The following is a 193,135-nucleotide window of genomic DNA, read 5'->3' on the forward strand; positions in this document are numbered from 1 at the left end:
CACCTTCGAAGGACGCATCACCCCGAACGGAAACTAACCGACGCCAAGGTCGGATCCACCGTTAATCTGACACTCCCTTCTTCCTTTCGCCGCTCTAACTGTCAGGTAATTGTGGGTGCGATTATCGCCTTTCGGATTCAGCCGAGCGCGGTGTGGGTAGCACCGATCTCTGTCGCCATCGCCGAAGTAGCCGCTTTCGGTTGCAGTTGTGCCGCGATGCGACGCGGATCGTTCTGCGGGAGTGAGTCGATGAGAATGCGTCGGGGATGCGAGGAGGGCCCGGTGATGAGGTATTTCTGGCCGGGTCGTACGCGGGCTGCTTCGGCGAGGACCTGCTCCGATGGGGACTCGGTGTCACGCAGTTGGTTGGTGTCACGCAGTGCGTCGCTGACGATCCGGCGGGGGTCGTATTGCCGCAGGTTCATCGATTCCCATTCCGAGCGTCGGAGCGGAACACCTATTTCGTCTTCGGCCGCGGTGCGGGTGGTGTCGACGAAATGGCGCACGCTGCGTACGGCGCGGGTGAGTTGGTGCGCGTATCCGGGGAGGCGTTGGGGGCCCAGGACGAACCCGGCGATGATCGCGACCAGGAACAGTTTCTCGAAGGTCAAGCCGAACATGATGATAGCTCCGGTTTCGGTGGTGTCAGGGCGCGTCTGTCGTGTACCTCGGTGATCACGATTGCTGCGCCGAACAGTGTGGCCATGGGAACCGCGACCAGGAACATCGACAGGACATCGGCGGCGGGCGTGACGAGTGCACTGAACAGCGCGATGCCGACGACGCTGATTCGCCAGCTGCTGCGTAGCCTGCGTGCGGAAAGGATGCCGAGGCAGTTCAGCATCACCAGCAGTGCCGGAAGGACGAAGGCGATGCCGGTGGCCAGGACGATCTTCATGACGAAGTCGACGTAGTACGAGGCGTTGAGGATGGTGCTGTCCTGGTCGGAGGAGAACCCGGCGAGGACGCTGACCATGCGGGGGAAGATGGCGAACCCGAACACGCAGCCGGCGACGAACAGTGGAGCTGCGGCCGCGGAGAAGCCGTAGACGTACTTCTTTTCCCGACGCGTCATGCCGGGGGTGAGGTAGGCGAACAGTTCACGCAGCCACACCGGAGACGACACGATGACGCCGGTGAACAGGGCGATCTTCAGTTCGAGATCGAAAGCGCCGGTGACGGTTTCGAAGTTGAGGCTGGCCTGACGGGTGAGGGCGAGTTCTTCGACGGGTGCGCGCAGGATGTCGAGAATCTGGTCGGAGAGCGCGAATCCGATCGCGATGCCGACGAGCAGCGACACCGCCGCGCGAATCGCGCGGCGACGTGCCTCGCGTGCATGCGCGGCAAGCGGCATCACTCCCCGCGCGGCGGTGGCTGTGCTCACGAGGTGTGTCGGTACGGAACCGGCGTGGACGCAGCGTCGGCGAACACCGGAGCGGTCGTGTCGTCACGCGCTGTGGGCTTCTTCTCCTCGCGCACTTCGTCTTTCAGGATGCGCATCGACTGGCCGACGCCCTTCGCGAGTGACGGGAGCTTGGTGGAGCCGAAGACGAGCAGCAGGATGGCGAGAACGATGAGGGCATGCCAGCCGGTGAGGTTGTGCAACATGGTGATTCCTTCGGTGGTGTGAGGTAGGGGTGATCAGTTGGTGGGTGCGGTGCCTGCGGGTGGGCCACCGGCCGGGGGAGTGCCGCCGCCCATCGGGGACTGGCCGCCTCCGCCGCCGGAAGGGGCTGCGCCGGCGGTGGGTTCGGTGGTGGTGTCGATGGCGACGGCCAGCGATCCGACGTAGCCGGCGGTGGCGTCGCCCGAGAACGATCCCATCTGCAATTCGTAGCCGTCGCCGAACACGTTGTCGTTGTCGATGCTGCCGAGCTGCGCGAGGTTCTGCGCCGATGACGGGTAGGTGTCGAGCTCGTAGATCGCGTCGAGCATGTCCTGAGGGAATGCGATCTGCGAAGTGGCGATGGCGTTGTCCGCTGTGGTCGCCGAGGCGGCGTCGGGATAGACCTCGAAGTGAATGTGGGTCCAGCGGCCGCTGTAGCAACCGGGGACGATCGTGTCGAAGGTGACGGTGCCGTTGGCGTCGGCGGCCTGGATGCCGCGCAGGTACGTCTCGTCCTCGACTCCTTCCGAATACATCGAATACAGCCCTGCCGCATCGCATTGCCACAGGTACACGGCGGCGTTCTCGAAGGGGCGATTGTCGTTCGCCATGTCGGTGAGGGTGAGGTCGAGCGACAGGGGCACTCCGCCGACCGTGGTGCCGCCGTCGAGGCTGGAGGTGATGTCGCGGCGAACGATTCCCGATTCTTCGAGCACATTGACGCCGTTCGAGCCGTCGGCGGGGTAGGGGCCGTTGGTCTCGTCGGGGATCTCGCTGGTTGCGGCGGTGGCTGTGCTCGACGCGGTTGCCGTTGTGGCGGTGGCACTTCCAGAGTTCGACGTGCTCGAGCAGGCAGCCAACGCCACCGCGCCGGCCCCTGCGCCGACGATGCTCAGCACGCGGCGACGGGTGACGAGGGTGGTGATGTCGAACCTCGCGCCCTGGTCGACGACCTCCTCGGCGGGGCGATCGAGTAGCCGGCCCTCGTAGGCGGGTCCGGCAGAAGTGTTGGTGGGCTCGGGGATGCGGGTCATCGTCGTGGGTCTCCTTCGATGTGGCACTGAATGATTCGGTAGTGCCAATACTCTGGGACGTTGCGGTGAAGACCCTGAACCTCCGCTGCAAGGTTCCTGTGAGCGGTGTGGCCCGGATTTCCGATGGGAGATAGCTAAGGCTAGCCTTATCGGTAATGCCCTCTCGGGCTACAGGATTGTCATGACTCATCGCCTCACGTTCCGCTTCGCCGCAGTGTTCACCGCCGTGGCAGCCGCATCCATCGCACTGGTTGGCTGCAGCTCGTCCGATTCGACCGACAGCCCGACCGAGTCGCCGTCCACCGGCTCGTTCCCGCTGACCGTGCACCACATGTACGGCGACACCACGCTGGACGCGGTACCCGAACGGGTCGCGACATGGGGATTCGGCACCACCGACGCGGTGCTCGCACTGGGTGTCGTCCCGGTGGCGATGCCGTCGGCCGAATACGGCGGAGGTGACGATCTGATCTATCCGTGGGTATCCGACGCGATCGAGGCCTCGGGCGGCCCGGCACCGGTTCTGCTCGACAACGTCACGGACGCACTGTCCGTCGAGAAACTGCTCGCCACCGACCCCGACGTCGTGTTGGCCCCGCACTCCGGCCTCACCCGAGCCGAATACGACGCGGTGACCGCGGCCGGAGTTCCCGTCATCGCCCCGCCCGAGGAGCTGTGGTCGACGCCGTGGCGCGACGTCATCACCACCACCGGCGACGTTCTCGGAGTCCCCGAGCGCGCACGCGATCTCGTTGCCGATCTGGATCGCCAGGTGCAGGACGCAGGCGCGCAGCATCCCGAATTCGACGGCCGCACAATCGCATACGTGTCCGAGGCTGCCGACGTGTACTACCTGCTGTTGCCGACGGACCCGCGAGTGGAGCTGCTCGAGAACCTCGGCTTCGCCTCACCGGCATCGGTGACCGATCTCGCGACCGACGATGCCACCTACTCGACGACCGTCTCGGCGGAGAACATCTCGAAGATCGACGCAGACGTCGTGTTCACTCAGGTCGACACCGAGGACGCTCTGCAGCAGTTCCTCGATTCGCCTGTGTCGCGTCAGATTCCGGCCGTCGCTGCCGGTGCGGTCGCCGGATTCGTCGGCCAGGAAGCCGGAGCCGCAGTGGGCCCGACGGCACTGTCGATTCCGTACTTCCTGCCGACACTCGTCGACGGACTTGCCGATGCTATCGCGGTGCCCGTGAACTGACCCGAAACACCGCATCGCGCAACGTTTTCGAGTGCACACCCGTCCCGCCGACGGTCCTGGAACGCTCGAGTGCGGTGTCGATGCGCCACGAGGAGGCGTCGAACAGGGCGGTGATGTCTTTCGCGGTGACGGTGGTCTCGTGCGGCGGTGTGCCATCGGGTGAATGATGGTGTGCGCCATCGTTCAGATGCCCGACGATGAGCAGTGAACCGCCCGGCGCGACCCACTGCGCGATGTGTCGATAGAACTCCAACTGTGGAATCGACGGATGCGCGTAGTGGGTCATCACCAGATCCCAACGCTCGGTGGGGTTCCAGGTCGTCAGGTCGGCTTCGATCCAGGTGACGTCGACCCCCGCTGTCTGCGCCTGCTGCGCGGCGGCCTGGAGGGCGGCTGCGGAGATGTCAGCACCGGTGACCTGCCAGCCCTGCTCGGCGAGCCAGATCGCTTCCGCTCCGGTGCCACATCCTGCGTCGAGCGCGGTACCGGGCGTCGATCCGGCTGTTTCCTCCACGAGATACGGATTGGCGGCGACGGTGTGGGATGTTCTGTCATCCCAATGGTGCTCCCAGTAGTCCTTGTCGAATGCGTGCGTCATCGATCGTCCTCTCCCGGTGGTGTGCCGATATCAGAATGACAGCCCGCGCGCAGGTGCGGCAAGTATTGTTGCCGTATCAGCAAATCGGCGACGGTGCTCGCACTGTGTCAGTGAGGTGCGTCGGTGATCATTCGATTGCGGCCGGCGCGCTTCGCCTGAAACATCAGTGCGTCAGCTCTGTCGAGTGTGTTGCGAAGACCTTCGTTCGGTCGCTGGAGCGTGTATCCGGCCGAGAACGTCACCCCCGAAGGCATGGTGGCGGCTGCAAGAGCCTCGAGTGATCGAAGAGCATCGCGACGATCGCAGTTGCGGAGAATGATCACGAATTCCTCTCCGCCCCATCGTGCCAGGAGGCCATCGACGCCGATGCAGTTGCGGGCAGTCGACGCGAAGTCGCGGAGCAACGCGTCGCCGGCTGCGTGGCCGAAGTGGTCGTTGAACTGCTTGAAATGGTCCAGATCGAGAACCGCGACCACGGTGTCGACCGAATGGTCGTCGACGACGGACACCGCGTAGTCCGACCAGCCGCGACGGTTGAGTGCCCCGGTCAGTTGATCTGTTCGGGACGCAAGCAGGATGCCGTCCTCGACCTCTTTTCGTTCGGTGATATCGAGAGCGGCAGCGAGCGTCCACTCGGCATCGGCCGGACCGGTGAAAGGAACCAGAGTCAGTAGAACCCAGCGAATCTCGTCGTTCGGGCGAACGAACCTCACCTCGACTTTCACGGATTCTTCCGCGGCCGTCCCGGCGGCCATCAGGTCCTCGACGCTGCCGTGGAGCGGGAGGTCGTCCGGGTGAGTGTGCACCGTCGCGGATCGACCTATCAGTTCCGAGGAGGTCAAGCCGACGAGTTCGCAATAGGCGGCATTGACGTCGACGAAGAGCCCATCGGCGTCGGAGACAGCTTGCGCCACGGGGCTGGAGGCGAACATGCGCCTGTACCAGTGTTCCTCCACGACGCGACGACCCGCTTTCTTCCCTTTCCTGCACCGAAAGTCTAGTCGAGGTGGGGTCGAGCCCAACGGCACATGCGTCTGCCGGGAGCTCGGTTCGGCCGACTCTTGCTCAACTGTCGCTGGAAGGCAGCAAACTGGTACGAATGTACGACTTTCGGGAACCGTTCGTGCTCCCGCGCCGTCCAAGGGGTTGGGATGGCCGGCCGACGATGGGGTCTTGATGACGACGAAGTGGCGAGAAGTGACGAGCATCGAGTGCCAACAGGATTTCGACGATCTGCTCGACGTCTGCATCGACATCGCCGCCGAACGGATCACCGAGAACTGGGGCCTCCACCCGGTCGCTGTCGTCAACGATTTGTCCGGCGGGCAGCGAGTGCTCGCGCCGCTGCAGCCGGACGGAGGCGGGGCGTCGAACACTGCGATGCACGAGCAACTCGTCCACGATCTGCGAGCCGTCGCCGGGGATCTGCGGTCGTACGCCATCGTCTCCGACGTGACCGACGAGGAGGCGTCGGGCACATATCTCGAGGTTCTGCTCGAGCACCGTGAGTACGCAATGCGGATACTCGTCCCGTACCTGATGCCCGACGCCTCGACCTTCGATCTGGGTCCGACGAAAGCCTCGGTGGGGCAACGGTTTCTGTGGGGCTGACCTCTCCGCAAACGCGCGCGCCTTTGCCAGGTGCGCGCGAATTATGCCCGGATCGGGGGCAAATCCGAACGCGTCTGACAAACGCGCGCGCCTTTGCGAAACCCGGGGGTGCGCGCGCCGATCACCCTCGTCCAGGGGATTGGCACTCTCAACGGTCGAGTGCCAAAATAGAGGCACATACTCACTCGAAAGGAGTCCGCAGTGACCGTCACCTCTCCCCACTTCGATACACGTGATTCGGACGACGACATGCCACCGAAGTGGTGGAATCGGCGCATTCGTACCCGCGCTCAGGTGACCGAATATGCCGTCATGTTCGGTGCACTGTCGATCGTCTCGTTCTGGGCTGCGGGTCTCGGTATCGCGGCGGGACTGATTGCCGTTGCCTCCGCATTGTGGGCTGATCGCAGCCCCGACCTTTCTGGGCCGCCCGCCGATCGCAGCGACAGGGCGCTTGCCATCGGGACCGGCATCGTCGGAATCGTCGTCGGCATCGGATTCGTCGTGATGGTGTTGCCATACTGGTGATGGAGCGACGTCGTCGCACGTGACTGGAACTTCGTAGCCTGCTACGAGCTTCTGCTCACGACCCGGGGCGCCCGAGTATTCGAGGCCGGTCGACCGTACAGCGGTCGGCCGGTTTCGTCGTTTCGAATCGATTTCTTCAAGTATCTGCGACGGAGCGTTGCACCAACTAGATTTATATGTGACGCTGTGTAGCGTAAAGATTTGAACGGACGCGGGCGGAAGGATCACTATGACTGCAGTCGACGACGCACGAACGCTCTACCGAGACAGGCTGCACGCTCTGTCGACGGCATCGGTGCATCAGCACTTCGACGCCTTCCTCGACATCCCCTGGGATGAGCCCGAATATGCGATCGTTCCCAACGATCCACGCTGGGTGCTCCCGGACGCGGACCCGCTCGGCCACACCGACTGGTACAAGTCGCTTCCCCTGGACCGGCAGATTCACATCGGGATGTACCGCCAGGCCAGCATGGTCAAGGTCGGCCTGCAGTTCGAGCAGATCCTCATCAGCGGACTCATGCAGTACGCCCTCACGCTGCCCAACGATTCACCCGAATTTCGGTACTCGACGCACGAAGCCACCGAAGAGTGCCACCACACCCAAATGTTCCAGGAACTGGTGAACCGCATCGGCATCGACGTGCCGGGTGGGCCCGCGTGGTTCCGCAAGGTCGTACCGATGCTTACGGTGTTCGCCGCTCGATCGACACCGTTCGGATTCTTCGTCGGCGTCCTCGCGGGAGAAGAGCCGATCGACCACATGCAGAAGGGCGTCCTGCGCGCCGGTAGCGTCGGACACCCCTTGGTTCAGCGCGTGATGCAGATTCACATCGCCGAGGAAGCCCGTCACATCGGCTTCGCGCATCAGTACCTCGAGCACAAGGCCCCGCGGCTCGGACGCTTCGAGAAGGCATCGATCTCGATACTCATGCCGGTCATCATGCGACTGCTGTGCGACGTGATCATGAAACCGAGCAAGCAGATGCGACGCGACCTCGACATCCCCGACGAGGTTGTCGACGCCGTCTGGTGGGACAGTGACTCCTCACGAAAGGCATTGCGCGACACCTTCGGTGACGTCCGCATGCTCGCGGGCGAGCTCGGACTGATGAACCGCGTGTCCCGACGCGTATGGCGCGCACTCGGTATCGACGGCCGCCCCTCGCGCTACCGCAGTGAGCCGTCGTTCGGCTGAGCTGTTCGTTGGGGGACCGAGCGTCTTCCAATGGCGACGCTGAGTGCATCGAGTTCGGCCAGAACCGCCGTGGCAGCCCATATCTGGTTGCGCTTGCTGGCTGTCAGTACCTCGAGCACGCCTGCCTCGGTCAGCCGAGCGAGGGCGCGATAGGTGCTCGCATCGGTGGTGCCGGTGATCCGACTGGCCGTGTCCGCGTTCAAGATCGGGGTGTCGAGCAAGGCGTCGATGATCTTCGCGTCCGCCGAATTGGCGCGGGGGCGAGCAGTGACGCGCCAGTGTTCAGGAAGTTCGGCCAATGCCTGGGCCGATTCCTGGGCGGCGTAGCTGGACACGGTTGCCGCCTGCGCGACGTAGTTCACGAATCCATCTGCGTCACCGGCGCGGTAGTCGGTCAGCCTGTCGAAGTAGCGCCCTGTGTCCGCGAGCATCACCGATGCCAGGGGGACTGTCACCCGTCCGGTCAATCCGCGTCGACGCAGGATCGCGCTGATCAGAGCCCGGCCGATGCGGCCGTTGCCGTCGGTGAACGGGTGGATGGACTCGAACTGGGCGTGCGCGATCGCAGCCTGAGCAAGTACGGGCAGATCTGTTCGGTTGGCGAAGGTGAGCAGATCCGCCATCAGTTCGTGGACGAGCTCCGGCGGAGGCGGGACGTACAGAGCGTCGATCGGGGTGTAATCGCTGCCGCCGATCCAATTCTGCACGTCGCGAATGGTGCCCGAATCGCGCGCGGTGTAGAAATCCGGTGCCATCAACAGTCTGTGCGCGGTCGTGAGGTCGTCACCGGTGATCGGACCTCTGCCTGCGGCGTCGACCATCGCCGCCAGAGCATGCACGGCCGCGAGTTGAGATTTCGCCTCGGCGTTGGATTTACCTCCGGCGAAGGCCTTGCCGAAGGCGCGCCAGCCGGCGTCGATGTGCTCTATTTTCGACGATGCGACAGACTCGCTTCGGAGCAGAAAGTCGGACAACGGTGCCAGGTGCTCGCCGAAACCCGCCTCCAGCCGGACGACAGCAATGACCGCCTCTTCATGAGCCCGAGCAACCGAGCCGGAGAGATCGCACTGCGCTTCGCCGATCATGGGTGGGATGGACACTTCGATGTGTTGCAGCGTGCGATCGGCCCGCGAACCCTGACGCCGACTCGGCTTCCAGGCCCGCGACTCGACGCGGTGCGGCGACCAGATCATTGTCGCCCCCGATCGTCAGAAAACGCGACTGTTTCGAACGTAAGTATACTTTGATATCACGAAAGTAGACTATGTGCGCCAATGGACGCGCTACCGCAGTGAGCCGTCTTTCGGCTGAGTCTCGTCGACGACGCTCTCGAGTGGCACCTGCGGGATCGCGATGCCGCGGGATGCTCCGAGTCCCTTGACCTGCAGCCAGATGGTGTCGGCCAAGAATGTCGCGAAATGATCGAGCCCGGTACGTGTTTCGGTCTGCCCGCTCCAACTGCGCACCGCACCCATGCAGCCGGACACCAGGCCCGCCACCCACGGCCGCACCAGCGACCAGTCGTCGGTGGTCAGGTCAGCATGCACGAGGGACAGGAACGCCGCGACGCTCACTTCCAACTGCTCGGCCAGCATGGCGTTGGTTTCTTCGAGGGGAGTAGGCGACTCGGCACTGACGTCCTGCTCGACGAAACGCGTCCACGCGGGATGCTCCGCCACCCACCGCACGTAGGTACTCACCACTCGATGGACCACATCGCGAGGAGTGCCGGTCAACGCGAACGAGGTGACCAACGTGGCCGTCAACTCCGCGCAGATCGCCCGCTGAATAGCCGTGTCCAAGTCGGTGCGATCACGAAAATGCCGGTACAGACCGGTGCGATGTACCCCGGCCTCGGCGGAAATCTGAGCGGTGGTGAGCCGCTCACCAGGAGCGATATCGCGCGCCAGCACCGTCATGGCGGCGTCGATGATATGGCGTCGACGATCGGTGTTGTGCTGTTCCCAACGCCGCTTACGGCCATCGGACTTCGGGCGCGGGCCACCGTCACTCATGCTGCATGTTCTCACGTCCACACTGGGCAAGGCTGTCAGTTGCTGCGTTTACGAAGCGCGAACAGAACGCCGGCTGCGCCGACCGCGATTACGACCACCGCGATGATCCAGATCGGAAAGCCGCTGCTGTCCTGGGTGTCTTCGGCGGCGGTCGGGGTTGTTTCGGTAGTGGCAGGGGCTGCGGATGCTGAGGTTGCTGCCGACGTCGGGGACGCTTGGGTGAGCTGGAACGGAATGCTGCCGGTGATCGGGTGCCCGTCGGCGGAGACCACTCGGTAGCCGATGGTGTACTCACCCGCCGCACCCAGCCCGTCCAGATCCACTGTCACCGTGCTGCCGTCGACGACGGGATCCGATGCCCCCCATTGCGTTCCGTCGGATCCGACGACAGTCACGGTGGCGAAGTTCGACTGCACGGACTGATTGAACGTCAGCGTCACCTCGTCCGGCGCGGCGTCGAGCACGGAGTTCTCGGCAGGGTTGCTGGACTGCAGAGTTGCATGCGCAGCTGCCGGAGCGATCGACAGTGCCGTCGCGGTGAGAATGGCGGCTGCGATCACGGCCAGGCGTTTCATGGACTGCTTTCTTGTTGTGGCTACTCGTGTGGAGGTTCGCCGGTGACCTTGTGGTCTGCGAAGTTGAGGCCTTCACGCACGAGACGGGCGAGGTGACCGTCGGCCAGGCGGTAGATGACGTTGCGGCCGTCGCGTCGGGTCTCGACGAGTCCGGTGAATCGGAGCTTGGCCAGATGCTGGCTGACGGCGGTGCGGGAGGTTCCGGTGGCCGTGGTCAATGCGCTGACGTCGGCGGGCCCTCGGTCGAGTAGCCAGAGGATGTGCAGTCGGGTGGGGTCGGAGAGCATCCGGAAGGTGTCGCTGGCCGTGGCCAGGCGCGCGGAGTCCGGTTCGACGGCATGGTCGAGACTGATGCGCGGTTCCTTCTTCGGTGGCATCGAACGTCGTCTCCCTACGCGGAGGCGACCACCGACATTCGGGTGCGACTCCACAGGCGTGCTGCGGTCAGTGTCGCAAGTGTAGCCAAGCCCGTGAGCACCATCGCCGCGGTGAACAGTCCGAACTGAGCCCCGACCCATCCCGCAACCGGATAGGTGAGCAGAAACGCGGCATGCGAGAGCGAGAACTGCGCCGTGAAGATGGATGTACGGGTGCTCTCGTCGGATTCACGACGCAGAATCCTCGCCGACGGCGTGTTGATCATCGACGTCCCGACGCCCAGCAGCGCCCACGTCGTGGCCAGCGCGATCCAGGCTGCCGACCCACCGTTCAGGGTTGCAACTGCTGTTGCTGCTGCGGTTCCCACGACGGCCGTTGCGGCCCCGGTGAGCATGAGGGTGTGGTCGTTCGTGGATCTCAGCGCCCGCGGGATGAGCAGTGCAGCGAGCATCGAACCGCCGCCGTAGAAGCCGAGAGCGATGGCCAGCTGGCTGCTCGAGCCGCCGAACAGATCGCGAACGTAGACCACGGAATTGACCATCACGAGAGCTGTCGCCGCAGCAACCACCGTGTTCAGGGCGAGCAGCCCCTGCAGTTCGGGATTTCTGACGAACGTCGTGATGCCTGTTGTCGGCCTGTTGTGTTTGGGCGCAGTGCGTTTCGGCAGCACCGTGCCCACCACCATCATCGCGGAGACGACGAACCCCAGCGCCGTGCCGACGAACAGCGTGTGAAAGCCGATGACCGTCAACAGTGCTGCGGCGATGAGTGGACTGACCAGTGACTCGAGGTCGTAGGCGAGGCGTGAGAGCGTCAACGCGCGGGTGTACTGCTGCGAGTCGGGCACCACGGACGGAATGACCGCCTGAAAGGTGGGAGTGAACGTGGCCGACGCCGCCTGCAGAACGAAGATCAGCACGTATACCTGCCACACCTGATCGACGAAGGGCAGCGCCAGCGCGGTGAGCGCCCTGACGGCGTCGGCGGTGACGAGCACGAGCTTGCTCGGGAGCGCGTTGGTCAGTGACGAAACAATCGGAGCGACAAACACATACGCGATCATCTTGATCGCGAGAGCGGTGCCGAGGACCGCACCGGCGGCACTGCCGGCGATGTCGTAGGCGAGCAGCCCCAGTGCCACCGTCAACAGACCGGTGCCCAGCAACGCGACGACCTGCGCGGTGAACAGGCGTCGGAAGGCGATGTTTCGGCGCAGCATGGGATTCAAGGTACACATGTGTGCGCACTTGCGCACTCATATGTTTTTGCCGATTCCGAGTTCCCGCAGGCACGACAGGGAATCTTTGGGTAGCGTTGCGCGGTCGGCGTCACAAACGAGGTGGTCCATGACCGGTACGCGAAACGCATCGAGCGAGGTCATGCGTCGCGCCGTCGATCAGTTGCCTTCGATGATCGGCTACTGGGACAGCTCGCTGCGGAATGTGTACGCCAACCAGGTGTACGCGGATTACTTCGGTATCGAACCTCGGGATTTGGTCGGTAAGCACCTCAGCGAACTGCTCGGCGAGGCGCTCTTTCAGTTGAACGAGCCGTACATCACGGGCGTCCTCGCCGGCGAGCAACAGCAGTTCGACCGGACCCTCATCGACGTCAACGGTGCCGTGCGCGTCACTCAGGCAACCTATGTGCCCGATATCGTCGACGGTGTCGTTGTCGGGTTCACCGCGTTGGTCGTCGATGTCAGCGCACGCGCCGAGGTCGAACGCGAGCGCGATCGCGCGATCCGGCTGTTCCAGAACGTCATGGAGAACGCCCCGATCGGCAAAGCAGTGATGACCCGTGACGGACGATGGCTCCAGGTGAACAAGGCCCTGTGCGAACTACTCGGCTACACCGCAGAAGAATTGCGGCAGAAAACCTTTCGTGACATCACCCATCCCGACGACATTCCCCTCGCCGACGAACACCTCAAGGGACTGGCCGACGGGACTCTGACGAACGTGGCGTCGGAGAAGCGATACATCCGCAAGGACGGAGCCACCATCTGGGTGCAGCGAAACGCGACCGTGGTGCGCGACGACGAATCCGGCGACGTCATCATCGCGCAGATCCAGGACATCACCGCTCGCAAAGCTGCCGAGGCGTCGCTCGAACGCCAGGTGCTGATCGACGACCTGACGGCGTTGGGTAATCGACGACGATTGATGGCCGAGCTGGATGCGCTGAAGGAATCGGTCAGCGAACGCCCGGTCGGAATGCTCTTCGTGGACATCGATTCCTTCAAATCCATCAACGATAGGTTCGGCCACGCAGTGGGGGACCGGGTACTCCAGGCAATCGGCCGTCGCATCCTGGACAACACCCGCACTCGAGACATCGCCTGCCGCATCGGCGGTGACGAATTCGTAGCCCTGCTGCACTCCGCCAGATCTGCCGAGGGAGTCGAGCGCCTTGCCAACCGGGTTCGTGGCCTCCTCGCCGGCCCCTACGACATCGACGGCATCGTCGTCCCGGTCTCGGTGAGCGTCGGATGGAGTTGGGAACCAACCACCGACCCGGACGAATTACTACGCATCGCAGACGAGCGAATGTACTCGTCCAAGCGCGCCTGAGATCTGGATCAATGTGGGTTTCAGTCGGTTGGAGTGCAAGAGAGTCTCATTGATCCGGCGTGTCGGGCTGGGGCTGGGGAATCTCACAGCCGTGTCGGCCGTGCACCCAGCGGCGGCGCGGGGGTGGGCCCGCGGTGCTTACGTGACTCGACTCGATACGCGATGTAGAGATACAGCAAGCCCGTGATGGCCCCGCCCAGACACCCTGCCGCAGTATCGAGAGCAGTCGAACCCGAGCCGACTATCAACTGCATCAGGAGAAAGCCGATTCCGACTGCAGGGGCGAGAGCCAGAGCATTGATGTAATCGGCCCGGGTGGCGCCGCATTTCTTGCTCAGTGCCCCGGTCATGACCCACTCGCGAAATGGCTTCTGCATCTCGGCCTCCGACCTCGTGCGGTCCAGTTTGTCCGTTTCCTTCACGGTACCGGATAGTTCGCGGCGCTGACGGTGTCGTGGGAGGGTGCAGGTATGCGTGCTCTGGTGTTCCTCGCGGTTCTCGCGATCGTGTACAAATGGCCGCTGTTCGGAGGCAGCCCCGGCCAGTGGTCTGCCCTGTTCCAGGGCGTCATGATCGGCGCGATAGTCAGCACCGCGGTGACTCCCGCGGGATGGAAGGCGATCCGACGCATCAGAAGTCGACTCGATGGGTCGTACAGTCCGCCCAGGTCCTCGCGGCGATGAAATCGGGTGCAACTGACCGCGCTCAGCGCGGCTGGCTGCACCGGATTCGATCGAGAGTGGCGACTATTTCGGCGATCACGTGATCCATGCGTTCGGTCAGGTCGACCCAGGTGTAGCGAAGGATCGTCCAGCTCTGAATGATGTCGTTCTGCCTGATCCGATCCTGATGGAAGGCGTCGTGATCGGAGTGAAATGCCCAGCCGTCGATTTCGATCACCACCATCTCGGCGAGGAACGCGAAGTCGAGTTCGTATCCGCCCCATCGATAGTTGACCACCCAGCCGCCGATCTTGCGGGCCCGGAACTCTCGAATCAAGAGACGCTCGCCCTCGGAGCGTGCACCGTTCGCTGCGACCTTCAGCAGCCGCTTCGCTTCGGGAGCGCCGGTGCGACCTGGGTTTCGTGCATCTGCCCGCTGCAATCGCTCGAGGTCGGTGTGTCGCTGAAGTGCCCGATCCATGATGTGCGCCTTACCTATCGACGCTTCCAGAACGGTGAGTTCGAGAGACGTGACGCGAAGCCCGCGCCGCTCGACGATGTCCTTGTTGTGAATGTCGCGGCGGCGTAGTCGGCAGCCCTCGGCGCGGCTTCGCCCCCTGCGTGGGGTGGTGACCTCGATGATGCTCGGCGCTACGGAGATCACCCCGTGCCAGAAGGCCGCGGCTTCCCCGCTGAGCGCAGCGTTCGATCCCGCACCCCACACGGCGCATCGAATGCGTGCATCCGCAGTGAATGGGCGGTCGACGACGAAGTACACCCCGCGATGAATTGTTCGCCACGCACCCGCGCGAACCGAGCGATCCACAGCGTCGCCACTCAGACCGCAGAGTGCCGCCTGCGCGCGAGTGATCACGCCGTCGTGCTGTGCCAGCCATTCATCAAGCATGTCCACTTGGACGTTCACGGTGCCGAAGCGGTTCCCTAGCGAATCGAGTGCATGGAACCGCGCTCAGCGCGGCTGGATGCACCGAATTCAATCGAGGTGGAGCTGTGTGTTTGAGAGTTTTGCCCGCCCAGATCAGAACCCGAGATCTCTCTTGCGACGCTCGCGCTCGAGTCGGCGTTGTTCCTCTGCACGTTCTCGACAACGCCGGAGAAATTCTGCATCGGCATCGGGGTTCTGGGCAGCCTGACGGCCGGGGCGTGTTTCGTATTCAGGAAACGCAGAGTTGCTCGCGCGCCGGTTGCCGCCACCGGGACCTCCCCAGATTCCGCCTCCTACAGGACGTCCCGCGAACAACCATGCCAGTGAGCCGGCGAGCGGGAGAAACACCACCAACAGCAACCACACGATCTTCGGGAGAAATCGCACTCCACCATCGTCGGCCGTGATCACGTCGATCAGACAGAACACCCACAGCAACATCACCAGCAGACCGAGATACGGCATGTGATCCTCCATTTTCAAGACCGTTCGGTCTGATGTATCGAGCATCGTAGCGGGGCTGTCGCGATTTCGACAGATATGTCCCCAGGTCTATCGATCGGCAGCATGTGGTCAGCGAGGTGCCGGACTCCGCTGCTGGGCAAAATCGGGTGCAGCTAGCCGCGCTCAGCGCGGTCAGTTGAACCCGATTCGGCCTCCAATTGCTTCAGCCCGCATAGCGTCGCTGCAACAGTCAGTGGCCCTGGGAGTAGATGAACAGCGACGACTGTCGTGTGTTCCTGGTGAGCAGGACGGTCAGGGGTCTGCCGTCCCCTGCGCAGGACGCGAGGTGGACAGCATCTCGGGTTCGCAGGTCAAGCCCAGTGCAGACCAGTTGCTCGTCGATGCAGCGGCGCACGTCACCGGTTGCAGGGGCGGATAGGAAGGGTTTGCCGCCGATAGCGCTTTATCGTCGCCGGCCTCGCTCGGCGCGTCGAATCGGGCCCGCCACGCGGGCTGGCCGACGAACTCCGTGTGGGTGAAGGCCTGAACGAACTCGAAGCCACTCGGCACGTCGAAAGCTATGTCCTGCAGACCACGCGACACTTCTTCTTCGTCCATGGACCTGCGTTCGCCGGGCTCGAACGAACTGCACGACGCGGTGAGGGCGACGACAAAACCGATGAGCCAGAACCGACACAGTCCCGCTGATGAACTCATCTCACCGCACGGCTCGATGATTGTCGCGGGATCAGTGTCGGGAGTGCCTTTTTCAGCGGAGTCGAGCCGTCGTCGCCGTTGAGTAGTATTTCCATTGCGGTTCGGGCGATTTGGTCGAATGCGGTGCGAACCGAGGTCAGGGGAACCGGCAACAGTTGCGCGAGCGGGATGTCGTTGTAGCCGACCAGTGAAAGGTCTTCTCCGACAGCCAGATTGTGTCGATGTGCTGCCGACAACACTCCGAGGGCAAGGTTGTCGTTGGCTGCGAACACGGCGGTGGGACGGCCTGAGCCGTCGAGCAGATCGTGTCCTGCGCTTGCCCCGGCTTCGATTCCGTAGCCGGTTTCGATCGTCCACTCCGGGCGTGGTTGGAGGCCGGCTTCGGCAAATGCCCTGTGCGCGCCCGCCAGACGACCGACAGCACTGGACGTGAACAGAGGGCCTGTCAGCACTGCGATGTCGGTGTGGCCGAGATCGATGAGGTGACGAACAGCCAGATATCCACCGGTCTCGTCGTCGCCGATCGAGGACGGGCTCTTTCCATCGGTTCTCAGCACCAGTACGTGCGGAATTCCGTTCTCGCGCAGGTGACTGGGGAGGGGGTCGTCGGTGCGACTCGTGGCGAGAACGACCCCATCGACATTGCGCTCCAGAAGCGACTGCGCAGCGTTCCATTCGTCGGTGGGATCGTCGCCGCTCGTCGCGACGACGGCGTGGTAACCCTCCCTGCCCGCTGCCCGGTCGATGGCCTCGAACATCAGCGCCATCACGGTGTCCGAGAGGCGTGGCACCAGGACTCCGATGGTGGCGGTGGCACCGCGTCGTAGATTCGACGCGAACGTGTTGCGCCGGTATCCGAGATGCTCGGCAATCTCGCGCACCCGTACGGCCGTCGCGGATCGGGACGGTGCGACGCGGTCGTCGAGAACACGGCTGACGGTCGAGATGCTGACCCCGGCAGCCTTGGCGACGTCACGCAGTGTGACCGCGTCCGTGCGCTCCGTCGAGAGCCCACTTCGGGTGGAACGCATGTGCAGTTCCTGACTGTTCGTTGAATCTCCTGGTACGGCCGAACTTACAGATCGCCAGCCTGCGGCGCATGCAAACGTCCCAGGAACGTTTGCAAGTGCGCTGTGCGATGCCTGTCACCCCTGATCTCCAAAGTGATGGTCGACACATCCACGGGGAGCGGTTTAGCGTAATGCAAACGTTCCCGACAACGTTCCCATCAGATTCTCGAGAAGGACGACAACATGAATTCACTCGATCTCCGCGGACTCAGCCCAGCACCGATCACGCCGTTCACTCGCGATGGTGAGGTCGACTACGACGCGATCCAGCGCCTCGGGTCCTGGCTCGGCAGCGTCGACGGCGTCAAGAGTCTCGTCGTCCTCGGTCACGCGGGTGAAGGCACATTCCTCACCCAGGCCGAGCAAGCCAAGGTGATCGGTGCCTTCCGCGATTCGGTCGAGGGAAAGCTTCCGATCATCGCCGGCATCACCGGGGAAGGAACGGCCGTATCCGTCGAAGAAGCCAAGCGCGCGGTCGACGCCGGTGCGTCCGCCGGACTGGTGTACCCGTCGCACGGTTGGCTGCGTTTCGGCTACCAGGACGGCGCACCGCAGGATCGGTACCGCGCACTGTACGAGGGATCGGGCTTGCCGCTGATCCTGTTCCAGTACCCGGATGTCACCAAGGCGACGTACAACCTCGACACCCAGCTCGAAATTGCCGCTCAGGAGGGCGTTTTCGCAACCAAGAACGGCGTTCGGAACATGCGCCGCTGGGACCGTGAGATCCCGGTTCTGCGTAAGGAGAACCCGGACCTGCAGATCCTCAGCTGCCACGACGAATACCTGTTGCACACCATGTTCGACGTCGACGGCCTCCTCGTCGGCTACGGCGGCCTGGCTCCAGAACCCCTCGTCGAGCTCATCGCCGCAGGCAAGGCCAAGGACTACCCGGCCGCACGCGCCATCCACGACCGTCTGCTGCCCGTCACCGCCAACGTCTATCACCGCGGATCTCACATGGAGGGGACTGTCGCGCTCAAGGAAGGCCTGGTCCACCGCGGCATCCTCGAGCACGCCACCGTCCGCTCGCCGCTGCTGCCACTGGCCGCAGGCGCTCACGAAGAGATCGCGGCGGCACTCGATTCCGCGAACCTCGGTTCGGTAGTACCCGCGCTGGTCTGAGTTCCCTCGCAGGGACAGACCGCGTCAGATCACTCGGTCGGCATCGGTGGCCATCTTCGTCCGGCCGTCGATGCCGCACACCGACCTTCGCTCGTACTTTTCGTATCCGCTCCCCACCGCGTCGAGCCGAGGGCACACTGCCTCTAGTAGCGAGTACGGAGCGTCACCAGAAAGGCTCGTCATGAGTCAACCCCGCACGACCCCGGTGGCACCAGCCGCGTCCACCATCACCGCAGATGGACCGCCTGCCATGTCGAGTCGATGGAAGACAGTCCTGAGCACGCTGGCCATGGCGGGTCCCGCCTTCATCGCCGGCGCCTGGCAATTCGGCCCCGGCAACCTGGCGAGTGCGGTCGAGGCCGGTAGCAAGTACGGCTACGCGTTGATCTGGGTCGTCGTGCTCTCGACGGTATTCATGCTCGTGTACGCCGATATGAGCGTGCGTCTGGGAATACGGACGACGACGTCGTTGATCAGTTCGGTCAAAGACATCCTCGGGCACCGCGTCGGCGTCGCTGCCGGCTTCGGGGTCTTCATCATCACCCTGTGCTTCTCGGTCGGCAATGCCGTCGGATCCGGACTCGGGCTGTCGATGGTATTCGGCGGCTCCCCACTGATCTGGACGATTGCCTGCACGGCATTCGTGGCGCTGATCCTGTTGTTTCGCAACGTCTATCGCATAGTCGAGCGAGTGCTGCTCGTCATCGTCGGACTCCTCGGTGCGGCCTTCATCATCAGCGCGGTCATCGCGAAGCCGGACTGGTACATGGCTCTCGACGGCGTGATGCCCAGCGCCCCTTCGGGAAGCTTGCTGCTCATCGTCGCGCTCGTCGGCACCAACTTCTCACTCAACGCAGCGTTCTTCACCTCGTACGGCATCCACGAACGGGGCCGGACCAGAGGCGAATACCGTCAAACCTCCATTGCCGACACGATTCCCGGCATCGTCGCCCCCGGCATCATGACAGCGCTCGTCATCGTCGTGGCCGCTGCGGTACTCGAGAGCCAGAATGCCGAAGCCACCAGCTTGGTCGGACTGGCGAAAATATTCGAACCCATTGCAGGACCGATCGGTTCGACCATCTTCGCCCTCGGACTGTCGGGAGCGGCCTTCTCCTCGATGGTGGCCAATGCCACCGCCGGAGGAACCATGCTCTCCGACGCGTTGGGCCGGGGAGCATCGCCCGGCACCCCTACGGCGAAGGTGACCTGCGCTGCGATCCTGGCGTTCGGTTTGGCGATCACGATCATGTTCACCTCGTCGCCGATCCAACTGATCATCGTCGCGCAGGCTCTGACCGTGCTGGTGGCCCCATTCCTCGGCTTCTTGCTCTACGTCATGAGCAACAACCGCCAACTGATGGGAGACCTCCGAAACACGTGGTGGAAGAACGCACTCGGTGTCCTCGGATTCCTCTCCATCCTGTCGCTCTCCGGTGTGCTGGTCTACGAACTTCTGTCTCGCTAAAGCACGCGTCGCAATCGTCCCGGGCGGGAGTTCTCACGAACTCCTGCCCGGGACTTTTCTGTACCTCAACGCCACCGATCGCGGTGGGTGTGTCGTGACGAACTGTCCGGCTATCGAACCCACGAGCGCGATGCCGAAGCCGACGCACTGAACTCCGGTCATGCTCTGTCCCAGCACTATCCATCCGATGACTGCTGCAGTGAGCGGACTCAGCACGCCGAGGAGTGTGACATTGGCACTGGGGAGAGCGCGGGCACCGCGAAACCACAGTGAGTAGGCCAACGCGCCGCCCACCACTGCGAGCCATGCATAGCCGATTGCAGCCTCGGCATCCAGTGCCCATGGCCCGTTGTCGACGATCGGAATCAGTGGCGAGATGACCACTCCGCCGACAATCAGTTGCCACGCAGTGGAATTGAGTGGGCTGGTATCGGGTGGCACACCCCAGCGCTTGGTGAGGGCGACGCCGATTGCCATGCTGACGGCTCCGACCACTGCGGCGGCGAGGCCGATGGCGTCGAGTCGGATCGTTCCGGACACCGCTGTCAGTGCAACCCCGACGACGGCCATTGCAGCCCATCCAACTTGGATGGGCCGCGTTCGCCCCCAACCGAAGATCGCCGATACAGCCACGATCACAAGCGGCTGCGCGGACCCCACGACGGCGGCAATTCCACCGGGTAGCCGGTAGGCCGCCACGAACAGCATCGGAAAGAACAATCCGATGTTGAGTACACCGAGGGTCGCGATCTTCAGTCGCCATCCCTTTGCGGGGACGCCCGGAGCGATGAGCAGCAGAAGGAGCCCGGCGGGAACCGCGCGCAGCACGCTGGCGGTCATCGGGCGATCGGGGGGAAGGAGTTCGGTGGTCACCACGTACGTCGTGCCCCAGAGGATGGGAGCGAGTGCGGCAGCGGCCGTCAATCCGAGAGTCGAGGGGGCGACGTCGGGTGCGCGGTGGCGTCGAGCATCGGTTGGGTGTGTCTGCATGCGAGGTGGTCGCATCGGGAGCTCATCTCTGGGGCGCTGTCAGTCAACGTCTTAACGTTGAACTATCTAGCATTGAACGGTATGACGGGCGTGGCACAATGTCAAACAATTGAGCGCTGAAGTATTGAGGGTGGTTGGCTCGATGTCGAACGAGGCACTCGACGCAGTGGACCGGATTGTCCAGCAGTGGCGGGCCGAGCGGCCCGATGTGGATGTCGGACCCATGGAGGTCATCGGCCGTATCAGCCGTGCGGCGTCCGTCCTGGACAGGCGCACGCAGGCTGTACTGGCCGAATTCGGTTTGCAACCAGGCGAATTCGATCTCATCGCAACGCTCCGGCGCGCCGGGTCTCCGCATCGCCTCACCGTCGGGCAGTTGCTGGACAGCGCGATGGTGACGTCAGGTGCCGTTACGCACCGTTTGAATCGGTTGACCGACAAGGGATTGGTCGAACGCGAGATCGATCCCACCAATCGTCGGGTGGTCATAGTGCAATTGACGCAGGCCGGGATCGCTGCAGTGGATGCCGCGCTACCCGCTCACGTAGCCAATGAGGAAGCTCTGCTCAAATCGTTGAATCCGGATGAGCGACGCCAACTTGCAGGCCTTTTGAAGCGACTTCTTCTCGATCTCGGATAGCTGCGCCATCGGCACCGGCTCTTCCGTATCCAGGCGGACTGTGGTACTTGTTGTTCCATGAACTCATTCGACACGTCGAAAGGCGCATGAGCGCCCGTAGTCACATCACCGTCGGTATCGAAACGCCGAGGTGCAGAACATGAAGCTTGCCGAGGCCCTCGCTGAACGAGGGGAACTGATCAAGCGCACCGAACATCTGAAGGTTCGGATTCTGGCGAACGCCCGCCATCAGGACGGTGAATCACCGGCCGAAGATGCGGCAATTCTGTTGTCGGAGTACACAACTGTGCTCGATCGTCTTGAGATCCTCATTCGCAGGATCAACCGGACGAACAGCGCCGCGACGATGCGGGACGGAACCCTCACCGACGCACTCGCGTCCCGTGACGTGCTGCGTATGCGTCACAAGGCGATCTCCGCAGCAGCGGACGCCGCGTCGGGACGTGAACAGGAGCGTCGGTACGGTCCGCGACAGCTGCGGTCGGAGTTGGTGTATGTCGCAGCCCTTCCGGTTGCCGAATTGCGCTCTACGGCGGACGATATCGCCAGACAGATCCGGCTGGTGGATCTGGAGATCCAACGCATCAACTGGGAATTCGACCTGATCGAGTAGTGAATCGGTTGCCGGGTAGTAGGTAGTTTTCGTTCGAGGCGAGCACGTGCCGCGGCCGGCGGTTTTCCGGTCCTTCTCCCGCGTGGTGAGCAGCGTCCCGGGTATCCACCCGTTCACAGTGCAGCTCAGTACAATTCACGGAGTACGGCGCACACCGCACAGTGCACTACCGTGTGCTGATCGAACGAGAACGAGGGTGGGTAAGGGGCCACCCGGCATTGTGGTCTCGACGGCTTTCGGAGGTTAGCCTGAACAGCATGAACGTACCGCCGATACGTCTCGAACGGCCTGCTCTGATCGTCGTCGACGTGCAGGCTGGATTCGACGATTCCGAATTCTGGGGCCCGCGGGACAATCCGTCGTGCGAAACCAATATTGCTGCCCTCGTTCGTTCGTGGCGATCCAAGGCATGGCCGATCGTGTTCGTTCGACACGACTCCGACAACCCTGTGTCGCCATTGTCTCCGACCGGTGCGGGGCATGCGTTCAAAGACGTCATCGAAGGAACTCCGGATTTGCTGATCAGCAAACGGGTCAATTCGAGCTTCTACGGCACGCCGGATCTCGACGCCTGGCTACGTGCACAGGGCATCGACCAGGTCGTGATCTGCGGGATCACCACCAACCACTGTTGCGAAACGACAGCACGCATGGCCGGAAACCTGGGCTACGACGCCTACTTCGTCATCGACGCCACACACACCTTCGATCGCCTCGCACTCGACGGAACCACGGTGCCCGCGGCGACCTTGTCGGCAATGACGGCAACAAACCTGCACGGGGAATTTGCGACTGTCGTCATCACGGAGGATTTGCTTTCGAGCTTCTAGCCGAGCCGTTTGATACCGTTCGGTATGGCGAATCGGCGGACGACTGCAGGTCTGGCAGGACCCATCGTGTTGCTGTATCTGGGTTACTTCGCGTCGGTCCCGATACTCGAGGCTTTCTTTCGCGGGTTGTTCGAGCCGCGGTTGAACTGGGCCGAGATCGGTTGGGGTGGAACGATTGTGTTCGCGTTCATGGTCGTTGCAGGACTGGTTGCATGCGTCGCGGCGATACGGATTCTTGTCGACTCGCCGCGGTTTCCGGGCATCGTGGCGACCTCGGGTTCGTCTATCGGTCGAAAGATCGATTCGGTGGCTGTCACGCTGATCGGGTTCGCAGTCGTTGTGTTTTCGCTGATGGGCGAGGGCCTGGCACTCGGCTTCTTCGCACCCATCGTGACCGGATGGTTGTGCGTCAACACAATTCGCAACTACAGATCGCTGGCCAAGTCGCGTCGAGCTGCAACGGCGCAGTGATACGTGAACACCGTACTTGCGCTGCTACTGATGGTCGGAGTTTGCGCGTTCGCGTACGGCGCCGCAGTTGGCTTTCGAGGAAAGGCGCTCCACGTCGACTACTACGGCCGCGACGTGCCGGACCGAGTGAAGACCACGCCGCACCTGCGTGCACGGGCGAACAGGATATTCGTGGTCTGCGGCGTCGCTGCCGCTACTTTGCTGCTGGCTCCACTTGTTTGGATCTTCACCGACTTCCATCGCCAAAGAACGATGTGGGAGCTACTCGGTCTGGCGGCCTATGTCTTCATCGTCGTAATCGTCGGCAGCTACCCGTTCGCAAAAATCAAGAGTCTGTGATCATTCGGCCTTCGCTCAGGTTGGTTCCGGATCCATCAGTGACTCGACTGTCTCGCTCTCGGAAATCGATCAAGACCACGTAGAAGGCCGGTGCCGAGTCCGGATAGAGCACTGTGAATCGAGGCCACCGTTCGGGTCCAGGACGGGTCGGACGACGATCTGGACGCGCTCGTCGAGTTAGGTGCCGAAACGGTTCAGCTGAATCAAGCGGGCACTGTCAGAACCGGCCGACCGCAGTGTCGAGCAAGATTGTCGGCTGCGGACTCGCCGCCCAATCTGCGTAGCACCGAGACAAACCCGCCGCCGGACGCACTTAGGACGATCATCTGCGCGTTGTACTTCCGTCCGAAAGACTCCAGTGCGCCGCCGGGAGTGCCGTAGACCGCATCGTAGGTCCATGGCACGTCGGCTCGGTCGAGTGCCTCGGTTGCACGTTCACGTTCGCGCCCTGCCTGGGCCTCGGTGTCCTCTTCGTACGTCTCCGAGTCGGGGTCGACGGGTGTGTCGGCTAGGTCGATCACGTGTACGACATGCACCGATCCTCCGATCCCCGATGCGAACTGCAGCGACCACGTCAGTGCGTGATGCGAGATGTCGCCGCCGTCGTAACCGACCACCAGGGGGCACTTGTGGGTCTGGGGACCACCGTCCGGTCCGTCGATGTGCTCTACCGCGCTGCGTCGGTGGTGGTCTGAACTGGACATCATTGCCTCCTCGAATCGTGCACTGCAGAACGAACATGCGCCCTCATCAGATGTACGCCGTCGCGATCATCGCGACACCGACGACCGCGGTGGTGGCGAGCGCCGTGCCGATAGCGTTGGACGCGGCGAGCCCGTAGCGGCGGCGTTCGAGCAGGCGGATGGTCTCCACACTTGCGGTGCTGAAAGTGGTGAAACCACCGCAGAACCCGACACCGATAATTGCCTGCACCTGCTCAGGTGCAGACCGAAACATCACCAACCCCGCCACGACGCCGAGTACGGCCGATCCGGTGACATTGATCAGCACTGTGGCGTAGGGGAATTCGGTCTTCAGTCGCGTTCGGATGACGCCGTCGAGCACGAACCTGCTCACTGCCCCGGCACTTCCGGCGAGAACGACCCACAGTGCGATCATCGCTTGTCCTCCGTGTGGGCACCGAACCGTTGCGCGAGAACTATGCCTGCCCCGGCTGCGAACGTACCGACGACCACACTGATGGTCATGTACAACGCGGCCGCCAACACCCGATGATTTTGCAGCAGTTCCACGGTCTCGAGAGCAAAGGAGCTGTAGGTGGTGTACGAGCCGAGTACCCCGGTGCCGATACACAATCGGATTCGGCGTCGCCAGCCGTCGTCAGGGCCGGAGAGCGCAAGACGCTCCAACAGCATCCCGAGGACGAAAGCTCCGGTGAGGTTGATGATGAGTGTGGTGAAAGGGAACGGACCCGAGTTGGGCGGATACGCGGTCTCGGCCGCGTATCGAACACCGGTACCTACCAGGCCGCCGAGGGCTACGGCCGCAATAGCGGCGGGTTGGGCATGCACTGGGCGGGAAGGGGCCGGGCTGTCGGGGTCGACCGGCAGGGACCCATCGGCGGTAGCGCCGTGCATCTCGTGGAAATTGTTCATCAACCTGCTCCCTATCTCCGGACATACGAGTGCCGAGACAGGGACTGTTGTCGGTCCGAAGACCGAGGTTCGGTTACGGCGAGCCCCACCGCCGCTGCGCGCACCGGCGCATGATCATGATGGCACACCGTGATGCGGCTCCGCCGCAGTGGCGTGCTCAGGTGCCCTGGGTGGCACTCAACCGCACCACTGCCGAAGGCACTGGGCCGTCGTAGCGGGCGATCGGGCGAATGATCTTGCTGTCATGCGACTGCTCGACGATGTTGGCACACCACCCGACCATCCGACTGCAGGCGAAGGTGGGCGTGAACATCGACCGAGGAATTCCGCAGAGCTCCATCACGACGCCGGCGTAGTACTCCACATTGGCGTACAGCTTGCGGTCCGGCTTCAGATCCGCGAGCGCAGCGGTGATGACCTTCTCGACCTGCACCGCCTTGTCGATGAGCTCCCCGCCCAACTCCTGCGCCGTTTCCCGAAGCATCACCGATCGGGGATCATCGGTTCGGTACACCGGATGCCCGAAGCCCATGATGCGTTCGCCTGCAGAGATTTTCGCTCGCGCCCACGCGTCTGCAGAATCGACGTCGGCAATCTCGTCCAGCCCGTCGAGAGCACGATCCGGGGCACCTCCGTGCAACGGACCGGCGAAGGCACCGATGGCTGCACACACTGCGGATGCGATGTCCGAACCTGTCGACGCGACGACTCGCGCAGTGAAGGTCGACGCGTTGAACCCGTGATCGATCGTGGCGGTGAGGTATCGGTCGACCGCTCGGGCGTGGGCGGCGTCGGGCACCTGCCCGGTGATCATGAACAACCAGTTCTGCGCGGTGGTCAGATCCTCGCGCGGTTCCACGGGCTGTTTGCCGGCCCGAATCCTTTGTACGGCAGCCAGAATGGTCGGCGTCATTGCGCACAGACGTAGCGCGGTCGCACGCTTGTCCGATTCCGACGACTCGTAGAGGGGAACTGCGCCTGCCAACCCCGACAACACCGTCCGCAGCGCAAAGAGGGGTTGCTCGGGACCCGATTGCGCCACCGTCCTCACCGCAGCTGCGACGTCCTCCGGCAATCTTCGCAGCGGTGCCACCGTACGCAGGAATTCGGCGCGCTCGGAATCGCCCGGCAGCCGTCCTTCGGCCATGAGGAACCACGCGTCCTCGAAGGTCAGGTGTAGCGCGATGTCGATCGCCGAGTACTGGCGGTAGTGATAGAAACCTTCGTCGCCGCGAACATCTCCGATCGATGTGGTGGTGACAACGACGTTGTGGAGCCCCCGTGGGGCATCGAGAACGGTCATGGCTGCACTCCTTTGCGCTGGTCAACCCCTACGATCCGCGCTAACGTTGATTATTGTCAATGTTGATCGAATCAATATGAAGGGCGGACATGACGCACGCCGACGGCCGGAACATGCTCACCACCGCCCAGGCTGCCGCACGGCTGGGGGTCAAGCCGGAAACGGTGTACGCGTACGTCAGCCGCGGTCTGCTGACCAGCACTCGACTGACCGGCGTACGGGGGAGTGTGTTCGACGTCGACGAGGTGGAATCTCTCGCCGGACGCGACACCGCTCGGCGTACCGATATCGGTGCCGTGGAACGAATTCGGACTCGGATCACGCTGATCGACGACGGGCATCTGTACTACCGGGGGCGTGATGCGGTGGAGCTCAGCTCGCGTGCGTTCGAGTCGGTTGCGCACTTCGTCTGGACGGGTGAATTGCTGGACGAAGTCCACTTCCACGCGGACTCCGTTGTGGTGCAACGATGTAGAGAAGCGACAACGCTGGTGTCACCGGATTGCCGGTCCATCGATCGGATCCGTATCGCCGTCGACATCGCCTCCACCTACCGACCGATGCGATTCGACACCGGGTCCACATCCGTTGTCCGCGAGGCAGGGCAGCTGCTGGCGACGGTCGCAGCAGCACTCGGTGGTGGTTCTCCGGAGCTTTCGGTTGCCGAATCAGTCTGGGCGGCAGTCAAGTCCGACTCATCCGATCCGAACGGTCTGGCGGTTTTGCAGGCCGCGCTCGTCCTGATGGCAGACCACGGTCTTGCTGCGTCGACGCTCGGAGTTCGGGTGGCAGCGAGCACCCGAGCCAATCTGTATTCGGCAGTCTCGGCGGGTCTGGGATGCATCGACGGCCCGCTGCACGGCTCCGCTGCCGATCCCGTGTATCGGTTCCTGACAACCGCGATCGACGATCCGATAGGCGCTCTCGCAACACAATTGAGGTCCGGGGAGCGGGTGCCTGGCTTCGGGCACGTCATCTACACCGACCGAGACCCGCGTGCCGAGGAGCTACTGCGACTGCTTCGCGACCCGGCTCACGGTGCGGACCCCGTAGTGATCGCTGCAGCGGACACCATTATCGAGGAAGTGAGTAGCAGATTCGATACCTTTCCGAACTCGGACTTCGCTCTCGCCACGTTCACCCTCGCCTACGGACTGAGGGCAGACACCCCGGAGATGCTGTTCGCACTCGCCGCATTGTCGGATGGACGGCACACGCCCTCGAGGAATACGACGAAGCGCCCCTTCGCTTTCGGGTTCCAGGCATCTACACGGGGACTCGACCGGGAACCTACTGAGGCCGGGAACCTACTGAGGCGTCGGGCAGTCCAGTAATGCGAACGCAGCAAGCAGTTGGCGACGCGCGGCAGCGATCTCGGCTGTGTTGTCGGCCAGGTGATGCAGCAGAGCGCGCTGAAAGATGCCGTCGAGGAGGATGTAGGCCGAGGCTTTGTCGAGTGCGGGAGTGGAGCCGCGAAGTTCGCAGTAACGAGCGACCACGCGCCAGATCATGTCCTCACGACGCGCCTCGATCTCGAGCACGTCGGTGCGGAAGGACCCGTCGAACAGGGCTTGATTACGCAGGTCGTACCAGAGTCGATGAATGCCGGCGTCCTCGGCCAGAGTGGCGAAGTACTTCTCCTCGAAGTCCGCGTACAAGCCGGTGGCGTCGACGGCGTTGGCCACCACCTCGTCGTAGCGAGTGACACACATGGCCTCGTACTGGCGAACGGCGTGCGTGATGAGGTCGAGTTTGTCGGTGAAGTAGTAGTGCAGCACGCCGTGTGAGTACTCGGAATTCTGCGCGATCTCCCGCAGTGACGTGCGCGCGTAACCCAATTCGGCCAGCGTGTGCAGCGTCGCCTCGGCCAGTTCGGTGCGCTTGGCCTCGAACTTGTTGCGGGCTCGCTCTTCGATACGCGCGCGAGGATCAACGGTCTGGGTCATGTGCCGAGTCCTTTCCGCGCGTGGTCGTCACCTCAGTGTATGCCCGACGGCCGATCAGGGAACGTCGGTGTCGGCCAGATGTTGGTCAGTTGTCAAGAAAAAGCTTGACGTCTGTACAAATTCTATCCTAGTGTGATGCGCAGCACACGTCAGAAGGGCGGATGTTCCCCACGTCCCCTCCGGTGCTCGCCGTCTCAATCCATCTCGGTCCGCCGTGCGGACGGGCCGATCACGAGAGGACCTTCCATGCCAACCGACAAGCGCGTCGTCGTCTACGGTGCGTCGGGATACACCGGCCGACTGATCTGTGAATACCTGCGCGAGTACAACATTCCGTTCCTGGCCGCCGGACGCGACGAAGGTCGAGTCAAAGGCATCATCGACGTGGTTCCCGGCATCGAGACCGTCGAACACGACGTTGTCGAGGTGGAACACAACGCGGCGGCCCTCGCGGAAGCATTCCGGGGTGCCGAGATCGTCCTCAACACGGTCGGACCGTTCTCGCGATACGGCCACGAAGTAGCGCAGGCGTGCATCGAGATCGGCGCGCACTACACCGACACCACGGGTGAGCAGGACTGGATGATCGACGCCGAGGCCAAGTACGGCGCGGAATTCGCTGCCCGAAACCTCGTGCTCACAACGGGATTGGCCCAGATGTACAGCATCGGCGAGATCGCTGCGAACATCTGCCTCGAGACGCCGGGCCTGGACACACTCGACATCGAAGTGTTCTGGAAAGGACACCCGACGGTCGCGTCGACGAACACGATCCTCACCAATGCCGCGTTCTCCAAGGCCTACTACCTGGAGCAGAACGAGTACGTCGAATGGCCGGACGACGGGGTCATGCAGGTCGTCGTGCCCGGCCAACACGATCTGGGCCTGGCTCTTCCCTGGGGTGGCACGTCCCATCCGGTGTGGTTCAAGAACGATCCTCGCGTCGCGAACGCACGTGCCCTGGGCGGGGTGATCAACAAGCCGCTGATGCTGGCAGTGCCCCAGATCATCTCTGCCGCAATGGCCCAGATGGAAGGCAAGTCCGACGCCGAGAAGTACCAGATCATCGACACGGTGTCGTCGTCGGTGCGCAGCGAGACACCCCCGCGTGAGAACCCACGCATCAACACCTCACTCGACTCGGTCTATGCGTCGGGACCACTCGGTCGCGTGCACACCGTGATCCACGGCAACTGCAACTACAAGCAGACCGCGCTGCTCAACGCCTACGCAGCGGCGCATCTGCTGCAGGGACCGCCGAAGAAGGTGGGATTCGCCTCGAGTTGCCAGGCATTCGGGCATCGAGAACTGCTCGGCGTGCTTCGCGCGTTCGGGCTAGTGCTCGAACCCATCGTCACTGCACACAGCTGAGGACAGGGCCGATGCGGCTGTCCGATTACCTCGACAAGGGTGTGTCACTGGGTCGAGACGCACCCTGTCTCACCATCGGTGATACCACCCGAAACTACGGCCAGGTGTACGAAGACACGGTGGCCATCGCCTCTGCGTTGCAGCACAACGGAATCGAGGCAGGTGACCGGGTTGCTGTGCTATCCGCCAACGACCCGCTCGCGCTGACGTGCGTGTTCGCGATCTCGCGCGCGGGAGCGGTGTGGTGCCCCATCAATCCACGCAACGAAGCCGACGAGAATCGGCAACTCTTCGAGCTGTTCGGCTGCCGATTCTTGTTCTTCCAGAAAGCCTTCGCCGACCTCGTCGGTCGCATTCGCGACCAGCTGCCTCGACTGGAATGGCTCGTCTGTCTGGACGGTGACGTACCGGGAGCACTCTCGTACGACAGCTGGCTCGTCGAACATGGTTCTGAATCGGTCGAAGATCGACGATCGACGGACGGCTTGTGCATGATCGCCGGCACCGGCGGTACGACCGGAAAACCAAAGGGGCTGAGGCTGACCGAGGAGAACATGATGACCTCGACGGCGACGGCACTCATGAGCTATCCCTTCGGGGATCGGCCTCGGTACCTGGCTCTCGCGCCGCTGACCCACTCCGCGGGCGTGCTGACGTTCCCCATCCTCAGTCTCGGCGGACACGTTGTCGTCATGGCTGCTCCGGACGTCGGAAAGTTTCTGTCCCTCATAGAGAAACACGGGATCACCCACGCGTTTTTGCCGCCGACGGTGATCTACGGCGTGCTCGATCATCCGGATCTCGACGTCACGGATCTGACGTCGCTACGATGCCTCTGGTACGGGGCCGCTCCGATGTCGCCGACTCGGCTGGAAGAGGCACTGACCCGAGTAGGACCGGTTCTCGGGCAGCTCTTCGGGCAGACCGAGGCACCGAACATGATCGCAACGCTGGCTCCGGCCGATCACTTCCACAGCGACGGATCGATCGCCACCGAACGACTGAGCTCGGCGGGCAAGCCGACCCCTCTGACAGCGGTGTCGATCATGAACGACGAGGGCGCATTGGTCGATCGTGGTGAGCGCGGAGAGATCGTTGTCCGCGGGCCCCTGGTGATGCAGGGCTATCACGAGAATCCCGACGCCACAGCCGAAGTGGGGGCGTACGGGTGGCACCACACCGGTGACATCGGCTATCTCGACGACGACGGCTACCTGTATGTCGTCGACCGCGCCAAGGACATGATCATCACGGGCGGGTTCAACGTCTACTCGGCCGAGGTCGAACAGGCTCTGCTGTCGCATCCGTCGGTGAAGGAATGCGCCGTCGTCGGGCTGCCCGACGACAAGTGGGGCGAACGCGTCACCGCGGCAGTTCTGCTGCGACCCGGCCGGGATGCGTCCGACCAGGATCTGATCTCCCACGTGAAGGCACGAATCGGAAGTATGAAGGCACCCAAACAGATTCAGATCTGGACCGATCTTCCCCGCTCGAAAGTGGGAAAGATCCTCAAGACCGAAGTACGCAGCACCATGTCTCACTCACTATCGAAGGGAACCACACCATGACCGAGTTCGAGGGCAAGAGAGTATTCGTCACCGGATCTGGAGCCGGCATCGGAAAAGCCATCTCCCAGATGTTCATCGAGCGCGGTGCACGCGTCGTCGTCAGCGACATCGACGAAGGCGCAGCAGCGAAGGCAGCCGAGGAGATCGGTGCCGCCGGGATCGCCAACTGCGATGTGTCCGACGAGAGTCAGGTGCAGAGCGCGGTGGCGCAGGCCGTCGAGATTCTCGGTGGTCTCGACATCGTCGTCAACAACGCGGGAATCGAAGTGTCGTCGCCGCTGCTCCAACAGTCGACGGAGAGCTTCGACAAGATCTACTCCGTCAACGTCAAGGGTACGTTCCTGGTGATGAAAGCCGCGATCGGTGCACTGGTGGAGTCGAAGGGCAACATCGTCAACATCGCATCGCTCGCCGGTGTGGGCGGCACGGCGTTGCTCGGATCCTATTGCGCTACAAAGGCTGCAGTCATCCAGCTCACCCGCGTCGCCGCCATCGAGATGCGAGCATCGGGAGTGAGGGTGAATGCGGTGTGCCCCGGATTCGCCGACACGGCAATGGTCGACCGATTGGTCCCGGACTTCGAAGCCGCGACCCAGATCCCGTTCGGTGACCTCGTCAAGGCCAAGCAGGGAAGACTGGGGACACCCGAGGACATCGCGGAGGTGACGTTGTTCCTCGCCTCCGACCGGGCGTCGTGGATCACCGGAAGCCACTACATCCTGGACGGAGGACTATCGGCGTCGCTCGTGTAGTTCCGAGGGCTCTCCGTCGTCATCCCAGGGCGACGGGGAGCAGGCCTCGGGGTGTCTCGGATGCGATGTCGGTCAGCGCTTCTTGCAGGTCGGGGTATCGGAACTCGAAGCCACTGCCGTTCAATACTTGTGGATCCACCCAACGGCTCTTCAAGACCAACTCTGCCTCCGTGCGAATCACCCGTGCCCCGAACTGAAGCAGCCATGCCGGTGTCGGCAACCCGCGGCTTCGCCCCAGGGTGTTCCTCACCTTCTGCATCAGCTCCTCGTTGGTAACCGGGAACGGCGTGGCGACGTTGACGGGGCCGGAGATGCCAGCGTTGTCGTAGAGGTGATCGAGGATGCGTCCGACATCGGCGACGTGCACCCAACTGAACATCTGGCCGCCGTCGCCCATCGTGCCGCCGAGTCCCACTCGGGCCAGGTCGATGATCGGGTTGATCGCCCCGCCGCCTGCACCCAGCACTATCGACATACGCAGCGCCACTTTGCGAATGGCCACATCGGCGTCGAACAGCTCACGCTCCCAGGCGCGGGCGACCTCGACGGAGAATCCCGACCCGATGTCGCCGGATCGTTCGTCCATCGGCCTGTCGCGCGAATCGCGATAGATGGTGCCCGTGCTGGCGTTGACCCACAACTCGGGTGGGTTCTGGACCTGAGCCAAGGCACGCCCGAGTTGGGCCGTCGTCTGGATGCGCGATGACATGATCTCGTCCGCGTTCGCCTTGTTGTAGCGACAGCTCACCGAGCGGCCTGCGAGGTTGACGACCAGATCGGAACCATCGAGCACATCGACGAGGCCGCGATGATCGGACCATGTTGCATCACTAAATGTTCCGCGCCCGACGGTCCTGACGCGAATGCCGCGATCTTCGTAGGAGCGACGCAGATACCGGCCGATGTAGCCGGAGGCGCCGCAGACGACGACAGTCGATGGTGAATCAGTCACTGGTCCAACCCTTCTGGAGAGGTCATTCGTTTCAACAGGCCGGCCACGTCGGTGACCAACCCCCGCGCCACCGGGAGACGAGCGAGACGTACGGCTTTGGCGACCACCGGTACGAGCCCGTCGACCAGGGTGCGGGTGCGTGCCTGGTTGTCCGAGGAGTCGGTGACCCAATGGAGGGTGACACCCATGTAGATCATCCAGAGCAGCTGCGGAAGAACGTCTTTCAGGGAACCGGGAACCTTCTGTTTCGACGTCTCCAAGGTGGTTCGCATGAGGTCGATGGCCATGGACCTGGCATCGGACGATTCTTCTGAGAACGGACTGGAACTGGACCGGGTGGGCAGCGCCAATTGCAGAAAGGATCCACCGAATGCGTGATACGGCTCCATCACATCCAGCCCGGAATGCAAGACGGCAGCAAGGTTTTCGGACAGTGATCCGCCGTCGACGAGGACGCGGAGTGCACGCTCGCGATGATCGCGCTGGATCACCATGTACAACTCGTTGACCAGCTCGTCCTTGCCGGCGAAGTAGTAGTACGCATTTCCCAGAGAGACACCCGCTTCGTCGGCGATGCGACGCATCGTGGTCGCCTGAAACCCCTCCTCGCGAAACAGTCGAAGTGCTACCTCGACCACCTTGTCGCGAGTCTCGGACGTGCGAGCCATCGATTCACCTCAATTCTGAACGTGTTCAAAATTGACCGTATACCTGACTTTGAACATGTTCAAGTCTCAGCTTTCGTAGACCCACGTCTGCGGTTCCGGCAGCTGCTCCGTCGGTTCTCGACGAGTTCGGCTACGGCCCGTCAGACGTAGGGTCGCTGCTATGAACCGAAGACCGTTTGTGGCAAGTCGACATGTGGCTCGAGTTATCAGGCGTACACCCGACGAGGTGTACGAGTTCGCCGCGAATCCTGCGAACTTGCCCAAATGGGCAGCAGGACTGGCGAACAGCCCGGTGACCATCGACGGTGATCGGCTCCTCGTCGATTCGCCGATGGGGCAGGTGACCGTACGCTTCGTTCCGCACAACGACCTCGGCGTCCTCGATCACGACGTGACACTGCCGTCGGGGACCGTCGTGAACAATCCCGTAAGGGTGCTGAGTCATCCAAATGGCGCGGAGATTCTGTTCACGGTCCGACAAATCGAACTGAGCGACGACGAATTCGAGCGTGATCTCGGCATGGTCGCCGACGACTTGAAAAGACTCGAGGAGGTGCTGGAAGCTCAGTGAACTCGTGCGCCCATCAACAGTGAGATGTACGCGTCCAATCGATCCTCCACAACGCACGGCGTCAAGTCGGTGCGGCCTGTTTCGCGCCACGGCCTCGCCCACATCTGGACCTCCTCGGAGCATGCCAACGCATCGCGCACACGCCAGTACTGCCGTGCTCGTCCGCTCTCGGTGAGAACGCCGCCGGCCTCCTCGTAGACAGAGGCGAACCGCGAACCCCATTGGGGGCCATGCAGCAGAGCGAGATTGGTCGAACAATGCGCCACGTCGAGGTCCGTTGGACCCCGCGAGGTACCCGCCCAGTCGATTACTCCGGTGATCCGGGGCGCGGAGTTCTGCGATACGTCGAACAGGACGTTGCCAGGTTGGAAGTCTCGATGCAGGAATCGGCCCTCGTATGTCGGCACAGGCCCGCGAAGTAGGTCTTGTGCGGCGGCCCATATTTTCGTGTCGGCCCGTGCGGGCACCACGACGGTATCGGCAGTCGTCGATGCCTGAAACTCACGGGGCGAAGTACCTGCATTCACTGCATGAATTTGGACGAGTTGCCGGGCAAGGAGGCGGACCCGCTCGTCGACGCCCTCGTCGGTGAGAACCACCGAACCCGGCAGGTGCGTCATCAGGAGCGAGGGATACTCGCAGTGCTCAGCACCCGGATCGACTCCCACCAGTTCTGGAGTCGGCACGCCGGACCCGGAGAGCATTGTCAGAGCGTTGCTCTCTCGGCTCAGCCAATCCTCGGCGTATCGCAAACTGGCGGGGGTGGCGTAGCTGCGCAACACCAGGTGCCGACTGAATCCATGTGTGTTCCAGACGGTCAACTTGCGGGTGTCGGCGGTGATTCCGCCGGACAGAGGTTCGACTTCGATCATTCGTTCACCGGCATGCAGGTGTCGACACACCCATTCACGAGTGGACGGACCCACCGTCGAGAAGGGTGCGGGCCGGGTCACGACGCCACTGCATCACACGATCTGAGCATGTGCAAGGTTGTTTGCCCGGCGGAAGAGAGACGATTCGATTCGGCACTGACTGAACGTCACGGGACTACTCCGAGGACCGCGCCCGCTACTGCTGCTCCCGTGAGGTGGTAGCTCGCGGTGACAGCTCCGAATACAAATGGCTGTGGAGTATGAGGCGTCAGCGCGTTGGTCAATGATGCTGCGGCGGAGCCCAACCCGACACCCAGTCCGACGAGCACGCCCGATACCGCGGCGTCCGAGTCGATGACGTCGAGAATTAGAGCGATCACGATGGTCGTCGCCGCCGAGCAGCAGAGCGGAACCGCATAGTAGGACAAAGGGAATCGGTTTCCCGTCTGCGCCCGATCATGCCCGATCGAACGATCCCACGCGCGCCCGAACAAGGGGCCGAACCACAGCGCGCCGAGGGCGTAGTACGCAACCGCTGCCACGGCTACTCCCAACCAGTTCACGACACTCCCCTTCGGCCCGGTTGCGTCCACAGGGTGTGGTCGACGCCCGAATGTCTACGCCGCGGCTCTGCACGTTCACCGACCAACATGGGCGAAACCGTTCCGATCAGGACAGACGATGCAGGGGCGGCTTGGCGGACAAAGATCCAATAATCGTTGGTCATGACGTGATCGTTGCGAGACTCGAGGCTCGGTGTATTGCAGAATTGCGACATGGGAGAAAGGCGGGTCGCGTCCAAGCCCATCGACGTTCACGAACGCTCCGGCGTCATGGCTCCGGCGCTTCTTCGTCGCTTCGACGCAACCTGGCACGAACCGGCTGCAGCGATTCGAGATGTTGTCGACGCGTACTGGAGTGTGCGATGGGCATTGACTACGGACGAAACCGTCGAACAGCGAGTCCTCGAGTTTCCGGCAGTCACGGTCAGTGTGGAGACCGGTGCAGTGCCCGCGCCCTTCATGATCACCAATGTTCAACGCAGGGCGTGGTCCCGGACGATCGGAGGTCGAGGCTTCGTGTTCGCCGTCCGACTGCGTCCAGCTGGACTGGCGGTCGTGTCCGACCTCGATCCCACGAGACTTTCGGCGGCGCAACCGATCAACGAAGAGACCGACCAACTTCTCTTCGACATGCTCAATAGCGTCTCCGGGCCAGATTCGGCTGCCGACCATGCTCTACGCGCAGATTCGGTCATCACTGAGATGCTGGAGAAACGACCACCGACTGCCGAACACCTTCTCGCAAACGCCGCAGTCGATGCTCTATCTCGGGGCATCGGCAGAAAACCCGGGCAATCGGTGGCAGGAATGCTTGGGGTCAGTGAACGTGCCGTGCAGAGGGCGCTGCGATCGTCACTCGGGATGGGCCCAAAAGCAGTCGCCCGACGGGTTCGACTACAAGCAGTGTTGCAACGTTTGTCGCTCCCCGCAGCCGATGCTGCCCGTATTGCTGCCGACCTGGGCTACGTCGATCAAGCTCACATGATCAACGACTTTCGGGGCGTCGCCGGAATTACGCCGGGAGCGTACCTTCGTGAACTCGCTGCACTCGTCCGCGCCTGAATGAGGGTGGCGAGAGCCTCTGCAAACTCAGCGTACTTCTTGGGAAGTCGGCCCAGCCTGCGTAGCGGAGTACTCGCTGCACTGCGCGCATCGGGTGAGCAGATCGTGTGTGCACGCGACGACGTGCGCGAGAAAGCGCTCGGCACTGGCGAGTCGAGTTTGCTGCCGTCGGACTCGGGCCAGATGGTCTGCGATGACTTCGGTTCGTTCGGGTTCGTCTCGATGAAGTATCAGGCGAATGTCGGCCAAGCTGATTCCCACGTCCTGACAGGCCCTCAGTACCCGCAGTCGACGCAGGTGTTCCTCGCTGTAATCGCGGTGACCCGACGAGAGGCGTTCGGGCACAACCACACCGACGTCCTCCCAATGTCTCAGGACGTGGGTCGGAACGTCGAGTTCGCGCGCAGCCTCTCCGATCTTCACTTGCCGATGGTCTCACATTGACTTCAGGTCGACCTGAACTATTACGTTCGTCCCCATGACGATCGACAGATTCGATCTACCAGAGCCCATCTTCGTGTCCGTGGGTGGCGATTCGGTAGCGACCTACGAGATGGCACCCGACAGAGCGGAACCGTCCGCTGATGTGGTGTTCTGCCATGGAACTCCCTGGTCGGCTCAGGTCTGGGGGCACGCCGCGCGCCACCTCAGCGCTGGCCATCGTGTCTACCTCTGGGACATGCCCGGATACGGACGGTCCGCACAGGGACCGGATATCCGGACTGACCTGCCCACCCAGATGCTGCGCTTCGCACTGTTGCTCGACCACTGGCAGTTGACTAGGCCCTTCGTCGTCGCTCACGACATCGGCGGTGCAGTCGCCCTGGGAGCCCATCTACTTCACGGCTGCGATTTCGGCGGCCTGTACCTGTGGGACGTGGTGACGCTCAACCCCTGGGGATCCGAGTTCTTCCGACTCGTCGCCGACAACGCCGAGGTCTTCGCTGCGTTGCCTGCACGCCTGCACTCGGCACTGGTTACCGAATACATTGCGGGAGCGGCACATCAGCGGCTGGACGCAGACATCGTGGCGATGTTGACCGAACCCTGGTTATCCGACGAGGGCCAGCCTGCGTTCTACCGACAGATCGCCGAACTGCGCCCCGGACACACGCGGCCCATCGTCGATGCCCTTCCCCGAGTCCGCTGCAACACTACGATCGGATGGGGCGAACAGGACCCCTGGATTCCCGTCGAACAGGCGTTTCGACTGCGGCAATTACTGCCGGGGGAATCGTCTGTGATTACTGTTCCTGGTGTGGGTCATCTGACTCCGCTCGAAGCACCGTCGGTCACCGCTGAAGCGTTGGATGCGTGGCTAGGAATGCTTGTCCGAGAACTTCCGAAAAGCCGACGATCGTGGGGCTGACTCGTTGACATCGTTCGTCGAGCCGTCCGAGGTGCGTCTCGTGGATACTGGGTTCCGTGGTGCTGAGACGAATGGGAACGTCCCTCATCGGAGGCCGAGGGGCCCAGTGGCTTCGTGAGCTGAACGAGCGACACCCATGGAGTCACAACGACTACTTCCACAGCTGGATTCTGGCGAATCTGCCGCACCGGCGTGGCCGCGCACTCGACATGGGCTGTGGACGGGGTGGCCTGGTGCGAGCCTTGGCTCCTCATTTCGAGCATGTCGTCGGGGCCGATGCCGATTATGAGATGCGCCGAATCGCAGTGGCCACGTCTGGCGACGTCGACAACGTATCGATCACGGATCGTCAACTGGATTCGTGGGCAGACGATTCGATCGATCTCGTGACCATGGTCGCCGTCCTGCATCATCTCGACATCGACGACGCCTTGCGTCATGTCGGGCGGATTCTTACGCCGGGCGGGCGAGTGCTCATCGTCGGGCTTTCTCCACCGACCAGCGTGCGAGATCTGCTGTGGGATTCGGTCTCCATCGTTACCAACCCCTTCATCGGATTTCTGCACCACCCGTGGCCGAGTCCGGTGACAGCACCGTCGCCACCGTTCCCGGTCAAGGATCCGGTGCTGAGCTTCGACGACATCGGAGACATGGCCGAAAAGTGGCTACCGGGTAAGAAGATGCGACACCGCCTAGGGTTTCGACACACAATCGAGTGGACGAAGCCTGGTGTCGAGTAGAGCCATCATGTCTTTCCGACGCGCAGAAGGCGAAAGCCTCTGCAGTGGAGCGTGAATCCGACGGCGGCACCGACAACGGCACCGATTATGGGTTGCACTTTTGTCCACCACTCGAGGAAGAGGCCGACTCGAACCTGCAGGGCAACATCGGCGGTGGTTGCGTAGGCGCGGCTCCTCTGGCCGGGTTCCACGTACAGGGTGTCGGCCCATCCCGACACGGACGCAAGCAGACCCACCGTGAACCCCAGTGCGGCGAAGGCAAGAACAACTGAGCGCATGGGGGCACAATATCGGTGCTGGACAGAAACAGGTGTCGCGAACGACAAGGAAAGGACGCCTCGAATGTGGGACTTACACAGTCCGGGCGTGCTGCAGTTGCCGTCGGGCAGTCTCGTTCGTGGACGCGCCTTGCGTGTTCCGATGCATGACGGTCCGTTGCCGAGCTTCGGGGTCTACCTGCAGGGCAAGGATCCGGGCGAGTTCTCGTGGGACAGTCGATGGGTTCGCTGGCCCGACCTCTGGCTGCCGTCCGACTCGACTGAGCTCGAGGTCGGACTACGAGATGTATTGCGCCGCTGCGCAACCGAGAGAGTCGAGATTGCGTGTACCGGCGGTGTGGGGCGAACGGGCACCGCACTGGCCTGCCTGGTTGCGCTCGACGGTATGCCGGGCAGTGTTGCAATCGACTATGTCCGGTGCAATTACTCGCACCGCGCTGTCGAAACGCCCTGGCAGAAACGCTATGCGAGGACATTCGTGAAACCGAGCTCTCTGCTCTAAGCAGAATTTGCGACCCATCACGGACAGGAGGCCTAGGCTCCGATCATGGGCCAGGTCATACGAATCGATGAGCGTCGAGCAGCGCGCGCGGTGGAACCCCTGTGGCGCGAGGTGGTCGGCAGACGACTACGCGAGCGCAGACACGCCCGCGGAGACACTCTCGCCGACACCGCCGCGCGCGCAGGCATTGCGCCGCAGTACTTGTCGGAGCTCGAACGCGGCCGCAAGGATCCGTCGAGCGAAATCCTCGCGGCCGTCGTCGGCGCATTGGGCACGTCGATGGCCGAAATTTCACGCCTTGCGCATCACGACCTCTCGCGCGGCGATGCGACGTTGATGGCCGCCTGACGCCCCGCGAGAACCTGATCGACGACGCCGTATTCCAAAGCAGCTGGTGCCGTCAACACCAGATCTCGGTCGGTGTCGTGTCGAAGCGTGTCCACCTCGCGTCCGGTGTGTGCCGCCAGAATTGCCTCCATCTCGGCTCGCACTCGGACGACTTCGTCAGCGGCCAAAATGAGGTCCGGGATGGTGCCGCGGCCCTGCGCCGCAGGCTGATGCAACACCACCCGGCTGTGAGTCAGCGCCGAACGACGCCCCGGCGCTCCCGCTGCGAGCAGCACGGCTCCTGCCGCAACGGCCTGGCCCACACATGTTGTGGCAATGGGTGATCCGATGAATTGCATCGTGTCGTAGATCGCGAGCATGGCGGCGGTGTCGCCGCCCTCGCAGTTGATGTACATCGAGATTTCCTGGTCGGGGGAATCGGCCTCCAGATGCAGCAGCTGCGCAATCATCGCATTCGCGACCCCTGCGTCGATACCGGTACCGAGATAGACGATGCGCTCACTGAGCAGATGCGAATAGACGTCGACGACGCGTTCGCCCCGCGAATCTCGGGTGATGACATTGGGAATGGTGTACGTGCTCATCGGGCCAACTCCATTCCGAACGACGCCCGTCGCGCGGGCATGACCTGATCGAACGAGTCCACGATCGCGTCGACGAACCCGTACTGGCGAGCTGCTTCCGCGGTGAACCAACGGTCGTGCAGAGAGTCGTCGAAGATCTGCTCGCGTGTTTGTCCGGTGTCGTCGGCAATGAGCCCGAGCACCGTATCTCGGGTATGACGCAGATCGTTGGCCTGTACTTCCACTTCGACGGCCGATCCACCGATCCCGGCCGATCCCTGATGCATCAGTATTCGCGAATGCGGCAGGGCATACCGCTTGCCGCGCGTACCGGAGGACAACAGGAATTGACCGGCGCTGCAGGCCAACCCGAGTGCAAGCGTCGACACGTCGCATGGCACCAGCCGCATCACATCGCGGATGGCGAGCATCGCGGGAACCGATCCGCCGGGGGAGTGAATCCACAGGGCGATGTCGGCCGAGGAGTTGTCGGCGGCCAATGTCAACAAATGGGTGGTGAGGACCGTGCCGTTGTCGTCGTCGAGGGGGCCGTCGAGCACCAGGACTCGATGACGAAGGAGTTGGTTGCGGAGTTCGGGCGGGAACATTCGTGGCGTTTCGCTCATGGTTCGAGTGTGAGTCCCAATTCGATTGCATGCCAATAGTTCTGCTGTAGGCAGCGGGTCTGCTCACAGCTTCGCGGGTGCCAGATGGACAATGGAGAGATGACTGCACTCGAGTTTTCCGAATCCGTCGTCGTCGCTGCGTCTGTCGAAGACGTGTACGCCGTTGTCTCCGACATCACCCGAACAGGCGAATGGAGCCCGATCTGCCAGGAATGCTGGTGGAACGAGGCCGACGGCGGTGGCGTCGGATCGACGTTCACCGGCCGCAACGTGGTGCCGGGTCGCACGTGGGAGACCGTGTCGACGGTTGCCGCCGCCGACCCTGGTCGCGAGTTCGCGTGGGTGGTGGGCGACAACTTCGTTCGCTGGGGCTACACCCTCGAAACGGTCGATGGCGGAACACGACTGACCGAGAACTGGAACTTCCTGCCCGATGGCATCGCCTTCTTCCACAGCAAGTTCGGCGAGGACGCGGAGAAGGAAATCGACACTCGTAGCCAGGCGGCACTCGACGGCATCCCTCGCACGCTGGCCGCAATCAAGCGAATCGTGGAAGCCGAAGCCTGATTACTGTCGGCCAGGTGCGCTGGCTGTCCACTGTTCGAGGCCGACGACGGAATCCCGCCTCTCGACGCGAATTGTGGACACTGAGCGCACCTGTGACCGATAGCCTGTCCGCATGGCAGCGACGGTTCTGCGGATGTCCACGGTTCTCGAATCACGAGGCCCGGCAGCGGCCATTGTGCTCACTGACGAGCAGGTCGCGTCCCTCGGTTCCACCAGAACGCCACCAGTTCGGTTCACGATCGGTGGTCAGACGGTGCGTGGTCGCATCGGCCGAATGGGTGGCGAAAATCTGCTCGGACTCAACAAGAGCGTTCGCGCCACACTCGGCGTCGAGGCCGGCGACACCGTCGACGTGACCATCGAGCTGGACGACCAACCGCAGGTGATCGAGGTTCCGCCGGCGCTGGCGACAGCCTTGGACGCGGATCCGGCTGTCCGAGCAGCGTTCGATGCGCTGGCACCGTCGACGCGAAAGGAACACGCAAGGTCCGTCGCCGACGCGAAACGCGACGACACTCGCGAGCGGCGTATCACGGCAATCGTCCAGTCCCTCCGGCCCTGAGTGCTGCCGGCCCTGCGACGTTGCAAACGCGTGCGCATTCGCCAGGTGCGCGCGATTCCGCTAGCGACCAGCTGACCAATTCGCGAGCGTCTCGCGAACGCGCGCGCGTTTGCGATGGCCGTCGGGGCTCACACCACCGCAGCAGGCGTGCTCGACGCGGCGGCCGGCGTCGGGATGTTCTCCGACGACAGGCGAGCGAGGATCTCGATCGCCGAGGTGATGTCGGACAGTGAGCGGGTGAACGGAATGCGCTGACGATCGTCGAAGGCGTATCCCGTTCCGAATCTGAGTCCCGGTGCCAGCAGCAGTCCCTGCGACTGGGCGTCGGCGACGAGATGGCTGGATCGGATGCCGTCGGGTAGGGAACACCACAGTGCCAGACCGCCGTCGGGAACTCGAAAGTGCCAGCCCGGCAGATGATCACGTATCAGTGCGATGGTGTGATCGCGGGCCGTTCTCGACGCCTCCGCGCGGACTCGTCGTACCTCGTCGTACTTACCCAACAACTCGACTGCCGCCAGTTGATCGATGATCGAGACCGAAAGTTGGCGTTGCGCATAGGTTGCGGCGACTCTCGCCAACAGGCCGGCTTCGGCGCGAACCCACCCGACTCGCAGCCCGCCCCACACCGTCTTGCTCGTCGACCCGACGGTCACCGTAGCCACGTCCGGAGTGGCGGCTCCGAAGGGTTCGATATCAGGTGAACCGTCGAGAGACAGATCGGCCGCTACCTCGTCGACGATGGTCAGTACGCCGTGGCGGTGCATGGTGGCGGACAGCTGTCGGCGGGTGCTCAGGGGGAGTCGCGCACCCGACGGATTGGAGAAGTCGGGCATGAAGTACGCCAAAGTGGGTGCACTCTGCCGCGCGGACCTGTCTGCCGCAGCCACGAACTCGTCGGTGTTGTCGGGATCGATGGGCACCGGGATGCAACGACCGCCGAGGGAGTTGACGAGTTCGACGACACCCGGATATGTCGGGTGCTCCACCAATACGCGGGCCCCGGGCTCGGTGAACGTCGCCAACACAGCGTGGATGGCGTCGGTGGCACCGGAGGTGACGAGGATGTTGTCGGCGGTGGTCGGCACTCCCCGCCCTCGGTAGTACGCGGCGATGGACTCTCGGAGCTCGAACAGACCGGACGGAGCGTACCCGCCCAAGTTGAAACGGACTCGAATCTTCTCTGCCGCAACACCGTACGCGTCGGACAACAGCGGCGATGCCGACGGGGAGGCGTTGACGAATTCCAGATTCGCAGTCTCTCGGTCGCCGGCCAGCGAACCCCACGACGGCAAAGACCCCGTCGGCGACACGTAGGTACCCGAACCTCGCTGAGCGCTGATCCACCCACCCTCGCGCAGATGCCCGTACGCCGATGCGACCGTCACCCGACTGACGTCCAAGCTGATCGACAACGCCCGCTCGGCAGGCAGACGCGTATGCGCCGACACCTCACCGTTCTCGATCAGTCGCCGCAACTCGTCGGCGATCTCGAGGTAGAGCGGACCACCGGATCGGTTTCGCAACGTCGATGGGTCGATCCGTGCGGCCAGATCCGGGGCCGTGATGGCGGAGGCGTCGAACGAGTCCATGCATGCCACTCTCGCACACTGGACTGCAAAATTTGGAGTGAAAGCAGTCCATTGTGGTCACATGATCGCAATTGGAGCTGTATTGGTCCTGTCCATGGTGGGTGCGGGGTGGACTGTGGTCGCTCTGCACGAGGGCGGAAGGAGCGGGCCTGCCGGGCCGCCGCGGAGTCGTGTTCAGTCCGACTGACGCTCGTTCCGGCTCAGCGAGTCGGTGCAGAGCCTCTGACGATGCAGCGAAACCCGATGTGGGACATACCGGAGTCGACGGGTTGCGCTTGTCGAGCAGCGGGACGATAACGGCGGCAATAGTTCTCGGCGCACAGATGGGACCCGCCCTTGATGACCCGACGAGAGATGGTCCCGGCGGGATCGCGGCTGCCCGCGGCCGACGCGACCCGCGGATCGATCGCGGGTCCGCAGCAGGCGTGGGTGGCGGTCTCGCTGTGATCGGTGCGGTAGAAATCCGCCGTCCACTCCCACACGTTTCCGGTGACGTCGTACAAGCCGTAGCCGTTGGGTGGATACGAACGCACGGCCGTGGTCCTACGATCGGCGACCGGTTTGAGGTTTTGCCAGGGAAACTCGCCGATCCAGTAGTTGGCCAACTGGGTACCCATCGGTGCCAGTTGGTCTCCCCACGCGTAGGCCGCGCCGTTCAACCCGCCGCGAGCCGCGCATTCCCACTCGGCCTCGGTGGGTAGATCCTTGCCCGCCCACTGGGCGTAGGCGTTCACGTCCTCCCAGCTCACATGCGTGACCGGATGCAATTCGCGCCCATCGATCCCGGAACCCGGGCCCTCCGGATGCGCCCAGTTCGCACCTGGAATCAGCCGCCACCAGCCCTGCCAATTCGTCAGATCCACCGGGCCCTGCGTCGGAGTGAACACCAGCGAACTCGGCACCAGACGCGTTGGATCCGCATCCGGATAGTCCGCCGGATCCATCGGCCGCTCCGCCACCGTCACGTACCCGGTGGCTTTGACGAACCGTCTGAACTGAGTGACGGTCACCGGCGTCTCGTCTGCCCAGAACCCCTCGACACTCACCTCGTGAACGGGCGCTTCCTCGGGATAGTCGGCCCAGTCCGATCCCATCCGAAACTGGCCGCCGGGCACCCACCGCATACGGGGGAATGGTGGGGCAGTCATGGCGGTGATCGTACACATCGATGGGGAATGCCATTGCGCTGTCACGGAATTGAACGGCAACCGTCGACCTTCGCCTCGTCTGGGCGCCCCTCGGTCCTCGCAAACGCGTGCGCGTTCGCTGAACGCGAGTGGTTTCGCGTCACGAACTTGCGCGCGTATGGCGAATGCGCGCGCGTTTGCGGGATCGGGGTCCGCCGGCGACACCCAGGCCCGGGGGGCGGGTCACGAAAGCGCGCGCGTTTGCGAGATCGGGGTCCGCCAACAACACCCAAGCCCTGCCAACAACACCCAGGCCCCGCCCGCACCACCCCAGCTCCCAATCGCAGTACTCGTCAGTAGCCAAACGTGATGCTTGCCACTTCTCCAACCCGCTGTTATCTTGGAAATACATTCCATCAGATGGAATTGTTCATGGAAGTCAGAGGAGTGGACAGTGGCATCTCGTTCCAACGAAGTACCCGTCGCAGTCTCGGGTGCGGGGCCGGTGGGGATGGCGTTGGCCATCGATCTCGCCCTTCGCGGTATCCCGAGCGTGCTGTTCGAGAAACGTTCGGAGGAGGAACGGATCGTCGCACGCGCCAACATGACCAACGTTCGCTCCATGGAGCACTTCCGACGGTGGGGCATTGCAGATGCATTGCGCGACAACGATCCTGTGAGCCCCCTGGTCTATCGTGACGTCGCCTTCGTGACCCGTCTGACCGGCCACGAGGTGTTGCGATTTCCCCGCGCGTACGAGTGGTCGGAGCGGCTGCCCATCGCATCCGAGGTAGCGGAGTGGGCACCGAACGAGGCGATCGAGAAGACTCTGCGGGACCGCGTGAAGTCGCTTCCGCTGATCGATCTGCGCTTCGAGAACGAAGTGAAGAGATTCGAGCAGAACGACCACGGGGTGACCCTCACCGTTGCAACCCCGAACGGCGAACAGACACTCCTGGCGCAGTATATGGTGGTCTCCGAGGGCAGTCGCAGCCGGCTCCGTCGTGACGGCCTGAATGTCCGAATGGAAGGTCATCCCAACCTCGCCCGCAGCTTCCTGTGGCACATCAAGGCTCCGGCACTGGCCGAGCTGTGGAAAGCCACGCCGATGGCCTCGATGCTGCTGTTCTACAACGAGGACCGTGCCGGCGACAGTCTGGTTCCGCAGTCGGGAACCGATCACTGGGCATACTTCTGCTCGCCCGTACCCGAGGATGTCGACGGTGACGATTGGGAAGCGTGCCGCGCCATGCTCTTTCGTGCAATCGGTGAAGAGTTCGAGGTGGAGCCGCTCGCGGGCGGCACCTTCATCACCCATTCGATTCAGGCACCGCGATTCGACTTCGGCCGCGTACTGCTGGCCGGCGACTCCGCGCACATGGTCTCGCCGATGGGCGGTTTCGGCATGAACATCGGTATCGGTGATGCCGCGGACCTGGGGTGGAAACTCGCCGCGTTGATCGACGGTTGGGGCGGTCCCCTCATGCTCCCGAGCTACAGCATCGAACGCGGTGAAGCAGCACGCTTCATCCTCGCCGGTTGTGAGAGCAATCAGGCCGTGGGTTCGCGCGAATTGGTGCGCGACGGTATCGAGGACGACGGCCCCGTCGGCGAAGCGATCCGCGCCCAGGTGGCCGAGGACATCGCGATTCAGAAGGCCCGTCAGTTCAAGCGGATGGGCGGCCAACTCGGCTACCGTTACTCGTCGTCGCCCATCATCTACCGCGACGGAACAGACCAGCCTGCACCGTCTTTCGAGGACTACGTGCCGTCGTCCTATCCCGGAAACCGCGCACCGCACCACTGGCTCGCGGACGGCTCGTCCCTGTACGACCACCTGGGGAACGGTTTCACACTGCTGGTGCTCGGCGACGTCGACCACGACGTCCTCACCGCCGCCGCTGCAGAACGCAACGTGCCTCTGCAGATCCTCACCGTCGAGGATCCCGACCTCACCGATCTCGGTGAATTGTATTCCGCCACCGCAACATTGATCCGCTCCGATCACCATGTCGCGTGGCGCGGAGACGCACTTCCCGATGACATCGATCATCTGTTGGACGTCGTCACCGGGTCCGTCTCTTTCGCCTGACAGCCACACCGAACCGCAACTCCCCAACAACGAAAGGCTCACTCTCATGCCCAAAGTCACCCGCCTCGGCCACGTCGGACTGTTCGTCGCCGACCCCGAGATCATGATGGAGTTCTACTCGACATTCCTCGGAATGACCGTCACCGACCGCGACGAACGACGCGTCTTTCTCAGCTCGCGGCCGTCGGAGGAGCATCACGAGATTCTGCTCGCGAAGAACCCCGACCGCCACACCGATCCTCAGCAGCTCTCGTTCGTGGTCGACTCGTTGGCCGATCTGCGTGCGTTCTATGCCCAGATCGTGGAGCGCAAGTACGACATCGACCACATCAGCAACCACGGCAATGCGCTCGGTTGCTACTTCCGTGACCCCGAGGGCAACCGGGTGGAGGTCTACTGGCACACCGGAATCGAGTGGCCGCAGCCGTTCAGTGAGCCCATCGATCTCTCGTTGTCCGAGGAGGAGTTGCGCAACCGCCTCGACGAGATGGTCGCGGCGTAGGACACCTGGCCGGACCGCGGAGGAGAAGAGCGTTGAAAGAAGGAATGATCGCCGAGGTGGTGGCATTCACCGGCCACAACGGCGACCGCATCGAGGGCTATTCGGCTCGGCCGACCGCTGCCGAGCCGGTGGGCAGCGTCGTCGTGCTGCACCACGCACCCGGGCTCGACTTCTGGTGCAAAGAGGTGGTCCGACGGTTCGCCGAGTGCGGATACGCGGCGCTCGCGCCGAATCTCTATCACCGCCGCGGTCCCGGTCACTGGGCCGAGGTCGCTGCGGCGGCCCGGGCCGAGGGATTGGGAAAAGCAATGCCCAACGACCAGGTGATGGGCGACATCGCCGGGGCCACCGACTACGTGAAGTCGCAGCCCGGCTCCAACGGCAAGGCCGGGGTGATCGGATTCTGCTCCGGCGGACGGCAGGCCTTCCTCGCGGCATGCGACGTACCGACGTTGGACGCCGCCGTCGACTGCTGGGGTGGAAGCATCGTGCCGCAAGCTCCCGATCCGACGAAGCCGAACGCCCCGTCGCGGGGAGTCATTCATCGCGCCCCGGACATGTCGGCTCCACTGTTGGGGATCTTCGGCAACGACGACACCAATCCGGATCCGAAGCAGGTCGACGACATCGAACGTGAGCTGACCAGGCTCGGCAAAGAATTCGAGTTCCATCGTTACGACGGTGCGGGACATGGGTTCTTCGCCACCGACCATCCGCATTACCAGCAGGCACAGGCAGTGGACGGCTGGAAGAAGGTCTTCGCCTTCTTCGACGTGCATCTGCAGTCCGACGCATCCTGATCAAGTTTCAGGCGAGGGTCGAAACGCACAGAAAACCCGAAGGAATTCAGGGTTGTGTGATGGCCCTCACATGGCTAGTCTCGATTCCGTACCTCGGAATCGCATTCCATGAAGGCCACGCGAGTAGTCCACGAGACCGCGTGAGCACCCCGCACGCGCTCTCGAAGGAAGAACCCCAATGTCTCTCACTCCCTCCCGTCCCACCAGGGCCGGGTCGAAGTCCGCGAAGTTGTTGGTCGTCGCGGCAACCATGTCGGCCGTACTCGCCGGCTGCGCCGCCGAAGCGGCATCACCGACCGGTACCGCGACCGGCGGCTCGGCGGCAGTAGCCACCGACCAGACCAATACCTCGGCTGTCACCGATCTGGTCGAGTACACCGGAGGCACCGCAGGCGCAGCCGATCAGAGCCTCGAACCCGTCACCATCGGATGGGTCAATCAGCAGGGCGGTGCCCTCGGATTCCCGGCCGCAACCGACGGTGCCGAGGCCGCCGTGAAGTACGTGAACGAGAACCTCGGCGGGATCGACGGGCACCCGCTGAAGCTCGAAACGTGCTTCGTCGTCGAGAACGAGCAGGACGGCAACAGTTGCGGCCTGCAGCTGGTCAACGATCCGGAAGTCCGGACCGTGCTGTTCGGCTCGACGATCACCGGCAATCAATCGTTCCTGGCGGTGAACAAGGGGCAGAAGCCGATCCTGATGGCCAACTCCATCAGCTCCACCGATGCGCAGAGCGACAACGTCTTCATCTACAACGGCAACCCGTCGTCGATCTTCCGCGGACTGACGACCTACCTGGACACCGTGGTCGGTGCGAAGTCCGTCGCACTGATCTACCCGCAGAACGCTCAAAGTGCCGACGGTGCAAAGGTTCTGCAGACTGCGCTCGACTCCGTGGGAATCGAGGTCAAGGCCGTCGGCTTCGACCCGTCGACCACCAACCTCACCGCGGCAGCAGTGGCCTCGGGGGCATCGGACGCCGACGCCATCGTGCCGCTCGTCTCGACCCCGCCGACGTGCGTGGCCGCGGCCAAGGCCCTCGACACGCTGGCGGTGACGGCACCCATCATCGGAGCCGGCTCGTTCTGCTTCACCGACCAGGTGGCGCAGGGGCTCGGTGGTGACGCACCGAAGTGGCAGCAGATCTCCACCCAGACCAACGTCGCCGACATGAGCCAGCCCGACGTCCAGTCGTACATCGAGGCCTCCACGACCGCCGGACTGTCCGAGACATCCCAGACCACTCCCGATGCCGCCCTCGCCTGGGGTCTGGTGGCCACCGCAACCCGATTCCTCAATGCCGCAGGGGGTTCCGAAGCAACTGCGCCGGCGATCGCCGAACAGGCGAAGTCCTTCACCGGCCCACTCCTGCTCGGTAGCGCCACCGTCGCCTGCGGCGCGAACACCGCCGAGCCGGGCCTGTGCGGGGCCCAGACCCGAGTCTTCGAATACACCGGAAACGGCTCGTACACCGCGCTCACCGACTGGCTCGAACCATCGGGCACCTGACACCTCGATCTCCGACAGCCCCCACACTCTCGAGAAAGAAGACCATCATGACCGCTGTAGCCAACCACACCGTCGAACATTCCAGCTCGGAGTCGAGTCCGGAAGAACTCATCGAACGCGCACGCTCGTTCCGTGATCACTTGCTCGCAGAACAGGATTCGACCGACGCTCGCGGCACCTACTCGCCCGAGACGCACGAACTGTTCAAGGAGGCCGGCTTCTACCGCACGCTGCTCCCGCAGCGATTCGGTGGGCTCGAGTACGACGTCACCTCGTTCGTCAGAATGATCATCGAAATCGCCCGCGGTTGCCCGGGTTCGGGCTGGTGCCTGTGCCTGGCCTCCGGTCACGGACTGCAGATCGGCGGATTGTTCGACGAGAAGGCGCAATCCGAGGCCATCGGACCCGGCGGAGACTTCGCAGCTCCGATGCGCGGCGTGCCGATGGGCACCGCGACGCTGCAGGACGACGGTCGATGGAGCGTCGACGGAACCTGGGACTACTGCTCGGGATCGCCCTACTCGACCCACGCCATTCTCGCGGTGCGGCTCATCGAGGGCGGCGAGAAGACCGGCCAGGGACTGGCTCTCGTTCCACGCAACGGCTGGATCCTGCAGGACGATTGGAAAGAGCGCGCGTTCGGCATGCGCGGCAGCGGCTCGAACAGCATCACCGTCGCCGGCACCGCGGTGCCGGAGGAGAACGTGGTGCGCGGCAGCCTGCTGCAGTTCCGTGGCGGCCTGAAGACCCCCGGCTACGAGCTGCACGGCAATCCGATGTACGGAGGCCATCCCATGGGCTACCTGCAGCTCGAGATCACCTCGGTACTCGTGGGCTGCGCCTGGGCCGCGCTCGACGAATACGAGCGCATCCTGCGGACCAAGAAGACCATGGGCCCCAACCCGCTTCCGCGCTTCACGTCCCCGGACTTCCAGCGCTACTGGGGCGTCGCGGCAGGCAAGATCCGCGCGGCCGAGGACATCCTCGTGAAGATGAGCCAGCACTACTCCGAGCTGTGCGCGTCGTCGGTGCAGGACGGCGGCGAGTTCGAGCCCGAGGACCTCATGAACATCAACGCCAGCACCCACCACGCCGTCAACCTCGCCTGGGAAGCCGTCGAACTGCTGTTCCGCACCTCGGGAACCAGCGAAGGCGGCCGCAACGGCTCGCGCATGCAGCGCTACTACCGCGACATGTCCACGGCGCGAACCAATGTGGGCCTGCAGTGGGAGACCTTCGCGCAGATGTTCGCCCAGGAGCACTTCGACCTCTCGCCGGCACCGCTCGCGTGATGGCCGGGCCCACGATTCGACACGGGCGGGCGTAGCGCATGGATACCGTCTTCCTTTTCGCTCTGCTCGGGTTGGGTACCGGCGCACTGATCGCGATGATCGCGGTCGGCGTCGTACTCAGCTGGCGCGGTAGCGGAACGATCAACATCGCGGCCGGTGCGGTGGTCATGGTCGCCGGCTACCTCTTCTGGTCCCTGCGCACCGGGTTCTTCGCCCCCGCATTGACCACTCCCGCAGCAATAGTCGTCACGCTGCTCGCGATGGCAGTGCTTGCGGTCATGGTCGAGTTCGCAGCCGTCAAGCCGCTCAGATCCGCCTCGCCGCTCGCCAAACTCGTCGCGTCCATCGGAGTGCTGCTGCTGCTCCAAGCAGTGGTCCAGCTCGTGTTCGGTACCGCTCCGCTGAACAGCCCCGCCGTGTTGACCGACTCGGTCGTGCAGGTCGGCGGTGTGACAGTGCCGGTGGCACAGCTGATTCTGGCCGCAGTGGTCGTCGTGATCTCGGCGGCGCTTGCCGCGCTGTACCGCTTCACCCGCTTCGGTATCGCGACCCGTGCGGCGTCCGAGAGCGAGCGGTCGGCCGTCCTGGCCGGGCTGTCACCGTCGTCGATCTCGCTGGCCAACTCCGTACTCGCCTATGTCACGGCGGGCTTCGTCGGCATCCTGGCCGCCTCCATCGTCGGAGTCAGTGCCTCGACGCTGCCGCTGCTGGTGATCCCCGCCCTGGCCGCTGCGCTGTTCGCCGGGTTCAGCTCCATCTGGATCGCCTGCGCAGCAGGTCTTCTCATCGGTATGGCCGAGTCGTTGCTGTCCTACGCCTCGACCATGGACTGGTTTCCGACGCAGGACGGAATCACTCCGCCCGGTTTGCAGCAGCTCGCAGAGTTTTTGCTGATCGTCATCGCCCTGTGGTGGAAGGGTTCGACACTGCCGCAGCGCGGCGAATTCGTCGGACGCTCGCTGCCGGCGGTACCCCGCCAGGAGCACCTGCTGCGCCGCGTCGGCCCCGTCTTCGTCGTCGGAGCGATCGCTCTGCTCGTGCTCCCCTCGGACCTACGTCAGGCCATCACCACCGGCTTGGTCGCGACCGTCCTGTGTCTGTCGTTCATCGTCATCATGGGATACGTCGGGCAGTTGTCGGTGGTGCAGCTCGCGCTCGCCGGATTCGCCGCGTTCGCAGTCTCACGGCTCGGCACCGAATTCGGTCTCGGCTTCCCGGCCGCCCCGATCATCGCCGTTCTCGCGGCGACCGCACTCGGCGTGGGAATCGGAGCCGCGGCCCTGAGAGTGCGCGGTGTGACCCTGGTGGTGGTGACCCTCGCCGCGGCCGTCGCCATCGAACAATTCGTGTTCGCCAATTCCGAATGGGGCGGCGGTCAGACCGGCGCACCCGTGGCTTCACCCGCGCTGTTCGGATTCAACTTCGGACCCGACTCCGGTCTGCGCGGACTGGACGGCGCACTACCGAGCCCGGTGTTCGGACTCGTCGCACTGGTGGTCGCCACCCTCGCGTACATGGGTGTTGTCTACCTGCGTAACAGCGACCTCGGCCGTCAGATGTTGGCCATCCGCTCCAACGAACGCGCCGCAGCCGCAGCCGGAGTCAACGTGCGGACGGTCAAGATCGTCGCCTTCGGTATCACCTCGGCGCTGGCCGGAGTGGCCGGCGTGATGTACGCCTACCAGTTCGGCACCGTCTCGGCGAACAGCTACGGGATCTCCGTCGCGCTGACTCTGGTGGCGAGCGTCTACGTCCTCGGCGTGACGCTGCCGCAGGGAGCCGTGCTGGCGGGCTTCGGAGCGATCGGTTCGGTGATACCGCTGATCCTGCAGAAATACGTTCTCCCCGCAGACCACATCTCCCTGTACGTGCAGCTGCTCATCGGCGGCGGTCTGCTGCTCCAACTGCGGTTCTTCCCGGACGGCCTGCTCGTGACGAGGTCGATCAAGAAGGAACGCAAGATGACCGGTATCGACACCCTCGTGCCGGAACTGCCACGGATGAAGAGCGTGCGAACATGACGACCAACGTTCTCGAAGCCCGCAACATCGAAGTACGGTTCGGCGGCGTGCACGCGCTGCGCGGCGTCGACCTGCAGGTACGCCCGGGCCAGATCGTCGGCCTGATCGGACCCAACGGAGCAGGCAAGACCACCTTCGTCGACGCCATCACCGGGTTCGTCCCGGCCGGTGGGTCCATCGAGATCGGTGGCCGCGACGTCAGCGGCCTGCGTCCCCACGCACGAGTGCGACACGGTCTGTGCCGCACCTGGCAGGCCGTCGAGCTGTTCGACGATCTGACGGTGGCGGAGAACCTCGCCGTGGCCTCACGCCAGCCCACCGTGAAATCGACGATCGCCGGCATGTTCGGCCTCGGCGTCGACGATATCGCCGGCGCGACAAAGACTCTCGGTGACGTGGGAATCGGCCACCTGGCCCGGGCACTGCCCACCGAACTCTCCGAGGGGCAACGCAAACTGGTCGGAATCGCCAGAGCGCTGGCGTCCGAACCGGCGATTCTGTGCCTCGACGAGCCGGCCGCCGGTCTCGACACGACCGAAAGTTCCTTTCTCGGAAAGCAATTGCGCAGCCTCGGTGATCACGGAACGCCGATGTTGCTGATCGACCACGACATCTCGTTCGTGTTCGGCACCTGCGACTACGTCGTCGTACTCGAGTTCGGTCAGGTGATCGCCCAGGGACTGCCGCACGTCGTGCGATCCGACCCCCGCGTGATCTCGGCGTACCTCGGCCACGACGTCGCCCCAGCAGGAAATGACCGATCATGAGCGCGGTTCTGAGCGTCGATCATCTCTCGGCCGGTTACCAGCGGTCGGTGGTCGTCCGCGACATCGGCATCGAGGTCGGGACAGGCGAGGTGGTGGCTCTGCTGGGGCCCAACGGCGCAGGCACGACCACCACCCTCAAAGCAGTCTCGGGGCTGGTCCGTTCGTTCGAGGGCGGGGTGAGCCTGCAGGGAGAGAGCCTCGAGGCACTGTCACCGACCAACCGGGCTCGCCGCGGCATCGCCCACGTGCCCGAAGATCGAGGACTGTTCTTCGGACTGACCGTCGCCGAACACTTCAAGTTGCGCAGGCGTGGTGAGACTCTCGATGCAGACCTCGCTTTCGATTACTTCCCGGCGCTGACGAAACTGAGCAACCGTCTTGCGGGAGTTCTCTCGGGAGGCGAACAGCAGATGTTGGCCGTCGGCCGGGCGCTCGCCCGCAAACCGGCGCTGCTGCTGCTCGACGAACTCAGCCTCGGGCTCGCGCCGGTCATCGTGCAGGCACTGCTGCCGGTGATCCGCCGCTTCGCCGACGACACCGGTTGCGGCGTCCTGCTCGTCGAGCAGCACGTGGAGCTCGCCCTCGGAATCTCGGACCGGGCCTACCTGATGGCCCACGGCGACATCTCGGCCGGACACGACGCCCAGGTACTGCTGCAGGACAAGGGGCTGGTCCGAGCCAGCTACCTGGGCGGGGACCAATGGGACGCAAGCGAAGCGGACCTGGCGACAACAACCACCACCACAGAAGGAGAGAAATGAAAATAGGAATCATCGGAGCCGGACGAATGGGTCAGGCATTGGCCGGACTCTTCACTCGGGCCGGACACGACGTCATCCTCAGCAACTCGCGTGGCCCGGAATCGTTGGCGGACATCGTCGACGAGTTCAACGGACATTGCTCCGCGGGAACGGTGCAGGAGGCCGTGGACAGCACCGACCTCGTCTTCCTGGCCACCCCGTGGGGCAAGACCGCCGCGGCCGTCTCGGTCGTCGAGAACTGGAACGGCAAGATCGTCGTCGACACGACGAACAACCGAACCGCCCCCGGTCCGCAGGGCGTCATCGACATCGGCGGCCGCATCTCGAGCGAGATGGTCGCCGAGTACATTCCCGGTGCCCGAGTGGTCAAGGCGCTCAACATCACTCCCATTCACATCATGGCGACCACACTGGCGGCCGGAGCGGATCCCCAGCACGCGGTGTACGTGGCAGGCGACGACGACGACGCGAAGAAGCTGGTGACGGATCTTCTCGCGACCATCGGCGGTGTCGCCATCGACACCGGCGATCTGCACACGGGCGGAGCGCTCCAAGGAATGGGCGGTGCGCTGCCCGGCGACATGGAGATGCTCAGCGTCCCGGCCGCCGAAGCCAAACTCGCTGCAGCCAAGAGCTAGACCTACCAACACAATTCGAGGAGAACACCATGACCATCGTTCAGTTGAGCAAGACGACCACCCTCACCGCCAAGGCCGACGAGGTCTGGTCTTTCGTCAGCGACTTCGGCGGCTACGCGTCCTGGCAGCCGCACATCGACGCCGTCGAGATGCAGGCCGACGGTAGCCGCAAGGTCGACTTCTCCCGCGGCGACTCGGTCTTCGACCGCATCGCGGCCCAGGACGACGCCGCCCGATCACTGACCTACGAGTTGGTGCCGGGCCAGCCCGGACCGATGCAGCACCTCGCCGCCACCTTCACCGTGCGCGAAGCAGGCGACGGCTCCGAGGTGGAATACGCCATCGAAGCCGACGTGCCCGAGGAGATGCAGGACGGTGCCCGCGTCGGTATCGGAGCGGACATCGACGGCGCACTCGACGGCCTGAACAGCAAATTCGGTGGCTGACGACGCCCCCGTCGCACTGGTGACCGGAGGAGCGGGGTTCATCGGGTCGGCTGTCGTCGACCAGCTCCGCGCCTCCGGCCACCACGTGGTGGCGCTCGACCTGCACGGTGATCCGGCGGTCGACCTGTCCGACGAACACGCCGTGCGCGCCGCCGCACGGGCAGTGCTCGCCGAACACGGCCGCGTCGACGTCCTCGTCCACGCCGGGGTCTCGTTCCAGCGGGCGACCCTCGCAGATCTGGACGCCACCGTGCTGCGCAACGTCATGGCCGTCAACGTAGAAGCTCCGCTGTGGCTGGTCCAGGAGCTCGAACCGGGCATGACCGAGCGAGGATTCGGACGCGTGGTGTTCCTCGTGTCCGATACCTTCTTCAACCCACCGCCGGTGTCGGACATGCTGCCGTACATCACCAGCAAGGGCGCACTCATCGGTGCGTCACGCTCGCTGGCACGCTCGCTGGGCGCGTCGGGCATCACGGTGAACTGCGTTGCCCCCGGCCTGACGCCACCGCCGGTCGGCGGCATGGAGCAGCACGTCAAGGACGACGTACTGCGCCGGCAGGCACTTCCGCGTCCACTGGTTCCCGACGACGTGGCCAACGTCGTCGCGTTTCTGGTGCGGCCGGAGAGTCAGGCCATCACCGGTCAGACGCTCTGTCCCGACGGCGGGTTGGTGCTGCTGTGACGTCGGATGTGGCCGTGCGAACCGGTAAACGGATGTCGGCTGCCGACGCCGTCGCCGACATTCCCCACGGCGCGAGCATCGGGGTCGGGGGATTCGGTACCGCCGGAGTGCCGTGGGCGCTGGTGCGGGCACTGCGTGCCCAGGGTGCCTCCGGTCTGACCGTCGTGGCGAACAACTGTGGGGTCAACGGAGCCGGGCTGGCTCTGCTGCTGCACGACCGCCGCATCGACCGCGTGATCGCGTCGTACATCGGATCGAACGAAGAGTTCGCGCGGCAGTACATGAGCGGCGAGATCGAGGTGGAGCTGACCCCGCAGGGCACGTTGGCCGAGCGGCTTCGGGCCGGCGGGGCGGGCATCGCTGCCTTCTTCACCCCCACCGGGGTCGGCACCCTCGTCTCCGACGGCGGTATGCCGCATCGGTACGACTCGGCCGGGAACATGGTGAAAGCGTCTGCTGCCAAAGAGATTCGCCGATTCGGACTCGGCGGCCGCGATCGTGAGTACGTGCTCGAGGAGGGCATCGTGACCGACTACGCGCTCGTTCGCGCTTCGGTGGCCGACACGGCCGGTAACGCGATATTTCGGGCCTCGGCGCAGAACTTCAACCCGGACGTGGCGATGGCAGGCCGGATCACCGTCGTCGAGGCCGAGTGCATCGTCGAACCCGGCGCACTCGATCCCGACTCGGTTCAGCTCTCCGGCGTGTTCGTCCAGCGCGTGGTCGAAGTACCGGAGGAGGTGGTCGCATGACCGGCCTCGGCTGGAACCGGGACGAGATGGCGCGACGAGCCGCGCAGGAGCTGCGTGCCGGGCAGAGCGTCAACCTCGGGATCGGTCTGCCCACCCGCGTGGCCAACCATCTGCCGTCCTCGCTCGGAGTGACCGTGCACAGCGAGAACGGCGTCCTGGCCGTAGGCCCGACACCGCTGCCGGAATGTCTGGACACCGACCTGATCAATGCCGGAACCGAACCGATCACGGTGCTACCCGGCGCATCGTTCGTGTCCTCGTCCACGTCGTTCGCCATGATCCGCGGTGGACACATCGACGTGACGGTTCTCGGCGCGATGGAGGTCTCGTCGACCGGCGACCTGGCCAACTGGATGATGCCCGGCCACATGGTGCGGGGGATGGGCGGGGCGATGGATCTCGTTGCCGGTGCCGGCCGCGTCATCGTCGTCATGGAACACGCGGGCAAGGACGGCACACCCAAACTGGTGCAGCAGTGCACGTTCCCGCTGACCGGACGCGCGGTGGTGGACCGCATCGTCACCAACCTCGGCGTTCTGGACGTCACGCCACGGGGTTTCGCGTTGCGTGAAGTGGCGCCAGGGGTGACGATCCCCGACGTGCGCCGGCTGACGGGGGCGTCCGTGATGACGTGACGAGCCCGGCCACGGGGGCGTTGAACGGTGACGTGACAGGGATGACCAGTAAGCTCACCTCCCATGGAGGCTTTGTGAACGAGCGCGAGAATCGAGACGCCGGCCATGTGCGCGCAGTGTCCCGGGCCACCCGCATCGTCACGGCTCTGGCCGAGCACCCGTACCCGCTGGGCATCGTCGAACTCGCCCAGTTCGTTCGACTGTCACCAGCCAGTGTGCACCGCATTCTCGGCACCCTCGTCAGTGTCGGTTGGGTGGAACAGAATTCGCGCACCGCGAAGTACCGACTCGGAATGCACGCCATCGGAATCGGCAGCGTCGGAATGGTCACCAATCCGGTGCTGCACGACGCGCGGATGTACCTCTCGCGGCTGGCGGAATGGTCGGGCCACGACGCCGTACTGAGCACCCTCGTCGGAGTCAAAGCAGTCCAGCTCTCGCGCGTGGCGGGAGCACACACCGAGTTCATCGAGTTCGAGCCCGGACACCCGCAGCCCGCGTACGCCATGGCCGACGGCAAGCTTCTGCTGTCGTACATGCCGTACGAGCAACGTCGCAATCTGTACGAGAACGACGGACTGCGGCGGTTCACGCCCAACACGATCACCGATCCGGATGCCATGGAGGCGGAGTTCTCGCGCATCCAGGAACAGGGCTACGCCGTCGACAACTTCGAGCGGTTCGACACCGGGCGCGGAATCGCGGCCCCGGTACTCGACGCCGATCGGCGACCCATCGCGGCGATGCTGTGCCTGGGCAAGATCGAACCCGATCGTGATGCGGAAATCATTCAGCAGTTGCTCTCGTTGGCGCGAGAGATGTCGGAACGGCTGCGCGCCGCGGGAGATCTGCCCGCGTCCGCTCTCGACATCGCAATGCCCGAGACCGACTCGGGTCACTGATTTCCCCGAAACCTTTCTGACGCAAAGGCGTCCGCTGCACTCCGTCCCTCCCGAGGGTTGACGGCAGTGTTCGACGTCACGTAAAGTCGGTTGAAATAAGATTCCATTAGACGGAATCGCAATCCGAATGGACTGTCTCATGGCGACGTCGACCACCGAAACACCCGCCGCAGCGGATGCGGGACTGCTCTTCCGAAAAGTATTGGGCCACTTGCCTACCGGCGTTGTCGTCATAGCGTCGGAGGGGGCGTCCGGTCGGACCGGGATCGCGGTGAACTCGTTCACTGCCGTCTCCCTTGACCCCGCGCTGGTGTCGATCTGCGTGGCCCGCACCTCGACCACCTGGCCGGCCATCAGAGCGGCAGGCCGGTTCTGCATCAGCATCCTGGCCGACCATCACGAGCAGGCATCACGCCAGTTCTCGGCTCGCAACACCGACCGTTTCGCAGGCACGTCCTGGCACGACCAATCGGCAGGCCCGGCTTTGGACGACGCGGTGGCCTGGCTCAACTGCGAGATGTACGCCGAATACGCGGCAGGCGATCACACGATCGTCGTGGCCCGCGTACACAGTCTCAGCGCGGCCGAGGACGGCAGCGCTCTGGTCTTCTTCCGCGGCCTGTACGGACGATTCGTACCCAACCCCCAACCCCCAACGAAAGGTGCAACACCATGAAGCTTCTCTTCTTCGATGATTTCAAACTCGGAGTCCTGCACGGCGGCAACGTGATCGACCTCAGTGGTGAAGTCAAGGACATTCCGGCGGCGCACCCGCAGGACATCATCCGCGGCGTCATCGAGGGCTGGGCCACCTACCGCGAACGCCTCGAAGCCGCAGTTGCCGCAGGTGACGGAATTCCGTTGAGCGCAGTGCGTATTCGCCCGCCGATCCCTCGGCCGTCGAACATCGACTGCATGGCGCGCAACTACATGGAGAACGGCACCCTGCCCGAGCGGCCGCCGATCAACGGATTCGCGAAGTCTCCCAATTCGATCATCGGACACGGCGACACCATGGTGTTGCCCGACGTCGCAGCGACGATCTTCGAGGGCGAGGCGGAGCTGGCCATCATCATCGGCAAGCGCGCGCACAACGTCTCGGCAGCCGATGCATACGACCACATCTTCGGCTACACCAACCTGATCGACGGTTCTGCACGCGGAATCCCGCCGCGGGAGAACGCTTTCTACCAGATGAAGTCCCGGGAGACCTTCTGCCCGATCGGCCCCTACCTGGTGACCGCCGACGAGGTGCCGAACCCGCAGAACCTGCCGGTCACGCTGTGGAACAACGAAGAGATCAAGCAGGAGTTCGACACCGACGACATGGCATACAGCATCGCCGAGTCCGTCGAGTTCGTCTCGCACATGCATGCGCTCGAGCCCGGCGACATCATCGCCACCGGAACCAATCATCGTGGACTGCACGCCTTTCAGGACGGCGACCGCATCGACTTGCAAGTGGGCGACCTCGGTCGGCTCAGCGTCACCATCAGTGACGAGCTGCACCGCACCTGGGGACGTCAGACCCGCCACGAATGGACCGAAGCGGGAAACAAGGGTCGGACTCCGCCTCAGCTGAGCGGACGCTACGCCCCCACAGCCGAATGACCGCCCGATGAAAGTGCTTCGCGTGCACGAGACCCTCGGCGATTCCGAGACGTACGGAGGAATCGACGCGGGCGATGCCTTCCTGCCGCACCGCGACTCACGCGTCAAGGGTCCGGCGAATGTCGTTCCGGCAACGGCCTTCTGGCTCACCCGAGCTCGGATGGCCGACGTCCCCGCCCCCACCTCACTCGGGTCGCACGCCGTTGTGGTGCTCTCGGGCGAGGTACGGGTGGACGTACGCGACCGCAGCCCGGCCGTGCTGACCGCCGGAGACCTGGTGTTCGCGAACGTCGCCAGTCCCGAGACCCTGACGATGACCTGGGACGGCTTCGCGTGGTTGCTCTACCTCGCGCTGGACGACTGGCTGCCGGAAGCAGGCGACAACGAAGCCCGACCCGACCCGGCGGTCCGACAGGGCCGGCCGTCGCTGACGTGGATCTACGACGACGGCGGAACCTCACGGACCGAGCCGCTGCGTTGGCCGAGCGATCTGGCTCCGGTACCGCCGGTCGAACAGTGGCCCCGCTCGCTCGGAGCATTCGTCACCCGCCGCGATTACGGCGAGGACGGGTACGTTCCCGGCGTCTGGCACAACGGACCGCGACCGCAGTTGGGCGTCACGCTCAACGGCAGGGCCGAGAACGAGACCGGGGACGGAACGGTGACCTCGCCGGTCGCAGGCGACATCGCCTACATCGACGACGTGACCGGGGCAGGCCACGTCACGCGCGGTCTCGGTGATCGGTGGATGCTGTTCGTTACAGTCGATCCGGAACACCTGCGTTTCGTACCGGAGAAGTAAGTCCCTCGCCGAGGAGGCCCGACGTGTCTATCGCTGCGTCACCCGTGGAGTTCTCCACCGTCGGGCTCCCCTCCGTCGAGCGGATACAACGGTGGGAGGGGCACAACTCCGAGGTCCTTATCGGACTGAGATGCCGCAGCCTCGAAGGCGGGTCCCTCGAGGCCACCGAAAGCAACGTCCAGGTCGGATCGGTCGGCCTGGCCCGCGTCGTCGGGACCTCTCATGTCGTCGAGCGAGATGCCGAGCTGATTCGGCGCCGGCCGTCGGACTCGGTGGTGCTGTACTTCAGCCTGGTCGGCGATGCGTTCTTCTACTCGGAGGACGGAGTGCGCACCGTCGGACCGGGTCAGGTTCTGTTGTGCGATGCCGACAGAGCCTTCATGCGCGGGTTCTCGCGCGGGCTCGAGGAACTCGTCGTCAAGATCCCGCGTGGCATCTACTCCGATGTCGCCGGCGAGGACTCGCTCGCGGCCCCGAAAGTCTTCGACTTCTCGGCGAACGGCAACGTGCACGCCGCCGCCCTGGCCGCTCGCGTGAGCCGCGCGATGCGCGCCGACGGGCCGGTGGTGCCCGACGAGCGGACGATCCTCGAACTGGTCTCCGTCCTGACCGGTGGAACGCGCAACGACATCGGGCAGGCGCATCGCGCGGCTGCCCACTCCTACATCGAGCGCCGTCTGACCGACGCGTCGTTGTCTGCCACCGACGTCTCCGACGCCATCGGAATCAGCGCCCGGCACCTGTCCCGAGTCTTCGCCGGCGACGACACCAGCGTGCCCAAGTACATCCTCGAGCGGCGACTCGCTCGTGCACACACGGTGCTCACCTCGCCGTCGGGACGCTCGACGTCGATTGCCGAGATCGCCGCCTCCTGTGGATTCTCCTCTGCCGCTTACTTTTCCAGTGCCTTCTCGGCGCGGTTCGGAGCCCGAGCATCGGACGTTCGACGCGACGCCGTGGTGCTGCGGTCGGTGGACTAGTTTCGCAATTGCGCCACCGTTGTCGATTTGCGCCGACATGACCGTGATCGATGGCCACCCACGGTGTGATGCAGGACACTGGTTTGCAAGACCCGAGATCAACGTCGGGCGCAACGAAGGGTGTGTTCCATGCCGGTGTTCGACGACGGCCAGAAGGCCACAGAGCTGCCCGATTCCTCGGTGGTCGAGACCGACGTTCTCATCGTCGGCTCGGGGCCTGCCGGTGGATCCGCAGCATTGCTGCTGTCCACGCTCGGAATCCCCAACATCATGATCACCAAGTACCGCTGGACGGCCAACACTCCCCGCGCTCACATCACCAACCAGCGCACCATGGAGGTCTTCCGCGACGTCGGTATCGCAGACCAGGTACTGGCCGACGCCACCGAGCACGGGCTCGTCGGCGACACCGTGTTCTGTACCTCGATCGCGGGCGAGGAGATCGGCCGCATCCGCACGTGGGGTACCGGGGCCGACCGCGAAGCGGACTACCAGCTCGCGTCGCCGTGCCTGACCGTCGACATTCCGCAGACGTACCTCGAGCCGATCCTGGTGAAGAACGCGACGATGCGGGGAACGCAGGCCCAGTTCTCCACCGAATACCTCTCGCACGTCCAGGACGCCGACGGGGTCAGCGTCTCGGTGGTCGATCGACTCACCGGACATCGCTACACGATCCGTGCCCAGTACCTGATCGGCGCGGACGGGGCGCGTTCCAAGGTGGCCGCGGACATCGACCTTCCGCTCGAGGGCGCGATGGACATCGCCGGGTCGATGAACATCACCTTCAAGGCCGACATCGCCGAGTACGTCGGACACCGACCGTCGGTGCTGTACTGGGTGATTCAGCCCGGATCCAACGTCGGTGGCATCGGTGCCGGGCTGGTTCGTATGGTCCGGCCGTGGAACGAGTGGCTCGTGGTCTGGGGATTCGACATCGCGAAGCCACCGCCGGTGGTGAACGAGGCAGCCGCCATCGAGATCGTTCGGAGCCTGCTGGGCATGCCGGAGCTCGACGTCGAGATCACCGGAACATCGTTGTGGGGCAACAACGAAATGTATGCCACGCACCTGCAGAAGGGGCGGGTGTTCTGCGCGGGCGACGCCATCCACCGGCATCCGCCGAGCAACGGGCTCGGCTCGAACACCTCGATTCAGGACTCCTACAATCTCGCCTGGAAGATCGCCGCGGTGCTGAAAGGTCAGGCAGGCGAAGCGTTGCTCGATACCTACTCCGCTGAGCGCGCCCCGGTGGCCGAGCGAATCGTCAAGCGTGCCAACCGCTCCGGCCGTGAGTTCGCAGACCTGTTCCACGCCCTCGGGGTCACCGACGCCAAGACCGAGGAGGAGATGGTCGAACGCATCGAAGAACGTAAGGCCAACACACCGGCGGGCGAGGCCAAGCGGGCCGCGCTGGTGAAGGCGATGGAGATCAAGAACTACGAGTTCAACGCCCACGGAGTCGAATTGGGCCAGTTCTACACGTCCTCGGCCGTCGTGTCCGACGGGGTTCTGCCCGAGGCCGTACGAGACCCGGACCTGTACTACCAGGTCTCGACCGTGCCGGGCTCGCATCTACCGCACGCCTGGGTCGGCGATCACATGCACAAGCACGCGATGATGGATCTCGCGCCCTACGACCGCTTCACGCTCATCACCGGAGTGGCCGGATCGGACTGGGAGTCGGCGGCGGACAAGATCGCACACGAGTTGGGTGTGCCCCTCGAAACCGTCGTCATCGGACCCGGACGCGACGTCACCGACCTGTACTTCGACTGGTCTCGGCTGCGCGAAGTGACCGAGAGCGGTGCGTTGTTGGTCCGCCCGGACAAGCACATCTGCTGGCGCGCAGACGAACTCGCGGCAGACCCCGAGGACGCCCTGCGGCAGGCATTGACCGCGGTCCTGTCGCGATGACCTACGACTTCACCTACGAGGCGAACCCGATGCGGGTGCGATTCGGTGCAGGCTCGCTGTCGGTTCTGGCGGACGAGCTCGATCACCTCGGCCTGCGGCGCGTCCTCGTTCTCTGCTCACCGAGCCAGAAGGGGACAGCCGAACGCATCGCCTCGATGCTCGGAGACCGATGCGTGGGTGTGCGCGCCGACGCCGTGATGCATGTGCCCGCGGAGGTGGCGAAAAGATCGAGCGCAGAAGCGCTTTCTCTCGGGGCCGACGGCTGCATCACCGTCGGTGGCGGCTCTTCGATCGGCCTCGGAAAGGCCATCGCCCTCGTCCACGGGCTCCCGATCGTCGCCGTTCCCACCACGTACGCCGGCTCGGAGATGACCCCGGTGTGGGGGCTGACGACCGACGGGCGCAAGGAAACCGGTCGCGACATCAGGGTGCTGCCCCGCAGCGTCGTCTACGACCCCGAGCTGACGACGGGCCTGCCGGTCGACATCTCCGTCACCAGTGGGATCAACGCCGTGGCGCACGCCGTCGAGGCGTTGTATGCACCCGACCTCAGCCCGATCGTCGCGCTGATGGCCGAGGACGGCGTGCGCGCACTCGCATCGGCACTACCCGCGATCGTGGCCGATCACCTCGATCCACAGGCGCGCAGCGACGCCCTCTACGGTGCCTGGTTGTGCGGCGCCACTCTCGGTGCCACGACGATGTCGTTGCACCACAAGCTGTGTCACTCGCTCGGCGGTACCTTGAACCTGCCGCACGCTCCGACCCACACCGTGGTGTTGCCGCACGCACTGGCCTTCAATCAGTCGGCTGCACCCGGCGCGGTGACGGCGCTCTCGCGTGCACTTCCCGGTTCTGGAGACCCGGCAACCCGGTTGTGGGAGCTCTGCCGCGGACTCGGAGCGCCACGTTCGCTGGCCGAATTGGGTATGAAGGAGAAGGACATCGACCGAATCGCCGACGACGTCACGAGCAGATCGTACGGAAACCCGCGGCCCGTCACTCGCGAGGCCGCCACAGCCATTCTGCACGCAGCGTGGGCCGGCGACCCGCCGACCGACATCGGACAGTGAGAGAGACCATGACCGAGCAGACCATGACCGGACAAGCCCAGGATGCCGTCGAAGAACGACTGGTGGAGAACGTACTTCGATCGTTCGACGACTGCACCGACCCCCGGTTGAAGCAGGTGATGACCTCGCTGGTGCAACACCTGCACGGGTTCATCCGTGATGTCCGACTGACCGAACAGGAGTGGAACACCGCCATCGGCTTCCTGACCGAGGTCGGCCACATCACCGACGACCGCCGTCAGGAGTTCATTCTGCTCTCCGACGTTCTCGGGGCGTCGATGCAGACGATCAACGTGAACAACCCCGCTTACGAGGACGCGACCGAGGCGACCGTGTTCGGCCCGTTCTTCGTCGACGACGCGCCGCGGATCGAGAACGGTGGTGATGCATCGGGAGGTGCTGCCGGACAACCGTGTTGGGTCGAGGGAACCGTGCGCGACACCGCCGGGACGCCGATCCCCGGGGCACGCCTCGAGATTTGGGAAGCGGACGAGGACGGGTTCTACGACGTTCAGTACGACGACGCGCGCGTCGGCGGTCGAGCGCATCTCTACAGCGACGACGACGGGCACTATCGATTCTGGGCGCTGACTCCGACGCCGTATCCGATTCCGCACGACGGCCCCGTCGGCCGGATGCTCACTGCGACCGGTCGGTCACCGATGCGCGCGTCGCACCTGCACTTCATGGTCTCGGCACCGGGCCAGCGCACACTGGTGACGCACATCTTCGTCAGCGGCGACGAACTGCTGAGCAGCGATACGGTGTTCGGAGTGAAGGAGTCCCTGATCAAGGACTTCGTCGAGCAGCCGTCGGGAACACCGACTCCGGACGGTCGCGACGTCGGCGACAAGACCTGGGCCAGAGCCGACTTCGACATCGTGCTCGCTCCGGCTGAGATCTGAGTGCGCCGGTCCGGACGGTCGGTCAGTGGTCGACCGACCGCCCGGCGGTGATCGAATCGACGAACGGGGTCAGCAGCAGCGCCAGATCATCGGCTGCTGCAGCGATGTCCTCGGGCGGTTCGGGGATGTAGCTCAGGGCCAATCGGACGATGGCTTTGCTGACCACGTCGGCGTGTCGTGGGCTCGCGCCCACCCATCCGCGCTGGAAGGTCTCGGACAGACGCTCACCCGCCCGCTCGATGAGCACTTCGCTGTCGGTGGTGATCAGGCGCAGCAGATCTTCCGGCGCGTCGCCGCTGTGCAGCGACCGGACGAGCGGATCAAGGCCGCTCAGCTCGAAGAACGACGAGAAGCCCTGCCGCAGAGCGGCCGACGCGTCGTTCTCGTGCTGATACAGAGCCGTCTCGCACATGGCCACGAAGAGGTCCGTCAATCTGATGGCGTACCCCTGCGCGACGCCGCGCCGTGAACCGAACTCGTTGTACAGGCTCTGCCTGCTCAGTCCTGCCGCCTTGGCGATGTGGCTCATCGTGACGTTGCGCCAGTTGCGCTCGTTCAGTAGCTCTCGCAACGCGTCGAGCGCGGTATCGCGCGCGAGAGTGGACGCGGCTTCACGGTATCGACCGGGGGTCGACGTCTGTTCGGCTGCGGGCATGAACACGACTCTATCGAACGACCGCATGAGGTCGATCCAGCCAATCCTCTCCGAGGAGTTCCCGATCGACGGGGTCTGCGCTCGCGATGAGGGATCTGATCTGTCGGATGTCCTTGGGGTAGCCGACGCCGATGGCCCCGACGAGCGTGTCCCCGCGCAGCGCACAGGCGGTGAAGCGGCGTTCCTCGATGGAGCCGCGAACCACGACGTACTCGTCCTCGGCACCGGTCCATCCCGCGAACTGCAGGTTGAGCCCATGCTGAGTCGACCAGCCCCACGGCACGTCGAGACTGCCGACATCGAGACCGAGAATGGACCGTGCCGCCCGGGTCGCCTGATCGACGGCACCGTTCCAGTGCTCACTCCGATAGGTGCCGCCGAGAATCGTGTTGGGAACTTCTGCCACGTCGCCCGCCGCGTAGATGCCGGGCGCGGATGTCCGCATCGCCGCGTCGACCAGGATTCCCGACGCGGTCTCGAGGCCCATGTCCGCGCCGAGCTCGACGTTGGGCACCGAACCGGCCGACACCAGGACGGTGCCGGCCGACCATGAGCGTCCGTCCTGAGCGGCGGCACGGAGGGTGCCGTCGTCCTGCTTGTCGAGGCTCGTCACGGTGACGTCGGTGTGCATCGTTATACCGTTGTTCGCGTGGAGGTCTCGGTACATCTGCGATATCTCCGGCGGTGCGATCCGGCTCAGCGGAGCCGATGCCGCTTCGAGCACCGTCACCTCGGCACCGAGCGACCGGGCTGCTGCCGCCGCCTCACACCCGATCAATCCGCCGCCGATCACCAACAGCGATTTGGTGCGGAGGATGTCGGCATGCAGCGGTGCGACATCGGCGGCGCTGCGAAGCGTGAACACGTGACCCGGGAAATCGAGTTGCCGAGCCCGAGAACCCGTTGCCAACAGCACGGCGTCGTACGGGATCGGATCGCCCTCGTCGAGGTGCACGGCCGAGTCGGTGACGGCGACGGCGGTGACGCCCGTGCGGACGTCCACGCCCTCGATGGCTGCACCCAACCGGACCTGATCGACCGATTTGGTGCCCATCAGCAGCTCCTTGGACACCGCCGGACGACGGTAGGTGGACTCCTGCTCGCTCCCGATCAACGTGATGGAACCCGTGAAACCCTCGGCCCGTAGCACTTTGGCGGCGGTGTACCCGGTGGCACCGGTGCCGACGATCACGACCTCGGCGGGTTGCCCAGTAGTCACCCGCGCTCTACCTCGACCATCTCGAAATCGGCCTTGGCCGCGCCGCAGTCGGGGCACGACCAGTCGTCGGGAATGTCGTCCCAGCGCGTGCCCGGCTCGATGCCGTCCTCGGGCCAGCCCAGTTCCTCGTCGTACTCGAATCCACACTGAACACAGCGGTAGAGCTTCATGCCTTACTCCTGAAGTCGATTTTCTCGCGCACTCCGCAATCGGGGCACGGCCATTCGTCGGGCACGTCCGCCCACGGTGTTCCTGCCGGAAAGCCCTCTCGCGGTGCGCCGTTGGTCTCGTCGTAGACGAACTCGCACACCGGGCACTCGAAGGCGGCCATCACTTCGCTCCGTGCGCGGCGAGGATCTTCTCCCGCTTGGACGGCTGAATGTTGACCTTCGTGATGTCACCGTCGTAGTGGTCGAGAACGCGGTGGTCCATCACCTTGCGCCACACCGGTGGGAAGTAGGCCAGCGAGATCATGCTCGCGTAGCCGCTCGGCAGATTGGGTGCCCCGTCCATGCTGCGCAGAGTCTGGTATCGGCGGGTGGGATTGGCGTGGTGGTCGCTGTGGCGCTGAAGGTGGTACAGAAAGATGTTGGTCACGATGTGATCGGAGTTCCAGCTGTGCTCGGGAGTGCAGCGCTCGTAGCGGCCGTTCTCCTTCTTCTGACGCTGCAGGCCGTAGTGCTCGAGGTAGTTGACCGTCTCCAGCAGCGAGAATCCGTAGATGGCTTGAATCACGAGGAACGGCAACACGATCGGACCGAACGCCGCGATCAGGACCCCGTACAGGACCACCGACATCAGCCATGCGTTGAGCACGTCGTTCTGAATGCTCCACGTGCTCTTGCCCAGTCGCTCCATGCGCGTCTTCTCCAGCTCCCAGGACGACTTCAGGCTGCCCCACACGCTTCGAGGCAGGAAGGCCCAGAAGCTCTCGCCGAACTTCGAGCTCGCCGGATCCTCGGGAGTGGCGACGCGAACGTGGTGGCCGCGATTGTGCTCGATGTAGAAGTGGCCGTAGAACGTCTGTGCCAGAGTGATTTTCGACAACCAGCGCTCTAGGCTGTCCTTCTTGTGGCCGAGCTCGTGTGCGGTGTTGATGCCGACGCCGCCCATCACGCCGATGCTGATGGCCAGGCCGATCTTCGAGATGAGGCCGAGCCCGCCGTCGATGCCGAGCCACGACAGGTTGTTCGCCGACCACAGGTAGCAGGCGAACACCAGGCTGGCGAGTTGGAACGGAATGTAGGCGTAGGTGCAGTAGCGGTAGTACTTGTCCTCCTCCAGCGCCTTCATCACCTCGTCGGGTGGGTTGTCACCGTCGGGACCGAAGAAGCGATCGAGGATCGGGAGCAGTCCGTAGACCAGCAGCGCGCCGATCCACCACCAGACCGGCGACACAGCGGTCCAGCCGAGCTGGTTGAAGGCCCACACCAGGCCGGTAGCCAGGAAGACCGCCGTGGGCGGGATCAAACCCATCAGCCAGAGGTATCGCTTTCGGTCGTGCCACTCGGCGACCGGCGCCTGCGCCTGATCGTCGACATTCGATGCGGTCATCGTCACTCCTCGTGTAAGGCCGATCACTGTGGATTGGACAATACACGGAATTTGTCAGCTCGATGGACAAATGTGAAGATTTGTACAAACAATGGATGGGACTGTGGCAGCGCCCACAGCGCCACCGTTCGGACAGATCCAGCTGCTACCTTCCGATTCGTTGTGGCCGGTCACAAACGGTCGCAACGCTCGTAGGTCCGTCTGTATCCCGTCGGGGGTACTTCACAACAGGAGTAGTTATGGACGCATTCATCGCCAAGATCATCGTCGACGTCATCCTCGGGCTCATCGGCAGCGGAAGCGCCGAGAGCGGCAGCACCGCAGTGAGCGCATTCCTCGGTTCCTGACGTTCGAGGGCTGCGCCGGTGCGACGCCGGCGCAGCCTGCTCCGACAGAGTCGTGTCGCGATGCGACGGCACCGTTTGTACTCTTGGCCGGAGCGAAAGGGGCCCGCACCACGCCATGGGCTACGACAGCGACAACCTGGACGGTGACGGCCCTCGCGGTCGCAGTAGGCATCGACGAGCCAGGAAGAAGATCTCCGGTCGACGCATCCTGCTCGGTTTCGGTGTGTTCGTCGTCGTTGTGCTCGGTCTCGGTGCGTGGCTCGCATACACCGTCAATGCCGCATACACGTATCTCGATCAGGCCCGCGAGCATGCCCAGGCAGCAAAAACTGGACTGCTGACGGGGGATACGCAGACGGCCGAAACCTCCGTGTCCGACGCGGTGCGCACCTCGACCCAGGCGAAGGACGCCACCGATTCGTTGATCTGGACGGCGGCCGCCGCGATTCCGTACGTGGGCCAACCGCTGGACGTCGTCTCGCAGATCACCGACGTCGTCAACGGGCTGAGCGTGGATGTGCTGACACCCTCGGTTGAGGTGGGCACCACCCTCGATCCGAGTCGGCTGCGTGGGCCCGACGGCTCCATCGACATCGCCGCCCTGCGCGACGCCTCGCCTGCGCTGTCTCGGGCGGCGGCAGCAGCGGAGGTACTCGATACGCAGGCCCAGGCAATCGAGGAACCGGCATTCGTCGATCGGGTCGGTGACGCGCGAACTCGGTTGCAGGATCAGACGCACGAGCTGACGTCACTGTTGACGAACACCGACATCGCGGCGAGGGTGTTTCCGGCGATGCTCGGTGCGGACGGCCCGCGCAATTACTTCTTGGCCTTCCAGACACTCTCGGAATCCCGCGGAACAGGCGGATTGATAGGCGGATTCGGCATCGTGCGCGCCGTGGGCGGGAAGGTCGCGGTCGACTCGCTGGCCAGCAATGCCGAGCTTCGGATTCCGTACGACCCCATCGATCTCGGCCCGGACTTCTTCGACTTCTACGAGAGCCGCTTTCAGCCCACCCAGAACTGGCAGAACAGCAACGTCAGTCCGCACTTTCCGTACGCGGGTCGGATCTGGCAGTCGATGTGGGAGCAGGAAACAGGCGAGCGTCTCGACGGCGCGTTGGCCACCGACCCGGTTGCCCTCGGTTACATCCTCGACGCCGTCGGTCCCATCACGATGGGCGACGGCGAAGTGATCGACGGATCCAACGTCGTCCGGATCACGCAGTCCGACGCCTACTTCCGCTTCCAGGACGACAACAGCGCGCGCAAGGCCTACCTGCAGGACATCGCCGCCCGGGTGGTCGCGAAGATGCAGGGCAACATCGGCTCTCCCAGTGCGCTGCTCGAAGCACTCGGCAAGGCCACCGGCGAAGGTCACATCTCCGTGTGGAGTGCGGACCCGGCACTCCAAGCGATCCTCGGTCCGACCGAGATCGGCCACGAAGTTCCCGACAGCCCCGACCCGTACGCCGCAGTGGTGGTGAACAACGGTGCGGGCGGCAAGCTCGACTACTACCTGCAGCGCAAGGTCACCTACTCCGCGCAGTCCTGCGAGGGCCCGACGCGCACCACCCGCGTCGTCGCCGAGATCACTAACAACGCTCCGCTGCAGGACTACACCACCTACATCGCCGGTAGACAGAACGACTCCACCCGATACGACGGACCTCCGGGGACCAACCGATCGGTGGTGGCGCTGTACGCAACTCAGGGCGCAACGTTGACCGATGCCGCGATCAACGGAACTCCACTGTTTCTGCTGACCGCTGCCGAGCGGGGCCACCCGGTGTTCTACGTGCCGGTCGTCATCGAACCGGGACAGACCACGACCATCGAGTACAACCTCGTCGAACCGACCGTCGCCGGCGAAGCGCACGCACCGGTTCAGCCGCAATCGGCGCCGGCACCGACCGAAGTGGACTTCCCGGACTGCTCGTGATCGCCGGTAGGGCAGAATCCCCGGCGTGCGAAGAACTCGACTGTGGATCGCCGGGGCACTCGGGGTGGCTCTGGTCGCCGCGCTCGTGGGAGGACCACTGAAGAAGCCGGCGCTGACGGTCCGCAACGCACACTGCTTCGGGTGGAGTGTCAACGACACCGGTCCACGATTGGTGACGCTGGGAGACTCGATGGCGCAAGGCAATTCACGGGTCGACTGGGGGATTCACGGCAACACGTCGTGGTACTCGTATCTCGTGTGCGGAGACGATGCTCGCGCAGCCGACGGTGGCAATCTGGGAATCAACGGCGCGACGACGACGCAGATCCTCGCCCGAACCGACGAAGCACTGGCAGCGAACCCGGACATCCTCGTCGTCAACGGCGGCACGAACGACCTGGCCCGGTCGGTTCCGCTTCCCCGGATCATCGACAACCTACGCACGATCCTGGACCGGGCACGCGACGTCGACACGGTCGTGATCGCCACGGTGCCGTCGTCGCGCACGGTCAGTGCCGACGACCTGAACGACGACATTCGAGCCCTGGCCGCCGAGCGCGGCATACCCGTCGCCGAATTCGCGCCGCTGCTCGGACGTCCCGGAGCCACCTTCGACGGGGTGCACCCCACCGCGAGTACGGCTGCAGCTATGGCGGCCGCGGTGGTTGTAGCAGTCGGCCGAGCGCTGCCGCGGACGTGAGCGTTCAGAAGCGTGCGTCGAACGCGGGATTCCGCCGATGAGAGTCGGTACTGAACGCTGAGGTGCGGGCTGCCTGTGGATAACCCCGAACTATCCACAGGTTTCGAAAACAGCACTGGCGCAGGCGTCGTCGATCGTTCACCGTATCGGCATGGGGGTACACACAGCGGTCGACCTGATGGCTCGGGGGATGAGCCGCAGCACCATCTCTCGCAGAACTGCGTCCGGGCAGCTGATTCGAGTGCTGCCCGGAATCTATGCGACGAACAAACCCGATTACTTGGACCTGTGCACAGCGGTTGCTCTGTGGAAGCCCGGCGCTGTGCTCAGTCATCTGACCGCTGCGTGGGTGTGGGGTTTGATCGACGAGGAGCCGATGCACGTGACAGCGACAGTGCCGCCCTCGACCATGCAGCACGCGCCGGAGTGGGTGAAGATTCATCGACGACGCGTCCCCGAGGCGGACCGGTGCCGAGGTCTTCCGGTGGTGACGTTGGCCCAGGTGTTCGTAGACGTGGCGGCAACCCTGACGGGTGAGGAGTTGGAGCGGTTCTTCGACACGGCAATCGCGCGGCCGGCTCTGCGACGTCGAATCGCGACCGAATGCGAACGATCTCGCGGGATGCACGGCATGAAGGCAGTACGGAGACAATTGCGTCTGTGCTGCCTCGGCACCCGATCGGAGGCCGAGCGGGTGGTGGCTCGGGCACTGTCCGCTCGACAGTTCTTCATGGAGATCAATGCGCGGGTGGGTCCGTATTTCGGCGACCTCGTGGACTTCCGGGCACGGGTGATCGTCGAAATCGACGGACGCGAGTTCCATACGTCGGGCCGAGCGTTCGACGGCGATCGTCGACGCCAGAACCGGCTGGTACTTCAGGGGTGGCTGGTGCTGCGCTACTCCGCTGTACAGGCGTTGGGCGAGACGCGTCGCGTGGTCGACGAGATCATCGAGGTGGTCCGGCGTCGTCGACGTTCGATCGATGCAGTCGGCCGAGCGCTGCCGCGGACGTGAGCGTTCAGAACCGTGCGCCGAACGCGGGATTCCGCCGATGAGAGTCGGTAGTGAACGCTGAGGTGCGTGATCAGAGGCGGCCCTGTTGGATCGCAACAACGACGAGGGCAATCACAGCAATCGTGAGGATTGCTAAGAGCGCCAAATGAATTGGATCAGTGGAACCTGGCGGTCGAACCCCGTTCGAACCCCTTTTCTGGAGCATGTCACAGACAGTAGGTCACTTTCTCGGATTGTGCACAGCATGAGTGGTACAACCGAAAACCACTCCTCCGTGAACTCGCACATATGTTCGACAATAGGTACAGTCGAGTACGGCGGAGCTGGGAGGGAAGCCCGGCTCCGCCGCCCGATCCGTGCCCCGCAGGCAGGTTCTCGAGTTCGCAGACCGGGTGATTCGTCTGTGGTTGACTTGGCCCTCCAGGTCGGGATACCAGGAAAGCTCTGCAAGGTGAACGGTCTTCGTCAGTGGTGGTCGCTTCCCGTCGACTACGGGTGGAACGTTGCGTATGCGCGTTCGCAACGAGGATTGGACATCACCAGAGTTCTCATCGGAATCCTGTGTTGGCTCTACGGCGGTGCCGCGGCGATCGCTCTGACCATTCCGGGCTTCGCCGACAGCAGCCTCGCGCGCTGGCCCCTGTGGTTCACCGTCGTCACAACGGTCCCGGTGGGGTTGACCTGGTTGATCGGCGGCTGGCCGAGCTGGCGCGTGTCGATCGCATTCGTGCTGTACGCCGACATCGTGCTCGCGGCTGTCCTGCTCACCACCGATGGACCGTCCGCAGTTCTGCCCATTGCAGCCCTGTTCACCGTCATGGGCGCTTATGTCGCGGGGTTTCACGGGCCCAAGCTGTTCGCGTTACATCACGGCTTCGCATTCGTCACCGCCGTCACCCTCTACGTCTCGGCAATGGTGAACGACCCGGCGGAGCGTCTACAGGCCAGTCTCTACTTCGTCATGCTGATCCTGGTGATGTTCGCGGGACCGTTGATCGGGCATTCCTTCCTCATGCTGTTGCGCCGGGACGCCACCGGTGCGTTCTACGATCCGCTCACCGGCCTGCGGAACCGTCGGGGATTCGACGCGGCGATCGGCAACCTGGAATCTCGATCCGGTGCGCACATGTCGCTGGTCGCTCTGGTCATCGACATCGACAACTTCAAAGCGGTCAACGACAGGTACGGCCACGAGCATGGAGACGCGGTCATCCGGACGACCGCGAATCGCATCCTCGAGGTCTTCCCGGCACCGGCAGTCACGGTTCGACTGGGCGGCGAAGAATTCGCGGCCGTGTGTGTCGACGGCCTCGAATCGGTGGTCGAACAATCCGAGCGATTACGAGTTCGTCTGTGTGACGGGACCGACCGGGCACCGTTGACCGCGTCGTTGGGCATCGCCCATGCCGTGGTCGAGATGGGGGACATCGAGTCCGCTGTCAACGAACTGCTGGGCCGCGCCGACGAGGCGATGTATCAAGCGAAAAGGCTCGGCGGCGACCGCGTCGCCCTCTACGGAGGCGATTCGCTGTCGAGCGGTGACGTGAACGAACTGCAGTGACGACGCCGAGCCGAGGTCCGCGTCGAAATAGTCACAATACGGTCGGTACGTTTGTTGTTCGCCGTGGTAATGAAATTGGGCTTCGGTTCCGAAAGTCCACTCCGTCATGGGTTTTCGGCCCGATTTCGACCCCTGAGGGTTCCGAGCCGTGCGGTCGACTCCGGGAAAGTTCCGTTATCGGAGCGTTATATAAAGTTATCCAAACGAGATAGTTGTGGTGTCTGTCGTGACACCTCCGTCGTCCACGATGGAGGAAGCGAGAAGAAAATACGGAAATCAGGTTTGAAGATCAGCCAACCCCCACGTGACGGGGGTCGTTTTTTCGTGTCAAACTGTGGTGTGACGTTCGCGCTGGCCGAAGCAGGATCTGCAGTCGACACGGACACGGGAGAGCTGACGGTGCAACCGTATTTCGCCCCGGTCTGTCGGCTGGACAACGGCGCGCTCGCAGCGATCGAAGTTCAATTGCGAGGCCCCGCGAACGGCCCGCTCGCGTCCGCCGACGCGCTCAAGCGCGCAGCCAGAGCAATGGACGCCAAGCGGGAACTCGACGCCCTCGCGTGGGGAGTGGCTCGGATCAACCAGTCGGTGCGGTTGCCGATGCTCGTCTCCATGGACGTCGACTCCCTTGCTGCACTCGATTCCGCCACCGAGGAACAGTTGCGCCGCGACATCGTGGTCGTCACCGAGGCGGCACTCGTCGACAGTCCGGCCCGCACCCTCGCTGCGATCGACAAGGCCAGGCGTGACGGCAAAGTGGTGGCCGTAGACGACGTCGGTCGTCGGCCGCAGTCGATGACCCTGCTGCCGCTCATCGAACCCGATGTGATCATCCTCGCCGGATCGATGGTCTCCCGGCGTCCCGATCTCGCCACCGCACGTACCGCTCATGCCGTCTCGGCTCAGGTGGAACGAACCGGCGCGGTGGTGGTGGCCAGCGGAGTCGACACTGCTTTGCACCGCACTCGCGCACTCGGACTCGGAGCGACCTACGGGGTGGGTGAGCTGTATCCGGCGGCCGAGACCACCGAGGAGCTCCCCGCGGACGCCGCGGAGGTGATGCCGCCGTTCCCGACCTGGAGCACGCCTGCTGTCGCCGCCGAGTCGCCGTACGCCATCGCGTCCGCAGGAAAGACAGCCACCCGCAGCACCAAGCGTCTACTGGTGGCGATGAGTACGTCTCTCGAGATGCAGGCTGCGGCCGCAGGGCCGGAAACGTTGGTGCTCGGTACTTTTCAGCGAGCAGAGCACTTCACCTCGACCACCCGTGCGCGTTGGGTCTCGATGGCCGAGCAGATTTCGTACGCCGGCGTGTACGGCGTTGGCATGGGTTACGTACAAGAGGGCGGCATCATGCATGCGCCCCTCGACCCGACGGATCCGCTCGTGGAGGAGTGGAACGTGGTGGTGTTGGGTCCGCACTTCTGTGGAGTGCTCGCAGCGATCGATCTGCACCGCGGGGAAATCGACGCCGATCGTGAGTTCGATTACGTGATGTCGTACGACCGCGCGACAGTAGTTCGTTGTGCGCGTGCGATTCTCGCGCGTTTCTGACACACCCACGACCGCGTTCCCGGACGGGATGTTTCGGGCAGCCATGGCAGGGCATACAGCACAGCAGGTAATGAAGTAGTCCGGACTGCAGCATTGCTCAGGCCCCGTGCGTTGAAAAAGCAGCGTACGGGGCTGACTGAACAGTTACCGCGCGGACGAAGCCCTGTCCACCAACTCCTGCGCGATGTCGCGAAGCTTTCGGTTGGTGCCCTGCGATCGGTCGACGAGCAGCGCGAACGCCGCATCGGCGGTAATGCGATGTATTGCCATCAACATTCCCTTGGCCTGTTCGATCGGTGCTCGTTGCGAGAGTGCCCGTTGAACACCGTCCGGCAGCCCGAAGTCGGTTGCGTTCGCTGCGGTCATGGAGACATTGTTGCGCGACTTGCTCCGACGCAGGTCAGGCCTGAGAAGACCCGTCGAAGAGAGCTGTCCACGTTACCGATTTCGTAGTGTTCCGTGATCGCGGTGTTACAGAACCTCGGCGCTGTCAGGCGGCAGGATTGGACAGCGGCCGTCCGATCAGGAACTCGAGTGTGCGGTAGGCGTCGGTCCGCCGTCCGTTGCTCGCATTGTCGTGATACGCGGCACCGGCGACGACCACGCCGACCGGAATACGGCCGGATTCGATATCGCGCGCCGTCTGCTCGGCGCAGTTGCGCAACACCGGGCAGTCGGCGCACAAGCGCCATGCCTTCTCTGCGCGTTTGCGTCCGTGCCGAGGAAGTTGTTGCGAGTCGTAGGCATCCATGTCTTCGATGCACGCACCCTTGAGGCGCCAGACCTGGTCATCCGTCATCGTCATGATCCGTTTCGCGTCGTGCCGATCGTTCCAGGACCCATGTTCCCCGTCACGCGGAACTCGAAACACCCAAATGCCTTGCGCCGCCGCAGGCCCGCAGGGTCAGACAGGACGACGAGCGGCGACCCGCGACGCTGCGGCCGCCGCCGCGATGGTCACCAGTGCGCCGAGCACGATGGCAGGGCCTTCACCGGGAGCCAGGACGCCGCTCTGCGCGCCCAATGTCACCGCCGAGACCGGAACACCCAGCTGGGCTGCCGCGAGTATCCCGAGTCGGGTGGGCTGGCCTGTCAGGCGCATCGCGCCGTGCACCGCGATGGCACCGAAGCCCAAGACGAACCCCAGCACGATCATGTTCGGGTGACCGGCGAGGGCACGTAGATCGAGGGATGCACCGAGCCAGACGAAATACAGTGGTCCCAGGAATCCTTCGGTGATGGCGAACAGTTGTTTGGCAAGGCGACGCGGTTCTCCGATGGCGGCAATCGCCAGGCCGAAACCGAAGCCGGCCAGCATCACCGAGGCGTGGGTGTGGACGGCCAGGGCCGCGAGGCCGAAGAGCAGAACCAGGTTGAGTCGCAGTTCGAGCGCGAGTTTGCGCTGGGCAGACACCCGATGCACGCGGCGGCGCAGTCCCGAGACGTCGAAGTGTCGCAGGACGACGAAGATCACCGCGGCAGCGAGCAGAACCGTCGCAGATCCGAATGCGGCCGGACCGGCCCGCTGTGGATCGATCACGAGGGGCAGCGCGACGATGCAGACTGCATCGGCGAGCGCGATCTGCGGCAGGAGGGCCATCAGGCCCGGTGCGGTCATCGTTGTGGACTCGACGATCGGCATGATGACAGCGGCCGAGGACGACGCCATCAACACCGCGTACAGACCGAGATGAGGCGGATCGAAGGCTGCCGAAACGCCCCAACCGAGCGCGGTTGCGAGCAGCCCGACGGCCACCGCCCGCGCAGCGCCGACCCCGAGACCGATGCGCAGTCGCGGATCGCGAATCGGAACCTGACTGCCGGCCACGAACATGACGAGCGCAAAGCCCACCTGCGCGAGGAAGCTCAGCGTCTGCTCGCTCGGGTCGACAACGCCGAAGCCTGTGTAGCCGAGTGCAATTCCGGCGACGAGTTCGCCGACGACGACGGGTATCCGAAGCCCGCGCGGAAGCGCCAGCAGTGGGCCGAACAATCCCACCGCGGCACACAGGGCGAGCGTCTCGAAGGTCATGCGCTCGCGCCGGCGTCAGGCAGAGTTCAGCGTCGGGCGTCGACTCGACGGCAGCGCCGACGCAACGAGGTCACGAGGGTGCAGCGCCCCCTGCTCGGTCATCATCACCCGCATCCGAGACTCGACCACACACAATTGCGCAGCCAACGGGCTACGCATCAGCGCGAACTCGTAGTCCATACCGGCGGAGCGGAATTCGGTGTCGAGATCGGTCATGTCATCGTCTCCTCGAATGCAGGGAACACAGCGGCAAGCGAGTCGGCAATCGTCCCGGATGTGTCGATCACGGTTGCACTCGGCCAGGGGCGTCGGGCACCGGCCATGGCGTCGTACACGGCTTGCGACGCGTCCGATGCGCCGCGTGGGCGGGTCGCAATACGTTCGAGGGCAACATGTTCGGGCGTTCGGCATTCGAGCTCGACAAGATCGCTGTGGGTGCCGGCGGCCAGTTCGAGCGCGTGCTCGCGCGACTTCTCGTCGTTCCACGAGGCGTCGATGACGACCGAACGGCCCATCCCAACCTGCTCGCGCGCCCGGTGCATCAATTCGGCATAGGTGGATGCTGTCTTCTCGGGGGTGTACAGCCCGCATCCGACTGCCGACGGATGCGGAGACCGTGGATCGAGCCCCGCGCTCTCCTTGCGCACCACATCGCTCGACAGCACCACCGCCCCGGTGCGTTCCGCGAGTGCGGCGGCCACCGTGCTCTTGCCGGTGCCGGGCAGGCCTCCCACCAACGTGATGGTGATGGCCGACGACGCCAGGTGGTCCAGCGCGAGTCGCATGTGGGCGAGCGCGTCGGTCTGCGAGGCCGAATGACCCTGATGAAAGCGAAGGCAGGCGACCTTGGCACGAACCGTTGCGCGGTAGGCGATGTAGTGATCGATCAGAGAGCAGGGAGGATCGTCCTCGGTCGCCTCGAGGTACGACGCCACGAAGCGTCGAGACGCGTCGGGGCGTCCCTGGAATTCGAGATCCATTGCCAAGCAGGCGACGTCGTCGATTCCGTCGAGGAAGCGAAGTCGGTCGTCGAAATCGAGACAGTCCAGTATTCGTGGGCCGTCCGGTAGGCAGAAGATGTCGTCCGAGAGAAGGTCCCCGTGTCCGTCGACTATGCGGCCCCGCGAGATCCGATGATCGAACAGGGCCGCACGACCGGCGACGTAACGCAGTGATCGATACTCGAGCTCGTCGACGAGTGCGGTGTCGAGGACGCCGAGCGCGAGTGTGTGCAGTTCTCGAATGTTGTTGCGCCATCGCTCGTTCAGAGCGCTCTGTCGTCCCTCGTCGACGATGCGGGTACTTCGGGGACTGTTCCGATGGGCGATCGCGACAGTCTGCGCGACGAGGTCGACGACGGTGCCTATATCGTCGCCTGCCGCAGCGCGGGTGGACAGCCGGGTCGAATCGGGGAGGCGTCGCATCTTCAACAGTGGTTCGGCGGGTCCGCCGCCCGGATCGGTGAGCTCGGCGATACCGATATATACATCGGGCGCGAATCGAGAATTGAGTACGAACTCGCGGTCGCATGCGGTCCATCGGGAATCGACGGTACGGAAGTCGAGGAAGTCCGTCTCGATCGGCTTCTTCATCTTGTAGGCGACATCACCGAGTAGAAACACGTAAGCGCTGTGCGTTTCGTGGACCTCTGCGGTGCCGACGACCGCCGGGCCTGTTCGGTCGCAATCAACTACTGCAGGCATGGAACATCCTTCGATGGACTAGGGGCAGAACAAGATCGACGGCACTACCGCGAAGGATGGTCGCGGTCCTGTAGAAAGTGTTGCCAGTCCCTGTCCCACTGCCGCATTCGTGAACGTTCGCCGGCCCTGGTGGTGAGATAGACAAGACCACCGACGACGACTGCACCGAGGAACCACACGAACACGGCCGTGGCAGTTCCGTTGACGACGGCACCGGCGGCAGTCTCGGGAGCGCGTACGCGGTTTCCGTCCGCATCGCGCCAGATCGGAGTCGTCTCACCGATCTGCACAGCGGACGGAACCTGGGCCGATCCCGACCGGATGGCGCCATCCGGCGCGCTCCACTGCACAGTCGCGGTACCGCTGGCAGGCACCGCACCGTCCGTCTCGGACCGCTCGGTCCTGACGGAGTCGACCACCCTGGCATCGACTCGAACGTATTCTGCGCGTTGCTGTTGCGCCCGCAACGACAGGTCGCTGTACGTCACCGAACCGATCGTCGCTGCCACGGGAACCAGCAGTAGAAGCACCGCGGTCCCGACGGCGAAAGCCGCTCGTTCGATCCTGTCCGGCAGCCGCATCAGTGGATTGGAGATCCACGGACTGTGTCGCCACCACCGGTGCGCGAGTTCCGAGAACATGGCCGTCACCTACTCCCACCCGAAGTGCATTCGTCTCCTACGAGTCTCCGGCGTCGAGCAGTGGATCCGGAAGGGCACAAGGTCCCGATGAGCGGAGGGCTGTCGGCAGTTCGAGGACTCGACGCACCACGAGAATCGGGCAGCCCGATGCATGCACCAGCGACTGGCCGACCGACCCGGTGAACGGACCAGTCCATGGCCCGTGCCCGCGGCTGCCGACCACGAGGAGGTGTGCGGTGGCCGATGCGAGTCGAAGCTCGTGCTCCGCGGACGCGTCGAGCAGATGCAGATGCACGTCGACCGTGGGATGCATGGACTTGGCAGCGTCGAGGCGTCCGCCCAGCCATTCGAGTGCTCGGATCTGTTCCAGCTCGGCGTCGTTCGTGACAGGCCGACGGTGGGGCGATCCGACGTGCAGCGCGGTGAGTGGGACCTCGAGTGCATCAGCGAACCAGAAGGCCGCCTCGATCGCTCGGGTGCAGGAGTCGGAGTGATCGACGCCGACGACAACCGGAGAGGTCGGCGTGAGATCCGCGTGCTGGGGGCGCCACACCAGGACCGGACACGACGATTCTTCGACGATGCGAGTTGCGTTGCGGCCGAACAGCACATCTCGGATCGGGCCCGATTCACGACCTCCGATGACGATCAGATCAGCAGTGTGCGAGAGCGCGCCGAGAACGGAGGCGATGGGATCGTCCGTCAGAATCGAATCGATTGCGATGCGGGGGTCGAGACCGAAGAGTTCACGGCGAGCCGATCGGAGAAGGCGTCGACCGTGCAGTCGCTCCAACGACCGGGCCGATTCGCGGGAGGTGAGTGCGTGCACTAGCCGAATGCGCGCGCCGGTGACAGAGGCCAGGCCCGCGGCCCAGGTCAGGGCGTCGCGGGACTTCACGGTGCCGTCGAGCGCGACGACGATGTCACCCCAGCCGGTCTTCGCCCAGAAGCCGGGAGCGACCGGGTTGTCCGTGGGTTGGTGTCGCGGCTCTGCGCTCACCATGACCGGCCTGCCATGGGCGGCAGGGTGCGGCGTATCTCGGCCGAGACGGCCTGCAGGTCGTCGTCGATTGCTCGTTCCGCTTGCAGGCGCTCGAGTTCGACACGGGCACGATTGGACGTCAGTGGAAACAGGTGGCCGTGGACGCGCGCGGTGGCGTGCAAGCGGTCGTAGGTGGTGCGGACTGCGTCGTCGACGACTGCGCGCGTCAGATCGGGGAACCTCGCGGCGAGCATCGCGGCGATCGACGTCAATTCGTCGTGCAGCAGTTGGGTGGTCGGTGGTGCGTCGGTGATGGTCATGAAGATCGGCTACCTCGCGCTCATGGAGATGGAGTGCTCCTCCCCTGAGCGTTCCCGCCGCGGCTCGTGCGATGTAGGGCCCTTTGTCGACGAGCTCGTTACCGAAGGCCCCTCTGTCCTGTGATGCCGCCTCGTAGCGTCGTCCACGCTGCCCGATGCCACCACCACACGAGCTGTACCGACCGAAGGGCCCGTCATGGGAACGAACAGAGTTTTTGCACTCGTCATCGGATGTGTGGTCTCACTCGTCGCATTCGCTGTGCTCGGCGTCGGTGTACTTCTGTTCTTCGGTTACGTCGCGCAGGACGACGAGGGGCGAATCAGTTTGCCGACCGCACCGTTGACGACGGCCTCGAGCGCACTCGTGTCCGAGGATGTCTCCCTTGTCGATGCGATCGACCCGCATTTGTCGGACAGAATTTCGGTCTCGGTCCGAGTCGCCTCGTCCGACCCCGCGCGCGAGGTGCTGATCGGGATCGCGCCCACTGCCGATGTCCGCGACTACCTGCGCGGTGTGGCGCACACCGTGGTGACCGATGTCGAGTTCTCTCCCTTTCGGGCTGGATACGACAACGTCACCGGAAGTGACACCGCTGCTTCACCGCTGGATCAGCCGTGGTGGTCCGCCCGCGCAAGTGGCACGGGGACAACAGAACTGGAGTGGAAGCCGCAGGGCGGCTCGTGGACGATGGTCGTCATGAACGCCGACGGGAGCGCCGGCGTCGACGTGGACGTGAGGGCAGGCGTTCGAGTGCAGTCACTCGGACCGGTAGCAGCTTCCGTGCTCGCAGCGTCGGCGATCCTTTTGGTGCTCGGTGTCGGGGCGATCGTCTTCGGTGCCTCCGGGCTCGGCAGGCGAACGGCTTCCGAGACCGCGGCTGAATCGAAGCCGCTCGACGAACCGGACACCCTGCTCAGCGCTACCGAACAGTCTCGATATCCGGTGGTGCTCACAGGCACACGCCCCGAGTCGCTGTCCCGGGGACTGTGGCTCGTGAAATGGATTCTGGCAGTGCCGCACTACATCGTGTTGGTCTTTCTCCTGGCAGGCTTCTTCGTCACGACCTTCGTCGCGGGGTTGGCGATCCTCTTCACCGGGAGGTACCCGCGTGGGTTGTTCGACTTCAATGTGGGAGTTCTCCGCTGGGTGTGGCGTGTGCAGTTCTACTCGTACTCCGCGCTGGGTACCGACCGCTACCCGCCGTTCACGCTGCACCGCACGGACCATCCCGCCGAGCTGACGGTGGAATACCCCGAAAAACTCTCGCGCGGCAAAGTTTTGGTGAAGTGGTGGCTGCTGGCGATCCCGCATTACCTGGTGCTCTCCCTGCTGGCGGGAGGCTGGTACGCGGGCTTCCGCTTAGCGGGTAACGGCGGGGACGCAGGGGCTACGGGCCAGCCGTACATCTTCGGCTCCGTTCTCGGCGTGCTCGTCCTCATCGCCGGTATCTCGCTTCTGTTCGCCGGGCGCTATCCGCGAGGCCTGTTCGACCTGGTGCTCGGCATCAACCGGTGGGTGTTTCGCGTCGCGGCCTATGCGGCTCTGATGACCGACGAGTACCCGCCGTTCCGGCTCGATCAGGGGCCGGACGAGGTCGAATCAGCTCAGAAAGACCGCGTCGACGACGACGTATCCCGCCACGGCGAACACGAGGTAGGCGAACAAACGTTGTAGCCGCGCGGTATCGACTCGACTTCCGAAGTGCGCGGCCACGAGGGAGCCGACGATCGCGGTGCCTGCGAAGGCGAGGGTGATCGACCAGTCGATGGTCGTACCACTCAGGTGTGAGAACAGACCTGCGACGGAGTTCGCGACGATGATGACCAGCGAGGTTCCGACAGCGACCGACATCTCTATGCCGAGCATCAGCACCAGTACCGGAATGATCAGGAAGCCGCCTCCGACGCCGAACAGCCCGGTCATGAATCCGACGGCAAGGCCGGCCGGAATCGAACGTGGTGCGCAGCGTCTCCAGTTGATGCCCGATGTCGATGTCTTGCAGGCTGTTCCGATATCTCCCCGCTCGGCGAGCATCCGCGCTCCTGCGGCAATCATCACGGCGGCGAAGCCGAGCAGCAGGACCCTGTCCGGAAGCAACCGGCCGAGTGCACTGCCGGCGAACGTCGCGGGAATGCCGGTCGCAGCGAACACGGCCGCCAGCCGCCATTCGACTCGGTGGGCTCGCAGCTTCGGTATCACTCCTACTGCGGAGGCGGTGCCGACAACGATCAGCGAGACGGGGATCGCTTCCTCCACGCCGAGGCCGAGGGCGAACACCAACACCGGGACCGCAAGAATCGATCCGCCTCCACCGAGTAGGCCGAGCAGAATTCCGATCACTGCGCCGAACCCGAGCGCCAGACCCAATGTCATCGTGTGTGCACTCCAATCGATGGTTTAACCATATACCCCAAGGGGTACTTGACATACCCTAGGGGGTATTGCATGATGTGTCTACCACCCCGCGAAATTCGCCCGGAGACGGTCAGATGGAGGAAATTATGATCCTCGAGCAGTACTACCTCGAATGCCTTTCCCACGCTTCGTATCTGATCGGCGACGAGAGCACCGGACGCGCGATCGTCGTCGATCCTCGTCGCGACATCGCCGAGTACCTGGACGATGCGGCGAAATACGGCCTCACGATCGAGGGCGTCGTCAACACCCACTTTCACGCCGACTTCGTCTCGGGTCACCTCGAATTGGTCGACGCGACCGGCGCGTGGATCGGCTTCGGTGAGTCGGCCGAGACCGACTACCCCATTCGAAGACTGCGCAACGGGGAACGTCTGTCCCTCGGCGAGGTCGAACTCGAGATCTTGTCCACTCCGGGTCACACCTGGGAGTCGATCTCGGTCTTGGTTCGCGAGCATCCCGGGGCCACCCCGACCGCCGTGCTCACCGGAGACTCCCTGTTCATCGGCGATGTCGGGCGACCCGATCTCGTCAATCTCGGGGACGGATCCACCACCGACCTTGCCAGAGCGATGTATCGGACGGTGCACAACACACTGCTGACGCTGCCCGACGAGGTCGTGGTCATGCCTGCCCACGGAGCCGGCTCGTCCTGTGGCAAGAACCTGTCCACCGAGTTGACCTCCACCATCGGCGAGCAGCGGGCGACCAATCCGTCGGTGCAGCCGATGACCGAGGATGCTTTCGTTGCGCTGGTCACCGAAGGTCAACCGGCGGCGCCGTCGTACTTCTCCGCCGACGCCGCGATGAACAAGCAGGTGCACCCGCTGCTGTCACCGAGCCGCACAATTCCTGCGCTGACACCGGAGGAGGTCCGAGGCGAGCTTTCCGCCGGCACCCGAGTGCTCGATGCGCGGAGTGTGGACGACTTCGCGGCCGGCCATCTTCGGGGATCGGTCAACGTGGGTTTCGACGGTCGCTTCGCCGAGACCGGCGGCATGGTCGCGGAGATCGGCGGACGCATCGTTCTCATCGCGTACCCGGGGGACGAGCAGGAAGCCGCGCTGCGGTTGGCCAGAATCGGCTCGGACAACGCGATCGGCTACCTCGTGGTGGACCGAGACGGAATCTTTCCCCCGGAGCTGACCGAACTGGTCGAGACCGCTCCGCGCACCACGGTGGAGCAACTCGATGCCATGCTCGCAGCGGACGAAGTGACACTGGTGGACATCCGCAATCCGGGTGAACGCGACCTCGGCACGATCCCGGGAGCGACACCGATACCCCTGGCGCAGCTGCGAACTCGACTCGAGCACGTTCCGACGGGTAAGCCGATCGTGGTGCACTGTGCAGGCGGCTGGCGTTCGAGTGTGGCCGCATCCTTGCTCCGTGCACAGGGATTCGAGGACGTCTCGGATCTGCTGGGTGGCTACAACGCCTGGGCCGACGCCCACGTTCCGGCCTGACATTTCACCGAATCGTAGAGGAGAGAATCATGTGTTATCCCGTCACCTGCAACACTTGCAACAAGACCGGCTGGGGTGGTTGCGGCAACCATGTCGACGACGTCATGGCCACGGTGTCCGTGGCCGACCGCTGCACCTGCGGTGAGGGTTCGACGTTACCCGTCTCGGAGCGTCCGAGCATGCGGTCGTTGTTCGGTCGCTGAATCACCCTGCGCAGCAGGGACCTTGTGCCCTAGTTCACGCGGTGCGCTGCGGCCAAGCTGGACCGATGATATCGACAACGCGGGTGGCCACCGAACGCAGTCGACGCTGGCCGTGGCTCGGCGCAGTCTGCGGAGGTGCATCGATCAACGCGTTCGGTGCCGCGATCGGATTGGTCTCGGGTGCAATCGATCCAAGTCCTTACGTGCAGGGGACGTTGCCAGTCACGCTCACAGCGCTCTCACTGGTGTTGGTCGTCGGCATACCGATGGGGCTTGCTGCGGCGTCTGCCTTCGCAGGCGGCGGACGGTCGGGCCCGATGGCTCACATCGCCGGCGTGCTCCTCGTGGCCTGGATTGTGGTTCTCGCGGCCGTGACCGGTGAGACGAGTTGGCTGCTGGGATCGTTCGGTGTGCTGGGGCTCGTCATCGCTCTCCGCGGTTGGCGAATGACGGTGGCCGCGGGAAAGTCGGCGTATCTGTTGTCGGACGACGCATGAGGTTGCTGATCTGTACCGCAGGTCGGCATGGAGCGACCCACAGTCTGGGCCAGGAAATGGGCCGAGTCTTCGAGCACGATGGCGTCGATGTCGATATGCGGGCACCGGAATCGGTGACCCGCGTGGACGGCTACGACGCAGTGATCATCGGCAGCGCCGTCTATTCCGATCGCTGGGTTCCGGCCGCGAAGGCTCTGGTCGACAGGGTGTCGAGGTCCGACCATCCACCCGTCTGGCTGTTCTCCTGTGGACCGCTGCACTCGAGCGACCGGCCGGTCAACGTCATTTCCGACGCGGCACACGCGGTGTCGGTGTTGCATGCCATCGCGCACCGAACGTTTCCAGGAAGGCTCGAGCCCGAGGAACTTTCGTTGGGGGAGCGTCAGATCTTCGAAAACTCCGGAGCGGTCGCAGGAGACTTCCGCGACTGGGTACTCGTGTGCAACTGGGCCCGAGAGATACTCGCCTGTCTCACGGCTGGGACACCGGGCTCGTGACCTTCTGAGATCTGCCTGTACCGAGACGCTGAGCGGACGGGCAGACGTGCTCGTGTATCTCGGCTGCCAACTGCGCCACCGATTCGGTCAAGACCGTATTGGCCTCGATCATGTCCTGAAGCAGGGCGGTGTTCGAGAGTGTGTGTACCGCAACCTCACTGCTCACCGAGTCCGCGCGCTTGGCGGAGATCAGCAGAATCGCGCCCTGTAGTCCCGCGATCATCGACAGGAACAGGTTGAGCAGGATGAAGGGGTACGGGTCGAATCCGTCGCTCTGGTTGTACATTGCCCACAGCGCCATGGTGCCCAGGAACAGGAACACGAACGGCCACGAGCCCATTCCGTTTCGGACGTAATCCGCCGCTCGCTCACCGGTGGTCAGTGCGTCACCGGTTCGGACCCCGGGGTGTCTTCGCCACAGGTTCATTGCTCGCAGGTGTTCGATCGGGAGTGTGCAGCAGTATCCATGCTGCCGAGTGTTCTCCAGGTCGTCGACGAGTGCCAGGGACGAAAGCCCCTGCTCCTCGGGCCTTTCTGCTCCCGACCTGTCGGTTCGGGATACGTCCCGAACCTGCGGTGACTTCCGGCCCTACATGCCGAGTGTCGCAGCGCCGACCATCGACGGTGTGCATTGCTCGATGGTCGAGAACGGCATTGGTTTCTATAGTTGGAGGAAGTCCACGATGAAAGCTGCTGTTGTCACCGAGTTCGGCGGACCCCTGGTCGTCAAGGACATCCCGATTCCGGAACCGGCACCCGAGCAGGTGCTGGTGAAGATGGAGACGTGCGGGGTCTGTCACACCGATATCCATGCTGCGCAGGGGGATTGGCCGGCCAAGCCGACCCTGCCGTTCGTTCCCGGGCACGAAGGCGTCGGAGTTATCGAAGCAGTCGGATCACAGGTGTCGAAGGATCGAATCGGCGAGCGGGTCGCCATCGCGTGGCTCGGTTCGGCGTGCGGCGAATGCGATCACTGCGTGTCCGGCTGGGAGACGCTGTGTGAGAAGCAGCAGAACAGTGGCTACTCGATCGACGGAGCATACGCCGAATACGCTGTGGCCCATGCGAAATATGTCGTCCGCGTTCCCGACGGCATCTCCTCGTTCGATGCCGCTCCGCTGACCTGCGCCGGCGTCACCACGTACAAGGCAGTCAAGGTCGGTGGCGTCACACCGGCACAGCGCGTGGCCATCTTCGGCGTCGGCGGACTCGGCCACATGGCAGTGCAGTACGCCAAGATCGCCGGAGGATTCGTCACCGCCGTGGACATCGAGGACGAGAAGCTCGAACTCGCTCGTGAACTCGGCGCAGACCACACCGTCAACTCGGCGACGACCGATCCGGTGGCGGCCATCCAAGATCTCGGCGGAGCCGACGTCGCCATCGTGCTGGCCGTCATCCCCAGCGTGTTCGATCAGGCATTCCGGTCCCTGCGACGCGGCGGACGGCTGGTGTGCGTGTCGATGCCCGCGCACGGTGTGTTCCCGGTTCCGATCTTCGAGACGGTGGTCGGCGGTATCTCCGTCCTCGGTTCGATCGTCGGCACCCGAAAGGACCTGCGTGAGGTGTTCGCATTGCACGAGGCCGGGCGCACCACGGTATCTGCCGTCTCGCGCAAACTCGACGAAGTGAACGAGTGCTTCGACGACCTCATGGGTGGCCGCGTCACCGCTCGTCAGGTGTTCGAGTTCTGAGCGCGCATGGCCCCGATCTCGGGTCGATGTTCCCGTAATGTCCGAAACGCCGTAGGGTTCGGAAGGGCAGACACGTGCTCGATCAGCATGTGTGCTCACTACGAATCGAGCAGCGATGCACGCGGAGAACCCCGCCCCGGAGCAACCCGTCACCGACGAGTTCGACGACGATTTCGCCGCCGCCCTGGCCGGGCTCGGTCGGTTGGCGATGAGCACGATGTCGCTACCGGAAACCCTCTCGCACGTCGCGGAATTCGCGGTGCGTGCCATCCCGGGTGCCGATGGAGCCGGGTTGACGTTGTTGCATCCCAACCTTCCCGCCACGATCGTGGCCAGCGAGGATTTCGTCCGTGTGGTCGACGACATCCAGTACGGACTGGGCCAGGGGCCGTGCATCACCGCAGCGAAGGAGGGCATCACCGTTCGGTCGGGTTCGCTCGACGCCGATCCGCAGTGGCCCGAGTTCGGACCTCAGGTGGGCCGGCTGGGTGTGCACAGCGTGTTGTCGCTGCCGCTGATCACCAAGTCGGTGGTACTCGGCGCGATGAACGTCTACGCGCACAAGCCGAACGCCTTCGATGATCGAGCAGCCGAACTGGGCGAGTTGTTCGCAGTGCCCGCGGCGATTTCGGCTCAGAATGCCCGTGCGTTGGACAGTGCAGTGCAGCTGACCGAGCAACTGGAAAAGGCATTGGGCAGTAGAGCCGTGATCGATCAGGCCATCGGCATACTGATCAGTAGAACCGGATGCAGTGATGCCGAGGGATACGACAAGCTTCGAGACATCAGTCAGACCGAGCACAAGAAGATAGCTGTAGTGGCCCAATCCATGGTCGCCGAGGCGATGAAGGTGGCACGCGCGCGTCGCCGACGCACATAGACCGGACAAAAGCGCGTAGCGTCGACTATGCGGGTGCAATCGAGGCATGGACTCCGACTTTGGCCTCGCGCCTGCACCGGACGATGGAGATCCATCGTGGCAGGATTCACGGAAGAATCGAACAGGCGGTCGGGCCGCACGGGATTCTCGATGAAATTGCAGCCTCGTCTGCTCGCCGATCTGGCGCGATTGACCACAGCACTCGACAGCTCCACCGTCGACCTCGCACAACTGGTGGACCGACTGTCCGCGGATATCGACGCGGCCGTATCGGCCGTGGTCTCGATAACCCTCACCGTGATCGTCGACGGTGAGTACTTCGAGGTGTCGGCGTCGACCGGGAACAGTGCCGACCACGAGCCGGCATCATCGCTCAGGCTCACCCTCACCGACCCGCTCAGCATCGGGACCGAGAAGTATCTGCTCATTCTGTCCGGCACCGCAGGCGCTCTCGTGGACTTCGCCGCCGATGTGAGTTTCACACTCGGACTCGGCGGCGACTCCGCAGTTCTCGATCGACACCTGCGCGGTGCGGGCGAAGAGGGGTCCGCTCACGCGCTCGCGTCGGTGAGCGAGGTGAATCAGGCGATCGGAGTGCTCATCGCCGGCGGGCGCAGCGCGGCGGAAGGCCGTGCCGAACTGCACCGATTGGCAGCGCAATCCGGGACGCCCACAGCCGAAGTGGCTCGAAGAACCCTGCGTGACGCACGCGGATGGTTTCCGCCGCAGGGTTCCTGACCCACAGTGTCACCGCCGGGATTCAGCGGAAACGATGCTCGATGACGCTGCGAGGCAACTGCAATGGGCTCGGGTAGGCCACGAGAACCCTGTTGCCGTCCGGATCGCACCCGTGGACGAAACTGACTCCGTCGGCTGTGTGAATGTACGTGGACGGATAGTGCTTGCGGAGCCGAGCCCCGATCTCGTTGAGTGACTCGGCGCGTTGAGCCGACCACATGATCTCGCTGACTCCCAGAGCTGTCACCGGTCGCGGCAAAGACAGTGGGTCGGCGTGCAGATAGATCTGAAAGCCGTTTCGCGCCAGCAACAGTGCGGCGTCCGCTTCTCGGAGGGAGACGGTGAACTCGAACACCGAGCAGTAGAAATCGATGGACCGCTCGAGTTCCCGCACCCTGATCAGCGCCGATGCCACGGCCACCGTCGCAATGTGCGACGGTGTGGGCACGGCGGCCCCGCTAGTGATGGTCCCTCGCATGAACCACCAGCACTGGGCAATGTGCATGCTCCGCGCACTGCGAGCTGACAGATCCGAGGAGCAGTCCGACGAATCCGCCGTGCCCTCGGCTGCCGACAACGAGAATCTCGGCGTCATGGCTGGCCTCCAGCAGGACTTTTGCTGCAGAACCCTGTCTCACAACCTGTTTCAGGCCTGCGGGCAGATCGGTGCCGAACGCAGCAGCGGTAGCCTCGGCGAGAATCGTCTCAGCGTTCTTCGCGGGCTCGACCTCGACGACATAGCCGGTGTCCATGTACGGCTGGTACTGCCAGACAGTGACTGCCTCCAACGTGGTCGACAAGGCGGTGGCCAACTGCTGCGCACGTTGCAGGGCGAGGATCGACGAAGGTGATCCGTCGACTCCCACCACGATGGGTCGGCCGGTCGGCTCGGTGTCGGTCATGAGGATGGGCCTTTCTCGGGTGATGAATCTCTGTCGACGGCGGAGGTGGAGGGTGAAAGCCGTTTTGCGAGGACACCGCTGATGTCTCCGGCCCACTCGTCGACCTCGGCGCGTGATCTGTCGTCTCCGTCGCCGGCGTTGATCATTCGGACCACCGCGCGCTCGAACAACGACAACGTCGATCGATCGAGCTTGCCGCCGAACACCTTGTGTTCGATTGCCCAGGACGCCTCGCTCCACTTCGACTTCGCAGTGGGCGGTGTCCCGCTACCTATGGGCCCGCTGGAGAACAGCCACACCGGCCTGGTCTCGAGTTCGGATTGCTCACGGGCGACGAGCGATCGGGCATCACCGAGCCAGCGGCCCATGTAGACGCCACTCCCGAGTACGACGGCGTCGTATTCGGCGATGCTGTCCACATCGGCTGCGTCGCGGACGTCGACCGTGGCCGCCGTGGCGGTGTCGGACAGTCTCGCGGTCAGCGCCGAGCCCAACCACTGTCCGAGCTCGCGGGTGGAACCATGACGGCTTGCCGTTGCGATCAGGATGCGCATGATGCCTTCTGCTTTCATTCTCGAGGTTCGGCGTTCGGTCAGCAATGGAGTTGTGCTGTCAAGAGATCCACGGACTTGCGGTACTGAGCGAAGTCGATATCGCCGCGTGCGTACCGGGCGGCGAACAACTCCTCCAACGTGTCGGGACCGGCAACGGCGCGCGCTCTTGCCCAGGCGGGAGTGCGAGCACCGGACCGCAGCACTGCGAGCAAACACAGTGCTGCGACAGCGAAAGCGAATGTGAGGGAGAGTGTCATGCCGGTCGGTCCTGTCGGTGGTTGCTCGTGAGGATCACTGACGACGACTCTGCCGCGCGGGAGCGCCTGGAAACAGGGACTTAGGACCCTCACCGGTCGCCGAAGGTGTTCGCCGTGAGCGGCCGAATGGATCTGCACCACCGGGTGTTCCGCCGTCCGACGCCGGTCCCTGGCGATTGGGTACTTCGTACCCTTCCGGGCCCGGTCGACGCCTCGATAGCGTGCAAGGGGACTACAGAACACCCCACAGAGAAGGGCCCGTCATGACAGGAGCAACATCGAGCGACACAGATCAGGCCCGATACTCATTGCCCTCCGACAGCGATCGACGACTGACACTGACCCCACCGGACCCGACGGTCCGATCCGCCGGCGAGGTTGACGGTGCCTGGCTCTCGGTCAGTGACGACCTCGACTTCGAGGCACCCGAGCTCGTTGCCGCCCTCGCTCGGCGACTCGGTCCGATCGATCGAGTGCTCTACCGCCTCGACGAGTGGCAGAAGGCACCCCGGCGCGTCACCGTAGGCGCACGAAGCATTCACCTGGACGGCTACCGGTTTCAGCCACATCACACACTCGGTGTTCGCACTCGCGACGGTGACAGTGTGACGCTGCTCGTCGTCCCGCCGTTGATGAGTGGGCCTGCGGCGCAGGTACTGCTGCACAGTGCCGGTGAGCGCGGAAACACCGAGACGGTGCAACAGTTGCTCGGATTGACGTTGACCGACGCCTCCGGCGGCAACAGCGAAGACAAATGACAGTTCTGGTCCCGACCGAGGACGGCCGCAGCCTCGAAGTACTCGATACAGGGCCGGCCGATGCGCTTCCACTTGTCTATCACCATGGCACCCCGCAGGGTGCAGTACCGTTCCCGACGCTCGAACGGGCCGCTGCTGCACAGGGATTGCGGGTCGTCTCCTACTCGAGGCCGGGGTACGGAGCATCCTCCCCACGTCCGGACGGTGCGACCACCGCTACGGTGGCGGACGACGCCGCCGACACGGCGGCAGTGCTCGACCACCTCGGCATCGGCGAATTTCTGACGATCGGCTGGTCGGGTGGCGGGCCGCGTGCATTGGCCTGTGCGGCAGTGCTGCCCGGGCGGTGCCTCGCTGCCGCCTGCTGCGTCGGGATCGCACCCGCCGCCGACTACGACGGCGACATCCGCGACGGAATGGCCGAGGAGAATATCGACGAGTACACGGCCGTGTTCGCCGGCGTCGAAGCCTTGGAGTCGTTTCTCGATATCCGAAAAGGGTTCTTCGGTGTCACCCCGGACCAGGTAGCGGCAGGATTGGGAGCGTTGGCTCCACCGGTCGACCGCGCCGCGCTGACCGAGGAACTCACCGAGTACCTCGCCGCATCGGTCAACGCGGCCGGACGTCAAGGCATCGTGGGCTGGCGTGACGACGACCTGACCCACACGCGCCCATGGGGATTCGACCTGAGCGAGATCAGCACACCGGTGTCGATATGGCAGGGCAGTCTGGACACGATGGTTCCGTTCGCCCATGCTCGTTGGTTGGCGGCGAACGTCGCAGGAGCGCAGGCCCATCTGATCGAAGGAGAGGGACACATCTCCCTGATGAGCCGGGTCAACGACATTCTGGACGATCTCCGCCGACTGGGCGGGGTGTTCTCGAAAGGTTAGGCGTGTTGGGCCGTCGCAGCATTTGCTGCGATGGTGCGCAGCATCTTTCTGCTCATGACGAATCCGATTGGCTCGACGAAGTAGCGCCCGAAGACCAGGCGACTCTTCAATGTTGCAGCGTGCGAATATCGTCCGCGCTCGATCAGTCGAGTTCTTCCACCGGGCAGGGCGCGCAGATGAAACGACCAGAGCGCTCGATCGGCCGAGTCGGGGTCTGCACCCAGCAGCACGAAGGCGGTGCCGTCGTCGATCAGCGTCACCGCCAGAGGTGGTGACTGCGGATGCAGGAGCACGGAGTCGCCGACCTCGAGAGTCTGGAATCGAGGGTCGATCCCCGTTGCCGAGGTGATGTTGCAGCCGACCAGGTTCTCGAGTCCGCGATAGCTGTAGAAGCCTGCACGTTGCTGACCGAGCTGAATCAACCATGGCCACACGAGATCAGGCGTCGTGTCGACATCGATTGCATGGGTGTATGTCCACGCCGGGTGTGGCACGCTCTCGTCACCGGGCAGTGTTTCGTTCACCTCGGCCGGCGTCGCGCCCCACGTCGTGCGCCACTTGCGCAGAGGAATCGAGGCCAGGACGTGGAACGCGATGAGGCCTGCGCCACCGGCCGATTCGGCGAGTTCGTTCATGGTGATTTGTCCCCCTGTTGTGAGATCGATGTCAGGCATCGCGTCGGCGAAGGAGATATGCCGCGAGGGCGAGCAGCAGGACCGTCCACAGCGCTGCGACTCCGAAACCCTGCCAGGGAGTGAGCAAGTCGGAGGGAGCTTGCCGGGGTGAGGCGATCAGACTGCCGGCCTGCGAGGGCAGGTACGCCTGGATGTGCCGTCCGACGGTGCCGGGGATCAGTTGGGTGAGCGGTGCCAGTACGAGAACGAATCCGATCATGCCCGTGATGGCTCCCGCGGTGTGTCGGACGATGGCACCGACGGCGACCGCCATGGCGCCGAGCAGCGAAAGGTACAGGCCGGCACCGATCACCGCTCGCAGCACGCCGGGATCGCTCAGCGACACAGATGCTTTGGAGTCCATGATGGCCGAACCGAGGAAGAATGTGGGGAATGCCGTGATCTCGCCGATGACGAACACGACGGCCATGAACACACCGGTTTTGGCCGCCAACATCGGTATTCGTGAGGGCACCGCCAGCAGACTGGCCCTGATCGTGCCGCTCGAGTATTCGCTCGTGACCACCAGGACGCCGAGTACGCAGACCGCCAACTGGCCGAGTTGGAACCCTGCCCCCAGGATCTGGCGTGCCGGGTCTGTGACGATCTGAAGCTGGGAAACCGGATCGACGTTGTCCCAGTAGGCGACGGTGAACCAGGTGAAGAAGCCGGTGAAGCCGATGGTGAGGATCACCAGTGCGGCCAGGGACCAGATCGTCGATCGCAGTGAGATCAGCTTCGTCCACTCCGATGTCACCAGTCCGAGGACATCGTCGCGATGGTGTTCTCGCTCGGGGGGCTTGGTTGCGGTGCGCGGTGCGGTGATACTCATGATGTCGCCTGTCCGCGAGAGTGAGTGACGAGGGGGCGGTCGTGTTCGACGTCGTCGAGGTGGGTGAGGGTCATGAACGCTTCTTCCAGCGATGCCTCCTGCGGGGTCAGCTGATAGATCGCGATGTTCTGCTGTTGGGCGAGCTCCCCGACCTGGTGTGCCGAGAGATCGTGGACGGTGAGTCCGTCGTGGCCGAGTACGTCGGTGGTACCTCCGGCTGCGTCGACCACCGTTGCGAGCCGCGCAGAATCGGAGGACGAGACCAGCACCGACGCTCGACTGCTGCGGGCTATCAACTCCGCGGGCGTGCATTCGGCGATCAGCTTGCCGTGATCGATGACCACAAGATGGTCTGCGGTCTGAGCCATCTCGCCCATCAGGTGGCTGGAGACGAGGACGGTTCGTCCCTCTCCCGCCAGGTTCTTCATGAGGTTGCGCATCCAGTAGATGCCGTCCGGGTCCAATCCGTTGATCGGTTCGTCCAGAATGAGCACCGCTGGGTCGCCGAGCAGGGCTGCAGCAATCCCGAGTCGCTTCCGCATGCCGAGCGAGAACGATCCGGTACGTTCGCCGCTGACGTCGCGAAGCCCGACCAGCTCCAGAACATAGATGATACGAGACGTTGGAATGCGTTGCGTACGAGCCAGATACAGCAGATGGTTGTAGGCCGATCGCCCTGGGTGGACGGCCTCGGAGTCCAGCAGGGTTCCCACGGTGAGCAGCGGCTTGTTCAACTGGGCATACTCGACGCCGCCGATCAGTGCAGTGCCGGCGTCGGGACGATCCAAGCCGACGATCAACCGCATCGTGGTGGACTTGCCGGACCCGTTCGGTCCGAGGAATCCTGTGACAGTGCCGGGTTCGACAACGAACGACAAGTCGTCGATGACGAGCTTGTCGCCGTAGCTCTTGCTCAGTGCGCGTACTTCGATCGGATAAGGCATGGTGTTCGTTCCCCTGTGGCGGCGAGTCGTTCGGAGTGAGCAGAGGTGCGCTCAGGCGGCGGGACTGTGTTCGTCGACGCGGTGGACCTCGATGGTGCAGTCGTCCAGCACTGCGGCGATCGCAGCGACCGCGACGAGGACGGGTGCGACGATCGCGACCGCTACACCTGCGGTCACCGGTATCTCGATGACGGTGTGCCCCTGATCGTTCTTCACCACGATTCGCCGAATGTTGCCGTCGTGCAGCAACTTCTTGACCGTTTCGGTCAACTTCTCACCGCGAACCCGGAGAGTGTCGGTGGTCGGGGTGGATGGGGTGCTGTCGGATTCGCTCATGGCTACAGCCTGCAGTTCCAGGCTTCGCTCGCGTAGGGCATTTGTACCCTCGTTCGTGGGCGAACGACAGTCCGCGCGCGTTATCACTCGGGATCTGCCGCTGCCGTTGCGGTGATCCGCGCGAGGCGGCGGCCGGGCGACGGAACGACGGTGACCGGGCAGTGCGCACGCGCCAGCACCGACCGGCTGGTGGACCCGAGCATCATCTCTCCGTAGCCGCCGCGCCCGTGACTGCCGATCACCAGAAGTTGAGCGCCCTGCGCGTGATCGAGAAGAGCCTGCACCGGCCGGTCCTTCACCACCACGGTGCGCACCGACACCGTGGGATGACGACGTGTGTGCGGCTCGAGCATCCGGGTCAGTTGATCCGCCGCTGCGGGCCGATTGGCCGGCCATTCCAATCCTCGAATCGGAAGCCCGACCGTCAGATCCGCGTCGGACCAGCTGTGCACTGCCGTGAGCGGAGCCGACCGCACGGAGGCCTCCTCGAATGCCAGCGCCACCGCCGCCGCGCTCGCTCTCGTTCCGTCCACCCCGACGACCACCGGATGCGTCGTGTCCAGACCGTCGCCCGACCAGCCACGGACCACCGTGACCGGGCATCGAGCATGGGTGGTGACGGCGAAACCGATCGACCCGAGTGATCGTTGCTCGGCCCCGCCGAGACCGCGGGTGGCGATGACGACCATGCGGGCGGTGGTCGACAGGTCGAGCAACGTGGCAACGGCGGGGTTCTCGGACGAGACGGTGTCGATTCCGATCGGACCGGCTGTCGCGCTCACGCGGGACGCCAGCGCCCTGGCCTCGTCCAGAATCGCTCTGATTTCCGATCTCGATTGTTCGACAACGGGTTCGGGGAGTATCCCCACCCCCGTCAGCGCCTTCGGAAGTGACATCGCCGAGACGAGAACCAGATCGGACCTGTGTAGGTGTGCGTCGAGAACTGCCCAGCGCACTGCATCCAACGCTGCAGCTGATCCGTCGACTCCGACGACGGTCGGTGGTGAACCCATCGTGCGACCTCCTCGGTCGTGGTGTCGGAACATCCATCAGACGCCTCGCACAGCCTCGGGCGCGGCAGGACAACAACACCGACACGAAGGACTTTGGTCCATTGATTCGGTGACGAAAGGTCAGGCCGGCCGTACCTGCGACCCGTAGGCTCGGAAGTCGAGGCGCCCAGTGTGGACGCAGGTGAGGGGTGTCGCCGTGGTCACGGTGTTCTTGGTGGACGATCACGAGATCGTGCGGCGTGGTCTGATCGACCTGATCGACTCCGATCCGGACCTCGAGGTCATCGGTGAGGCGGGCAGTTGCGCTCAGGCGCTGGCCCGAATCCCGGCCCTGCAGCCGGACGTTGCCGTGCTCGACGTGCGCCTGCCAGACGGCAACGGCATCGAACTGTGCCGCGAACTCCTCGATCGCCTGCCGCTCCTCAAGACCATGATGTTGACCTCGTTCACCGAGGATCAGGCCATGCTCGACGCCATCCTCGCGGGCGCGAGCGGCTACGTCGTCAAGGACATCACCGGCATGGAGCTCACGCGCGCGATCAAGGACGTCGGGTCCGGTCGGTCGCTACTGGACAATCGTGCAGCAGCGGCGCTCATGGACAAACTACGAGCCGGAACGGCGACTCCAGGACCTATCGACCACCTCACCAGCCAGGAGCGCACGCTGCTGGATTTGTTGGGAGAAGGCCTCACCAACCGGCAGATCGCAGCCAGGATGTTCCTGGCGGAGAAGACGGTGAAGAACTACGTCTCTCGGTTGCTGGCCAAGCTCGGGATGGAGCGCCGTACCCAGGCTGCGGTGTACGCGTCGAAGCTCGCTGATACCGCTCCGTCGGCCGGACAACCGGGGTCGCGGGATGGATGACCACCGCGCGGAGACCACGTCCTCGTTGCCGCAGTTGCGACTCGGTGAACTGTTGGCCGAGGTTCAGGACCGGATAGGCCGAATCGCCGATGCCAGAGTCCAGGCCGACGGGCTGCTCGACGCCATGCTCGTCATCACCTCCGGCCTCGATCTGGAAGTGACACTGCGCTCGATCGTGGAATCGGCCGTCGATCTCGTCGATGCTCGGTACGGCGCACTCGGCGTTCGCGGCGACGGTCACGGCTTGAGTGCGTTCATCAATCACGGCATGGACGAGGACACGCGGGTGGCGATCGGCCCGCTCCCCACTGGGCGCGGGGTGCTCGGACTGTTGATCGACCAGCCGAAAGTGCTGCGCCTCGAGGATCTCTCGGCGCACCCGGAGTCGGTGGGATTTCCGCCGAATCACCCGCCGATGAAGACTTTTCTCGGCGTTCCGATTCGGGTTCGTGACGAGATATTCGGCAACCTCTATCTCACCGAGAAGAAGGACGGCAAGCAGTTCACCGAGGACGACGAGGTCGTCACGAAGGCGCTGGCGTCCGCGGCCGGCATCGCCATCGAGAACTCGCGACTGTACGAGGACTCACGGGTGCGCCAGGCTTGGATGGAGGCAACTCGGGACATCGGCACCGAGCTGCTCGCCGGGACGGACATCGACGAAGTGCTGCAGATGGTGGCGCGGAAAGCATTGCACCTGACCGGTTCCGATGCGGCGTTCATCGCGGTTCCCGAGGACGGCGACCAGCCGTTCGAGGATGTCACCGAACTGGTCGTCACGGTCAGCGAGGGGCTCGTATCCGATCGCATGATCGGAGCAGTCATTCCGATCGAGGGCTCGAGCTCGGGATCGGCATTTCGACGTCGAACACCGTTGCGCAAGGAGCGACTCGAGTACGGTGCCAAGGAATTGGGCTCGGCTTTCGGGCCCGCACTGATTTCACCCTTCCGCGTCGCCGAGGGCGTGAGCGGCGTCCTGGTCGTCCTCCACACAGAGGGGCGGGGGCCGTTCGACGATTCCCAACTCGAGCTGGTCTCGAACTTCGCCAATCAAGCTGCATTGGTGATGCAGATCGCCAATTCCAGCCGCCGGATGCACGAACTCGAGGTGTTGTCGGACCGAGATCGAATTGCCCGCGACCTGCACGATCACGTAATTCAGCGAATCTTCGCCGCCGGTTTGGCTTTGCAGAGCACTCTGCAACGCACCGAGTCGGAGGAAATCCGGGTGCGTCTGACCAGGACGATCGACGACCTGCAGGACACGGTGCAGGACATCCGGACGACGATCTTCGACTTGCAGAGCACGTCCCACTCGGCCACGCGATTGCGTCAACGCATCAATGCGGCGGTACTCGAACTCACCGAGAACGTCGATATCCGTGCCGTCGTGCGGATGTTCGGGCCTCTGTCGGTTGTGGACACCAAGCTCGCCGATCATGCCGTTGCCGTCGTTCGTGAGACGGTCAGCAACGTCGTCCATCATGCGCAGGGCGACACTGTGACCGTAACCTTGTCGGTGGGCGACGAGTTGCAGATCGTCGTGTCCGACAACGGGATCGGGATGCCCGAGGACACCACCGCCAGCGGACTGTCCAACCTCGGTGCCCGTGCTGTCGAATGCGGTGGGTCGATGAACATCGGTCCCGGCTCCTCCGGACGCGGAACCGATGTGACCTGGTCGGTACCGCTGCCCTGACGGGTGCAGTCGTTCGTCACCTGTTTCGGTGACCTCCGGCCGCTGCGTCGGGTGGGTGTGCGCTCGTAGCGTTCTCGGTGAAGGTGCAGAACCTATCTTCGCACCACCGAGAGGAACCCGATGAACAGTGCACACACCGCCGGACCCGTCGTGGTCGGTATCGACGGATCGGAGACCGCGCTCGATGCGGTCCGATTCGCCGTGCAGGAGGCACGTGGGCGGGGGACGTCGCTTCGTTTGATCCACGTGATCGCCGGCCACGCCGAGCCCGAAACCGTCTACGGCGCTCCGGATGTCGACGGCGACTATGCCCGCACGGCATTGAGTCGCGCAGCGCATGTGGCCGCAGCGATCGATCCGGCGATTGCCGTGGAATCGGTCGTCGTACACGGGCGGCCCGAATCGGTGATGTCGACCGAAGCGGGATCTGCGTCTCTGCTCGTACTGGGGACCACGACCGGCAGTGCAGTGACCGCCTGGGTACTCGGATCGATGGTCGGAGCCGTGGTCGAAGCATCGCCCAACCCCGTTGCGATCGTCCGGCACTTCGACGCCGAACGCCGCGGACCGGTCGTCGCGGCCCTGGGTGATGCCGACGTCTCACAGGCCGATGTTGTTGTCGCTCAGGCATTCCGCGAGGCGTCGATCAGGTCGGCCAGCGTGTTGGCGGTGCACACCCAGGCCGTCTCCTCCATTCTCGCGTCCGCCCTCAGTAGCCCCGGTGACGGGCTACACCCCGAATCGGCAATGGACGTTCGGCTCGAACCCTTCGGCGCGGACTACCCAGACATCCGCGTGGCGTCGGTGTACGCCGAGGCCGACTCGGGATCGGAACTGGTAGCGGTCTCCGAGACGGCTCAGCTGATGGTGGTCGGTCACGAGCGAGACAGAGTGCCGGGACGAACACTGACCGCCGTACTGCGGCATGCCCATTGCCCCGTCCTCGTCGTCCCGCACGCATGAGTACCTCGAGGCAGTCTCCGATCGTCGTCGGTGTCGACGGCTCCGGCTCGTCGCTCGACGCAGTCGGGTGGGCCGCTCATGCGGCCGAGTTGCGTGGGGTACCGGTGAAGCTGGTGTCCGCCTATCAAGTCAAGGCTCTGTACACCAGCTTCGTCGCGCTGCCGTCTCACATCGGCTCCGAGGAGCACAAAGCCGCCGAGTCGGTCCTGGCCTGGGCTTCGCTGGTTGCGCGACGGTCGGTGAAGGACCCCGACGGTCTCGAGATCGTGAGCGAATCGATTGTGGGACCGACGATCCAGGCCATGCTGGAGCAGTCCTCCAGTGCCTCGATGATGGTGGTGGGCTCGCGCGGCAACGGCGATTACTTCGCCGAACTGCTCGGCTCGGTGAGCACCGCGGTGGCCGTTCAAGCACACTGCCCGGTGGTCATCGTGCCGAAAAGTGTGGAGCTGCATTCGTCGGGAGGCCCTGTTGTCCTCGGAGTCGACGGGTCGCCGCACAACCAGAACGCCGTTCGGTTGGCATTCGACGAAGCCTCGCTCCGAGGAACGGAATTGGTTGCAGTGCACGTGTCGACGGACGAACCGATCTCGTCGCCCGACACGTCCGCGACCGACAGATCCGATGCGATCGTGTCGAACGGCCGAACCGTGTTGGCGGAGAGCCTGTCCGGCTGGAGCGAACAGTATCCGGACGTCGTGGTCCAGCAGAAAGTGCTGCGCGGCAATGTGGTTGAGAAGATCCTCGAGGTGTCACCGCGCGCCCAGGCCGTGGTCGTCGGTTCGAGCGGACGCAACGGTTTCAGCGACCGACTTCTCGGATCCACGGTCCGTTCACTGGCCCACCGCGTCGACTGCCCGTTGATCATCGCCCGCGGGTAGCTCGACGGGTCCGGCAGTCACGACCACCGCCACTGCCGGATCTCTGGGAGGTCCTCGAAATGCTCTCGGATGTAGGCGTCGTGTCGTGCCAGTTGGTCCTGGCAGTGTTGCCGCAGTTCCTCGGCACCGGCCGGCGTTGTGCGTGCCCGGTCGAATGCCGCGAGGGCGAGATGGTAGCGACTGATCTTGTTGAGCACCACCATGTCGAACGGTGTTGTCGTGGTGCCCTGTTCGATGAACCCGCGCACGTGGAACCGCTGAGCGTCCGGTCGGCCGTGCACCAGTTGGTGCACCGCACGGGGATACCCGTGGAACGCGAAGACCACATCGACCGAGGTGGTGAACAGGTCCGCGAACTGCTCGTCGGAGAATCCGTGGGGATGATCGCCGACGGGGAGCAGCGCCATCAGATCGACGACGTTGACCACGCGAACCCTGAGCTCGGGAGTCCACGTACGCAACAACTCTGCGGCAGCGAGGGTTTCCTCGGTCGGCACGTCGCCTGCACACGCCAGAACGATCTCGGGATCTTCCTCGGCGTCGACCGCTTCGGTGCCGGCCCAGTCCCAGCGGGACGCACCTGCCGCTGCATGCGCCCGCGCCTCGGGAAGCGTCAGATACTGCGGGTGACTCTGCTTGTCCACCACCAGAACGTTGACGTGACCTCGACTGCGGAAACAATGATCGGCAACCGCGAGCAGCGTATTGGAATCCGGTGGCAGCCACACGCGCACCATATCCGGTGCCAGAGGAATGACCGCGTCGATCAGTCCGGGGCCCTGATGGCTGAATCCGTTGTGGTCGTTGCGCCAACACGTGCTGGTGAGCAGCACGTTGAGCGAGGCGACGGGTGCCCGCCACGCGAGTGTGGCCGCGTGCTGAAGCCACTTGGTGTGCTGGATCAGCATCGACACGCTCACCATGGCGAAGGCCTCGTAGCTGGCAAACAGGCCGTGTCGACCCGACAGCAGGTACGCCTCCAGCCAGCCCTCGCACAGATGCTCGCTGAGCACCTCCATCACGCGACCGTCGGGACCGAGATCGTCGTCGAACTCGGTGGTCGGCAACTGCCAGCATCGATCGGTCACCTCGAACACGGCCTGGAGCCGGTTGCTGGCGGTCTCGTCGGGACAGAACAGGCGAAAGTTGCCGCCGCCGTGGGGTTGTGCGTTGTCGAGGTAGATATCACGCATCATCTCCCCGAGCACGGTGGTCGTCTCGTGCGACGTGCGCCCCGGGGACTCCACGGTGAGCGCATAGTTCTCCAGATCGCGAATGACCAAGGGCTGCAGAAGTAGTCCTCCGTTCGCATACGGCGTGGCACCGAGACGTTGGGTGCCCGACGGAGCGAGCTCGCGAATCGAGGCGACGGGAGCGCCGTTGTCGTCGAACAGCGATCGGGGGTCGTAGGAGAGCAGCCACTTCTCGAGCTGCGCCAGATGCGACGGGTTCTCGCGGACTCCGGACAGTGGTACCTGGTGCGCCCAGTGCGTGCCCTCGATGAGCTTGCCGTCCACCTCGTGCGGGCCGGTCCAGCCCTTGGGGGTGCGCAGAACGATTGCGGGCCATTCGATGTCGTGCTGTGGTTCTCCGTTGCGGGCGGCGTGCTGGATTGTCTCGATCGCGTCGTGAGCTCGGGTGAGGGCAGCGTGGAGCGCCGGGAACACCTCTCGTGGGTCGTCGCCTTCGACGAACAGGGGTGCCCACCCCTGGCCGCTCAGATAGTCGGCTACCGATTGATCGGTGCTGCGTCCGAGAACCGTCGGTCCGGAAATCTTTCCGTCGTTCAGATGCAGGATGGGCAAGACGCCGCCGTCGCGAATCGGATTCAGAAAGGCCGGGAGCTTCCACGAACCGGACAGGGGGCCGGTTTCGGCCTCACCGTCCCCGACGACACAGGCGACGATCAGATCGGGATTGTCGAACGCGGCACCGGCGGCGTGGACGAGGGCGTAACCCAGTTCGCCGCCCTCGTGAATGCTGCCCGGGGTCTGGACGCTGACATGGCTCGGAATGCCACCAGGAGTGGAGAACTGACGGCACAGCCGTCGGACGCCCTCGTTGTCGAGTGAAATGTTCGGGTAGATCTCGCTGTAGGTTCCCTCGAGGTAGGTGTTCGCCACCAACGCCGGACCGCCGTGGCCGGGACCGGTGACGTACAGCCAATCCGAATGGGTTCGACGAATCACCCGATTGAGGAGGGTGTAGATCATCGAGAGTCCGGGACTGGTGCCCCAGTGCCCGAGCAGCCTCGGTTTGATGTGCGCCACCTCCAGAGGACGACGCAGCAATACGTTGTCCTGCAGATAGATCTGCGCCACCGTCAGATAGTTCGCCGCAGCCCAGTAGCGCAGGTCGGCGTCCAATTCATCTGAGCTGTAGGAAGACTCGATCGACTCCACGCTCATCGATCGGTGGGAACGACGACGACGGGAACATCCACCGAATGCAACACCGCACGCGAGGTGGAACCGAGAAGCATCGATGCGAATCCACCCCGACCGCGGCTTCCCACGACGATCAACTGCGCTGCCTCCGACGCACGGACCAGCTCACGAACAGGCCTGTCCTGAACCACCACTCGATGGATGGTGACGTCCGGGTAGTCCTCCGACCAGCCGGCCAGGCTCTCCGCCAACGACGTCTTCTCGGCGAGTTCGGAATCGACCCACGGACCCTCGTCGTCGCGCGTCAACACGCTGCCGAGTTCGAGGTCGCTCCAGGCGTGTACAGCGACGAGGTCGACTCCGCGCAGTGACGCTTCCTTCAGAGCGAATCCGATCGCAGGCTGACTGTTGGCGGTGCAATCCACCCCGACGACAACCGGACCGTCGCTGACGATGTTCGATTTGACTACTGCAACAGGGCATTTGGCATGCGTGACCACTGCGGTACTGACCGACCCGATCAACCCGCCGGTGAACTCGCCCAGACCCCTCGACCCCACGACGATCATGGCGGGAGCGACGTCGAAGTGCGTCAGATTCCGTGCAGCAGAGCCGTGTTCGAGGCGCGTATCGAGAATCAGCGAATTGCCGGCGGCAGTCTTGTGCGCAACATCGACCGCTGCGGTCAGCACACGCTTGGCCTCGACGTCCGGGTCCGAGAATGCACCGATCCGGAGACTGATGGCATCCCCGTAGGTTCCCGGCGCGAACAGAGACGACGTGACCAACTCAAGCGGAGCGTGGCGTCGAACGGCCTCGCGCGTTGCCCAGCGGACCGCGTCGAGCGATGTGGCAGATCCGTCGACTCCGACGACTACCCGACTCGATGCATTCATGACGAATTCCCGTCCATTGACTTGCGTGTGCAGATACCCACCGAGCATGGCTCGGATCGGCTCGCCGCCGACAGAGGCGGAAGTCCTTCGGTGCGAGGCGGAAGTCCCTGCCGGCTACCCCTAGGGGGTATATCTTGCTATCGTCGGCGACATGCATCGAGTGATCCGACGCCGTCGCCAGGGCATTGCCTCGGCGGCCGGATTGCTGATCGCACTGACGATCTTCGGGGTGCTGCTGATGCACTCGGCGACGGCGACCGCGTCGGCGAGCAACGAACACGCTGCCATGGCGTCGGCGATGCACCATGAGGGGCCCGTGCAGGTGGCGGTCGGTGAACACGACTGCCCGGCGGCGCACCAGATGATGCATCCGTGCGCGGGAACCACGGTGTCGTGGGCTGCTCTGTCGGTTCCGTCGACGAGCGTCGACATCGGCTACTCGCTGATATCGGCGGACGGCATCGGTGGGCGCACCGACTCCATCTCGGAGCGTGCTCCGCCGTGGACCCTCTGGGAGCTGGACAGATCGGTGACCTTGCGAGTGTGACAGGGAGCCCGGTGAACGTACGACCACCGGCGGATTCACTCATCCCTGTATTTCGCACTCGTTCAAGGAGTTTCACATGCGTACAACACTCGTCGCTTCGCTGGCTGCTGCCACCGTGAGCGCATTTCTCGTCGCAGGCTGCAGCAGCGACACCTCCGACTCGTCGATGGACGGCCATTCGATGGGCTCGTCGAACTCGTCGTCGGCGTCATCGACCCAGTCCGACGCGTCGGCAGAATTCAACGATGCGGACGTGATGTTCGCGCAGATGATGTACCCGCATCATGCGCAGGCGGTCGAAATGGCGGCAATGGTCCAGGGCCGCACCGACAATCCGGACGTCGTGGCGTTGGCGTCGGCTATCGAGGCCGCGCAGCAACCGGAAATGGACCGGATGACCGCCTGGCTTGCCGAATGGGGTCAGCCCGCGCCCTCGTCCGACATGGGTGAGATGGGCGGAATGGACCACAGCTCGGGCATGGGCATGATGACCCAGCAGGACATGGACGCGTTGAGTGCGGCCACCGGTGCCGAGTTCGACCGCCAGTGGCTGACGATGATGATCGAACATCACGAAGGCGCGATCGAGATGGCGAACAGCGAGATCGCGGACGGGTCGAACACCGACGCGCAGGATATGGCCCGCACGATCGTGGCCACGCAGCAGCAGGAAATCGACACCATGCGGGCGCTGCTCGGCTGACCCGGATCGACACCGAGGGCCGCACTCCTGACCAGGGGGTGCGGCCCTCGAGTAGGCTTGCCACTCGGAGAGTCCTTCTCTGCGGTCGGTCCGAGGGAGAACGTTCACATGGCACGTCCACGGGTATTGGTCATCGGCGGAGGATTCGGCGGGCTGCGCGCGGCCCGGCGTCTACGCGGTGAGGACGTCGACGTCACCGTGCTCGAGCGCGGCACCTCCCACGTCTTTCAGCCACTGCTCTATCAGTGCGCCACCGGTCTTGTGTCCGAGGGTTCGATTGCCAGTCCGCTGCGGCACCTGCTGCGTAAGCAGAAGAACGTGTATGTGGCGCTGGGTGAAGCGACCTCGGTGACCGCGGTGGGTGACGGTGGAGTGGTGACGGCCAGTCGGTTCGACGGCTCGACCTTCGAGCTGCCCTACGACTACCTCGTCGTCGCTGTCGGAATGCAGCAGGCCTATCACGGCCACGACGAATACGTGCAGTGGGCACCGGGGATGAAGACCCTCGACGATGCCCTCGCGATCAGGCGAAAGCTGATCTCTGCCTTCGAGATGGCCGAATCCCTGCCCACCGCCGAGGAACGCCGACCCTGGCTCACGTTCGCCGTGGCAGGGGGAGGCCCGACCGGAGTCGAATTGGCCGGTCAGATAAGGGAACTCGCCTCCAGGGCGTTGGCGAAGGAGTTCGACACCATTCACCCGTCGGAAGCGCGTGTGCTGCTCTTCCACGGCGGTGACCGCGTCCTCGAATCGTTCCCCGATTCCCTGACGAAGAAAGCGCAACGCACCCTCGACGCGGTAGGCGTGGAAACCCATCTCGGAGTTCACGTCACCGACGTCACGGCCACCGACGTCGAGGTCACGGCCAAGGCCGAACCCAAGACCGTCACTCGCTACGACACCCACACCGTGCTGTGGACCGCAGGCGTCGAAGCCGTTCCGTTCGTGAAACAACTCGCCGACGCGATGGGCGTCGAACAGGATCGCTCCGGACGCATCGCTGTGCAGCCGGACCTCTCGATCCCGGGACACCGCAACGTCTTCGTCGTCGGAGACATCATGTCGCTGAACAAGCTCGCGGGAGTTGCGGAAGTGGCGATGCAGGGCGGACGCGCGGCGGGCGCGGCCATCGCAGCAGACCTGTCCGGTTCTGCGCGAAAGGATTTCAAGTACCGAGATCTCGGCACCGCGGCCTACATCGCCCGCGGTCACGCACTGGTGCAGGCCGGGCCGCTGAAGATGTCGGGCTTCGTGGGTTGGGTGTCGTGGGGAGTTATCCACATCGCATTCCTGGCCGGCAACCGCAATCGCGTCGGGACGCTGATCAACTGGGCCGCAACCCTGGCCACCGGCACCCGACGCGAACGTGCCATCACCTACGGCGACCCGGAAACGGCGCGTAAGCCGTACAACTGAGCGAACGCCAACAACCAGGTGCGGGTCAGCCGATGCCGGGGATGAAGCCGGGGTAGACGAAGTGCCCGGGACCTCCGCCGGGCAGCAGTTGGCCCGTCGAACCCGGGTAGTTCATGTTCAGCAGAATCAGCTTGTGCGGGTTGCCATTCGAATCGGCCTGCCAGCAGGAGGACAGCACTCCGTGAAATCCGGTGCAGACGATGCGAGTGCTGTTGCCGTAGGGCGAGGTCAGTCGATTCCTGCTGACGAACGGATTCCAGTAGTCCAGGTCCTGTGGGGTGAGGAATCCGGTGACATCCTGCGGAGCCGACGGACTCGGATACGGCGGCGGAGTGGGCCACTCGTCGGCTGCGGCCGTTCCCGTTCCGAAGGCAGCGGCACCTGCAATGACGCAAGCAATGACAGCGGTGCGACGAAACATCTCGATCGACTCCTTCGCGGGACGGGCACCCAATAGACCACAGACACTCGTCTCGTGGGAACACCTCTGGGTCTGCGTTGCCGAGAGCATCACGATCGCGTCTCGGATTCGTCCGGTCCATAACGCTCGGGACGTTTGCTCGAGGTAACGTCACCTCATCTTCGGCCGATGTAGAGACTCGACCGGTGTAACTCGACGAAAAGGTGAAACAGCGTGCCACGATCTCGACGACACGGCTTCCGGCGAATCGGTTCGGCTACGGCCGTCGCCCTCGCAGTGGCGATTCTCCCGACCGCGCTGATGACGCCCGTCGCGTCCGCGGAAGAGCTGCCTGCGGCTACGACGCAGTCGAGCAACGGATCGAGGATCGAGTCGGTGAACACCCTCGAGAACCGCCAGGTCCAGCTCCAGGTGTACTCGGCGTCCATGAACCGCACCATTCCCGTGACGGTGCAGAAGCCGGCCGACGACAGCGTGTCCCGCCCGGTGCTGTATCTGCTCAACGGCGCAGGCGGCGGCGAGGATGCCGCATCGTGGCAGTCGCAGACCGACGCCGAGGCCTTCCTGTCGGACAAGAACGCCTACATCGTGACTCCGCAGAAGGGCAAGTGGTCCTACTACACCGACTGGCTCCAGGACGATCCGAAGCTCGGCAGCAACAAGTGGAGCACCTTCCTCGGTGAAGAGCTGCCCCCGCTGATCGACGCCCAGTTCGACACCAACGGTCGCCAGTCGCTCGCAGCGCTGTCCATGACGGGCACCTCGGTTCTCAACATCGCGATCAAGTACCCGGGCAAGTTCACCGGCGTCGCGGCGTACAGCGGCTGCGCTCAGACCTCCGACCCCATCGGTCAGCAGTTCGTCAAGCTCGTCGTCGAGACCTACGGCGGCGGCAACGTCGAGAACATGTGGGGACCGCTCGACGGCCCCGTGTGGCGCGAGAACGACCCGCTGCTCAACGCCGAGAAGCTCCGTGGAACGCAGATCTACATGAGCACCGGCAGCGGCCTGCCCGGTGCCCCGAACGACACCTTCGCCAACCCGCGTCTGAAGAACGATCCGGCGACGCTTGCCAACCAGGTCATCGTCGGCGGTGGCATCGAAGTTGCCACCAACTTCTGCACCTCGAACCTGGCCAAGCGCCTCGATCAGCTCGGTATCCCGGCAACCGTGGACTTCCGCCCGGTCGGAAACCACTCGTGGGGCTACTGGCAGGACGACCTGCACAACTCCTGGCCGTTCCTGGCGGGATCGCTCGGCATCTGATCTTTTCAGCACCGAACAACGGCCACCTGCACCTCGTGTGCGGGTGGCCGTTCTTCGTTGTCCGGGGCGGTGGATCGGCGTAGTGATCGAACGTATGATCGAACGATGGCACGGCGCGCACAACCTCGACCGGCGTCTGCCGTGCGCCCGTTCAAGCTGCTCCGACCACCGCTGAAGGTGTGGATCGACCTGAATATCCTCTACCCGCTGCCTCCGCACCACGCCTCGAAGTTCAATCCCGAGGGATTCGATGTGCGACGCGTCGTGCCGGGAGATCTGGTCGAATGGTCCATCACCGTGGACGGAGATTGGCTGGGCCGCGTCACTTACGAGTTGATGTCACGAGACCGCAGCGAAACCGTCACTCACTGGGTACCCAGCCGGGCACTCAAGCCGCTGTAGAGACGAGAAAGCCCCGCCTCGATGGAGGCGGGGCTTTTCTGTGCAATTACCTTCAGAAGCTGTGCTTGCGGGCCTTCTTGGCGAGCTTGCGGGTGGTGCGCTTCGACGGAACGAACAGGTGCGCAGCGCTACGGCGACGGTTGCGTCGACGAATCAGTACGAACGCGACGGCACCGGCTGCGGCTGCGACGGCTGCGATGATCGGAGTGCCGACCTTCGCCGCCTGGGCGACATCCTCGGAGTCGATGTTGCGAACCGTGTTCTTCACGTCGTCGGCGACGGCGGAGGCCTTGTCGGCTGCCTTGTCGGCGACCTGGGAGGCCTTCTCCTTCACGTCGTCGGCATCGACGTTCGAGACCTTGTCCTTGACAGTGTTCTTGACGTCCTCGGCCACGTCGGACGCCTTGTCGGCGACATCGGCGGCTGCGTGCTTGGCTTCCTTGGCGGCACCGGCTGCGGAGTCGGCGGCGCTTTCGGCGACGTCGGAGACCTTGTCGGCGGCCTGATGAGTGTTGGCCTTCGCCTGATCCTTGGCACCCTCGGCGCGAAGGCTGTCGTCACCGGTTGCCTCGCCGGCCTTCTCCTTCGCAGTCCCGGCCAGTTCCTCTGCCTTGTGCTGAGCCTTGTCGATGAAGTCGGCCATCGGTGCGTACCTCTTTCGTGTAGGTCGTCTCCGGATACCCGGAGCTGGGGGCGTCGCGGACGACGCCGTTAGGTATGAGTCGAAATCGACGCTCCGAAACATACGTCCGACGGGCGTGTTCCGGGTCACTATCGGTGGGGATGCTCGATGTCGCGCAGTTCCCTGGTGCCGTCGGGCCCCGCATCGTCAGTTCACGTGCTGGAGAATCACCACGATCGAAGCGATGCCGACCAGCAGGGCGATATTGGGCTTGCGGTAGCGATGGAGGATTGCGACGAACTCGCGCAGGAACGCCGTCGGTGCGTAGAAACGTGCCGTGTCGGCTCCCGTCACATGAGCGTCGAGACCCAGATCGCGAGTGAACGCGGCCGTTCGCAGGACGTGAAAGTTGCTGGTCACCACGATCATCGGCTCCGATCTCAGATCCGACGACTCCAGAAGGTCCCTCGTCATCGTCAAGTTCTCCCGAGTGTTTCGCGAGCGCGCCTCGGCGAGGATCAGTTTTTCGGACACACCCCTGCCGACCAGGTACTTCTTCATCGCCGTGGCCTCCGCAGTCTCCTCGTCGGACCCTTGCCCGCCGGATACGACGAGGGCCGGGCGATGTCCGGACGCCACTTCCGCGTTGTACACATCGAGGGCGCGGTTCAGTCGGCTCTCGAGAAGAGGCGTCACGGTTCCTCCCGAGCCCAGCCCGCATCCCAGAGCAACAACGGCTGAACTTCCTTTCGGTGGCTCCAAGTGTCCGTAGATCAGCGCGTGGACAGAGAACGCGGCGAGCTGGACGCCGAGGCAGACCGAGAACAGCACCCCTGTCCAGACCGCGGCCAGCAACCACAGGGGCAGAGTGTGCGTTTCCAGCACGGCCGCCACTGCGACGAACAGCCCGACGCCCAGCGTCACCGCAACCGCCAGAGCAAGTGGCAGTGCGGTCGAGAGCCGGAGCCCTTCGCGCCTGATCACCACCAGCCCATTGATGGCCGCTGCGCCCACGAGTCCGATCGCCGTCAGCAGGATTGCCGACAGCACCGCAACGACGAGAATCGCCTCGACCCGGGCGTCCAGCCGATGCAGCAGACTCAGCGATCCGATCGCCAGCGCAGCGAGAGCCGCAATGACAGTCAGGCCGTTGGAAAGCCGACGCGGGTCTCGCCGGATACGGACGAACGACGTGAGGACCAAGACGACGGCCAACGCGAGTAGGAGCATGGTTCGAACCTGGTTCCGGTCAGGGGAGTGGTGTCGTCAGTGCAGCGGTGACCAACTCGACGAGCGTGTCGATGTACGGGGTGAAGGTGTCATCGGTGGTTCCGACGTCGCAACTGCGGCTCAGGGCCCATTCCTGGGCGAAGATGTTGGCGGCACCGATGATGGCAAGAATGACCAGGCGATAGTTCCTGTACGGCAGTTCTCCTCGTGCTGCGGCGGTGGTTGCAAGGGAGTCGAACATCTCGACGATGACGTCTCGCTGGTTCATGCGCCACAGTTCGATGTCGGTACTGACGCCGACCACTTCGACGTAGCAGACCCGAGCCGACATCCTGGTGCGACACGTGACGCCGAGGTACGCCCGGATTGCGGCGTCGATCGACGCCAACACCGGTTGCCGACCGTCGGCGGTCAGTGCCTCTCGTGCAGCGTGCTCGCCGTCCTCATTCATGGTGGTGACGATCTTCTTGAGCAGCTCCGACCGGCTTCCGATCTCGCGATAGAAGTGACGGGTCGACACGTTCGATTCCGCGCACAACATCCCGATCGTGGTCGCCGCGTACCCGTGGCTGCCGAACAGAGCGATCGCGGTGTCCATGAGACGGGCGATGCGTTCGGAGGATCGCTCCTCGGGCGACCTGCCTGCGTACTTCCGATCGCCCATGGGGTCGAGAGTACTGACCGGGCCCGCTGCCGTTGTCGACGTCACGGAACGGAATGGACCGCTCGCGAGCTCGTTACGTGCGTCGGCGCGTGAGCGGTCGCTTCGGCCACTTCGAGCGCGGCGGCTTGTATGCGCCGGACAGGGCACGTCGCTCGAAGTCCAGGCCCGATCCCCTCGACGCCAGGAGGACGAGAGCGATGACTCCTGCGGCCCCGACCGCCACAGCAGTCATCGGATTCTGGTTCCCTGTGCTGTGCGGATGCAGGCAACAGGTGGTGTGTGGTTCATGAGGGGTTCCTGTCTTCGGTGTGCGGTGAACACTGTCATTGACACCGCCACTCGTCAATGGCACATTGTGTGATGTAAGTCGCGATCCGCCGCACAGTCGGGCCGATCCGCGAGGTGTTCGGCGAGACAGCGAGGCGCGACGTGACGACAAGCCGAGGACGATGGCCCGAGTTCGACGGCTCCGTCGACAATTTCCAGGACGTTCTCATCATCGGTGCAGGCATATCGGGCGTCGGAGCCGCATATCGCCTGCAGCAGATGGCACCTGAGCTCAGCTACACCATCCTGGAAGGTCGCGAGCGCGCAGGCGGTACCTGGGACCTGTTCCGATACCCCGGAATTCGTTCGGACAGCGACATCTTCACGTTCTCGTTCCCGCACACGCCGTGGCAGGGAGACACTCTGCTCGCGCACGGCGAAGACATCCGCAATTACATCGTCGATACCGCGTACGCGAACGGTATCGACGAACACACCGATTTCTCGACGTCGGTCGAGGCCGCGAACTGGGACTCGTCGACGGACCTGTGGACCGTCGAGACGCTTTCGAGCGGCGTTCCGAAAACCTATCGCAGCCGATTCGTGTTCCTGTGCACCGGATACTTCGACTACTCGGGCGGGTACACCCCCGATCTTCCCGGGGCCGACGAGTTCACCGGGCAGATGGTGCACCCTCAGCAGTGGCCCGAGGATCTGGACCACTCGGGCAAGAGGGTCGTCGTGATCGGAAGTGGAGCAACCGCAATCACTTTGGTGCCCTCACTCGCTGCCGAGGCCGCGTCGGTGACGATGCTGCAGCGATCGCCCACCTACATCGCGTCGCTGCCGATGACCGACCCGTTCACCACGCTCACTCAGCGCGTACTGCCGGACAACCTGGCGCACAGTGCATTGCGGTGGCGTAACGCGCTGTTGATGGTCGGCTCCTATCAGTTGTGTCGACGCGCACCGAAGACGGCCCGCAGGGTGTTCCGGGCCATGACGAAGGCGCAATTGCCGCGGGGATACGACGTCGACAAGCACTTCGATCCGACGTACGCCCCGTGGGACCAGCGGCTGTGTGTGGTGCCCGACGGCGATCTCTTCAAGGCCATTCGCTCCGGTCGTGCGACCGTGGTGACCGACCGAATCTCCCGCGTGACCGCCGACGGCGTCGTCCTGGAATCCGGAGACGAGATCCCGGCCGACATCATCGTCACTGCAACGGGATTGAAACTAAAGGCCTTCGGCGGCATCGCGCTGTCACTGGACGGACAGCCGTTCGCGGCGCACGACAAATTCGTCTACAAGGGTCATATGCTCGAGGACGTGCCCAACGTTGCCTGGTGCATCGGGTACACGAATGCATCGTGGACGCTCAAAGCCGACATGACGGCCAAGGCGGTGGCGAAACTGTTGGTGTACATGCAGTCTCACGGCTACACCCACGCGATTCCCGACCGAGCGGGCAAGCCGGTGGAATCTCGACCGGTCGTGGACCTCGCATCGGGATACGTCACGCGATCCTTGGACGAGCTACCCAAATCGGGGACCGAGCGGCCCTGGTCGGTGAGGCAGAACTATATTCTCGACAGAATAGACGCGCGTTTCGACGATCTCACCGAATCGATGACGTTCGGGCGGACCGTGCCTGCACGGGTGGCCGACCCCGAAGCAGTCGACGCTCGCACCGGATAAACGAGAACAGATCGGACCGCAATGACTTTCGACATCGAGGGCCCCGCGCTCGCGCACACCATCCGCGGCGAGGGACCGACACTGGTGCTGATCCATGGGATAGTTCATCGGCAACACGCCTGGGACAGCGTCATCGAGACACTCGCGCAGCACCGGCGAGTGGTGACGGTCGACCTGCCAGGCCACGGTGATTCACCCGAACTACCCACCGAGGAATTCGATCTCGGCCCGTGGATCGTCGCCGAACTGGAGCGGTTCCTAGAGCACGTGGCGGTGGACGGCGAGAAGCCGCACGTGGCCGGAAACTCGTTGGGCGGATACTTCGCCCTCGAACTCGCCGCCCGCGGATCGGTTGCCTCGGCCACCGCGCTCTCGCCGGCCGGATTCTTTCGCGGACACTGGGACCAGACGCGTGCGCTGCTCGTGTTCCGATTGCTGCGCGCGTTGTCCCGAGTGATCAGCCCCATCGCACCGGCCGTCATGCGTTCGGTCGTCGGTCGCACGATCGCCAACGGTGTCTTCTACGCCAAGCCGTGGCGAGTTCCCGCCGCGACGGCCACCATCGACGCGCTCAGTATCACCACCAACCGGGCGATCGACGCAGCGGGTAACGCAGTGCCGCGCTTCAGTATTCCGGTCGACGAGGATGTCCCTGTCACCGTCGCATGGGGGCGTCGCGACTGGGTTCTGCCGGTGTATCAGGCACCGCTGGTGCGTCGAACCTTTCCGCAGGCGGACGTGACGACGTACGCGGGGCTCGGGCACGTACCGATGTCGGACGATCCGGAGCTGGTGGCGTCGATTCTGTTGAGGGGATCACGAACCATCTCGCAGTCGGCGTGAGCGTTCCGGAGAAGGTCGACGGCCGAAGCCACCGGTGGCGCGATCATCGGATCACGCGGCGGCGTGAACTGCTCGACTGCACTCTGGACACGATCCGACAGCAGGGTCACAACATCGGCATGGACGACATCGCGTCTGCGAACGGTGTCTCGAAAACTGTTCTGTACAAGCATTTCACCGACAAACGGGGCTTGACCGACGCTGCCATGGCGCGATACGTCGAGACCGAGCTGGTGCCTCGGATCAAGGATGCGATGTCCGAGGACCTCGACGAGTATCACCTCACCCGGGCAGTGATTTCCGCCTACGTCTCGACGGTCGACACGGATCCCGAGATCTACATCTACGTCCACGCCAACAACGCGGTCTCGGGCAACCACGACGTCATCACCGCCGCGGAGGGGCTGATCGCCGAGCTCCTGGCCACCGTCATCGCCGACAGATTTCGAGAGCGTGAGTTCTCCACGGCCGGCTCGATGCCCATCGCCTTCGCAATGATCGGTGCCGTTCGATTGGCGTCACACTGGTGGATCTTCGATCGAACCATGACGGCCGACGAGCTCGTCGACTACCTCACCATGATGGTCTGGAGCGGAATTGCGGGCATAGCGTGCGCCGCGGGCTCGGCCGAGCGATTCGCGTCGGAATCTCACCCGTTGATCGACGAGCCGTGAGGGCTCAGTCCGGGAGCGCGATGTTCCTCGCGGCCACCGCTGCGGCAACTTCCTCTGGGAGAATGTTGCTGAACAGGAACAGGTCTCGACCCAACACCCATTCCGGTGCGAGGGCAGCCGAGTAGCGCTCGAAGTAGCCGAGCTGCTTGCCGAACAACACCAGTTCCTCCGGTGTCGCGATACCCCAGCGCCTGCCTGTCTCGACCAGAGACGCGACGAGTTTGCTCAGGTCGACGCGGGCGGCTCCTCGACCCAGAACCGGCTCGAACAACTTCCTCAGCTGCAGACCGATCAGCTTGTCGCCCAGAGTTGTTCCCTCGGTGATGCCGAGCATGCGGATGCGTCGCGCAGCTTCGGTGTAGTTACCGTCGAACAGGGACGCACGGAACATCTCGCGAAGTACCTCGCGCCACTGCTCGGGTAGTTCCCCGACGATTCCGAAGTCCAGGAATCCCACCCGTCCGTCGTCCAGTGCCCACAGATTGCCGGCATGCACATCGCCGTGGAAGGGGCCGTGCAGCACCACGGCTTCCAGCCAGACCTTGACGCCGCGACGCAACTGCAGCTCGGAATCGAGCCCGGCGAGATCGCCCGGCGTGACACGGCCCACCGGGGTTCCTCGAACTCGTTCCATGCAGATCACCCGGGGTCCGCAATGGCTCCAGTAGATGTCCGGAACCATCACGTGAGAATTGTCCCCGAAGACATACAGGTTGTCGCGAAAGCGTTGCTGACGCAATGCTTCTGCTGCACTGTCGAGTTCCTCGGCCGTCAATTCGTCGAGGTCACGGACGACGGCCGTCGCGTTGGCGATGCGGAAGACCTCGAAGAACCTCTCCAACAACGACGCACCGGTGAAGGCCACCCGTAGATCGACTCGCATGCGACGACGGATTTCGGGCCGCTGCACTTTGACGACCGCCTCGCGCCCGTCGGGTAGCACGCAGGCGTGGACCTGCGCCACGGATGCGGCCGAGAGCGGCACATCGTCGAACGAGGTGAACAGTTCCGCAATAGTGCCACCCAGGTCGCGTTCGATGACACGGCGAGCCTTGTGGGCAGGGACGGGTGGCACACCGTCGAGCAATCGCAGACACGCATCGGCAAGAACAGGGGGGAACACACCGGGCGACGACGCCATGAGTTGTCCCAGTTTGACGAACGTCGGCCCCAGCGCCTCGAATCCTTTGACCACGCCCTCTGCGAGCGCGACCGTGAAACGACGGCGTTTGGCGAGCCAGGACACCGGCCAGCGAACGACGGCGATCGCTGCGGCAGCCAGGAGTACCACGGTGATCCACGCGGCCCGGCCCAACTCTTCGAGTCCGAAGTGTGTGAGGTCGGGATACGCGATGTCGAGGGCCTCGGTAGGCGCTCCGTCGGAGTCGGTGTCACGGCCCATCGCGTCGGGCATCAGCGGTCGAACACCGCACGGATCGACTGGGATTCGGGCACGGATTGGCATGCCAATCGAACCCCGTGTTCGAGCTCGTGCTCGTCGAGTGTCTCGTTGGCGAGCATGGTCACAGTGCCCTCGGTGAGTGTGTACGCGCATCCGCCGCAGGTCCCTTCGCGGCAGACGTAGGGCGGATCGAGACCGAGTTCGAGGAGTCGGTCGAGAAGCTTGGTGCCGGAATTCCAAGCGAATTCGGTCTCTGTTCCGTCGATCTCGACCTGAGCGGTGACGGACTGTGCGTCCGATTCGTGAGCCGACGCGGTGTTTTCGCTCCGGAACGGATTGGAGTCGAAGGAGGAGAACACTTCTCGATGCGTTCTGTGTGTGACCGTTCCGGTGCGGGCGAGCCACTCCTCGGCGACGTTCATGTACTGCGGCGGGCCGCACAGGAAAGCTTCGCACTCCGCCGGAACGGCCGCGTTCATCGTGGCCAGCCCTGCAGCAGTGGGCAGCCCAGAGTCCGACGCGTACCAGTGATGCACGTCGAGTCGATCGGGAAAACGAGACTGCAGTTCGGTCAGCTGTTCCGCGAAGATCACCGAGTCGCGGTTCTGATTGGCATAGACGAGGGTGATGCGGTTCTCGTGCCGCAACAGTGCGGTTTTGATGATGGACATGATCGGGGTGATGCCGCTACCGGCGGCCAGAAGTACGAAATCGGCGTCCCAGTTCTCCGGTCCGAACATGCCCGACGGCTTCAGCGCCTTCAGTCGCATCCCTCGAACTGCGTTGTCGTGCAACCAGTGCGACGCGAGCCCGTCCTGGATTCGTTTGATCGTCACGGTGGGGAACGGGTCACGTACCGGGGAGCTCGAGAAGGAATAACAGCGGGCCACCGAACTGCCGTCGGTGCAGGGGATCTCCAGGGTGAGGAACTGTCCCGGCGCGTATCGAAAGTGTGTCTCCGCGTGCTCGGGGACCGCGAATCCGAGCGAGACGGCGTCCTCGGTCTCGTGGGTCACCTCGGCAATTTCCAACTCGAAGATTCCCGCCTCGGGATCACTGGTCGACGTACCGAGGTTTGCCGGTGGTGCGCTCCTGAACATCGTCACTTGTTCCCTCTTTCGGGCTCGTTGCGTGTCGGTCGTCACTGTCGCATACATCGCCACCGATTAATAGGCCATTGACAAATGGTGAATAGCGGGTCATGGTGGCGAGGTGACTTCGACCACAGATCGCGACCACTTGCCTCGTGGCGCATTTGCCGCAGGATCCCGGCGAACTCGTCTGGCGGCCTTGATGACTCGGCTGACACTTCGTCCGATGACCAACCTGCTGCCCACGTCCCGCGGCGGCATCGAGTTCTCCCGACGCCTCGTCGCCACCTCGATGAACCTGTTCGGTCCCGTTCCCAAGGGGACGAGAGTGAACCCCGTGGCGGACGGGCCGGTGCGCGGCGAATGGGTCCGAGCACCCGGTCTGACTCCGGGGCCACGGGTGATCCTCTACATCCACGGCAGTGCCTATGTCATCTGCTCGGCGCGTACGCACCGAGGTCTGACCGCGCGATTGTCCAGCTCGACGGGCCTGCCGGTGTTCACGGTCGACTACCGGCTCGCCCCGGAACACCCGTTTCCCGCCGCAGCCGACGACCTCGAAGCCGCGTACCGCTGGCTCCTCGGTCAGGGGTACAACGCAGCGAACATCGTCATCGCCGGGGATTCGGCCGGCGGCCACCTCGCTGCCGACCTCCTCATCGAGAACGACCGGACCGGCACACCGCAACCGGGCGCGATGGTGCTGTTCTCACCGCTGATCGACCTCGACTTCGAGCTCTCTGCGCAGATGGAGCGCTCGCGCAAGGATCCGATGATCTCGGCGAAAGCGGCGCGAGGGCTCGTGGCGCTGTACACCGAGGGCCACGACGCCGATCTGCCGCGACTGCGGCTCGATCTCGCACTCGCACGTGACCTGCCACCCACGCTGATCCAAGTGGGTGGAGCCGAGATGCTGCGCGGCGACGCGCGACACCTCCACTCCATGATCGATGCGGCAGGCGGACGAAGCGAACTCGAGATCTGGCCCGACCAGATGCACGTGTTCCAGGCTCTCCCGCGGCTGATCCCCGAGGCCGCTCACGCGCTGGAACATGCAGCCGAATTCATCACCCATGCACTCGACAACCGACTTGTGCAACAAGATTCGAAGGAACAGGTAAGTCGATGAGAAGCAAGACCGGGAAACCGTCGTACGGGTCAAGAGCGGTCGTGACCGGCGCGGGCAGTGGCATCGGCCGGGCGTTCGCACTCGAACTGGCTCGTCGTGGCGGAGCAGTCATGTGTGCCGATATCTCGTTGCCGCGCGCGCAGGAGACGGTAGCGATGGTGAACGCCCTCGGTGCCACCGGATTCGCCGTCGAATGCGATGTGTCGATCCGCGAGAACGTCGAGGAGTTGGCGCTACGTGCCGGCATCGAATTCGACGGACCGACGACGGTGCTGATCAACAACGCCGGCGTCGGGATCGGTGGAAAGCCCGTCGGCAACATCGGTTTCGAGGACTGGAACTGGGCCTTGGGGATCAACCTCTGGGGAGTGATCCAGGGCTGCGAGGTGTTCACCCCTGCGCTGCGGGCCGCCGGCGAGGGCGGAATCATCAACGTCGCCTCCGCCGCAGGCTTTGCCGCCGCGCCGCTGATGGGTCCGTACAACGTCGGCAAATCCGCGGTGATGTCGCTGTCGGAAACGATGGCGGCGGAACTGTCGGGTACCGGTGTGCGCATATCGGTTCTGTGCCCCACCTTCGTCAAGACCAACGTGGCCGTCGACGGCCGAATCACCGCGAGTTCGTCCCGGCTGGCCGAGTTCGCGATGCGGTGGACCGGACGCTCGCCCGACAAGATTGCTGCTCGCACCCTCGATGCGTTCGACAAGGGCCGGCTCTACGTGGTGCCTCAATTCGACGCCAAGGCCGTCTGGCGATTCAAGAGACTGCTGCCCGCTGTGTACGTGCGCTTTCTCGGGTTGCTGAATCGTGTGATGCCCGCCGAGCAGGAGCCGGCGAAGAACGAATCCCGTACAACCACAACCACAGGAGCCTGACATGGCAATGGACTTCGAAGACATGTTGACCAAGATCAAGGACCGTCAGTGGGCGTTGGCGGACATCGATTGGGACGGTCCGGGAGCCGACACCATCAGCCCCGAACTGCACGCCAAACTCAAGCCCTTCATGTCCGACCTGATGTGGATCGAGAACGTGGGCGCTCGCGGCTTCGCCGCCATGGCGCTCAAGGCACCGAACGAGACGCTGGCGGAGATCTACCGCTACTTCCACGCCGAGGAGCAGAAGCACGCCAACGCCGAACTTGCTCTCATGCGGCGGTGGGGCATGCTCGACGGCGACGAGATGCCCGAGCCCAACATCAACGTCAAGCTCGTCATCGACTGGCTGGACAAGCACTCGGACGGGCTGTCACTGGCCGTACTGGGCACCGTCATTCCGATGCTCGAGGTCGCATTGGACGGTGCGCTCGTGAAGTTCATCATGGACGAGATCGACGACCCGGTGTGTCAGGCGGTGTTCAAGAAGATCAACTCCGACGAATCCCGGCACCTTGCAGTCGATTTCGCAGTCATCGAGCTGCTCGGGCATTCGCGGATGCGCAAGATTCTGGTCGACACCGTCGGCGCGTGGATGAACCCGGCCCTCATCGTCGGAACGCTGCGGTACATCCCGCTGCTGAACAAGATGCGCGACAACATCGTCGAGATGGGTGTCGACGAAGAGCGCCTGTACACCGCGATGAAGCGGTTCAAGAGTGTCGGTCAGCGCAACCCCGTTGCGTTGCGGGTTCCCATGTACCGCATCGTGCAATGGCACGGCAGCATCGTGATCAATCGCAAGCACCCGTACCACCTGCTGGCGGACGGCCTGGTGAAGCTCACGCGCCGCTACCCCACGAAGACTCTCAATTCCGAGCCGACCTGGGCCAAGGAACTGACCTACGAGCCCGTCGCATGAGCGAGTTCGATGTGCGCGACGGTGTACTCGATGCGGTGATCGTCGGCGCAGGGTTTGCCGGAATCGGTTCCGCTATCCGACTGCGCAACAAGGGTATCGACAACTTCGTCATCCTCGAACGCGGAAGCGCAGTCGGAGGAACCTGGCGCGACAACACCTATCCGGGCGCTGCGTGCGACATCCCGTCCAGGTTGTACTCGTACAGTTTCGCGCCCAACCCCAACTGGTCGCACACCTACTCCGGCAGCGGTGAGATTCTCGAGTACATCCACACGATGGTGGGGGAGTTCGACATCGAGTCACGTATTCGATTCGGCCACAACGTGGTCGACATCATCTGGAACGAGGCGGCCGGGCATTGGCACCTGAGCATCGACGGGCACGCCGACGTCCGGGCCCGCACGGTGGTGATGGCGTCGGGTCCACTCGCCAATGCCAGCCTGCCGAACATCCGCGGCATCGACACCTACGAGGGACACAAGATTCACAGTGCTCGGTGGGACCACGACTTCGACTTCACAGGCAAGAAGATCGCAGTCGTGGGAACCGGGGCGAGCGCGGTGCAGATCGTTCCCGAACTGGTGAAGATCGCCGACTCGGTCAAGGTGTTCCAGCGCACCCCGGGCTGGACGCTTCCCAGATTGAATCGAAAGGTGCAGGCCGGCACCAAGCGTCGGTATGCTCGGTTCCCACAGACTCAGACCCTGGCGCGTTCGCTGTGGTTCTGGGGCCACGAGTCCGTCGCCCTCGGTGTCGTCTGGAAGACTCCGCTGACGCGCATCGTCGAACTGGTCGGTCGGGCGCATCTGCGACGCCAGGTTCGTGATCCGTGGCTGCGACGCCAGCTGACCCCGCGGTTCCGGGCCGGCTGCAAGAGGTTGTTGATGACCAGCGACTATTACCCGGCCTTGCAGAAGCCGAACTGCACGCTGGTGACGTGGCCGATCGCAACGCTCTCGCCCAAGGGAATTCGGACCGTGGAAGGCGTCGAGCATCGGTTCGACGCCATTGTGTTCGCCACCGGATTCGATGTCTCCAACACCGGAACCCCCATCCCGATCACCGGGCGTGACGGCCGGGTACTGGCCGACGAGTGGAGTGCAGGAGCCAAGGCGTACAAGAGTATTGCGGTCTCGGGCTACCCGAACATGTACTTCACCTTCGGTCCGAACTCCGGGCCCGGGCACAGCTCGGCACTGGTGTACATGGAGGCCCAGATCGACTACCTCGTCGAGGCTATCTCCCTGGTGCTCGACGGCAATCTGCACAGCGCCGATGTGCGCCAGGACGTTCAGGATGCCTACAACGAGGAGATGCAGCGCAAACTCGCCAAGACGACATGGAATTCCGGTTGCAGCAGCTGGTATCTCACCGAGGACGGCTTCAACGCCACCATGTTCCCCGGTTTCGCCACCCAGTACGTCAACCAGCTCAGAAGCGTCGAGCAGGGCGATTTCACCATGACTCCGCGCCGCGTCGAACGGCCGCGAGAACCGCTGCGGATGCACGAGAGCGCGCTGCCGTTGCGATGACGTTCGGCTTCGGGTCCGCCTTCCGCCGCGTGGTCGACGTATATCCTGTGGGTCGACGCGCGGCGGAGGTAGGGAGCTCGGTGGAGTATCGAATCGACGACTTGGCCCGAGAGGCCAAGACGACCACTCGCAATGTGCGGGCGTACCAGGAACGCGGACTGCTTCCGCCGCCCACGCTCCGAGGTCGCGTCGGTATCTACGACGACGATCACCTGACTCGACTCAAGGTGATCGACTCGCTGCTGCAACGAGGGTTCACCTCGGCGCACATCGCGGATTTCCTCTCGGGCTGGGAGCAGGGCAAGGACCTGGAAGAAATCCTCGGCCTGCAGGAAATCGTGACCCGCAAGTGGTCGTCGACCGAAACCACGGTCATCCCCGTCGAACTGATTGCGCAATTTCTCGGTGAGGACAACGACGACATCGTTGCCCGACTCATCGAAGCGAAACTGATCAGAATCGACGGAGATCAGGCCGAGATACTCGATCCCACTCTCCTCGAGGTGTTCGTCGATCTGAGCCAGTACGGCTTCACCCTGGAAGAACTCCTCGACCAGCACGAGAGAACCGCATCGAAGATGAACGCCATCGCCGAATCGATGGTGGGGAGCGTGACCGACCATCTGGCCGCGAAACACGGTCCGGGATGGCTCCCCAAGTCGGGGGAGGTGGCCGAGACCACCGAGATGTTCGAGAAGATGCGCAGCCTGGCGATGAAATCGGCACAGGCGGAGTTGGCGCGTGCCCTCGATCGCGTCCAGGAACAGGCACTGAGTGACTACCTGTCGCAGACACTGTCCAGGCGGAGCGAATGACTGCGGTTTGAACACTGCGACAATCGGACATACGTCACTCTCGACAGCCGAACGGCGGCTGACCGCCTAAGGGGGCACCATGAGATTCGTTACGTTGATCGTTCTCGTCTGGCTGATCATCGGCGCATTCGCGTCGTACCAACGTGGATACTTCGAGAGCGCACCCGAGAACTGCGGCGGAGCGGGCACCATCGCCCTCACTGTCGTCGCAGGACCGCTCAACTACTTCGGCATCAACCCCGAGGTCACCGACTGCAACGTCACCGTGCCTCAGCCCAGTGAGTGATCCGAGTCTCTGACCGCGCGCCCGCGGTGCACCTTCCTTAACCTGGTGAGGTGTTCCGCGGACGTCTGTTGCTGTTTCTGGCCTTCGCGATCCCGGTTGTCCTGGTGTCTGCGATCGGTGTCGGCGGCTACGTCGCGTTCACGAAGGCCCGCGTCGATCCGATGACCACGGCCGACGCCATCGTCGTACTGGGCGGCGAACACGACGGCCGCGAGGCCTACGGCATCTCGCTCGCCGAGCAGGGTCTGGCGAGGACGGTGGTGCTCTCCGATCCCTACGGTTCCCGCGACCCGACCATGAAGAAGTACTGCGCGGCATCGACGACCGAGTTCGAGGTGCTGTGCATTCCGCCGACTCCGTCGACCACACGCGGAGAAGCGATATTCACCGAGGAACTCGCCCGCGAGCGAGGGTGGAATCACGTCATCGTCGTCACGTGGCGCTACCACCTACCCCGCGCCCGGTACATCTTCGACCAGTGCTTCGACGGAACCGTCACGATGCGTCCGACGCCACGTGCCTACGACTTCTCCCTCGTCGAATGGGAGTTCACCTACCTCTACCAAATCGCAGGCTTCGTCAAGGCGGGCGTACAGGGACCGTGCGAGAACTCGGCGGACGACTGATCCGAGCGGGTCAGAAAATCTTGTGATAAAGCGTGATTCCGGACTTCCACGCCAGGAATCCGAACATCACGGCAGCGATTCCGCCCACCACATTGGCAGCGAAAAATAGTGCAGCGCTGCGATATTCCTGGTTTCTGGTGAGCCGAAGCGTAGCCAGCGCCACCGTGGCCAAGGGGGTCACCGACGCCAGAAATCCGATGCCCACCAGCGAACGAAACCGGTCCGGTGGATCGAGAGCGAACACCAACCCCAACGCCGCACACGCCAGCAGATTGAGTGCGGACAACCGTCGCCTGGACCTGATGGCGTACGAGAACACGAACTGCCCGAGCGCAGCCAGCCCACCCCCGACGGCCACCAGAATCATGGTCGTCATCGAATGCTGCTCGGCCTCGGCTTGGTGATCGCCGCGCCGAGTGCCATGGCGATCAACGCGATGATCGGCGTTCCCACCAGGTACACCACCGAATTCCATGCACCGCGATGCGTCACCGCTTGGAACGCGTACAGGCTGAAGGTGGTGAACCCGCACGCCAGCCCGAACAGGGCCGCGCGGGCAACCGGGGCGGGCCGTCCCCACAGGTAGCCCAGGGCAGCGCCGACGACGAGGCACCCGAACACGTTGACGCCGAACGTGCTCATCAACAGCCACCTCGGCGATCCTCGCCACGTCCAGACCTCGTATCGCAACGCCGCACCGACCCCGCCGCCGACGGTCACCGCAAGGTACTCACCGAACGATCGACGACGGTCCGCTCTCTGCAGTGCCTCGATCATCGAAGCGAGCCTAGTGGGAGTCGGGCCACTCGGCCGAGTGGAAGAAGGTCGGCCAGGGTGGGCCGGGGTAAAGTCGGCGTGTGACTGCGGACGACACGGGCCTCGGGCCCCAGCACTTCGATGTGATCGTGGAATGGCGTGACCAGGACGTGGTTCTGGCGGTATCCGGTGAACTGGATCTGGTGACTGCTCCCGATCTGTCCGAGTCGGTCGCTCTCGTACTCGAGAAATCGCCGACGGCTGTGGTGATCGATCTCAGTGATGTGGGATTTCTCGCGTCCGCCGGCATGTCCCTGTTGGCGTCGACGCATCAGCAACTCGGCGGCGCAGCCGGGTTTGCCGTGGTCGCGGACGGTCCGGCCACCGGTCGTCCCCTCACTCTCGTCGGTCTGGACGAGGTATTCGGTATCTATGCAACGGTCGACGAAGCATTCGTTGCACTTCATGCGGGTAGATCCTGAACTTTTGGGTAGACGGGATTCATGATGGCGACTCTCTTCGGAGGTGACGACTCACGTACCGACAGTTCGATCTCGACGGCAGGTGCGCGAATGGAAGAACTGCTGTTCACCGGCGAACCTGCCGACGCCGATCGAGCGTCGGAACTTCGTCGTGAGCTCGGTGACTGGTTGGGCAATGTGGGCGTCGACCCCGATCGTGCGTACGACGTGGTGCTGGCCACGTACGAGGCGATAGCGAACAGCGTCGAGCACGCATATCGAGACCACACCGACCGCGGAACACTCGACATTCGAGTCTCGTGTGCCGCGGAGGGGCGAATAGAAGTGAAAGTCACCGATCGCGGCGACTGGGCATCGCACAACTCCGATCCCAACCGCGGGCGGGGTGTGCCGCTCATGCGGGCGTTGGCCGACAGTGCCGCCGTCACCTCGGATCAGAACGGTACGACCGTGCACATGATCTGGGACGCGACCTAGCCCGACCGCCCTATCCGGCACACTGGTGGGATGGTCGATGTGCAGATCGCTACCGCAGAGAAGAAGAAGATAACGGTCCCGAATCTGCGTGTGCTGTGGCAGTTCGTCCGCCCGCACCGTCGCACCCTGTCGCTCGGCATGACACTCGGCCTCATCGGCACCGGAGCTGCACTGGCGACGCCGATGGTAGCCAAAGGAGTGCTCGACGGCCTCGGCACCGACGCCTCCTTGATCCAGCCGGTGCTGATTCTGGTGGCTCTGCTCGTGGTGGGCTCGCTGGTGCTGTACCTGCAGTGGATCGTGCTGGGGGTCCTTGCCGAACGTGTGGTCCTCGACGCCCGCAAATCCATTGTGCGCAAGTACTTCGGTGCCACGGTGGGAAGTCTGGGCACTCGGCCCACCGGAGAACTCGTCACCCGGGTCACCTCCGATACCGTTCTGCTGCGCGAGGCCACCTCGAATGCCTTGGTGGCCATAGTCAACAGTGTGGTCGGCCTCGTGGGCGCACTGATTCTCATGGCCGTGTTGGATCTGGTGCTGCTCGGCGCGATCGCCTCGGCCATCATTGCGATCGCAGTGTTGTTCGCCCGCCTGATGCCACCTATCGCCGTCGCCCAGCGGCAGTCCCAGGAAGCGGTGGGCCGCCTCGGTGGAATTCTCGACGGCACTCTGCGGGCGATTCGTACCGTCAAGTCCAGCAGGGCCGAGACCCGCGAATCGGAGCGAGTCATCTCCGAGGCGCGAATCTCCGCTCAGCACAGCGTCAGAGCGGTCAAGATCTCCGCGTTGGCCTGGACGTTCGCCGGGGGCGGAGTGCAGTTGGCGATCATCGGAATCCTCGGTCTCGGCGGCTATCGCGTCAGTACCGGGGCATTGGCCGTGTCCAGCCTTATCGCATTTCTGCTCTACGCATTCCAGGTGATGGGCCCGGTGTCCACCCTGGCGACGAACATCACCGCATTGCAGGCCGGAATGGCCGCGGCCGCCCGTATCCGCCAGATCGACGACCTGGTCACCGAAAAGGGTGAGACCGGTCCCGCGAGGTCGGCGAAGACCGAAGCGCCCGCTCCGGCTCTCGAATTCCGCAGCGTCACAGCCCGATACGCACCGGGTAGGGAGCCGGCCGTGCGTGGTATGGACCTCGCGGTGCCTGCGCGTGGACACACCGCGATCGTCGGACCGTCGGGAGCAGGCAAGACCAGCGTCTTCTCGTTGATCCTGCGCTTCCTGACCCCCGAGTCCGGCGAGATCAGGCTCGGCGGAACCCCGTACGACGAGCTGAGCATCGACGAAGTGCGAGCGCGGTTGTCCTACGTGGAGCAGGAGACGCCGGTGCTGCCCGGCTCGATCCGCGAGAACCTCCTGTTCAGCCATCCCGAGGCCAGCGAAGCCGACATCTGGGCGGCGCTCGAGTCCGTGCACCTGGACTCGGCGATCCGCGCCCTGGACGAAGGGCTGGACACCGACCTGATCGGATCGACCGTCTCCGGAGGGCAGCGTCAACGAATCGCGTTGGCCAGAGCCATCGTTCGTCGTCCGGAAATTCTTCTGCTCGACGAGGCCACAGCGCAGGTCGACGGCCGCACCGAGGCGGCAATTCACGAGGTGATCCGATCGATCGCGACCGACTCCGCCGTCGTGACCATCGCGCACAGGTTGTCCACCGTGCTCGACGCCGACACGATCCTGGTGATGGAGGACGGGGTGGTCCGCGCCAGGGGCACGCACTCCGAGCTCATGAACACCGACTCGCTCTACCGAGAGCTGGTGGCCGCGTTGCGAATCGGCGACAACACCGCGCTGACGAAGCCGGGCCGATAACCCGCGGCCGGTGCCCTAGCGCCCGGAGTCGGATTCGGTGGTGCTGCTCTCGTCGTCGGAATCGTCCGAATCGTCCGCGGAGGTGGTGGTGGTCGTCCGATCCGAGGACGAAGTTCGGCGCGGGCTTCGCGTCGTGGTCTCGGACCGATCCGGAGTGGTCGTCGTGGGGCGAGCAGTGGTGGGTACCGCGACCTGCCAGGTGGGCGAGGGCGGCACGATGACGATCGTCGACGTCGGTGTCGTGTCGACCGAACTCAGACTGTCCGACTTCAGAGCGGGCGGACGAACGGTTTGGCTCGTGTCGTCGAACGCGCCACCGAGAGCACCGATGGTCAAGCCGACTGCGACTGCCACTCCGGCGCTCGCCACTGCTGCCGACGCGATGACCTTGTCGCGCATGCACAGACCCTAACGCCGTGGCCGCACCCGGATGGTCGGCAATGATGCGAGAACGTTACCTCAGCGAGCGGGGCGGTGAGAGATGGACGTTCACTGCGTCGACAACCGCAGAACATGGGGCAGCGCCTCCGCGATCGACTCCCCGGCCTGCTCGTACACCGAATGATCACGCCGGTACGGATCGCCGATGTCGAGTGTGTCGACACGGTGCACCGCCCGTGCGTCGGCCAGGGTCGCGATGGACTGCGCGCCCGATGCGGCGGCGAGGCCCGACGCCTCCAGCAGAGTGAAGGTGCGACGCATCTGCCGCGGTGCGAGAGCCAGGACGGCGTCGCGATGTGCCGCCGTCATCGTCAGCACGAGATCTGCGTCGGCAGCGATCGCGGGCGTGAGGCGTCGGGCAACGAAACCGTCCGGATCACCGCCGAGCTGCGTGAGCACCGTCGCCGCCGTCGGATCCATGGCGTGCCCGGTCAAGCCCTGCGTTCCGGCGCTGCTCGCGGTGAGCTCGAAGCCACCTTCTCGCGCGAATGCAGCCGCAAGGCGCTCGGCTGTGGGCGATCGACAGATGTTCCCGGTACAGACGAACAGAACGCGCATGCCCGCAACTGTAGTGCTGTGCTCGGGTGCCGCACTGAGCACCGAGGGACGCGCTACAGTGTGCCATTGGCGGGGGATCGAGACTGGTTCGTGACATCCAGTCTCGGCGTGTGTTCACGGGGAAGTCGACCGAAGGCGGGTAATGACCGAAGTTCTCGGTGTGTCGGTGGGGGCCAGTGCTGTGCGCATGGCTCGTCCCGACGCGCGCCCTCAGGATTCGGGTCGCCTCGATTTCCATCACGACACCGTCGACGCCTACTGGGACCGCGCAGAGGAATTGGCCGCCGAGTCGATCGGAGTCGTGCTCTCGCAGCCGGGCGACGGCGGACCGGTGCAAGCGACAGGTGTCGCATATCGGGACCAGCAACAGTTCGGCGAGATCCAGCAGGCCATGGCGAGCCAGCGGCTCTACAACTATCGACTGGTTCCCGAGGCACGAGCAGCGTTGCAGTACCTGGAGGCCTCCGGCGAGCTGGGCCACTTCGGCACCATCGCCCTCTACGATCTGGGCAGCTCCGGATTGACGATCAGCGTGATCGACCGCGGTACCGGGCAGGTTCTGCTCGCCGAACGCACCATCGACATCAGCGGCGACGACTTCGATCGGCTCATCTCGGACAACCAGCTCGCCAAGCAGGGCGTCGACATTGCCGACAACCAGGAACTGAGCGAGTTCACCGCGCGGTGCCGGGTGGCCAAGGAGCAGCTGTCGACGAGTGGCGCGGTGTGCCTGCCCGGTGACGGCGGCGTCATCCTGATCTCGCGTGAGTCGTTCGAGTCTCTGGTGACCGTCCCGATCGAGTACTCGGCGCGGCTGGTGCGGGACGTGATCGGTCGTTCACCCAAGCACGTCGACGCTCTCTTCCTCATCGGCGGCGGGGCGCGCATTCCTCTGGTGGAATCCATTCTCGGTGCGTGGATCGGCCTCCCCGTGGTGACTCCGGCGGACCCGGAGTCGGTGGCCGCACGCGGTGCAGCTCTGCTCGCGACTCCGGTGGCCGATGCGCCGCGTCGACCGAGCCCACAACCGGGCGTTCGGCAGTCTCCGTCCGATCCCGCGTCGTTGACCGGGGCTCCGGATTGGTTGAGCCCCGAGCCCACCGGAGACAAGCCCGCCGACTCCAAGCGCAAGGTGCGCGGCGCAGTGCTCGTCGCAGGGGGTCTCGTTGCCATCGCCGCACTCGGGTTGTCCCTCGGGTACGGCGGCAGCTCCGCGGAACCGACGAGTTCACCGGTCGAGACCAGCGCGCCTGTCACCGCAGTGCCCACGACGCCGAGGACCACCGCACCGCCCACTACCGCGCCCCCGACGACCACTGTGCCGCCGACCACCGAGGCCGCTCAGGCCCCGGCTCGCACTTATTCCGAGCCGGAATACGTGCCGCCCGCCGCACCTGCGCCTGCTCCCGCGCCGCCGCCACTGATTCCCGGCCTGCCGCAGATTCAGCTGCCGCAGATTCAGTTGCCGCCTGCACCGGTCATCGAGTTGCCGCGGTTCTGACCGGCATCCGCGGCCACCCGGATCAGGGCAGCTGCAACTGCGCGAGAACCGCCAGATGATCGCTGTCCGGGATTGGTAACGGCTCGACCGACCGGGCGCGGACGTTCTCACTCGTCACCACGTGATCCAAGCGCGCCAGTGGACGTTCCGACGGGAACGTGCGGAACAGGCCCGCGCCGGCACCGGCTGCCGCGTCGGAGAACGGGGACGATGCCAACGTGCGGAACTGCCGGTGGTCGTTGGTGGCGTTGAAGTCGCCCGCGACGAGCACGGTGCCCTGGTAGGTCTCCATGATCGACCGCATCCTGGCCAGATCGGCGGCCCACTCGGTGGTGTGGCGCGGTGTGGCAGGCGACATCGCGTGGAAGGAGACGACGGTCAGATCCTGTCCGTCGACGGTGGTTTTCGCCTGTACCGGTACGAATCCGAAGTTGTCGAGGCGGGTGCCGTCGGTCAGCGGCGTACGGCTCCACAACCCGGTGCCATCGGCCACCGGGAGCGCAGCGGTGAAGGAGAACGGCAGAAGGTCGTCGATGCCCGCGGCCTGCAGGTCGTCCACTTCCTCCGGGGTCAATTCCTGGACCGCGAGAATGTCGACGTCGTTGCTACGCACCGCGTCGACGATGGACGCAGCGTCGGCGTCGCCGTGCGCGACGTTGACCGTCAGGACCGACAGTTGCGGGCCGGTGTTGTCCGGGCCGTCGGCGAGGAACATCGGCACCTGAACGCCGACGACGGCAGCGGTGATCAGTACTGCGACGGCCGATCCGATGCGCGAGCGCGCTGCGGCGAACAGGATCACGGCGACGATCGCGGCGACCCCGAGATACGGAGCCCCCACGACGAACGCCACAAAAGTGATCTCGGTCACACCAAGTTGGCGAACGAGGAACATTCCGGCCACTCCTGCGAGCAGAGCCCAGCCGATGACCAGCGCTGCGCTGGATGCGAAACGGCGCATCGCGCTCGTGCCTCCTCTTGCCTGCCCGAGTTGGGCATGGATGTGTCAGGTGTTGTCTACACTCGGCATGTGCCCAGCTCAGAGCCATTGTGCAAGTGTCATCACGAACAAGCTGCGCACCGGCATTACCGGCGCGGAACCGACTGCTCGCTCTGTGATTGTCCGCGTTACCGGAGTCCGGTATCGCTGCTGTCGAGATGGTGGCCCTGGAAATAGTTTGCTCGGGCAAAACAATCCTACCGTCCGATCGAGTGCGAAGAACAAACCGATTCGTTAGGATTAGGGGCCTGGATACAGGCAATACGGACAAATGCGGCTCGGGGACCGTCCGACATTCGATCCGGTAGGAGAGGCTTCATGTCGAACGATGCAGTGCTGGACAGGCTCGGAACCAGCCTACGAGTCCTCGAACTCGAACCCATCGGTTACCGACCACACCCGATTCACAATCACGACCGCATCTGGACCGAGACCAACTGTTACGTCGACCTGTGGATCGAAGTTCTGCACTCGTTCGGTGCAGATCCCACTCCGGCCCTCGCCTTCGTGCTGAGCGCTGGATGCGACGGGCGGCAGTGGGATTTCGTGAAGATCGCTCCCGAGGACCTACGCACCCTGTACGGCATCGGCGTCGCCGAGATGAACGTGTGGCGTCCCGTGCTCGAGCACGTCGTCGAAGGCCTGGAAGACGGCATCCACGTCACCGTGGAGGTCGACGGCTTCTGGCTGCCCGATACGGCGGGAACCAGCTATCGCAACCAGCACACCAAGACCACCATCGTGCCGAATCTCGTCGATCGCGACGGCAAGGTGATGGGGTACTTCCACAACCGCGGCTATTTCGAGCTCACCGGAGCCGACTTCGACGGGATATTCAATCTCGCCCCCGAGCCGCACGCGGAGGTGCTGCTGCCCTACGTCGAGCAGGTTCGAGTGGATCCCGCGGTACTCGACGCCGGTTTCGGTGATCGAGACCTCGACGTCGCTCGCGCTCATCTGGCGCGTCGAGCTCCTGGCAACCCTGTCGACGCTCTGGCTCGCCGCATCGTCGCCGATATCCCGCTCGTGCAGACCGCGGGACCCGACGCATTCCACCTCTGGTCGTTCGGCCTGCTCCGGCAGTTCGGTGCCACGGCAGAACTGGCGGCGAACTACGTGCACTACCTCGAAGGTCGTGGCATAACGGGAGCCGCTGCGGCAGCGCCGCACTTCCTCGATGCCGCCTCCGGCGCAAAAGCCGTTCAATTCCGGATGGCGCGCGCCGCACGTGGCCGGGATGTGGTGCTCGACGAGCCGCTGATCGAGATGAGCAAGAACTGGGCTGCCGCCATGGACATCGTTGCAGGTGCATTGGGCACGTGATCGATCTGCTCGACGGCGCTCGGTGGCGGCTGGCCCGAACCGACGCCGGTTCCGTTCTCGACCCTGCCGACCTACGAGACGATCTCGACTGGGTCGACGCGGTGGTGCCGGGCACGGTTGCCACTGCGCTCGGACACCCACTCGCAGTGGATCCCGACGAGCACGACTGGTGGTTCGTCACTCACGTCTCCACCGGTGACCATCGCCGGGTGCGAGTGAGCTTCGGCGGCATCGCGACCCGCGCCCGGATCTGGATCGATGGCGTCCATCGCAGAACCGTGACGTCGATGTTCGTTCCCGAGACCCTCGATCTGACGGACTGCGGTGACACCGTCACCATCGCCGTCCACATCGAATCACTTGCAGCCCAACTGAAGTCCCGACGCCCCCGCGGTCGGTGGCGATCGTCGCTGATCGCTGCACAGGGGCTGCGACACGAGCGGACGACGATGCTCGGTCGCGCACCCGTGTACGGGCCCCTTCCGGTTCCCGTCGGACCGTGGCGTCCGGTGACGATGACCCCCATCTCCGACGTTCACCGCGTCGACCTGACGACGGCGGTATCGGGCACCGACGGCGTCGTCACGCTGCGCGCCGACCTGGGCGCTCCCGGTGTGGCTCGAATCATGATCGACGACAGGGCCTTCGAGCTCGGCACGGTCGAGCGCGTCGACTGCGCGGTGACGCTGCCCGACGTCGAACTCTGGTGGCCCCATACGCACGGCCGACCGCGAACGTATCGCGTGGCGCTCGAGGTCGACGGCACCGTCCATCCCATGGGCGTCGTCGGTTTTCGTACGGTCGAGCTGGACCGTACGGCAGGCGGCGCAGTACTGACGGTCAACGGCCAGACCGTCTTCTGCCGCGGAGGAACGTGGACCCCGCTGGACCCGGTGCGGTTGTGGTCGCCCGAGCCCGAGCTGCGGGCGGCGCTCGTGCAGCTCCGATCGGCGGGTCTGAACATGGTGCGCATCGTAGGCACCCTGGTGTACGAGCAGGACGAATTCTGGTCCCTGTGTGCAGAATTGGGCATCATGGTGTGGCAGGACGTCATGTTCGGCACCGTCGACCCGCCCACCGACGATACGTACACCGCAGCGGTCACCCGCGAGCTCGACGCGTTCGCCGACACGGTCTCGGCAAACCCTGCCCTGATGGTCGTCAGTGGTGGAAGCGAGACTCAGCAGCAGCCCACGATGTTGGGAATCGCAGCCGAGGATCAGCGAATGGTGATGCTGGACAGCGTCGTTCCCGACTTTCTCGCCGATCGTGTACCCGGCGTCGCCTATGTGACCTCGAGTCCGTCCAGCGTGAGCGGTGAACTGCACACTCATGTGGGCGACGGCATCGCGCACTACTTCGGGGTGGGCGGCTATCTCCGACCACTGTCCGATATCCGCACTGCCGGAGTACGTTTCGCGGCGGAGTGCCTGGCCTTCGCAGTTCCCCCGGAACGGGCGCAGGTGGAGAAGTTCTTCGGGTCCGCGGCCGTTGCCGGTCACCACCCCGACTGGAAAGCCGCCGTCCCACGCGACCGCGGCTCGTCCTGGGATTTCGAGGACGTGCGCGATCACTACGTACGCACGATCTTCGGCGTCGACCCACACCTGATCCGGCGCGACGATGCAGAGCTGTATCTCGATTACGGTAGAGCGGCGATCGTCGAAGCGTTCACCGAAGCGTTCGTCCACTGGCGTCGAGCATCCTCGGGGTGCGCCGGAGCCCTAGTGCTGACGTTGCGAGACACCGTCCCCGGTGCGGGCTGGGGCATCGTCGACACCGCCGGTGTGGCCAAGGCACCCTTCTACGCGTTGGCGCGGGCCAGCGCCCCGGTGGCACTGCTGTTGTCCGACAACGGACTCGACGGCTATTCGGTGGAACTGGTCAACGACGGACCGGCTCGATCGGGCACTGTTCGAGTGGTGCTGCACGCCTCCCGCGGCAGCCACGAGTTCGAACGCACGGTGAGCGCCCCGGCGAACGGATCCATCGCACTGACGGTGGATTCCATCGTCGGCACGTTCACCGACGTCAACCACGCCTACCGCTTCGGCAGCCGCACCTACTCCGCCGTCACGGTCCTGTTTCTGGACGACAGCGGCGTCGAGGCGGCACGAACCACCGCGCTCGTCGGCGCGCAGAGTCGTCAGAACACGGTGGGCCTCACGGCGAATGTTGTCGAAAAAGATTCTGGAACATGGGAACTGATCGTCCGATCCGACTGGCCGGCGCAGTACGTCTGCGTCGACATCGACGGCTTCGAGGTATCCGACTCGTGGTTCCACCTGGCACCGAACGAACCTCGTACGCTGACGCTCGTCGGTCGCGGCGGGGGTGCACCGCGCGGACACGTGCGCGCGTTGAACTCCGTGGAGCGGGCCTCGGTGGCACCGAAGGTCGTGAGCGGTAACTCGTAGTGGACTACGAATTCAGTCGATGGCCCAAGCTGAGCACGTGCCGCTAGCGGCTTGTGCTGAGTTTTCCTCGGGCATAGCCGATTCCGGCCGCGCCGACGCTGGCCACCACGGCCATCGCACCCCAGGCGCGCGCGGGATTGCCGCGGGCCGCTGCGCTGGTCTCCCGGCCGACCGCGCGAGGAAGAATCTTGGCGGTGTAGGCCCGCTCGGAGGACAGTGCGTCCTCGGCCCCGATCAACCGGGCGATCGCTGCCTTGGATACGCCCTCGGCGTAGCTGCGCGTGATGAGGTAGCGCGGACGAGTGCGATCTGCGCTGACGGTGTGATCGACGACGATCGAGGGATCGAACACGATCTGGGCGTCGGGATGCGTCTGACGCAGGCGGATGCACAGCTCCGTCTCCTCGCAACCGAGCGGCACTCGACCGATCCGGCCGATGCCGGAGACGAACCCGCCGAGTGCGACGACGGGCTCACGGCGGAACGACATGTTCGCGCCCATGAGATTGCGGACCTGAGCGGTTTCCGTTGGCTGCCCGCGGTAGGTGCACCCGACGACCCAATCGAGTTCGCCGGGTTCACCCACTACCTCGGCCGGTAAGAAGGCCGGACGCTTGTCCGGCCATACCGGGTATGCAGAGCCCCCAACGGCGTACACGGCATCGTCCGAGTAATGGGACAGAATGGCTCCGAGCCACTCTGTGGTGCGCGGTGAGGCGTCGTCGTCCAAGAAGACGACGATCTCACGGGTCGCGAGGTCGAGCGAGGTGTTGCGCGCTCCGGAGAGGCCACGTGGGTGGTTGTTCTCCACCACGTTCACGGTCCGGTGCAGCGGCGAGAACTCCTCGCGCGCACGTTCGGCCAGTTGCGCATTGTGATCGATGACGATGATCAGTTCGTCCGCCGGAACGACCTGATCGAGGACGGCGTGCACGGCAGCCTGTAGTTCGGACCACCGAGCCAGGGTGTACGCGCAGATGACGACCGAGGAAGTCGGCAGACTCACGCCGTCTTCTCGCGGAGTTCGAGAACCTCGTTGTACGACTCCAGGGCCTCGAACTCCAGGTCCATGTCGGTGCGGGCGTCGACCGACTCTCGCAACGGCCGGACGATGGACTTGCGCTTGATCTTGCGGGCACGCATGCGCTCGGTCATCAGGGTGCGCAGCACCCGGAAGCCGTCGGAGAAGGTGCGCAGATTGCTCTGACCGTAGATGCGAGCCAACTCGACGCTCGGCACCTCTTCGATGCGCACGGACGCCTCGGCGAAGCGGCAGTTGATGATGGTCTCGATCTCGAAACCGTCGCCCCAGAGCATCATGCCCTCGGCACCGGGCTGATCGACGACGGGGAGATCCAGCACCGGCACCAGGTCGCGCCAGAAGGCGTTGTAGCCGTAGCAGAGATCCGAGAAGCGAGTCCCGAAGAGGGTGTTGGCCACCAGGTGCAGGCCACCGTTGCCTGCACGGCGCAGCGGGGTGATGTCGTGGCTTCCGCCGCCCTCGCAGAACCGGCTGCCCTTGGCGAAGTCGGCACCGGCGAGCAAGGCGTCGACGAAGCGCGGGATCTCGGCGGCATCGGCGGAACCGTCGGCGTCGAACATGACGATGATGTCGCCGGTCGCGGCCTCGAAGCCGCAGGCGAGAGCGTTGCCCTTGCCCTTGCGGGTCTGCTTGATGATGCGAATGTCACCGCGGATCTCGCGCGCCGCGTCGATGGTGCCGTCGACGGATCCACCGTCGACCAGCACGAGCTCGTAGTCGTGCGAGAGCAAGGGGAGGACGTGACGAAGGTTCGCGGCCTCGTTGAGCGTCGGGATGACGACACTGACGCGGGGATTCTGACGATTCAACATATCCATTCCACATGGGTCGAGTGCGATGGGCAGATGTCTCCGAACTCCGTGAATCGACCCCCGCCGCATCCACAGACAGTGTCATAACGCTCGTTCTCAAGCGTAAGAACCTGTTTCCTTTGACTGAAAGCAAGCTTAAAAGAAGCTACGAGTTTGTCAAGCCGCAAACAAACCAACTGGGAGATTGTTTGGAGATACACGTCATAGTTTGTGACGAGATCAACGTGATCGGTACTGGTAGACGATCGTGTTGGTGTCCTGATACCGCACCGACCACGCCGAGTTGGTGGCGAGCCACTGCCGGAAACGTGCGACCGCATCGTCGGCGACGAACCCGTAGTACTGCATCGCCTCGAGCGACTGACGGGTGAGGACCATGTAGGTGGGTGTGTCGCTGACCGACGCGTTGTAGTCGATCTGGCCGAGCTTCTCCGGCGTCGGGAAGCCTTCCATGTACTCGGGGCCCAGCGCGTAGAGCGGGACGTCCCAGTACTCGTTGGCCTCCGTCAGGCGCCCGTAGTCCGACGTCGACCGGGCCGGGTAGCCCGAGGAGTACAGCATCGTGACCGCGGTGCCGGACGGTGACTGCGCGGCGACCGCGCGGGCGTCGTCGATCTGGTCGCGGTGTTCGAGCACGATCGGCCACAGGCCGAAGTAGCTCTGCAAGCCCAGCACGGCACTGCCGAGAGCCCCGGCCGTGGCGACCGCAACCGATGTCCGGGCGGTGAGCCTGCGGGCCCGGGACGGGCGATCCTGGGAGGGCTTGCGATCGAACAGGGCCAGGAACAGCGGCGTGATCAACAGGACGCAGCCGGGGATCGCGTACAGGTACACCCGGAAGATCGCTTCGCCGCCGTAGCTCTGCCCGGCGAGCAGCATGATCGATCCGAACGCCATCACCATCGGTGCCCAGAACGTCTTCTTGGTACGCCAGGCGTAGATCGCCGAGACGAACGCCAGCACGAACACCCCGCCGGACAGTGCGCGGCAGACCAGGGACGTGATCTGTTTGCCGAGCACGCCCTCCGCCTCGACGTTGCTCGCGGCGTTCTGTACGGGGTCGAACCCCTGGAAGAGTCCGTACGGTGCCACGATCGGCAGTCGCGGATACAGGTATCCGAGCAGGATGATCCCGAGAGGAATCATCAACCACCACGGCTTGGCTCGCCGCGTCACCAGCAGCACTCCGGTGACGGCCATCAGCCAGTACGGCGTCAGCTGGTGCGTGGGGACCAGCGCCGCGAACGGAACGATCGACAGGAACGCCGCGGACCGGGTGAGCGAGGAGGACATCAGCAGCGCCAGGAAGCCCACGGCGAGCAGAACGGCCCACGCCTGCGGTGAGTAGTAGTCCTGGCCCACCCAGTTGATGACCTCGGCGAGCATCGCCGCGGTGATCGCGGCGCGTTTGTCGAACTTCATGACCCGCGCCAGTCCGTAGACGGCCGCCGCGAGCACCACGTGGATCATCGGCGCGAACACGTGCGCCAGAGCCAGCGTGTCGTATCCGGTGACGTGCTGGAACCACGCCGAGACGAGGAAGAAGCTGGGCCACTCGCTGTAGATGTCGACGCCGCTCGGAGCCAGTCGGTTCAGATCGAGCACGAACTCGGTGACGGCGACGTGCTTGTACGTCCAGTCGTAGATCGGTGCGGAGGTGACGAGGGTGACGGTGAATCGCTGCACCGCGATGGCCAGGCCGATGGCGACCAGCATGGTGCGCAGCTGATGACGCCGCAGCGCGATCAGGAACGCCGCCATGATCAGCACCATGCACAGCACCAAACCAGGGCCGGTTCCGGCGGTCAGCAGCCCGAACTGCGAGTACGTTGCGCGCTCGAGACCGGGCAACAACGGCAGCCACAGAAAGAACGCCAAGGCCAGAATCAGGCCGGCAACATTGCGTCGCAACGTCTCTCGGTCGGTCAGAGCGAATCTCACAGAAGCGAGGGCGGACGTTCGCGACGACGGCGAGACGACCTGACGTGCCTGCGCCACCCAGCCCGGCAGGTCGGGACGGCCGTGCTTGCGGTACCAGAGCACCGACGAGCCGATCAGGGCCAGGCACAGCCACAACGTCCACATCCGGGGCGACCAGCGGTAGCCCCACATCGCCGCCGACACCATCAGTGTCACCACCGAGATACTCAGAATCGGCAGGGCGGCAGGAACCGCGGTGCGTGGGATGCGCACCCACGACAGGATCGCGGCACCGGGTCCGAAGAACAGCAGGACCGTCAGAAGCACGACGCGAACCAGCGTCGGCAGCGCGATCATCGAGGCCAGGCCGGACAGGGCGGCGAGGACGCTGATGTCCGAGTAGCGCAATCGGCTACCCGCGCGCCGCCGCGTGCCTGCAGCGGAGTCGGTGGTGCCGACGGGCCAGTCGGTCCAGTCGGACGGGACGAACAGCTTGTGCCGCAGATCCGCGATGGACCGGTATCCGGATTCAGTCGAGGACAGGTTCACGGCTCACCCCCGCTAGCGGAGTGCGCTCGCGACCTTCGCGCCTACTGCGCCGGATGGCCGCGGGGCCCTTGGCGATGGAGAGCAGTTCCATCCGGCCGATGCCGTCGGGCAGGTCGGCAGCGAGATCGTCGGGAGGGGAGGCGACCTTGCTCATCTTGGCCGACAACCGAATTGCACTGCCGAGTCGGCGGGCGGCAACCTTCGCCGCGAGGCTCGCGGATCTGCGGTCGGTGGCGACCGTATACAGCCACGCGCCGAGCCCGAGTCCGTACCCGCGCGCCTGGACCGCCAACGCCTCGGGATCGGCGCGGTGACGGTGCCACACGATGGCCGCAGGCTCGTACACCAGCTTGTCGCCGGCCATCAGCACCCGGAAGAACATGTCGAGATCCTCACCGCCGTTGGTCGGCGATCCCACTCCCAATGCCTCGTCGAATCCTCCCAGATCGAACATCCGGCCGCGGTCGACCGCGAAATTGGCTCCGGTTCCGTACATCCCGACCTGGAACGGAAACAGCGGCACGTCGGCCGGTGGATTCTTCAGGTCGTAGACCCGGGGCGTCACCGAACTCGCCCATCCGACGCGGCGATCGAAGTACGCCTGCGCCTGAGTGCGGATCTCCCCACTCGGCACGATGCCGGACACGCACGTGACCCGCTCGGCCCGCCCGAAGCCGCGCGCGATGCTGCGCAACCACCTCGCGTCGACGGCGACGTCGTCGTCGGTGAAGGCGACGATGTCGTGCCGCGCTGCCCGTAACCCCGTGTTCCTGGCTCGCGACAGACCCGCCGTCGGCTCGGACACGACGCGAACACGGGAGTCGTCCAACCCGCGAACGTACTGCTGCGTGGCATCGGTCGGAGACGCATTGTCGACGACGACCACCTCGAAATCCGGGTAGTCCAGAGCGGACACCGACGCGAGCGCGCCCTGCAGATGCTCGACTCGGTCACGAGTGCAGATCACCACGGTGATCGGCGGCAACGCTCGATCGGTCTCGGGAACGGCATCGGGCATCGGAACCTGGGCGAGCGACATCGCCGCCCTCCGTGCATCGTCTGCCGCGACCGCGCCGTCGACGACATCGAGTTCGACGAAGCCGAGGGGGTCCGGTCCGCGTCGGATCAGCAACCGGGCACGGTGGTAACCGTCGGAACCGTCGAGTACGAGAGAGTCCGGAAGATCCTGCTCCAGGTCGATGTCACCGATCCACACGGCACCGTCCCATTCGGGAGACTGCAGTCTGGGGAGCGCGGGAGGTAACACGGGGATGGTCCTTTCGGGGTGACACGTACGGGCAGGTGGAGCGGGGTCTCAGTCGGCGCGATACCGCACCCAGTCGACCGCCATGGTCGCCGGGAAGGGCGTGGAGTTGTCGGTGGGGCCGGGCCAGTCACCGGCGACGGCGACGTTGAACAGCAGGAAGAACGGCTTGTCGAAGACCCAGTAGTCGTTGCCGCCGGTGAGGTCTGCCGGAGTGATCGTGGCCAAGGTGGTGCCGTCGATGCCGGTGGTCACGCGGCCGGGAGAGCGCTCGACCCAGTAGGTGTGGAAGTTCTCGGACAGTGGCTCCGGCGGAATCCCGCCTGCGTCCACCTTCTGGCTCGTCAACGAATCGGGTTGGGGGGCATGGATTCCGGTGTGGTACTGGTCGGCCTGGTTCAACGTCTCCATGATGTCGATCTCGCCGGACAGCGGCCAGCCGACCGAGTCCAGGTCGGTACCGAGCATCCAGAACGCCGGATGCAGTCCGGCTCCGGCCGGCATCTTGATCCTGGCCTCGATGCGGCCGTAGGTGAACTCGAACTTGTCCTTGGTGGTCACTCGGGCCGAGGTGTACCCGTCACCGTTGCGCATCGCATTGATGACCATGTGGCCGTCTCCGTCGAGAGACGAGTTCTCGGTCGAATCGGTGTAGTCCTGCTTCTCGTTGTTGCCCCAACCGGTCTGTCCGACATCGTGACTCCAACGGTCGTCCGACATGGCATCACCCGCCGTGCCCGAGAAGTCGTCGTAGACGGTGAATCCGGGCTTGGCGGCTTCGGTATTCGACGCCGACGTCGTGGAGGTGGCGTCGACGGTGCCCTGCGCAGTGGAGTCGGGTTCGGCTCCGTCCGAGCGCTGCGTCAACCCGTACACGGTTCCGGTGACGACCAGACCCAGCACGACGAGGAACGCCAGAACGGAAGGCCAGCGTCGACGTGGAGGCTCGACGATGAGCCCGGTTCCCGGTAGCCGCGAAACCTCGACGGTCCCCGTTCCGGACTCGTGGCTCGATGCGGCATGACGACTCACGCGGTCTCGTCGACGTTCTTCGGAACTCGCGTCGCGTTGAACTGCGAGACCGACAGCACGACTATGCCCACGAGAAGCGCATAGGTGGCGATGCGTTCCATGCTGCCGATACCGAGACCGAACTCGTGACCGCTCATGTAGGCGAAGTAACCGGCCAGACCGACGGCACCGAGCGCGGTCACGACGATGCGAATACCGCGCGGCAGACTCCGGTGCCCGCCTGCGACGACGAGGCCGAAGTTTCCGAAGATGAAGAACGCGGTGGCTCCGAACGAGTGGATGGGGTAGTTCACGCCCTGGTTGACCACGCCGGCGGTCATGGCGCCCGCGCCGGCCACGAGGAAGAACGACGCGGCCCTGCCGTCGATCCGGCGAACGATGTACCACGATGCGCCCACCGCAGCGATCGCCACACCGAACAGCACCATCGAGGCGTTCAGCAGCACGTAGAGCTGGCTGCACGGCCAGTTGCCGGTAGGCCCGCAGAAAGGAACGCCGAGCTCGCTGATGTAGTTGTTCCGGTAGCTGTAGAGACCCCGCCAGGTGGCCGAGACGATGTACTCGACGAGAACGAACTGCACCACCGACAAGCCCGCCCACCGAGCGACGTGGGCAACGAAGACCGATCGCTTCGTTGCAGGCGCAACGGTGCTCGACGTCGGACTGTTCGCTTCGGGTTCGGTGGGGCGCTTCGCTTCGATGGTCATGCAGTCTTCTCCTGAGGGGCCAGCAATGCGAGGGGGTTCGCTGCTACGAGATCGAGTGCGGCTTGCACTGTGTGGCGGTCGAAAACATTGTCGTGGAACGACGCCGAGACGAACACGACCGAACCGATGGTCTCCATCGTGATCATCACCGACTCCGGTAGTCCCGGATCGGCGATCACGAAGAAGGCACGGTCGGCGGGCTCGGCAACCCAGGAGACCTGCTCCAACTGCCTGACTCTACCGAGATCGGAGTACATGAGCTGAACTCTGGGTCGAACCGGAACTCGGTCTGCTGACACCCCGGAGACGGCCTTGTGTTCACGCTTGTACTTGATGGTGCTGATCGTCGCGGATGCGATGGGACGGCCCTTGGCAATGGCACCGGACAATGCCCCATGCACCTCCCCGGCCGAGGTGGGATCGATGTCGGAGAAACGGATCCCGGCCGCGAAGTTGCCGAGCACCACCGTCGACGGCGGAAGGTAGCGGCGGCAGTCGAACAGAAACGCCGCGGAACGATCGAGCGACAACGACGTGCGCGCGAACGCCGCAGCCACGGCGGCGCACATCACGGCGCTGACGCTCGCGCCGGGCAGGTGGGATTCCCGCCACCGCCGGATCGCATCGGTGGTACCCGATTGCGTCACCACGGTGGCCACCGCCGCGGACGGTGCCCACGGCCGACATGCCGTCGGCGATGCGGTGTCCGGCGCGGCGGTGTCGGTGGTGGCTGCGTATTCCGGGTTCGGACCGGGACGGACGCGGTCGTGGATCGTGTCGAAGACTTTCCTGGGATTTCGAACGATCCAGCGCAACAGTGCTTTTCGGAGAGGGTGACCGTCGATGGCTCTGCTCGCCCACGCCGGAAGCGGGGCGTCGGGACGTGCGTCGGCCAAGTAGGCGAACAGGTCGACCGGCAACAGAGCGTCGCCGATACCGTGATTGAGATCGAGGAACAGGTAGCGACCGGCCAGACGGATCCGCAGAGTGATCTCGGGAACGGACGCGTGCGAGAACTCGGTGAGCTCCTTGGCCAACTGTTCGTGATCGACGGCGGGTCCCTCGACGATGTGCTCGACCACCCGCTCCGGCTCGTAGACCCAGCCGGCCGAAGACTGGTCGGCGCGCAGGCCCAGCCGCGTCGCAGGACCGATCGAGGCCAGTGCGAGTACCCGGCTCCGCACTCGTGCGAGATCACCGAAGTCCGCGGGTCCCAGCACGGTCACGATGCGCGAATCGGACCGAAGCATGTCCAGTGAACTGGCGCGATAGGTCTGAGTCATGGTGCCGTCCTGTGTTGAGCGTGGACAGGGATGCGACGCGGTGACGGTTCGTCGAGCTGCGGCCGGCCGTCCTGTGGCTCGCGGCGAGGCGGTTCGGCGTGGCGTGGCTCGCCGTGGCGGGGCTCGCGATGACGCGATCGAGGTGGGCGGGCGTCGCTGTCGTCGATCGGCCCGCGAGGTCCGGGGGAGCCCGACGGCCCCGGGCTGTCACCGGACTCGCCCGAGCTGCCGGCGGACAGCTCACGAATCCACCGAACGAGCGGCACGATCAGGACGAGTGCGCCGAACCCCTCCGCGGCGAGGTACGCCCAGCCGACGGCCGCGATGCCCATCGACGACGACAGTGCCACCGAGCCGCCGATGATGATCGAGGTGGCCACCACCTGCACGATCACGGCCAGTCGCATGCGCCGACGGACCCGAGCCAGACCGTCGTACAGGGAACCGACGACGGAGAGCGGAATGGTGAGCGCGGCCAACTGCACGATGATGGTGCCCTGATCGCGATAACCCTGGCCGATCAGGCCGAGTCCGAACGGCGCGACGAACGCCAGGAAGATCGACCCACCCACCGCGACGATGCACACGAGGCTCATGAATCGCTTCGTCAGGCGGTGGAACTGTTCGGGGTGGGCGGCGACCTCGGCGACGTACGGTCCGATCAACACGCTGATGAGAATGTACAGAGCACTGACGATCGACCAGGTGAGCGAGAAGTAGGCGTTCTGCTCGGCACCGAGGGTGGCGACGACGATCATCGGCACGAGCAGCGGAGCGAGCGAGCCGAGCGCGGTGATGCCGTACGCCGAACCGAAGTAGGCCCACATCTCACGCCGGGGCGGCAGATCCGGCTTGCCTGCGTACCGCTGTTCGGTGCGGACGTTCTTCAGGATCGCGCGCAGGACGAAGATCGACGCCACGATCGCGGGGACGGCCCAGGCGGAGATGATCGAGGTACTGCGCTCGGTCGAGAAGAGCGCCAACAACAACACGAACTTGAAGACGGCGTGAAATACGTTCTTGGCGGCCGCCCATCGGGCGACGCCCAGGCCGGAGGAGGTCTGATCCTGCAGCGCGAACACCGCGAGCACTGCGACGAAGAACGGGAACGAGACGATTTCGGCGGTGTTGGTGAACATCTCGTCCACCGGCGCAACCAGCAGGAAGCCGCCGCCGAGCACGAACGCGAACGCGGTGACGGTGAGGTAGCCGCGCACGATGAACGACTTGGCCAACCGGCCCGAGATCGGAAGGAATCGCTCGTACATCGAACCGAGGCTCAGATTGGACAACGTGGAGAGCATCACCGCGGAGGTGATGACCGCCGACGCGCTGCCCACCTCGGCGACGGGGTAGAGCCGACCGGCTGCAGCCCAGAACAGCAGGCCGAGTGCGCCGGTGATGGCCGTCGAGAGCATCAGAGCCATCGAGTTGAGCGCGAGATTGCGGTCGGAGGCCTTCGAACCCGGTCCCGTCTCGGGTGCCGAATGTTCGACGGGGTCGGCGATCGGAGAAACATCGACCGACTGCACGGCATCGTGCCGAGGCACGGTCTGCACCGGCATCGTCGGGCTGTTCATCAGACCCAGGTCGAACCGAGCCGGTTCGACCGGATACCACCGAAGTTGTTCGAGCTGTTCGTGCTTGGGCGGCAGGATTCGGGGAGCGCGGTGCTTCACAATCGAACCCGCCCCACTGCGACGGGAGGCGACGGTGCAGTGATCTCGAGGTCGAACGCAGCAGCAGTGGCCGCGAGAAGTTCGGCTCGGACGTTCTCGCGCAGGTCGCGACCGTAGAGCGAGTGATCACCGGACTCGAACGAGGTGACGGTGGGCACCGACGATCGGCGCTGGAGCCGGCGCATTCCCTCCGGGCCCCGATTGGCCTCGAACCAGGCGGTGTCGGTGGGGGAGAGCAGAACTCGTGTCTGCACCCGGCGGTCGCTGAGAATGCGTAACGAGATCTCGGGAACCTGGATCAATCCGCGCCGCCCGAGCCAGATCCACAGGGCATACGGAACTCGCGGCTGCAGTGCATTCTTGGTCCGTACACCCCAGTGGTGCAGACGGTCGAGTGCGCGAGCCTTCAGTCCCGTCTCCTCGATGTGCATCGAGGAACGCTTGACGAATTCGAGTCGACGAGTGGTCCAGTCCAGGGTGTTGAGCAGTACTGCGGCACGAACCCCCAGTTCTCGGGCGGCGAAGCTGGAATACCAGGAGCCCGAGCACATTCCGGCCACCAGGACGTTGTCCGGGGTCGACCCCGACTGCCGGACGGCGGTGAGTGCATCCTCGTTGCCCTCGTCGCTGTAGAGCCGGGTCAACTCCGTATCGGACACGGTTCCGCTCTCGCCGGTGCCGCGACGATCGAAACGCACCGTGGCCACTCCGAAGCGAGGCAGCAGCCGCGCCAGTTCCACCCACATACGGACCGGACCGACACGGTGCTCGTTGGCGGTGGGATACAACACCACGGTCGGTCCACCGGGCAGGCACAGATCCGAGGACGACCGAATCGCGAAAAGCTGCTGTGCGCCCAGGTATTCGATGCTCTCCTGAATTCCCTCGACCACAGATAGCGATCGACGCTCCACCGCGACGTCGGCCGCGGGCGTCGCGGGGAACTTCGACGCCGTCCACGTCGCGAGGTAGGAGATGTCGGACGTCGGGATGACGACCTCGAAATCACTCGGCTCGAGAAAGTCGTCGTGCGCGGTCAGAATGTGTTCCTGAGCCGAGAGAGTCTCGACGACCCTGCGTACGGGCTTGGTATCGGCTCGCTCGGCGCGCGTGGCAACCAGCACCGGCGCGTCCGTTCTCGTCTTCGCGGCATCGAGCGCGGAGAAGTCGGCAGCCGAATCGGGATGCAGCACAGCGCCGATGATCGACACCCGCGGATCTGCGTCGGAGTCGGTGGTCACGCTCACCGAATACAGCGCGCGCTGCTCGTGCAGATACGACCGTCCTCTGACCACCGGATCCCACAGCGTCATCGCGGTGAGCGGGCCACACTCGGCGGCGACCGAACACGCCAACAAGGCACCGACGCGCAGACCGACGAGGCCGACGTCGTTCACCCCGCAACCACGAACGTAGGCGACGGCTTCGACGATGCTGCGCTGCCAGTGCGCCACCGCGTCGGGCTGATCCTGCTCGCCCCACGAATCCCCGGTGCCGTGATAGTCGAACCGCAGCACCAGAAGTCCCTGCGCACAAAGCTTCTGCGCGAGCAGGGTCATGCCGCGATACGAATCGACCTGTTCCTTGCCCAATGGTGGGCACAGCACCACACCGCCGCGCGCCCGACCGCCGGACGGCACATGGACGGTGCCGAACAGCGGTGAGTCGGCCGGGCCGAACCACATCGAGTACTTGCCGCCCGCCGTACGCGAAGAGGACTCGGCGAGAACTGAGCCGATGCGCCGGGGAGCGGTGCGGGAACTGTTCACAGGTTTGGTCCTTCGTGTACGTACACGGGTGAAGCGGTATCGATCAGTTGCGCAGTGCGGCAGGCCAGGCCGATCGATCGAGTCCATGGGTGCGGAGCATCGCCAGGGCGATGCGTTCCATGCCGAAGCCGACGCAGGCGCTGTGGGCCGGTTCGCCGTCGACGGTCTCGATGCCGAAGGTGTGCCCGAAGTGATCGCGGTGGCAGTTGCACGAGACGACCGCGGTGCCCTCGTCGAGATCTCCGTAGAGCTTGACGACCAGTTCGGTCTTGAGGTTCTCGTTGCGCTGGTTCGCCGCGAGCATGCGTCCGGCGCGACCGAAGAACGGGTCGTTGGCAATGACCGCCTCGGCTTCCAACCCCAGATCTGCCAGCACCTGAAGACCGCGCGGTACCCAGCGTTCGCGGTGTGCGATCGCGTCGTCGGGGGTGCCGACTCGAACGAACTCGTGCATCCGAAATGCCTGCATCCGAGCCGGATCCACCGCGGGTTCGTGCCGGAAGCAGTAGCCGTAGATGTCCATCAGCGTGCCCTCGTCGGGCAGCGTGCCGGTGAGCATCGAGTACGACGGATGGCAGGCAGCCGAGACCAGCATGGTGCCCGCCGAGTGCAGAAAGTGATCCCAGTCCTTACCGTCTGATCGTTCCGCCAACAGCGCCGCGTGTTCCTTGTTGTCGCCCTCGAACGTGTTGATGGCACCGGTGAGGTTGGGGAACGACGCGATGTAGTCGGTGCGCTCGAAGGCTTCCCGCGGGAAGACCGGAGCGAACCGGAATCGAGTGGCCTGACGGCCGTGTTCGGCGACGCCTGCCTCGGTGACGCGGGCATCGACGAACTCGATGATGTCCTCGAATTCGCCACTGCGCCCGTACAATCCGGGGATCGAGCTGGGAACCAGCAAGCCGGCGTCGACGAGCTGGGCGCGGAAAGCGGCTCGGGCCGAGTCGAGTTCGCTGATGTCTGTCTCCGGTGCGGAGTGTGTGGTGGTCATCATTTTCCCTTGTAGACGAGGGAGAGCTGCGAGTTGTGCCCCAGGATGCGTTCGTTGCTGACCATGATCGCGGACCCGTGCGCATCGCGAAGATGACGGCCGATGCTCATCTCGCCGTCCTGGCGGTAGCCGGAGATGCCACAGATCTGCAGTGCCTTGCCGACGATGTCGATGACGAGCGTCGACGCGGTGACCTTGACGTTGTTGATCTTGAGTGCGAAACCGATGGCTCCGAGCTCGGCAGGGCTGTCGGAGACGGCCTCGAACTTGGCTGCGGCACCGAACACCGTGTCCACCAACTGCTCGTGCACCACCATCAGCTCCGCGAGACGCAGCGCGCTCGGCGGCGGCGTTCCCGGAGTCTTGCGTGCGGCCTTCTGCACCGACTTGCGCGCCTTGGTGACCGCCGCGTCGGCGATGCCGAGCCACGCAGATCCCCACAGCACGTGCGCTACAGGAAGCATGGTCTGAGCGGAGATGTCGCCGTAGTTGTCGCCCAGGATGTTCGACGTCGTCGTGCGCGCGTCCAGCATGAAGCCGGGGCTGCAGGTGCCGCGAAAGCCGAGGGTGTCCCAGGTGCCGGTCTTGACGAGCGTCACGTCGGGCTTCTCGCACACCACGAGCACCTGATCGCTCGGCGGGCTGTCGACGCTGCGCCGCGCCGTCGCCAACACGATCTGTGCGTACTCGCCGTAGGAGATGACCGGTGCGTTCTTGCTGAGCGTGATCTGCTCACCGTCGTACTCCACCGCGCAACTGCTCGAGCGGACGTCGCCGCCGATGTTGATCTCGGTGGTGGCCGACGCCACCAGTATGCGATCGGTCACGATCCGACGCTGCAGGTCTGCCATGGCGTCGGACTTGCCGTGGCGGACGATGCTGAGCACCTGTGACTGGTGCATCACGAAGATCATCGCGGTCGATGCGCACTCGGCACCGAGGGCGCGCGAGATCCGGGCTATGTCGGTCAGTGTTGCCCCGCCTCCGCCGAACTCCCGCGGAATTCCGACCCCGAGCAAGCCGGCGTCGCGCAGCGCATCCACCGATTCGGTGGGAAAACGGGCATCGCGATCGACCTCGTCGGCGTAGGTCCGCAGTACGGCCAGCACGTCGGTGATCGACTGGTCGATCGAGCTCTCGTAGACGGTGGTCATGGCCTCAGTCCGTCAGCTGGGCGATGGCCGCGGCGATCGCGTTGATGCTGCCGAAGGTCGACTTCTGCAGCATGGTGTCGGGAAATTCGACGTCGAACTCGTCCTCGAGCGCGATCATCACGTTGACGCTGGCGTGCGAGGTGAGGCCGCTGTCGTAGAGATCGGCAGCTTCGTCGATGCCCTCAACGGGGACCGGCAGCTTTCCGAATTTCTCCAGAACGGTTCGCACTCGAACCACGTCGTGAGCATTGAGCGTCTGCATCGAAACCTCCACCGATCGCGTTAACCACGAGACCGGACGGCCTCGTCGTCGACTCAGGGTCGGCTGGCAGTGCGCCTTTTCGACCCAAAGTCTCCCCAGACCCTCTCAAACAATATCGCAGATTGTTTAGTAGCGTTACCGGGATGCCCGCATCGGGTATCTGAGCCGCCGTACACTTCGAGTGGAGCGGGGGCTCGTACGGGCGCCGGATCGGGCGTCGAAACACAATCTGTGAAGGACTGTCTGGTCTATGGGTGGAGTCTGCGGGGTGTCAGTGGGTACCGGTGCCGTGCGCATCGCGTACATCGCCGACGGCCGCCGCGTCGAGGACTCCATCGACGCAGAGGGTGCACACGACCTGCTGCCCGGCAAGCTCGTCGACCTCGGGCCGTTCGAGGACATCGTCCTCGCAGGATGGGACACCGCAGCCGTGACGGCGCTGCTGGAGACCCTCGGCGACGGCACCGTGCCGAAAGCTCGCATGGTCGAGGAGTCCCGCGCCCTGCTCGCCTATGCCCGCACCGTTCCGGAACTGGCAGACAAGGACTACGTCCTGGTCGTCGACCTGGGAAAGAAGGGGCTTTCGGCCACCGCTCTCGATGTGGCGGGAGAGTACGTCGAGTGGACCGCACGCACCGTCGACATCAGCGGTGACCGCTTCGACGAGGTGGTCCGCGGCATCGTGATGGCCAAGGGCATTCTGCCGGCTCCGGTCGGCCCCGAGGGCGATCAGGAGTACCAGGCCTTCTTCCGCGAGCTCAAGGAGTTGGTGAGCTCGTCGGTCGGCGTCCGGGCACCCAACCGCGGCCCGATGTTGCTCAGCCGAAAGGAATTCGAGCGAGAGATCACACCGCTCGTCTCCGACGCCCTGGACTGGGCCTCCAAGCAGGCGCCCGATGCCGTACTGCTGATCGGCGGCGGTGCAGCCATCCCCGCGGTGCGCACCATCATCGAAGACAAGTGGAACGTTCCCGTCCACGTGCCGGACGACCCTGCAATGGCCATCGCCGAGGGTGCGGCACTCGACGAAAGACCCGCCGAAACCCCTTTCGACGGCTCTCTCCACGCCGATGTGGGAATCATCACCGTCCCGGACGACGCGTCGGAGCTGCTCGATGCACCCGAGATGCTCGCCGAGCCGGAGACGCTGGACTTCGACACCGTCGAGGAGTGGATGGTCGACGGCCTCACCGTCGATCAACTCGCGACCGAGGATCTGACGATCCCGTCGACCACCTTCGATACGGCCCCGGCCGACATCGATCTCGACGAACCTGCACTCCTGCAGCCCGAGGTGCTCGAACCCGCGGCACCCGAGCCGGGGGTCGTCGCCGAGCCGGTTCGCCGCGGTCGACGCACCTGGTCGATTCGGGACGCGTCCGTGCTCGCCGCCGTGAGTCTGCTGATCGTCGCGGTGGTGGGACTGGTGTTCACCCGGGGAAACACGCCGCCGCCCACTCCGCTGATCGACCAGCAGATTCCCATCGATTCCACGTTCGCCGCTGCGCTTTCTGCCGTCGCGGGCCCGGCCGACGGGGTCGATCCGGGACCCGCCGAGCTGCCGGTGCTCGGGCCCGCTCGATTGTCCGACGCGGACCTGTACGAGCGGGAGTTCAGCTACGCCGGCGAGCTGTACCTACCGACTGTCGATCCGGAGCTGCCGGAATAGACCTCGGGTCCGGTTCGAGCCGGCCGGGTGGGGAGCGCGACCGGTTTCACTACGCCCGGCTCCGTCCACCGCCGGGGCGCGCGCCCCGCCGATTCGGCCGAAGCGGTAGCCTGGCGCTCTGGACGAGGTGGATCGCGTCCGAAGACAACTGCCGATCGAAATGAGGCCGACAACCGTGACTGTGCTGCTTGGGGTGTCCATGGGGACCCGAGCCGTGCGCACGGCGCAGCCCCGAGCCGAGCAGTTCGGGTCACCCGTCGGCGACCCATCCGGCCTGGTCACCGACATCGACCGGCCCTTGTTCTTCCGCAACGAACTCATCGACAGCGTTGGCGGAGACCTTCCGCATCTGGCCGCCGAATCGATCGGTGCCGCAGCCGAGAGCGAGCCCGAACTGGCCACCGGCGTCGCTTACCGCGACCCCCGCCAGGCCGACGCGCTGCATGCTGCCCTCAGCGGTGCGCGCCTGCACAACTACCACCTGGTCCCCGAGGTGGAGGCCGTCGTCGAGTACCTGGCGGCAACGGGCGAAGCCCGCAACTGCAATTCCGTCGCACTTTTCGACCTCGGAAGTTCAGGACTGACCGTCAGCGTCGTGGACCTGGTGCAGCGCACCGTCATCGCCTCGCAGCGATCCGGTGCGTACAGCGGAGATCTGCTCGACGCCTACGTGCGCAACAATCAGCTCCAACGCCTCGGCAAGCAGCCGACCGACCCCGACATGGCGTTGTTCGAGAAGCGCTGCCGCATTGCCAAGGAACGCTTGTCCACTCAGGACGCGGTATGTCTGCCCGACGCCAGCGGCATGATCCTGCTCTCCCGGGAGAACTTCGAGCTGCTCATCACCGACCTGCTCGACGAGGCCATCGAGTTCGCGCGCGACGTGATGATCGGTGCCAACGTTCCCATCGACGCCGTCGTACTGATCGGCGGTGGCGCTCGTATGCCGATCGTGCAGAAACGCGTCGGACCGCTGCTCGAACTCCCGTCGATCGTGCCGACCGAGCCCGAGACCGTCGCTGCACGTGGAGCGGCACTGGCCGCTCGGCCGCACTCGCGCACGCGAACCGGAACGCGACGGGCACCGAATAGGCCGGTGACGTCCGCGTCGATGACCGCCGAACCCACGTCGCGGGTCCGCTCGGAACCGGCTTCCGTGCCGGTGCCGCCTCCGCTACCCGCGCCGGTCCGTCCGGTTCCGGCGAATGCCGAGTCTCAGCACGCCGCGCCTGGCGTGCCTGTCTCGGCTCCCTCGCCGACGCGTCCCGTTCCGGCCCGTCCCTGGATTGCGGCGGCAGCGGTCGGCGCGCACTCGCAGGACACGGTGTCCGAGGTGCCGGTGTCCGAAGTGCCGGTGTCCGAGATGCCGGCGTCAGAAGTCCCGGCCGATCCCACCGGTACCTCGGGAGAATTCGCTTCCTCTAGGTTCACCGACTCCGCCGAATCCGGTGCAGTCGATTCGGTTCCGGAGACCTCACCGGTGGTGGAAGATGTTCTCGACGACCATGTGCAGGGGGCGCGGGTCGACGGGGAGGTCGTTGCGTTGAGCGCGAACACGGGGGATTCGTCTGCCGAGATTTCTGCTGCCAAGAACTCTGCTGCCAGGCCCGAGGCAGCAGACGACGGCAAGCCGGTTCCGTTCCAGCTGAAGAACGTCTACTGGCTCGACGCCGATTACGACGACGACGACGGCGAGGACGACCGCACCCGGGCTCGGCGCAAGCTCCGCACCGGAGGTGTTCTCGCGCTCGGTCTCGCGTTGGTGGTGGGCGGCTCCGCGTTCATGATCACCCAGCAGAACACACCGCAGGTGGTAGACACCTCGGTCAGTCGGAACCAGACCGAAGCTCCCGCTGTCACCACCACGGTGCCGCCCACGTCGGTGACACCAGCGCCGGTGTTGCCGCCGCCCGCACCTGCACCGGAAACCACGGTCGAACCGACCACCGTGCCACCGGAGACCGAGGTCTACCAGGAGCCGTGGACGCCGGAGCCGACGACGACCACGGCCGAGCCTGCTCCGCTGCCACCCGTCGAGACCGTTCCTCCGACGACGCAGCAGCCACCACCGCTGATTCCAGGCTTCCCGGAGTTCACGCTGCCCGGTTTCCCGCCGATTGCCCCACCCGCTCCCTGACCCGATTCACTCCTCTCCGTGAGTGTTTCGCGGCCTGATGTGCTCGAAGATCAGGATGGTCTCGGTAGCGGCCACAGCAGGGTCGGCGCTGAGATTCTCGACGACGAAGTCGCGAAGAGTGGCGGTGTCGACGGTCGCCACATGCACCAGGAAGTCGTCGGCACCGGCAATGAAGTAGATGTTCAGCGTCTCCTTCCGTGAGGCGATCTTCGAACCGAATTCGCTGATGCGTCGTCGAGCATCTGCTTGCAGCCGAACCGAGATCATGGCCTGAATGCCCTGGCCGAGTGCCTCGGGGTCTATCTCGGCGTGGAAGCCGCGGATGACGCCGCGTTCGACCAGAGCGCGAACCCGCGCCAGTGCGGTCGACGGTGCGATCCCGGCCGCGGCGGCGAGCGCGTTGTTGGGTGTACGGGCGTCGCGGCGGAGCTCGTCGAGCAGGATGTGGTCGATTCGGTCCAGTGGCACCGACCGAACATCGTTCGACCGATACCCCACTCCACCCGTCTCGAACGAACTATTGCTCACCATTCTGGGATCGTACAGAATTATATTCACTTCCGTTGCAGGTATTTCGTAGATAATTCATAGTTGGCCTACACGGTTGGAGCTCCGGCTTCACATCACCCGCCACCGAGGAGGCCGCCATGAAGATCGGAATTCCACGCGAGATCAAGAACCACGAATACCGGGTGGCCATCACCCCGGCAGGCGTGCACGAACTGGTCTCGCGAGGACACGAAGTGATCATCGAAACCGAGGCAGGAGCCGGTTCGTCGTTCACCGATACCGACTACAAGGCCGCCGGGGCGCAGATTCTCACCGATGTCGCCGAGGTCTGGGAGTCTGCGGACCTGCTGTTGAAGGTCAAAGAACCTATCGCCGAGGAGTATTCACGCCTGAGGAAGGGGCAGGTGCTGTTCACCTACCTGCACCTCGCGGCGTCCAAGCCGTGCACCGATGCGCTGCTCGAGTCGGGTACCACCGCCATCGCCTACGAAACAGTCACTGCTGCAGACGGTTCGCTGCCGCTGCTCGCCCCGATGAGTGAGGTTGCCGGACGCCTCGCGCCGCAGGCCGGTGCCTACCACCTGATGTCCAGTGAAGGCGGCCGCGGAGTTCTGATGGGCGGAGTTCCCGGAGTCCGCCCCGCCAACGTCGTGGTGATCGGAGCCGGCGTGTCCGGAAGGAACGCCGCCGCAATCGCTTTCGGCATGCACGCCGACGTCACCGTGCTCGATCTCGATGTGAAGGCGCTGCGCGCCATCGACGATCAGTACCGCGGTGCGGTGAAAACTCTGGTATCCAACGCCTACGAGCTCGAACAGGCCGTTCTCGCAGCGGATCTCGTCATCGGCGCAGTGCTGGTGCCCGGAGCGAAGGCACCGAAGCTCGTGTCCAACAGTCTGGTTCAGCGTATGAAGCCGGGTTCGGTTCTGGTCGACATCGCCATCGATCAGGGCGGCTGCTTCGAGGATTCGCACGCCACCACCCACTCCGATCCCACGTACAAGGTGCACGAGTCGGTGTTCTACTGCGTCGCCAACATGCCCGGTGCCGTACCGCGCACCTCCACCTACGCGCTCACCAACGCCACCCTGCCGTACGTCGTCGCACTCGCCGACAAGGGCTGGGAAGCTGCGTGCGAGGCGGACCCGGGTCTCAAAGCCGGCCTGAGCACGCACAACGGTGCACTGCTGTCGGAGACCGTCGCCGCTGCGTTCGCCTGAGCGGCTGCGCCGCACGTGCACGAAAACTCGTAGCCCACTACGAGCTTTCACTCACGTGCGGCGGAGCCGCTCACGCGCTGTGACGACCGGAGCGCCTGCTCTTGCGGGTGGGTGCCGTCGCCCGGCGCTGCGCTCGGTTGGAGGGCCCGCCCACGTTGATGGGGCGGGCCAACAGCACGGCGATCGCCGTGGTCAGCGGAACCGACAGGGCAAGCGCCACACCGCCGACTGCGGAGCGGACGATCTCGATGGCCACCGAATCGCCGGTGAGCACGTCCTGGATGGACCGGTCGGCCACGCTGAAGAGCAGCAGCAGCGGCAGTGCGCCACCGGCGTAGGCGAGCACGAGCGTGTAGACGGTACTGGCGATGTGATCGCGACCCACCCGCATCGTGGCGGTGAAGATCTCGCGCCGCGACGCCGTCTCGTCCACCGAGGCGAGCTCGAAGGCCGCCGACGCCTGCGTGATCGTCACGTCGTTGAGCACACCGAGCGAGCCGATGATGAAGCCGGCCAACAGTAGACCGGTGACGCTGACATTGCCGATGTACGTCTGTACGGCGGTGTTCTGTTCCTCGGACAATCCGGTCAGGTGGGTCATGCGGATGGCGACGTACGACAGCACCGCCGCCACCGCCATCGAGGTGAGGGTGCCCAGCAGCGCCGAGCTGGTCCGAAGGTTCACCCCGTGCGCCAGATAGAGCACGGCATACAGAATCACCGCACCGGCGACGAGGGCGACCGGAATGGCGGGTGCACCGTCGAGCAGGGCGGGCAGCATGAACACGACCAGCACGGCGAACGCGATGAGCAGGCCGACCAGTGCGCGGAATCCCCGCCAGCGGGCGACGACGCAGATGACCACGGCGAACACGCCGACGATCAGCGCCAACGGTAGCCCGCGGGAATAGTCGTTGAAGGAGTAGCGGACTCCACCGGCAGGGTCGGTCTGCACCACCAACCGGATGTCCTCGCCGGCACTCAGAGTCGGTTGCCCGGGCCCCGGAGCGATCTCGAGTACCGTCCGCTTGCCCGCGTCCTCGCCCGTGGTGATGTCGACGATGCTGCGCTGGCATTCGTAGGAGTCGTTGACCGCGGGGGTCGGGTCACCGGTGAACGGTCTTCCGGCGTCGGGACTTCCGCAGGACCCGATGCTCTGCGAGGTGATGGTGCCCGCCTCGGTGGACACTGCGCCGCCGCCGGAGGTCTGGAACGGCAACGGGATGTCGACGCTCTGCTGGCTCGGCCACAGAGCGATCGCACCACCGATCACGGCGATGGCAATGGCGACCAACAGTCCGACGACCACCTTGGCCGCCACCGGTCCCAACGGAACCGGAGTGTCGCTGTGGCCGTGCCCGTGCCCGTGGCCCGCGTAGGAGTCGAGGCTCGGCTTGGTGCCGTCGGGAGGATTGCCGTGTGGTTCCACCATGCAAGGCTAGTACGGGGCCAGGTTGGTGACAGATGCGAGGAGCTCGGTGGCGGGGAGCAGGGGGGGGCGTCCCCCGCCACCACCTGACCGACCCGGGGGGGAGGGGACGACCAGGGCTCGCGGGCACCGAAGTGCCGTCCGCCAATGTACAGATCATTCGTCGCCGAGGCGGGATCACACCGATGTTTTGTGCATCACTTTCAACTACTTTCGAGTAACTTCCGGCGTCACTGCTTGTACGACGCGAGAAAGTTACCGAACCTCTCGATCGCCACCGCCAGGTCTCGCGCCCACGGCAGAGTCACGATGCGGATGTGATCGTGGCCGGGCCAGTTGAATCCGGTGCCTTGAACCACGAGGATCTTCTCCTGCAGCAATAGGTCCTGGACCAGCTTTTCGTCGTCGTAGATTTCGTGTACTTCGGGGTCGAGTCGCGGAAACGCGTACAGCGCACCCCGCGGTTTGACGCACGAGACGCCGTGAATCGCGTTGAGTTTCTCCCATGCGACGTCGCGCTGCTCGAGCAGACGGCCGCCGGGCAGGATCAGATCCTCGATGCTCTGATAGCCACCGAGTGCGACCTGAATGGCATGTTGCGCAGGCACATTGGGGCACAATCGCGTCGACGCGAGAAGGTCGATGCCTTCGATGAATCCTGCGGCGTGCTTTTTCGGTCCGGTGATCGCGAGCCAGCCGGCGCGGTAACCGGCCACTCGATACGCCTTGGACAGTCCGTTGTACGTCAGGCAGAGCAGGTCGGGAGCCAGACTCGCCAGCGAGGTGTGCTGGGCGTCGTCGTAGAGGATCCGGTCGTAGATCTCGTCCGCCAGCAACAGCAGCTGATGCTTGCGCGCCAGATCGACGATGCCCTGCAGCACCTCCTTCGAGTACACCGCGCCCGTCGGGTTGTTGGGGTTGATCACCAGCAGTGCGACGGTCTTCGGGGTGATCTTGGACTCGATGTCGGCCAGATCGGGATTCCACCCGTTCTCCTCGTCGCACATGTAGTGCACGGCCTTGCCGCCGGACAGTGTCGTCATCGCCGTCCACAGCGGATAGTCCGGGGCCGGGATCAGTACCTCGTCACCGTCGTCGAGCAACGCCTGCATCGTCATCGTGATGAGCTCGGAGACTCCGTTACCGAGATAGATGTCGTCGACGTCGAGCTCGGGGAAACCCGGTTCGAGCTCGTATCGGGTGACGATGGCGCGCCGCGCGGACAGAATGCCCTTCGATTCCGAGTACCCCTGCGCCACCGGCAGCGCCGCGATCATGTCTCGGACGATCACATCGGGGGCCTCGAACCCGAACGGGGCCGGATTGCCGATGTTGAGCTTGAGGATGCGGTGCCCCTCCGCCTCGAGCCGGGCGGCATGGGCGTGTACCGGTCCGCGGATCTCGTACAGCACGTTCTGCAGCTTGGTCGACTGCTGCAACGTGCGGTAACGCGGCTGGGAGTGGATCTGCGGAGTGGTCACCCGTCACATCGTGCCAGGTGGGTGCCACGTAATTCCACGAGGTTGTTTCGTCCGAGATGTCGGTGGCAGGTGGAACAATCTCGTTCCATGTGCGGACGGTATGCCAGTACCCGGAGTGACAGTGACCTGCAGGCGGTGTTCGACATCGCCGAGACCGTCGGTGCGGAGGTGCCGCCGTCGTACAACGTGGCCCCCACCCAGACGGTCCGGACGGTGCTCGAGCGCGCACCGAAGGACGAACCTGAGGCCGACGCCGTGCGACAACTGCGGTCGGTGCGCTGGGGCCTGATCCCCTCGTGGGCCAAAGACGCCAAAATCGGTTCTCGACTGATCAACGCCAGGTCCGAGACCATCACCGAGAAGCCGTCGTTCAAGAAGGCGGCGAGCCGTCGACGATGCATCGTGCCTGCTGACGGCTACTACGAATGGGAGAAGCGCGACGGCGCGAAGGTGCCGTATTTCCTACATACGGAGGGCGTGCTCGCGATGGCCGGCCTGTACGAGCTGTGGCGAGACCCCACCAAGGCCGAGGACGACGAGGATCGGTGGGTCTGGTCGGTCACCGTGCTCACCTCGCCTGCAGCCGATGCGCTCGGGCACATTCACGATCGCTCGCCGGTGGTGCTTCCGCCGGAGCTGCGCGCGAGCTGGCTCGACCCCACTGTGACCGATCTCGGCGACGTGCAGGATCTGTTGGCGGCCATCCCCGAGCCGCGGCTCGAGCCCTACGAGGTGAGTACCGCGGTCAACAGTGTGAAGAACAACAGTCCCGAACTGTTGGTGCCGGTGTAGCTGCTCAGCCGAGGCGCAATCGGCAGATGTCGGCGATCGCGGACCGCTCGTCCGGGGACAGGTCCTCGGCGACCGGCGAATCCAGGATGCGACGCAGTCGCTGGAAGTAGGTACGCGCGTCGATGCCGAATGCCACGTAGATGTCCTCGTCGCTGCCACCGCCGTATCCCCGCCAGGTTCGGCCGAAGGTCAGAATTTCGTGGTCCACCGAATGGGTAGTGGTCCGGCGCATGGTGTCCCCCTAGTGCTACTCGACTCCCATCATCCGGGTCATGATTGAAGGGCCGGTGAACAACGCGTTACGTGCACGTCAGTTCACTAGGGTGGACGGCGTGACTGCTCTCGCTTTCGGATCCTGGCCCTCGCCCATCACCGCAGCAGATCTGTCGTCGGCGGGCCACCCCGTCGAGGGCGGGCGCTTCGTCGGCAGCGAGATCTGGTGGTCGGAACTGCGGCCCGCCGAACAAGGCCGAACGGCCATCTGCCGGTATGTCGACGGAGAAGTGCAACCCGTTCTGCCCGCACCGTTCAACGCCCGCACCCGCGTCCACGAATACGGCGGGGGAGCCTGGACTGCGACGGCCGACGGAGACCTGGTGTTCGCCGAGTTCTCCGATCAACGCGTCTACCGACTCACCCCCGGCGGCGCACCTGTGCCGCTGACTCCGAAACCGGCTGTGGCGTCGAGCATTCGGTACGCGGACCTCTCGGTGGTCGGCACCGACGTGATCGCAGTCCGCGAGATGCACGACGCAGGCGCGGTGTCACGAGACATCGTGGCCATCGATCTCGGCGGCGGCGGGGTGCGCTCGCTGGTGGCGGGCTCGGATTTCCTGGCGTTCCCGAGACTGTCACCCGACGGCACCCACATCGCTTGGATCGCGTGGAACCACCCTCAGATGCCCTGGGACGGAACGGAACTGCGCGTCGCCTCGCTGGCCGAGCCGTCGTCCTGGACGGTTCTACTCGGCTCGACCGAGGAATCGGTGCTGCAGCCGGAATGGATCGACGACGAGTCGCTGTACGCAATTGGTGACCGAAGTGGTTGGTGGAACCTGTATTCGGTCAAGCTCGACGGGTCGGTCACGCCGCTGCTGACGCTCGACGCGGATTTCGGTGCTCCACTGTGGCGGTTGGGATCGAGTTGGTACGAGGTGCTGGACGACGGGACACTGCTCACCGTGCGGACTGTCGGCACCGACACCCTTGCGGTACTCGACCCTGCGTCCGGAGTGCTGGAGGACATCGCGCTCGACGGTGTGACCTCGGTGGGGCTCGGTGGGCGCTCCGGCTCGACGGTGCTGATCAAGGGCGGCGGAGCGCACGTGGCAAGCGCGCTGTTCGCACTCGACCTCGAATCCCGTGAACTGGCTTCTGTGCGTTCGGGTTTCGAGTCCGTGCCCGACAGTGCATACCTGCCCGAGGGGCGTCAGGTGACGTTCCAGGGGCCGAACCGTGAGGTGCACGCCATCACTTATGCGCCGCGCAACCCCGACTACGAAGGGCTGGACGGTGAACTGCCGCCGTACGTCGCCTTCGTCCACGGCGGCCCCACGGCGCACGTGGCACCCGCTCTGAACCCGTTGTTCGCCTACTTCACCAGCCGCGGCATCGGCGTCGTCGATGTGAACTACGGCGGTTCCAGTGGATACGGCCGCGAATACCGCAACCGGCTGCGCGGGCAGTGGGGAGTGGTCGACGTCGAAGACACCATCGCCGCGGTGCAGGGGCTGGCCGACAGTGGACTCGCCGACCCGCGCCGGCTGGCCATCGAAGGTGGCTCCGCAGGTGGTTGGACGGTCTTGGCTGCGCTGACGTCTTCCGACGTGTTCGCTTGCGGTGCATCGTACTTCGGTGTCGCAGAGCTGGAGCTGTTCGTCGCCGAAACCCACGACTTCGAGTCCCGCTACATCGACGGGCTCATCGGACCGTTGCCCGAGACCATCGATCTGTACCGAACCCGGGCACCGGTGAACAACGTCGACGGACTCTCTTGCCCAGTGCTGTTGTTGCAGGGGCTCGACGATCCGATCGTGCCGCCGTCGCAGGCCGAACGATTCCGAGATGCCATGGTGAAGAAGGGGATACCGCACGCCTACCTGGCTTACGCGGGCGAGTCACACGGGTTCCGCAAACTGGAAACGCAGGTGAACGCACGAGAATCCGAACTGTCCTTCTACGGCCAGGTCATGGGTTTCACGCCGCCCGGAATCCCCGAGCTGCAGCTGTGGCGTCCCTCTAGCTGAGTGGTGGGTGCGCTCGCTTCGCTTCCAGAAACTCGAGGAGTGCACTGGGGATCGCGCAGTACTTGCTGTTGCCCTCGGACAACTTGCTGCCCACCTCGAACGCTGCCTTCGACGGACCGTCGTTCTCGAGGATGAGTGCACAGAGGCGCTCGTCGGTGCGGCCGGATTCGCAACACTGCTCGACGTGCGCTCGGTCGTCCGGCGACAGAGCCGTCCACCACTCGTCGTAGCGGCGAAAGAGCTTGTCCGCGTCGTCGGTCATGCCTGCTCCCTACTTGTCGGTACGCCTTCGCGTCCGACCATACTCACGATGTCCGATTCGGCCACTTCCGAGGGGGGTTCGCGGGAACCTCACACCGCTTGTGCAGGGTGCGCGCCTGCATTTCGATGCGAGGACGGGCGCGCGGTCGGTAGAAAGGTCGCTCGGTGGCGTCGGCCGGCTCTATCGGCAGCATCGCGGATCATCCGGTCGACGAGCTCGGGACGATCGAGATCCGACCAGGCAATTCGCACCACCTGACGGCCGGTTGCGCGAATGCGATCCTCGCGGCGCTTCTCCTCCCACAACACATCGGCCGCAGACTTCCCCTCGGGCACATAGCGCCCGTACTTCACCTTGCCGTCGAATTCGAGAACAGTCTCGATGTCGGGCAGATCGAAATCCACGCGCCCGACGAAGCCACGGGAATCCGTGATCGGTACCTGCAGCTGTGGGGTGTAGCCCAGATGATTCAGCACCACGCGGGTGCGTGATTCCCCGACACTCTCGGACCGGCCGTCCATGAACTCCGCAACCCGACGCGCCAACCGATTTCCCGGATGGTTCGGGCACGAATCCAGTGCTGCGACAACATCTTCGGCAGCGAGTCCGCGTTCTCTCGCTGCGAAGTCCGCGATACAGACGGCCGTCTCGAACGGAAGTGAGCGAGCGCAATCGGCAACTGTGCGCGCCAGAGCGGTGACCCGAACGCCGTCGAAGTCCACGACTTCCTCGTCGGTGTACGGCGAGGTGTGCACTGTTCGAACGGCGCTGCTCCGACCTCCGCCCCGGGCGCGATTGCGCGTGATGTGCACCCGGCTCAGGTCGGCATTCCACACATCGAGACCGTGGAAGACAGCCGCACTCACATGGCTGACCACGGCATCGGGGGCGATGGTCGCGTCGAACACGGCCTCGGCGATCACTCGATGCTTGTCTTCCCTGGGCAGGGCGTCGAATTCGTCTCTGCTGACGAACCGTCCGGGACGGAGTCGACGCCATGCTCGCGTTCGGCAGTAGCGCTGCAACTCTGCGTCGGAAATTCCGCGGGAGAGTGCGTCGGATCGCGAGACGATGCGGGTCATGAAGAAATGCTCTCGGGCGCAATCGGTTTCGACAAGACCCCAGTGGCCGATTGTGGATAACTCGCTGCCTGTGGATAACTCGCGGGAGTGGACCTCACACCCCTACTGACGACTGCGCGCCCCTGCTCGGCGGTGAGCAAGGGCGCGCAGTCGGTAAAAGGGGTGTGAGGTTACTTCCGGCGTCCCGGAACCTTGGCTCCCGGAGCGAATCCGAGTCCACCGGCCTTCGGCTTGGGCGGAGTCCGCTCATCCGAACCACTGGACGTGGTGTCCGACGCCTCGGCGGGTGCCTCGGTGCTGGCCGCCTCGGCTGGTGCTTCGGTGGTCGACGCCTCTGCCGGAGCCTCGGCTGGTGCCTCAGTGCTGGCCGCCTCGGCTGGTGCCTCGGTGGTGTCCGACGCCTCCGCGGGTGTTGCCGCTGCTGCACCCGGTGTCCGTGCGCCCGGCTTCTTGAATCCGGACTTCACGGCCAGGCCCTTGGGCTTGACGGTCGGCTTGGATTCTGCGACAGCCTCGGCGGCGGGTGCTTCCGACGCCGTAGCCTCGGCAACCGGTGCCTCAGCAGCAGGTGCCTCGGCAGCAGGAGCCTCAGCAGCAGGTGCCTCGGGAGCAGGTGCTTCGGAGACCGGCGCCTCGGCAGCAGGCTTGCCCGGTGTCTTGGCTCCCGGCTTCTTGAATCCGGACTTCACGGCCAGGCCCTTCGGCTGGACGGTCGGCTTGGATTCGGTTGCAGCAGAAGCCGATTCGGCGGGTGCGTCAGAGGTCGACGGCTCCGTGGCGGGAGTCGCAGTGGCCTCGGCAGGCTTGCCCGGTGCCTTGGCTCCCGGCTTCTTGAAGCCCGACTTCACGGCCAGACCCTTGGGCTTGACGGACGGAGTCGATTCCGAGGCCTCGGTGGACGGAGCTTCGGCTGCAGTGTCGGCAGGTGCAGCCGCCTTCGCGCCGGGTGCCTTGCCCTTCATCTGCAGACCCTTGCCACCGGGTGCCTTACCGCCTGCCAATCCGAGACCCTTGGGCTTGGCCGCGGGTGCAGCCTCCTCCGTTGGCTCTTCGGCCTTGGTGGCGGAACCGGGTGCCTTCGCTCCCGGAGCCTTGGCCAGACCCTTCATCTTCAGACCGCCGCCGGCCTTGGGGGCAGGAGCTGCCGGAGCGGACTTCGCCTCGGCCGGCTCCTCGACGGGGGCGATGCGTTCGGCCTCTTCGACCTCCATCGCCTTTTCGGTCGCCAGCTTCTCCTCCGGAGTGCGCTCGCGGGGGATGACCTTGATGTTCTCGCCCAGCACCGAGGACTCGATGCGGGTGATCGACTCGAGCATCAGCTGCGCGACGTCGACGACCTCGACGCCCTCGTGTGCGCCGCCTTCCTGCCGTGCGGTGACACCGTCGGTGAGCATGACGCGGCAGAACGGGCAACCGGTGGCGATCTTCTTCGGGTTGGTCGCCAGCGCCTCGTCGACCCGGTCGATGTTGATGCGCTTGCCGATGTTCTCTTCCATCCACATGCGAGCGCCACCGGCACCACAGCACATGGACCGCTCACCGTGGCGCGGCATCTCCTTGAGATTGGAGCCCGACGCGGCCATGAGCTCACGTGGAGCGTCGTACACCTTGTTGTGGCGGCCGAGGTAGCACGGGTCGTGGTAGGTGATGTCCTGGCTGACCGAGGCCACCGGGATCAGCTTCTTCTGGCGCACGAGGCGGTTGAGCAGCTGCGTGTGGTGCACCACCTCGTAGTCGCCGCCGACCTGCGGGTACTCGTTGCCGAGCGCGTTGAAGCAGTGCGCGCAGGTGACGACGATCTTGCGCTTGCTCTGCTCGACACCGTCGAACACGCTGTTCAGCGTCTCGATGTTCTGCATGGCGAGCTGCTGGAACAGGAACTCGTTGCCCGCGCGGCGAGCGGAGTCGCCGGTGCAGGTCTCGTCCGCGCCGAGCACCATGAACTTCACGCCTGCGGTGGCGAGCAGCTCGGCGACGGCCTTGGTGGTCTTCTTGGCGCGATCCTCGTAGGCACCGGCACAGCCGACCCAGAAGAGGTACTCGTAGTCCTGGAACGAATCGGCGTCCTGGCCGAAGACCGGGATGTCGAAGTCCATCTCGTTGATCCAGTTGAGGCGGTCCTTGGAGTTCTGGCCCCACGGATTGCCCTTGTTCTCGAGGTTCTTGAACAGGCCGGCGAGCTCGGACGGGAACTCCGACTCGATGAGCACCTGGTAGCGACGCATGTCGATGATGTGGTCGACGTGCTCGATGTCCACCGGGCACTGCTCGACGCAGGCGCCGCACGTGGTGCAGCTCCACAGCACCTCGGGATCGATGATGCCGCCCTCGATGGCGTCGGCGACGAGCTTGCGATCGGCCTCGTCCCGAGCGTTCTGCGGGATGGCGTCGAGCGCCTTCTGGTCGACGTTGCCCTCGGAGTCGACGAGTCCGACCTCGTCGCCCGCCATGTCCTTCTTGCCGCCGGCCAGCAGGTAAGGGGCCTTGGCGTGGCTGTGGTCGCGCAGCGACATGATCAGCAGCTTGGGGGAGAGGGGCTTGCCGGTGTTCCAGGCGGGGCACTGCGATTGGCAGCGGCCACACTCGGTGCAGGTACTGAAGTCGAGCCAGCCCTTCCAGCTGAAGTCCTCGATGTTGCCTGCGCCGAACGCGTCGACGTCGGGGTCGGCCTCTTCCATCTCGAGGACCTTGCCGCCGGACATCATGGGCTTGGCCGGGCCGAGAGCCACGGTGCCGTCGTCCATGCGCTTGAAGTAGATGTTGGGGAACGCCGAGAAGCGGTGCCAGGCGATACCCCAGTTGATGCGGGTACCGACGATGTAGAGCCACACCATGCCGGACATCAGCTTGACGAACGCGAACACCGACACCATCTCCGGGCTGGCCGGCAGCAGGGTGGCGATGTGGACGGTGGCGAAGTCGTAGATGAGACTGCCGTCGCCGTAGGTGGCGATCTTGCCGGACTTCACCATCAGCATGCCCAGGCCCTCGATGAGCACAACGGCCTCGACGAAGTAGGCGGCTTTGAACCCGGAGCCGGCGAAGCGCGACTGACGCTCGGGCTTTCTCGGGTGGTTGAGCTGGCGGATGACGATCAGCGTGACGATACCGATGACCGTGCCGAGAGCGAGGATCTCCTCGAGGAAGTGGTAAACCGCAGTGTCGCCGAAGATCGGCCAATGGAACTCGGGGTTGAACGTCTGTCCGTACGCCTCGAACCAGACGATGGAACCGAACATGAAGCCGACCATCACGAGCCAGTGCGACCAGCCGACGGTGCGGAACTTGACCATCTTGGTGTGCAGCAGGAACTCGACGACCATCTGCTTGAAGCGAGGGACTATCGGTCGCCAGCGGTCGGGTGCCGGCTGGCCGAGTCGCACGATGTTGAACATCCGCAGAGCCCCGCGAATGAAGACGTACCAACACACGAGGCTGAGCAGAGCACCGACTGTGCCCAACGTGATCGTCAGGGCGTTCATGTCGCGGCCTTTCGTTCAGGTGGCAGCTGGGGGCTACCGCGGGTTCGGCCCGTCGAGCCGGCTGACGGACTATGTTACTCGCCAGTAGCAGTTTCGCCGTACTGACGGGTAACTTAGCACCACCGAGTGAAGCGATGCTGGTGGGTGGCGAAGTGAGGCCGTCCGACGGGTGGGCTGAACTCGTCAGTAGGTTGTCTCGCAGATCACCGTATGCGTAGGCCGTCGAGGTGCTGTCGAGAAGGCAGTCCTTACCTACTCCGTTCGTGTGGCGGGATGTCGCCGACGGGCCGCCTGGGGCCGGTGGGATCGCGCGCTGGGTCTTCCTCGATCGGTCGAACGATCGACATCTCCGATCCCAGCATGACGTGACTCGAGCCGCTGTGCTGCGAATATCCAAAATGTTTGTGACAGTGGGTAACTGACAGGTGGAGAACCTGTCACAAAAGGACAACGACCGGTCCGATTCTTACGCTACAATTCGGGCGCACCAAAAGTCGCAAAAGAGTCATCGGGGTGACTTTGCGCTTGACGGCTGCCTAGCGGTACTGCCAAGCACTCAACGCCACAGAAACGGAACTGAACTCCACATGAAACTCAGCAAACTGGTCGTCACGTCGGCCCTCGTCGCAGTCGCGATGGGCCTGGCCAGCGGAACCGCATACGCACAGCCCGCCGATGAAACGGCCCCCGGTGACACCAACTACACCGTCGATCTCGAAGATCGCACAATCGTCACCACCATCGACGCAGGCGTCTTCAAGGTCGCCGACGACGGGAAGACGGTCGACGTCCTCGACGCCGCCGACAACACCCTCGTGACTCTCCCGCTGTCGTTCAACCTCGGCGGACTCAACTTCCCGTACGAGCAGAACGTCGACGACAACGGCAAGACCCTGCGTCTGATCCCGGACCTCGACTTCACGAAGGCTTCGGCCAACTCGCGCAGCATCGGCGCAACGACCGTCGCCTCGCCCGAGGAGAACCTCAGGGCGCAGCAGAACTTCTCCTCGCAGCTCGGCATCGCGACCGCGGTCGGTGGACTGACCGGCACCATCATCGGAGCAGGCCTCGGGCTCGCGGGTATCACTATCGGGCCTCTGGTTTTTGCAACGTTGCCGATCGGTGCGACCATCGGTGGCGTCATAGGCACCATCGTCGCCGGCGGACCCACCCTCGTTGTTGCAGGCATCGATCTGATCAACACGTTGAATGCGGCACCGGGCACCACGGTCTGGGCCAAGTAAGCAACTCTTCACCGAAAACCCGCACTCTCGTCGAGGGTGCGGGTTTTCTGCGTTCTGGGTGGGTCGGCGTCGAGTTCGGGCGACCGCCGCACCCGTACGAGCACCGTTGGATCGAGGGCAACGAAGAAGTGCTTTCACACGCTTATTAAACTTTACGTAAAGTAAATAGCATGGAAACCGACTACGAACCCATTATCGGAGCCGTGGACAGAACGCTGACCGACGAACTCCGCGACGAGTGGGACGCACTGGCCGAGCGAGTCGGAACGGTCTTCTCTTCTCGCCCCAGTTATGCGTTGAATGCACCGCGACCTGCGGGCAGTGAGCTGGTCTTCGTGCACGTGCGTCGCGGTACGCGTCTGGTGGCTTTGGCCCCGATGTTCGTGACGCGACTCGGTCCGCTGAAAGTGGCGAAGATTCTCGGGGCCGGGCAGGGCGTTCCGACGGAACTGCTCAGCGAGGACGACGCGTCGTCTCGTGTCCTGTGGGATACCGTCGACCGCTGCGGTCTGATCTTCTACGCGGATTCGATGATCGGCGATCGAAACGCCGTCGAAGCGCTCGGTGTGCATCCGCGGTGGCGTTCGGAGTCGATCGTGCGGGAACGAGTTCCGGTGATCGACGTGCCGGAAGGAAGTACCGCTCGGGACGTGCGTGGGCACAGTTCGCTCAAGCGACTCGGAAAGTACAGACGTCAGGCCGAGCGGGCCGGGAGTCCCCTCACGATGGAGACCATCCGGGATGCGAAGCACTTCGAACGACGCTGGGCGGACATATCCCGCTTGGCGGCCGCGTCGACGCTCCACAGCGATCGCACCGACTACCTTGCGGAGGAATCGCCCGCCGACCCGTCGGCGTCGGCCAAGGACTTCCTGGCTCGCGAGGCAGCGGCCGGGAGATTGGCTCTCTCCGGGGTGAGCGTCGAGGGGCGGTGGCGTGCGCATCAGATCTGTGTTCGGACCGGAGCTCGACTCGAAGCCTGGTTGACGCATTACGATCCCGAGGTTGCGAAGTATCAACCCGGGCATCAGATGATGGAATGGTTCGTCCAGAGCCACGACGAGCTCGACGTGACCGTGCTGGACCTGGGCGTCGGTGTCAACGACATCAAGAAGTCCTGGTCCACCTCGGGCTACGACGTGCTGGCCGTGGTGGGCGTCCCCACACGCATGGTCGGGTCTCGGATTCTGGTCGGCTTGGTGCGTCGATGGGAGCTGTCGCCCGGGTTCGCGCATGCGCGAAGAGTCGGCTACGCGGCGCTGTCACGTCTGCGACCGTCCACGCACTAGGACGTTCGGATCGTCAGGCCCGGGTTCTCCGCGAGTACGTCGTTGATGGGGGTGGCGAACAGCTCGGGCCGCTGACCCTGCAGCATGCTGACGACGGTCGCGACCTCGCAGGAGGGCTGATCGCCCACGTTCGATGCACTGGCGATGCCGACCGCGAGGGTGCCGCTGACGACAGGGCCACCACTGTCTCCGCGTAGCGCGCAGATGGAGGTGGAGAAGCCGCGGTCCAGAACGTTGTCGCCCAGTGCGACGTGCTGGCCCGTGGAAAGAATTGTGCCGCAACTGAATCCGGTTCTGGATCCGGATTTGCAGACCGGTGCTCCCACGATCGGGTCCACCGTCCCGGTGACGTGCAGTGGGCCTGCTCCGGGGACTCGCACGGCGTTGCTCTCGAATTCGGCGGCATTGGCGTCGTCGATGTCGATCAAGGCGTAATCGTTGCGCGACTGGCTGGTTCGGTAGAACGTTCCGAATTTCGAGCCCACGAGACTGCCGTACATCGGATACGCGCCCGTCAGTGCCGCGGAGCCGGTGTCGGTGGTGTTCGGATTGCAGTGGCCCGCAGTGATGTTGACCGATCCGCGCGTCGGGTCGACGGCATTGAATCCGAGGGAGCACCGCTGACCGAGGCCGGCCGGTGTCCCCGCGAGAAAGCTGTCACCGCCGAGATACGAACTCGCACGGATCGGGCCTGCCGTCGGTGACGGATCGAACGGGAGCAGGTCCAACAGCGGCTGGACGGCATCGACAATTGCCGGCGGGAGCTCGATGGGCGACGCGTCGATCCCGAAACCGTTGGCCGACGCGGCATCTGCCACGTAGGCGTAGGCCGGTCCGTCCGCCACCGCAACGACGGGACGTCCGTCCTCGTCCAGCCATGCCCTCGCTACCCCGTCGGAACCGACGGTGTCGGTGAACTCGGCCAGTCGGCGGGCTGCGTCCGCTCGGTCGAGAAATTGCTGCGGAGACAGCCCGAGGTCGCGGGCAACCGCGTCGGCCAACGCCGCAGGCAGCACGGTGTCGGCAACCGGATCCGCCCCAGCGGTGGGCGCGAACACGGCCGCCGTCACCACAATCGGCACAGCGAACATCGACAGCCGGAACGCTCGGCGACGCATAGAAACCTCTCCCCCCGGGCATCTGCAGATGTGATGCCGTTCACCCGTCGTACGACTATAGGCGGTGGAGGGCTCCCGCCGTACCCACTATTCGGTGCGGAGTGTGCTTCCGGTCGCGCGCGTGACCTGATCGATGGGAATGCCCAGGCTTGCCGTGCCACCGTATTGCGCCAGAGCGAGGTTGGCCTCGTTGCAATCGGGTGCGCCACCGCTGTTGGATCCGCTGGTGATTCCCAACGCGAGCGTTCCGGTCACGATGGCACCGCCACTGTCACCTGCGAGAGTGCATGCGGTGCTGGCGAATCCGCGAACGGTGCGGGACGTGCCGTCCTCCATGTAGAGCTGTGTCTCGACGCGATCGGCCGCAACCACTCCACAGGTGAACGACGACGACTGCCCGGACTTGCAGACCGGCGCTCCGATGACCGGCGATGCGGTTCCGGTGACGGTGACGGTGCTGCCGTTCGCTCCATGGACGGTGGGGCGGTCGAGTCCCGACGCGATGCCGGTGTCGTTCAGGGCGATGACCGACCAGTCGAGGCCGTCCTCTGCGCCCAGGCTGGACCGATCGAACGACCCGATCTGCGTGCTGCGCGAGATGTCGGCCGGATCGGGCAGGTAGACCGGCGCGCCGCCGGATCCGGTGGCCTTGGCCGGGTTGCAGTGGCCTGCACTGAGATTGACGGCCGAACCGGAGGAGTCGACGGCGTTGAAGCCGAACGAGCAGATGCTGATGTCGGTGGCCGGAGCGTCGGCGATGGGTCCCGAGGTGGTGACGTAGGTGTCGCCGCCCATCGGAGTCGGGTCGACCGGCTTGTTTCCGCCGGGGGAGAGGATGACCTTGATGTTCGCCAGCAGGGTGGGCAGATTCAGCGCGCTACCGATGGGGCTGTTCACCAGATCGATGACGATCTGGTTGTCGATGAAGTCGATGGCCGTTCCGTTGATCTGCTCGGAGATCTCGCGGGGGAGGCCGGCAATCCAACTGTTGAGGTCTGCCAGCGACTTCTCGAGTCCGTCTGCCGACACGGGCGACTGCGCGGTGGCGTATCCGTCCTTGGCGACGGCCTGCGCCGCAGCAGGTGAGGTGACGGCGACGACGGCATTGCCGTCGGGTCCGATCCAGGCACCGGCGAAATCTGCCGGCCGGCTGGCCCGGAAATCCGATGCGTACGCGGACAGTTCCTGCGCGCGGGCAGCCCGATCGAGATACTCCTGCGGAGAGATCTTCAGATCTCGCTGCACGGCTTCGACGAGCTCGCGGGGAAGCTGATCGGCGGGTGACTGGACGACGGGTTCTGCTGCTGCTGTCCCGGAGAACGAAGCAAGAAGTACGAAAGCCGTCGAACACAGCACTGCAGCACGCAGCGCCCCGGTGTTACGCATGAAATCCCTTCATCGGGTGCTTGTCATCAGCGCCCCACCCTAGGGCATCGGGCTCGGAATCCGTGTTCGCGCAGCTCAGGGTTCTTCGAGCTCTTCGGATGGGGTGGTCACCGAAGCTGAAGTCGTGGTGGTCTCAGCCGGAGTCGTCGTCTCGACCGGGGTGGTGGTCACCGGAATCGTGGTGGCCACCGGCGTCGTGGTGGGGACCACGGGCGCGGGGGCGGGCACCGGCGCGGGCGCGGGAGCAGGCAGGGGAGCAGGTTCGGGTGCCACGTACGGCTCGTCCGGCTGTTCGACGACCTCGGGTACGAAGACGGGCTCGACGGAGGTGGCGGTGGTGGTCGAGGGTGCGCGCGTCGAGGTGACGATCGGCGAGCCGGCATCGGTGACGGTCGGGGGCGTCGCGGCGGGAGAGTCGCCGAACACTCCGCTCAGTGCTGCGATCGCGAGAACGATGACCACGCCTGCTGCTGCACCGGCAACGATGGTGGCGATCGTCCGCGAACGCTCGCTGCGTTCCTTCTTCGCCGCTACCGGCGCAGCGGCGACGGCCGGAGAGTGATCGGTGGTCGAGGTGTTCTCGTCGACCGGAACGATCGGCTCGGACCGAAATTCCGAGGGAGCGAACACCGGAGCGACCGCAGGGATCGCCTCGGAGAACGCGAGGGACGGTGCGGGCGCGACGACCGGGATGGCGTCGGTGTCGAGGGACTCCGTGCCGTCGTTTCGGGTGACGATCGGCGCGGCACCGGTCACCATGGAGTTGCCGTCGACATCCTCGACCTCGGCCAGCAGCAGGGCACCGCGGGTGGCAGCGAGCGGCTCGACGAGCACCGGGCCCGACGAGCGTTCGGTGATGTTGCTTGCCACCGACGGAAGTGCGGCGCTGCCGCCGGCGAGGATCACAGTGCCCGTCCCCGGAACGTCGAGCCGGCGGAGCAACGGCGCGACGAGGTCTGCGAACTCGGCTCGGGTGACCGTCGTGGACTGCGAGACACCGGGGAGTTCGACCGAGATCGTGGCGACGTCGGCCGTGCTCAAGGTCTGCTTGGCGGCCTCGCACGAGGCGACGACGCCGGCAAGGGCTGCCAGGACGGCCGCGTCGGACAGGTCGATGTGCTCGCGATCGGTCACCACGTGATCGAAGAGGGCGTCGGTGAACGCGTCTCCGCCGACGGCGGTGGTGCGGACCGTCCCACCTCCGGGAAAGGTGGAGATGTCGGTGCCGGTGGCCCCCATGTCGACCACGGTGACCGCTGCTCCCGGGCTCGGCTCCGCGAATGCGCTGGCGGCTTTCGCGTCGGGAACCAGGGCGACATCGGTGAGGCCGGTGTGATCGAGGGCGTCACGAAGCAGTGCGACGGAGGCGCGGGTCCACCGCGTCGGGTACGTCATGGTCGTGACGGGCATGTCGCTGGGCACGCCGGCCTTCGCGGACACCATCGTGACGAGGCAGTTGGCGGCGTTGGCCATCAGGTCCTCGGCGCGGTAGGCGTCGGCGTCGGGCTCGAGATCCTCCTGCTGACCGACCAGATCGACGAACCGAGTGAAGGGTGCCTTCTCGGCGGGTTCACCGAGGTGGGCGCGGCCGTCCTCGTCGAATCTCAGTGTCGTCGGCAGGACGACGATCGTCGGTTCGTCCTCGGCCGATGCGCGATAGGCCGCGACGGACCTGGTGTTGCCCACGGTTATTCCGAGATGGCCGGCATCGCTCATCGTGTCTCCGCCGATCGGTCGTTCGGTGCGGTCTGTTCGGTTATGGACTGCCCGTCGTCCGGGTCGGTTTCAGGGGTGTCGGGGGTCTCGTCGGTTGGTTCGTCCGGAAGTTCCGGATCGACCGGATCGACCGGATCGACCGGTTCGACGACGATGGGAGGCTTCTCGCGGTCGTCGTCCTCGGGTGCCTCGAACGCTGGGCGCGTCTGGATCTCGGACTCGGACTCGGTTTCGGCTTCGGTCGGTTCGCTCCGCGGGAGGTCGGAGGTTTCGGTGGGGGTCGTCTCTTCCGTGGTGGCGGTCGCCGTCGACGGAGCGACAGGAACGATCTCGGCGGCCGGTTCGGCGACGACGGTGGGGAAGTCGATCGGGCCACCCGACCCGGTGCCGCTCGACGACGTGCTCGGCACCAGCTGGGCGTTGTCGATGGTGGGGACGTCGGTGTCGGTGGGCGTACCGAGTTGCAGCGCGAAGAGCGCGGCACCGACGGTCAACGCGGCGGCGAACGCTGCCGCAGCGAACAGTGGTCGCCGGTCGGATCTCGCCGGGCTCACCACCGCGAACTGCTCGGTGACGGCGTCGACGGGGAACTGCGCAGCCAGAATCGCAGCACCTCGGGCCGCGGCGATTGCGGTGTCCTTCTTCTGCAGGGTCGGCAGGAGCGATGCGTTCCACGCGGCGAGCGCTTCTTCCTCGGCGACCAGCGCGACGTGTGCGAGCCCGTGCGCGTTCATGGCCGAACGCAGCGCGAACACCTGCTCGGCCGTCCACTGGGCGGGATAGGTCGCCGCCGCGGCAAGATCACCCGGCCGCAGACCGATGGACGACGCCACCTCGGTGAGCAGGCACAGCAGGGCCATCGACGTCAGTTGCTCGGCAGGAAAGACCGTGCCCTTGCTGCCGGTGACACCCACGCCGTCGGCGAGGGAGTCGAGAAAGTGTGTGTAGGCCTCGGAGTCGTCGTCGGTCGCATCTCCGAGCGAGACGGTGCCGTCGGGATGGGTGTTGAGCACGGTCGGGTGCAGTGACGCCAGGTGCAGCGACGGTCCGGGCGCGATCGGATGGGACACGGCGGCGACGGCGCGCTCGTCGTCCAGGTAGAGGCCGACGTCCGGTGTGCTCACACTCGCACTGCCGGGCTGCTCGGTCATGGGGCTGCTACCTGTTCTCGATCGGGGAGTGGTGCTCGGCCGTTATGTCGCTCCCGGTCCCCGCACAGTTACAGTGTCCACACTTGTGCTGGTCGAGGCCCCGTATCCCATGGCGCGCAGCATCGAGATCAGCTCCGAGCGCGACTGCGCCCCGAGCCTGCGCCGAATGCGAGCCACATGGTGCTCGACGGTCTTCGGGGAGATGTAGAGCCGGCTGCCGACCTCGCGATACGTGACGCCCAGTACCAGCAGTTCGGCGACCTCGGCTTCGCGTTCACTCAACGAGCCCGTCGGCTGCGGGGTCGATCTCGGACTGTCGCGGCCCGTCGAGCTGGGTTGGCGCAACGACCTGGCGATGTGCAGCAGCGAGGTTGCCGTCGCAGTATCGGTGACGGTCAGGGCGGCCTCGCTCGCCAAGCGGGCACCGTCCCACGGCAGTCCGAAAGCGGTGAGTGTGCGTGCCGAATTCTCCACCTCGGTCGCGTCGGGCCTGCCCTGCAACACGCCGAGCCACGCGCGACCGGCACCGGCGAGTGCGGCGCTGTACGGATGGGTCGGAGCGGCGGCGGCCAGAGCCTTGGCGTGTGGGACCAACGCGTCGGGAGTCTGCGCCACGATGGCCGCCTGAACCTGGTACCAGTGCAGCGCCGACGCCCACACGGGTGGATCGCCGAGCGCTGCGAGCAGGTCGGTGGCCTGCGCCACCAGATGCTCGACGCGGTCCACCTGGCCGAGTCGAGTTGCGGCCAAGAGCAATTCGCCCAGGGGCAGCAGCGCGAACAGGTCGGTCGAGTATTCGGCGATCACGTTCTGGGCCTGGGTCCATGCCGTGATCAGCGACCCTGCGTCACCGGACCTGCGAGCCAGGCCCACTCGAATCGCGTGCAGGAACAGTTGATTGCGCACGTGTGACACCGGAATCCGTAGTGCCTCGATCGCGATGCCTGCGTCGGCGGTATCCCCTCGCAGCATCGACGCCCAGGCCCCGACGAGGCTCAACCTGGTGTGCGCCTCCGATCCCGGACGGTGCTCTGGAAGTGCTCGCGCCACGATGGAATCGACACGGGGTAGGTCGCCGCAGTGGACCGCGTGCAGCGCCGAGACGGCAGCGGCAGTATCCGGGGTGCACGAACGATCGGAAGTAGTGCCCGTCAACGTCATTGCCCGCATCAGCGCGTTGGCAGCGGCGCTCGACGCTGCTGCGCTCCGCGAATCGATCGATCCGATCACTCCGGTGACGAGCAGACTGCCCGACGCGATACTCGACGTCGGTGCGAGGGCAGTCACGGCAGCCATCGAACGGTCGGCGGCGCTGCGATCACCGGCCGCCGCGGCCGAGAGGGCAGCCCACACTGCGTCGGGTCCGAGCCGATCCTCGCCGAGCCACGCGAACAACTGCGCACTGCGCGAGGCCATTCCACGTTGCGCGGCAATCGACGCCGACACCCGCACCGCCGTACGCAGATCCGTCGCATCGCACCCGGCCGCACCGTCGAGGACCACATCGGCGAATCTCGCCGCCTCGTCCGGATTTCCGGTGGCAGCCGCGACCTCGGACCGTCTCGCAGCCAACGCCGCCGAGTCGAAGCCCGCGTCGACCGCCGCGTCGTACAGGGCACCTGCGGCATCGACAGCAGCCGAATCGGCCTGCTGCACAAGGAAATCTGCGAGACCTGGATGGACGACGCCTCGCTCTGCCAACGCACGTGCCGCGGTGGCGTCGAGCAGGCGGGATCGGGTGGCGATGTGGGTGACGGACGAGAGCAGGGCTCGGCAGCGCGCCTCTCCGATCATCTCGATCAGCGGGGCCTCCGCGGACGGAATCAACGTGCCCGTGGTGTCGAGCAGTCCGGAGCTGCAGGCCAGGTCGACGATCGACTCGACGTCGGTCGCGCGTGCCACGATCTGCGCAGCCGACGCAGGATCGGGTGTGATGCCGAATCGGGCTGCGAGCAGCAGTGCCCGCGTGTCGTCGGTGGTCTCGATCAGCATCCGACGGTGTTGTTCGGCAACGGATTCGGCGACCGTGCGCAGTGGAGTCGGATCGGAACGGTCGCCGCCGAGCGCGCCGAGGGCCGCATCGACGGCGGCGAGAATTCCGCCGGTCGCCTTGGCGACGGCACCGGCGAGTGACGCCGAGATCGGTCGAACGGTCGCTGCTGCTCGCGCCGCGATGGCCACCTTGTCCAGTGGAACCAGCGTCAACCGGTTGGAGCCGGCGGACGCGACGAGCTTCTCGATGCGGGAATCGTAGCTCCGCGGCGCGGTGGCGACGATCAGGGTGATGTCCGATCGTGTTGCAGCCGCTGCGATCTCGTCGAGACGCTGCTCCGACAGCAGGTGCGCGTCGTCGACGAGAACCGTCGAGCCGGACGGCGCGTCGGCGATGGTGCCCGTGTACACGTCCACCGCCGAGGCCAAGGAATCGAGAACCGCGGATCGACCGGAGCCGTCGACTCCGACGACGACATGAAAACCGTTGGCGACGAGTGCATCACGGACGAAGCGATCGGCGCGCTCGATGCCGACGAGCGATGATCGAGTGCTGGTCACCGTCGACCTATCGGCCGGTCAAGCCGCCGAGGGCTCCGCCGAGCCCGTCACCGACGCCGCCGACGACACCGCCGAGTCCGTCACCGACGCCGCCGACCACTCCGCCGAGTCCGTCACCGACACCCTGTCCGACATCGCCGAGGGTGGGACCCTGGTAGCTGGGAACCTGCACGCTCGGTGCTTGCGGAACCTGCACCGCCGGAGGCTGGTAGTTGGGAACGGTCGGAGCGGCGACCGACGGGATGGTCGGCACCGTGGCCGCGCCGTTGTCGGCCGGGGCCGGGGCCGGGGATCCCGCGACCGGAGCACCGGTGGCCGGATCGATCTGCGTCACCGTGCCGTCGGCGTTGACCACCGTGGTCGGCGCACCCTCGGAACCGGTTGCGGCAGCACCGTTCTCACCGGTGGCCGGCGTCGTCGTCGCGGCATCGGCCACCGCAGCGCTGGTTCCCGGTGTCTCGGTGCTCGAGATCGAGGTGTCCGCGTTCGATTCGGCCGGAGTGGTGTTGTCGGAAGTCAATGCCGTGCCCACCGACAGGCCTCCGCCGGCGAGAAGCGCGAGAACGAGGACGGATCCGGCCACGACACCGGCTTTCTTGCGACCGGACATTCCCGAGTCCGATTCGACGGCGGTGGGCGTCGGCGCGGGCCGGGGAGTGGGGCGAGGCATCGGGGCGGCCGCCGCAGCGGACGCCACGGCCGTGGTGGGCATCGCAGCCAGTGCCGCGGCGTTGTCGGAGGCGGTCGCGTCGGCGATGTCGCTGCCGAGTATCGCGGCACCGACTGCGACGGTCAGCTCGGGTCGCGGTCCGGCTACCACGGGTGCTCGCAGCTCGGACGACATGAGCTCGGCGACCAGTGGGATGGCCGAACTGCCACCGACGAGTACCACCTGGTCGACGTCGGAGACGTCGAGGCCCGCGGCCGTGACGGCGTCGCGTACCACCCCGATCGACCCCAGCAGTGATGCGCGCACCAGTTCTTCGACCTCGGAGCGCACCAGGCGCACCTCGGTGTGCAGGCCCGGGAGGTCGACCGTCAGTGACGTGGACGTGTCGTAGGACAGCTGTTCCTTCGCCTCGCCGCAGCGGGCCCGCAGTTCCACGAGTGCGCCGACGGTATCGGGGTCGAAGGGATCGAACTCGAAGGATTGGCTTCCCGAGACGGTGTCGAGGACGTACTGCATGATCGCGTGATCGAACTGCGCTCCGCCGAACTCCTCCGAATGCACCCCGGTTCCGACGGTGCCTGCCTCGGAGCCGGTGCGCATCAGCGTGACGTCGAGTGCAGTCGCGCCCAGGTCGTAGACCACGGCCAAGCCGTCGGCCTGTGGGCCGCGCGTCACTTCGAGCCACCGCATCGTGGCGACGGACTCCGGTACCAGCGTGACGTCGGCGAGTCCCGCGCGCTCCAGTGCTTCACCGAGAACCTCGGCGGTGTACGCCGTCCAGCGAGTGGGGTGGGTGACGACGACGGTAGGAGCGGCATCGGTCCCGGCGGAGACCTCGGCGACGAGTGCGCGAGCAGCGGTGGCGTACAGGTCCTCGGCGCGGTGACTGCGGCCGTCGTCGTCGATCAGTTCCACCGGATCGCCCACCCGGTCGGCGAATCCGCTGATCAGATTCCGCGTCGAACGGTCCCAGAGCTCTGCCAGACGCGGGGCCTCGCCCGGACGGAGGTCGAGTGCCGAACGCTTGACCACCGAGGTGACGGGTTCGGTGTCCAGAGCAGCCACAGCCGTCACCGAACCGATACGTATGCCGAGCCCTGCGTTCATCGTGGTGTCGCCGCCTTCGTCTCGCACTGCCGTCAGTACTACTGCCGTCACACGCACTGTCGGCAGTGGTCGATTATTCGTTACGTCTCACAGCAGGTTAGAGCGCACAACGAGTGAAATCCCCTAAAGCGCCGAGATCCCCTAACCGAAGTCCCCTGGCAACCCCCGGGGGAGTGGGGGGATCCGCCCCGTTGGGCGGGGGCTCTTCGGTGCCTAGCGTTGTGATCAACCACGAAGCACCACTCGTCAAGGAGACCCACGATGGCTACCAACGCCGTACTCGATTTCATTCTCGGCCTGCTGCGCGACGACCAGGCTGCAGCCGCCTACTGCGCCAACCCCGAGATGACGCTGGCCGCCGCGGGACTCGGCGACGTCACCCACGCCGACATCGTCGCCGTGGCACCCCTGGTCGCCGAGTCGGGACTGTTCGCCGGTGCAGGCAGCCAGCTCTCGGCCATCCTGGGCGCAGGCGGATCCGCAGGCCTCGACGGCGCCCTCGCCGGCGGCGCGAGCCTCGGCGGCGGATTGTCGGCCGGGCTCGGACTTGCAGCAGGCGCGGTGGCAGGCGGCGGACTCGCAGCAGGCGGCAGCCTGACCGGCGGAATCGACGTCGCGGGTGAGATCGAGGCATCCCTGCAGGCAGCACTGGCCGCAGCATTGGCAGTCGGAGGCCAGATCGGTCTCGAGCTCGGCACTGCATTCGGCGGCGCATTCGACGCCCTGCTCGGCGCGGGTGCCGGGATCGGGGGCGGCCTCGGACTCGGTGGCGGCCTGGATCTGGACCTCGACGGTCTGCTCGGCGGAACCGTCGGGCTCGGCGCTGCACTCACCGGACTGATCGGAGCAGGCGCAGGCATCGGCGGCGAGATCAGTGGAGACATCGCCGCACAGCTGCAGGCAGCACTCGACGCCGCTATCGGCGCGACCGGTGCCGTCGACCTCGGCGCACTGGCCGACATCCAGGGCGGCCTGGCCGGCGCTCTCGGTGCGGCCTTCGGAGTCGGCGGAAGCGTCGGAGCCGATCTCGGTGCCGCTCTCGGCGGAGTCTTCGACGCGGTACTCGGTGCCGGAGCCGGACTGGACATCGCAGGTGACCTCGGTGCCGCTCTGACCGCGGGAATCGGCGGCGCACTCGGCGGACTCGGAACCATCGGAGCCGATCTGACCACCGACATCGGAGCTGCACTGGACGGCGCACTGGGAGCCGGTGGCTCGTTGGTCGGCGACATCGCCGGTGGAGTCGGCGCGAGCCTCGGCGGCCTCTTCGCGGCAGACGGTGCCATCGCAGGCTCGATCGGTAGCGCACTCGGAGCCGTCCTCGACGCCGGAGTCCTCGCTGACCTCGACGTCGACGCCCTGCTTGCTGCAGGCGGCAGCGTCGGCGCAGTGGTCGGCGGCGCACTGGGAACCGCACTCGACCTCGACACCAGCGCAGTGGGCAGCCTCACCGCCGCTCTCGACGCAGCACTCGACGGCACCATCGGAGCAGCAGCAGGCATCGGCGGCGAACTGGCCGGCGGACTCGAAGGCGGAGTGGCAGGCGGACTCGAAGGCGTCCTCGGTACGGCATTCGGCGTCGGCGGTGCAGCCGGGGCTCAGCTCGGAACCGCACTCGAATCGGTACTCGACACCAGCGCCGCACTCGACCTCGGAGCCGCACTCGGAGCCGGAGCAGATGTCAGCGCAGGCCTCGTCGGCGCGATCGACACAGCGGTCGCAGCCGGAGCAGACCTCTCGGGAACCGTCGAAGCAGCACTCGCCGGAGTCGGCGGAGTGGGCGCAGACCTGTCGGGCGGCCTGGCCGGACTCGGCGGAGTTGGCGCGGGCCTCACCGGAGGACTCGCAGGCCTCGGAAACGTCGGAGCTGATCTGACCGGTGGCCTGGCGGCCGTCGGAAACGCTGGTGCTGATCTGACCGGTGGCCTGGCAGCCGTCGGAAACGTCGGAGCTGATGTGACCGGTGGCCTGGCGGCCGTCGGAAACGTGGGTGCAGATGTGGCCGGCGGACTCGCCGGTGTGGGTGAAGCCGGTGCAGGCCTGACCGGTGGTCTGGCCGGACTCGGCAGCCTCGGCGGCGGAATCGCAGGCGGAGTTGCGGGCGGCGTCGCCGGCGGCGTGGATGCTGCGGCTTCGGCCGGTGCAGGCCTCGAAGGAGCCGTCTCCGGTGGCATCAGCACCGGGCTCGACGCAGCAGCATCCGCAGGTGCGGGCCTCGAAGGTGCCGCGGGAGCTGCAGGCTCGGTTGCCGGTGGCCTCGAAGGTGCCGCGGGCGGAGTCGTCGACGCCGGCACCTCGGTGGGCGGCGAGATCGCATCGAACGTCGGAGCGGGACTCGACACCGGTGCCTCGATCGGAGGCGACTTCGCGTCCACTGTGGGTGCGGGTTTGGATGCTGGTGCGGACGCTGCGGCTTCCGCGGGCGGCGGGTTTGATTCCGCTGCCGACATCGGTGGCCAGGCCGCGGGCAGCCTCACCGGTGGCCTGCAGTCGGGTGTCGAGGGACTGGCAGACGCCGGCGGCAGCCTCTCCTCGGCGGCGTCGGGATCGTTCGATTCCTCCAGCTCGTTCGATTCCTCGGCTACCGCGACCGGTACCGGCTGGTCGAGCGTCGACTCGGACGTCTTCGGACAGGGTGAGACCGAGTCGAGCTTGTTCAGCGAGTCCGGCCTGCACGGTTCGGTGGATTCGGCAGCCGACTCTCTGGGACATGTGACCGTCGATCACGACATCGACCCGATGCAGCCCTGATCGTTCGCCTGCGGGTAGACAACGACATGACTCGGCCCCGAGTGTTCGCCAGCACTCGGGGCCGAGTCGTCGCTAGAGTTCGTTCGGGGCGCGCAGGAGTTTTTCGAGCCTGCGGCATGACCTGGTACTGCGGAAGTCGACGAGAACGGTTGTGAACACGAGCGTATGGACGGGCAATCTACGGAGCTGGCCGAGCTACTGAGCCGTACCGCGGCGGTGGCGACATCGGCGGGAAGATCCGACCTGGTGGATCGAGTCCAGGCGGCGCGCTCGAGAGTGTTGGATCCACGTCGACGCATCATCGTGGTCGGACCGCTCAAGCAGGGCAAGAGCCAGTTCGTGAACTCACTGCTCAACCTGACGGTGTGCTCGGTCGGAGACGACGAAACCACCGCCATCCCGACGGTGGTGTCCAACGCCGAGAGCCTTTCCGCGCAGCTCGTACTCGCCGATCCCGGCAACGAACCGATCCGAGTGGACGTTCCGGCCGAGGAGATCACGACGGTCACCCCGGCCAGTCCGCTGGCCCAGGGCCGGGAAGTGTTGCGTCTGGACATCGGGGTGGCGAGCCCGCTGCTCGCCGACGGTCTGGTGCTGGTCGACACCCCCGGTGTCGGTGGTCACGGAAATCCGCACGCTGCAGGAACATTGGGGCTCATTCCGTCGTCCGACGCGGTGCTCGTCGTGTCCGACGCCTCCCGCGAATTCACCGAGCCGGAACTGTCGTTTCTGCGTCAGGTACAGGGGCTGTGCCCGGCCGTGGCGGTGCTGATCACCAAGATCGATCTCTATCCGCACTGGCGGCAGATCGTCGAGGCCAATCGTGGACACCTGGACCGCGCGGGCATCGACGTGCAGATGTTGCCGGTGTCGTCTCTGTTGCGTTCGCACGCACTGCGTTTGAACGACGAGGAGCTCAACGCCGAGTCCGGCTTTCAGCAGCTCTACGCGTTCCTGCGTGACGACGTGGTGGCCCGGGCGGATGTGCTGGCACGCTCGTCGGTCTCGCTCGACGTCCGTTCGGTCACCGAGCATCTGACGCTGTCGTTCGGCAGTGAGCTTGCGGCACTGAAGGATCCGGAGCGCGCTGCCGCGGCCGTCGCGGGGCTGCAGCGCGCCAAGGCCGCCGCCGAGGAGCTGCACAAGCGCTCGTCGCAGTGGCAGCAGACACTCGGGGACGGTATCGCCGATCTCGCGTCCGACATCGATCACGACCTGCGCGACCGGTTGCGACGCGTCACCAGGGAAGCCGAGGAAACCGTCGACGAGGGGGATCCGGGCAAGGACTGGCCGCAGCTCGGCGAGTGGCTCGAGGAACAGATCGCTGCGTCGGTGGGCGACAATTTCGTCTGGGCTCACGAACGGGCGCTGTGGCTTTCGGAGCTGGTGGCCGAACACTTCGCGTCCTCCGGGGCGGCAGCGCTACCCGATCTCGACGTCGGCGATCTGGACAACGTCCTCGATCCCGTCTCGTCGTTGGCCGATCTGGAATCCGGTCGTATCGGAATCACGCAGAAGGTGCTGGTGGGAATGCGCGGATCCTACGGCGGTGTGTTGATGTTCGGCCTGATCACCACGTTCGTCGGGTTGAGTCTGCTCAATCCGATCTCCATCGGCGCGGGTGTGCTGCTCGGCACCAAGGCGTACAAGGAGGACAAGGAGAACCGCGTCAAACAACGGCGTTCCGAGGCCAAGATCGCGATCAGACGTTTCACCGACGACGTCAGCTTCCAGGTGGGCAAGGAGTCCAAGGACCGGCTGCGGCAGATTCAGCGAGTGCTGCGTGATCACTTCACGTCCATCGCCGAGCAGACGCTGCGGTCGCTCAACGAGTCGCTGCGCTCGGCGCAGGAAGCCGCCGCCGCCGACAACACCGACCGCGCTGCTCGCATCGCTGCGCTGGAGAACGACATGCGCGTGGTGGCCGAACTGAATGCTCGGGCAGTGGGACTCGTCAAGGACGTCGCGGTATGAGCGTGACGGCTCTGGCCAGGGCACGCGACCTCATCTCGGCGGCACGATCGACGTACTCCGGTGATGCCGAGGCATCCTGGATGCTCGACGAATGCCTGTACCGCTTGGACGAGCCGCTGCGGGTGGCACTCGCGGGATCGCTCAAGGCCGGCAAGTCCACACTGCTCAATTCGCTTGTCGGGCAGGACATTGCTCCCACCGACGCAACGGAGTGCACGAAGGTCGTCACGTGGTACCGCAACGGCGTCGCTCCCGCCGTCACGGCCTGGTACGACGGTGACCGGGCTGCGAACGTCCCGGTGCAACGGCGGGACGGACGATTGACCTTCGATCTCGGGTCGTTGACGGCCGCGCAGGTCGACCGACTGGACGTCGAATGGCCTGCAAGTGCTCTGGCGCAGACGACGATCATCGACACTCCCGGTACCTCGTCGCTCTCGCGAGACGTGTCGGCGCGCACGTTGGCGATGCTCACGCCCGAGAACTCGTCCTCGGGTGCAGACGCCGTCGTCTATCTGCTGCGCACGCTCAATGCGACCGACGTGTCGTTTCTCGGGCAGATCGGTGCGCACGTGGGCGGTGATTCGGGGCCGCTCGGAGTCATCGGTGTCGTCTCGCGCGCCGACGAGGTGGGGTCGGGGCGGATGGACGCGATGATGTCGGCCAAGGAAGTCGCCGCGCGATTCGCGTCCGAACTCGAGGCCACCGGCCTGTGCCAGGCGGTGGTTCCGGTCGCGGGTCTGCTGGCGCTCGGTGCGGAAACGTTGCGGCAGAACGAGTTCTCGGCATTCGAGATGTTGGCCACGGTGCCGACCGAGGATCTGCAGTTGGCGATGCTCTCGGCCGATCGATTCGTACGTGCGGAAAGCACGCTACCGGTCGACGCAGCGCTGCGAGCCAGCATCGTCGACCGTTTCGGGCTGTTCGGTATTCGGATGGCCGTGACGTTGATTCGACTCGGGGTACGCGATTCACCCACGCTGGCCGCCGAGCTGGTCGAGCGCAGCGGGCTGACCGAACTCCGGTCGGTGATCGACGTGCAATTCGGTCAACGCGCCGACCAACTGAAGCTGCACTCGGCTCTGGTTGCCCTGCAACGAATTCTGGAGTTCCGTCCGGAATCGCATGCGCTGCGTACCGAAGCCGGGCGAATGCTCGCCGATGTGCACGGCTTCGCCGAACTGCGTCTGCTCGGCCGATTGCGATCCACCACACCGAAACTGCCCGACGGCGGACTGCTCGAGCTGCAGCGCATCATCGGCGGCTTCGGCATCGCCGCCACCGAACGCCTCGACCTGCCTCCCGATGCCGGTCACGCGCAACAGCGCGACACCGCGCTTGCGGCGGTACACAAGTGGCGAGCACTGTCCTCGCATCCACTGTTGGACCGATTCACCTCGACCTCGTGTGCCACGGCGGCCCGCAGCGCGGAAGGAATACTCGCCTCACTTGCGTGAGGATCCCCGGGGCAGGAGGGCCACGATCGTCGCAGCGACAGCCGTGCCCGCCACGACGAACGGCCCCCACTGCAGAACGCCGCCGAGCAGTGCGGAGGCGTCGGACACGAAGGTCGAGAACGTGACTGCCGCTCCGATGGTCAGGATTCCGACCGCTCCCATCAGGACCTTCGACGACGTCGCCGCGTTGCGCAGCAGATTGAGTGCGACGAATCCCAGCAACACGAGCACCGCTGCTGCGGCACCGCTGGACAGCAGTGTGGCCGAGGCGGTGTTGCGGACGTCGGCGGCGCTTGCCGTCGAATCCTGCTGTGACACCGCAGATTCGACGCCGGAGAGCACGGACTCCCAATTCAGCGCGATGGCGGCGGCCAACGCGAGGATCAGTGCCGCTGTCAGAGTCCACAGCACGGTCGCGACCTTGGGTAGGACCGACCGAGATGGCTCCTGCCGTGGCCGCAGCGGTTCGACGGCAACATCGGGCCGCGGTGGTTGCGGACGGGGAGGCATGGGCCTCCGCGATGTCGGGTCGTTCTGTTCTTCGGCCACGGGCAGGAGTCTATCCGTCGGTGGGGGAGCCCTGCGGTCTCAGCGCAGCACCACCGGCACACCCTCGTACGGGCGCAGCGTCATCGGGAAACTGTTCAGTTCGTCCACCGTGGCGATCTCGTTGTCGTCCGATACGTCGACGGCCGTGGTGCCGGGCACCAGGTGCTTCGACTGGATGGTCGCGCTGATCTCCTCGGACGAGAAGTTGAGCACCGTCGCCTGGATGGTTCCCTGCCCGAGTTCGTGCACCATCACCAGTAGACCCTTGTGCGATACGGTCGGGATGTCGATCTGCTGGGCGGTAGCGATACCGAACTTCTTGCGCAACTCGATGATTCGTGCCAACTGGCGGGCGAACGACTGCGGATCCGCCAGCTGCTCCGGGAGCGAGCCGTACAGGCTGCGCCCGCGGGGGATGCCGGATTCGGAGCGCACGGCCTCGGGGAAGTACCCCATCAGATCGTGCGCGCCGCGGTTGATCCAGCGGGTGTCGCCTTCGCGGATGAGGTCGTCGACCTCCTCGGCGTCGATCGGCAGGATGCCCAGTAGATCCCAGCCGGACAGTGCGAACACGCCCGGTTGCAACGCGTTGTACATCGCGAGCAGCAAGTGGGCCCGCTTGACCGTCTCGATGTCTCGCTCGTCCATCCGGTCCAGATCGCGGATCCCGAGCGATGCGGTGATCACACTTGCTGTGGTGCAGGCGATTCCGTTGGTGGTGAACGTCCGGTTGTACGGTGCCCAGCGCCCGGTGAGTCGATCGGTCAGCTCACCGCGGATCCGGTCGCCCAGATCGCTGCCCTTGACCGCCTCGCCGCCGTAGGTGAATTCGTCCTCGGCGTGCAAGGTGGCGAAGTGGATGAGCTCGAACGTCATCTCGTCGTGGTTCTGCAACGCGTGCACCAGAGACGCCGTGTCGACGCCGTGATCGCGCGCCAGAGTCATGGTGAGCCTGAGGAACTCGGTGTTTCCCATGACGAGCGCGTGCTGATAGGCCGGGCGATTGATGAAGTCGTACGACAGGTCGGCACCGTTTTCACCCATGGCCTTGATGTCGTCGATCGTCAGGTTCAACTCCTGGAAGGTGAACCCACCCATCTTGCGCACCACGCTGGCGATCAAGTGGTTCGCCGCCTCGGACAGGGGGTGGCCCTCGGACCAGCCCGGGCCTTCGGCTCGACGCTCCACACCGAGAAAACCGTTGGCGTCCAACCGCAATGCGCCTGCACCGAGATCGGCGATGGAATGGCACGCGTCGCCGATCACCAGTCGCATGCCGGCGAAAGAGGGATCGAGCCAGTTGATCGACGGCTGACCGGCCTTGAAGTAGTGCAGGTACACCCAGCGACGCTCGACGCCGTCGATGCCGACGACGGGAGGTGTTGCGCTCCAGTTGGTTTCCTTCACGCCGAGCTCGTAGAAGATCACGCGCTGCAGCTGGCCGATGATGTATCCGGCGCGGGCGAGATTGGCCTCGGCCTCGGCGTCGATGTTCTGCGAATCGGCTCCGGCTCGCACTCGGGGCAACAGATGCCAGTCCTGCGGTTCGATTTCGACCATGTGGTAGATGCCGGGGTAGTCCGCGACGGCCATCTCGGCGAGCCGGAAGTCCGCACCTTTACCGGTGTGTCCGGGCACGATGTCGTCGATCACGATGCCGTCGTACGCCGACGCCACCACGCAGAGGCGTCGGAACTCTTCTTCCGATCCGAACGCGGGGTCGATCTGCATGCCGATGCGGTCGAAGTGGCCGTCGACCGAGGGAGTCGGACGCCAACCGTGAATGCCGCCGGCCACCTTCACCGGGCCGGTATGCACTGCGGTGACACCGATTTCGGAGAAGGCCTGCCACAGCTTCTCGTCGCCGAGTGTGCTCAGGAAGCTCGTCTGCGGGGCGTTGATCACCGAGATGGGATACGCGGTGAACCACACCGGTGCGCGCTCGACGGCGGCGCGAGGATCGGGGTCGGCGTACGGGTTCTGCCACATGCTGCCCTTGCCCGAGAGTTGCTCGGCAATGAGCTTGGCGTCGCGCAGCATCGACTGTTCGGTGAGCCAGTCCACGTACTCGGGATTCGAGGCCACCGGTTCGCTGTCGGGTGTGGGGCTGCTGCTCCTGTTGGCGCGACGCACCGAAGGTCGAAGTGGTTTCGGCCGAGCCGGATAGAACTTCTCGTCGTAGGTGATCTCGCTCGGTTCGTGCTGCACTTCGGGATCCATGTGCCTCCGTAGCCTCGCTTTTCCTCAACCCTACGTAGGGCGCGGCCGATCCGCAGGGTTGTGGTTCCCCTGATCGGCGACCGGTGAAACCTGGCTCACCGACCGGTGAAACCTACTCCGAACTACATCGATGTGATTCGTCAGGGGCGTTTTCCTTCGATATGCGAACGTCATCGAATCGAGACCGCCTGGTGTGGAATGTCGGATTCCGATAGGACATAGTGAGTTGAGTACCAACTGACCCATCTGTCACATCAGACTCATGAGTCACATCCCCTTCAGCTACAGGAGTTGTTCATGCGACGTCTTGCCCGCACATCGATCCTGGCCTCGACGGCCGCTCTGGCCGCCGCCATCGGTGCGGTTGCCCTCGCACCGGCCGCATCGGCCGAACCTGCCCCCGAACCCGTCGGCCCGCTCGGCTCGGTGGTTCTCGAAAGCCCCGACCTCGTGGTGACCATGGCCGCCGTCTGCGACACCACGGTCGAGGACGCACCCGAGGGCGGCGTCGTCGCACTCCAGGTCAAGGTGGACAACGTCGGTGCGGACGACGCGTCGAACGTCAACGTCAACTACGGCGCACTGCCGGGCGTGCAGGGCCAGAACACCGAGACGACCATCAAGGCAGGCGAAGCCGCCACGTACACCGTGCCGTCGGTCGATCGTGAATGGATGGCCCGCCCCGCCGGTGCCGCAGCCTTCGCCAGCGCACTCGACGCGAACTTCCTCGACAACATCACCGGTGGACTGCTCACCCACAGCTGCATCCCCGCCCCGCCCGCCGAAGATGCAGGCGAGTAGCCCGCACTGACTTTCTCCCCGCTGCGCCGCGACGATCCCCGTGATCGTCGCGGCGTACTGCTGTGGAGGGGCTTCGCCCCACGTGCACGAAACCTCGTAGCAGGGGTCGAGTTTTCGCTCACATGCCGCGCAGCCGCTCCCCGGGGAACAAATTCGCCACACCCTCCGTTGTGCAGGTCAGCAGCCTTGAGTGGATGAGGCTCAAGTTGGAAGTTGACGGAGAAGATCCCGTTGTGCAAACTTGAGCGGAGTTCGCTCACCCAGGGACTGAATCCACGCAATAACAGGAGGAAACATTATGGCTCGTGCGGTCGGTATCGACCTCGGGACCACCAACTCGGTCGTGTCCGTCCTCGAGGGCGGCGAACCGGTTGTCGTCGCCAACTCCGAGGGATCACGCACCACCCCGTCGATCGTCGCTTTCGCCAAGAACGGTGAAGTGCTGGTCGGCCAGCCCGCGAAGAACCAGGCGGTCACCAACGTCGACCGCACGATTCGCTCCGTGAAGCGCCACGTCGGCACGGACTGGACCGTGGAGATCGACGGCAAGAAGTACACCCCGCAGGAGATCTCCGCGCGCACGCTGCAGAAGCTCAAGCGCGACGCCGAGGCCTACCTGGGTGAGGAAATCACCGACGCGGTCATCACCGTTCCTGCGTACTTCGAGGACGCACAGCGTCAGGCGACGAAGGAAGCCGGCCAGATCGCCGGCCTCAACGTCCTGCGCATCGTCAACGAGCCCACCGCGGCAGCTCTCGCATACGGCCTGGACAAGGGCGACAGCGAGCAGACCATTCTCGTGTTCGACCTCGGTGGCGGCACGTTCGACGTCTCGCTGCTGGAAATCGGCGACGGCGTCGTCGAGGTCCGCGCGACGTCCGGCGACAACCACCTCGGTGGCGACGACTGGGACGAGCGCATCGTGACCTGGCTCGTCGACAAGTTCAAGGCTCAGAACGGCATCGATCTGACCAAGGACAAGATGGCGCTGCAGCGTCTGCGTGAGGCTGCCGAGAAGGCGAAGATCGAACTGTCCTCCGGGCAGAGCACCTCGATCAACCTCCCGTACATCACGGTCGACGGCGACAAGAACCCGCTGTTCCTCGACGAGCAGCTCAGCCGCTCGGAGTTCCAGAAGATCACCTCCGACCTGCTCGACCGCACTCGTGCGCCGTTCCAGGCAGTGGTCAAGGACTCCGGCATCGCCGTCAAGGACATCGACCACGTCGTGCTCGTCGGTGGTTCGACGCGTATGCCCGCCGTCTCCGAGCTGGTCAAGGAGCTCTCCGGTGGACGCGAGCCCAACAAGGGCGTCAACCCGGACGAGGTCGTGGCCGTCGGCGCTGCACTGCAGGCCGGTGTGCTCAAGGGTGAGGTCAAGGACGTTCTGCTCCTCGACGTCACGCCGCTGTCCCTCGGCATCGAGACCAAGGGTGGCGTGATGACCAAGCTCATCGAGCGCAACACCACCATCCCGACGAAGCGGTCCGAGACCTTCACCACCGCTGACGACAATCAGCCTTCGGTGCAGATCCAAGTCTTCCAGGGTGAGCGCGAGATCGCCTCGCACAACAAGCTTCTCGGCTCCTTCGAGCTGACCGAGCTGCCCCCGGCTCCTCGCGGCGTCCCGCAGATCGAGGTCACCTTCGACATCGACGCCAACGGCATCGTGCACGTCACGGCCAAGGACAAGGGCACCGGCAAGGAAAACACGATCAAAATCCAGGACGGCTCCGGTCTGTCCAAGGAAGAGATCGACCGCATGGTCGCCGACGCGGAAGCTCACGCAGACGAGGACAAGGCTCGTCGCGAAGAGGCCGAGGTCCGCAACCAGGCCGAGTCCCTCGTCCACCAGACGGAGAAGTTCGTCAAGGACAACGAGGACAAGGTCGACGCCGAGCTCAAGGGACGCGTCGAAACCGCCATCGCCGACGCCAAGTCGGCTCTCGCGGGCAGCGACATCTCGGCAGTCAAGACCGCCGTGGAGAAGCTCTCGACCGAGTCGCAGGCTCTCGGCACCGCCATCTACGAGGCTCAGGCCAAGGAGCAGGGCGGCGCAGAGGGTGGCGCGCAGGCCGCTGACGACGGTGTCGTCGACGCAGAGGTTGTCGACGAGCCCGCCGACGACACGGACAAGAAGTGACGTCGGACAACACCGAGCAGGAACCGGTCACTTTCGTGGACAAGCGAAAGATCGATCCCGAGACCGGTGAAGTACGGGAAGGTGACGCAGTTCCGGAGCCCCTGGTGGGCACCGGGGCTGCGCCCCAGCCCGACTCGGTGGACGAAGGGACCGTCGACGGCGACGTAGTGGAAGACCCGCGTGACACGCAGGTTGCAGAGCTCACCGCAGATCTGCAGCGCGTCTCGGCGGAGTACGCCAACTACCGGCGTCGCACCGATCGTGAGAAGCAGACCGGAGCGGAGAACGCGAAGGCGTCCGTCGTCTCGCAGCTTCTTCCGGTTCTGGACGACCTCGAGCGAGCCCGCCAGCACGGCGACCTCGAAACCGGACCGCTCAAGGCAGTGGCAGACAAGTTGGCAGGGGTGTTCTCGAACATCGGCCTGACCACTTTCGGAGCCGAGGGCGACGCCTTCGACCCGGCCATCCACGAGGCTGTCTCCCATGAGGGCGACGGCAGCAGTCCAGTCGTCGGAACGCTGATGCGTCCGGGCTACAAGCTCGGCGAGCGCGTTCTGCGGACCGCGATGGTCGGCGTCGTGGACAGTGCAACACAAGAATCGGATGCACCCGCGTCCGACGAGCAGTAAAGAAATAGCGCGAGAGGAGGAAACGCCCGGTGAGCCAGCGGGAGTGGATCGAGAAGGACTTCTACAAGGAGCTGGGCGTTTCCTCCAGCGCGACTGCAGAAGAGATCAAGAAGGCATACCGAAAGTTGGCCCGGGACAACCATCCCGACGCCAACCCCGGTAACGCCTCGGCCGAGAACAAGTTCAAGGCGGTCAGTGAGGCGCATGCCGTCCTCGCCGACCCGGCCAAGCGCAAGGAATACGACGAAGCACGAAAGCTGTTCGCCTCCGGTGGTTTCGGTAACCGTGGCGGAGGTGGATTCTCCCCCGGCGCAGGCGGATTCGGCGGCGGTGGACAGACCTTCGACGTCGGCGACATCTTCGGCCAGGGCGGCGGCGACGGCGGAATCGGTGACCTGTTCGGTGGCCTGTTCAACCGCGGCGCGCAGCAGCGGCCGCAGAACAATCGACCCCGACGCGGCAGTGACGTCGAAACCGAGACCTCGCTGCAGTTCCGTGAAGCGGCACAGGGCGTCACGGTTCCCCTGCGGTTGACCAGCCCGTCCTCGTGCACCACCTGTCACGGAAGCGGCGCGAAGCCCGGAACCAGCCCGCGGGTGTGCCCCAAATGCAACGGCCAAGGCGTCGTCAACAGAAACCAAGGCGCGTTCGGCTTCAGTGAGCCGTGCGACGACTGCCGCGGTACCGGATCCATCATCGACGACCCGTGCGTCGACTGCCGCGGCACCGGAGTGCAGAACCGCACCCGCACCATCACCGTGCGTGTCCCGGCCGGCATCAGCGACGGCCAGAAGGTCCGACTCGCCGGTCAAGGCGAGGCCGGCTTGCGCGGAGCACCGTCCGGCGACCTGTTCGTGACCGTTCGGGTCAAGCCCGACAAGGTGTTCGGCCGAACAGGCGACGACCTGACGGTCACCGTTCCGGTGAGCTACGGAGAACTGGTGCTCGGTACAACGCTGTCGGTGCCCACCCTCGAGGGGCGCGTCGGAGTGAAGGTGCCACCGGGCACCGTCGACGGCCGAGTGCTGCGCGTGCGTGGACGCGGTGTCCCGAAGAAGTCCGGTACCGGCGACCTGATGGTGACCGTCAAAGTTGCCGTGCCGCAAAAACTCGACGATGCTGCTACCGACGCTCTGAAGAACTATCTGGAAGCCGAGAAGGCCAGCGGATTCGACCCGCGGGCCGGGTGGGCAGGTGTGTGATGTCGGTCCCTCCCGAGGGCGGATCTACGAAAGCCGGTGGCGGGCAAGCTGATCCCGACGCCCAGGTCTTCGTGATCTCCGTCGCGGCACAGTTGGCGGGCATGCATGCGCAGACGCTGCGTACCTACGACCGACTCGGGCTCGTCACCCCGCATCGCACCACCGGCGGCGGTCGACGCTACTCACCGCGTGACGTCGCACTGCTTCGCGAAGTGCAGCGACTCTCCCAGGACGAGGGCGTCAACCTCGCCGGCATCAAGCGCATCATCGAACTGACCAACCAGGTCGAGGCACTGCAGGCCCGGGTTTCCGAGTTGGCGCAGGATCTGGCCAACGTGCACGCCAGTTACCGCCGCGACCTGGTGCCGATTCAACGCAACGCCCTGGTGGTCTGGAAACCGCGCCACCAGCGCTGAATTCGAGGGTTCGCCCTTCGCTGTTCACCCTTCACTGTTCGCAAACGCGCGCGCG

General features: G+C 64.7%; 199 protein-coding genes. 101 read left to right on the plus strand and 98 right to left on the minus strand.

The window, feature by feature from the left end:
• Window positions 1-137: 137 nt before the first annotated feature.
• From R3P95_RS07010 to R3P95_RS07025, 4 genes are read right to left on the minus strand one after another with little or no spacing between them, the layout of a single operon-like run.
• Window positions 138-620: a Sec-independent protein translocase subunit TatA/TatB gene (locus R3P95_RS07010; protein WP_269596860.1), complete on the minus strand. Its 483-nt coding sequence runs from the start codon at window positions 618-620 to the stop codon at window positions 138-140.
• Window positions 608-1,384, minus strand: coding sequence for a twin-arginine translocase subunit TatC (gene tatC, locus R3P95_RS07015; protein WP_269596861.1), 777 nt, complete (start codon window positions 1,382-1,384; stop codon window positions 608-610). The genes R3P95_RS07010 and tatC overlap by 13 nt, the downstream gene beginning before the upstream one ends.
• Window positions 1,381-1,608 (minus strand): twin-arginine translocase TatA/TatE family subunit, encoded by a 228-nt coding sequence (locus R3P95_RS07020; RefSeq protein ID WP_094640695.1) that lies wholly within the window; start codon window positions 1,606-1,608, stop codon window positions 1,381-1,383. Before R3P95_RS07020 ends, tatC begins: the two co-directional genes overlap by 4 nt.
• A 33-nt stretch (window positions 1,609-1,641) precedes the next feature.
• Window positions 1,642-2,640: an intradiol ring-cleavage dioxygenase gene (locus tag R3P95_RS07025; RefSeq protein WP_269596862.1), complete on the minus strand. Its 999-nt coding sequence runs from the start codon at window positions 2,638-2,640 to the stop codon at window positions 1,642-1,644.
• 181 nt (window positions 2,641-2,821) lie between these two features.
• On the opposite strand from R3P95_RS07025, the gene R3P95_RS07030 reads away from it, so the two are divergent.
• The gene (locus tag R3P95_RS07030; protein ID WP_317547814.1) at window positions 2,822-3,853 is read left to right on the plus strand and encodes an ABC transporter substrate-binding protein; all 1,032 of its coding nucleotides are present in this window, start codon (window positions 2,822-2,824) and stop codon (window positions 3,851-3,853) included.
• Here the strand turns inward: R3P95_RS07030 and R3P95_RS07035 are convergent.
• A complete protein-coding gene (locus R3P95_RS07035) occupies window positions 3,831-4,451 on the minus strand; it encodes a class I SAM-dependent methyltransferase (protein WP_269596864.1) in 621 nt (206 codons plus the stop codon). The genes R3P95_RS07030 and R3P95_RS07035 overlap by 23 nt on opposite strands.
• Window positions 4,452-4,558: 107 nt before the next feature.
• Complete coding sequence (locus R3P95_RS07040; protein ID WP_317547815.1) at window positions 4,559-5,707, minus strand: GGDEF domain-containing protein; 1,149 nt, start codon at window positions 5,705-5,707, stop codon at window positions 4,559-4,561.
• Here R3P95_RS07040 and R3P95_RS07045 point away from each other — a divergent pair.
• The 3 genes from R3P95_RS07045 to R3P95_RS07055 all read left to right on the plus strand — a co-directional run bounded on the left by R3P95_RS07045 (window position 5,628) and on the right by R3P95_RS07055 (window position 7,788).
• On the plus strand, window positions 5,628-6,062 hold the full coding sequence (locus R3P95_RS07045; RefSeq protein ID WP_269596866.1) for a hypothetical protein: 435 nt from the start codon (window positions 5,628-5,630) through the stop codon (window positions 6,060-6,062). The genes R3P95_RS07040 and R3P95_RS07045 overlap by 80 nt on opposite strands.
• 201 nt (window positions 6,063-6,263) lie before the next feature.
• On the plus strand, window positions 6,264-6,590 hold the full coding sequence (locus R3P95_RS07050) for a hypothetical protein (protein ID WP_269596486.1): 327 nt from the start codon (window positions 6,264-6,266) through the stop codon (window positions 6,588-6,590).
• Between the two features lie 229 nt (window positions 6,591-6,819).
• Window positions 6,820-7,788: an AurF N-oxygenase family protein gene (locus R3P95_RS07055; protein ID WP_269596485.1), complete on the plus strand. Its 969-nt coding sequence runs from the start codon at window positions 6,820-6,822 to the stop codon at window positions 7,786-7,788.
• Here the strand turns inward: R3P95_RS07055 and R3P95_RS07060 are convergent.
• The 5 genes from R3P95_RS07060 to R3P95_RS07080 all read right to left on the minus strand — a co-directional run bounded on the left by R3P95_RS07060 (window position 7,761) and on the right by R3P95_RS07080 (window position 11,975).
• Window positions 7,761-8,981, minus strand: a complete 1,221-nt coding sequence (locus tag R3P95_RS07060; RefSeq protein WP_269596484.1) for a Fic family protein — start codon at window positions 8,979-8,981, stop codon at window positions 7,761-7,763. The genes R3P95_RS07055 and R3P95_RS07060 overlap by 28 nt on opposite strands.
• Window positions 8,982-9,071: 90 nt before the next feature.
• Entirely contained in the window at window positions 9,072-9,803 is a 732-nt protein-coding gene (locus R3P95_RS07065; RefSeq protein WP_283347493.1) for a TetR/AcrR family transcriptional regulator, read from the minus strand.
• Window positions 9,804-9,838: 35 nt separating this feature from the next.
• Window positions 9,839-10,378, minus strand: coding sequence for a copper resistance CopC family protein (locus R3P95_RS07070; RefSeq protein WP_269596482.1), 540 nt, complete (start codon window positions 10,376-10,378; stop codon window positions 9,839-9,841).
• Window positions 10,379-10,398: 20 nt separating this feature from the next.
• Window positions 10,399-10,755 carry an ArsR/SmtB family transcription factor gene (locus R3P95_RS07075; protein WP_032396178.1) on the minus strand — a complete coding sequence of 119 codons (357 nt, stop codon included), beginning with the start codon at window positions 10,753-10,755 and terminating at the stop codon, window positions 10,399-10,401.
• 14 nt (window positions 10,756-10,769) lie between these two features.
• A complete protein-coding gene (locus R3P95_RS07080) occupies window positions 10,770-11,975 on the minus strand; it encodes an MFS transporter (protein WP_269596481.1) in 1,206 nt (401 codons plus the stop codon).
• A gap of 127 nt (window positions 11,976-12,102) precedes the next feature.
• On the opposite strand from R3P95_RS07080, the gene R3P95_RS07085 reads away from it, so the two are divergent.
• Window positions 12,103-13,329: a PAS domain S-box protein gene (locus tag R3P95_RS07085; RefSeq protein ID WP_269596480.1), complete on the plus strand. Its 1,227-nt coding sequence runs from the start codon at window positions 12,103-12,105 to the stop codon at window positions 13,327-13,329.
• 83 nt (window positions 13,330-13,412) lie between these two features.
• On the opposite strand, the gene R3P95_RS07090 is transcribed toward R3P95_RS07085, so the two are convergent.
• Complete coding sequence (locus R3P95_RS07090; protein ID WP_269596479.1) at window positions 13,413-13,706, minus strand: hypothetical protein; 294 nt, start codon at window positions 13,704-13,706, stop codon at window positions 13,413-13,415.
• A gap of 93 nt (window positions 13,707-13,799) precedes the next feature.
• On the opposite strand from R3P95_RS07090, the gene R3P95_RS07095 reads away from it, so the two are divergent.
• Complete coding sequence (locus R3P95_RS07095) at window positions 13,800-14,012, plus strand: hypothetical protein (RefSeq protein WP_269596478.1); 213 nt, start codon at window positions 13,800-13,802, stop codon at window positions 14,010-14,012.
• 22 nt (window positions 14,013-14,034) lie between these two features.
• Here the strand turns inward: R3P95_RS07095 and R3P95_RS07100 are convergent, their stop codons facing one another.
• The 4 genes from R3P95_RS07100 to R3P95_RS07115 form a co-directional block, all read right to left on the minus strand.
• A complete protein-coding gene (locus R3P95_RS07100; RefSeq protein ID WP_283347498.1) occupies window positions 14,035-14,898 on the minus strand; it encodes a type IV toxin-antitoxin system AbiEi family antitoxin domain-containing protein in 864 nt (287 codons plus the stop codon).
• Window positions 14,899-15,030: 132 nt separating this feature from the next.
• On the minus strand, window positions 15,031-15,402 hold the full coding sequence (locus R3P95_RS07105; protein ID WP_283347490.1) for a PLD nuclease N-terminal domain-containing protein: 372 nt from the start codon (window positions 15,400-15,402) through the stop codon (window positions 15,031-15,033).
• A 291-nt stretch (window positions 15,403-15,693) separates the two neighbouring features.
• Window positions 15,694-16,098, minus strand: a complete 405-nt coding sequence (locus R3P95_RS07110) for a hypothetical protein (protein WP_269596474.1) — start codon at window positions 16,096-16,098, stop codon at window positions 15,694-15,696.
• Window positions 16,095-17,129 carry a LacI family DNA-binding transcriptional regulator gene (locus tag R3P95_RS07115; protein ID WP_143536624.1) on the minus strand — a complete coding sequence of 345 codons (1,035 nt, stop codon included), beginning with the start codon at window positions 17,127-17,129 and terminating at the stop codon, window positions 16,095-16,097. The genes R3P95_RS07110 and R3P95_RS07115 overlap by 4 nt, the downstream gene beginning before the upstream one ends.
• A gap of 222 nt (window positions 17,130-17,351) precedes the next feature.
• Between R3P95_RS07115 and R3P95_RS07120 the strand changes: the two genes are divergently transcribed.
• The gene (locus tag R3P95_RS07120) at window positions 17,352-18,293 is read left to right on the plus strand and encodes a dihydrodipicolinate synthase family protein (protein ID WP_269596473.1); all 942 of its coding nucleotides are present in this window, start codon (window positions 17,352-17,354) and stop codon (window positions 18,291-18,293) included.
• A 24-nt stretch (window positions 18,294-18,317) separates the two neighbouring features.
• On the opposite strand, the gene R3P95_RS07125 is transcribed toward R3P95_RS07120, so the two are convergent.
• Window positions 18,318-18,476 carry a hypothetical protein gene (locus R3P95_RS07125; RefSeq protein WP_179276454.1) on the minus strand — a complete coding sequence of 53 codons (159 nt, stop codon included), beginning with the start codon at window positions 18,474-18,476 and terminating at the stop codon, window positions 18,318-18,320.
• Window positions 18,477-18,582: 106 nt separating this feature from the next.
• On the opposite strand from R3P95_RS07125, the gene R3P95_RS07130 reads away from it, so the two are divergent.
• Window positions 18,583-19,761: an Nramp family divalent metal transporter gene (locus R3P95_RS07130; RefSeq protein WP_394855403.1), complete on the plus strand. Its 1,179-nt coding sequence runs from the start codon at window positions 18,583-18,585 to the stop codon at window positions 19,759-19,761.
• A 33-nt stretch (window positions 19,762-19,794) separates the two neighbouring features.
• On the opposite strand, the gene R3P95_RS07135 is transcribed toward R3P95_RS07130, so the two are convergent.
• Window positions 19,795-20,751: an EamA family transporter gene (locus R3P95_RS07135; protein WP_283347488.1), complete on the minus strand. Its 957-nt coding sequence runs from the start codon at window positions 20,749-20,751 to the stop codon at window positions 19,795-19,797.
• Between the two features lie 142 nt (window positions 20,752-20,893).
• On the opposite strand from R3P95_RS07135, the gene R3P95_RS07140 reads away from it, so the two are divergent.
• From R3P95_RS07140 to R3P95_RS07160, 5 genes are all read left to right on the plus strand, one after another.
• On the plus strand, window positions 20,894-21,391 hold the full coding sequence (locus tag R3P95_RS07140) for a MarR family winged helix-turn-helix transcriptional regulator (RefSeq protein ID WP_283347487.1): 498 nt from the start codon (window positions 20,894-20,896) through the stop codon (window positions 21,389-21,391).
• Window positions 21,392-21,530: 139 nt separating this feature from the next.
• A complete protein-coding gene (locus R3P95_RS07145; RefSeq protein WP_283347486.1) occupies window positions 21,531-22,004 on the plus strand; it encodes a DIP1984 family protein in 474 nt (157 codons plus the stop codon).
• Window positions 22,005-22,261: 257 nt separating this feature from the next.
• Window positions 22,262-22,834, plus strand: a complete 573-nt coding sequence (locus R3P95_RS07150; protein WP_269596470.1) for a cysteine hydrolase family protein — start codon at window positions 22,262-22,264, stop codon at window positions 22,832-22,834.
• Window positions 22,835-22,858: 24 nt separating this feature from the next.
• Window positions 22,859-23,305 (plus strand): hypothetical protein, encoded by a 447-nt coding sequence (locus tag R3P95_RS07155; RefSeq protein ID WP_269596469.1) that lies wholly within the window; start codon window positions 22,859-22,861, stop codon window positions 23,303-23,305.
• 3 nt (window positions 23,306-23,308) lie between these two features.
• Window positions 23,309-23,644 (plus strand): hypothetical protein, encoded by a 336-nt coding sequence (locus R3P95_RS07160; protein WP_317547817.1) that lies wholly within the window; start codon window positions 23,309-23,311, stop codon window positions 23,642-23,644.
• Window positions 23,645-23,847: 203 nt separating this feature from the next.
• On the opposite strand, the gene R3P95_RS07165 is transcribed toward R3P95_RS07160, so the two are convergent.
• The 4 genes from R3P95_RS07165 to R3P95_RS07180 all read right to left on the minus strand — a co-directional run bounded on the left by R3P95_RS07165 (window position 23,848) and on the right by R3P95_RS07180 (window position 26,563).
• Window positions 23,848-24,348 carry a universal stress protein gene (locus R3P95_RS07165; RefSeq protein ID WP_317547818.1) on the minus strand — a complete coding sequence of 167 codons (501 nt, stop codon included), beginning with the start codon at window positions 24,346-24,348 and terminating at the stop codon, window positions 23,848-23,850.
• Window positions 24,349-24,394: 46 nt separating this feature from the next.
• The gene (gene crcB, locus R3P95_RS07170) at window positions 24,395-24,763 is read right to left on the minus strand and encodes a fluoride efflux transporter CrcB (protein WP_300520907.1); all 369 of its coding nucleotides are present in this window, start codon (window positions 24,761-24,763) and stop codon (window positions 24,395-24,397) included.
• Complete coding sequence (gene crcB, locus R3P95_RS07175; protein ID WP_317547819.1) at window positions 24,760-25,260, minus strand: fluoride efflux transporter CrcB; 501 nt, start codon at window positions 25,258-25,260, stop codon at window positions 24,760-24,762. Before crcB (R3P95_RS07175) ends, crcB (R3P95_RS07170) begins: the two co-directional genes overlap by 4 nt.
• Before the next feature lie 157 nt (window positions 25,261-25,417).
• Window positions 25,418-26,563: a citrate/2-methylcitrate synthase gene (locus R3P95_RS07180; RefSeq protein WP_317547820.1), complete on the minus strand. Its 1,146-nt coding sequence runs from the start codon at window positions 26,561-26,563 to the stop codon at window positions 25,418-25,420.
• Window positions 26,564-26,652: 89 nt separating this feature from the next.
• Here R3P95_RS07180 and R3P95_RS07185 point away from each other — a divergent pair, with 89 nt between their 5' ends.
• Window positions 26,653-27,897: a citrate synthase gene (locus R3P95_RS07185; protein ID WP_317547821.1), complete on the plus strand. Its 1,245-nt coding sequence runs from the start codon at window positions 26,653-26,655 to the stop codon at window positions 27,895-27,897.
• Here the strand turns inward: R3P95_RS07185 and R3P95_RS07190 are convergent.
• Window positions 27,871-28,509 carry a TetR/AcrR family transcriptional regulator gene (locus tag R3P95_RS07190; RefSeq protein WP_317547822.1) on the minus strand — a complete coding sequence of 213 codons (639 nt, stop codon included), beginning with the start codon at window positions 28,507-28,509 and terminating at the stop codon, window positions 27,871-27,873. The genes R3P95_RS07185 and R3P95_RS07190 overlap by 27 nt on opposite strands.
• 246 nt (window positions 28,510-28,755) lie before the next feature.
• On the opposite strand from R3P95_RS07190, the gene R3P95_RS07195 reads away from it, so the two are divergent.
• From R3P95_RS07195 to R3P95_RS07205, 3 genes are read left to right on the plus strand one after another with little or no spacing between them, the layout of a single operon-like run.
• Entirely contained in the window at window positions 28,756-29,880 is a 1,125-nt protein-coding gene (locus R3P95_RS07195; protein ID WP_317547823.1) for a DUF5938 domain-containing protein, read from the plus strand.
• Window positions 29,881-29,891: 11 nt separating this feature from the next.
• Window positions 29,892-31,448 carry an acyl-CoA synthetase gene (locus R3P95_RS07200; protein ID WP_317547825.1) on the plus strand — a complete coding sequence of 519 codons (1,557 nt, stop codon included), beginning with the start codon at window positions 29,892-29,894 and terminating at the stop codon, window positions 31,446-31,448.
• On the plus strand, window positions 31,445-32,200 hold the full coding sequence (locus R3P95_RS07205) for an SDR family NAD(P)-dependent oxidoreductase (RefSeq protein ID WP_037193844.1): 756 nt from the start codon (window positions 31,445-31,447) through the stop codon (window positions 32,198-32,200). Before R3P95_RS07200 ends, R3P95_RS07205 begins: the two co-directional genes overlap by 4 nt.
• A gap of 19 nt (window positions 32,201-32,219) precedes the next feature.
• On the opposite strand, the gene R3P95_RS07210 is transcribed toward R3P95_RS07205, so the two are convergent.
• Together R3P95_RS07210 and R3P95_RS07215 are read right to left on the minus strand one after the other, a co-directional pair.
• A complete protein-coding gene (locus R3P95_RS07210; RefSeq protein ID WP_317547827.1) occupies window positions 32,220-33,152 on the minus strand; it encodes a TIGR01777 family oxidoreductase in 933 nt (310 codons plus the stop codon).
• The gene (locus tag R3P95_RS07215) at window positions 33,149-33,820 is read right to left on the minus strand and encodes a TetR/AcrR family transcriptional regulator (RefSeq protein ID WP_317547828.1); all 672 of its coding nucleotides are present in this window, start codon (window positions 33,818-33,820) and stop codon (window positions 33,149-33,151) included. Before R3P95_RS07215 ends, R3P95_RS07210 begins: the two co-directional genes overlap by 4 nt.
• 160 nt (window positions 33,821-33,980) lie before the next feature.
• On the opposite strand from R3P95_RS07215, the gene R3P95_RS07220 reads away from it, so the two are divergent.
• Window positions 33,981-34,391 (plus strand): SRPBCC family protein, encoded by a 411-nt coding sequence (locus tag R3P95_RS07220; RefSeq protein WP_317547829.1) that lies wholly within the window; start codon window positions 33,981-33,983, stop codon window positions 34,389-34,391.
• On the opposite strand, the gene R3P95_RS07225 is transcribed toward R3P95_RS07220, so the two are convergent.
• Together R3P95_RS07225 and R3P95_RS07230 are read right to left on the minus strand one after the other, a co-directional pair.
• Window positions 34,385-35,263, minus strand: coding sequence for a phosphotransferase family protein (locus tag R3P95_RS07225; protein ID WP_317547830.1), 879 nt, complete (start codon window positions 35,261-35,263; stop codon window positions 34,385-34,387). The two genes, R3P95_RS07220 and R3P95_RS07225, sit on opposite strands and share 7 nt — an antisense overlap.
• A gap of 167 nt (window positions 35,264-35,430) precedes the next feature.
• Window positions 35,431-35,826, minus strand: coding sequence for a DUF1761 domain-containing protein (locus R3P95_RS07230; protein WP_317547831.1), 396 nt, complete (start codon window positions 35,824-35,826; stop codon window positions 35,431-35,433).
• A gap of 270 nt (window positions 35,827-36,096) precedes the next feature.
• Here R3P95_RS07230 and R3P95_RS26120 point away from each other — a divergent pair, with 270 nt between their 5' ends.
• A complete protein-coding gene (locus R3P95_RS26120) occupies window positions 36,097-36,888 on the plus strand; it encodes a helix-turn-helix domain-containing protein (RefSeq protein WP_394855404.1) in 792 nt (263 codons plus the stop codon).
• Between the two features lie 27 nt (window positions 36,889-36,915).
• On the opposite strand, the gene R3P95_RS07245 is transcribed toward R3P95_RS26120, so the two are convergent.
• A complete protein-coding gene (locus R3P95_RS07245; RefSeq protein WP_317547832.1) occupies window positions 36,916-37,311 on the minus strand; it encodes a MerR family transcriptional regulator in 396 nt (131 codons plus the stop codon).
• A 55-nt stretch (window positions 37,312-37,366) separates the two neighbouring features.
• Here R3P95_RS07245 and R3P95_RS07250 point away from each other — a divergent pair, with 55 nt between their 5' ends.
• The gene (locus R3P95_RS07250; RefSeq protein ID WP_317547833.1) at window positions 37,367-38,257 is read left to right on the plus strand and encodes an alpha/beta fold hydrolase; all 891 of its coding nucleotides are present in this window, start codon (window positions 37,367-37,369) and stop codon (window positions 38,255-38,257) included.
• Window positions 38,258-38,328: 71 nt separating this feature from the next.
• On the plus strand, window positions 38,329-38,997 hold the full coding sequence (locus R3P95_RS07255) for a class I SAM-dependent methyltransferase (protein WP_317547834.1): 669 nt from the start codon (window positions 38,329-38,331) through the stop codon (window positions 38,995-38,997).
• A 5-nt stretch (window positions 38,998-39,002) separates the two neighbouring features.
• Here the strand turns inward: R3P95_RS07255 and R3P95_RS07260 are convergent, their stop codons facing one another.
• Window positions 39,003-39,275, minus strand: a complete 273-nt coding sequence (locus R3P95_RS07260; protein ID WP_317547835.1) for a hypothetical protein — start codon at window positions 39,273-39,275, stop codon at window positions 39,003-39,005.
• A gap of 64 nt (window positions 39,276-39,339) precedes the next feature.
• On the opposite strand from R3P95_RS07260, the gene R3P95_RS07265 reads away from it, so the two are divergent.
• Window positions 39,340-39,777 (plus strand): protein-tyrosine phosphatase family protein, encoded by a 438-nt coding sequence (locus tag R3P95_RS07265; RefSeq protein ID WP_317547836.1) that lies wholly within the window; start codon window positions 39,340-39,342, stop codon window positions 39,775-39,777.
• 45 nt (window positions 39,778-39,822) lie between these two features.
• Window positions 39,823-40,125 (plus strand): helix-turn-helix domain-containing protein, encoded by a 303-nt coding sequence (locus R3P95_RS07270; protein ID WP_255183123.1) that lies wholly within the window; start codon window positions 39,823-39,825, stop codon window positions 40,123-40,125.
• On the opposite strand, the gene R3P95_RS07275 is transcribed toward R3P95_RS07270, so the two are convergent.
• Both R3P95_RS07275 and R3P95_RS07280 read right to left on the minus strand, forming a co-directional pair.
• A complete protein-coding gene (locus R3P95_RS07275) occupies window positions 40,083-40,709 on the minus strand; it encodes a ClpP family protease (RefSeq protein ID WP_317547838.1) in 627 nt (208 codons plus the stop codon). The two genes, R3P95_RS07270 and R3P95_RS07275, sit on opposite strands and share 43 nt — an antisense overlap.
• On the minus strand, window positions 40,706-41,314 hold the full coding sequence (locus R3P95_RS07280; protein ID WP_300523730.1) for a ClpP family protease: 609 nt from the start codon (window positions 41,312-41,314) through the stop codon (window positions 40,706-40,708). Before R3P95_RS07280 ends, R3P95_RS07275 begins: the two co-directional genes overlap by 4 nt.
• A 99-nt stretch (window positions 41,315-41,413) precedes the next feature.
• On the opposite strand from R3P95_RS07280, the gene R3P95_RS07285 reads away from it, so the two are divergent.
• Entirely contained in the window at window positions 41,414-41,881 is a 468-nt protein-coding gene (locus R3P95_RS07285) for an SRPBCC family protein (protein ID WP_317547839.1), read from the plus strand.
• A gap of 112 nt (window positions 41,882-41,993) precedes the next feature.
• Entirely contained in the window at window positions 41,994-42,443 is a 450-nt protein-coding gene (locus tag R3P95_RS07290) for a YdeI/OmpD-associated family protein (RefSeq protein ID WP_317547840.1), read from the plus strand.
• A gap of 128 nt (window positions 42,444-42,571) precedes the next feature.
• Here R3P95_RS07290 and R3P95_RS07295 read toward each other — a convergent pair whose 3' ends face one another.
• Together R3P95_RS07295 and R3P95_RS07300 are read right to left on the minus strand one after the other, a co-directional pair.
• A complete protein-coding gene (locus tag R3P95_RS07295; protein WP_317547841.1) occupies window positions 42,572-44,035 on the minus strand; it encodes an aminotransferase-like domain-containing protein in 1,464 nt (487 codons plus the stop codon).
• Between the two features lie 200 nt (window positions 44,036-44,235).
• Window positions 44,236-45,183, minus strand: coding sequence for a formylglycine-generating enzyme family protein (locus R3P95_RS07300; protein ID WP_317547842.1), 948 nt, complete (start codon window positions 45,181-45,183; stop codon window positions 44,236-44,238).
• Window positions 45,184-45,616: 433 nt separating this feature from the next.
• Between R3P95_RS07300 and R3P95_RS07305 the strand changes: the two genes are divergently transcribed.
• The 21 genes from R3P95_RS07305 to R3P95_RS07405 all read left to right on the plus strand — a co-directional run bounded on the left by R3P95_RS07305 (window position 45,617) and on the right by R3P95_RS07405 (window position 66,253).
• Window positions 45,617-47,254, plus strand: a complete 1,638-nt coding sequence (locus R3P95_RS07305; RefSeq protein ID WP_317547843.1) for an FAD-dependent monooxygenase — start codon at window positions 45,617-45,619, stop codon at window positions 47,252-47,254.
• 46 nt (window positions 47,255-47,300) lie between these two features.
• Window positions 47,301-47,756 (plus strand): VOC family protein, encoded by a 456-nt coding sequence (locus tag R3P95_RS07310; protein ID WP_317547844.1) that lies wholly within the window; start codon window positions 47,301-47,303, stop codon window positions 47,754-47,756.
• Between the two features lie 32 nt (window positions 47,757-47,788).
• A complete protein-coding gene (locus R3P95_RS07315; RefSeq protein ID WP_317547845.1) occupies window positions 47,789-48,556 on the plus strand; it encodes a dienelactone hydrolase family protein in 768 nt (255 codons plus the stop codon).
• A 178-nt stretch (window positions 48,557-48,734) separates the two neighbouring features.
• Window positions 48,735-50,066, plus strand: coding sequence for an ABC transporter substrate-binding protein (locus R3P95_RS07320; RefSeq protein WP_317547846.1), 1,332 nt, complete (start codon window positions 48,735-48,737; stop codon window positions 50,064-50,066).
• Window positions 50,067-50,113: 47 nt separating this feature from the next.
• A complete protein-coding gene (locus R3P95_RS07325; RefSeq protein WP_317547848.1) occupies window positions 50,114-51,358 on the plus strand; it encodes an acyl-CoA dehydrogenase family protein in 1,245 nt (414 codons plus the stop codon).
• Window positions 51,359-51,396: 38 nt separating this feature from the next.
• Window positions 51,397-53,379 carry a branched-chain amino acid ABC transporter permease gene (locus R3P95_RS07330; protein WP_317547849.1) on the plus strand — a complete coding sequence of 661 codons (1,983 nt, stop codon included), beginning with the start codon at window positions 51,397-51,399 and terminating at the stop codon, window positions 53,377-53,379.
• Window positions 53,376-54,146, plus strand: coding sequence for an ABC transporter ATP-binding protein (locus tag R3P95_RS07335; RefSeq protein WP_317547850.1), 771 nt, complete (start codon window positions 53,376-53,378; stop codon window positions 54,144-54,146). The genes R3P95_RS07330 and R3P95_RS07335 overlap by 4 nt, the downstream gene beginning before the upstream one ends.
• Complete coding sequence (locus tag R3P95_RS07340) at window positions 54,143-54,907, plus strand: ABC transporter ATP-binding protein (protein WP_317547851.1); 765 nt, start codon at window positions 54,143-54,145, stop codon at window positions 54,905-54,907. Before R3P95_RS07335 ends, R3P95_RS07340 begins: the two co-directional genes overlap by 4 nt.
• Window positions 54,904-55,545 (plus strand): NADPH-dependent F420 reductase, encoded by a 642-nt coding sequence (locus tag R3P95_RS07345; RefSeq protein ID WP_317547852.1) that lies wholly within the window; start codon window positions 54,904-54,906, stop codon window positions 55,543-55,545. The genes R3P95_RS07340 and R3P95_RS07345 overlap by 4 nt, the downstream gene beginning before the upstream one ends.
• 29 nt (window positions 55,546-55,574) lie before the next feature.
• On the plus strand, window positions 55,575-55,991 hold the full coding sequence (locus tag R3P95_RS07350; RefSeq protein ID WP_094630222.1) for an SRPBCC family protein: 417 nt from the start codon (window positions 55,575-55,577) through the stop codon (window positions 55,989-55,991).
• The gene (locus tag R3P95_RS07355) at window positions 55,984-56,676 is read left to right on the plus strand and encodes an SDR family NAD(P)-dependent oxidoreductase (protein WP_068055119.1); all 693 of its coding nucleotides are present in this window, start codon (window positions 55,984-55,986) and stop codon (window positions 56,674-56,676) included. The genes R3P95_RS07350 and R3P95_RS07355 overlap by 8 nt, the downstream gene beginning before the upstream one ends.
• A 32-nt stretch (window positions 56,677-56,708) precedes the next feature.
• On the plus strand, window positions 56,709-57,428 hold the full coding sequence (locus R3P95_RS07360) for a CoA transferase subunit A (protein ID WP_317548283.1): 720 nt from the start codon (window positions 56,709-56,711) through the stop codon (window positions 57,426-57,428).
• Window positions 57,425-58,063, plus strand: a complete 639-nt coding sequence (locus R3P95_RS07365) for a 3-oxoacid CoA-transferase subunit B (protein WP_317547854.1) — start codon at window positions 57,425-57,427, stop codon at window positions 58,061-58,063. Before R3P95_RS07360 ends, R3P95_RS07365 begins: the two co-directional genes overlap by 4 nt.
• Window positions 58,064-58,137: 74 nt before the next feature.
• Window positions 58,138-58,965, plus strand: a complete 828-nt coding sequence (locus R3P95_RS07370) for an IclR family transcriptional regulator (RefSeq protein WP_068055115.1) — start codon at window positions 58,138-58,140, stop codon at window positions 58,963-58,965.
• A 139-nt stretch (window positions 58,966-59,104) separates the two neighbouring features.
• Window positions 59,105-59,641 carry a flavin reductase family protein gene (locus R3P95_RS07375; protein ID WP_317547855.1) on the plus strand — a complete coding sequence of 179 codons (537 nt, stop codon included), beginning with the start codon at window positions 59,105-59,107 and terminating at the stop codon, window positions 59,639-59,641.
• Window positions 59,638-60,576 (plus strand): fumarylacetoacetate hydrolase family protein, encoded by a 939-nt coding sequence (locus tag R3P95_RS07380; RefSeq protein WP_317547856.1) that lies wholly within the window; start codon window positions 59,638-59,640, stop codon window positions 60,574-60,576. The genes R3P95_RS07375 and R3P95_RS07380 overlap by 4 nt, the downstream gene beginning before the upstream one ends.
• A 7-nt stretch (window positions 60,577-60,583) precedes the next feature.
• The gene (locus R3P95_RS07385; protein WP_317547857.1) at window positions 60,584-61,378 is read left to right on the plus strand and encodes a cupin domain-containing protein; all 795 of its coding nucleotides are present in this window, start codon (window positions 60,584-60,586) and stop codon (window positions 61,376-61,378) included.
• Window positions 61,379-61,401: 23 nt separating this feature from the next.
• Window positions 61,402-62,358: a helix-turn-helix domain-containing protein gene (locus R3P95_RS07390; RefSeq protein WP_317547858.1), complete on the plus strand. Its 957-nt coding sequence runs from the start codon at window positions 61,402-61,404 to the stop codon at window positions 62,356-62,358.
• A 129-nt stretch (window positions 62,359-62,487) separates the two neighbouring features.
• The gene (locus R3P95_RS07395) at window positions 62,488-64,275 is read left to right on the plus strand and encodes an FAD-dependent oxidoreductase (RefSeq protein ID WP_317547859.1); all 1,788 of its coding nucleotides are present in this window, start codon (window positions 62,488-62,490) and stop codon (window positions 64,273-64,275) included.
• Window positions 64,272-65,348 (plus strand): maleylacetate reductase, encoded by a 1,077-nt coding sequence (locus R3P95_RS07400; protein ID WP_317547860.1) that lies wholly within the window; start codon window positions 64,272-64,274, stop codon window positions 65,346-65,348. The genes R3P95_RS07395 and R3P95_RS07400 overlap by 4 nt, the downstream gene beginning before the upstream one ends.
• Window positions 65,349-65,356: 8 nt before the next feature.
• Entirely contained in the window at window positions 65,357-66,253 is an 897-nt protein-coding gene (locus R3P95_RS07405) for a dioxygenase family protein (protein WP_317547861.1), read from the plus strand.
• Window positions 66,254-66,275: 22 nt separating this feature from the next.
• Here the strand turns inward: R3P95_RS07405 and R3P95_RS07410 are convergent, their stop codons facing one another.
• Genes R3P95_RS07410 through R3P95_RS07430 form a run of 5 tightly spaced genes read right to left on the minus strand, consistent with a single transcriptional unit; the run spans window position 66,276 to window position 69,681 of the window.
• Entirely contained in the window at window positions 66,276-66,908 is a 633-nt protein-coding gene (locus tag R3P95_RS07410; protein WP_317547862.1) for a TetR/AcrR family transcriptional regulator, read from the minus strand.
• A 10-nt stretch (window positions 66,909-66,918) separates the two neighbouring features.
• Entirely contained in the window at window positions 66,919-68,127 is a 1,209-nt protein-coding gene (locus R3P95_RS07415) for an NAD(P)/FAD-dependent oxidoreductase (RefSeq protein WP_317547863.1), read from the minus strand.
• Window positions 68,124-68,297, minus strand: coding sequence for a rubredoxin (locus tag R3P95_RS07420; protein ID WP_027495558.1), 174 nt, complete (start codon window positions 68,295-68,297; stop codon window positions 68,124-68,126). Before R3P95_RS07420 ends, R3P95_RS07415 begins: the two co-directional genes overlap by 4 nt.
• Window positions 68,294-68,458, minus strand: coding sequence for a rubredoxin (locus R3P95_RS07425; protein WP_269595047.1), 165 nt, complete (start codon window positions 68,456-68,458; stop codon window positions 68,294-68,296). The genes R3P95_RS07420 and R3P95_RS07425 overlap by 4 nt, the downstream gene beginning before the upstream one ends.
• The gene (locus R3P95_RS07430) at window positions 68,458-69,681 is read right to left on the minus strand and encodes an alkane 1-monooxygenase (protein WP_317547864.1); all 1,224 of its coding nucleotides are present in this window, start codon (window positions 69,679-69,681) and stop codon (window positions 68,458-68,460) included. Before R3P95_RS07430 ends, R3P95_RS07425 begins: the two co-directional genes overlap by 1 nt.
• Window positions 69,682-70,143: 462 nt before the next feature.
• Between R3P95_RS07430 and R3P95_RS07435 the strand changes: the two genes are divergently transcribed.
• The 5 genes from R3P95_RS07435 to R3P95_RS07455 all read left to right on the plus strand — a co-directional run bounded on the left by R3P95_RS07435 (window position 70,144) and on the right by R3P95_RS07455 (window position 76,800).
• On the plus strand, window positions 70,144-71,970 hold the full coding sequence (locus R3P95_RS07435; protein ID WP_317547865.1) for a DUF4012 domain-containing protein: 1,827 nt from the start codon (window positions 70,144-70,146) through the stop codon (window positions 71,968-71,970).
• A gap of 25 nt (window positions 71,971-71,995) precedes the next feature.
• Complete coding sequence (locus R3P95_RS07440; protein WP_317547866.1) at window positions 71,996-72,670, plus strand: SGNH/GDSL hydrolase family protein; 675 nt, start codon at window positions 71,996-71,998, stop codon at window positions 72,668-72,670.
• 151 nt (window positions 72,671-72,821) lie between these two features.
• Entirely contained in the window at window positions 72,822-73,685 is an 864-nt protein-coding gene (locus R3P95_RS07445; RefSeq protein WP_317547867.1) for a DUF559 domain-containing protein, read from the plus strand.
• A gap of 451 nt (window positions 73,686-74,136) precedes the next feature.
• Window positions 74,137-75,246: a GGDEF domain-containing protein gene (locus R3P95_RS07450; protein ID WP_317547868.1), complete on the plus strand. Its 1,110-nt coding sequence runs from the start codon at window positions 74,137-74,139 to the stop codon at window positions 75,244-75,246.
• Between the two features lie 339 nt (window positions 75,247-75,585).
• Window positions 75,586-76,800, plus strand: a complete 1,215-nt coding sequence (locus tag R3P95_RS07455) for an EAL domain-containing protein (protein WP_317547869.1) — start codon at window positions 75,586-75,588, stop codon at window positions 76,798-76,800.
• Window positions 76,801-76,944: 144 nt separating this feature from the next.
• Here R3P95_RS07455 and R3P95_RS07460 read toward each other — a convergent pair whose 3' ends face one another.
• From R3P95_RS07460 to R3P95_RS07495, 8 genes are all read right to left on the minus strand, one after another.
• On the minus strand, window positions 76,945-77,166 hold the full coding sequence (locus R3P95_RS07460; RefSeq protein ID WP_394855395.1) for an ANTAR domain-containing protein: 222 nt from the start codon (window positions 77,164-77,166) through the stop codon (window positions 76,945-76,947).
• Window positions 77,167-77,290: 124 nt separating this feature from the next.
• Window positions 77,291-77,599 (minus strand): WhiB family transcriptional regulator, encoded by a 309-nt coding sequence (locus R3P95_RS07465; protein ID WP_037193923.1) that lies wholly within the window; start codon window positions 77,597-77,599, stop codon window positions 77,291-77,293.
• A 105-nt stretch (window positions 77,600-77,704) separates the two neighbouring features.
• Window positions 77,705-78,832, minus strand: coding sequence for a cation:proton antiporter (locus R3P95_RS07470; RefSeq protein WP_317547870.1), 1,128 nt, complete (start codon window positions 78,830-78,832; stop codon window positions 77,705-77,707).
• Between the two features lie 15 nt (window positions 78,833-78,847).
• Complete coding sequence (locus R3P95_RS07475) at window positions 78,848-79,048, minus strand: hypothetical protein (protein WP_317547871.1); 201 nt, start codon at window positions 79,046-79,048, stop codon at window positions 78,848-78,850.
• Window positions 79,045-80,535, minus strand: a complete 1,491-nt coding sequence (locus R3P95_RS07480) for a bifunctional aminoglycoside phosphotransferase/ATP-binding protein (protein ID WP_317547872.1) — start codon at window positions 80,533-80,535, stop codon at window positions 79,045-79,047. Before R3P95_RS07480 ends, R3P95_RS07475 begins: the two co-directional genes overlap by 4 nt.
• A gap of 44 nt (window positions 80,536-80,579) precedes the next feature.
• The gene (locus R3P95_RS07485; RefSeq protein WP_317547873.1) at window positions 80,580-81,176 is read right to left on the minus strand and encodes an Rv1733c family protein; all 597 of its coding nucleotides are present in this window, start codon (window positions 81,174-81,176) and stop codon (window positions 80,580-80,582) included.
• Between the two features lie 37 nt (window positions 81,177-81,213).
• Entirely contained in the window at window positions 81,214-82,179 is a 966-nt protein-coding gene (locus tag R3P95_RS07490; RefSeq protein WP_317547874.1) for a universal stress protein, read from the minus strand.
• Window positions 82,173-82,478: a three-helix bundle dimerization domain-containing protein gene (locus R3P95_RS07495; protein ID WP_317547875.1), complete on the minus strand. Its 306-nt coding sequence runs from the start codon at window positions 82,476-82,478 to the stop codon at window positions 82,173-82,175. Before R3P95_RS07495 ends, R3P95_RS07490 begins: the two co-directional genes overlap by 7 nt.
• Before the next feature lie 196 nt (window positions 82,479-82,674).
• On the opposite strand from R3P95_RS07495, the gene R3P95_RS07500 reads away from it, so the two are divergent.
• Window positions 82,675-84,153 carry a DUF4389 domain-containing protein gene (locus R3P95_RS07500; protein ID WP_317547876.1) on the plus strand — a complete coding sequence of 493 codons (1,479 nt, stop codon included), beginning with the start codon at window positions 82,675-82,677 and terminating at the stop codon, window positions 84,151-84,153.
• Here the strand turns inward: R3P95_RS07500 and R3P95_RS07505 are convergent.
• Complete coding sequence (locus R3P95_RS07505) at window positions 84,079-84,852, minus strand: sulfite exporter TauE/SafE family protein (RefSeq protein ID WP_317547877.1); 774 nt, start codon at window positions 84,850-84,852, stop codon at window positions 84,079-84,081. The two genes, R3P95_RS07500 and R3P95_RS07505, sit on opposite strands and share 75 nt — an antisense overlap.
• Before the next feature lie 128 nt (window positions 84,853-84,980).
• On the opposite strand from R3P95_RS07505, the gene R3P95_RS07510 reads away from it, so the two are divergent.
• From R3P95_RS07510 to R3P95_RS07525, 4 genes are all read left to right on the plus strand, one after another.
• Window positions 84,981-86,360, plus strand: a complete 1,380-nt coding sequence (locus R3P95_RS07510; protein ID WP_317547878.1) for an MBL fold metallo-hydrolase — start codon at window positions 84,981-84,983, stop codon at window positions 86,358-86,360.
• Window positions 86,361-86,389: 29 nt separating this feature from the next.
• The gene (locus R3P95_RS07515; protein ID WP_317547879.1) at window positions 86,390-86,563 is read left to right on the plus strand and encodes a hypothetical protein; all 174 of its coding nucleotides are present in this window, start codon (window positions 86,390-86,392) and stop codon (window positions 86,561-86,563) included.
• A 65-nt stretch (window positions 86,564-86,628) separates the two neighbouring features.
• The gene (locus R3P95_RS07520; protein WP_317547880.1) at window positions 86,629-87,060 is read left to right on the plus strand and encodes a hypothetical protein; all 432 of its coding nucleotides are present in this window, start codon (window positions 86,629-86,631) and stop codon (window positions 87,058-87,060) included.
• Window positions 87,057-87,557, plus strand: coding sequence for a flavodoxin domain-containing protein (locus tag R3P95_RS07525; protein WP_317547881.1), 501 nt, complete (start codon window positions 87,057-87,059; stop codon window positions 87,555-87,557). The genes R3P95_RS07520 and R3P95_RS07525 overlap by 4 nt, the downstream gene beginning before the upstream one ends.
• Here R3P95_RS07525 and R3P95_RS07530 read toward each other — a convergent pair.
• Window positions 87,532-87,984: a DUF1003 domain-containing protein gene (locus R3P95_RS07530; protein ID WP_269595026.1), complete on the minus strand. Its 453-nt coding sequence runs from the start codon at window positions 87,982-87,984 to the stop codon at window positions 87,532-87,534. The genes R3P95_RS07525 and R3P95_RS07530 overlap by 26 nt on opposite strands.
• Window positions 87,985-88,240: 256 nt before the next feature.
• Here R3P95_RS07530 and adhP point away from each other — a divergent pair, with 256 nt between their 5' ends.
• From adhP to R3P95_RS07545, 3 genes are all read left to right on the plus strand, one after another.
• Window positions 88,241-89,251, plus strand: coding sequence for an alcohol dehydrogenase AdhP (gene adhP, locus R3P95_RS07535; protein ID WP_317547882.1), 1,011 nt, complete (start codon window positions 88,241-88,243; stop codon window positions 89,249-89,251).
• Window positions 89,252-89,366: 115 nt separating this feature from the next.
• The gene (locus R3P95_RS07540; RefSeq protein ID WP_094670287.1) at window positions 89,367-90,131 is read left to right on the plus strand and encodes a GAF and ANTAR domain-containing protein; all 765 of its coding nucleotides are present in this window, start codon (window positions 89,367-89,369) and stop codon (window positions 90,129-90,131) included.
• 150 nt (window positions 90,132-90,281) lie between these two features.
• Window positions 90,282-90,869: a hypothetical protein gene (locus tag R3P95_RS07545; protein WP_094670286.1), complete on the plus strand. Its 588-nt coding sequence runs from the start codon at window positions 90,282-90,284 to the stop codon at window positions 90,867-90,869.
• Window positions 90,870-90,891: 22 nt separating this feature from the next.
• On the opposite strand, the gene R3P95_RS07550 is transcribed toward R3P95_RS07545, so the two are convergent.
• The 4 genes from R3P95_RS07550 to R3P95_RS07565 are packed head-to-tail and all read right to left on the minus strand — an operon-like array spanning window position 90,892 to window position 92,582.
• Window positions 90,892-91,317, minus strand: coding sequence for a VOC family protein (locus R3P95_RS07550; RefSeq protein ID WP_283347464.1), 426 nt, complete (start codon window positions 91,315-91,317; stop codon window positions 90,892-90,894).
• A gap of 10 nt (window positions 91,318-91,327) precedes the next feature.
• The gene (locus R3P95_RS07555; protein WP_283347463.1) at window positions 91,328-91,771 is read right to left on the minus strand and encodes a universal stress protein; all 444 of its coding nucleotides are present in this window, start codon (window positions 91,769-91,771) and stop codon (window positions 91,328-91,330) included.
• Entirely contained in the window at window positions 91,768-92,325 is a 558-nt protein-coding gene (locus tag R3P95_RS07560) for a flavodoxin domain-containing protein (RefSeq protein WP_283347462.1), read from the minus strand. The genes R3P95_RS07555 and R3P95_RS07560 overlap by 4 nt, the downstream gene beginning before the upstream one ends.
• A gap of 38 nt (window positions 92,326-92,363) precedes the next feature.
• A complete protein-coding gene (locus tag R3P95_RS07565; RefSeq protein ID WP_283347461.1) occupies window positions 92,364-92,582 on the minus strand; it encodes an SHOCT domain-containing protein in 219 nt (72 codons plus the stop codon).
• A 263-nt stretch (window positions 92,583-92,845) separates the two neighbouring features.
• Between R3P95_RS07565 and R3P95_RS07570 the strand changes: the two genes are divergently transcribed.
• Together R3P95_RS07570 and R3P95_RS07575 are read left to right on the plus strand one after the other, a co-directional pair.
• Window positions 92,846-93,340 carry a DUF5994 family protein gene (locus R3P95_RS07570; protein WP_283347460.1) on the plus strand — a complete coding sequence of 165 codons (495 nt, stop codon included), beginning with the start codon at window positions 92,846-92,848 and terminating at the stop codon, window positions 93,338-93,340.
• On the plus strand, window positions 93,337-94,233 hold the full coding sequence (locus R3P95_RS07575) for an alpha/beta fold hydrolase (protein WP_283347459.1): 897 nt from the start codon (window positions 93,337-93,339) through the stop codon (window positions 94,231-94,233). The genes R3P95_RS07570 and R3P95_RS07575 overlap by 4 nt, the downstream gene beginning before the upstream one ends.
• Here R3P95_RS07575 and R3P95_RS07580 read toward each other — a convergent pair.
• The 5 genes from R3P95_RS07580 to R3P95_RS07600 form a co-directional block, all read right to left on the minus strand.
• The gene (locus R3P95_RS07580; protein WP_283347458.1) at window positions 94,230-94,868 is read right to left on the minus strand and encodes a hypothetical protein; all 639 of its coding nucleotides are present in this window, start codon (window positions 94,866-94,868) and stop codon (window positions 94,230-94,232) included. The two genes, R3P95_RS07575 and R3P95_RS07580, sit on opposite strands and share 4 nt — an antisense overlap.
• Window positions 94,869-94,899: 31 nt before the next feature.
• The gene (locus R3P95_RS07585; RefSeq protein ID WP_317533783.1) at window positions 94,900-95,739 is read right to left on the minus strand and encodes an ABC transporter permease subunit; all 840 of its coding nucleotides are present in this window, start codon (window positions 95,737-95,739) and stop codon (window positions 94,900-94,902) included.
• Entirely contained in the window at window positions 95,736-96,683 is a 948-nt protein-coding gene (locus R3P95_RS07590) for an ATP-binding cassette domain-containing protein (protein ID WP_317533782.1), read from the minus strand. Before R3P95_RS07590 ends, R3P95_RS07585 begins: the two co-directional genes overlap by 4 nt.
• A 51-nt stretch (window positions 96,684-96,734) precedes the next feature.
• Window positions 96,735-97,019: a DUF4342 domain-containing protein gene (locus R3P95_RS07595; RefSeq protein WP_149407413.1), complete on the minus strand. Its 285-nt coding sequence runs from the start codon at window positions 97,017-97,019 to the stop codon at window positions 96,735-96,737.
• A gap of 83 nt (window positions 97,020-97,102) precedes the next feature.
• On the minus strand, window positions 97,103-98,032 hold the full coding sequence (locus R3P95_RS07600) for a universal stress protein (RefSeq protein ID WP_188078788.1): 930 nt from the start codon (window positions 98,030-98,032) through the stop codon (window positions 97,103-97,105).
• Window positions 98,033-98,228: 196 nt separating this feature from the next.
• Between R3P95_RS07600 and R3P95_RS07605 the strand changes: the two genes are divergently transcribed.
• From R3P95_RS07605 to R3P95_RS07620, 4 genes are all read left to right on the plus strand, one after another.
• Window positions 98,229-98,897 (plus strand): response regulator, encoded by a 669-nt coding sequence (locus R3P95_RS07605; protein WP_068055658.1) that lies wholly within the window; start codon window positions 98,229-98,231, stop codon window positions 98,895-98,897.
• Complete coding sequence (locus R3P95_RS07610) at window positions 98,890-100,596, plus strand: sensor histidine kinase (protein WP_149407411.1); 1,707 nt, start codon at window positions 98,890-98,892, stop codon at window positions 100,594-100,596. Before R3P95_RS07605 ends, R3P95_RS07610 begins: the two co-directional genes overlap by 8 nt.
• A 120-nt stretch (window positions 100,597-100,716) precedes the next feature.
• Entirely contained in the window at window positions 100,717-101,559 is an 843-nt protein-coding gene (locus R3P95_RS07615) for a universal stress protein (protein WP_149407410.1), read from the plus strand.
• The gene (locus tag R3P95_RS07620; protein ID WP_149407409.1) at window positions 101,556-102,440 is read left to right on the plus strand and encodes a universal stress protein; all 885 of its coding nucleotides are present in this window, start codon (window positions 101,556-101,558) and stop codon (window positions 102,438-102,440) included. The genes R3P95_RS07615 and R3P95_RS07620 overlap by 4 nt, the downstream gene beginning before the upstream one ends.
• Window positions 102,441-102,457: 17 nt before the next feature.
• On the opposite strand, the gene R3P95_RS07625 is transcribed toward R3P95_RS07620, so the two are convergent.
• Both R3P95_RS07625 and R3P95_RS07630 read right to left on the minus strand, forming a co-directional pair.
• The gene (locus R3P95_RS07625; protein WP_149407408.1) at window positions 102,458-104,848 is read right to left on the minus strand and encodes a phosphoketolase family protein; all 2,391 of its coding nucleotides are present in this window, start codon (window positions 104,846-104,848) and stop codon (window positions 102,458-102,460) included.
• The gene (locus tag R3P95_RS07630; protein ID WP_094687135.1) at window positions 104,845-105,723 is read right to left on the minus strand and encodes a universal stress protein; all 879 of its coding nucleotides are present in this window, start codon (window positions 105,721-105,723) and stop codon (window positions 104,845-104,847) included. The genes R3P95_RS07625 and R3P95_RS07630 overlap by 4 nt, the downstream gene beginning before the upstream one ends.
• A 151-nt stretch (window positions 105,724-105,874) precedes the next feature.
• Between R3P95_RS07630 and R3P95_RS07635 the strand changes: the two genes are divergently transcribed.
• The 3 genes from R3P95_RS07635 to R3P95_RS07645 all read left to right on the plus strand — a co-directional run bounded on the left by R3P95_RS07635 (window position 105,875) and on the right by R3P95_RS07645 (window position 108,389).
• Complete coding sequence (locus R3P95_RS07635; protein ID WP_149407407.1) at window positions 105,875-106,270, plus strand: hypothetical protein; 396 nt, start codon at window positions 105,875-105,877, stop codon at window positions 106,268-106,270.
• A gap of 76 nt (window positions 106,271-106,346) precedes the next feature.
• On the plus strand, window positions 106,347-106,973 hold the full coding sequence (locus tag R3P95_RS07640) for a DUF305 domain-containing protein (RefSeq protein WP_149407406.1): 627 nt from the start codon (window positions 106,347-106,349) through the stop codon (window positions 106,971-106,973).
• 108 nt (window positions 106,974-107,081) lie between these two features.
• Window positions 107,082-108,389, plus strand: a complete 1,308-nt coding sequence (locus R3P95_RS07645; RefSeq protein ID WP_149407405.1) for an NAD(P)/FAD-dependent oxidoreductase — start codon at window positions 107,082-107,084, stop codon at window positions 108,387-108,389.
• A 25-nt stretch (window positions 108,390-108,414) separates the two neighbouring features.
• Here R3P95_RS07645 and R3P95_RS07650 read toward each other — a convergent pair whose 3' ends face one another.
• On the minus strand, window positions 108,415-108,810 hold the full coding sequence (locus tag R3P95_RS07650) for a hypothetical protein (protein WP_149407404.1): 396 nt from the start codon (window positions 108,808-108,810) through the stop codon (window positions 108,415-108,417).
• A gap of 300 nt (window positions 108,811-109,110) precedes the next feature.
• Here R3P95_RS07650 and R3P95_RS07655 point away from each other — a divergent pair, with 300 nt between their 5' ends.
• Both R3P95_RS07655 and R3P95_RS07660 read left to right on the plus strand, forming a co-directional pair.
• Window positions 109,111-110,076: an alpha/beta hydrolase gene (locus tag R3P95_RS07655; protein ID WP_373455116.1), complete on the plus strand. Its 966-nt coding sequence runs from the start codon at window positions 109,111-109,113 to the stop codon at window positions 110,074-110,076.
• Between the two features lie 105 nt (window positions 110,077-110,181).
• Complete coding sequence (locus tag R3P95_RS07660) at window positions 110,182-110,478, plus strand: hypothetical protein (protein ID WP_032376174.1); 297 nt, start codon at window positions 110,182-110,184, stop codon at window positions 110,476-110,478.
• A gap of 52 nt (window positions 110,479-110,530) precedes the next feature.
• On the opposite strand, the gene R3P95_RS26125 is transcribed toward R3P95_RS07660, so the two are convergent.
• The 4 genes from R3P95_RS26125 to R3P95_RS07680 form a co-directional block, all read right to left on the minus strand.
• Window positions 110,531-111,121 carry a CsbD family protein gene (locus R3P95_RS26125; protein WP_068055598.1) on the minus strand — a complete coding sequence of 197 codons (591 nt, stop codon included), beginning with the start codon at window positions 111,119-111,121 and terminating at the stop codon, window positions 110,531-110,533.
• A 186-nt stretch (window positions 111,122-111,307) separates the two neighbouring features.
• Entirely contained in the window at window positions 111,308-112,330 is a 1,023-nt protein-coding gene (locus tag R3P95_RS07670) for a YdcF family protein (protein WP_317547883.1), read from the minus strand.
• 19 nt (window positions 112,331-112,349) lie between these two features.
• A complete protein-coding gene (locus R3P95_RS07675; protein WP_317547884.1) occupies window positions 112,350-112,994 on the minus strand; it encodes a TetR/AcrR family transcriptional regulator in 645 nt (214 codons plus the stop codon).
• A 73-nt stretch (window positions 112,995-113,067) separates the two neighbouring features.
• Window positions 113,068-113,226, minus strand: coding sequence for a hypothetical protein (locus R3P95_RS07680; RefSeq protein ID WP_317547885.1), 159 nt, complete (start codon window positions 113,224-113,226; stop codon window positions 113,068-113,070).
• A gap of 197 nt (window positions 113,227-113,423) precedes the next feature.
• On the opposite strand from R3P95_RS07680, the gene R3P95_RS07685 reads away from it, so the two are divergent.
• The 3 genes from R3P95_RS07685 to R3P95_RS07695 are packed head-to-tail and all read left to right on the plus strand — an operon-like array spanning window position 113,424 to window position 116,476.
• Complete coding sequence (locus R3P95_RS07685; protein ID WP_317547887.1) at window positions 113,424-114,959, plus strand: flavin-containing monooxygenase; 1,536 nt, start codon at window positions 113,424-113,426, stop codon at window positions 114,957-114,959.
• Between the two features lie 21 nt (window positions 114,960-114,980).
• On the plus strand, window positions 114,981-115,802 hold the full coding sequence (locus R3P95_RS07690) for an alpha/beta fold hydrolase (RefSeq protein ID WP_317547888.1): 822 nt from the start codon (window positions 114,981-114,983) through the stop codon (window positions 115,800-115,802).
• A complete protein-coding gene (locus tag R3P95_RS07695; protein ID WP_317547889.1) occupies window positions 115,799-116,476 on the plus strand; it encodes a TetR/AcrR family transcriptional regulator in 678 nt (225 codons plus the stop codon). The genes R3P95_RS07690 and R3P95_RS07695 overlap by 4 nt, the downstream gene beginning before the upstream one ends.
• Before the next feature lie 4 nt (window positions 116,477-116,480).
• Here the strand turns inward: R3P95_RS07695 and R3P95_RS07700 are convergent, their stop codons facing one another.
• Both R3P95_RS07700 and R3P95_RS07705 read right to left on the minus strand, forming a co-directional pair.
• A complete protein-coding gene (locus R3P95_RS07700; RefSeq protein ID WP_317547890.1) occupies window positions 116,481-117,890 on the minus strand; it encodes an ABC1 kinase family protein in 1,410 nt (469 codons plus the stop codon).
• The gene (locus R3P95_RS07705; RefSeq protein ID WP_317548284.1) at window positions 117,890-118,978 is read right to left on the minus strand and encodes a ferredoxin--NADP reductase; all 1,089 of its coding nucleotides are present in this window, start codon (window positions 118,976-118,978) and stop codon (window positions 117,890-117,892) included. Before R3P95_RS07705 ends, R3P95_RS07700 begins: the two co-directional genes overlap by 1 nt.
• 217 nt (window positions 118,979-119,195) lie before the next feature.
• On the opposite strand from R3P95_RS07705, the gene R3P95_RS07710 reads away from it, so the two are divergent.
• The 7 genes from R3P95_RS07710 (at window position 119,196) to R3P95_RS07740 (ending at window position 125,154) form a co-directional block, all read left to right on the plus strand.
• Entirely contained in the window at window positions 119,196-120,098 is a 903-nt protein-coding gene (locus tag R3P95_RS07710; RefSeq protein WP_317547891.1) for an alpha/beta hydrolase, read from the plus strand.
• Window positions 120,095-120,973 carry an SDR family NAD(P)-dependent oxidoreductase gene (locus R3P95_RS07715; protein WP_317547892.1) on the plus strand — a complete coding sequence of 293 codons (879 nt, stop codon included), beginning with the start codon at window positions 120,095-120,097 and terminating at the stop codon, window positions 120,971-120,973. Before R3P95_RS07710 ends, R3P95_RS07715 begins: the two co-directional genes overlap by 4 nt.
• Before the next feature lies 1 nt (window position 120,974).
• The gene (locus tag R3P95_RS07720; RefSeq protein ID WP_094686922.1) at window positions 120,975-121,895 is read left to right on the plus strand and encodes a reductase; all 921 of its coding nucleotides are present in this window, start codon (window positions 120,975-120,977) and stop codon (window positions 121,893-121,895) included.
• Entirely contained in the window at window positions 121,892-123,427 is a 1,536-nt protein-coding gene (locus tag R3P95_RS07725) for a flavin-containing monooxygenase (protein WP_283347438.1), read from the plus strand. Before R3P95_RS07720 ends, R3P95_RS07725 begins: the two co-directional genes overlap by 4 nt.
• 80 nt (window positions 123,428-123,507) lie before the next feature.
• Window positions 123,508-124,242 carry a MerR family transcriptional regulator gene (locus tag R3P95_RS07730; protein ID WP_256980747.1) on the plus strand — a complete coding sequence of 245 codons (735 nt, stop codon included), beginning with the start codon at window positions 123,508-123,510 and terminating at the stop codon, window positions 124,240-124,242.
• Window positions 124,243-124,321: 79 nt separating this feature from the next.
• Window positions 124,322-124,528, plus strand: a complete 207-nt coding sequence (locus R3P95_RS07735; protein ID WP_094640793.1) for a hypothetical protein — start codon at window positions 124,322-124,324, stop codon at window positions 124,526-124,528.
• Between the two features lie 50 nt (window positions 124,529-124,578).
• Window positions 124,579-125,154 carry a YdcF family protein gene (locus R3P95_RS07740; RefSeq protein WP_283347437.1) on the plus strand — a complete coding sequence of 192 codons (576 nt, stop codon included), beginning with the start codon at window positions 124,579-124,581 and terminating at the stop codon, window positions 125,152-125,154.
• Between the two features lie 10 nt (window positions 125,155-125,164).
• Here R3P95_RS07740 and R3P95_RS07745 read toward each other — a convergent pair whose 3' ends face one another.
• Window positions 125,165-125,530: a CrcB family protein gene (locus tag R3P95_RS07745; protein WP_283347436.1), complete on the minus strand. Its 366-nt coding sequence runs from the start codon at window positions 125,528-125,530 to the stop codon at window positions 125,165-125,167.
• Entirely contained in the window at window positions 125,527-125,931 is a 405-nt protein-coding gene (locus R3P95_RS07750) for a fluoride efflux transporter FluC (protein ID WP_283347435.1), read from the minus strand. Before R3P95_RS07750 ends, R3P95_RS07745 begins: the two co-directional genes overlap by 4 nt.
• 125 nt (window positions 125,932-126,056) lie before the next feature.
• On the opposite strand from R3P95_RS07750, the gene R3P95_RS07755 reads away from it, so the two are divergent.
• The 3 genes from R3P95_RS07755 to R3P95_RS07765 are packed head-to-tail and all read left to right on the plus strand — an operon-like array spanning window position 126,057 to window position 128,690.
• A complete protein-coding gene (locus R3P95_RS07755) occupies window positions 126,057-126,392 on the plus strand; it encodes an STAS domain-containing protein (protein ID WP_394855405.1) in 336 nt (111 codons plus the stop codon).
• A 21-nt stretch (window positions 126,393-126,413) separates the two neighbouring features.
• Window positions 126,414-126,869, plus strand: coding sequence for an ATP-binding protein (locus R3P95_RS07760; protein ID WP_317547894.1), 456 nt, complete (start codon window positions 126,414-126,416; stop codon window positions 126,867-126,869).
• Between the two features lie 30 nt (window positions 126,870-126,899).
• A complete protein-coding gene (locus R3P95_RS07765) occupies window positions 126,900-128,690 on the plus strand; it encodes an ABC transporter ATP-binding protein (RefSeq protein ID WP_283347433.1) in 1,791 nt (596 codons plus the stop codon).
• Window positions 128,691-128,705: 15 nt separating this feature from the next.
• On the opposite strand, the gene R3P95_RS07770 is transcribed toward R3P95_RS07765, so the two are convergent.
• Together R3P95_RS07770 and R3P95_RS07775 are read right to left on the minus strand one after the other, a co-directional pair.
• Window positions 128,706-129,089, minus strand: a complete 384-nt coding sequence (locus R3P95_RS07770) for a hypothetical protein (RefSeq protein WP_283347432.1) — start codon at window positions 129,087-129,089, stop codon at window positions 128,706-128,708.
• A gap of 90 nt (window positions 129,090-129,179) precedes the next feature.
• A complete protein-coding gene (locus tag R3P95_RS07775) occupies window positions 129,180-129,689 on the minus strand; it encodes an arsenate reductase/protein-tyrosine-phosphatase family protein (RefSeq protein WP_283347431.1) in 510 nt (169 codons plus the stop codon).
• A 142-nt stretch (window positions 129,690-129,831) separates the two neighbouring features.
• Here R3P95_RS07775 and R3P95_RS07780 point away from each other — a divergent pair, with 142 nt between their 5' ends.
• On the plus strand, window positions 129,832-131,190 hold the full coding sequence (locus R3P95_RS07780) for an Hsp70 family protein (protein ID WP_283347430.1): 1,359 nt from the start codon (window positions 129,832-129,834) through the stop codon (window positions 131,188-131,190).
• A 22-nt stretch (window positions 131,191-131,212) separates the two neighbouring features.
• Here R3P95_RS07780 and R3P95_RS07785 read toward each other — a convergent pair whose 3' ends face one another.
• Complete coding sequence (locus R3P95_RS07785; protein ID WP_317547895.1) at window positions 131,213-132,151, minus strand: endonuclease/exonuclease/phosphatase family protein; 939 nt, start codon at window positions 132,149-132,151, stop codon at window positions 131,213-131,215.
• 357 nt (window positions 132,152-132,508) lie between these two features.
• Between R3P95_RS07785 and R3P95_RS07790 the strand changes: the two genes are divergently transcribed.
• Both R3P95_RS07790 and R3P95_RS07795 read left to right on the plus strand, forming a co-directional pair.
• Entirely contained in the window at window positions 132,509-133,513 is a 1,005-nt protein-coding gene (locus R3P95_RS07790; protein ID WP_317547896.1) for a DUF1839 family protein, read from the plus strand.
• On the plus strand, window positions 133,510-135,930 hold the full coding sequence (locus tag R3P95_RS07795; RefSeq protein WP_317547897.1) for a glycosyl hydrolase 2 galactose-binding domain-containing protein: 2,421 nt from the start codon (window positions 133,510-133,512) through the stop codon (window positions 135,928-135,930). The genes R3P95_RS07790 and R3P95_RS07795 overlap by 4 nt, the downstream gene beginning before the upstream one ends.
• Before the next feature lie 43 nt (window positions 135,931-135,973).
• Here the strand turns inward: R3P95_RS07795 and R3P95_RS07800 are convergent, their stop codons facing one another.
• The 12 genes from R3P95_RS07800 to R3P95_RS07855 form a co-directional block, all read right to left on the minus strand.
• Window positions 135,974-136,936, minus strand: coding sequence for a glycosyltransferase family 2 protein (locus R3P95_RS07800; RefSeq protein WP_317547898.1), 963 nt, complete (start codon window positions 136,934-136,936; stop codon window positions 135,974-135,976).
• Window positions 136,933-137,790, minus strand: coding sequence for a glycosyltransferase family 2 protein (locus tag R3P95_RS07805; RefSeq protein ID WP_149407382.1), 858 nt, complete (start codon window positions 137,788-137,790; stop codon window positions 136,933-136,935). Before R3P95_RS07805 ends, R3P95_RS07800 begins: the two co-directional genes overlap by 4 nt.
• Before the next feature lie 213 nt (window positions 137,791-138,003).
• Window positions 138,004-140,253 (minus strand): hypothetical protein, encoded by a 2,250-nt coding sequence (locus tag R3P95_RS07810; protein ID WP_317547899.1) that lies wholly within the window; start codon window positions 140,251-140,253, stop codon window positions 138,004-138,006.
• A complete protein-coding gene (locus R3P95_RS07815) occupies window positions 140,234-141,520 on the minus strand; it encodes a glycosyltransferase family 2 protein (RefSeq protein ID WP_262498551.1) in 1,287 nt (428 codons plus the stop codon). The genes R3P95_RS07810 and R3P95_RS07815 overlap by 20 nt, the downstream gene beginning before the upstream one ends.
• A 48-nt stretch (window positions 141,521-141,568) precedes the next feature.
• Window positions 141,569-142,549 carry a glycoside hydrolase family 16 protein gene (locus R3P95_RS07820; RefSeq protein WP_317547900.1) on the minus strand — a complete coding sequence of 327 codons (981 nt, stop codon included), beginning with the start codon at window positions 142,547-142,549 and terminating at the stop codon, window positions 141,569-141,571.
• The gene (locus tag R3P95_RS07825) at window positions 142,546-143,256 is read right to left on the minus strand and encodes a DUF998 domain-containing protein (RefSeq protein ID WP_082898759.1); all 711 of its coding nucleotides are present in this window, start codon (window positions 143,254-143,256) and stop codon (window positions 142,546-142,548) included. Before R3P95_RS07825 ends, R3P95_RS07820 begins: the two co-directional genes overlap by 4 nt.
• The gene (locus R3P95_RS07830; protein ID WP_317547901.1) at window positions 143,253-144,539 is read right to left on the minus strand and encodes a hypothetical protein; all 1,287 of its coding nucleotides are present in this window, start codon (window positions 144,537-144,539) and stop codon (window positions 143,253-143,255) included. Before R3P95_RS07830 ends, R3P95_RS07825 begins: the two co-directional genes overlap by 4 nt.
• Window positions 144,536-146,218 (minus strand): lipopolysaccharide biosynthesis protein, encoded by a 1,683-nt coding sequence (locus tag R3P95_RS07835; protein WP_317547902.1) that lies wholly within the window; start codon window positions 146,216-146,218, stop codon window positions 144,536-144,538. The genes R3P95_RS07830 and R3P95_RS07835 overlap by 4 nt, the downstream gene beginning before the upstream one ends.
• Window positions 146,215-147,987, minus strand: coding sequence for an alpha/beta fold hydrolase (locus tag R3P95_RS07840; protein ID WP_317547903.1), 1,773 nt, complete (start codon window positions 147,985-147,987; stop codon window positions 146,215-146,217). The genes R3P95_RS07835 and R3P95_RS07840 overlap by 4 nt, the downstream gene beginning before the upstream one ends.
• A 43-nt stretch (window positions 147,988-148,030) precedes the next feature.
• Entirely contained in the window at window positions 148,031-148,978 is a 948-nt protein-coding gene (locus R3P95_RS07845; protein WP_149407378.1) for an amino acid--[acyl-carrier-protein] ligase, read from the minus strand.
• Entirely contained in the window at window positions 148,978-150,132 is a 1,155-nt protein-coding gene (locus R3P95_RS07850; RefSeq protein WP_149407377.1) for an acyl-CoA dehydrogenase family protein, read from the minus strand. Before R3P95_RS07850 ends, R3P95_RS07845 begins: the two co-directional genes overlap by 1 nt.
• Window positions 150,133-150,136: 4 nt before the next feature.
• A complete protein-coding gene (locus tag R3P95_RS07855) occupies window positions 150,137-150,394 on the minus strand; it encodes an acyl carrier protein (protein WP_032396368.1) in 258 nt (85 codons plus the stop codon).
• 268 nt (window positions 150,395-150,662) lie between these two features.
• Here R3P95_RS07855 and R3P95_RS07860 point away from each other — a divergent pair, with 268 nt between their 5' ends.
• Window positions 150,663-152,063, plus strand: a complete 1,401-nt coding sequence (locus tag R3P95_RS07860) for a hypothetical protein (protein ID WP_317547904.1) — start codon at window positions 150,663-150,665, stop codon at window positions 152,061-152,063.
• 175 nt (window positions 152,064-152,238) lie between these two features.
• On the plus strand, window positions 152,239-154,200 hold the full coding sequence (locus tag R3P95_RS07865; protein ID WP_317547905.1) for an Hsp70 family protein: 1,962 nt from the start codon (window positions 152,239-152,241) through the stop codon (window positions 154,198-154,200).
• Window positions 154,201-154,206: 6 nt separating this feature from the next.
• Here R3P95_RS07865 and R3P95_RS07870 read toward each other — a convergent pair whose 3' ends face one another.
• Window positions 154,207-154,731, minus strand: a complete 525-nt coding sequence (locus R3P95_RS07870; RefSeq protein WP_317547906.1) for an Lrp/AsnC family transcriptional regulator — start codon at window positions 154,729-154,731, stop codon at window positions 154,207-154,209.
• Window positions 154,732-154,847: 116 nt separating this feature from the next.
• On the opposite strand from R3P95_RS07870, the gene ald reads away from it, so the two are divergent.
• Complete coding sequence (ald, locus tag R3P95_RS07875) at window positions 154,848-155,930, plus strand: alanine dehydrogenase (RefSeq protein ID WP_317547907.1); 1,083 nt, start codon at window positions 154,848-154,850, stop codon at window positions 155,928-155,930.
• Between the two features lie 70 nt (window positions 155,931-156,000).
• On the opposite strand, the gene R3P95_RS07880 is transcribed toward ald, so the two are convergent.
• Together R3P95_RS07880 and R3P95_RS07885 are read right to left on the minus strand one after the other, a co-directional pair.
• Window positions 156,001-157,362, minus strand: coding sequence for a YibE/F family protein (locus tag R3P95_RS07880; protein ID WP_317547908.1), 1,362 nt, complete (start codon window positions 157,360-157,362; stop codon window positions 156,001-156,003).
• Between the two features lie 227 nt (window positions 157,363-157,589).
• On the minus strand, window positions 157,590-158,840 hold the full coding sequence (locus R3P95_RS07885) for a pyridoxal phosphate-dependent aminotransferase (protein ID WP_094686906.1): 1,251 nt from the start codon (window positions 158,838-158,840) through the stop codon (window positions 157,590-157,592).
• 87 nt (window positions 158,841-158,927) lie between these two features.
• Between R3P95_RS07885 and R3P95_RS07890 the strand changes: the two genes are divergently transcribed.
• Window positions 158,928-159,632 carry an SOS response-associated peptidase gene (locus R3P95_RS07890; RefSeq protein WP_317547909.1) on the plus strand — a complete coding sequence of 235 codons (705 nt, stop codon included), beginning with the start codon at window positions 158,928-158,930 and terminating at the stop codon, window positions 159,630-159,632.
• 4 nt (window positions 159,633-159,636) lie between these two features.
• Here R3P95_RS07890 and R3P95_RS07895 read toward each other — a convergent pair whose 3' ends face one another.
• Window positions 159,637-159,864 carry a DUF3263 domain-containing protein gene (locus tag R3P95_RS07895; RefSeq protein ID WP_149407371.1) on the minus strand — a complete coding sequence of 76 codons (228 nt, stop codon included), beginning with the start codon at window positions 159,862-159,864 and terminating at the stop codon, window positions 159,637-159,639.
• A 100-nt stretch (window positions 159,865-159,964) separates the two neighbouring features.
• Here R3P95_RS07895 and R3P95_RS07900 point away from each other — a divergent pair, with 100 nt between their 5' ends.
• Complete coding sequence (locus R3P95_RS07900; protein WP_317547911.1) at window positions 159,965-161,878, plus strand: dipeptidyl-peptidase 5; 1,914 nt, start codon at window positions 159,965-159,967, stop codon at window positions 161,876-161,878.
• On the opposite strand, the gene R3P95_RS07905 is transcribed toward R3P95_RS07900, so the two are convergent.
• From R3P95_RS07905 to R3P95_RS07915, 3 genes are all read right to left on the minus strand, one after another.
• Window positions 161,871-162,140, minus strand: a complete 270-nt coding sequence (locus R3P95_RS07905; RefSeq protein ID WP_068055411.1) for a hypothetical protein — start codon at window positions 162,138-162,140, stop codon at window positions 161,871-161,873. The genes R3P95_RS07900 and R3P95_RS07905 overlap by 8 nt on opposite strands.
• 89 nt (window positions 162,141-162,229) lie before the next feature.
• Window positions 162,230-163,222: a type IV toxin-antitoxin system AbiEi family antitoxin domain-containing protein gene (locus R3P95_RS07910; RefSeq protein ID WP_317547912.1), complete on the minus strand. Its 993-nt coding sequence runs from the start codon at window positions 163,220-163,222 to the stop codon at window positions 162,230-162,232.
• Window positions 163,223-163,392: 170 nt separating this feature from the next.
• Entirely contained in the window at window positions 163,393-166,704 is a 3,312-nt protein-coding gene (locus tag R3P95_RS07915) for a heterodisulfide reductase-related iron-sulfur binding cluster (RefSeq protein ID WP_317547913.1), read from the minus strand.
• A 587-nt stretch (window positions 166,705-167,291) separates the two neighbouring features.
• Between R3P95_RS07915 and R3P95_RS07920 the strand changes: the two genes are divergently transcribed.
• Together R3P95_RS07920 and R3P95_RS07925 are read left to right on the plus strand one after the other, a co-directional pair.
• Window positions 167,292-167,948, plus strand: a complete 657-nt coding sequence (locus R3P95_RS07920) for an ammonium transporter (protein ID WP_317547914.1) — start codon at window positions 167,292-167,294, stop codon at window positions 167,946-167,948.
• 170 nt (window positions 167,949-168,118) lie between these two features.
• Window positions 168,119-169,237: a GNAT family N-acetyltransferase gene (locus tag R3P95_RS07925; protein WP_317547915.1), complete on the plus strand. Its 1,119-nt coding sequence runs from the start codon at window positions 168,119-168,121 to the stop codon at window positions 169,235-169,237.
• Here R3P95_RS07925 and R3P95_RS07930 read toward each other — a convergent pair.
• The 6 genes from R3P95_RS07930 to R3P95_RS07955 all read right to left on the minus strand — a co-directional run bounded on the left by R3P95_RS07930 (window position 169,234) and on the right by R3P95_RS07955 (window position 178,989).
• Entirely contained in the window at window positions 169,234-170,355 is a 1,122-nt protein-coding gene (locus R3P95_RS07930) for a S1 family peptidase (RefSeq protein ID WP_317533766.1), read from the minus strand. The genes R3P95_RS07925 and R3P95_RS07930 overlap by 4 nt on opposite strands.
• Before the next feature lie 87 nt (window positions 170,356-170,442).
• Complete coding sequence (locus R3P95_RS07935; protein WP_317547916.1) at window positions 170,443-171,741, minus strand: S1 family peptidase; 1,299 nt, start codon at window positions 171,739-171,741, stop codon at window positions 170,443-170,445.
• A gap of 75 nt (window positions 171,742-171,816) precedes the next feature.
• Window positions 171,817-173,457 carry an Hsp70 family protein gene (locus R3P95_RS07940; RefSeq protein WP_317547917.1) on the minus strand — a complete coding sequence of 547 codons (1,641 nt, stop codon included), beginning with the start codon at window positions 173,455-173,457 and terminating at the stop codon, window positions 171,817-171,819.
• Window positions 173,454-174,608, minus strand: coding sequence for a hypothetical protein (locus R3P95_RS07945; protein ID WP_317547919.1), 1,155 nt, complete (start codon window positions 174,606-174,608; stop codon window positions 173,454-173,456). Before R3P95_RS07945 ends, R3P95_RS07940 begins: the two co-directional genes overlap by 4 nt.
• A 42-nt stretch (window positions 174,609-174,650) precedes the next feature.
• Window positions 174,651-177,161 (minus strand): helix-turn-helix transcriptional regulator, encoded by a 2,511-nt coding sequence (locus tag R3P95_RS07950; protein WP_317547920.1) that lies wholly within the window; start codon window positions 177,159-177,161, stop codon window positions 174,651-174,653.
• 7 nt (window positions 177,162-177,168) lie between these two features.
• The gene (locus R3P95_RS07955; RefSeq protein WP_317547921.1) at window positions 177,169-178,989 is read right to left on the minus strand and encodes an Hsp70 family protein; all 1,821 of its coding nucleotides are present in this window, start codon (window positions 178,987-178,989) and stop codon (window positions 177,169-177,171) included.
• Between the two features lie 210 nt (window positions 178,990-179,199).
• Here R3P95_RS07955 and R3P95_RS07960 point away from each other — a divergent pair, with 210 nt between their 5' ends.
• The 3 genes from R3P95_RS07960 (at window position 179,200) to R3P95_RS07970 (ending at window position 185,120) form a co-directional block, all read left to right on the plus strand.
• A complete protein-coding gene (locus R3P95_RS07960) occupies window positions 179,200-181,689 on the plus strand; it encodes an IniB N-terminal domain-containing protein (RefSeq protein WP_317547923.1) in 2,490 nt (829 codons plus the stop codon).
• A 165-nt stretch (window positions 181,690-181,854) separates the two neighbouring features.
• Window positions 181,855-183,663 (plus strand): dynamin family protein, encoded by a 1,809-nt coding sequence (locus tag R3P95_RS07965; protein ID WP_317547925.1) that lies wholly within the window; start codon window positions 181,855-181,857, stop codon window positions 183,661-183,663.
• A complete protein-coding gene (locus R3P95_RS07970) occupies window positions 183,660-185,120 on the plus strand; it encodes a dynamin family protein (RefSeq protein ID WP_317547927.1) in 1,461 nt (486 codons plus the stop codon). The genes R3P95_RS07965 and R3P95_RS07970 overlap by 4 nt, the downstream gene beginning before the upstream one ends.
• Here R3P95_RS07970 and R3P95_RS07975 read toward each other — a convergent pair.
• The gene (locus tag R3P95_RS07975; protein WP_317547928.1) at window positions 185,109-185,669 is read right to left on the minus strand and encodes a hypothetical protein; all 561 of its coding nucleotides are present in this window, start codon (window positions 185,667-185,669) and stop codon (window positions 185,109-185,111) included. The two genes, R3P95_RS07970 and R3P95_RS07975, sit on opposite strands and share 12 nt — an antisense overlap.
• 39 nt (window positions 185,670-185,708) lie before the next feature.
• On the minus strand, window positions 185,709-187,889 hold the full coding sequence (gene treS, locus R3P95_RS07980; RefSeq protein WP_283347411.1) for a maltose alpha-D-glucosyltransferase: 2,181 nt from the start codon (window positions 187,887-187,889) through the stop codon (window positions 185,709-185,711).
• A 297-nt stretch (window positions 187,890-188,186) separates the two neighbouring features.
• On the opposite strand from treS, the gene R3P95_RS07985 reads away from it, so the two are divergent.
• The 5 genes from R3P95_RS07985 (at window position 188,187) to R3P95_RS08005 (ending at window position 193,080) form a co-directional block, all read left to right on the plus strand.
• On the plus strand, window positions 188,187-188,690 hold the full coding sequence (locus R3P95_RS07985) for a Pro-kumamolisin, activation domain family protein (protein WP_149407357.1): 504 nt from the start codon (window positions 188,187-188,189) through the stop codon (window positions 188,688-188,690).
• A gap of 298 nt (window positions 188,691-188,988) precedes the next feature.
• Window positions 188,989-190,833 carry a molecular chaperone DnaK gene (gene dnaK / locus R3P95_RS07990; protein WP_269594981.1) on the plus strand — a complete coding sequence of 615 codons (1,845 nt, stop codon included), beginning with the start codon at window positions 188,989-188,991 and terminating at the stop codon, window positions 190,831-190,833.
• Complete coding sequence (gene grpE, locus R3P95_RS07995; protein ID WP_283347409.1) at window positions 190,830-191,462, plus strand: nucleotide exchange factor GrpE; 633 nt, start codon at window positions 190,830-190,832, stop codon at window positions 191,460-191,462. Before dnaK ends, grpE begins: the two co-directional genes overlap by 4 nt.
• A gap of 29 nt (window positions 191,463-191,491) precedes the next feature.
• Complete coding sequence (dnaJ, locus tag R3P95_RS08000; RefSeq protein ID WP_317547929.1) at window positions 191,492-192,664, plus strand: molecular chaperone DnaJ; 1,173 nt, start codon at window positions 191,492-191,494, stop codon at window positions 192,662-192,664.
• Window positions 192,664-193,080: a heat shock protein transcriptional repressor HspR gene (locus R3P95_RS08005; RefSeq protein WP_068055906.1), complete on the plus strand. Its 417-nt coding sequence runs from the start codon at window positions 192,664-192,666 to the stop codon at window positions 193,078-193,080. The genes dnaJ and R3P95_RS08005 overlap by 1 nt, the downstream gene beginning before the upstream one ends.
• The last annotated feature ends 55 nt before the right edge of the window (window positions 193,081-193,135 follow it).

The sequence above is a fragment of the Rhodococcus cercidiphylli genome, from assembly GCF_033042225.1.
In the GTDB taxonomy this organism is placed as follows: domain Bacteria; phylum Actinomycetota; class Actinomycetes; order Mycobacteriales; family Mycobacteriaceae; genus Rhodococcoides.

What these genes read in the sequence shown, in the direction of transcription:
- R3P95_RS07585 (WP_317533783.1), bottom strand. Translation starts at nt 95,739, where the DNA reads ATGAGTATCACCGCACCGCGCACCGCAACCAAGCCCCCCGAGCGAGAA.
- R3P95_RS07025 (WP_269596862.1), bottom strand. Translation starts at nt 2,640, where the DNA reads ATGACCCGCATCCCCGAGCCCACCAACACTTCTGCCGGACCCGCCTAC.
- R3P95_RS07430 (WP_317547864.1), bottom strand. Translation starts at nt 69,681, where the DNA reads ATGACCGCATCGAATGTCGACGATCAGGCGCAGGCGCCGGTCGCCGAG.
- R3P95_RS07560 (WP_283347462.1), bottom strand. Translation starts at nt 92,325, where the DNA reads ATGCGCATCCTGATCGCAACGGCAAGCCGTCATGGTTCCACCCGCGAG.
- R3P95_RS07710 (WP_317547891.1), top strand. Translation starts at nt 119,196, where the DNA reads ATGACCAACCTGCTGCCCACGTCCCGCGGCGGCATCGAGTTCTCCCGA.
- R3P95_RS07090 (WP_269596479.1), bottom strand. Translation starts at nt 13,706, where the DNA reads ATGCAGAAGCCATTTCGCGAGTGGGTCATGACCGGGGCACTGAGCAAG.
- R3P95_RS07320 (WP_317547846.1), top strand. Translation starts at nt 48,735, where the DNA reads ATGTCTCTCACTCCCTCCCGTCCCACCAGGGCCGGGTCGAAGTCCGCG.
- R3P95_RS07905 (WP_068055411.1), bottom strand. Translation starts at nt 162,140, where the DNA reads ATGACCGACGACGCGGACAAGCTCTTTCGCCGCTACGACGAGTGGTGG.
- R3P95_RS07335 (WP_317547850.1), top strand. Translation starts at nt 53,376, where the DNA reads ATGACGACCAACGTTCTCGAAGCCCGCAACATCGAAGTACGGTTCGGC.
- R3P95_RS07300 (WP_317547842.1), bottom strand. Translation starts at nt 45,183, where the DNA reads ATGACTGCCCCACCATTCCCCCGTATGCGGTGGGTGCCCGGCGGCCAG.
- R3P95_RS07340 (WP_317547851.1), top strand. Translation starts at nt 54,143, where the DNA reads ATGAGCGCGGTTCTGAGCGTCGATCATCTCTCGGCCGGTTACCAGCGG.
- R3P95_RS07615 (WP_149407410.1), top strand. Translation starts at nt 100,717, where the DNA reads ATGAACAGTGCACACACCGCCGGACCCGTCGTGGTCGGTATCGACGGA.
- R3P95_RS07745 (WP_283347436.1), bottom strand. Translation starts at nt 125,530, where the DNA reads ATGACGACCATGATTCTGGTGGCCGTCGGGGGTGGGCTGGCTGCGCTC.
- R3P95_RS07275 (WP_317547838.1), bottom strand. Translation starts at nt 40,709, where the DNA reads ATGAGCACGTACACCATTCCCAATGTCATCACCCGAGATTCGCGGGGC.
- R3P95_RS07530 (WP_269595026.1), bottom strand. Translation starts at nt 87,984, where the DNA reads ATGAACCTGTGGCGAAGACACCCCGGGGTCCGAACCGGTGACGCACTG.
- R3P95_RS07045 (WP_269596866.1), top strand. Translation starts at nt 5,628, where the DNA reads ATGACGACGAAGTGGCGAGAAGTGACGAGCATCGAGTGCCAACAGGAT.
- R3P95_RS07085 (WP_269596480.1), top strand. Translation starts at nt 12,103, where the DNA reads ATGACCGGTACGCGAAACGCATCGAGCGAGGTCATGCGTCGCGCCGTC.
- R3P95_RS07620 (WP_149407409.1), top strand. Translation starts at nt 101,556, where the DNA reads ATGAGTACCTCGAGGCAGTCTCCGATCGTCGTCGGTGTCGACGGCTCC.
- R3P95_RS07465 (WP_037193923.1), bottom strand. Translation starts at nt 77,599, where the DNA reads ATGACGGATGACCAGGTCTGGCGCCTCAAGGGTGCGTGCATCGAAGAC.
- R3P95_RS07790 (WP_317547896.1), top strand. Translation starts at nt 132,509, where the DNA reads ATGTCGAACGATGCAGTGCTGGACAGGCTCGGAACCAGCCTACGAGTC.
- R3P95_RS07435 (WP_317547865.1), top strand. Translation starts at nt 70,144, where the DNA reads ATGGGCTACGACAGCGACAACCTGGACGGTGACGGCCCTCGCGGTCGC.
- R3P95_RS07385 (WP_317547857.1), top strand. Translation starts at nt 60,584, where the DNA reads ATGAAAGTGCTTCGCGTGCACGAGACCCTCGGCGATTCCGAGACGTAC.
- R3P95_RS07215 (WP_317547828.1), bottom strand. Translation starts at nt 33,820, where the DNA reads ATGGCTCGCACGTCCGAGACTCGCGACAAGGTGGTCGAGGTAGCACTT.
- R3P95_RS07590 (WP_317533782.1), bottom strand. Translation starts at nt 96,683, where the DNA reads ATGCCTTATCCGATCGAAGTACGCGCACTGAGCAAGAGCTACGGCGAC.
- R3P95_RS07295 (WP_317547841.1), bottom strand. Translation starts at nt 44,035, where the DNA reads ATGGACTCGTTCGACGCCTCCGCCATCACGGCCCCGGATCTGGCCGCA.
- R3P95_RS07720 (WP_094686922.1), top strand. Translation starts at nt 120,975, where the DNA reads ATGGCAATGGACTTCGAAGACATGTTGACCAAGATCAAGGACCGTCAG.
- R3P95_RS07310 (WP_317547844.1), top strand. Translation starts at nt 47,301, where the DNA reads ATGCCCAAAGTCACCCGCCTCGGCCACGTCGGACTGTTCGTCGCCGAC.
- R3P95_RS07120 (WP_269596473.1), top strand. Translation starts at nt 17,352, where the DNA reads ATGAATTCACTCGATCTCCGCGGACTCAGCCCAGCACCGATCACGCCG.
- R3P95_RS07960 (WP_317547923.1), top strand. Translation starts at nt 179,200, where the DNA reads ATGGCTACCAACGCCGTACTCGATTTCATTCTCGGCCTGCTGCGCGAC.
- R3P95_RS07080 (WP_269596481.1), bottom strand. Translation starts at nt 11,975, where the DNA reads ATGCTGCGCCGAAACATCGCCTTCCGACGCCTGTTCACCGCGCAGGTC.
- R3P95_RS07100 (WP_283347498.1), bottom strand. Translation starts at nt 14,898, where the DNA reads ATGCTTGATGAATGGCTGGCACAGCACGACGGCGTGATCACTCGCGCG.
- R3P95_RS07395 (WP_317547859.1), top strand. Translation starts at nt 62,488, where the DNA reads ATGCCGGTGTTCGACGACGGCCAGAAGGCCACAGAGCTGCCCGATTCC.
- R3P95_RS07140 (WP_283347487.1), top strand. Translation starts at nt 20,894, where the DNA reads ATGTCGAACGAGGCACTCGACGCAGTGGACCGGATTGTCCAGCAGTGG.
- R3P95_RS07895 (WP_149407371.1), bottom strand. Translation starts at nt 159,864, where the DNA reads ATGCGCCGGACCACTACCCATTCGGTGGACCACGAAATTCTGACCTTC.
- R3P95_RS07155 (WP_269596469.1), top strand. Translation starts at nt 22,859, where the DNA reads ATGGCGAATCGGCGGACGACTGCAGGTCTGGCAGGACCCATCGTGTTG.
- R3P95_RS07195 (WP_317547823.1), top strand. Translation starts at nt 28,756, where the DNA reads ATGCCAACCGACAAGCGCGTCGTCGTCTACGGTGCGTCGGGATACACC.
- R3P95_RS07480 (WP_317547872.1), bottom strand. Translation starts at nt 80,535, where the DNA reads ATGCCTGCAGTAGTTGATTGCGACCGAACAGGCCCGGCGGTCGTCGGC.
- crcB (WP_300520907.1), bottom strand. Translation starts at nt 24,763, where the DNA reads ATGATCGCACTGTGGGTCGTTCTCGCCGGAAGTGCCGGGGCAGTGAGC.
- R3P95_RS07600 (WP_188078788.1), bottom strand. Translation starts at nt 98,032, where the DNA reads ATGGGTTCACCACCGACCGTCGTCGGAGTCGACGGATCAGCTGCAGCG.
- R3P95_RS07830 (WP_317547901.1), bottom strand. Translation starts at nt 144,539, where the DNA reads ATGACTCAGACCTATCGCGCCAGTTCACTGGACATGCTTCGGTCCGAT.
- R3P95_RS07490 (WP_317547874.1), bottom strand. Translation starts at nt 82,179, where the DNA reads ATGGTGAGCGCAGAGCCGCGACACCAACCCACGGACAACCCGGTCGCT.
- R3P95_RS07445 (WP_317547867.1), top strand. Translation starts at nt 72,822, where the DNA reads ATGGGGGTACACACAGCGGTCGACCTGATGGCTCGGGGGATGAGCCGC.
- R3P95_RS07260 (WP_317547835.1), bottom strand. Translation starts at nt 39,275, where the DNA reads ATGCGCTCAGTTGTTCTTGCCTTCGCCGCACTGGGGTTCACGGTGGGT.
- R3P95_RS08005 (WP_068055906.1), top strand. Translation starts at nt 192,664, where the DNA reads ATGTCGGTCCCTCCCGAGGGCGGATCTACGAAAGCCGGTGGCGGGCAA.
- R3P95_RS07965 (WP_317547925.1), top strand. Translation starts at nt 181,855, where the DNA reads ATGGACGGGCAATCTACGGAGCTGGCCGAGCTACTGAGCCGTACCGCG.
- R3P95_RS07105 (WP_283347490.1), bottom strand. Translation starts at nt 15,402, where the DNA reads ATGCCGTATCTCGGTCTGCTGGTGATGTTGCTGTGGGTGTTCTGTCTG.
- R3P95_RS07225 (WP_317547830.1), bottom strand. Translation starts at nt 35,263, where the DNA reads ATGATCGAAGTCGAACCTCTGTCCGGCGGAATCACCGCCGACACCCGC.
- R3P95_RS07575 (WP_283347459.1), top strand. Translation starts at nt 93,337, where the DNA reads ATGACAGTTCTGGTCCCGACCGAGGACGGCCGCAGCCTCGAAGTACTC.
- R3P95_RS07255 (WP_317547834.1), top strand. Translation starts at nt 38,329, where the DNA reads ATGGGAACGTCCCTCATCGGAGGCCGAGGGGCCCAGTGGCTTCGTGAG.
- R3P95_RS07540 (WP_094670287.1), top strand. Translation starts at nt 89,367, where the DNA reads ATGCACGCGGAGAACCCCGCCCCGGAGCAACCCGTCACCGACGAGTTC.
- R3P95_RS07075 (WP_032396178.1), bottom strand. Translation starts at nt 10,755, where the DNA reads ATGCCACCGAAGAAGGAACCGCGCATCAGTCTCGACCATGCCGTCGAA.
- R3P95_RS07400 (WP_317547860.1), top strand. Translation starts at nt 64,272, where the DNA reads ATGACCTACGACTTCACCTACGAGGCGAACCCGATGCGGGTGCGATTC.
- R3P95_RS07380 (WP_317547856.1), top strand. Translation starts at nt 59,638, where the DNA reads ATGAAGCTTCTCTTCTTCGATGATTTCAAACTCGGAGTCCTGCACGGC.
- R3P95_RS07220 (WP_317547829.1), top strand. Translation starts at nt 33,981, where the DNA reads ATGAACCGAAGACCGTTTGTGGCAAGTCGACATGTGGCTCGAGTTATC.
- R3P95_RS07495 (WP_317547875.1), bottom strand. Translation starts at nt 82,478, where the DNA reads ATGACCATCACCGACGCACCACCGACCACCCAACTGCTGCACGACGAA.
- R3P95_RS07545 (WP_094670286.1), top strand. Translation starts at nt 90,282, where the DNA reads ATGAAATTGCAGCCTCGTCTGCTCGCCGATCTGGCGCGATTGACCACA.
- R3P95_RS07420 (WP_027495558.1), bottom strand. Translation starts at nt 68,297, where the DNA reads ATGAAGCTCTACCGCTGTGTTCAGTGTGGATTCGAGTACGACGAGGAA.
- R3P95_RS07920 (WP_317547914.1), top strand. Translation starts at nt 167,292, where the DNA reads ATGAAACTCAGCAAACTGGTCGTCACGTCGGCCCTCGTCGCAGTCGCG.
- R3P95_RS07725 (WP_283347438.1), top strand. Translation starts at nt 121,892, where the DNA reads ATGAGCGAGTTCGATGTGCGCGACGGTGTACTCGATGCGGTGATCGTC.
- R3P95_RS07780 (WP_283347430.1), top strand. Translation starts at nt 129,832, where the DNA reads ATGACCGAAGTTCTCGGTGTGTCGGTGGGGGCCAGTGCTGTGCGCATG.
- R3P95_RS07135 (WP_283347488.1), bottom strand. Translation starts at nt 20,751, where the DNA reads ATGCAGACACACCCAACCGATGCTCGACGCCACCGCGCACCCGACGTC.
- R3P95_RS07500 (WP_317547876.1), top strand. Translation starts at nt 82,675, where the DNA reads ATGGGAACGAACAGAGTTTTTGCACTCGTCATCGGATGTGTGGTCTCA.
- R3P95_RS07770 (WP_283347432.1), bottom strand. Translation starts at nt 129,089, where the DNA reads ATGCGCGACAAGGTCATCGCGTCGGCAGCAGTGGCGAGCGCCGGAGTG.
- R3P95_RS07065 (WP_283347493.1), bottom strand. Translation starts at nt 9,803, where the DNA reads ATGAGTGACGGTGGCCCGCGCCCGAAGTCCGATGGCCGTAAGCGGCGT.
- R3P95_RS07565 (WP_283347461.1), bottom strand. Translation starts at nt 92,582, where the DNA reads ATGACACTCTCCCTCACATTCGCTTTCGCTGTCGCAGCACTGTGTTTG.
- dnaK (WP_269594981.1), top strand. Translation starts at nt 188,989, where the DNA reads ATGGCTCGTGCGGTCGGTATCGACCTCGGGACCACCAACTCGGTCGTG.
- R3P95_RS07110 (WP_269596474.1), bottom strand. Translation starts at nt 16,098, where the DNA reads ATGAGTTCATCAGCGGGACTGTGTCGGTTCTGGCTCATCGGTTTTGTC.
- R3P95_RS07650 (WP_149407404.1), bottom strand. Translation starts at nt 108,810, where the DNA reads ATGTTTCGTCGCACCGCTGTCATTGCTTGCGTCATTGCAGGTGCCGCT.
- R3P95_RS07640 (WP_149407406.1), top strand. Translation starts at nt 106,347, where the DNA reads ATGCGTACAACACTCGTCGCTTCGCTGGCTGCTGCCACCGTGAGCGCA.
- R3P95_RS07765 (WP_283347433.1), top strand. Translation starts at nt 126,900, where the DNA reads ATGGTCGATGTGCAGATCGCTACCGCAGAGAAGAAGAAGATAACGGTC.
- R3P95_RS07750 (WP_283347435.1), bottom strand. Translation starts at nt 125,931, where the DNA reads ATGATCGAGGCACTGCAGAGAGCGGACCGTCGTCGATCGTTCGGTGAG.
- R3P95_RS07700 (WP_317547890.1), bottom strand. Translation starts at nt 117,890, where the DNA reads ATGCCCGACGCGATGGGCCGTGACACCGACTCCGACGGAGCGCCTACC.
- R3P95_RS07060 (WP_269596484.1), bottom strand. Translation starts at nt 8,981, where the DNA reads ATGATCTGGTCGCCGCACCGCGTCGAGTCGCGGGCCTGGAAGCCGAGT.
- R3P95_RS07285 (WP_317547839.1), top strand. Translation starts at nt 41,414, where the DNA reads ATGACTGCACTCGAGTTTTCCGAATCCGTCGTCGTCGCTGCGTCTGTC.
- R3P95_RS07185 (WP_317547821.1), top strand. Translation starts at nt 26,653, where the DNA reads ATGACGCACGCCGACGGCCGGAACATGCTCACCACCGCCCAGGCTGCC.
- R3P95_RS07145 (WP_283347486.1), top strand. Translation starts at nt 21,531, where the DNA reads ATGAAGCTTGCCGAGGCCCTCGCTGAACGAGGGGAACTGATCAAGCGC.
- R3P95_RS07190 (WP_317547822.1), bottom strand. Translation starts at nt 28,509, where the DNA reads ATGACCCAGACCGTTGATCCTCGCGCGCGTATCGAAGAGCGAGCCCGC.
- R3P95_RS07460 (WP_394855395.1), bottom strand. Translation starts at nt 77,166, where the DNA reads ATGACCGCAGCGAACGCAACCGACTTCGGGCTGCCGGACGGTGTTCAA.
- R3P95_RS07375 (WP_317547855.1), top strand. Translation starts at nt 59,105, where the DNA reads ATGGCGACGTCGACCACCGAAACACCCGCCGCAGCGGATGCGGGACTG.
- R3P95_RS07205 (WP_037193844.1), top strand. Translation starts at nt 31,445, where the DNA reads ATGACCGAGTTCGAGGGCAAGAGAGTATTCGTCACCGGATCTGGAGCC.
- R3P95_RS07660 (WP_032376174.1), top strand. Translation starts at nt 110,182, where the DNA reads ATGGCACGGCGCGCACAACCTCGACCGGCGTCTGCCGTGCGCCCGTTC.
- R3P95_RS07595 (WP_149407413.1), bottom strand. Translation starts at nt 97,019, where the DNA reads ATGAGCGAATCCGACAGCACCCCATCCACCCCGACCACCGACACTCTC.
- R3P95_RS07485 (WP_317547873.1), bottom strand. Translation starts at nt 81,176, where the DNA reads ATGTTCTCGGAACTCGCGCACCGGTGGTGGCGACACAGTCCGTGGATC.
- R3P95_RS07280 (WP_300523730.1), bottom strand. Translation starts at nt 41,314, where the DNA reads ATGAGCGAAACGCCACGAATGTTCCCGCCCGAACTCCGCAACCAACTC.
- R3P95_RS07515 (WP_317547879.1), top strand. Translation starts at nt 86,390, where the DNA reads ATGTGTTATCCCGTCACCTGCAACACTTGCAACAAGACCGGCTGGGGT.
- R3P95_RS07405 (WP_317547861.1), top strand. Translation starts at nt 65,357, where the DNA reads ATGACCGAGCAGACCATGACCGGACAAGCCCAGGATGCCGTCGAAGAA.
- R3P95_RS07705 (WP_317548284.1), bottom strand. Translation starts at nt 118,978, where the DNA reads ATGTTCAGGAGCGCACCACCGGCAAACCTCGGTACGTCGACCAGTGAT.
- R3P95_RS07610 (WP_149407411.1), top strand. Translation starts at nt 98,890, where the DNA reads ATGGATGACCACCGCGCGGAGACCACGTCCTCGTTGCCGCAGTTGCGA.
- R3P95_RS07125 (WP_179276454.1), bottom strand. Translation starts at nt 18,476, where the DNA reads ATGACGAGCCTTTCTGGTGACGCTCCGTACTCGCTACTAGAGGCAGTG.
- R3P95_RS07630 (WP_094687135.1), bottom strand. Translation starts at nt 105,723, where the DNA reads ATGAATGCATCGAGTCGGGTAGTCGTCGGAGTCGACGGATCTGCCACA.
- R3P95_RS07030 (WP_317547814.1), top strand. Translation starts at nt 2,822, where the DNA reads ATGACTCATCGCCTCACGTTCCGCTTCGCCGCAGTGTTCACCGCCGTG.
- R3P95_RS07805 (WP_149407382.1), bottom strand. Translation starts at nt 137,790, where the DNA reads ATGGATATGTTGAATCGTCAGAATCCCCGCGTCAGTGTCGTCATCCCG.
- R3P95_RS07890 (WP_317547909.1), top strand. Translation starts at nt 158,928, where the DNA reads ATGTGCGGACGGTATGCCAGTACCCGGAGTGACAGTGACCTGCAGGCG.
- R3P95_RS07055 (WP_269596485.1), top strand. Translation starts at nt 6,820, where the DNA reads ATGACTGCAGTCGACGACGCACGAACGCTCTACCGAGACAGGCTGCAC.
- adhP (WP_317547882.1), top strand. Translation starts at nt 88,241, where the DNA reads ATGAAAGCTGCTGTTGTCACCGAGTTCGGCGGACCCCTGGTCGTCAAG.
- R3P95_RS07180 (WP_317547820.1), bottom strand. Translation starts at nt 26,563, where the DNA reads ATGACCGTTCTCGATGCCCCACGGGGGCTCCACAACGTCGTTGTCACC.
- R3P95_RS07680 (WP_317547885.1), bottom strand. Translation starts at nt 113,226, where the DNA reads ATGACTGCTGTGGCGGTCGGGGCCGCAGGAGTCATCGCTCTCGTCCTC.
- R3P95_RS07290 (WP_317547840.1), top strand. Translation starts at nt 41,994, where the DNA reads ATGGCAGCGACGGTTCTGCGGATGTCCACGGTTCTCGAATCACGAGGC.
- R3P95_RS07870 (WP_317547906.1), bottom strand. Translation starts at nt 154,731, where the DNA reads ATGGTGAGCAATAGTTCGTTCGAGACGGGTGGAGTGGGGTATCGGTCG.
- R3P95_RS07020 (WP_094640695.1), bottom strand. Translation starts at nt 1,608, where the DNA reads ATGTTGCACAACCTCACCGGCTGGCATGCCCTCATCGTTCTCGCCATC.
- R3P95_RS07410 (WP_317547862.1), bottom strand. Translation starts at nt 66,908, where the DNA reads ATGCCCGCAGCCGAACAGACGTCGACCCCCGGTCGATACCGTGAAGCC.
- ald (WP_317547907.1), top strand. Translation starts at nt 154,848, where the DNA reads ATGAAGATCGGAATTCCACGCGAGATCAAGAACCACGAATACCGGGTG.
- R3P95_RS07910 (WP_317547912.1), bottom strand. Translation starts at nt 163,222, where the DNA reads ATGACCCGCATCGTCTCGCGATCCGACGCACTCTCCCGCGGAATTTCC.
- R3P95_RS07350 (WP_094630222.1), top strand. Translation starts at nt 55,575, where the DNA reads ATGACCATCGTTCAGTTGAGCAAGACGACCACCCTCACCGCCAAGGCC.
- R3P95_RS26125 (WP_068055598.1), bottom strand. Translation starts at nt 111,121, where the DNA reads ATGGCCGACTTCATCGACAAGGCTCAGCACAAGGCAGAGGAACTGGCC.
- R3P95_RS07330 (WP_317547849.1), top strand. Translation starts at nt 51,397, where the DNA reads ATGGATACCGTCTTCCTTTTCGCTCTGCTCGGGTTGGGTACCGGCGCA.
- R3P95_RS07265 (WP_317547836.1), top strand. Translation starts at nt 39,340, where the DNA reads ATGTGGGACTTACACAGTCCGGGCGTGCTGCAGTTGCCGTCGGGCAGT.
- R3P95_RS07655 (WP_373455116.1), top strand. Translation starts at nt 109,111, where the DNA reads ATGACGCCCGTCGCGTCCGCGGAAGAGCTGCCTGCGGCTACGACGCAG.
- R3P95_RS07365 (WP_317547854.1), top strand. Translation starts at nt 57,425, where the DNA reads ATGACCGGCCTCGGCTGGAACCGGGACGAGATGGCGCGACGAGCCGCG.
- R3P95_RS07845 (WP_149407378.1), bottom strand. Translation starts at nt 148,978, where the DNA reads ATGACCACCACACACTCCGCACCGGAGACAGACATCAGCGAACTCGAC.
- R3P95_RS07915 (WP_317547913.1), bottom strand. Translation starts at nt 166,704, where the DNA reads ATGAACGCCCTGACGATCACGTTGGGCACAGTCGGTGCTCTGCTCAGC.
- R3P95_RS07520 (WP_317547880.1), top strand. Translation starts at nt 86,629, where the DNA reads ATGATATCGACAACGCGGGTGGCCACCGAACGCAGTCGACGCTGGCCG.
- R3P95_RS07250 (WP_317547833.1), top strand. Translation starts at nt 37,367, where the DNA reads ATGACGATCGACAGATTCGATCTACCAGAGCCCATCTTCGTGTCCGTG.
- R3P95_RS07945 (WP_317547919.1), bottom strand. Translation starts at nt 174,608, where the DNA reads ATGACCGAGCAGCCCGGCAGTGCGAGTGTGAGCACACCGGACGTCGGC.
- R3P95_RS07070 (WP_269596482.1), bottom strand. Translation starts at nt 10,378, where the DNA reads ATGAAACGCCTGGCCGTGATCGCAGCCGCCATTCTCACCGCGACGGCA.
- R3P95_RS07760 (WP_317547894.1), top strand. Translation starts at nt 126,414, where the DNA reads ATGATGGCGACTCTCTTCGGAGGTGACGACTCACGTACCGACAGTTCG.
- R3P95_RS07200 (WP_317547825.1), top strand. Translation starts at nt 29,892, where the DNA reads ATGCGGCTGTCCGATTACCTCGACAAGGGTGTGTCACTGGGTCGAGAC.
- R3P95_RS07925 (WP_317547915.1), top strand. Translation starts at nt 168,119, where the DNA reads ATGGAAACCGACTACGAACCCATTATCGGAGCCGTGGACAGAACGCTG.
- R3P95_RS07010 (WP_269596860.1), bottom strand. Translation starts at nt 620, where the DNA reads ATGTTCGGCTTGACCTTCGAGAAACTGTTCCTGGTCGCGATCATCGCC.
- R3P95_RS07165 (WP_317547818.1), bottom strand. Translation starts at nt 24,348, where the DNA reads ATGTCCAGTTCAGACCACCACCGACGCAGCGCGGTAGAGCACATCGAC.
- R3P95_RS07470 (WP_317547870.1), bottom strand. Translation starts at nt 78,832, where the DNA reads ATGACCTTCGAGACGCTCGCCCTGTGTGCCGCGGTGGGATTGTTCGGC.
- R3P95_RS07625 (WP_149407408.1), bottom strand. Translation starts at nt 104,848, where the DNA reads ATGAGCGTGGAGTCGATCGAGTCTTCCTACAGCTCAGATGAATTGGAC.
- R3P95_RS07525 (WP_317547881.1), top strand. Translation starts at nt 87,057, where the DNA reads ATGAGGTTGCTGATCTGTACCGCAGGTCGGCATGGAGCGACCCACAGT.
- R3P95_RS07985 (WP_149407357.1), top strand. Translation starts at nt 188,187, where the DNA reads ATGCGACGTCTTGCCCGCACATCGATCCTGGCCTCGACGGCCGCTCTG.
- R3P95_RS07095 (WP_269596478.1), top strand. Translation starts at nt 13,800, where the DNA reads ATGCGTGCTCTGGTGTTCCTCGCGGTTCTCGCGATCGTGTACAAATGG.
- R3P95_RS07425 (WP_269595047.1), bottom strand. Translation starts at nt 68,458, where the DNA reads ATGGCCGCCTTCGAGTGCCCGGTGTGCGAGTTCGTCTACGACGAGACC.
- R3P95_RS26120 (WP_394855404.1), top strand. Translation starts at nt 36,097, where the DNA reads ATGGCTCCGGCGCTTCTTCGTCGCTTCGACGCAACCTGGCACGAACCG.
- R3P95_RS07130 (WP_394855403.1), top strand. Translation starts at nt 18,583, where the DNA reads ATGGCGGGTCCCGCCTTCATCGCCGGCGCCTGGCAATTCGGCCCCGGC.
- R3P95_RS07510 (WP_317547878.1), top strand. Translation starts at nt 84,981, where the DNA reads ATGATCCTCGAGCAGTACTACCTCGAATGCCTTTCCCACGCTTCGTAT.
- R3P95_RS07325 (WP_317547848.1), top strand. Translation starts at nt 50,114, where the DNA reads ATGACCGCTGTAGCCAACCACACCGTCGAACATTCCAGCTCGGAGTCG.
- R3P95_RS07035 (WP_269596864.1), bottom strand. Translation starts at nt 4,451, where the DNA reads ATGACGCACGCATTCGACAAGGACTACTGGGAGCACCATTGGGATGAC.
- R3P95_RS07570 (WP_283347460.1), top strand. Translation starts at nt 92,846, where the DNA reads ATGACAGGAGCAACATCGAGCGACACAGATCAGGCCCGATACTCATTG.
- R3P95_RS07645 (WP_149407405.1), top strand. Translation starts at nt 107,082, where the DNA reads ATGGCACGTCCACGGGTATTGGTCATCGGCGGAGGATTCGGCGGGCTG.
- R3P95_RS07935 (WP_317547916.1), bottom strand. Translation starts at nt 171,741, where the DNA reads ATGCGTAACACCGGGGCGCTGCGTGCTGCAGTGCTGTGTTCGACGGCT.
- R3P95_RS07940 (WP_317547917.1), bottom strand. Translation starts at nt 173,457, where the DNA reads ATGAGCGATGCCGGCCATCTCGGAATAACCGTGGGCAACACCAGGTCC.
- R3P95_RS07675 (WP_317547884.1), bottom strand. Translation starts at nt 112,994, where the DNA reads ATGGGCGATCGGAAGTACGCAGGCAGGTCGCCCGAGGAGCGATCCTCC.
- treS (WP_283347411.1), bottom strand. Translation starts at nt 187,889, where the DNA reads ATGGATCCCGAAGTGCAGCACGAACCGAGCGAGATCACCTACGACGAG.
- R3P95_RS07150 (WP_269596470.1), top strand. Translation starts at nt 22,262, where the DNA reads ATGAACGTACCGCCGATACGTCTCGAACGGCCTGCTCTGATCGTCGTC.
- R3P95_RS07270 (WP_255183123.1), top strand. Translation starts at nt 39,823, where the DNA reads ATGGGCCAGGTCATACGAATCGATGAGCGTCGAGCAGCGCGCGCGGTG.
- R3P95_RS07040 (WP_317547815.1), bottom strand. Translation starts at nt 5,707, where the DNA reads ATGTCGATGCAGACGTCGAGCAGATCGTCGAAATCCTGTTGGCACTCG.
- R3P95_RS07345 (WP_317547852.1), top strand. Translation starts at nt 54,904, where the DNA reads ATGAAAATAGGAATCATCGGAGCCGGACGAATGGGTCAGGCATTGGCC.
- R3P95_RS07855 (WP_032396368.1), bottom strand. Translation starts at nt 150,394, where the DNA reads ATGCAGACGCTCAATGCTCACGACGTGGTTCGAGTGCGAACCGTTCTG.
- R3P95_RS07970 (WP_317547927.1), top strand. Translation starts at nt 183,660, where the DNA reads ATGAGCGTGACGGCTCTGGCCAGGGCACGCGACCTCATCTCGGCGGCA.
- R3P95_RS07475 (WP_317547871.1), bottom strand. Translation starts at nt 79,048, where the DNA reads ATGACCGATCTCGACACCGAATTCCGCTCCGCCGGTATGGACTACGAG.
- R3P95_RS07775 (WP_283347431.1), bottom strand. Translation starts at nt 129,689, where the DNA reads ATGCGCGTTCTGTTCGTCTGTACCGGGAACATCTGTCGATCGCCCACA.
- R3P95_RS07930 (WP_317533766.1), bottom strand. Translation starts at nt 170,355, where the DNA reads ATGCGTCGCCGAGCGTTCCGGCTGTCGATGTTCGCTGTGCCGATTGTG.
- R3P95_RS07690 (WP_317547888.1), top strand. Translation starts at nt 114,981, where the DNA reads ATGACTTTCGACATCGAGGGCCCCGCGCTCGCGCACACCATCCGCGGC.
- R3P95_RS07785 (WP_317547895.1), bottom strand. Translation starts at nt 132,151, where the DNA reads ATGCGCCGTTTCGCATCCAGCGCAGCGCTGGTCATCGGCTGGGCTCTG.
- R3P95_RS07555 (WP_283347463.1), bottom strand. Translation starts at nt 91,771, where the DNA reads ATGACCGACACCGAGCCGACCGGCCGACCCATCGTGGTGGGAGTCGAC.
- R3P95_RS07825 (WP_082898759.1), bottom strand. Translation starts at nt 143,256, where the DNA reads ATGACCATCGAAGCGAAGCGCCCCACCGAACCCGAAGCGAACAGTCCG.
- R3P95_RS07715 (WP_317547892.1), top strand. Translation starts at nt 120,095, where the DNA reads ATGAGAAGCAAGACCGGGAAACCGTCGTACGGGTCAAGAGCGGTCGTG.
- R3P95_RS07115 (WP_143536624.1), bottom strand. Translation starts at nt 17,129, where the DNA reads ATGCGTTCCACCCGAAGTGGGCTCTCGACGGAGCGCACGGACGCGGTC.
- R3P95_RS07635 (WP_149407407.1), top strand. Translation starts at nt 105,875, where the DNA reads ATGCATCGAGTGATCCGACGCCGTCGCCAGGGCATTGCCTCGGCGGCC.
- R3P95_RS07735 (WP_094640793.1), top strand. Translation starts at nt 124,322, where the DNA reads ATGAGATTCGTTACGTTGATCGTTCTCGTCTGGCTGATCATCGGCGCA.
- R3P95_RS07360 (WP_317548283.1), top strand. Translation starts at nt 56,709, where the DNA reads ATGTCGGCTGCCGACGCCGTCGCCGACATTCCCCACGGCGCGAGCATC.
- R3P95_RS07850 (WP_149407377.1), bottom strand. Translation starts at nt 150,132, where the DNA reads ATGACCACCGTCTACGAGAGCTCGATCGACCAGTCGATCACCGACGTG.
- crcB (WP_317547819.1), bottom strand. Translation starts at nt 25,260, where the DNA reads ATGAACAATTTCCACGAGATGCACGGCGCTACCGCCGATGGGTCCCTG.
- R3P95_RS07880 (WP_317547908.1), bottom strand. Translation starts at nt 157,362, where the DNA reads ATGGTGGAACCACACGGCAATCCTCCCGACGGCACCAAGCCGAGCCTC.
- R3P95_RS07505 (WP_317547877.1), bottom strand. Translation starts at nt 84,852, where the DNA reads ATGACATTGGGTCTGGCGCTCGGGTTCGGCGCAGTGATCGGAATTCTG.
- R3P95_RS07670 (WP_317547883.1), bottom strand. Translation starts at nt 112,330, where the DNA reads ATGCTCCTACTCGCGTTGGCCGTCGTCTTGGTCCTCACGTCGTTCGTC.
- R3P95_RS07580 (WP_283347458.1), bottom strand. Translation starts at nt 94,868, where the DNA reads ATGAACGAACTCGCCGAATCGGCCGGTGGCGCAGGCCTCATCGCGTTC.